Genomic DNA, 194976 nt, shown 5'->3' on the forward strand with positions numbered 1-194976 from the left:
TCGACTCGGTGCGCAGTCTGGACGAAGACCGCATCCTGCGTCGTTTCGCGCATGCCATTCAGGCCACTCTCCGCACCAACTATTTCCAGGCCGACAGCAGCGGAGCATTCAAGGACCGACTGTCGTTCAAGCTCGACTCGCGCAGCATTCCCGAAGTCCCGCAGCCCCGCCCGGCCTTCGAGATCTTCGTTTATTCGCCGCGCGTCGAAGGCGTTCACCTGCGCATGGGTCAGGTGGCCCGCGGCGGTATCCGCTGGTCGGATCGTCGTGAAGACTTCCGCACCGAAGTGCTGGGCCTGATGAAGGCGCAGAACGTGAAGAACACGTTGATCGTGCCGGTCGGCGCCAAGGGCGGCTTCGTGCCCAAGCGCATGCCCGCCGGCGCCAGCCGTGAAGACGTGCAGCGCGAAGGCGTCGAGTGCTATCGCACTTTCATTTCGGCGCTGCTCGACATCACGGACAACATCGTCGAAGGCAAGATCGTGCCGCCGGCGAACGTAGTCCGTCGCGACGGCGACGATCCGTACCTGGTCGTGGCCGCCGACAAGGGCACCGCCACGTTCTCCGACATCGCCAACCAACTCGCCGCCGACTACAACTTCTGGCTGGGCGACGCGTTTGCCTCCGGCGGCTCGGCCGGTTACGACCACAAGAAGATGGGCATCACCGCCCGCGGCGGTTGGGAATGCGTGAAGCGCCACTTCCGCGAAATGGGCATCGACACTCAGTCGCAGGACTTCACCGCCATCGGCATCGGCGACATGGCCGGCGACGTGTTCGGCAATGGCATGCTGCAGTCTCCGCACATCCGGCTGCTGGCCGCGTTCAATCACCAGCACATCTTCCTCGACCCGGATCCGGATGCGGCCGCTTCTTATAAAGAGCGTGAGCGCATGTTCAACCTGCCGCGCTCGACCTGGGAAGACTACAACCGCAAGGCGATCTCCAAGGGCGGCGGCGTGTTCCCGCGGAGCGCCAAGTCGATCAAGGTGTCGCCGCAAGTGCAGGCCATGCTTGGCATCAAGCGCGACACCTTCACGCCGATCGAGCTGATCCGCGCCATTCTGTGCATGCCGGTCGATCTGCTGTGGAACGGCGGCATCGGAACGTATGTAAAGGCCACCGACGAAACTCACATCGACGTGGGCGATCGCGCCAACGACGCCGTGCGCGTCAACGGTCGCGACCTGCGCTGTAAGGTGATCGGCGAAGGCGGCAACCTCGGTTTGTCACAACGGGGCCGGGTCGAGTACGCGCTGGCCGGCGGCCGCCTCAACACCGACTTCGTCGACAACTCCGGTGGCGTCGATTGCTCCGACCACGAAGTCAACATCAAGATCCTGCTGAACAACCTGCCCAAGCGGGCCGGCCTCACGCTGGAGAAGCGCAACGACCTGCTGGTCGACATGACCGACGAGGTCGCGGCGCTGGTCCTGCGCGACAACTATCTGCAGAGCCAGGCGCTGTCCATGCTCGAAGCGCGCGCCAGCAAGGATCTGCTGGAACACGCGCATTCCATTCGCCGGCTGGAAGTGTCGGGCCTGCTGGATCGCGGGCTCGAGTTCCTGCCCGCGAGCGAAGAAATCACCGAAAGACATCAGGCCGGCCGCGGCCTGACCCGGCCGGAGCTCGCCATTCTGCTGGCCTACGCCAAGATGGCGCTGTACTCGAAGCTCATCGATTCGGATGTGCCGGAGGATCCCTATCTGGCCAACGAGCTCGGACGTTACTTCCCGGCATTGATGCAGAAACGTTTCGATAAGTATCTATCCGAACATCGGCTGCGCCGGGAAATCATCGCGACCGCGACCACCAACAGCATCGTGAATCGCATGGGCCCGACGTTCGCGCGTCGTGTTCAGGAAGATACTGGCGCCAACGCCGGCACTGTCGCCCGCGCTTACGCCATCGCCCGCGAGTTCGTCGCCATGCGCGACACCTGGGCCGACATCGAAGCGCTGGATACGAAGATCGCGGCGGCCGTGCAGTACGAGATGATGTTCGAGACCACTCGCCTGCTCCGCTTCTGCACTTACTGGCTGATCCATCGCCAGAGCGGCCAGCTCGACATCGAGCGTCAGGTGTCGCGTTTCCGCGGAGGCATGAAGGAGTTGGATGGGCTGCTGCCCCGAGTGTTGGCGGGCGATGACCTCGCTGCTTTCAACAGTCGCCAGAGCCGCTATGTGGCCGCGTCGGTGCCGGACAAGCTGGCCCGTCGGATGGCCAGCCTGGTGGCGCTCCGCTCCGGCCCGGACCTGGTCGAAATCGGGGAGCAGACGGGGCTGCCGCTCGAACGGGCCGCCGCGCTCTACTTCGGCGTCGGCACCGCTTTGTCACTGGACTGGATTCGCGAGCAGGTGGAAATGCTCGGCGTCGAAGGCCACTGGCAGGCGGTCGCTCGCACCACTCTGCGAGACAACGTCTACAACCTGCAGCGAGTGTTGAGCTTGCAAGTCATCGCGGAGGCCAGCCGTTCGAACAAGGACGCCAGGAAAGCAGCCAGCCTCACCCCGGCTGAATTGCTGGAAGGATGGGTCACCCGCCATCGCGCCGCTGTCGATTACTTGCGGCAGACGGTGAGCGACATGCGCGCGTTGCCCGCGATGGACTTCGCGACTTTGTCGGTGGCTTTGCAGGCCGTGCGCAGAATGACGGAATAATTGACGGACTGCCGGAATCGTTAACAAATTGAGGGCCCCCTCTGTCAAAAAAACCGCCGAAAAGTGACGGTAAAATGCGACATATCGTGCGTCCCGGTCGTGACCGGGACGCACGACTGAATGAACGTGGCGACACCTGCGGGTTAGGGGCAATGTCTGCTATAAAGTCGCCCCTCATCCACCCTGACTTTAGTTATGCCCGGCCAACTCGTACTCCTGCGCCACGGACAAAGCACCTGGAATCTCGAAAACCTGTTCACCGGCTGGGTGGACGTGGACCTGACCGAACAAGGCCGCAACGAAGCGCGCGCCGCCGGTCGCCTGTTGAAGGCGGAAGGTTTCGAGTTCCAGCAGGTGTTCACTTCCGTGCTCAAGCGCGCCATCCGCACGATGTGGATCGTGCTGGATGAAATGGATCGCATGTGGCTGCCGGTGGAGCGCAGCTGGCGCCTGAACGAACGTCACTACGGCGCCCTGCAGGGCCTCAACAAAGCTGAAACAGTCGAAAAGTATGGTGGCGACCAGGTGAAGATCTGGCGTCGCAGTTATGACATTCCGCCGCCGGCACTGTCGCTGGATGACGAACGTCATCCACGTTTCGATCTGCGTTACGCCGCGCTCAAGCCGGAAGAGCTGCCGACCACCGAATCTTTGAAGACCACGCTCGATCGAGTGCTGCCGTACTGGAACAACCGGCTCGCTCCGGAGTTAAACGCCGGGCGAGATGTATTGGTCGTCGCACACGGGAACAGTCTGCGCGCACTTGTAAAGATGCTCGACGGTATGTCGGATGACGAGATCGTCGAATTCAACATTCCAACTGGAGTTCCGATTCACTATCAGTTGGACAAGGCGCTGAAACCCACGTCGAGACGCTTTTTGGGAGATCCCGAGGCGATCAAGGCGGCAGCCGAAGCCGTGGCGCGACAAACAGAGAAGAAGAAGTAGCCCCCAGTAGTCGAGAGGGTTGAAAGTTTGAATCTGCGGTGTCGCCAAGTGCGAACACCGCAGGCGGCGAGAGCGGGTGCGTGCAGCGAAGCAACAGATGATTTTTCGTTCTGTTGCATTGTCAGCAGTCACGCAACGATGGGCGATTTAACACTTGAAAACTCCGTTCCAAATTGATGCATAGCTGCATCGGAACTGTTCGACGGTGAAGCGTGTCATCTGCTCGTCGCGTTTGAATGTTGTACTTGCGCAGCAATCGAGATTGGTCTAATTAACCTTTCAAGGTTTTGTTTGATGCATTTCGGTGCGCGTTGTGACTTTTCGCCGTTCAGCGACGGCAAAAATTACATTGGAATAGAACTTGCTTTGTTCTTGCTCCGTTGGGAGCAATGGGAAAGCCAGTTTGATGGGGCAAGGCGCCTTGAGTCTTGCAATGGTTAATTTGCGAGCCGTGGGGACGGGGGCGCAACGCACACACGACCAGCAAACGTGCCTGTTTGGGTGTGCGTCATTGATGAGGAGTGATGCATGCGTCTGATCAGACTCGCGTTGGCTGTAACGGCCGTGAGTTTTAGTTTTGCCGCGGTGGCGAACCCGGCAGTCAATAGCAATGTGAGCGGCTCGATCGCCGGCAGCGTCGGCGCAACCATGGCCGGCTCCGTTGCAACCAACACCGCGACCCAGATGGTCGCAGGCAACGCTCAGGTGCGCCTCGACGGCGGCCTCGGTCACCTCGGCGGCAACGATGCCCGCTCGAGCTCCAGATCACCTTCGGCCAACGGCATGGAAGATTCGATGTCGCGCGGCTGGCTCATGGCGCTGGTCACGGTGCTGTTGATCGGCCATCAGCTGCGTCGCAAGCATCGCTTTCTGCGTCCGCATCGCTTCAGCGACCTGTAATCGCCACCGGCAAGGCTGCTTCCGCACGAAGCGGGAGGTGAGATGATCAACCAACGTCAACCTTTGAGGTCGTACGACCGTTCGGCCGGCGTGAGCGCGTCCGAGCCGACGTCGCTGTTCGTCCTGAAATCGCTGCTGTATCCGGTCATGCCGGTGCTCACGCTCGGCCTGTGCATGCTGGCCTGGCGCGAGAACCTGGACGGGCCGTATTTCCTGATGGCGGTGCTGGCCTTCTTCGGCGCGGCCGACGTGCTCGACGCGCTGCCGATGTCGCCGCCGCGCGCCCGCTCGATGGCGATCGCGTCGCTGCTGGACATCATCTTCCGCTGGTCCCTGGTGATCGCATTCATCTGGGCCCTGCTGGAGATCGCCGGCATCGCCAATCAGCTGCGCTGGGAAGTGCTGGTCAGCTGGGCGCTGGCCACGCCGCTGGTGATCTGGGTGGGACGTTTGTATGCGCCTCATCTGTTCGTTCGCGCCAGCAACAGCGGCGCGCCCCGCAAGGTCGTGATCGCCGGCGCCAATCGTCTTGGCGCCAAGCTCGCGCGCAACCTGCAGGAGTCGCCCTGGCTGAACATGGAAGTGCTCGGCTTTTTCGACGACCGCGACTCGGGCCGGCTGCCCGAGGAATGCGCCAATCGGGTATTGGGCAAGCTGACCTGGATGCGGGATTACATCGCCCGCAATTCCATCGACGTGGTCTACATAACCCTGCCGATGACGCGTCACCCCCGCATCACCGAGTTGCTGCAGTCGTTAAAAGATTCGACGGCTTCGGTGTACTTCGTGCCCGACCTCACCATGTGCGATCTGGTGCAGCCGCGCTTCGACCTGGTGAACGGCATCCCGGTGGTGGCGGTGTGTGAATCGCCGTTCTACGGCGGCCGTGGCATCGCCAAGCGCCTCAGCGACATCGCGATCTCCGCGACGGCCATTGCCCTGCTCTCGCCGGTGATGCTGGCGATCGCCGCGGCGGTGCGCCTCACTTCGCCGGGCCCGGTGATCTTCCGTCAAAAGCGTTACGGGCTGGATGGCAAGGAAATCGTCGTCTACAAGTTCCGTTCAATGACCGTCACCGAGGACGGCAACAAGAGTTACACCCAGGTCACCCGCAACGACGCACGCGTGACTCCGGTGGGCTCGTTCATCCGCGCCACTTCGCTGGATGAACTGCCGCAGCTGTTCAATGTCCTGGAAGGAACGATGAGCATCGTCGGCCCGCGTCCGCACGCGGTCGCGGTCAACGAGCAATACCGGCGACTGATCCCGGGCTACATGCTTAGACATAAGGTGAAGCCGGGCATCACGGGCTGGGCGCAGGTCAACGGCTTCCGCGGCGGCGACGACATCGGTTCGATGCGCTCGCGCATTGAACATGATCTGGAATATTTGCAGCACTGGTCGCTCACGCTCGACCTGATGATTATCCTTAAGACAGCCATGGTGGTTTGGAACGACAGACATGCTTATTAGTCGGATGGCGCGCCGTTATGTCTCAATGTGGAGTGCGGCGCTGCTGATGATCTGCTCGATGCTGAGCAGCTTGAGCGTAACGACGGCGGCGGCGGACTCGGACTATCGGTTGGGACCCGGCGATCTGTTGCGGGTCAACGTGTTCGGCTCGCCGGAGTTGTCTGGCGAGGTGCGAGTGAGCGAGTCCGGCAATATCACCTATCCGCTGGTCGGGCAGGTGCCGGTGTCGGGCAAGTCGCCTGCGCAGGTCGAGGCGCTGCTGGTGGACGCCTTCGTCCAGGGCGGCTATCTGAAGCAGCCGCAGGTCACCGTGCTGGTGATGGAGTACCTCAGCCAGAAGGTGTCGGTGCTCGGTCATGTCACCAAGCCCGGCCAGTACACGCTGCAGTCGGCCAGCCGCGTGCTGGACCTGCTCGCCGAGGCGGGCGGACCGAAGGCCGAGGAAGCGGCCGACGTGGCCACCTTGATGCGCAAAGATGGCAGCAAGGCGAGCATCGATCTGGCTGCGTTGTTCGGTGGCGACCCCGCCCAGAACCACGTGGTGGCAGGCGGCGACACTGTTTATGTACCGCGCGCCCCGCAGTTCTACGTGTACGGCGAGGTGCAGAAGCCGGGCATGTACAAGCTCGAGCGCGGCATGACGGTGTCACGGGCGATTTCGGCCGGCGGCGGTCTGACGCCGCGGGGCTCGGAACGCCGCGTGGTCATCAAACGGAAAGACAAGAACGGTAAGGAGCAGCACTACTCGGCCAAGGGTTCCGACCTGTTGCAGGCCGACGACGTGTTGATGGTCAAGGAAGGCTTGTTCTGAATACGGCCGGTTCGATCGATTTGATCAGTCTAGTTATCGGGAACGAAGCACTATGATGGGCCTCGCTCAAATGTTGAGAGTTCTGCGTGGACGCGCGCTGTTGTTCATTACCATCGTGATGGTCGTGGTGACCGGCGTCGCGCTCATCAGCCTCATCTCCCCGAAGAAATATGTGGCGGAGCTGGCGCTCGTGGTCGACCTGCAGGGTAACGACCCGATGAAGGATACCGCGCTGGCGCCGGCGCTGGTGCCCTCGCACCTCGCCACCCAGACCGAGATCATCCGCAGCCGCAACGTGGCCATGAAGGTCATCGAGAAGATGGACCTGAGAAACAACCCCGCGGTGGTCGCGGCCTATCAGGACAGCGGCGCGGACACAGACATCGACTCCTGGCTGGTCGCCAACCTGCTGCGTGGGGTGGATGCGAAGACCTCGCGCAACAGCAACATCATTCGTATCTCCTACGGCAGCTCCGATCCAATGGAAGCCGCGAACATGGCCAACGCGTTCGCCGATGCGTACATCCAGACCAGCCTGGAGCTGCGCGTCGATCCGGCCCGCCGCCAGGTGACCTGGTACGAAGAGCAGGTCTCGCAGCTGCGCGATGCGCTGGTGGCCGCGCAGAGCAAGCTGTCGAAGTATCAGGCGGATCATGGCGTGCTCGGCGTCGACGCCGCCCGCATGGACGTCGAAAACGCCCGCTTGCAGGAAATCTCCAATCAGCTGGTCGCCGTGCAGGCGCAGATGTTCGATGCGAACTCGCGCAATCAGCAGATCAATTCCAGCGAGCAGCTCGACTCGCTGCCGGACCTGATGAAGAACCCGACCATTCAGAACCTGAAGTCGGAGCTGGCGCGCGCCGAGTCCAAGCTCGCCGAAGTGAGCGAGCGTTACGGCGTGAATCACCCGCAATACATCGCTTCGAACGCCGAAGTAGCCGCGCTCAAGTCCAAGCTCAACGTCGAAATCGGCGTGACCCGCGGCTCACTGGTGCAGAGCGCCGCCATCGCGCGTCGCCAGGTCGGCGAAGTGCAGAAGGCCTTGGAAGAACAGAAGGACCGCATCATCGCGCTCAAGCGCTCGCAGGACGAGTTGGCCGTGTTGAACCGCGACGTCGAGAGCGCCCGCACCGCGTATGACGCAGCCTTGCAGCAGGCGAATCAGACCAAGCTGGAGAGCCGCGTCGATCGCACCAACGTGGCCATCCTCAACCAGGCCACGCCGCCGCTGCTGCCGGACTCGCCGAAAATCCTGCTCAACCTCGCGGTCGGCCTGTTCGCCGGCATCGCGCTGGCCGTCGGCCTGATCCTCACCATCGAGGTCTGCAACCGTCGCCTGCGCTCCGCCGAGGATCTGGCGGACTTCACCGATTTGCCCGTGCTTGCGGAATTGCCCGCGTTGCCCGCCACCGCGCGCCGTCATGGCCGTCGCGAAGTGCGCCGCGCGCTGAAACTGCAGCCTAACGTTGCCCCGGCCAATTAAGAGATCGAGTCATTGAGGACGCCCGTTATGGACGCCGCCGTCGCCCCCAGAGCTCGCCTTCCCCGGGTCACCCGCCCGCGTATTCGCATCGGCGAGATCCTGCTGAACATGGGCGCGATCTCCGAAGCCGACCTGCAAAAGGTCCTTGCCGCGCACCTGGATCGCGGCGAGCCGTTCGGCAAAGTGGCCGTGCAGATGAAAGTCATCACCGAAGGAGAGCTGCGCACGGCGCTGGCCCAGCAGTTCACTTATCCCATCGCTCGCATCGGCGAGTCGGCGCTGTCGCCGATGCTGGCCGCGGCTTACGAGCCATTCGGTCAGTACGCCGAAGGGCTTCGCACCCTGCGTAGCCAGCTGTTGATGCGCTGGATGGGAGAACACGACTGCACGCTCGCGGTTTGCTCCGCTCGCAGCGGCGAAGGCTGCAGCACGCTGGCCGCGAACCTCGCCATCGTGTTCGCGCAGCTCGGCGAGCGCACGCTGCTGATCGACGCGAATCTGCGCAATCCGGTCCAGCATCATCTGTTCGGTCTCGGCGAGTGCGACGGCCTCACCGATCTGATCAAGGGGGCCACTCGCACCGAGAAGGCGCTGCGTAAGATCGCTCAGTTCGATGCCTTGAACGTGTTGACGGCCGGCACGCCGCCGCCGAATCCGCAGGAGCTTTTGAGCCGTCTGCCGTTCGCCCAATTGCTGGATGAAATGTCCGGCCGTTACGACGTGATCATCATCGACACGCCGCCGCTGCTCGAGTTCGCCGACGGCCAGATCGTCGCCGCGCGCGCTCGCGGCTGCCTGCTCGGCACGCGCAGGGACAGCACGCGCCTGATCGACATCGCCCGCATGAAGGCGCAGCTCGATCCCAACCTGACCCACGTGCTGGGCACTGTGATCAGTGGCTGAAACGACGGCAATCGCTGGCCTGAGCGGCGTTCACGTCGCGCCGCGAACGCAATCCCGCCGCGACTTCGTGCCACTGCTGATGCTGTGCACGCCGATCGCGTGCGCCAGCCTGCTGTCGAAGTTCGGTATTCCGGGTTATGCGAGCCTGGGCATCGGCATCGCCATGCCCCTGCTGATGCTGGTGCTCGCCTTCGGCATGCTCAACGACTGCATGCGCATCGAGCCGAAGCGCCTGGGCTTCTATGGCATCACGCTGTCGGTGCTGATACTGCCGCAGCTGCTGCAGGCGGGGACGTTTTCGTTGAACTCGCTGCTGATGCTGTCGGTGCTGCATCTGCCGTATGTGCTCGTCGTCAGGCGCGGCGACGAGCTCGCCCCCAAGGCGCTGACGTTTTTCCTGTACATCGCCCGGCTGCTCGCGTGCCTGGCCATCGCGCAGTATTTCCTGCAGGGGTTCGTGGACAAAGCGTTCCTGTACCCCATCGATAACCTGATCCCGCAAGAGTTCGTGGTGCAGGGGTTCAACGCGCAAGGCACGATCAGCTATTACTCGACGCAAATCCGCGCGACCGGCATGTTCATGCTGGAACCGTCGTTTCTCACGCAGTTCCTCGCCGTGGCCATCGTCGCCGAGTCGGTCACCAACCGGCGCTTGTGGCCGCTGGGTCTGTATGCCGCAGGCATTCTGGTAGCGCATGCCGGCACCGGCATTCTGATCCTGCTGATCTGCATGCCGTTCGTGGTGATCATCCATCGGCGCTGGGACCTGCTGGCGCTGGGAGTCATCGGCATCGCGGCCATCTTCGCGTTCGCCGAGATCCTGAATCTGGATTTCATCACCAGCCGCGCCAACGAATTCGACGATCCGAACTCCAGCGGCTTCGCGCGCTTCGTCGGCGGCTTCTACATGTTCGAGCAGATGCTGTGGCCGGACTTCAAGCGCGCGATGTTCGGCTACGGCGCGGGTGCGTTCCTGGACTACGCGCATATGTTCACCATCGAAGTGGCCGACATGCCCATGACCAAGATGCTGTTCGAATTCGGGCTGGTCGGTGCGCTGACGTATTTCGCGTTCATCGCGACCTCCCTGTTTGCTTCGCCGCTGCCGCGCATGCTGAGCGTGGCGATCGGACTGACTTTTCTACTCAACGGCATGTATGTGCCGTTCTCCCACGGCCTGGCCCTGGGGCTGCTGGTGCTCACCTCGACCCGGAAGGTGCAGACCATCACAGCCAACGTGCCGCTCAAGACGACTCGGGCCGCGCGAGCCTAAGGAATGACCATGTCACTCGAACTCATCCTGCTGGTGCTGGCGGTGGTTTGCTTGGGCCTGGCCCAGCATCCGTTCGTCACGTATCCCCTGTCGCTGAACCTGCTGAAAAAGCTGTGGCCGCATCGGCCCAAGCCGCTGCCGGCGCGCAAGCCGCACATCGATTTCACGATCTGCATGTGCGCCTACAACGAGGAAGGCGTGATCCGCGAGAAGTTGCAGAACCTGCTGGCGCTGAAACAGCGCGAGCCGGGCCTCGAGATTCTGATTTATGTCGACGCGGCCAGCGATCAGACCGCCAAGCGCCTGCGCGCCTATGCGCCTCACATCAGCTTCCATGTTTCGCCGGCCCGTCACGGTAAGACCTACGGCATGAACCTGCTGGCCAGCCGCGCCACGGGCGACGTGATCCTGTTTACGGATGCGAACGTGATGCTGGACATGGAGGTGCTGGACAAGCTGCGCGCCTCGTTCGAAAACCCCGAGATCGGCTGCGTGTGCGGCAACCTGATCTACACCAATGGCGGCGAGTCGGTGACCGCCTCGACCGGTTCGCTGTACTGGCGCCTGGAAGAAGGCATCAAGCGGCTTGAACAGGAGACGGGCTCGGTGATGGGCGCGGACGGATCGTTGTTCGCCATCCGCCGCTCGCTGCACAAGGCGCCGCCGGATCACATCATCGACGACATGTTCGTGTCGTTCTGGGTGCTGATCCAGGGCTATCGCATCGTGCAGTCGAAGGATGCGCGGGCGTACGAAGAGTCGGCGAGCAACGCCTCGGACGAATTCGGCCGCAAGGCGCGCATCGCCTGCCAGGCGTTCAACGTGCATCGCCTGATCTGGCCGCACCTGCGCAAGTTGGACTTCCTCACCGTCTATAAATATGTGTCGCACAAGCTGCTGCGCTGGCTGTGCATCTATTTCCTCGCGCTCGGCGGAGTCCTGCTGCTCGCCGCGCTCGCCGTCGCCGGCTACGCATGGGCCGCGGGCGCGCTAGTGGTAGCGACCCTCATTGGTTTCGTGCTCGGCGCCCGCTATACCGTCAAGCCGTTCTCGCAGATCGTCGACATCATCTCCAGCATGGCCGGCGCGGGCCTGGGTGTCTGGAAGTCCGTGCGCGGCGAATCGTTCCAGACTTGGACGCCGGTGGCGTCGTTGCGCAAGGTTGCCGAATGAGATGTTTGTGGATCAGCCGCCATGTGCCCTACCCCATGAACGAGGGGTTGAAGGTGTACTCGGCGAAACTTTCCGAAGCGCTGGCTCAGGCAGGCGCGTTCGTGCGCGTGCTTGGCTTCGGGGGCACTGAAGCGACACCGAAGCATCGCGCTCGCATGGAGTGGGTGTCGGTGCCGGGCGATCGTCGCGGTCAGATGATCGCGCTGTTGAATCGCTTTCCCTTGACCGCGGCCGTCGACTCGACCGACGCCTATCGGGCACTGCTCGACGAGCAGCTGCGCGAGGCGTGGGACGCGATCGTTTTCGACAGCTACGGCAGCGGCTGGGCGCTGGATCGCTGCAAGACTTATCAAGCCACCAAGCTCGGCTCGCGCGTCATCCTGGTCCATGTTTCTCACAACCATGAAGAAGTGCTGTGGCGCTCCATGGTCAAACAGGCGGAAGCCGGTCTGCCGAAGCGCCTCGCTCTCTGGCAGAACTATTACAAGGTGCGTGCGCTGGAACGTCGTCTGGTGAGTGAAGTCGATCTGGTGTCGGCCATCACCGTCGAAGACGAACAGGCGCTGAAGGCTCACCGCAAGGACAACAACCTGCTGACCTTGACGCCGGGCTATGACGGCGCGGTCGCTCCAGAACGAGTCATCGACGCCTCCGTGCCGCGTCGCGCCGTGATCGTCGGTTCGTTCCAATGGGTGGTGAAGCGAGAGAATCTCGCCCGCTTCGTCGAACATGCCGACGCCAAGTTCGCTGAGCATGGCATCGAGCTGGTCGTCGCCGGCGACGTGCCGGCCGATCTGAAAGAAACATTGGTCGCCACCAGCCGCGCCACGCGGTTCGAAGGGTTCGTCAGCAACCTTGGGCCGTTCCTGGCGCAAGCCCGCATCGCCATCGTGCCCGAGCTGATCGGCGGCGGTTTCAAGCTGAAGTTCCTGGATTACATCTTCGGTCGCGTGCCGGTCGCGACCGTGGACGCAGCCGCGGCGGGCCTGCCCACCCGGTTGCGCGAGGATTTGATTACCAGCAGCGATTTCGCCGGGCTCACGTCCGCCATCATCGAACACATCGATCGCCTGGAGCACTTGAACCGCCTGCAGACTGCAGCGTTCGAGCAGGCGCGCACTTTGTATCGATGGGAGGACCGCGGGCTCCAGTTGCAGCAGCGCATCGCGGAACTGCAGAAGGCGCGTGCGAGTTCGCATGCACGCTCGTCGGCGACGGCCGCCGCCGCCAGCGCCTGAGAAGGAGCGCCGAATGTTTGGTTATGTTTCATTTGCCCAGTTGTCCAACGCCATTCGCGCGCAGCTGTATGAAATTCCGGCAGACGTCGATCTGATCGTCGGCATTCCTCGCAGCGGCATGGTCCCGGCGTATCAGATCGGTTTGTTCCTGAACCGCTTGGTCTGCGACATCGACACCTTCATCACCGACGGCAGCATCAGCCACGGCCACACTCGCAAGCTCGGCATCACGCTGAATTCGTTACGCCAGGCTCAGCACATCCTGCTGGTGGACGACAGCATCGCCACCGGCGGCTCGATGCAGAAGGCGCTGACGCGAATTCAGGAATCCGGTTACGCCGGCCGTATCTCCACTTGCGCCGCCATCGTCGCTCCGTCGCACAAGAGCAGCGTGGATGTTTCGTTCATCACCATGCCGCAACCGCGGATGTTCGAGTGGAACGCCTTCCACCACGCCTGCGTCGAGAACGCGTGTTTCGATATGGACGGCGTGCTGTGCGTCGATCCGACCGCGCACGACAACGACGACGGCCCGCGCTACGAGAAATTCCTCGCCAACGCACGGCCGCTGTTCCGCCCTACTCTGAAAATCGGCCACATCGTGACGGCGCGACTCGAAAAATATCGCAGCCTCACCGAGGACTGGCTGGCGGCGAACAACATTTCTTACGGTCAGCTACACCTGGTCGATCTGCCGAGCCGCGCCGAACGCATCCGTCAGGGCGCGCATTGCTCGCACAAGATTCGTGTGTATCGCGAGACCGGTGCGTCGATGTTCTATGAGAGCGAGATCGGCCAGGCGCATCAGATCGCGACGGGCGCCGGCAAGCCCGTGCTATGCATCGACGAGATGATCATGGTGATGCCGGGCGCTTCTCACATCGCCGCGACCGCCAAGAGCGCGCTGTGGAGGCTGCGCTCGCCGCTGGGCCGCGCCAAGGGCTGGGTGAAACAGCAGATTCGCTCGTCCCGGACTCCCGTCCGCGGGTCGTGAGTGCTCCCGTGCAACCCCTCGAGCATCCACTACTTCCGTCGCCAGACACGGATGTAATCGATGACGTAGTTCCACTGCGATTCGTCGGCTTTCATAGCGGAAACGTCGACGCCCTTGAGCACCATGCCGAGTTGGTTGGTGACCAGGATGTGCGCGGGCACCGGCTTGCTCCACACGTAGTACGTCTGCTTGATCGGCTCGCCGTCCAGCAGCCAGATGGGTTTGTCCTTGACCCAGTCGAGCGCGAACACGTGAAAGTCCTCGGAGAAATCGAAGCCGGGGACGTATTCGTTCTTTTTGAACTTGGTGAAGAGGTCCTTGGGCGGACCGTAGCGCTCGGGGTTCTTGTGCGTCTGGACGTAACCCGTCATCACGCGCGTCTTGTCACGACCCTGCCAGTTGAAGAACTCGAAGATGTCGATTTCCGGCGGCCACGGCAGCTCGGAAAACTTGCCGTCGGGATATTGCACGCCCGGATTCAGCCAGAACGCCGGCCATGCGCCCACGCCCGTCGGCAGCTTCGCTCGCATCTCGATGTACATGCCGTCCGTCACCGGCACCTTCCCGCGCAGCATGCCCGATTCGATGCCGCGCTGTTTCAGGCCGCCGCCCGGCGGAATGCGACCTTTCAATGTGAGCGTGCAATCGTCGAACACATGCAGCGAGCGCGGGTCGCCGTCGGGGTAGTCCCGGTGATACGACCAGTAGGTCGGGAGCTTGTCGAGCTTGCCGTTTTCGTAAATGTATCGATAGAAGAATTCCTGATCGAGCTCGGCGCGCGTGTCGACGGTCGCGTCTTTGCGGTTGCGGCCGAACGTGTAGTTCTTGACCAGCTCGAACTCGCCGGTTTGTTTGTACGGACGCGCGGCGTCGATGGGCTGGCCCAGCAAGGCAGTACAGGTCGCAGCCGCGGCTGCCGCCAGAACCATGATGCTCATTTTCACCTCTCGACTTCACGTGCGTCGCTTGCATCTTCACGGTCTAGGGCCGCAGTGGCAATAGGAGATCCTGTTTGAGTCGCGAAATCATCATCACGGGCGGCGACGCTCACTTCTTTCCCTGGATGATCGCGGCGATCAGCTCTCTGCGCGCGCATGCGGAAACCAGCGCGCTCGACATGGGCATCATCGACCAAGGACTGACGGAGGAGCAGCGCGCGCAGCTGAATGCGCTCGGTTGCAAGATCATTCGCCCGGAGTGGACGCTGCCCGTGCCGCAAGAAGCGCGTTCGTTGCGCAATATCGGCCTGGTGGCCCGCACGGCGCTGCGCGATTACTTCACGGGCTACGAAGTTTATTTGTGGTTCGATGCCGACGCGTGGATGCAGACGCCGGAATTCGTCTCTGCCTATGTCGACGGTGCGCGACAACGCGGCGCAGCCGTCGTGACCGAAAACGGTCCGGGCTATCGCAAGACGTTTACGGACTGGAAGTGGTGGGCCGGCAATATGGTGGCGTCGTTCGGCGTCGTCGACGGCCTGCGCTGCTCGTTCGCCACGAGCATCAACATCGGCCTCGTGAGCCTGAAGGACACGGCGCCGCACTGGAAGGAATGGCAGCGCTACTACACCAAGGCGCTGGAGCGGACCGGCAAGGTGAACATGGATCAGCATGCATTGTTCGCGGCGATTCATCTCGGCCGATTGCCGACGGCCTTCCTGCCCGCGCGTTTCAACTGGCTGCCGCACCTGAGCACGCCCGTGTGGAATCCGGAAAAGAAATTACTGTGCGAGCCCACGGCCCCGCACCGTCCGTTGTCCGTGATTCATCTCGCCGGCCCCCGCAAGGACCGTCCGTATGAAGTGGCACGACTGAGCGGCGGGACGTTGGCGACATCGCTGACCTATCCAGCCATGCAACAGCATCTGGCGGCTTGAAACGGTTATGAACTACAACACCTTCAAAACGGTCTCGGTCGTGATCCCCGCGTACAACTCGCGTGACACGATTCAACAGGCGATCGCCACCGCGCGTGCGCAAACGCTGCGGCCGACGCAGATCGTCGTGGTCGACGATTGCTCCAAGGACGACACCATTCAACAAGCCGAAGCCGTGGCGGGCCCCGACTTGCTGGTGGTGCGCAGCCCGAAGAATGGCGGCGGCGGCGCGGCTCGCAATCGGGGCATCGACCACTCGACCGGCGACGTAGTCGCCTTCCTCGACGCCGACGATCTCTGGGCGCCTAACAAGCTCGCAAACCAGATGGCGTTGTTACGTACGCAGACGCGTGAGTCGTTTTGTTTCACTGCCGTCGAGCAGGTCAACGAGTACGGCGAGAAACACATTCTGCCGAAGCGCGAGCCGCTGCCCGGGGAAAGTCTGGCGGACTACATGCTCAAGTCCGGCAACATCATGCAGACCAGTTCGCTGGCGGTGCCGCGCTATCTGCTCGACAACTGCCGCTTCAACGAAAGGCTGCGACGCTTTCAGGATCTGGACTTCGTGCTCACGCTCGGCGAGGCGGGCATCGGCGCGGTGTTCTGCCAGCAGCCGCTGGTCGAATGGCGCAACGTCGGCAACCCCAAGCGTGTCAGCTCCAATCCCGATCCGGCGGTGATGCGCACGTTCCTCAATGCTCATCCCCGACTGACGACGTCACAAAAGCTGGGGTTGGAGATCCGCAGCGTCGGCCCGGCGCCTGGAGCCGCCGGCGCATTGCGCTGGTCGTGGCGCCTGGCTCTGTCCGTTTTCTCGGGTGCATTGGCGTTGCCGAACGCCGTGAGCTTGTTACTCAAGCACAGCCTCGGCCTTCGTTATTACGGGGCGCTCCGCTCGCGCCTTGGAGCGCGATCGTGAGGTTTACAGTACGCATCGTAATGGCGGTCGTGGCGACTTTCGCGCTGGCGCCAGCCATCCATGCGTCGGATGTTGCGACTCAATCCGGGCCGACGCCCTACCCTCCCAGCGTCGAAGACTGGCCCGGCAAGGGTGTGGTCCGCGTGTTCGGCTGGATGAAGGAGAACCGTAATTTCTTCTGGACCGAGCGCGACAAGAAACAAGGCGCCATCGTGTTCGCCGGCGACTCGCTCACCGGCAACTGGAAAACATTGGGCAAGGACTTCCCCGGAACGCTGGTGGCCAATCGCGGCATTGGCGGCGACGTGAGCCGCGGGCTGCTGTTCCGTTTCCAGGAAGACGTGCTGGACTTGAATCCCAAGGCCATCGTCATCTTGATCGGCATCAACGATCTCACCGCTCGCCAGCCAGCGAGCACGACGCTGGAAAACATTCGTTCCATGCTCGCGCGGAAAGACGCGAAGCAACCGAATGTGCCGGTGTTCCTGTGCACCGTGCCGCCGAGCGCCAATCCAAAAGCGCCGGTGGACGAGCAGCAACGCCGCCTGCTGAACCAAGGCGTGCGCCAGATCGCGAAGGACACGAAGGGTGTGACGCTGGTAGACCTGTACGAGGCCACCGTCACTGCTGAAGGCATTCCGGAGCCGCGCTACTTCGGTAAGGACCAGTTGCATCTCTCCGCCGAAGGCCAGGCGCGATGGAAAGAGCTGCTGCAGCCGGCGCTACAGCGAGCAGGAGTGTTGTAATCCATGAGCACGCCCACCGGCAAAGCCGCTGACGGTCACGCCATGAGCGAGATGGCGTCCACCTATCTGGACGCTTTGCGCGCCGGCGGCGCCAATCTCGTGATCGTCGCGCATGTGCTCGGTTTGTACTTCGGCATTCATAGCGGCGTGATGACGCGCATGGGCCACCTGGGCGTCGCGATTTTCTTTTTGCTCTCCGGCTTCCTGATCATGCAGTCGCTGCTCAACTGGCTGAACAAGCCGGAGCCGCGCCTGCCCGGCTTCCTCGCCGATCGCGTCGCCCGCATCATGACTCCGTACGTGCCGGCGTTGATCCTGATCGCGCTGGCGAACGTGTGGATCGCGGGCAACCACAGCGAGGGCGGCGTCAACACCGGCGTGCTCACGTTCATCGGCAATCTGCTGCTGCTCCAGGATCACGCCGTGTTCCAGGCATTGGACTCCGTAGGCATGGATGTCGCGTGGCGCATCCGTTCCTACAACTCGGCCGAGCCGTTCTGGACCGTGGCCATCGAAATGTGGATCTATGTGTTCATGGGCCTGTTCATGTTCTGGGTCCTGAAGCGCGAGCGCATCGATCGCTGGATCGGAACCGCGCTGGCGGCGGTCGCCTTGCCAGTGTTGATCTGGAACGCGGCCGCGGGCGGTGGAAAATCATTGACTCTGATCTGGCTGCTCGGCGCGACGGCCGGATATTTGTTTCAAGTGTGGCGGGCCGACGGGTATCGCAATATTCGCTCCGTCGGCGCGATGCTGGTGGTGTTCGGCGGCGCCGGGCTCATCGGACGCGCCGTCAAAATCGGCTTTCACCCCTACGACTTCCAGACGGCCACCCTGATCGCTCTGGTCATGTTCGGCGTGCTGGCGCTGCTGATGTGCGTACAGAGCGCACCCGCCGTGCTGCGCAGGTCGGTAAATTTCCTGGCGGCGTATAGCTACAGTTTGTATTTGATCCACAACACTGCCTTAATCCTGGTGCTGGAGCATGTCCGCACCGAGAGTACGTGGGCGCACATCGCCATCGGGGTGATCGCCGCTCATGGCTGCGCTTACCTGCTGTACCTGGCTTTCGAGCGTCACTATCGCCTCGTCGGCCGGTGGCTGCGTCCAAAATTCGAGCGCGCCCTGGCGCCACGCGGGGTGAGGCAATCTTCTTCAGCCGCGGCCGATCTCGTCCGTCAGGAGCGCTGATGTCGGCCGTCCGTAATGTGCGCTGGGTCGGAATGATCCAGGTCACGCGAATCAGCGTGCAGCTGCTGGGCCTGCTGGTCCTGTCACGACTGCTGACGCCGGCCGACTTCGGCCTGGTCGCCATCGTATTCGCGATCAACAATTTCGCGCTGCTGCTGCGGGACATGGGCACCGCCTCGGCGATCATTCAGCGCGACATGCTCGATGAGCAGACGGTGCTGACGGCGCACTGGAGCAATTGTTTCATCGGGCTGGGGCTGAGCGTGATTCTGCTGGCCTCGTCCTTCGTGCTCGAAGGCGTGTTCAAGGCGCCGGGGCTCGCACCGCTGGTGCAGCTGAGCGCGCTGTCGTTTCCGTTCCTGAGCGGCTCGACGGTGCACCAGGCGCTGCTGGAGCGCGGCTCGAAGTTCAACACGGTGGCGCGCATCGAGATCACTGCGCTTCTGACGGGATTCGCCGTGGCCGTGATCGCGGCCTATCTGGGCGCCGGGGCTTACAGCCTGGTGCTGCAGACACTCACTGTCGCGGTGCTGTCCGGCATCCAGTTCTGGATCGCCTCGGACATGAAGATGAAATGGGGCTGGAGCAGCGAGCACGCCAAAGGCTTGTGGGGCTACAGCGGGAGTTTGTTCGGTTTCAATCTGGTGAATTATTTCTCGCGCAATGCCGACACCATGATCATCGGACGCATGCTCGGCCCGGCCGCGCTGGGTCCATATTCGCTGGCGTATCGCGTGATGCTGTTCCCGCTGCAGAACCTCACGTTCGTCGCCACGCGCGCGTTGTTCCCGATGATGAGCCGTCAGCAGAATTCGCCGCAGGAACTGGGCGCGATGCATTTGCGACTGCTGTCGGTCATTTCGTTTTTCACGGCGCCGATGATGGCCGGGCTGTTCGTGTTGCGTGAGCCGTTCGTAGACGTCGCACTCGGCGATTCGTGGGGCATGGTCGCGGCGCTCATCGTGTGGCTTGCGCCCATCGGCTTCATTCAATCGCTGGTGAGCGCCGGCGGCGTGGTGTTCCAGGCGCTTGGCCGCACCGACCTGCTGTTCAGGCTGGGCGTGCTGAGCAGCGTTCTGCACGTCACAGGTTTCATCGCGGGCGTGCACTGGGGCTTGTTGGGCCTGGCCGCTGCGTATTTCGTGGTGACGTTGGTCAACTCGGCGATTTCGCTCGGTGTGTTGTTGCATCTGATGCAACAGACCGTACCTCGCCTGCTGGGCGCGGTGCTGCCGGCGATCGCCAAGGCGCTGATCATGGCCACACTGCTTTACTTTGCCGACATCGAATTGCGGGCGCTGCATTTCCCGCCGCTGGTGCGGCTGCTGGGATTGAGCGCCGGCGGCGCCGTCATCTTCCTGGCGCTGACCCGCATCCATCTGATGCCCGCCGACCGCGATGTCATGCGGTTATTTATGAAGAGAGCTTGAGGAGGGGAAGAATGACTGCGAAGGTGCGAATACTTCGTCGCAAGACTCTGTGCCTGGCCGCGGCCGGCACGGCCCTGTGTAACGTGACGCTCGCGGCGCAGCCGGACGCGAAGAAAGAGGAACATTTCTACATCGCCGACCAGTACGTCTACGACGACAACCTGTTCCGCGCGCCCGAAGGCGAGGATCCTCAGGCGGTGCCTGCCGATCCGAACGATCCCACCTCGACGCCGCGCGCGGTGTCGCGAGAGGACTATGTGAATCGCATCACCGTGGGCGCCGGTAACGACTTCCACATGGGCCAGCAGACGCTGCGGCTCAAAGGTCGCGTGTTCGACGCGCAGTACGCCGATAACGACTATCTGGATTACACCGGCGGCGACGCGACGGCGCAGTTCGATTTTCGCGCGCTCACCGTCTTCTCGGGCCGCTTGTCCGGCGGCTACAGCCGCACGCTGGCGGAATTCGCCAACACCCGAGGCACGGCGCAGGATCTGCTCGAGACATTCAACTACAACGCCCTGGTGCGTTATGAGATCGGCCCGCGCTGGTCGATCAGCGCCAGCGGCGGCCGCTCCGAAACCGAGCACGACCTGGTCACGCGCGAGCAGGAAAACGTCGAAGCCGACATGGGTCGGCTCAGCCTCGATTACGCGACGCCTTCATATCATTCGTTCGGCGTCGAGTATCGCTACATCGACGCGAAGTTTCCCAACGCGGTCATCGCGCCGGGCGCCAGCGCCTCGGACAGCGATTACGAAGAGAACGCGGCACTCGCCCGGTTCACTTACACGGCCACGATTCGCACCCAATTCCGCGTGAGCGCCGGTTACGTCGAGCGCGAGCGGCCCGCCAATCCGGAAGGCCGCTATTCGGGCGACACTTGGCGCGCCGAAATCGATTGGAAGCCGCGCGAAAAATTCTCGACGCTGTTCTCCGCCTGGAGCGAGCTGAAAGCCTATACGGACGTCGAGTCGGATTACTTCATCTCGGACGGCTTCAGCCTGGCCCCGACCTGGAGCCCGACCGAAAAGCTGATCCTGGCGCTGTCCGTCGCGTACGAGGATCAGGAGTACCTGAACTCGCGCGACCTGGTCGTGGTGGGCGAGCAGCGCAACGACGATGTGCTCAGCGGTTTGTTCACCTTCACGTACAAGCCGCGCGATCAGCTGGCCATCGAGCTGAGCTATCGCGGTACCGATCGCGACAGTAATCGCATCAACCGTCGGTACGACGCGCAAACCGCCGGCGTTTCAGTGCGCTGGAGCGTGTTCTAACGGACTTCACCGGAGGCGCCTTGCAACGGGGCGCCTCCCGCTCTGCGGGTTGCAACTCTTGCAGCCCTGAGGAACAGAGCCGCACTCCGCCGCGTTAGATCAGCGCGCAGCGGGCGCCTCAACACGACTGCGATCGGCCGCAGTCCTCACCAAGAATGACCGAGAACGTTGAAGAAATTGCCAGCCGTGAAGGCTTACTTTCCCCGGACCGACCGGACCTCGGCGCCTATCCGGCGTTGTGCCCCGTCGTTGGGCTAGGCGCCTCCGCGGGCGGCCTGGAGGCTTTTCAGACTTTCTTGGGCGCGGCGCCGCCGGACGCGGGCCTGGCGTATGTGCTGGTCCAACACCTCGATCCGAACCACGAGAGCATGCTGGCCGAGTTGTTGGCTCGACGCACGTCGATGACGGTCCGCCAGATCGTCGACAACATGACGATCGAGCCCAACTGCGTTTATCTGATTCCGCCCAACGCCAGCCTCACCATTGAAAAAGCGCGCCTGAGACTCTCCGGCTTCGCCGAGCCTCGCGGCTTTCGTCGGCCTATCGATGTGTTCTTCCGCAGCCTCGCGGCCGATCAGGGCTCGAACGCCGCGTGCGTCGTGCTTTCCGGCACCGGCGCCGACGGCAGCGAAGGCTTGCGCGCCATCAAGGAAGCAGGCGGCCTCACGTTGGTTCAGGAACCCGAATCGGCCAAGTACGACGGCATGCCCAAGAGCGCCGTAGCGACCGGGCTGGTCGACAAGATCCTGCCGGTGGCCGACATGCCGGACGCCATTCGTGACTACTTCGAGCGTGGCCAGGCGAGCGTCGTCAGCCTGCCGGACGTTACCGATTTTCTGCTGGCCGTCTGCGAACATCTGCGCCACGCGCTCGGACACGACTTCAGCCAATACAAACGCAGCACCATGCTCCGTCGCGTGCAGCGGCGCATGCAGGTCGTCGGCGCTTCCACCGGCGAGGAATATCTGGATCGGCTGAAAACCAAAGCGGACGAAGCGCGACTGCTGTTTCGCGATCTGCTGATCAACGTTACTTGTTTCTTCCGCGACGCCGAAGCATTCGACTTCCTGCGTCGTGAAGTCATTCCGGAATTGTTACGGGACAAAGGCGCGAGCGACACCGTGCGCATATGGACGCCGGGCTGCTCGAGCGGTGAGGAGGCCTACAGCATCGCCATCCTTCTCGCCGAAACCTTGAGTCGAATGAACGGGCGTCCCACCGTGCAGATCTTCGCCACCGACATCGACGAAGCCATGCTGCAGAAAGCGCGCATGGCCAGTTATCCGCAATCGGCCGTCAAAGACGTGCCGCTGGAGCTGCTCGATCGGTACTTCTACGCGCAGGACGACGATTTCGTGCTGACCCAGACCGTGCGCGACATGGTGCGCGTCTCCAATCACAACCTGATCAAAGACCCGCCGTTCTCGCGCGTCGACATGATCGTCTGCCGCAATCTGCTCATTTATTTGAACGCGAACCTGCAGCAGCGCCTGATTCCAGTGTTTCATTACGCGCTGAAGCCGGAGGGCTGGTTGTTCCTGGGCTCGGCGGAGAACATCGCCGCCCGGAACGATATTTTCGACACGGTCGATGCATCGGCAAAGGTGTATCGCCGTCGCGGGATCCATCGCCAGTCCGTCGCGATGCCACTGTTCGTTCAACCTTTGGCGCTCGCCGCGGCCGATGTGACGTCTGCCGAGAGTCAGCGACGTCAGGCCGAACGACCGGATACAGCGTCGCGCCGCATCCTCGAGCGTTATGCGCCGCCTCACGTCGTCGTCAATGCGGACAACGACATCGTCCGCGCTTCGAGCCGCACCGGGAAATATCTGGAACTGGCCGAAGGAACGCCTTCGACCCGAGTCACGGACCTGGCCAAGCGTGGTCTGCGCTCCGCCATCCGCGCGGTGCTCGAAGGTGCGCGCTCGACCCGGAAGCGCACGATCAAGCGCGACGTCAGTGTCGAAGGCGACGATGACAGTGTGATGCTGGTCGATGTGATTGCCGATCCGCTCAACGAGGACGAAGTGCTGCTCGTCTTCCACGACGCCGGCGGCGCCCAGGAAGCCGCACTGGATACGGACGCGCAGGCCGAGGGTTATTCCCAGGAAGACCGCATCAAGCAGCTCGAGGACGAGCTCGACGAGACCCGCTCCCGCCTGCGCACCACCGTCGAGGAACTGGAGACCTCGAACGAGGAGCTGAAGAGCTCCAACGAAGAAATGATGTCCATGAACGAGGAGCTGCAATCGGCCAACGAGGAGCTCGCGACGGTCAACGAAGAGCTCAAGAACAAAGTCGATCAGCTGGCCCGCGCCAACAGCGATCTGCAGAACTTCATCGAAAGCACGCAGGTGCCGACCATCTTCCTGGATCGCAAGATGCGGATCCGCAGCTTCACGCCGGCGACGCGCGCGTTGTTTCGATTCCAGGAACAGGACCGCGGGCGTCCGTTCTCGGACGTCGTCTCGCGCGCCGATCATCGCCAGCTGGAAGCGCTGGGCGCTCGGGTGCTCAAAACCGGCGAGCCGGTCGAACAAGAGCTGCTGATCGAGGACGGCAAGGAATGTTACGTGCTGCGCGTCCTGCCCTATCGCGACCTCAACGCCGCCAACGACGGCGTGATCATGGTGTTCGCCGATGTCACCAAGATGAGAGAAGCGCAGGCGAATCTGGCGCGTAACGAAGATCTGGCGCGCCAGCGCAGCCAGGAGATCGAAACGCTGTATAAGACCGCACCCGTCGGCCTGGCGATGGTGGATCGCAATCTGCGCTTCCTGCGCGTCAACCAGCGATTCGCCGATTTTGCCGCATACGACATGGATTCCCTGGTGGGACGCGCGCTCGAAGACATGATGCCGGCGCTCGCCGCGAGGATGACGACGCCGGTCAAGGAAGTCTTCGACCAGGCCAAAGAGGCGGTCAATCTGGATGCGACCGTGCGCATGAGCGACGACCTGGTGCGCGACTTCCTGATCGACTTCTATCCGTACGAGGAAGAGGGCCGCGTGACCGCGGTCGGCGTCGTGCTGAAAGACGTGACCGAAGTGCGGCGCCTGGAGAAAGAACTACGCCGGCTGATGGATGAGCTTCAGCATCGCGTGAAGAACACGCTCGCGACCGTGGCGTCCATCGTGAATCAGACCGTCACCTCGAAGAGCGAGCGCAGCGAGCTGGTGGACACACTCAAGCGCCGCATCGGGGCCCTCGCAGCCACGCACACGCTGCTCACGCTGCGAGATTGGCGCGACGCTTCCCTGCGCGACATTCTCGAGGCCGAGCTGACTCCGTACGATCACAAGGATCGCATCGACCTCGAAGGTCCGGATGTTCGCTTGCCGCCGAAGCACGCTTTGAGTTTGACATTGACGCTGCACGAACTGGCGACCAACGCCGCGAAGTACGGTGCGCTCGCCCACGGCGCCGGCAAACTCGAGGTCCACTGGGTCGTCAGCGTCGACGCGCGCGGACGGCAACTCACATTGCAATGGATCGAAAGCGGCGTCACAAACGTTTCGTCCACGGAGATCAAACCGGGCTTCGGCACCAGACTCATCAAGAGCGCCGTGGCGCACGACCTGCAGGGCACGTGCGACTACCGGCTCGCCGACGGCGGTTTGAACTGCACTTTGTCGCTGCGATTTTAGGAGTGATGATGCGGACTCTCGATGGCGCTCGCGTACTGCTCCTCGAGGACGAGTTTCTGATCGCCCTCGACGCCGAGCAGATTCTGCACGAGCTCGGTGCACGGGAAATCGAGACAACGTCGACTTTGAGCGAAGCGGAAGAGCGTGCGCTCGTGGGGCGCTACGACGTGGCGCTGCTGGACGTGAACGTCAACGGCCAGATGAGCTTCAGCCTCGCCGAATCCTTGCGCTCGCGCGGCGTGCCCGTCGTATTCGCGACGGGCTACGAATTGAAGGAACGCGCCCTGCCCGATATCGATCCCGCGCTCTGCGTAAGCAAACCCTACACGAGCGAGCGCCTGCGCCAGGCGCTTCGCGCGGCGTTGGAGGGTTCTACTCAGCCCTAATGCAACGGATGCGGTGACGGCAACATCATCGGCACACGTAGCGTGACGATCTGCATGGCGTCGTGCTCGACGATGGCCAGACTCTCGACGCCGGCAATCCCATATTCCGCGTACACCTCGACCGGATGGAATACGAGGTGATCCAGATCGTCGAGAATGAACTCGAGCGCCTCGTCGTCCGCATCGTAAATCACGCCTGTCACCGGCACCCAGTGCGCCTCCATCTGCACGCCCAGCTCATGGGAAGCGACTTCGATGGTCGCCCGCTTGGTCGGCAACTCGACGCTCAACTGACGACAGAAGCCGCTCCATTGCGATTTCTCGATTCGATGCATGCTCATGGTGCGTGTCCTCGAAGCAGATGAACATCATGCGCCGGTTCGCATCTCATTAACACAGGTGAGCGCGCCCGGCGCATGCCAAGGTGCTCGTTAACGCGCGAACAGGCTACGAGGTACCGCTCGGCAGCAATGTGGAGGTTCTTTCCTTTGCCGTCGCCGGGGAAAGTAAGCGTTCCACTGACGGCACAAACTCATGAACCCGGATACGGCGTGCCGTCCTTGTGCACGAACCGGCCGTCGGCGTTGGCGCTCATCATGTCGATATCGGAGCAGGTGGTGAGATCCTGCGGATTGCGCGAGCCCACCTCCAGATAGACGGCGGTCGTCGCTCCCCGGTTGATGAGGTGGTGACCATTGCCGCTTCCTTTCGGAAAGGCCGCGCAGTCGCCACTTCGCAGTACCGTCTCGCCCTCATCTTCGATGAGCGTCAACTCGCCTTCGAGCACATACACGAACTCGTCTTCGTGACTATGCCAGTGGCGTTGACTCGACCAGCCACCGGGCGGCAGCGTCATCAGATTCACACCGAAGTCACGCAGACCGCCCGCGTCCCCCAGGCGCCGCCGGGTGCGCGCCGCGCAGGGCGCATCGAATGGCGGCGGATATCCCGAGCCCTTACGCACCGCCACGGCGGGCAGATCGATCTTCGGCATACGGCACCCCTATTGTTTGTGCCGGCGATGATAGCCCGTGAGCGAGGAACTCGCTCCGACGAGCGCCAATTACATCGGACTGGGCGCCAAGGAGAAACAAATGTCGGCTCAAGCAACCATTGCTCGCATCTGGCGCGGAAGAACCCGGCGCGAAATTGCCGATGAATATGAAGCTTATCTGCTGGCCGAAGGTATCCCGCCGCTCAGAACCACGGCGCTTGGCGTGCAGCTTTTCAGAGAGGACCGGCAGGGCGAGACCTGGTTCACCACGATCTCTTATTGGGCCGACATCGAATCGATGACGGCGTTCACCAAGGGATCGCCGACCAAAGTTCATCACCTCGATCGCGACCCCGAGCTGCTGATCGAATTGCCGGATCGGATCCAGATCCATCGCATCCTGGTGGACGAGCACCGGTCGCGCTGAACGGGCGCTCCCTCCAGGGTCATGCCTGGGCGACCTTGTCCTGTGTCTTGGTTTCAAAGTCGCTGGCGTCGTGACGTTCGCGCAATTGGCTGGCCGGGTCGCCGCTGACGCGGTTCACCATGCGGCCGCGAACGACGGCCGGGCGAGCGAGCAGAGTGTCCGCCCAGCGCAGAACGTTTTTATATTCGTGCACCGATAAGAACTCGCCGGCGTTGTAGAGCCAGCCCTTGACCATTCCGCCGTACCACGGGAACACCGCGATGTCGGCGATGGTGTATTCGTCGCCCGCGAGATAAGCGGTTTGCGCCAACCGACGATCCAGCACGTCGAGCTGACGCTTCGTTTCCATGGCGTAGCGGTCGATCGGATACTCGAACTTCGCGGGAGCGTACGCATAGAAATGCCCGAATCCCCCGCCGAGGAACGGCGCGCTGCCCACCTGCCAGAAAAGCCAGGAGAGCGTCTCCGCACGAAGGTGGGGTTGCGAAGGTAGAAACGCGCCGAATTTCTCCGCGAGATAAACAAGGATCGCGCCGGACTCGAACACGCGAATCGGTTGCGGACCCGAGCGATCGACCAGCGCCGGGATCTTCGAATTGGGATTCACTTCCACGAAGCCGCTGCCGAACTGGTCGCCTTCGTTGATTCGGATCAGCCACGCATCGTACTCGGCGCCGGCATGTCCCAGAGCCAGCAACTCTTCCAGCAGGATCGTGACTTTCTGCCCGTTCGGCGTGCCCTGCGAATACAGCTGCAGCGGATGCCGCCCCACAGGCAGAGCCTTCTCGTGCGTCGCGCCCGCGACGGGACGATTGACGTTTGCGAACTGGCCGCCGTTCGGCTTGATCCAGGTCCACACCTTGGGGGGCGTGTAGTCGGAAGTCTCGGTCGTGTGGTCGTTCATGCAGGCGCCTCTGGAAGCTGAGGCATACAGAATGGAAGAAGCCGCGCCCTGTTCCAACCCGGGCAATTCAGTCGTTCCCATTCGTCAACGATCGTAGTTCCGGCGATCGTACTCTGCGTTAAAGTAGCGGCCCCGCAATCGCCAGGAGTCGCTCTCATTATGACCGCTACCGCCGCGCCGTATCCCATTGGCACACCTGGCGTTCCCTGGGGCGAGGCCGAGCGTGCGATATGGCTGTCGCGCCAGGTTCGACATCGCAGCTACCATGACGATGTAGTGAAAGCGGTTGAGCGCCTGTCCGAGCGATTCGATGTCGAGCAGTATGGCCAGCTCCACTATCCACCCGACCAATACCGCCTGCTCGCCGTCCGCAGTCGCAACTGGCGGGACGATCTTCCGGTCGTGCTCGTAACCGGCGGCGTACACGGTTACGAAACCAGTGGCGTGCACGGCGCGCTGCAGTTCCTCGATCAGCGCGCCTTGGATTATACGAAGCGGATCAACTTGCTCGTAGCGCCGTGCGTGAGCCCCTGGGCCTACGAGCGCATTCATCGATGGAATGCGAACGCCATCGATCCCAACCGCTCGTTTCGCGAGAACAGTCCCGCCGAGGAATCGGCTGCACTCCTGCGCTTGATCAATCCGTTGCGCGGACGTTTCCTCGTGCATGTCGATTTGCACGAGACCACCGACACCGATGAAACCGAATTCCGACCTGCCCTCGCCGCGCGCGACGGCAAGCCTTCCGAGCCTGGCCTCATCCCGGACGGCTTCTATCTCGTCGACGACACCGAGAACCCGCAGCCGGCATTTCAGCGGGCCATCATCGATGCAGTGAGCAAAGTCACGCACATTGCACCGCCCGACGAGAAGAATCAGATCATCGGTTCGGATGTCGTATCGCCCGGCGTCATTCAGTACGCCATGCGAAAGCTCGGCCTCTGCGCCGGCATCACAGGGGCACGCTACACCACGACGACCGAAGTTTATCCCGATAGCCCGCGCGCCACGCCCGAACAATGCAATGCCGCTCAGGTAGCGGCAACGTGTGCGGCGATCGAGTTCGCACTAAACGCTTAGCTATAACTCAGCCTCATAGATCGTCGGCACCTTTTGTTGGAGGTCAGTCAGCGCGGCGCTTGTAAACTGACGCCAACAGGAGGTGCTAGTGATGACTCTCGAAATAGAGAGCTTCAGCTTTCAGGCGCAACCGCAGGCGCTGGACGATCTTCGGCAGCGACTGCATCGCACGCTCTGGCCGGATGAAGTCGCGGCCGAGCCCTGGCGTTACGGCCCGCCAGTGGCATATATGAAGCGCTTCGTCGAGTACTGGCTGGATGAATACGACTGGCCCGCTCAGCAAGCGCGCTTGAATTCGTTTCCGCAGTTCATCGCTCAGGTCGACGACCACCGTATCCACTTCATCCATCAGGTCGGCACTGGGCCTTCGCCGATACCGCTCGTACTGACGCACGGCTGGCCGGGCAGCGTGATCGAGATGCTCAAGATCATTCCGCTGCTGACCGACCCGGCGGCGCACGGCGGAGATCCAGCGGATTCCTTCACTGTCATCGCGCCCTCCATTCCCGGCTACGGTTTCTCGACCCGTCCTTCCCAAAGAGGAACGAACGTATTCGCCGTCGCCGACCTGTGGGCGAAGTTGATGACCGGCCTGAATTACCCGCGCTTCGGCGTACAAGGCGGCGATTGGGGATCCTGGATCAGCGCCGCCACTGCGCTCCGCCACCCGGAAAGAATCGTCGGCCTTCATCTCAACTATCTGTCGACCCGCTTCCGCCCCGCGATCGGCCCGAACGACGCACCACTGACTGCTGCCGAAGAGGAATATCTGGGCCGCGTGGCCAAATGGGCCGACGCCGAAGGTGGTTACATCGCGATCCAGGGAACGAAGCCGTTGACGTTGAGCTACGCGCTCACCGACTCACCCGCGGGCCTGGCCGCCTGGTTCGTCGAGAAGTTTCGCAGCTGGAGCGACTGTCGCACGCAGCCCGACGAAGCGCTGACGAAAGACGAGATGATCACGGACATCATGCTCTACTGGCTCACCGGCACGACTCATTCCGCCATGCGCTTTTACAGCGAATCCAAGGAACATCCCTTTCACCTCGCCGCCGGCCAGAAAATCACTCCTCCCTGCGGCATCGTCCATCTACCGAAAGAACTCCCCATGCCTCCGCGGAGTTGGGCCGAGCGCGCGTTCAACGTCGTGCACTGGTCGAGCCTGCCCCGGGGCGGCCACTTCGCCGCCTGGGAGCAGCCCGAACTGCTCGCGCAGGACATCCGAGATTTCTTCCGGCCGCTACGTGCGACGCTCAATTCGCGGTGAGCTCTTCGAGGACGCCACGAATATTGCTGCCCACCGAGATCTGAGGATTCGAGAAGCCATCATCCTTCTTGCCGTCGATCTCGCGTTGTTTGATCACAGGCACGGCGGCTTTGAAGGCTTCTTCGAACGAGAGTGTCTTGCGCAGTTGTTCGTCGAACACGGCGCGACCGAAGTAGGTCAGCTCGGATTTCGAGCCGCAGCCGTACGAGGTGTGATCCCTGTCCGCTGCCGTCATGATCAGCGTGTCGTCGTTCTGCAGCGGCTCGATCCATCCGCCGGAGTAGCACGCGGAGACCGCGATGACTCGGTGGCGGATGCCGAGATCGTCCAACATCGACCGCAACTCGGCCGCGGTCAGATCCTCGACCTCCAAGGGCCAGTTTTCGGCGGCAAGCTTGAAATCGGCGCCGCCGTGCGATGTGAGATACAACACCAACACATCTCGCTCAGGGTTCATGGCTTCGGCCAGAGCCTGCAGGCTGCGTTCGAGGTTCAGCGTCGTCGCCCACGGCAGCTCGTTGCCAGTCTTCACATTGTTGACGAGACGAACGACGCGGCCGCGAGCGCCGAACCGTTCTTCCAGTACCTGTTTCACCATCGCGCTTTCGCGCAGGAACACCTCTTCGTCGTAAGGCGCGTAGATCAAACCGTATGTTTGTCTCTCGTCGCCAGCGGAGGGAACGATGGCCTGCAATGAATCCTTCAGCAAAACCTGCTGAGCCTCGAACATTTCCTGGCTGAGCTCCAGCGAGGCGTACTCATCTTCTTCGTACGATTCGACCGGTTCCCACACTTGGGTGCTGAGCACCCAGCTGCCGAGGATCTGCACAACCAGCGCGTAGACGATCAAACTCATGACGACGACAGCCGAACGGGTGACTGCTCGTGAGATGCGCCACATGGCGAGAACGAGCCAGACCCAAAGCGCCGCATAGAACGTCCAAGCGACCCAGCCGGCCATCTTCCACCACTCTGGGTTATAGGCACGTACCGCGGTTCCGAACAGGCCCATCGGAACCGCGGCAATTGTGAAAAGGAGATACCACGCGGCCACGGGCGATGCGTGTGTGGCCTTGTCACGGGCCCAGCTGAAGACGAGCCAGTGCCCGAAGATCAGGAATCCGCTGGTGCTCCAACTGAGCAACCACGCCCGCGCATCGAACGTCGCCGGGCCCACTTCGAAACGCTCTACCCCGATAACAATCGCTGCCGCCGCGGCCACGATGAGCAGCATCGGCCACGCGCCGGGCCCTTCGGGCAATCTCTGCACCGTTCGCAGCGTGCACGCCCGCAAGCCCTGGCGGATCCATTCGAGCCAGCTGGAGCCTGGTCTCGGAACGGCCGCGGCATCACTGGTCATAGCCGGTTCATCTGGCGAGCTGGGCGCGGCGTCTTCGCTAGGGATTTGTTGTTCCATCTCGCTATCTTAAGTCTCGTGAACCGGTCCCAACCGGGCCTGCTCCACGTTATGATCACATTCGATGCCACAGGCCCATCGACTATCCCAGCTCTGCAAAGCTCGCGACCTGCTCTGCGATGTCACCGGGCCGGCTGTCTCGATCGCAGCGGCCGCTCGCGAGGCGAGCATGTCGCCCCATCACTTCATCCGCAGGTTCACCGCGGCTTTCGGTGAAACCCCGCACCAATATCGAACCCGCGAACGGATGACCGCCGCGCAGAGATTGCTCGCCCGCGGGCACTCTGTGACGGAAGTCTGCCTGGAGATCGGCTTCGCCAGCCTCGGCTCTTTCAGCACGTTGTTCACACGAGAAGTCGGCATGTCACCCGCGACGTACCAACGCAGCCTGCGCCGATCCGTTTACATCCCCGACTGGACGCCCCATCCGCCGTCCTGCCTGCTGCTGATGGGCGGGCCCGATGCAATAGCAATTTTCGAGAAGACCTTCCGAAAGTTCTGAGCCATCATCGCCGGACTCGTGAACGACTGACGGGAGCCCGCCGATGAAAATCAGACTGGTCAGCATCTTCGTGGATGACCAGGAAAAAGCCGTGCGGTTTTACACCGACGTGCTTGGCTTCACGAAGAAGCGAGACTTCCCCGTCGGCGGCGCCCGCTGGATCGCCCTCGTCTCCCCGGAGGGTCCGGACGAGTTGGAGCTGGTGCTCGAGCCGAACAGCCACCCGGCCGCGAGCGCGTATCAAGCCGCACTATTGAAGGACGGCATTCCCTGTACCGCCTTCGAGAGCACGGATATCCATGCAGAGGTGAAACGTCTCAAGGACCGCGGCGTGACATTCACGATCGAGCCGAGGCCCGCCGGCGAGGTGATCATTGCGGTCTTCTCGGACACGTGCGGTAATCTCATCCAGATTTATCAGACGAAGACCTGAAGCGGAAGCTACGCTTCCGGTCAAGGAAGACGAATGAGCAACCGCCGAGTTCAGCCGGGCGATCTGTATGCGATTCCGCACGGCAAGGTGTTTGGCCTGGCCAAGGTCATCTTCAAGCTGAAGAGCTACCGGGGCGTGATGCTGATTCGCCTTTACCACGAGCGGGGCAGCGATCCTCAAGGTCTGCGAATTCCAGATCCGACGGCGCCTGGCGCCCTGCACTACACGTGGAGTAGCTCTTCTCGAGATGGCGATTGGATATACCTTGGTAAGCAGGCTGTGACAGCCGAAGAGCTCGCCATGACCAAGCGCGTCTGGGGCGACGAGGTCTGGATCGAAGACACGCACGTGGGAGCTGCGACGGAGCAGGATAAGAAGACACTGCAGCACTTCAGCATCTATGGCTGTGAGCTCCTCAGCCAGGAGTTGACACGCAACGCAGGCAACTGACCGACCGTCAGACAGTTGCCCCGGCGCAAGACTTGGAAGCTGGAGTCGGAGTATAAGATGAAGCGGCGGGGTACGAACTGACCGAGGGAAATCCCATGGCACACAGCCGCTGGGTCAGAATCTGCCACTGGATCGCTGCCGCCAGCTTCCTGGCGCTGGCGCTCAGCGGATTTTTCATCCTGATGGTGCATCCGCGTCTTTATCTGGGCCATGTCGGCAACGACCTGACGCCAGCGCTGTTGACGCTCCCTATCAGCAACAACTATCGGCCCGACGAGCTGCAAAATAGGATGGTGTTCACGGAGGTGCCCGGCGCGCCCGTCACCGCCGAGCGCAACTTTCATATATTCAATCAGAACGGCTGGGCACGCAGTCTGCATTTCCTGGCCGCATGGATACTCGTCGGCGCGGGTGCGATTTATTTTTTGCTCGGAGTCTTCAGCGGCCATTTGAAACGTAACTTGCTTCCGCGTGGCCGCGAGCTCGCGCCGCGATCGCTGGTGCAGGACCTGCGCAACCACTTTCCTCCCCGTGTCGGTCCGGCAGCCGTCGGACCGCCTTATGGGTTACTGCAGAAGCTCACGTACACGATTGTCATGTTTGTCGTTCTACCGTTGATGGTCGCGACAGGCCTGACGATGTCGCCGGCGGTGACCGCCGCTTATCCGATTCTGCTGGATGTGTTCGGCGGCTACCAGACAGCCCGCACCATCCATTTCTTTGCGTTCGCATTCCTGGTGCTCTTCTTGATCGTTCACCTCGCGATGGTGATCGCGACCGGATTCTATCGCCAGCTGCGCGCCATGACCTGGGGGAGTAAGTGATGAAGCAGCCAAGTCGGATGCTCCGTCGTACCTTTATCAAAGGCATGGCTTCCTCGACCGGCGTGCTACTGGCCGGCTGTTCCCAAACAGATCCACCCACCTACGGGCACGTGCTACGCATGGGCGATCTGTTGACGTACAAGGCCCATCGGCTGTTGCTCCCTGCTCATTCGCTCGCGCGGGAATACGACTATGCCGATATTTCCTCGGTACCTGCGATCGGCACGACGAATCCTTCGGGCCATAAGGAGCATGGGCCGGTGTATGAGCGCCTGCTCGCCAACCGGTTTGCAGATTGGCGACTTCCGGTTGAAGGCAGCGTGACGCGGCCGCGCGGTTTCTCGCTTGATGAGTTGAAACGCATGCCGTCGCGGACTCAGATCACGAGGCACACATGCGAAGAAGGCTGGTCGGCGATCGCGCAATGGACCGGTGTGCCCTTGCGCAGCGTTCTGGAGTCCGCCGGCATTCGCCCGACCGCTCGGTTCGTGCAGTTCTACGCCTACGACGGTTGGGTTGACGGCATCGACATGCTCGATGCGTTACATCCGCAGACCATACTCGCCTACGGCATGAACGGCCGCGATTTGCCAATCAGTCACGGCGCGCCGTTGCGAGCCAGGGTCGAGACTCAGCTCGGTTACAAGAGCACCAAATTCATCAGGCGCATCGTGGTGACCGATCGCTTCGACGATCATGGCTCCAGGGGATTCATCCAGAATGGCTGGAGCTGGTACGCTGGCATCTGAACCCGCAGGCGGCGCTTCGAAAGGTCCGCTTCGGCTCGGAAACAGCCTTGTGCCGCCCCAGTGATGACCGGAAAATCGCTCCTACACGTCCCCCGACCCGCCGCACGCACCGCTTCGACGCCAGGTCAGGACCGCTTTCGCTATCTCATCGACCGGATCGAGAAGGCGCGGCGAGCGCGAGCCGATTGGGACGAACTGATCGTCGCGTTCAAGAAGTCCGACGCCGATCGCATCCATCCCTTGCGTGCGACGCTCAAGCAAGTCACGCGCGCTACCGTTTTCCAGATCGATCGACTGCTCGATAAAAAGGGCTGGTCCCGAGCGGATCAGAACGCGCTGAAGGAGATCGCGTGCCATACGGCGGAAGCTCTCCTGCACGCCAATCCTGACGATGTCGAGATGCGTGCGATCTTCGACCGCTATAGTTCGACGACCTTCCGAGAAATGCAGGAAGCAGAGCTCGAAGAACTGAAGCAGGATGCGAAGGAACACATGGGCATAGATCTGGACGATGTCGACATCAAATCCGAAGAGGACTTGGTGGAGCGCGTCTACGAGCACATGAAGAACGCCGAAGCTCGTCAACGCGAGCAGTCGGCGGACCATCGGAAGTCGCCAGGGCAGCAACGCGCCGAAACCAACGCTAAAACTGCGAAGCAGTTTCTGAGAGAGATCTACCGCAAGCTGGCAAGCGCGGTGCATCCGGATCGCGAAGTAGATGCTGCGCGACGCGCCGAAAAGACTGAGCTCATGCAACAGATCAATCGCGCATATGCGACAAACGATCTGTTGACGCTGCTTGAAGCGCAGCTGCGTCTCGAGCTCATCGATCCAGATCACGTGAGCAAGATCAGCGGCAAACGGCTGCAGCAATTCAATCGACTACTCTCACAGCAGCTCGAAGCGGCGACGGCCGAGCTGCGATCGCTTCAGGATTCCTTCCGCATGGATTACGACCTGCCGCACGGCCGTGCGATCACTCCTCAGTCTCTTCATTTGGTCACGCAACGTCGCGCGCGGGAATTGCGGGCGCACATCGATCAGCAAAAGCGCTTTCTCGAAGTTCTCACGAACACGAGTGCAACAAAACGCTGGCTCAAAGAACAACGACGCTTCGACAACGGTTGGGACGAGGACTGACGCGCCAGCAATGTTTCCAAATGGCTGTCGACCTTTTTGACAGCCGCGATGGAGATTGGAACGCCGCCCCCGATTCGTTTGTTTGATAACGCCGGGCACCACCGCGCGTGTCCCGCGTAGGGAAGAGACTACAAGGCGCTCATTCTCGGGGAGAAACAAATGCGTGCGATGCTCCTGGCCAGATTCGTCGCTTGCTCTTCGTTGTTCTTCTTCAATCTCACATTCGCCGCCGAGCCGCTGATCCTCGAAGAGGCCAGGCTCGTGCCGAGCGACCCTTCACCGCCAGGCTTCGGCAGCTCTGTCGCAATCGACGGCGATGTCGCGGTCGTGGGTGCGACGGATGGCGGCGGTATGCCCGAACATGGTCGGCCTGGCGCGGCCTATGTGTTCGAGCGGCAAAGCAACGGCGTGTGGCAGCAGGTCGCGAAACTGTTGCCGTTGCACGAGGAACCCCAAGGGACGGGCTCGAGTAACCTCGGCACCTCGGTCGCGATCGAAGGCAACGTGATCGTGGTCGGAACTTACTTCAGTCCACAAACCACAGTGTTCGAGCGCATCAACGGGGTGTGGACACGCGCGGCAGTCCTCGATACCAGTGCGGTGGATGTCGACATCCGGGATGGCACGATCATCACTTCGTACACTTGGGGCGCGCATCTGTATCGCCGCGGGGCAACTGGTTGGACAAGAGTCCAGGATCTGGTTAATGGCCAACCGCAGCCAGATGCGGATTATCTCGGGCGCGGTGTTGCCATCTCATCGATCGCGGCATTTCACGGCAGCTACGGCAACGAGGACGAGATCAACCCGTCGGCCCCCAGCACCTTATACATTTACCCGCTCGGCCCCAATCGCTTGTGGACGGGCGCGCCGCCGACCGCCATCCCCGATCCGTCCGGGACGCAGGCGCCAAGCAGCTTCACGGCGAGCATCGAAGCGTCGGGGTCGAGAGCCCTCGTCTCCGGTTTTCCTGAAACTTATATTTTCGAGCGGAATGCTCGAGGCGAGTGGAATGTCGCGCAGACCCTGGCGGGCGCCATCGACATCGATGGCGATACGATCCTGGGCGCGTCGGCCTCGCAAGGTCTCGGCATTTATCGCCACACGTCCGCCGGGTGGACACGCAAGGCTTCACTGGCCTCGAGCGTTCGCGAACCGCTGGGCTCGCTGGAATTGAGAGGCAATCGCGTCATCGCTGGCGGCAACTGGACCGTTCCGCGCCCCACCGGGGCCGTCGCCTATGTGTTCGATATACCGAATCAGCTCGCGCCGAATCCGCCGATGCTCCACGAAAATTTCGAAGATGGCGCCGCGAACGGCTGGGTCGCACAGCCCAACAGCACCTTCAGTGTAGCGAGCGTCGGCGGCTCGCGGGTCTACCGACAAACCAATGTCACGACCGGAGCAGCGTCGATCTACCCAACCGCCGACTGGGATCGCCAATCGATTCAGGCGGACGTAACGCCTCGTTCGTATGCGGCGCCTCCGGGCGATCGATGGTTCGGATTGATGGTGCGCTACATCGATGCCAACAATTACTACTACATCACGGTGCGTAACTCGAACACGATTCAGCTCAAGCGGATCGTCAACGGCGTCGTCACGACGTTGGGCTCTGCGGCTTTGTCTGTCGCGCTCCATCGCAACTATGCATTGCGACTGGAGGCGCATGGTGAGCAACTGCGTGCGTTCGTGGAAGGTCGGCTGGTGCTCACCGCGAGGGATAGCTCGCTGACTCGTGGACGACCCGGCATCGCCATGTATCGCACGCGCGCCGACTATGACAATGTGATCCTGAATCCGGACCCGAGCGTGATATTGAAAGACGAGCGCTTCAACACGCCGACGATACAGATGGATTGGGATTGGGTGAATTACGCTTATCAATGGGTGAAGCTGCCCGACGCAACCGTGTTCACGCAACCGACCACCGGCGGCGGCGCGTACGTGTTCTCCTATTACTCCCACGGCACCGATCAGATCATCCGAGCGCGGCTCCGCGCGACTCAGTTCAACGGCGCGGATCGATGGATCGGCCTCATCGGTCGTTACGTCGATGCGCAGAACTATTATTACCTGACTCTTCGCAACAGCAATCAGATCTCACTGAGAAAACTGACCAATGGTGTCATCACGACGCTGGATACCTCTGCAACACCTCCGGTGACGGTGAACACCTGGTATGACCTGCGTTTGGACATCGTTGGAACGACGCTGCGTGCTTACATGAATGGTGTATTGATGCTCGAAGCAACCGACCAGACGGCGCCTCATCCTGCGGGTCCTGCAGGCGTCGCCGCTTACAAGACCGCAGCTGAAGCCGACGATTTCCTGGTCGTTCAACCTTGAACTGCCACGGGCGACAGTGCACTTGTTGACAATTATCTAAATAGAGGAGCAGCATCGCTTCGGGCTACAAGGCCGTGCCCACGAACGCAGTTGCCGTAAAGTCGCGGACGGACTCTCAAGGAGAAGGTCATGACCGGGCTCGTTTTCTCCACTGCGCGCACGATGTTTCTTTCGCTGGTCCTGATCGCCTGCACAGTGGGCGCGACGCCGCAGGCGCATGCCGAAGCAGGCGATTACAGCGCCCTGCAGACCATCGTGAATCTGGTCTCCCCGCCGCCTGCCGACAGCCCGGTGACGCCAGCCCAGATGCAAGGGCCTTATCCGCTATTGCCGAATCCTTCTGGATTCAACGACGGCTTCAGCCCTGGCGCCTACTATCAATGGCAGACAATCAAACTCGCGCCCTCAACCGGCGCGGTATGCGGCGACGGTTCGCAATATAAATTTTTCGTGAACCGTGTGCCCAACACGCGGAACACCATCATTTACATGGAAGGCGGCGGTGCGTGCTGGGACTATGCAAGTTGCAGCGGCCAGACCGGCATTCGTGGCGCTCGCAATCCGAATGGCATTCCAGACGATTACATGAGCCTGATGAATCCTGCGAGCAGCCTGGTCAGTCCCTTCGTCGTGCGCGCCCATCCGTGGTCGTCGGTCAAAACCCAGAACTGGAACATGATCTATGTTCCCTACTGCACCGGAGATGTATATAGCGGCGACAAAGTCGCGGTGTATAACGATCCCACCGGGCAGAACACTCCGCTGGTGTTTCATCACAATGGCGCCCGCAATACCCGCGCCGTCCTCGCGTGGCTGAAAAACAAGCTGCCCCGGCCTACGCAGATGCTATCGACGGGCTGCAGCGCGGGCGGCATCGGCAGCCTCAACAGCTACGCGACTGTCCGGCGCGATCTGGCTCCGACCTACGGATATCTGATCAACGACTCCGGGCCGTCGTTCTCCGCGCCCGTCGGCGGCAATCCCGCACAGTACCCGTCGGTGCCGTTACATACTCAGATTCGCTCCGCTTGGGGATTGGATCAGGGGCCGATGCCGTATCTGGCCTCGGTGCTACCCGCATTCAACAGCAACAATTTCGGCAGCATTTACGCGGCGCTGGCCGCGAAGGTACCGAACGATCGCCTCGGCCACACGCATTTCTGGCAGGACCTGAATTATTCCTCGTACTCGTACGAGCGCTTCTTTCCAGAAATCGTCAACGCGCCGAGCCAGGCTGCGAAAGAAGCGCTGATCCACGCCAAGTGGGGCACGGATACCGAGCGCCTGAGACAGACGTTGCAGACGCTGCCCAGCTTCGGTGGCTACTTCCCGCAATTCCGCGCGCTGAACGAAAGCCACTGCACGACCATCGTCGATTTCGAGAACGGCGACATTCAAGAACGCTCGCTGGAACTGCGCAACTTCATCGATAGCGTGCTGGACGGCAGCGGCGCCGTGCTCGACGCGTCCGAAGCCAGCGATCAAGCCGACCGCGCCAAGCCGCCCAACCTGATTTATCAACTGATCGAGTCGCTGTTGTAGGCGCGTCGATGAAAGCTCGATGGACAACGATCATTGCCCTTGCGCTGGCAGGCGTGGCCGTTGGCTGGGTCGTACATCTGAGCAAGCCCACAGCGGAACGAACGAAGCAGACCGACGCGCGTGGAATCCTCGACGAAATGAGGGAGAATCGGAATGCTCCCTCCTCCACGCCTGCCTCTGCCGACGCGGCAACACAGACGAGCGAGGATGCGAGCCCTGTCGATGTCCACGAGCGCGCAAGATTCAATGAGCGGGCCCGAGAATTTTTCGCGCAGGCTCCGGCCTTGTCGCCCGAGGAGGCTCGTCGGCGAGGAGCCGATCTCTCACAGGAGCTCTCGCGCATCGAGCAGGCTGGAGGTCTGTCCGCGGGCGAAACATTCCTGCTTCGTGCCGGATTGATTCGAGCCACGGTTGCCGATGAACGGCAACAATTAGCGCAGATACGCGCACTCAAGGAACGCTACGAGCTAGACACCCGTCAACGCAACGCTCTGGCGGCCGCGCAGTCCGATCCGATGTTTCAACTGTACAAGGTTCGGGAAAGTCAGATCGTCGCCGAGACCCTGTCGCTGCAGACCATCCCGGACGGCCTGAGTCGCGACGAATATCTCCGACGCCGCTTGCAGGCGGAACGCGAGCAACTGCTCGGCGAGGGAATGTAGTTGTTGGCAATGCGCACGCCGCCGTCCAAACGACGCGCGCAGACCCTCAATCGAAATCGGTCGCGATAGCGAGCTCGCGCCATGCGTCGATGTCTTTGCGGAACGCCGCCAGCTTGCGATCGGCCATGGCATGGGCGGCCGGCCCCAAGGGCAGATGTAATGGTGGGTTCTCGCTATCGACCGCTTTCAAGATCACGGCAATCGCCTTGGCCGGATCGCCGGCCTGCTTGCCATCGTTGCTGTCGCGGTACACGCGCCGCTGGCCTGCGGTTTGGCCATAGTCGCCGATCTGGCGCTTGGCCACGGTGATCGAACGACCGAGGAACGCTGTGCGAAACGGGCCGGGTTCGACGATGATGACGCGCAGCCCGAGCGGAGCAACCTCCTGGTCCAGTGCTTCGGACAAGCCTTCGACCGCGAACTTACTGGCGTTGTAGTAGCCCGAACCTGCCATCCCTGCGATTCCCGCGCCGGAGGACAGGTTGACGATGCGACCGCCGCGCCGCTGTCTTAGTACCGGTAATGCGGCGCGGGTGACTTCGATCAGCCCGAACACATTGACGTCGAACAGCGGTCGGTACTCGTCAGGCGTTGTTTCTTCGATCGCACCGAACAGCCCGTGGCCGGCGTTGTTGACCAGTACATCCAAACCGCCGAAAGCTTCCGTAGCGAACGCGACGGCCGCGGTTGCCATCTCCGGCCGCGTCACGTCCAGGGCACATACGCGAACCGTTTGTGGGAACTCCTGCGCCAGATCTCGCAGAGTCTCCGGGTTGCGGGCCGTCGCTACCAATTGGTCGCCGCGCGCAGCGACAGCCCGAGCGAGATGTTGGCCCAAGCCGCTGGAGCAGCCGGTGATCAACCAAGTTTTCTTCATGAGTTTCCCCTCGTATCAGCGCATGCCGCCCGCAGCGAGGATGATCTCGCCCGTTACCCAGCGCGCATCGTCCGATGCGAGATAGGAAACGATCGGAGCGATGTCCTCTACCTGGCCGATCCGGCCGAGTGGCGTCTGGCTTTCGTTCCAGGTCTGGAAGTCCGAGCCCATGACGCCGGCAGTATGGGTGCCTTCGGTTTCGATCAAGCCAGGGTTCACCGCGTTGACGCGGATGCCGCGCGGGGCGAGTTCGCGCGACAGCACGCCGGTGATGGCATCGAGCGCACCTTTTGTGCCGCTGTAGATGGCACTCTCAGCCGGAAGGACCCGCGTGACGACGGAACTAATGTTGATGATGCTGCCGCCCTTGCCCAGGTGTGGCGCGGCGGCGGCGACGACCAGTAGAGGACCAAGAACGTTGATGTCGAACTGCTTGCGATAGAGCTCTTCGGTGGTCTCTTCGATCTTGGCGAACTGGTAAATGCCGGAGTTGTTCACCACGATGTCCAACCGGCCGAAGTTGTCGATGGCCGCCTTGACCAGCCCCTCGACCTCCGTCTTGTTGCGAACATCCGCACCCACCGCCACGGCCTTCCCGCCAGCGGCTTCGATGTCGGCAACCACTTTGTCTGCACCGCCCTTACTCGACGCGTAATTGACGACGACCTTGGCGCCGTCTGCTGCGAGCTGGCGGGCGATGCCCGCGCCGATGCCTTTCGAAGCGCCCGTTACGATGGCAACTTTGTCTTTCAATTTGCTCATGTCGTGAGATTCCGGATGTGTCTGGCCCGGAATGGGCCTCGACTCAGTGAGGCGCGATGGTGATCCCGACAGGATTGTTTGTGGACTGCCATTCCTGCATATTTCTCGTTCATTTTTGAACGGGGGTCGGCGATATTGGAGTGGAGCGACGTTCGCATCTTTCTGGCGGTAGCCCGCGGCGGATCCCTCGGCGAGGCCGCCCGGACTCTGGATGTGAGCCACCCAACGGTGGGTCGCCGGATCAAGGCGCTCGAAGATGAAGCAGGGCAGCCGCTCTTCCGCAGGACGAAGGACGGATTGGTGCTCACGGACGCCGGGGACGCCGTGCTAGCGCTGGCGGAATCCATGGAGAATTCCGCGCTGTCGCTGGAAAGGCGCCTGGCCGGCAACCACGAACGTCTCGAAGGTATCTTGCGGATATCGTCAGCGGATTGGTTTGCTGGCTATGTTCTGGCTCCCGTCCTGGCCGAGTTGGGGCGCCGGCATCCAGCGGTTGTGCCGGAGGTAATCGCGAGCTACCGATTACTCGATCTTTCACGTCGTGAGGCCGACGTGGCCTTTCGCATCGTGCCCTTTAGCGAGCCGGACATTGTTCAGCGGCGTCTGATGAGAATGTCATACGGTCTTTATGGCTCGGCTGAAGCCGCACGAGCCATGCAGAACGATCCGGTATCCGTGGGGCTCATTCTCATGAACACGGCGCAATCTCACTTTCCTGATGTCGCCTGGTTACTTGATAAGTTCCCACTTTCGCGGCGCGTCTTCACAAGCACGAGCCGAAGCGTTCAAGCACAGATGTGTTTGCGAGGCATGGGCGTTGCAGTGCTGCCAAGGCCGCTTGGCGATGCGTTATCTGGATTGCAGCGGATCGACACACCGGATCAACCGCCGTCGAGAGATATATGGGTGGGTTATCACCACGACTTGCGGCATATGGATCGGTTGCGAGCGATGCTGGATATCGCCGATGCGATGCTGGCGGATAGTGCCGCTGCGGGTGCCGACATTCCCGCCTAATCCGGTCCGCGAGCGACGTAATAGCGATTCGGGCCGAGGGATGAATGCGCCATTTAACAGACGACGTTTCTGCAGAAACGTCCCTCGCTGGACTTTGCTTGCGGCCAGGCACGGACACGGGCACGGTATGCTGGCGGTTGCAAAAGATCCGGCCTGCCCAAATGCGTGAGGCACTCATATGAAGATCGTCCTCCAACTGTTCCTGGCCTGCTCACTGTTGATCGTGGCTGGCGGCTTGAGCGCTGCACAGCCGAACCCAGCCGGAGTCACGCAGGCGTCGCCGGTCGTTCTGATTACCGGCTCGAATCGGGGCATCGGGCTGGCACTTACGAAGGCATACGCAACGGCGGGTTGGCGTGTCATTGCCACGTGTCGCGACCCGAGTCGCGCGAGCGAACTGAAGGAACTGGCCGCAGTTCATCCCAACGTAGTCGTCGAAACGTTAGACGTTACGAGTGAACCATCGATCACGGGGCTCGTCGAGAAGTACCGCGGCAAGCCCATCGACGTGCTCGTCAACAACGCAGGAACCTCCGGGCGCTATGAAGGGCAGATCCCAGGACAGTTCGATGAAGCAACATTCACGGAAATCATGCGGGTGAATGCGTTCGCACCGCTGCGAATATCCACGGCCTTCCTCGACAACGTGAGCGCCAGTGAACACAAGAAAATAATCGCGATCTCGAGCGGCAGGGGATCCGTGAGCAAGCCGTTCCTGGAGCGGCGCGCATACTTCTACGACATGAGCAAGAGCGCGCTAAATCTGGGCATGCGCAAGCTTCAGAGCGATGTTGCGGAAAAGCGCGTGCTAGTAGGCGTCTTTGCGCCAGGGATCGTCGATACGGAGCTGAACAATGATCTGCGCAACGGCGTGCCGGCCATCAGAAAGCTGATTTCTCCCGAGGAGAGCGCGGCTGGGCTCGTAGCCCTGATCGCAAACCTTTCCAAAGAAAACCAGCACCGCTTTCAGAACTACAACGGTGAAACATTCGAGTGGTGACTCCAGTAGAGAACGAGGACCCGCCGTCGGGCTCTCCTCTGCCCGGTCGTTCAATCGTCCGCGAAGTGATTGGGCGCACCGCTCATGCAAAAGACATCACAGATCACTCTCTGTGATCTTCTCGCTGCGCAGCTCGCGCATACCGCCGCGGAGACATCCCCATCACACGTTTGAAAGCCGTGTTGAATGCGCGCTCAGATTCATAGCCAAGTGAACTGGCAACCCGCGCCAGCGTGCAGCGACCACTGACTAGCTTTTCTCCGGCTAACATCATTCGCCAGCGTGCGAGATAGGCAATCGGTGTCTCACCCGTGCGTTGGCGGAATCGCTCGGCAAATAGTGACCGCGACATCCCCGCTCGTGCGGCGAGTTCCTGCACCGTCCATGGAAACGCCGGATGGGCGTGTATGGCAGCAAGAGCCAGGCTCAATTGCGGATCTGCCAGCGCTGCAAGCCAGCTCACATTGTCGATCGATTGTTGCGACAGATACAGGCGTAAGGCCTGCACCAGCATCATGTGCGCAAGCTGTTGCGCGACTAACGACGAGCCGGGTTGCGCCTCCCGGAACTCTTCCATCATGTGCTCGATGGATAACCGCAATCGCTCGCGATCGCCCGAAGTCTCGATGCGCATGAGCGGCGGCATCGTCTGCAACAGCACTTCGGCGTGACGGCCGTTCACCTCGAAGCGACTACCGATCAGGTATACGTCTCCACCGCCGTTGTAAGTGACGATCTCGCCACTGCGATTCGGATCGAGCACCTCGCTTGCCCGCTTCGGCGTCATTGCCAAGTCGCTACCAATAGTCACCGTACGCCCGCTGGGCAACACGAAACAGTCGCCCGCGCGAAGCTGCATTGGGTGCTCGAGATGATCCATCGACAACCAGCAACTGCCCTTGATCACGGCGTAGCACTTGATGCGGCCCGCCAGGTCATCGAGGGTGAGCGCCCAGGCTCCGCCGGCGTCGAATCCCGCGGTGATGTAGCTGCGAGGCTTCAGAAGCGAGAGAACCTCGGAAAGGGGATCCATGCATGCCTTCGGACGATCGCGAACAAAAAGCAGATTCCTGAGCATAGATGTTCCACCAGGGCGCCGCTAGAGTGCCGCCCATCGTCAATGGTGGAGACCAACGCTTTGAAAGCCGCAGTTGTTGAGACATTCGGTGTAGCGCCGTCTTTTCAAGATTTCCGTGAGCCAGAAGCGAGTGAGGGTGAGAGCGTGGTGACAGTGCACGCCGCCGCACTAAGCCCGATCGTGAAGGCCCTCGCAGCGGGCAAGCACTATGCAAGCAGTGCGACCGCTGGTTTCGTTCCCGGTGTCGATGGCGTGGGACGCGATAGCACGGGCCGTCGCGTTTACTTTCTCTTCCCGAAAGCGCCATTCGGTTCGATGGCGGAAAAGTCGCTGGTCGCGAACGAGATGATGGTGCCAGTACCAGACAAGATTTCCGATCTGCGTGCAGCGGCAGTTGCCACTGCAGGACTCGCCTCGTGGATTGCACTTTCGCGACGCGCGAAAGTACAGGCAGGTGAGACAGTCATGGTCATCGGCGCGACTGGATCGGCCGGCAGCATGGCGCTTCAAACCGCTCGTTACTTCGGCGCCAGCAAAGTCATCGCCGTCGGGCGTAATGAGCAGAAACTCGCGGCGCTCGATGCCGACGTGAAGATCGTGCTGAATGACAGCGCCGATGAAACGCTGTGCGCGCAGTTCGGCCAACGAGTGGATGTCGTGCTCGACTTCGTGTGGGGCGAGCCTGCCACGCGCGTCCTCAGGGCTGCGACACAGCGACGAGGCTCACCCGCCGGTGAGGCACGCTTACGCTATGTGCAACTCGGTACGCTTGCGGGCGACGTCATTCCGCTCCGCGGCGACATGCTACGCAGTACCGGAGTCGAGTTGCTCGGTAGTGGCATCGGCAGCGTAGCGGTGAAGGATCTGGTCGCCGGAGCAAGTGAGTTGCTCGCGGCTGCCCCGGAGGCCGGCTTTAACGCTCCGTTCGAAAGCGTGCCGCTACGATCGATCGCTGACGCCTGGAATGGCGATCCGGACGTTCGATACATCCTGACACCTCCATCAAGTTGAGAGTCTCCAGCGCAGGATCGATCACTTCGCGCGCGAGCGACTACGCGTGAGAGCGGCAATGCCCTCACGGCTCAGCACGGGTGATAGGCGACGAGTTGCGAGCCCGATACCCCGGGCGCATCCTGTCGGCGCGAAGTGAGGTCGTTGGGGGAAGGGTAATGTCGGGACAAGCGCCCGAATCCAGAGTGGGGCCCGAGCCAAGCAGTCCGCCAGCGAGCGTTCAGCCCCCGCCCAACGGCACCAACGATGATGCGCCGCACATCGCAGCGCCTGCGCACAGCCACCACTCGCGCATCTCGTTCCGATTCCTTGAGCAGCTCAAGCAACGCAACGTCATTCGCGTCGCAATCCTCTACCTCGTGGTGTGCTGGCTGATTCTCGAACCGGCGTACGTCGTCTTTCACATGCTGGAGGTGCCGCCGTGGGCGAATCGGCTGGTGGTCGTACTGATGGCTATCGGCTTCCCCTCGGTGCTCCTGTTCGCATGGGTGTATGAAATTACGCCGGAGGGGCTGAAACCCACGGTCGAGGTGGAGCCGAGTCGGTCCATCCGGAAGCAGACGGGGCAGCGGCTCAACCGCGCGATATTCGCCGTAATGGCCATGGCGCTCGTGTACTTCGTCGTCGATAAGTTTTGGCCATCGCGACCAGTGGCCGTGTCGGAGCACGCGTCCGACGCAACTCGAGAGGCCGAAGCCGCGATGAACGTGGACACCGCGGATAAAACGATTGCGGTACTGCCATTTGTGGATTTGAGCGAGAAGAAGGACCAGGAGTATTTCGCGGATGGCATGGCCGAGGAGATCATCGATCTGCTCGCCAAGGTTCCAAATGTCAAGGTAATAGGCCGGACGTCATCATTTCAGTTCAAGGGAAAGAACACGGACCTGCGGGAAGTCGGCAAGGCTCTGGGCACTGCGAACGTTCTCCAGGGGAGCGTCCGGCGTTCGCAGGATCGCGTCCGCGTCAATGTGCAGCTGATCGATGCGCGCGACGGCTCACACCGCTGGTCCGAGTCTTACGACAGACCTATCGGAGATGTGCTCAAGGTTCAGGACGACATTGCGGCCGGGCTCGTGCGTGCAATTCAAGTGCAGGTCGGCGCAGCAGATCTTCCGGCGCGCACTACCGTTGTCAACCCAAAAGCCTATAGCCTGTTTCTCCGCGCGCGTGCAGCGCGCGACCGCCAAGACATACAAGGACAAGAGGACGCCCTTCGGTACTACGGGCAGGCGCTGAAGGCCGATCCCACGTTCGTGCCTGCTGCTGCGGGTGTGGCGCGCGCATCCATCGCAATTTTCAACTATACGAGGACGGAGCGTGACGCGAGTCAGGCGCGAGCAGCGATCGATGCCGCACTCATGCTGGATCCTAACCTTCCCGAGATGCATGGCTTGCGTGCCTGGCTCTACATGAATGATGGTCTCAACTGGGCCGCGGCAGAAGCTGAGACACGACAGGCCTTGCGCATGGACCCGGAGAATCATTTCATACAGATGGATGCCGGGGTGCTCGCATGTGCATTGGGACGGTGGGATGAGGCCATGCGATATTTTCGGGCTGCACTCTCGCATGACCCATTCAATTCGGGAATGATCAATCACTCTGCCTCTTGTTTGCTCCGCTCGGGACACCTCGTCGAAGCGGAAGAGCAGATACGTCATGCGCTCGCGATCAGCCCGACCAACGACCCAGGATGGGCAATCTTCGGCCGGGTATTACTGGCGCGGGGCGAGCTTTCGGCGGCGCTGGACGCTTTTCGTCACACCACTTGGCGGCACAACCGCCTCGTGGGACTCACTGCTGTCTACTACGCAATGGGCCGCCGGGATGAGTCCGAGCAGGCCATGCGCCAGCTGGAGGCAGAGGCTGCAGCCGAGGCCCCTTATGAGGTTGCTCAGGGCCGCGCTTACCGCGGGGAATTTGAGGAGGCACTGAAGTGGCTCGAGCGTGCAGGAGCTCAAAAAAACGTAGACGTGATGATAACAGCGGTCAAGGGCGATCCCGCGTTCGCGCGGTACACGGGCGATCCACGTTACCGCGCATGGCTGCGAAAGCTAAACTTGCCAGACTGACAGCTGGCAGCCGTGAAGCGAACATTTGCGAGTGACTGAAATGGGTCGGAATCAGCTATGTGCCTGTCGTTTGTCGCCCCCTTGCGGCTATCGATTCGACTCGTGGCGCCGTTGCGGGTGTCCACAATTCCGCCTCATCCGCTGCGCAAGCGACGTAGCAGCGATTCGATCGCCCATGCGTGGTCGTAAGTTTCGCCGTCCCAGCGAGTCGCGGCCGTGCGCCGGTCGATGTGCAATCTCTGTTCTTCATGCGTGGCGACTAGCTGGTGCCAATCGCTGAGTGGCTGTGTGTGGTTTTGTAGCGTGCTATCGAAGGATTCACCGGTCGGCGTCACAAAACGAATCGCGCCGTCGTCGAGCACCAGGACCACGACGTTGCCTTCGTGGACCTGTCGGTGATGAAAACGGCAGAGACTCACGAGGTTGGAGAGTTTCGTTTCTCCGCCGTGCGCCCAGTGCTGAATGTGATGGCCATCGAGAAACCGAGTGTTGGGGCAGCCGGGGAAGCGACAACAGCCACGGTCGCGCGACCGCATCGCGCGGTGTAGCGCGGGCGGGATACTGCGCGTCTTCCGGCCCACATTGAGCGGCTCGCCGTCTTCGTTCTCTATGATGGGAACGACGCTGCAATCACAAGATAAGCGCCGAGCCGTTTCTGCAGAAACGCTCGGCCCATGTTCGAAGTTACAACGGCCCGGTGCGCTGTCTCGCAGCGTCTCTGCGTCCACGTGCACCACTATCTGATGTCGATCCCCACCTTTGAGCGCCGCGGGACCTTGAGCGAGAAATGTTTCCGCCATCATCGTCAGGGCTTCAACTTTGCGGGCCGATGGATGGATGCGCCATTTAACAGATGGCGTTTCCGCAGAAACGTCCTCCGCCGCTGGGATCTCTTCGCATGCCGCCTCGATGGCTTTAATAAACATCTGCCCTGCCTCGGCGGGCAGCCGCGCCTTGATCACGAGCATGCCGTCCTCGTCATGAAACCAGGTGAGCTTCCGGTCGAGCTGCTGTTGCGCCTCACGCCCCAACTCTTCCGCTTCCTTGCAGCGGCGGAAGTCACGCACGATGCGCTCTACATGCACGGCCGTGCCATGCAGCGCGTACATGAGTAGCGTGTCTTCGGTGTTGGGGCACGCCACGCGCGTCAGCGCGCGGACCTTCGCATAGCTCAACTCACCGCGCTCCATCGCCGCGGCAATCTTCGGCAGGTTCATCAGCGCATGCGCCGTGCGCACTTTCTCGCGCGCCGCGCCCATGTCGATGCCGCACTTCCAATTGAGCCAGTGAGCACAAGAGGCGCTCGCGCCATCGCTCCAGCCTTTGCGGCGATCCCACTCGGCAATCAGCATCAGCAAACGATAGTTGGCTGCGTTGAGATGGCCGGCGAGCTCAACGATTTGATGGCCGACGTTCTGGAGCGATTGCCAATCGGCCGCTCGTGCTTCGTCTTGCTGGGTTCGGTGAACACTTTCCATACTCATGGTGCAGTCTCCGCAAGAACGCTGCTTTACCTCGCCCCTGGCACCCTCTGCCGCTCTCTTTGACTCCGGCAGAGGGTGCTCAGGCGTCAAACACTCAGGCCAGATACACGAGCGTCGCCTCTCTCACCTGATACAGCCCACGGCTCGCGGGCTCCGATCCGCCTTCGCCTGGCTCTCCACCGCCGCGCTGCCGAAGCGCCTCGATCAACGGCTTCAGGTTCACGAGATCTAACATCACCGCCGCCTCGTCCACCCAGCTCTCGAGAGCCTTCGCCACCTCCGCGTGCAAGACTCCGTCATCATCATCCGAGTACAACAGTACGTCCGATAAACAATGAAGCGTCGCGCGCACCTGCATCAGCAGGCTTCGCACGTTCTCCACGGCTTCTTCTAAGCTGCGCGGCGGACTTGGCGGTGGTGGTGTTAGCGGATCGCCACTGCCGAGTGCCGCGCTCGACGCCACGGCGGTGGTTGTGGAATGTTTGCGTCGTGAACGGCGCGGCTTGAAAGTATTATCGCTAGTAGCCATGTCATCCTCCTTTTCAGGGTGATTTGGTCAGGCGTTCGGCGGTGTTCGAGCACCGTCGGGCGCCGCCTTTGATGCATTGAACTCACTTGCTGTGGATCGACTTTGGGGCCCGCTCGAAAAGTACGGGATGGGTTTCGGGCGGAGATCGCTGTGCCCCAGATTAGGCACGGGATCGATCGTATCTCGGCGCGTCGTTACTGTATATAACAACAGACCGCATTAAAAAAAATGTTCCTCCGCTCCCGCGCACCTCGCGCGCGCGAGCCACTACGCGTGAGAGCGGCAGTCAGCGCCACGGCTCAGCATGTCTGCTTGCGGCCCGGAGCGGGCAAAGGCATGAATTCCGCTGCCGAAATCGGCATGCCAGCGCGCAACCATTTGACGCCCGGAAGCTCGGATCAACTCAGCAAGGTAGCCAGTTATTCACATCGCGCCGACGACAGTACGGCGCTACAGTCGTTGCATGCCGCCCCACCTGCTTGAGGCGCTTCTGCAGTTGTTTCTTAATCGAACTGATTTCCGACTGCGAACTTCGACCTAAGGGTCGGCGCACACACCGTCACACAGTGGAGGATGAAGAGGACGACACAGAGTACCGCCCCCTGTTGCTCCGTGACGATGGGGCGCGACGGCGCATAAGACCGGTCTACTAGCATGCAACCGCGCTGCAAATGAACCGTACTCACAGTGTACCTCGGGCCTCGAAAGCGTGGGACGGAGTAACGACCATCGCATGCTTTGCTACCCGACCAGATCGGAACCGTCGCCGCTGTCGGTTTGGATGGAACGCATCTCCCCATGCCCGACGCCGCTCGCGTGGTGCCATAAGACCGATGCCTTCAAACTCCAGCAGATCATTCGGAGCGGTACGCTGCGCTCGCCAGCCCCCTGCAACAAGTTTAGCGAACATCTCACTTACTACTGCTTAGGCAAACCGGCATACAAAGACCCTCGCAACACCTCGATAGGGACTATGGCGCGAGCCCCGGTGGTCATTCTCATGTCACCTGACATTTATGACTGGCGCAAGCGAGTATTTCCGTTCGACAGCGGCGCGTTTTTCGCCGGACGATATCGAAAGTACATGCATGAGCGGGATGAGCTCTACAACTACGACGTGACTCGCCTGCCCGACTCCCCTGGCAGATTCATATCCTCCTTCTACAAGAGCATTTACGATTACCTGACGCACCAGCCCCGCCCACCGATCGTGCCATATGCCGACTTCTACCAAGTCGAGGCATTGGTCTCGATGCTCACTGACCCTGACGCTTCCAGCGCCGACGATCGCCGCCTCGTCATGGAGCTGCAGATCGAAAAGCCTATTCCGTTCGAGTGGCCGTTGGTGCGTGGCCTGATCCTGCCGCGAGCGCTCGAATCGAACTCCATTGTCTCGTCGTTCCTGTCTGGTCCAGGTCGCGGGGTCGAGGTTCGCTGGTTCGACGTATCCCCTCTCAAGCTGGCCATCGAGTATCAAGCGCTGCTCGAGCGCGAGGCTCTTGAAATGCAGGTTGGTGGAGGCTGCTATGAAAGACGATAGCGGCGTGCTGATCGGAGTCTGTCGTCCCGTGCCCGACGCTCTCGGCTTCGTCACCCCTGTTTTCCGGGATCGTACTGGCGAGCCCGTCGCTCAGATCGTAGAGGACGGTCGCATCGTACGATTCGTGCAATTAGATCTAGGAGAAGAGTTCGTCCCACTGAAGAGCCTCGCCAGCGTGAGTGTTGGCGATCCTGCGCTCTACGGAATGGAGTTCGACGACTGCATCGCCGTGGGCTCGCCGATAAGCGCAATGACTCGCGGTCCTGGCAACGTGGCGGACTGGTCGGACGTGGATGCCATCAAAGCCGCTCTCGAATCCAATCGATATAAGAAGTCGAGCGAGCTTCTCACTTTTCCACGCCCTCGGACCAACAAGCGGAACCTGTTCAGTCTCGCGGCATGTGCGGCGGGGCTTGTCTTTGCTCTCACAGCCGTCTTCGGCGTGCAGCATTACCTGAAGTCCCCGCAGGTCGTCACGACCGGCGCAAGCGAGTGGGATCACAGGACGCTCCGGGACGGCAGCTCCATCCACGTCGATGCTCGGAGCAACATCAAAATCGAGTACTCCGACGCCGCTCGCTTGGTACATCTGCGCGCAGGCGGCGCAGTTTTCGAAGTGACGAAGGATGCGAACCGGCCATTCATCGTGAGAACGCACTTGGTGGACATCATTGCCGTCGGGACCAGGTTCGGTGTCGCGATCGATGGTGGAGTGACGACGACGGTATCAGATGGAACGGTGAAGGTGGCGGGTCGCGGACACGTCAATGGTTCGGCGGTACTCGTGGAAGCAGGCGAGGAACTGCGCGTACCGGATAGCTCACTTGCATTGCCGTCCGTTGCACCCGTGGACGCAAAGAACAAGTTGCAATGGACAAGCGGCTGGCTGGACCTCACAGGTGCGACCGTCGCCCAAAGCGTCGCGCAGTTCAACCGTCGCAACCGCGTGCAGCTCGTCGTGGACAGTCCGACACTGAGCGCCAAGGTGATCGAATACGCCCGCGTCAAGGTGGACCAGCCGATGGATTTCGCTGCAGTGATTGCGCAGGAACCGGGCGTCAAGATGACGTTCGATACCAAGAACGATGTAATTCGACTGTCGGATTAATACTCGTGCAATGGTGCAAACGCAGATGGTCATGGATGCTCGCAGCCCCGCTGCTGACTATATGCGTGGCCGCGCTCCCCGCCGAACCGCAGCAAGCGAAGCAATTTCATCTCGACATCTCTGGCGGTCCGGTCGTTTCGGTCCTGCGGCAGTTCTCCAGCCAGACCGAATTGCAAGTCGTAGCCAATCTCCATGAAAGTGAAACCAAGGAGCTGGGAGCTTTCGTCGGCCACGCGTCAGCCGACGAAGCGCTGCAGACGCTGCTGAGGGACACCGATCTGTCGTACACATGGCACGCTGACTCCGCGATAAGGATTCATAGTAGGCGGCGGCCAAGTGCAGAAGATGGGGTCCACTCGATTATGGTCATCGGTACTCGGCTCGATCACGAGCATGGTCCAGCACCCAAGATCGCGTACACGCGTAAAGATATTGAACGATTCGGCGTCTCCACGCTGGGCGATCTGTCGCGCTATTTCATTCAACAGCCTTTCTCGTACGGCACAGGGCATTTGCAAAGCGGTGCACAGTCGCTGCAACTGCGCGGCTTGGGCGTCGACACCACGCTCGTGCTGATCAATGGCAAGAGAGTGTCGACGAGCGCGAACAGCATCTCGCAGAACACGATCGACTTGAACAGCTTTCCCGTCACCGCAGTGGAGCGAGTCGAAGTGATGTCCGATTCAGCGTCGGCCATCTATGGCGCGGATGCGATTGGCGGAGTAGTCAACATCATCCTGAAGCGCGTTGTCACGCAGCCGGAGATCCAGCTGCACTATGGTGAAGCCGATGGCGGAGCCACGCAGCGGCGCATTGCAGCCTCCTTCGGCGCCAGCAACGATCGCCTTAAGTCCACTCTCTCGCTGGATTTCCATGAAACGACGTCGCTGATGGGACAGGAGCGGGATTTGACGAGAAACCAAGACTTCCGCCGCTTCGGTGGACAGGATTACCGTGTCAGTACGACGCACGCGGGGAATGTCTATTCTCTGACGGGACGGCCCCTGCCGGGGCTCTCGTCATCGCGCGCCGCCGTTCCTCCAGGAACCGCGGGCATCGGACTCAGCCCTGCCAGTTTCTTCGCAACCGATGGCGAGTTGAATCTGGGCAGCTCGTTGAGCGATTGGTCAATCGCTCCGCCATGGCAGCGTGTGAGCGCGTATGGATCGGCCGAGTATCTGGCGACCGAGACAATCAGTCTGTTCGGAGAGTTTCTTGTGGCCGACGCTGAGCTGACCGCTCTGCGGGGCCCGCCTTCGCTGACTCAGCAAATCGTGCCAGCGTCCAATCCTTTTAATCCGTTCGGAGAGGCGGTCGCCGTCGATTATTCCTTCGCCGGCATGGGGCCGATCTCGCACGTGTACGAAACAAATCTGTTGCGCGGGGTCATAGGCGCCCAAAGCAGGATCGGCGATTGGGATTTGGAGCTGACCGGCCTGCACCATCACGAGAATGGATCGAACACCACGCGAGGCGGACTCGATTTCGAACGAGTCAGCTCCGCGATCCAGTCCACCGATCCGCAAAGCGCGCTCAATCTATTCTCCGATGGCCCGGCCGGCTCTACCGCGCTGCTGGATTCCCTGATAGCCCCGACGCAGAGTCTCGGCTTCGCGTTCTCCAGCTCTCAGCTGTCTGCAATCATGCGAGGGCCAGTGCTCAACCTAGGTGGCCGGTCAGCAGAGCTGACCGTCGGTGGCGAATGGCGTCTCGATGCAGCAGGTTTCTTCGAAGCAGGTAAGCGCATCGACGTGAGTCGTGATGTCGTCTCGGTTTTCTCGGAAATCAAGCTGCCGCTCTTCGACAAGCTGTCATTGAAGATAGCTCTCCGAGCCGATGACTATGGTGACGGCGGCGAGCAACGACTCAATCCCCAATACCGTGCGCTCTGGCAACCGCTCGACGAGTGGACCTTTCGTGTCGCGTATGGAACGAGTTATCGGCCGCCATCGCTGTACGAGCTGAACATGCCTGTGTCGCGGCTGACCGTGCCCATAGCGGACCCGCTAAGAGGCGGCGAGCTATCGAACGTCGGTTTCATCGTGGGGGCAAATCGCGATCTCGAATCGGTCACAGCGCATTCATTCACAGCCGGCTTTTCGTTTCAGCCTAGCTGGATATCGGGCCTGCGCCTCAGCGGTAACTACTGGCGAGTGCAGATGGAGAATCGGATCGTCCTGCCGATTTACTCGGAGCTGTTGAATCCGAATGGCGAATTGACCGGGCGCGTCGTGCGAGACGCGCCGACCGCACAAGACCTGCTGCGTGGCTGGGCGGGACCTTTACGCTCCATCGATCTGACCCGGGCAAACTTTGGCGAGCTGGATACGAGTGGCGTCGACCTGGAGGCCTCATTTTCGGTCGGGAGCGACTTCCGCGGTTTACAATTCAAGTTGTCTACGACCTGGGTCAACGACTATTCGATTCGCGACATGAATCAGGCGCTGCCTGCGGACCGCGTCGGGATTGCGAATATTCAAGGCACGATCCCGCAGTGGCGCGTCGTCGGTACTATGGGCGGGAGGCTAGGGGCCTTTGGTGCATCGACCACGGCGACATTTACGCCTTCCTATCAGGATGCGGATGTGTGGACCGGACCGCTGGACAGGCGCATTCGCTCGCGGGTGCTCGTGGATCTGCAGGCATGGATGGATCTGGACATCTTGGGCACTGCCTTGCTCGACGATGCGACCGTCATGCTCGGCGCGCGCAATGTGTTCGATGTCGCGCCGGAGTTTGCAAACGCTGGAGCGGCGTTTGGCTATGACGTCTCGCAAAACGATTTGATAGGCCGATTCATCTATTTCCGGCTCAGTAAGCGCTTCTGAGAACGATTACAGAATACGAATTCCTGCTCCCCTGCCCAAGCACGGCCGCTGCTCGACTTGTTTCGGATACTGCCGGTGGTACTCGTCCAGCCACATCTGATTGATTTCTTCCAGCGCCGGCATGCCCGCGACGCGCATCCATGTGACGATGGTGTAGCGGTGACCGGATGTCACAGGCCGCACGCCGTGGATGTAATTGTGATCTGAGGGGAAGCAAACCAGCGTGCCAGCCTCGGGCTCGATCACCAGGTCGAGCGCGGGGAAGAACAATTCGCCGCCCGAGAAGTCGTCGTTGATGAAATAGACGACGGAAAGATCGCGGTCGAGCGTTTTCTCCCAGAGTTCCAGGCCGTGGTCGTCCTTGTAGAGCGTTTCGGCGTCGACGTGCGGAATGTAGTGGCCGCCGACGCCGTAATGGAGGATCTGCGACGGCTCGCGGTCGCTCACTTCGACTTTGTAGAAAGGATTGATGAACGACGCGATGCTCTTGTCGTCGATGGCGCGCAGTTTCTTCTCCATGGTCTTGGTGAGCTTCACCGTCTGCGTGTCGCGGATCTGTTTGTTGACGACCCATTCGACCTGGCCGCTGTCCTCGCCTTCGAAGTTGGACACGGGAGATTCGGTTTTGACCGCACGCTGGACATAGCTGGAGAGCGACGCCAGATCTTCGGATCCCAGTGCGCCTCGTTGGATCAACACTCCGTCGAGTAGTTTCTTGATCGAGCTCATAGCTATCGGCTCGGCGGCCGGAATACATCAACGTCGTCGTAAAAGCCGGGGCTCTCGTTGGCAGGCCACCATCCTGGCACACCGAGCACAGGCAAGGGCAGGAAATCTTTCGCGGCGAGCCGATCGGGATCGAGGCTCGCGGCCAGCGACTCATCGGTGATCTCGTCGACGATGCAGACGTGGGCGGTGATCGCCTTGCGAGGCTGCATCAACTTTTCCATCAGCGCGTGTCCGAAGATCACCAACTCAGCCGAAACCCACTGCGCGCGCAGATCCAGAAACAGCGCATTCCAATTCCGCTGGCGTAATGCTTCGATCAACGACGCGGGAGCCCGCAGTATGGCGGCGTTCTCATCGAATACAGTCAGCGCATCCCGCAACGGACCGCGCGTGCTGGCGTTGCCCAGCACAGCGAGTTGCTCCGCCTGCAGGACATTCAATCTGCGTTTGGTTTGCGGATAGCTCAACCACATCAGACCGTTGAACAGATCGTGCAGGTTGTCGCGCGTGGGAACACGAGCCGTACGAAATATGAATGACTCATACGGTTCGTTTTCCGGCAGCGCCGCCTGCTCGACGAATCGAACCCCGCCCACACTGTCGCCACGCGCACCATTCAAAGCTTCGGCAACAGAGTTGGACGTCGCGGCGTCCAGCACCCGCCTCGCCACTGTTATGTATGGCTCAAGCCATGGTGCTGGAGTTCTTACAGCCTCAGCGAGCGAGGCCAGTGCGGGTGTCATGAGTCATCGCAATCGTTTACGGACGGCGCATTCTACGCGACGCCCGTGACTTCCCGACCAGGCCGACGCGTAAACGATGCCGCCTGGAACCCCTGGTCGTGGCCGACGTTTCCCGCTCAGTTGCCCGCCAACGAGAGGACGCCATGATCCGCAAGCTTGCCTCTGGCGAATATCGCCTGTACTCCAGGAAAACCGACCCGCGAACCGGCAAACGGCGCAACCTCGGCACGTTCAAATCGCGCGCAGCCGCGGAGAAGCACGAACGCGAAGTGCAGTACTTCAAGCGCCACTGAGAGCAGGCGTGGCAGAAGGTCACGTCGCGGCTGAGCCGCTGCTTTCTCTCACTGCCATCCATAGATCGCGCACGTAGTCGAACAACCAGCACGCCAGTTCGAGGCGATGCCAGGTCGTCAGCTCCGTGAGTGAGGTGTAGGCGCCGAGCAGCTGCTCCCGTTGCAGCTTGTCGTACTTGTGATAGACGCACACTGACGCCAGGTCGAACAGTCGCTGGCCCACGCCGGCGTATTCCCAGTCGATCAAGCGCAGTTTGCCGTCGTCCGTGACGTTGAGGTGATGCACGTCGTTGTGACACAGCGTTGCAGCGGAGTTCTCGCGCAGCTTCAATGCCACCTGCAGCGCGCGCTCGCGCAGTGCCTTCGTGGTCAGCGCTGGCTGAATGCCGCGCTCCTGGAGCGTGCGGAAATAACCTTCGAGCGTATCGTTCAGCTCGACGCGCCGAACGCCGATCGGCGGTGACACGCGATGCAGGCGACGAAACAACTGCCCGAGCCGCTGTATGTTTTCTTCCTTCACGGCATCGGCTTCACTCCATGTGTCGCCGAGATACCGGGTGACAAGCACGCGCTGGGCCGGATCGCACAGGATCACCTCCGGCCCGATGCCCGCCTCGTCCACGGCGGCCAGCACCAGCGCTTCGCTGTGCCGATCGATTTGTAACGCCTGCTCGGCCGTGTTGCTGATGCGGACCACGACGTCGTCCTGGCGGGTCCGAACCAGCCAGCTCTCGTTGGTAAGGCCGTGCTTGATGGGCTCGCAGGAAAGAACGGCCTCGGCGGAGACCTTGAGCGTTCTCGCGGCGACATCCATGGCAGCCGCGGCGGTGGAGGCCGCGGTCATGTCAGCTCAAATCGATGGCGCGGCGATCGCCGACTTACTCTGCAGCACCTGTTCCCGCCGCCACACAAAATATCCACGCACCACGATCCCGAGATAGATGATGAACAATACCGTGGTGGCCAGCAGCCCCTGGCTGAAGTACAGCCAGGCAGCGGCGGCGTCGACCACGATCCAGTACAACCAGTTCTCGATTATGCGTCGCGCGACCATCCAAGTGGTAACGATGCTGCCCCAGGTGACGAAAGAATCCAGATATGGCGCGGGCGAGTCGGTCCATCGCGACAGTGCCCAGCCGTTCAGCGCGCTCGCGATTATGACAAGCACGGCCACCGTCACGTGCTGGTTCACATTCCACGATTCGATGCGCACGTCGCCCGACTCGGTGCGCCCGCGCTTCCAGTCGATGAAGCCGTACACGGCCATGACCAGGTAGAACACGTTCAGCACGACCTGCATGTACAGCGATGCCTTCACGAACAGCGCGATGTAGATCGACGTGCTGACGAAGGCGCATAGCCAGCACAGCAGGTTGCGACGAACCGCCAGCAGCAGATAGGCCAGGCCGAGCAGCGACGCCGCGGCTTCCCACGGCGACGTTGCCAAGAATTGCTGGATGATGATTTGCGCCGGATGTGCCGGAGCAAGCGCAGCTTCTTCCATGGGCGTTCTCGGTAGCTCAGGCGTCCGGCACGGTGCCACCAAGCACCTTCATTACGAACACTTTGCGCCCCTGCTCGCCGAAGCTGGTCGCGGTTTCTTTGCCCAGGATCTCGAACAGCCGCGCATGCTCACCCGCGATCTGCGTGCTCATGGCGTTGGTGGTGACCTGCAGCTCCGGGTACTTGTTGAGCCGCTCGATGAAATCCTTGATCGGCGGAATGTAGTCCGAGTCGAGCGGATACAGGCTGATCTCGATAGCAGTGCGCATTACTTGAACTCCCAACGGAAAGTGACGCCGAATTGCCGCGGCTCGCCGAGCTGCGTGTAGCGCTTGTTGGCGAAATCGGGCGGCTCGTTGCCGAAGTAAAAACCTCGGGTGAAATAGTCCTCGTCGAATACATTGCGGCCCCAGGCGTACACGGCCCAGCGATCGGCCTCGTATCCAGCTTTGAGATGCGTCAGCGAGTACGCGTTCGACCGATAGTTGTTCTTGTTCGGATCGAGATCGGGCACATCGAAGTAGTAATTATCGCTGGCTACGACATCGACCCTCGCCATCCAACCCTGCGGATGACGCCATGTGGCGTTCACCGACGCCAGATACTCGGGCGCGTACGCCTGATCGCGATCGCTGACATCCTGAACGCCGTCAGGACGGAACCCGGAGTAGCGAGTCCGTAGCAAGCCCAGGGCGCCGCCCAGCTCGAGCTGATCGGTCGCATGCCAGCGCACGCTGCTCTCGATGCCCAGGTTACGACCGCCGGAAGCGTTGTCCGTGTAGAACAGATAACTGCTCGGATCGCCAGGGACCAGCTGCTGGCTGACGGCGATCTGCATGTCGGTGCGCTTCATATAAAAGGCGGTCACGTCCGCATACAGCCGGCCCTGGAGCCACTCGCCTTTCATACCGACATCGAGGCCGACCAGGTACTCGGGCAGGAACTGAGTCTTGATGGCGGCGCCCTCGCCAAGATTGAAACCGCCGGCCTTGTAGCCACGCGACACAGTGGCGAACCAACGCAAATGTTCGCGCTGATCGAAGTACAACGTGGCTTGTCCGCCCCACATGGAGTCCTTCGCGGACTCATCGATGCCAGTCAGCGAATCGCCGGTGCGACGATCGCTGTAATCGGCATCACGCTGCTCGCCTCGCAAGCCGAACGACCAGCCCCAGCGATCGTTGAACGGCGCTTCGACCTGCGCGTACGCAGCGAGGTTCTGCGCGTCGTAGTCGCTCAGCACTCGCTTGTCGATGGAGCCGGACCAGTCAGGGAAGAACGGGTCGACATAGACGCCGACCGAAGTCGAATCGAGTTGCTCATCGACGTCGAGCACGTAAACACCCACGACCCACGTCAGTCCGTGCGGGGACGCGGCCGAGTCGGACGTGAGGCGCGCTTCGAGACTGCGACCGCGACGATCCCGCTGCTGGCGATCGAAATAATCGTAGGTGTACGGCGCCCAGCTCTCCGCGTTGCCCCAATCGGAATCGAAGCTGTAGTCGGTTTCGCTATCGGACAGCGTCGCCGTCACCGTCAGTCGTCCGAGCTGGCCCGCCGAAGTATCGACGCGAAGCGCCGCGCCGTCTGACTTCTGCGCATCCTTGCCGGGTCGATCGGCAAGTGAAGTGCGTGTGTTGTCGATCGACCATGCGTCGTAGCCGTTGTCGAGATCGGCGTGCAGCCAAGTCAGATCGACCGTAGTGCTCTCGCTCGGCTGCCAACGCCACTTGGCGCGTGCGGTGAGCTCATCACGATCCATGGTGTCGTCGCGCCCGAGATAAACATCGTCACGGAAACCGTCACTGCGAAAGTTTTGAACGGCAACGCGCCATGCGGAGTTCAATGACTCCACAGGACCGGTCGCGACCGCACCGAGGGAGCGGCTGTTATATTCGCCATACGACGCTTCGGTGGAAAAACCAAACTCGTCTTCGGGATCGCGGCCGCGCATGACGATGAGACCGCCGAGCGCGTTGGCGCCATAGTGCAAACCTTGCGGACCACGCAGCACTTCAATGCGGTCGACGTCGAACAAAGTCGCAGGCATGCCCATGCCGCTGAAATCGATGCCGTCGATCAGGAAACCCACGGAAGGATTCGGCGCGCCCTGATATTCCTCGCGCTCACCGATACCGCGTATTTGGAGAAAACGTGGCCGCGATGTGCCGCCGGCATAAGTCAGATTCGGCACGGATATGAGCACATCTTCGAAATGCTGGCGGCCGGCATCGCGCAACGTTTGCTGATCGAGCACAGTTACGCTGACCGGCGCTTCGGCCAGAGATTGCTGACGCAGTGTCGCGGTGACGACCACCTCTTCGATAAGGTTGTCGTCAGCGGCCATGGCCGTTGTCGCGCCGAGCGCGGTGAATGCCAGAGTCACGGCCGCGCGGGTGCGGCTCCCCGAGTCATTATATTTATCAGCAGACATTGCCAGATCCTCACGGTGGAAGATCCGGGCACGGGCGAGAAAAGAAGCAGTACGGGAAATGAACGGAAGGCGAGTCACGACCTGCTCCCTACGCCGGTACTAACCGGATCAGGTTCAACGGGTCCGCCGATGAGCACCAGCAGCGCTGGGCGGTCGGCATCTCAGGCCCCAGTCAGGGCCACCCCTAAGGCGGACACGATTGTAACAGAGAGCGCCACTCACTGTTTCATTGGAAAAAGCGGCCTACGGCCCTTTTTCGGACAGCGGCTCCGTTGCCGCCGTCAAAAGGCGCGACTTTTGCCGGCTACCTCGCAGCAGACTTCCAGGCCGGTCGCAAGTTCGACGGGCAGCTAGGCACCAATCGCATCTAGCGCTATAAGAGCGCTTTGTTTTTTCCTGGCTGCAACACCATGCCCAACCGACATTGCCGGCTGTTCCACGTCGACGCGTTCACTCGCACGCGCTTTACCGGTAACCCCGCCATCGTGGTGCTGGACGCGGATGAGCTGTCGGACGAGCAGATGCAGACCATCGCCACCGAAGTGAACGGCGAGACCGCCTTCGTGCTGGAAGCCGAATCCGGCGATCACGACATGCAGGTGAGATTCTTCACGCCGCGCCATGAAGTGCCGTTCGTCGGTCACGCCACCGTCGCCGCGCAATACGTGCGCGCGAAGAAAGATGGCAAGCCGGTGGGCAAGCTGCGGCAGCGCACGGGCGCGGGCATCGTCGAAATCGAAGTCACCGAGGTGGACGGCGACCTGCGCATCGCCATCACGCAGAATCCGCCGTCGCTGGGGCCTGTCATTCCGGAGCATCACCGCCGCCAGGTGTTGAACGCGCTCGGCATCTCCAGCCCGAGCCTGCATGTCGATTGTCCTTTGCAGGTGCTGACCAAGGGCGGCTCGCGCCTGCTGGTCGGCCTGAAATCCAACGATCTGCTTGGCTCCATCAAGCCGGATTTCGAGGAGCTGGCGCGTCTCACCTCGCACGTCGGCGCGGAGGGTTATTTCGTATTCGCGCTCGTCGAGAACGACGGCGTCATCGGCACCGAGTCGCGCATGTTTGTTCCTGCGCTCGGGATTCGCGAGGATGCGGTCAGCGGTAACGCGCACGGCATGCTCGGCGTGTATCTGGTCAATCAGGGCCTGCTGGAGCCGAAGGACGGTCGCGTCGTGTTCCAGGGCCGCCAAGGCATGTGGATGCGTCGGCCCGGCATGGTTCAGGTCGAGGTCGAGTCCTCGGGCAAGGTGGCGCAGTCGGTCCGCATCGTCGGCGACGCCGTGATCGTGTACGAGGCCGACATCCAGGCCTGAAGCCCAGGTCCGAGCCCCGGCCGACCCGCCCTTTTCGCCAGAAAAACTCCTACCGACAGCGACTTGGGCGGGCTCCGCAGCCCGTTCCGGCCCTCAATGAGGCGGTTGCCTACGGCCCGCCCTCAGCCGGACACCCGGAAATTCCCGGCAACCGCCGGAAAAATTTCTTTCCTTACAAAGACTTCGGCCGAAGTTTCGGGTAGAATGCGCGCCCTTCGCCTGGGCGCCCCGGTCGGGAGCGGCCTGGGTAACTGCATTTGCGCGGTTTTCCGATAGAATCCGCGCCCGCCCAAATGACCCACAACCTAGCTGCGCACTGACCTTGTAACGGAAATCAGACATGCCCCGTACTACAGCCCTTGCCGATATTCGAAACATCGGCATCATCGCCCACGTCGACGCCGGTAAGACCACGACCACCGAACGCATCCTGTATTACACGGGCCGCAAGCACACCATCGTCGACGTTCACGACACCAAGGACTTGAAGTCGTCCACCACCACGGACTACCTCGAGCAGGAACAGAAGCGCGGCATCACCATTCAGTCGGCCGCGGTGTCGACCTTCTGGCGCAAGAAGAAGATCAACGTCATCGACACTCCGGGTCACGTCGACTTCACCATCGAAGTGAACCGCTCGCTGCGCGTGCTCGACGGCGCGGTCGTCGTGTTCGACGGCGTCGCCGGCGTGGAGCCGCAGTCTGAAACGAACTGGCGTCTCGCCGACAACTACGGCGTGCCGCGTATTTGCTACGTCAACAAGATGGACCGCAGCGGCGCGAACTTCCTGCGCTGCGTGGACATGATCAAGAAGCGCCTCGGCGCGCGTCCGCTGCCGGTGCAGCTGCCGATCGGCTCGGAAGACAACTTCAAGGGCATGGTCGACCTGGTCGAGATGAAGGCGCTGGTGTGGGATTCGGACGATCGCGACGCCGAGCCGAAGGTGTACGAGATCACCCCGGATCTGGCCGACAAGCTGAACATCAGCGTGCCGAGCGATCGCAAGATCCTCGCCGACATCGCCCAATTCCGTTCCGACCTGGTCGACACCTGCCTGGAGCAGGACGATGCGGCGATGGAAAAGTACCTGGAAGAAGGCGTCGAGCCGTCTGCCGACGTGCTGCGCAAGTGCCTCCGCAAGGGCACGATCACTGCCGTGTTCAATCCGGTGCTGTGCGGCTCTTCGTACAAGAACAAGGGCGTGACCCAGATGCTCGACGCGGTCGTCGACTATCTGCCGGCCCCGACCGACGTCGAAGCCATCAAGACCGTGGACCAGGACGGTAACCCGAACGGCGAGCGCAAGAGCTCGGACGACGAGCCGTTCGCCGGCCTCGCGTTCAAGGTGATCAACGACGCGTACGGCGCGCTCACCTTCGTGCGCGTGTACTCGGGCGTGCTGACCAAGGGCATGTCGGTGATGAACTCGACTCGCGGCAAGCGCGAGAAGATCGGCCGCATGGTGGAAATGTTCGCCAAGGAAGCGAACCCGATCGAAGAAGCCCGCGCGGGTGACATCATCGCGCTGGTCTCGCTGGCCGAAACCGAAACCGGCGACACCCTGTGCGCCTCCGAGAGCCCGGTGATCCTGGAGCGCATGCGCTTCCCGGACCCCGTCATCAGCGTGTCGGTGAAGCCGAAGAACAAGGCCGAGCAGGAGAAGTTCGGCACGGCCCTGGGCAAGATGGTCCGCGCCGATCCTTCGCTGCGTCTCGAAACCGACCGCGAAACGGGCCAGACCATTCTGCGCGGCATGGGCGAGTTGCACCTCGAAGTGACGCTCGACCGTATGCGTACGGAGTTCAACGTCGAAGGCATCATGGGTCAGCCGCAGGTGGCGTACCGCGAAGCCTTCACGAAGACCATTGCCGAGCAGTACGTCCACAAGAAACAGACCGGCGGTTCCGGTCAGTTCGCCGAAGTGTGGATCACGTTCGAGCCGCTCGAGCGCGGCAAGGGCTTCGAGTTCGTCGACGAAACCGTCGGCGGCTCGGTGCCGCGTGAATACGTGCCGTCGGTGGAAAAAGGTCTGCGCATGCAGATGGAAGACGGCGTGCTCGCCGGCTACCCGACCGTGGACTTCAGGGCCCGCCTCACGGACGGCAGCTACCACGACGTGGACTCGAACGCGCTGACGTTCGAAATCGCGGCGAAGGCCTGCTTCCGCGAAGCCATCCGCAAGGCCGGCCCGATCCTGCTCGAGCCGGTGATGAAGGTCGAGACGGTGACCCCGGCCGACTACCTGGGCGACGTGATCGGCGACATCAACCGCCGCCGCGGCATGATCCAGGAGCAGCTGGAGCGTGGCACCAACATCGCCGTCGTGGCCACCGTGCCGCTGTCGGAAATGTTCGGCTACATCGGTCACCTGCGTGGCATGACCTCGGGTCGCGCCTCGTACACGATGGAATTCTCGCACTACGACCCAGTGCCGAAGAACGTCGCCGACGTGGTGATCGAGGAAGCGGCCAAGGCGAAGGCTGCGCCGAAGGGCTAAGTCGCTCGCAAGCTCGGGATGAGCAAAGGGCGGTGTCTTCGGACACCGCCCTTTTTATTTGCGCGATTCAGGGAGCGGCTTTCATCGCCGGCAGCAGACGATCGCGCAGCCAGAACATCGGCTCGAGCATGTCTTGCCGGTTGAACCGCGTGCCTGTGGTGACCATGACCGCGTCGAGCTGCGGCATGACCATCAGAAACGAGCCGCCGTTGCCTTGCGCCCACCACAGCTTGGTCTGCGGGAGATTCGGATCCTTGGTGTGATCCAGCCACCACAGATATCCATAGCGTTGATTCATGCCGGGAATACCGGTGCGCTCCTGCGTCATCGCATCGATCCATGTTTCGGACACGATGCGCGTGCCTTTGTATGTACCTCGCTTCAGCACCAGCTCGCCGATCTTCAACAAATCGTCCGGCTCCAATCGCAAGTGGCCGCCCGTGTCGACGCCGCGCTTGCCATCGTAGTACCGCCACTCGGCGCGCCGCACCTCGATCGGAATGAACAAATATTTCAGCGCGAACGCGTCGGCTGACATGCTCACCGCCGCCGACAGAATCTCACCCAGCGCCACCACGTTACCGGTGCAATAGGAAAATTCCTTCCCCGGGTCGGCGCGCATCTTCTGCTCGCTCCAGAAGGCGACCCAGTCGCCCTGCCGGTACATCTTGTCCTCCTGCCCCGGCGACTTCGGATCCCAATCGTTGCAATCGAGACCGCTGCGCATGGTGAGCAGATCCTCGAGCGTCATCGCCGCCTTACGCGGATCCTTCTCGAAGACCGTACGACGCGTCGGCAGCAGGTCCATGACTTTCGCTTGCACCGACGGAATCGCACCTCGATCTATGGCGATACCGATCAGCAGAGCGGTGACAGATTTCGTCGCCGAACGCAGATCCGGCGGCCACCTTTCCGAACGCGGCTCAACAGCGCGACCGACGACCGTGTTGTCGACCTGCAATACGAATGACTCGATGCCCGCATGCTGTCCGGCTTTAATCTCGGCAGCGAGCTGTTGCGCCGGCAGCAACGACTCCGCGCTCGCACGCACGCCGAAAGTTATCAGCATCGCAACGAATGCTACGTCGAGGGCGAGGCGGCGGATGGATCTCATGGGAGCCAGTGTCTAACGAGCAGCCGAGTTCGTCCACCGCGAACTGCGGCTCGTTACCAGCTGAAGTCGATGTCGACTTGCTCCACTTTGCCGCCGCGGCCGATGCGCAACACATGCTTCACGGCAGGTACGATGTCTTCGGGATCGTGCACGGCCATGACGATCTGTGTGCCTTGCTCCGCCAGCTGCTCGATGAAGCCGAGCACGGTTGCGCGCACGTCACCATCGAGGCCGGTGCAGGGCTCGTCGAGCAGCAGCAACTCGGGCTCGTTCATCATGGCGCGGGCAAACAAAGCGAGGCGCATCTGGCCATATGAAACTTGTCGCGGGCCGCGGGCGCGCAGGCGTTCGATGTTGAAGAACTGTAGCCAGCGGTCGGCAGCCTTCACGTCGGCGCTGCTCGGCGCGTCGTTCAGGCCGACGCTGGCGTAACGACCGGAGATGACGATCTCCTCGATCGATTTCGCCAGGTAGTGATCCGCTTGCAGCTCCGGCGAGACCCAGCCGACGCGATGTTTCCAGGCTTCGATATGCGTCCCTTTCGGAACACCTTCGCGCTCGATGCTGCCGCCGAGTGCGGGATGCAGATCGCCGTAGATGAGATTGAGCAACGAGCTCTTGCCCGAGCCGTTGGCCCCGAGGATGGCCCAGTTTTCGCCTCGCGCCAGCGTCCAATCGAGACCGCGAATGACTGGCCGGTAGTCGCGATAAATGTCCGCGTTGCGAATGACGAACAGCGGCGTCGAATTGCTCGCGACCGACTTCACGTTGCGCGTCTTCGCGTCGGCGGGTTGCCTCGGCCGCAGTGAGAACTTCTTCCCAGCTCGCGTGGACACGGAAGAAACATTGCGGCTGGCGCCGGTCGCGTTACTTGAGCCGGACGCGATGTCACCCGCGGCTTCATGCCGAGCAACGGCACGCTCGTGACCGACGGGCCCGGCGGACACGATTCGGCCATGCTCGATATGAGCGACGTGCGTGACGTTCTTCGGCAGTTCTTTGGGTCGATGGGAGGTCAAAACCCAATCGTGCCCGCCGCGCGGCTGCTCCAAAGCTTTGCGCAGCTTCTCTTTGGCGCGCACGTCGAGACCGTTGAACACTTCATCCAGCAACAGCACCGCCGCGTTCCCAGCAAACAAACGCGCGACCAAGGCCAACCGTCGCTGGCCGTAAGAAAGGGTAAGAATGCGCCGCTGTCTCAACCCCCACAGCCCGAATCTCCGCAGCACGCGCGTGACGCGCTCGCGCTGAGCGTGTGTAGGCTTGCTCAGCGGAATGTCCTCATCGAACAGCCCCGTCGTCACCACTTGCGTGACGGTAAGATTCCAACCGTAGCGAACGTATTTGTCCTGCCGCTCCGGCCCCACGTACGCGATTTGTTCCTTCGCGAGCGACGACTCGCGGCGCTGCCGGCCCGTGGGCGTGGGCCACATATCGCCGCGGAGCAGCTTGAGCAGCATGGTTTTGCCGGAGCCGTTGGCCCCGATCAGCGCCCAGCGCTCGCCTCGCCGCAAGGTGAAGCTGACTTCGTCGAGCGCGGTGTGCTCGTCGAAGATCAGCGAACAATCGGCAAGCTCGATCAGCGGGGCGGATTTGAGAGATTTTGCAGCGACCACAGGGCGTTGGCGTCGGGCGAGTCGCGCACGACCCGGCCGTCTTGTTCCAGTTTGAGCAGGTGGGCCAGCAGCGAGCCTTTCGCCACTGGATGCAAGCGAGGATCGACATCGTCATAGACGCTGACGACCAGAGTATCGATGTTCACAGTGCCGGCGCGTTCGAGCCGCTCGACCACCTTGGCCTCGCGTTGCAGGCGGTGCGCGACGATGCGAACGATCTCGGCCTGCGCATCCTCAATGGTGAGGCCGTGACCCGGCGCGATGCGACTCACGGATTCCTTCTGCAGGCGCGCCAGCGAGCGCAGATAGTCACCCATGCTGCCGTCCGGCGGACTGATGACCACCGTGGAGCCCTGCATCAGATGGTCCCCGGTAAACAGCAACCCGGTGCCTTCGAGCAGGTAACAAAGATGATTCGAAGCATGCCCCGGCGTGTGCAAGGCACGCAGCACGTGCTCGCCGACTGTCACCCGATCGCCATCGTTCAAAACATTGCTCGGCGCGAATTCGGCATCCTGGCGGCCATGCACGGGCGCGGGCTTCCCCATCACCTTGGCGCCTGTTGCCTGGGCAAGCGCGCCCGCGGCCGGCGAATGATCCGGATGGGTGTGAGTCGCGAGCACCGCATCGATGCGGCCGCCGGTTTTTTCGAGGATACGCTCGACATGCACGGCGTCCTCCGGGCCCGGATCGATAACCACGTACGGGCCGTTACCCACCAGGTACGTGTTCGTGCCCGGCCCGGTCATAAAGCCGGGATTACGCGCCACCAGGCGGCGCACGCCGGGCGCGATCTCGTCGTATTGACCGGAGGTGAGAGGCATGAGTGCAAGATTAACACCACCGTCCACTGCGACGCTGCTCACAAACGACAGGGCCCGTGGACCGACCGATATGGCAAAAATGCGGTGCATGACCGTCCAGTCCGAGCCGTTGCTTAGGTATCATCCCGCCGCAACGGAGCTTCCATAATCGGAGCGACGGCGAGCGTGACCCTAACAATTATTCTGATTGCAGCCCTGGTCGGCCTGGCGGTCTTCATGCTGGGAATGCGTAACTCGGCGACGTCGTCGAGCCGCACCTCCATGGCAGATCCTCCTCGGGATGAAACTCGCGCCGTCCCGCGTTCGGGCTCCGCCGAGGGACCGCCCTTCGAAACCGAAGCGACCGCCAGCGCATTCGCCGAGTGCTACAAGCTCGCGTTCGGCGTGCCCGCGTTCGATTACGACATCTCGGGCCAGCACGCGGCCATCCTGGCGAAGGTCAATGACAACGCGGCCGCGGCAGTACATCAACGTGAATATTTTCCGCGTCGGCCGATGCTGCTGCCGAAGCTCATGCAGGTTCTTAACGACGACGACAGCACCCGCCGGGAACTGGTCAAGCTCCTGCTCGAAGATCCGGCGCTGGCCGGCAGCGCCTTGCAACGAGCCAACAGCGCAGCGTATCGATATTCGCCCGAGCCGGTGGACACGCTCGATCGCGCGGTCGTCATTCTCGGCACCGATGGGCTGCGCAGCCTGCTGGCCACCGCCATCCTGCAGCCGGTGTTCCGTCAGCCCAAAGGTTATTTCGACAACTTCGCCACGGTCACTTGGGAACATGCGCAACGCACGGCCGCAGCTTCAGAAGCTTGCGCACGTTCGATCGGCAATGCCGATCCATTCATCGCGCAGCTGATCGGTCTGCTCGGCCCACTGGCGCGCATCGTGCTGTTTCGACTGACGATGGAAACATATCGCGAACACCAGGACCTGCAGCCGCGCGCCGAAGTCTTCATTCGAGCCATGCAACTGCAGGGACCGAACGTCGCCGGTTTCATCGCCTCGACCTGGGAGCTGTCCGATCCCTCCATTCGCGCCCTGCAGGAACAGACGGACAAGGTCGCGCCAGCCACCATGAGCCCGCTCGGTCAGGCGATTTATTTCGGCGAGCTGTGCGGCGCGCTGGCCCTGCTGACCAAGCGTGGCGGCTATTCCGAAGACGGCGCGCTGGCGCTGCTCATGGAACAAGGCCTGAACCGCGAGACCGCTCAGAAAATCTGGCAGGCCGCACGGGCCGCCGCCGAGGAATAAGCCCCCGGAACCGTCTCGCGACGGCAGCCGTTCACTGCATAACCGTAGTGAATGAGAAACGCCGTCATGCCGTCGAATAAACCTGAGCGCCCGCCGCCGGGCCTGCATCGTCTGCTGAATTACGGGCGCGAGCAGGGTAAAGTGGGTTGGATCCTGCTTTGGCTGCTGGGTGTCCCGATCCCGGTGCTGTTGGTCCTGTTTCTGATCCGCGGCTGCACCTGAGATAAATTGCATGCTCGTCACCTTCCGCTCGACCGCGACCGAATCCATCACGATGTTCCACGACGTCGCGGTTCAGCTGCTCAAGCTCATGGGCGCGACCGGGCGGATTCCCGGAGGGCTCGGGCCCGAGGATGTCGGCCTGGCCCTGCGCCAGCTGGAGCACGCCACCGAACAGATCAAGGCCGGCACGCACGTGACCCCGGCCCGCCCGGCCGACAACGAAGACTCCAAGAACGAGGACGAAGACGACGAGGATCGCGAGCCGCCGGTGGACCTGGCGACCCGGGCCGTGCCGTTGCTGAGCATCCTCAAGCGCGCCGCGGCCGCCAACGCCGAAATCACTTGGGAAGCCAAGGGTAAGTAGCGCGGATTCTTCCGGCCCCCGCCCCCATCGCTGACCTCGGCCCTCGACCGGGGTGGTAAACTGTGCGATCAGTTCATGGGAGCCATTCATGGGCCGCATTTTCGAAGTCAGAAAGCATGCGATGTTCGCGCGGTGGAACCGCATGGCGAAGCAGTTCGCCCGCATCGGTAAGGACATCACCATCGCCGTGAAGGCCGGCGGCCCTGACCCGAACTCCAACCCCGCCCTGCGCCGCGTGATCCAGAACTCACGCGCCGTGAACATGCCCAAGGACAAGGTCGAAGCCGCGATCAAGCGCGCCTCGGGCAAGGACGCGACCAACTTCACCGAAATCCTGTACGAAGGCTACGCGCCGCACGGTGTGGCCGTGCTGGTCGAAACGGCCACCGACAATCCGACGCGGACGGTCGCCAACGTGCGCAGCATCTTCACCAAGCACAACGGCAATCTCGGCACCTCGAACAGCGTCAGCTTCCAGTTCAAGAAGATGGGCGTGTTCCGGTTGAACCCGGAAGGCATCGATCAGGACGACCTGGAGCTGTTCCTGATCGATCACGGCCTGGAGGAGATGGGCGAGAGCACGGGCGAGAAGGGCGAGCCGCAGATCGTGGCCCGTTGCAACTTCCCGGAGTTCGGCCAGATGCAGAAGGCGCTGGAAGATCGCGGCATCTCGCCGCTGTCCGCCGAGCACGAATATATCTGCATGACCCCGACCGAGCTGCCCGAAGCGCAGGCCACGGAAGTACTGGAGATGATCGACAAGCTCGAGCAGGACGATGACGTCCAAAAGGTCTATCACACGCTGGCCTGATGAAGCTCGGGATCGGGCTTTCTCGCCGCGACTCTCGTGAGTGACGACGTGTCTTTGAACCGGCTGCAGGCCGCATTTGGCGATGACCTGTTCCGGGCCGCGCAGCAGTTGGCGAGCGGCGGCGCTGTCAGCGAGCTGCGCGTTGTGCAATCGGGCCTGGTCGTCACCGGCCAGGTCACCGAAGGTCCGCAGCGGCATCGCGTTTACATCCGCCACGCGGCGACCAACGACCGACAGATTGCCGAGGCTGAATGCAGCTGTGGCAAGGCAAGCCCGTGCGTGCATGTCGCTGCTGTAGCCATCGCGGCGGCGACCAATGCGCCGAGCCTCGCGACGCCTCAGCGACCTGCGTCCTCGCTGCAACGTGCGACATCCGCTTCGACGGGCCCACAGCTTCAGCAACGCCTCTACTATCTCCTGCAAGCCACTTCAGCGGGCGAGTTGCAGTTATCGACATGGGTGGGCCAGGCGCCGCCGGGATCGACTCGACTCGCACGCGGCAGCTCCAGTGTGTTCGTACCCCGCAGTAACGGCGGTAACGATTTCCCTCGATATGTCGATTCACAAGATCGGCAGATCCTCCAGTCGCTGCTCGCACAAAGAACCGACGGCCCCTGGATATTGCGCGATGACAGCGGAATAGCCGCGCTGAACGATGTCATCGCCACCGGCCGTGCTCGCTGGCAAACATTGGACAGCGCATCGCTCAAGACAGGCAAGCCGCGTCAGGCGCGTTTGTCATGGCAACAGCTCGAGAACGGCGATCAATATCTGCAATGCGAAGTCCTCCTCAACGATAAACGCGACGAAGCCGTCGTCACGTTCTTCGATCTCGATGTCGCGACGTATATCGATCCTGGCAGCAAGGAAGTGGGCGGGCTGACCCTGCCCTGCTCTCTCGAAACCTTCCGTCGCTTCTGGAACGGGCCGCCGGTCACGCCGGAGCACGCGGTCGAAGTGAACGAGGAGATCGAGGGCGCCTGCCCCACGCTGCCCAGGCTGCGCACGCTGACGCCACAACCTCACAAGCGGCGCAGCCTGACGCCGCAGCTGTTTCTGGCCGAAGATCCCATCGCCACGCTGTACTTCGTTTACAACGGACTGCCTGTCTACAGCCGCTCGCTCCGTGACGACATGACTCACGTGAGAATCGCGAAGGAGAACAAGCTCTACGAGATTCCACGCGACCGGAATGGCGAGCGCCGGATCCAGGAGCGCTTCAACGCCGCGATCTCCGGCCACTCGCAAGGACGAGATTTCTGGCTGGCTTTCATGCACGAAGGCGTTCAGCAACTGCGCGACGAAGGCTGGGATGTCGTCATCGACGATGCCTTTCCTTATCGGCTGGCGTCGGCGGGCGAGTGGTATGTCGATGCCGACACCGGCCGCGATCGCGAATGGTTCGATCTGAAGCTGGGCCTGGTCGTCGACGGCGTGCAAATCAACCTGCTGCCAGCGCTGGTCGATTATCTGCAAGGCGCGCTCGGTAACGGCGAAGCTGGCGTGCATCGAATCGGCGACCAGTTGTTCGTGCAGTTGCCCGACGGTCGATACCTGCCCGTGCCCATCGAACGCATCCGGCGTATCGCCGACACGCTGGTCGAGTTGTTCGATCACGATGCGCTCGATAAGCAACAACGACTGTCGCTGCCCGCCTCTCAAGCGACCCGGCTGGCGCAGCTGACCGCGGAGCCCGACGCGCCCGTCTTGCGCTCGGCGAACTCAGCGTTACTCGACTCCGTCGCCGAGCTCCGTAACTTTTCGGCTATCGAGCCGCTGCAAGCACCCGCCCGGTTCAATGCAACGCTGCGTCCGTATCAACAGGAAGGCTTGGGCTGGCTGCAATTCCTGCGGCGCTGTCGTCTGGGCGGCATCCTCGCCGACGACATGGGCTTGGGCAAAACAGTCCAGACGCTCGCCCATCTCGCGATAGAGAAGGAACGAGGCCGGCTGACCAAGCCGTCGCTCATCGTCGCGCCCGTGAGCGTCATCGGTAATTGGCAACGCGAGATCCAGCAGTTCGCGCCGCATTTGAAACAACTGACTCTGCACGGCTCGCGGCGTAAAGAGCTCTTCGGGTCGATTCGCGACGCCGACATCGTCATCACCGCGTATCCGCTGTTGCAGCTCGATGGCGAAGTGCTGACGGCGCACGAGTTCTATCTGGTGGTGATGGACGAAGCGCAGGTCATCAAGAACCCTCGCGCGAAAGTCTCTCAGGCCGCGCGGGCGCTGCGCGCCGATCATCGGCTCTGCCTCACCGGCACACCGATGGAGAATCATCTGGGCGAGCTGTGGTCGCTCATCGATTTCCTGCAACCTGGCATGCTCGGCGACGAACGGGACTTCCAACGCCAGTATCGGAACGCCATCGAAAAGAACGAGGACCGCGATCGCGCGCTGTCGCTCAGCCGGCGCATCGCGCCGTTCGTCCTGCGGCGTACTAAAGACGCCGTCGCGCCGGAGCTGCCCGAGAAAACGCAGATCATCGAGACCATCGCGCTCGATGAGAAGCAGCGCGATTTCTACGATGGCGTGCGTCTCGCCTCGCATCGCCGTGTTCGCGAGACGATCGAGGAACGCGGGCTGGCGCGGAGCCAGATCACCGTTCTCGATGCTTTGCTCAAGCTGCGTCAGGCCTGTTGCGATCCGCGTCTGGTCGCGTCGGCAGAGGAAAGCGAAGAAGCGATTCCGTCCGCCAAGATGGACTGGCTCAGCAACGCGCTGCCGGAAATGATCGAGGAAGGTCGGCGTATTCTGCTGTTCTCGCAGTTCACGTCGATGCTGAGCTTGATCGAGGAGCAGGTCCAGCAGCTCGGCATTTCGTATCTATTGCTCACCGGCGAGACGCGCGACCGCACGGCACTGGTGGAGAAGTTCCAAAGCGGCACGGTGCCGCTGTTCCTCATCAGTTTGAAAGCGGGCGGCACGGGGTTGAATCTCACTGCCGCCGACACCGTCATTCACTACGATCCCTGGTGGAACCCTGCAGCCGAAGCGCAAGCCACCGATCGCGCGCACCGCATCGGCCAGCACAAGCCTGTGTTCGTTTACAAGCTGATCGCGCAAGGCACCGTCGAAGAGCGCATCGTGCGCCTGCAAGAACAGAAGCACGCTCTCGCCACCCAGCTCTATACCGAAAAGAACGCCGCGCCGCTGCAACTGAACGCGGCCGACCTGGATATGTTGTTTGCTCCATGATCAAAATCGATAGCACGCTGCAGAAGCAGGTGGACGACCAACTGCTCGAACAAGGCGCGTTCACCGTATTGGAACTACTGCTGGCCACCGGCCGACTCGCCTACAGCGACTACGAGAGCTGGCGGCGGCAGGAAATCGAATTCCTCGACGGCGTGCTGATGGGCAGCCCGGAGAAGATTCGGGCACAGATCGAACAATCCGTGAATTACGCGCGCAGCATCGGGTTAGTCGAGCAGCCGCAGGAATTCACGCCGTGGCATTCGGATGCGCCGGCGAGCAACAAGCCTTTGCGTATCAGCGCACAGGGCGAGCTGCATCGACTCATCGCCGGGCGGTTCATTCCTGCCCAGCAAGCGCCGCAGATGGATTTGTTCTTCGACAATCCCGTAGCGGCGCTGACCAATGGCATCGCGCGAGCACTCGCCGCCGCGAATGTCGCCGACGCGCAGCGACAGCTCGATCGGCTATATGAGATCGCGCCGACACACTCGGATCTGGCGGGCTACGATCGATTGGTTGCCACGCTGTCACGGCTGGATCATCCGATAGAGGATGCGCGACAGCACCTGGAGTTTCTGCTCGACACCGCGCCCACTGCCAAGCGCCTGCTCGGCTCGCAGTATCGTGAGCTGCTGACGCCGCTTTGGCGACAGCTGGCGGATGCGTTGGCCGATCAGCCGTTCTCTCCCGACGAGCCGCAGCTTCACAGCAGCTTCGCGCTCAGCCAGGCGCAGGACTGGGCCGGCGTCAGCGCGTGCGTGCTGAAAGAACAAGAGTGGTGGCGACAACCCGCGCTCTGTTTGCAGCTTGCCCAGAGCGGCGCGTTTCAACATCGTCGCATCGAATCGCTCACCGGTTGGTTCGCTCTGTGCTGGCACGCGCCCTCGGCGGCGGCCGAAGCGTTGAGCAAACCTCAGCAACCTGACGCGGGCATTGGCAAGGCGTGGCAGGAGTTTCTTGCCTCCGAAGATGAGTTGGCCGACGCAGACTCGGACGACGCCGCCCTCCTGCCCGAAGATTTCCCTGCCTGGATGCTGCTGCACGAGCCGGGCCTCGCCCGTCAAATGAGTATGGATCTCGCCCGCGAGCAGACAAGTGGCGAAGAGCATTATCGTTGCGTGCACCGCTGGCTCGAAGCACGACGCGCCCAGAAAAAAGATGACGAGCTCGCCCAGCGCAAAGCGTTGCAATCGGGCCATCCGCTGTTGTTTCGTTATTTGAAAAGCGTCGTCGGCTAGACATCACACCGCAGCAAATCGGGCGCGGCGATGCCGCGCTGCGTTTTCGCACGAAGGGCGTATGCTCTCTCGCGCTCTATCGCAGTATTCCAGCTGCCAGAGCGTCCTCGATCGTCTGTTCTTCAGTCTTCTAACAATCAAGGGGAGCGCCATGAACAGAATCCTCATGCAGTTATCCACGGCTTTGGTACTTGCTGTCGCTTGTGTCGCTGCCACCGCGCAGGACACGCTGCCGTACAAGGATGGTGTGGTGGTGCTCGTTACCTCGGTGCGCACGCAGCCGGGCAAGTTCAACGACTACTTCCGTTATCTCTCCGGCCCGTTCACTCAAATCATGGAGGAGGCGAAGAAGCAGGGCATCGTCACCGAGTACGCATTCTACGGCGCGCAGCCCCAGTCGCCGGACGATCCGGATCTGTACATCGTGGAGACCTATCCGAACATGGCGACGTTCGACACCATCACGGACAAGATGAGCGCCATCAGCAAGAAGGTGTTCGGATCGCTGAAACAGGCCGATGAAGCCGATGCGAATCGCGAGGAGATCCGCAAAATCCTCGGCACGCAGATGATTCGGAAACTCGAGCCGGTGAGGACGAGCACGGCCACCGAATGATCGGCCTGAAATCGAGCGATGAAGCCGCAGGCGATGTCCCTGCGCTTCATCGCTGCTACTCACATGAGGCGCGACATTCGCGCAACTCGTCCAGGCACAGTCGATCGGACTCGCGCGCGGTCTCGTCGCAATCCTGTCGACGCGAGGCCACTGAACCGCCGAGCACTTCGACGCAGGCCTTGTATCTCGACGTCATCCGTGCCACGCACGCCTCGCGATTCATCGCGTAGTCACAACGCGATTGGCCGTAGTATGCGCAGCTGGTTGCCGCGGGATTGGTTGTGGTGATTCGGGCGGAGTTGCCGCCAAACGCAACTGCTCTCATGCATTCCTGCTTGCCACGGCGGCTTAGGCTGCGGCACTCACCATCGTCTCGCTCGCACTGAGCGATGCATTGTTTGCGACGAGCGTCGGGACCACTGCCGGCGGCGAATGGTGGCGCTGACTCGGATGTCGTCGCTTGCGCCACTCGCTGTGGCGGTGGCGATTCAGGCAACGAAGTCGCACTGATCGCATCGGCGGCCGATTGCTCCGGCGCTGGCGTCGGCGTCGGCTGCTCCGGCTCCGGTTCCGGCAACACGGCAGCCACTGACGGTGTTTGTTCCGGCGGAGGCGGATCCACCGGCGTCGAACCATCCGATCCACCACTCCCCGATGCCTCCGTTCCGCTGGCCGCGGGCGCCGCGGCTGAAGCTGCGGCGACGGCAGCTGGTTTCGGCGCACGTGCCTGGTTGTTCAGCACGACGAATGCACCTGCCGCCGCTGCCGCGAGCCCGGCGCCAATCAGCACCAGGCTGCCATAGCGAAATTTTTTCGGCGGCGGCGCCTCGATCTCCGCCAGCATCTCGTTGAGCGATTGGAAACGATCCTCCGGCAAGACCGCCATCGCACGCATCAGCGCGTCCGCATATCGCTTCGGCAGATCGCGCCGGAGCGTATCGATCGGCTGCACCGCGCCCATCGGCAGCATGCCCGCCAACAGTTCGTACAGCACGACGCCGAGCGCATATTGATCGGTGCGCCAGTCGACTTCTTTCGAGCCGATGCGCTGCTCCGGCGACATGTAATAGGCCGTGCCCAGCACCATGCCCGTCTGCGTGAGCTGCGAATTGCTGAAGGCGCGCGCGATGCCGAAGTCCATCAGCTTGACCGTGCCGTCCTCGGCCAGCCAGATATTCTCCGGCTTGATGTCGCGATGGACGATGTAACGATGCGCGTAACGAAGCGCCTCGATCATCTGACGCGCGATGTCTCTGACTTCGGCGATGCTGAAGACACGATTGTTCTGCCGGTACTGCTCCATCCGCTGGCGCAACGTTTGACCGCGCAACCGCTCCATGGACAGGTAATACCATCCGGCGTTCATGCCCACGTCATGCACGCGCACGATGTTCGGATGAGAGAGACTGCAGGAACCTTTGGCTTCCGCGAGGAAGCGATCCTTGGCCGCGCTGCTGAACTGCAGGTCCTGACGCAGCACTTTGATGGCCACGTCTTCGTCCTTGAGGCGATCGCGCGCGGCATACACGTTGCCCATCCCGCCTTGACCGAGCAACGGACCGATCTCGAAACGACCGCCGATGACTTCGCCGGGTTCCATGCGAACGGACGTATCGCCCGCAGACGGAGGCGCCAACGTCGTGCCCGAACGTACCGCCGTCGCGCCGTTGGGATTCGTATAGCGGCCGCTTCCGGTAACCAGTTCGAATGCCTCGCTCAGCTCGGCGAGCCTGGCGCTTTGCGCGTTGCGTTCCGCATCCGTCTGCGCCGACGCGAGCTTCTCCTGCACGACGACCAGCCGCTCGCCATACACGCGCGCCACGGTGGCGTGGTCCTCGTTCCCCTGCAAACCCAGGCTTGCCAGCGCCGCTTCTTTATTCATGGCCGGATTGTATGCCCGGCCAACCCCAATCGTTGCGCACCTCGGCCTTAAGGACGGGTCGGCGCGCGATGAAACTCACATTACGATGCGCAGGTGGGCCGCCCGATGCGGTACATTGGCGGTGTCCGTTCCTGTCGATGAGCTTTACCGTGCTTTCCAGATCCCTGTTGTTTCCCTTCGCGGTCACCACCCTGCTTGCCGGCCCCGCCTTCGCGGCCGACTTTCGTCTGATCGACTTTGGCGCTCCTTGCGACCAGATCGTGAAACAGGAAGCCGAGAGCGGCGCCGAAGCCTACGAAGGCAAACTCCCCTCCGGTTACCAATTCGCGTTCCGAGTCCGCGAACTGGATCGCGACGCGCTGGCGGTCTATGCCTGCGACGGCGGCAAGCTGTTCCGCAGCGGTTATATCTTCGAAGCCAAGGACGAAGCCGACGCCACCATGCTCTACGCCCGGATCAAAAAGCGCGTCAGCCGCGAGCGCGGCAAACCCTCCTACGACTTCGCCTCGACCGCCCACCGCAAAAAAATGAGCGACGCCGGCGCCACGCTCTCGCCCGTCGACACCATGGTCGCCTTCTGGGACGGCAAAACCTCCGAAGCCCACGCCTCCGTCGCCGAACCCTCCAAGGACCGCGGCTGGCGGGTCAGCTTGAGCTACACGGCGAATAGCCACGTCAAAGAGTGACCTTTTCGCGGGTCCACCGGCTTTTGATGACGGCGCGGGAGGCTGCAGGTAGAATCCCTCTTCCTCCCGCGCGGCCGTAGCTCAGTTGGATAGAGTACCTGGCTTCGAACCAGGTGGTCGGGGGTTCGAATCCCTCCGGCCGCGCCAATCCCATCAAGAACCAAATTCGGGCGCTAGCTGAACGGTGCTACGGAGAAACGCCGGTACATCTCCCGTGCTGACGACCACGGAACTGGTGACCGCGATCTCAATAGGCCGGAAGAGCACGTTGTCTCGGCCGACCTTGTCAACCAGAGCACTCTGCACGAACGCCTCAGCTTCATAGATTTCCCAGGAATGGACGAGATCTGGCGTGTCAAATAACCCAGCATAGGCAACTTGACCCGCCTCTTCGCCCAGACCAAATATCGACATCGCCAAGCGGACATACTGCCACTGATAGCGTTTCGTCATCGCGCCGCTTCCGCCATCGCATCCGATCGATCCAACGTAGCAATGATGCTCCTCACCGATGACGTAGATGAGTTGCGGGGTAGACTCATGCGCGCGCCAGAGATCAAAGAACTCTTGTAGCGCGTCCAAATAACAGGAATGGTCTCTCGGATCATTGGTTCGTCTACGATCACTATGCCGTCCTCACCGACCGACGCGGCGATGTTTCCGCCCGCACCCTCTATGATGTAGACGTTGCCCGAGACTTTCGTGATCTTGATCTGAACCTTGCTGAAATCCTGCTGCTGGGCGGACGCGAGCGCGCTGCACAGACATGTAGCGGCGATCCACAACGAACGCATCGGGTTGTTCATCGGAACTCCCCGTCTGCCGATGCCCGAGAAGCACGTCCACGGCGAATCAGTCCGCTCCTTCACCGAGGAATCGCATCATCTCCTCGTTGAATAACCTCGGGTTCTGCCACGAAGCCAGATGACCGACATCCGGCAAGATCACGAGTTTGGCGCCCGGGACCAAACGCGCGAGTTCTTCCGTATGCGCACGCTTGATGAATTCATCGTGCTCCCCGTCTGCGATGACAGTTGGCGTGGTGATCCTGGCAAGTTGTTCCGGCTGGTAATCGGGCTCCTTGGCCCACATCTCGTTGACCGCTTTGAAGAACGAATCGTAGTCTGTGGGAGTTGGCGATAGTTTCTCGTAATCCTGGCGCAGCTTCCTGAGGGCGGGGCCGATCAACGGATGGTTGTCCACATCGGGCGCGTCGGGTCTCAATCCGGCAACGTTGTAGTTCGCGCCGAACGCCCAGAGCTTGCTCAGGCGCTCGGGATATCGCATCGCCATGTCGAGCCCGATGATGGCGCCATCGCTGAGACCGACCAGTGCGACCTTGTCGATCTCGAGTCGATCCAGCAGCGCCACATAATCGTCGGTCATGATGGCATATCCGATCCGCCGTTCAGAACGCGTGCTTCGTCCATGACCGCGGCTGTCAGCGACGATTACCTTGTGACTCTTGATAAGCGCTGGAAGCTGGTTGCCCCAGTTGTCTGCACTCCCGAGCCCACCGTGAATGAGCAGCACCGGATTCTCGCCACCCTTGTTGAAGACGGCGTACCACATATCGATATCGCTGACCCGGACGCGCCCACTCTCATCCGCACGAGGCAGATCGGCGGGAAATGTTAGTTGGCTGGCGGACTGCGCGACCGCATGGTTCGAATGAGCTCCCGCCATGATCAAAATCGTCAGCGCGGCGACAGTGATTGTGATCGATGTACAAGGCCCGGAGCGCTTGGATGAAATCATTGTTGATCTCCTGCTGCTTGCCGGCGATCTCGTTTTGCCATGGTCGAGCGAGCCCAGGCGCGCTGCGAATGACGAGAAATCATAACAACAGCCGTGGAATATCGCTCGCCGCAGCGCGACCGCGACACGTTGATCACGTCGAACTCGCCATCAGGACGGCCAGCATCTAACGACCCGCGTCACCCAACCCTCACCGCTACGCCAGTCGTCGCTCATCGGCCCATTGGCGATCACGATCTTCGCCTGCGCTGAAACGGATGTTCCGCACTCGGTGGCATGAAATCTGCCGTCCTCTTCCAAACTCCGTCATGGTGCGATGCAACCTTTTTCGCGGCTGCTTCGTGTAACTGGAGACCCATCCCTCAAGAAATGGATCATGGAATTCAATGTACTCGTCGCGGAACCGAGCAATGCAGTTTGGACAGCGATCGCACAAGGCATCCGGGGGTATCAATCAGAAGCGTCGATTCTGCGGGTGAAGGATGGTGAACAAGCGCTACGCTTCCTCTTCCATAGAGGGTTGCTTGCGGAGGAGCCGCAAACACCGAGCCTCGTTGTGCTGGCCGGCGATCTCCCGATCATCCCGGCCGAGACGATCGTCGCTCGGCTGAGGCAACACCCTCGAACTCACGCCATACCGGTGATCGTGGTATGGCAGCAGGAGGTCGCGGACGCTGCCCATGCAGATGAGCAGCAACAATGGCTTCAACGCCAACGATCGCTTCTAATAGCTGGACCGTACGCGCTCGATCAGCAGGTGATCGAGGCTGCACGACAGCTTTGTGGCGAGCCACTGCCGGCCAGAGAAGAACAGCGGAGTGGAACATGATCTTGCGGTGAAAGCGGCCAGGCAAATGCACGTATCTGAGGTGAGCCACTAAGCACGATCTGCTGCCCGTCACAGGCGCGCCGGCCGACTCTCATGTCGGCCCGATACCATCGTCATCGAGAATAGTCGCCTCGGCGCAAGACTTGCCGCCGATGCGCGCTTGCTGAGGCGAGCGCAGACAGACTTTGAACGTCTCGTCCTCTTCCTTGAGCAAATCGTTGCGCAATGGTACGTAAATGGCCACTTGACGTTGACCATCCGCAAATCGAGCGGTGCCGGACGCCTTGTGGAAGTCTATTCCCGAATCAGCGCGACCACTGCGTGCAGACCATTGCACCGAAGCCCGTCCTCTGACGAGTTGCGTGCGCTTGAGGATGAATACTGCCGCCACGGACTGCTCGCTGGTAACGATCGAACGCGACGCGAAGGTGACTGCGGCGAGAGGCGCATCTGTTGCGGGACTCTTGCGGTTGGGATCTGAGCTTGACGGAGGCTGAGCGTCAGGAGGCTTGAGCGCGGGGTGAACCTCAGCGGAGATAGCTCCAGCTTCTTTGGAGTCTAGCTTCGCGTTCATGGTAGGCAGTGCCGCCACGTGTACGGGACTTGGTGATTCCGTGGGTCGTTGCGTGGTAACGAGAATGGCCACGAGCGCGCAGGCTGCGAAGAGGAAGAAACCCATCGCGCGCTGCTTTGGCATGGGAGCAAGCGGCGGAACATTCGACGTAGGCACGTCAGTCGTACCGGTGTCGTTCACGGGACTACTGTCCGAATCTACTGTAGGTTCCGTTATGACCTCCTGCAGGACTGCAGTGTCGAGGGGCTCAACCGCTTTGCTCTCGACAGCCGGCGACAAATCCGTGGTGTTCTCGTTTAGAAGATCAGCAGTCGTCTCATCCGCAGCGAGTTGCCCCGCGAATTCCGGGGCATCACAATGAACGGATTCGGTTGGCCGTTGCGGTATCAATGCTCCCTCCTGAGTGTGATACTCATGACGAAGCAGCGCGGTTCCTTGCAAGCCAGCCCAAGGTCATCTGTCGATCGCCCGCATTGACAGTAAACCGATCTTTGAACCACTCAAGACTTGGCTTGCGCGGCCGGGCCATCATTGATCCATTCGCGATCTCCATTAATCTTGCACATCTCGCTGAGGAGATAGGGATTGAGCAGGCGGCGCCGGTCGGGATCATCATCAACGAACTCGTAACAAACGCGCTGAAGCACGCGTTCTCCGAAGGGCGGGCTGGCGCGATCAAAGTAAAGCTTCAGAAAGAAGGCACACTCACGCTGTCTGTCGCTGATAACGGCATCGGCTGCGCGAACGCCCAACGAGAAGGCATGGGCTCTCGCCTGACCCGGCTACTGGCGCAACAGCTAACTCTGTCTGCGCCTCCGGGCAAAGCCTGCCCCTAACATGCCGATCGCTAACAAAGCGAGGGTGCCCGGCTCCGGAACCGATGTGCGCGAGCCAGCGGCTGACAAATGGATAACTGACGGTCCGCCATTCAGACCAAAAACGTTGTCAAACTTTCTGGCGTCAACGGATCTGTGGAGGTCGACAACCCAGAAGTCGGAACGGTTGTTTTTATCAAGCTTGATTACACCAGCCCCCTTGCGTTCACCTGGCATCTCAAAGCTGACGACATTCCCCTCGGCCGAGCATGAAATTACGTTGTCCTTATGCTTGTGCTCGACCGGCGATTCGCAAAACAGCGGCACCGCGCCGACCAAACCAGGAAAGAAAGCACCGGCGAGAATTGCTCCCGCGATATAAATTCGGCTGGCGTTCAAGATTACCGCTCCCATGGCGCACATGAGATGTAACAGGCAAGTCTTGTGCCCCGTGGCTATGTATATGTTTCTTCACATCGAGTGATCCAAAGTCTACAGCGCCTTGTAAATTTCTTCGGCGACCTAGCACCACTGATACATACTTATCGCCATTGGTTGCTCTCTCAACAAAGATCGCCTGACATTTCTTTAAGATCTTCAGCCGCAGCATCAGAGTGGACGCCACTCTTCCGCTGCACCTGCAAACCGGCAATCGATCTCATAGGAGAAACTACGTAGTTCAAGCGAGCGCGCTGCGCTTCACCATGGCGTCGTCGCAGTAGGGCGGTGGAAGTAGCGAGCTGCGATCCTTCGTTTGAAGCGCATTAGGGGCAGAGGTAACTCCTGCCCCTTTCTACTGCAGTCAGTCGATAGTGCGATGCAACAAGTCTGGATAAAGGAATGGACGGCCCACACCAAACTCAACCGACGATGTCTTGTTCTTGGACGATGAGCCATCCAACTCTGCCCGCACGGTAAGCGGAGGTCCGGAATGCTACCTATGCTCTTCAAGCTGTTCCGAAACCCCCCTCATCCTCGTCGGCGCTTCGAACAGGATGCATCGATCTCGGAAGCACTTCAGCGTCGCGTCGAGTCTATCGAGTTCCAACCGAGCAGAGGTTTTCTCAAGGACCAACGGCAAGACAAACGGTCCGGAATGCGACGCGGTTTGGTCCGCGCAGGCTTGTAGTAACCGGGCTCAACCCACCAACCCGATATCGCTTGGAAACATTGCGGTTGGGCATGTTGTCGGCGTGACCAAGCGAGCAGTTGGAACCCCGGCAATCAACTTTACATTGAGTCCATACGCTAACCGGCGTGCGGTGCACGTGTGCATTGCAGCGCGGGGCGTCCCGCCTCCATTACCGCGATGTCGATTGGCGAACCACAGGAGACTTCCTCATGCGCCATCCAATTCTGGTATTCGTTGCAAGTATCCTCGCGATCACATCTGTCATGGCCGATGACAAGGACAAGTCGATGGCGGATGAGGAGGCAGTGTTCAAGTCATTGGACAGAGACACCGATCAGCGGCTCAGCAAGACAGAAGCGTCGGGCGACGAGATGCTGAGCGATCACTTTTCCATGATCGACGCAGATGGAGATGGCTATCTCACAAAACGTGAGTACACCGCGCACCTGAAGGAAATGAAATCATCCGGGAAGGAACGCTAGCGAAGAGCCGCAGCACCGCGGGCGAGACACGCGAATACTTCTGCCTCGCTCGCGATCAGCATTTTGGCCACTCAAGCATCGTACTCGGTTCCTATTTGGGACGCTTGACTCGATTTCTCATACGGAGGCTGCGGCCGAATCGGCGCGGGGAAGCACGCGCTGGCCTCGAGTCGGGTGGTCTCAACAATGAGACAGGATTCTCAACGATGAGCTGTTCACAGTGTCCGTTGTGCCGTTGAACGCCTGCGCCCGACACCGCGACATCACCTGCGCCTGTGGAACTTGTATAGAGCAACGCCATTACTTCGTGTGTTGGGGAAGAAGGGAGCCGGGAAGTGCAGGATCTGCAGTACTTCACACATGTCGTGGACGGACAACTTTACGGCGCATGGTATCGCATGCTCTCGCACAGCGAAGTCGAGGTGATGGGAGTCGGGCTGCTTGAGGTTGTAAGTTATGCAGGGGCCAGTCCAGAAGCTGCAGCGAAGTCAGTGCTCGAAAACTCTGTACGCCAGCAGCTCCGAATGGGCGCTCCCATGCCAAGCCTGAAGCCCGGCCTGCCTTCGTCAGCGGAGACGATTGATACCGATCACGCTACAACCGCCGAATTGTCCGGGTCCGGTGCACCAGGGGAGATTTCCTCCGTCAACACCGCCCATTGACCGGTGTTCCCTTCGGACGGGTAGTGCGTGGCCAAGCGGTCGCGAACTTCCGTGTGATTCCCGCTCGCTACTTTGTAGGGATTCGCCCGTATAATGATTGGGAGGAATCCCCGAGAGTGGCAGGCGCGTAAACTTTGAGTGGCAGCAATACTGGTCCAGTTGGCTTGGATCGCTCCAAGCCCTGGCGGCGCGTGGACGACAGCACGTATTCGGAGTGCTCGTACCGCTTCACCGGAGACGGTCAAATAGAGGTCCTCGCGCTGGGCGCACGTGTCGTGGTGCCCCTCAACGCCCTCCTACTGTTACCCGAGCCAATTGCGCGAGCCATTCTCAGCGATCTGGCGGAGCAAGCCGCCTGCGAACTCAGGAGAGCAGCAAAAGCTTCTCCCGTTGAAGATGTGCGGTGACTCGTAGTCAGCCACTCCCGTCCGGCGTTCAGCCACAATGGCTTGCATCACTTCCAATGTATGTTGCCGAAGCTGAGCGACTCCCAAATTCGCAACGATCATTTGTCATAACCGCACCTCCTTTTGAGCGCTCGCGATCCCGATCGCATTATTTCGTAGCCCGCATAACGAGCGAGGAACTCTTTCGGTCGGATCTTCGTGTACCTCCCATGCAGCCAGGGATTCTGTGCTGCGACCGAGGGAGGAAACTTCATGAGCGACTCGACAGCGGAAAGGATTGACGACGCAGCCGCGGAGCTAGAGCTAACCGCGGAAGAACTACGTGAGCTTTCGCATCCCCGCCCCGACAAGCGCGAGATTGGCCCCACGGCACAGCCATCTAGCGCCGTGACAAGCGCATCAGGGAGCAAATTGGATTCGCCGAGAGCATCAACCGATCGTTACAGCGCCTCGCAGCTGTCCTTTCAGTGATCGCTACTGTCTGTATCGTTGGATCAGCATACGTACTCACGAGCTCGGAAGGCGCAAACCAGTCGACAGCGAATACTTCTCAGCAAGCAACTCGAACCGAATTGCCGGCACCAGAGCAGCTCGCCAAGGGCGAACCGGTTCGATTTGCGAACCCGTTCGATACTGCTGAAGTGTTCGAATTTCCAGCCGAAACGACCGAGATCGAGGCACGCGACGCGGTCGCCGAGGCCATTGGAACGCGCAATGTCGCGCCGGAAGACCTGATCAGGAGGCGGCTGCGCGACGTCCCTTCCCTCACCCAAGGCTTCCCGCAAGCCGCTCAGCGAGTCGTGCGCGCTTGAACTCTTCGACGACGTGGTCGATGAAGACGCGCGTCTTCGCGGGTAATAGCGTGCGATTGGCATAGTAAAGCGAGATCGCGCCCGCATCCGCGTACCATCGCGGGAGGAGACGTACGAGCTCTCCACTTTCGAGCTCGCGAAGAACATCGGGAACGGCGATGAGTGTAACGCCGAGACCGAGCACGGCCGCCGTACGCATCGCTGCTGGCTCGTTCACGACGAACGTCTCCTTGAGAGGTGCGTTCATTTCCGCCCCAAGGACGTCGCGCATCACCCACTGCCGAACGCGCCCCGTGCGCATCGATCGCATGGCAATCCCGTCGAGCGCCGCAAGGTCCGCCGGGACCTGCGGCACGGCGTGCCGCCTCATGTATTCGGGGGAAGCAACCGCCACGATGTGAGCAGGCGCCAGCGGTCGAGACACCATGCCGGGCGCCAGCTCGAAGCCTCCGCCAATCGCGACGTCGTAGCCTTCGGCCACGAGATCGACCTGTCGATTTTCAAAATGCCATTCGGCTCGGATCCGGGGATAACGCGCCAGGAAACCTGGCAAGAGCGGCATCAGATGCGTGATGCCGAAGGTCGGCGCCATGCTGACCTTGAGGATGCCGCCCGGCTCCCCGTGATCCGCGGCAACACCCGCGATCGCGGCCTGTAGAGCGTAGAGGTTTCCACCAATGCTCTGCAGGAACTGCTCGCCCGCTTCGGTCAGCGTGAGCTTGCGAGTGGAGCGATGAAACAGCCGTATTCCAAGGTTCCTCTCGAGCATCGCCACGTTGCGGCTGACCGCCGACGGCGTGAGCCCGAGCTGCCGAGCGGCGGCGGAGAACCCCCCGCCCTGAGCGCTGCGTACGAACGATTCCAGGTTGGCCAGAGACTCCATGGGCGCATTTTCAACGATTACGCACAAAAGATTCCAGTCATTACCCGCTAATCAAGAACCAATCCGGAGGTGAGACTGCCGCCACGTACCCACCCACTGGAGACTCACATGAGCAGCAACCTTCCCCTCACTGGCAAAACGGCGCTGGTCACCGGCGGCTCGCGTTCCATCGGCGCGGCGATCGCCAAGCGCCTTGCTGCAGACGGCGCGGCTGTGGCCATCACCTACAGCGCCTCCCCCGAAAAAGCAGAAGCCGTGGTGGCATCGATTCGAGCCTCCGGCGGTCGAGCGCTGGCCATTCAGGCCGATGCGGGCAATCCAGATGCGGTCCGCGCGGCGGTCAACCGAACGGCCGCTGAGTTCGGCAACCTGGACGTGCTCGTCAACAACGCCGGTATCGCGATCAACGCGCCCATCGATCAGGTCAAGTTCGAAGACTACCAACGGATGATCGCGGTCAACGTCACCGGCGTCTTCGTCGCCACTCAAGAAGCTCTGCGTCATATGAAGGCCGGCGGACGAATCATCCATATCGGCAGCTCGATGACGAAGTATGCGGCGTTTCCGACGGCCTCCGTCTATACGCTGACCAAAGGCGCAGTTGCGGGTTTCAATCGCAGCCTCGTCCGCGATGTCGGTCCTCGTGGCGTCACCGTCAACACGGTTCATCCCGGTCCGACCGACACTGATATGAATCCCGCGGATGGTCCGGTCGCACAGATCGTCGGTCCGGGCATGGCTATCGGCCGCTACGGGCAGTCGCATGAGATCGCGAGCGTCGTCGCCTATCTCGCGAGCCCTGAGTCGGCGTTCGTCACAGGGGCCGACATCGTTGCGGACGGCGGGTTCACGGCCTGAGTCTCTCATCATCAGATACACGAGGATCGAGCCATGAGCACCATTGGCATTCTGGGCGCGGGCAACATCGGCCAAGCCGTAGCACGCGCACTCGCAAAGAAAGGCATCCGGGCGACAATCGCCAATAGCCGCGGACCTGAGTCATTGAAGGAATTGGTGAAGGATATCGGCCCTTCGATCATGGCCGGCACGAGAGAGGAAGCTGCGGCTAAAGACGTCGTGTTTGTCGCGATTAACTGGTCAAAGTTGCCAAGCGCACTTGCAGGCTTGCCAAACTTCAATGGCCGGATCGTCATCGACGCAAACAATCCAATCGAGGCGCCGCTGTTTAAACCGGCGGAGTTGCACGGACGCGCATCGAGCGAAGTGTTTGCCGACCTCGTCCCTGGCGCACGGATCGTGAAGGCGTTCAATCACCTTCAACCGCACCTACTCGCCGGAGATCCAAGTGCAGAGGGAGGCCGGCGCGTGCTGTTCTATTCCGGCGACGATCCGCAAGCCAAGGCGGAAGTCGGCGGTCTGATCGAACGCCTCGGCTTCTTCGGCATCGATCTCGGCACGTTGGCGGTAGGCGGGCGCCTGGTTCAATTTCCAGGTGGACCGCTGCCTGCGATTAACTTGGTTCGTTTCGAATAAACGGTGTCAGGCCATGAGCGTCCGCTCCGCTCATGGCCTAGATTAGACAACGTCAAAATATGCATTGCGTCGGCCATTGGGCAGCCCACGAAGATGTGCTACGTTTCTCCGGATGCCGTGTTTCGAGTCATCCGCAGGCGCACATCTAATCATCGCCTTGCAGGCGTTGCAGATCGGACGAGCTCAAGTCCAGCCTCTCCATTCGGGCTGAAGCATATTCGGACCGGCAGTCACCCTAACCTTTAGTGTAGGAGAGTTGCAGCCGATGAGTAACAAAAAACCATATCGACACGATCGGCAGACCACGCGACGTGCGAGGCTCGCACCGGAACGTTCAAGTGCGACATTGAGACAGCGCCCCTTAAAGCACTCGCAGGCGACGATCTATCGCTCATGCCGGAGGGCACGGATGCGAAACCACGTCGATTACTCGAAGACATGCGCAAGCTAAGTGAAGAGATAAAGAGCAAGCGCCCAGCTCAGAAAGAGACAGGCGACGCACCCGGATCAAATGCACGCGAGGCCGTGGCGGAAGCGTTGCTGAAGCGGGCGATGTCGCGCAAGAAGTAGTGATGCGTGTGACTTGCCGATCGAATCAAGGTCATCGGCATCTGGCGTTGTGGGGCAACGCTGCACTGCGATGCTTCCTATAGCACTAGCGCAGCTAGCCAAACCATCAGTGCGAGTGAGCCTGCGCCCATGAGCATGCCCGAGAACACTCCCGCCCTAGCGTCAGATGCTCCTGCTTCGAAGCGGTCGCCACGGCGGCGAGCAAACCTCGGCTTCAACCAAGCCTTGTTGCGGCAGCTGTCGCCTTCAGTAAAGTTACTGAGAGGCTCCAACTCTGGCCGAATTGGCTCGCTTTCGTGAAGAGCTGGGTGGTTAGGATGGTGCAACGTCATATCGCGCTCGCGCTTAGTCGGGGACAACTCTCGCCATAGGTCATTGTCGCCAAGTGACGAAGTATAGAAAGGCGACCTGCGACGATTGTTCGATCAGCTGCCGCCCTACTCGTCAACCCTATGCGCCTGCGGCACCTTAACCTCAATCTCCCAGCTTGAAAAAGCTTTCCTCCCGCGTGTAGCTCACGCCTGTGACGAGCAGAAACGATCAACGCGATTCGCTCGACGGCAGCCTCCGCTACTCGATTTGCCAAGCTCCGCTTGAGTTCCGACAGGCCACTCCGGATGAGGACTTCTGAGTTACGCCGCCACCAGCAACCGCTACTTTGTATTCCCGGCACTCGCGACCGTCCCTACGACGCACGCGCCGGTCAGGAGTAATGCCGTACTCAATTCGAGAATCAGGATTCCGCCAGAAGACCGTCTCGCCTGGTGCAGCGAACTCGAACGCCTGATACGCGCATCCATCGTCTGCACGATCCATGCGGCCGCCGATGTTTCCGCCGATCACCGCTCCAATGATCGCTCCGGCGACTGTCGCAACCTTTCGCCCGTCACCACTGCCCACGTTGGAGCCCGCCACTCCGCCCATAACCCCGCCGATCACGGCGCCGATCACATCCCGATTGCAAGCGATTCGTCCGGACGAGCGCGGAGCGACTTCATACTCGTCCTCATGGTCGTGTTCGTGATACACCTCAACGTCCGGGTACACAGCCCGACGTGGTGAAACTCCACGACAGTCACCCTTCTGCTCGATCTTCTCTTCGCCCGTGCGGTAGTTCAGCTTGTACTCGTACTTGCAGCGGCGATCCTTGTACTCGTACTTATAGTCTTTACCGTTGTCATGGACTTCCACCTTCGGCCCATGACCAGATTCACCCTTGTCCGGATCTGCAAGCGCAAGCGCTGTGCCAAACGTAGCTGCTGCAGCTGTAGCAATCAGGAGAAGGCGTGCGCATTTTGATCTAGAAAGTTGGATCATTGAGTGAGGTCTCTGTCCATAGTCAGCAAGCCGATCTGGAAAATTGTAGCTGAACCGCTCAGCGATGACTGCTGCATGCCCTTCTCGCCGGGGCTCGGCCTCCGCTCATGATGCTTGCACACTCGGGGTGGAACCTTTCTTGGTAACCACTCGTGTTCATATCGGATGGCCTGCTGGGAAGATGGCTCCAGGGATACTAATTTTTCGAGCCGGAGTAGGCGATCGACCGTTCGCACTTCATGACCTCATGTGCTACACCATGAGCAATGAACTCGATCCTGTTAGTCGAAAACGATCCATCAATGGCGCTGTCGCTGACTGAGGCGCTGACACGCTCCGGCTTTTTTGTCCATTGCGAACACGAGGGCAGACGGGCCATCGCCGCAGCAAGAAAGATAAAGTTCAAGGCCGCGGTTATCTCCATTGGCCTGCCCGATCTCCGCGGGGACGAGGTTTCGGACGAGTTGCGCTCTCTCGATAGAGGACTGCCGATTTTCATTTGTACGGCGACCGAATCACGCGCGATTGCACAGTGGGCAAAGCTGGTCCACGTCAGAGTGCTCCACAAGCCGGTCGATGAATCGGAGTTGGCGCTCGCACTCCACAGCACACTTCCAGCGCCTCAAGTCGCCTCACACACTTAAATGGAGCTTGCCGGGGGCATCTCAGTTTCAACGCAATCGGAGTTTATATTCGTCGCATCGTCGCGACCCGAGTTCGCGCGCTCGTCACTGTTGAGCGACAAACGGCGAGACTAAGTCAATTGGAACTTCAATTGGCTTCATCGGATTCTGTTGGTGGCCTCGGTTTTTTTGCGAGCCGCACATGTCACTCAGAGCCGATGTTCTCGTCGTCAACGATCATCTCCTGGACGCACAAGCGACGCTCGTTGCGTTCGAGCAGGTCGCGCCACGCGCCCGGGTATTACATCTGTTGGATGGGAACGAGGCCCTGGAATATCTCTTCTCCACTGGTCTATTCGCAGGCCGCGCACCAATCTTGCCGCGGCTAGTAGTGCTGAGCCTGGAGATGAAGGCCGTCAGTGGGCTGTGCGTACTCGATCTGATCCGGGCACACCCGCAAACGAGAGACGTTCCTGTTGTGCTTGTGAGCCTTGAAGGCAACCCGCGCGCTTATCGCCGACATGACGGCTTCGATGCCAATGCCTATCTAACGATGCCTTGTGACTTTCACCGCTATTGCGCGGTCATTGCAGGCTGCGTTTCGCGGTGGCTTCCATGGGCACTTCGCCCGGTCGGAGGAATAACGGGTCGCCGCGCGGCAGAACTGAAGTACAGCTTGAAAGAGCGGACGCAGTTAGCCAGTGCAACTGACGATGTCGGCTTCTTGATTGAGGGGCAGACCGGATAGCGCCCTCGCAGCGTCGGGTTTCGAGCTCAATCCAGATAACCTAAATGAGCCCGCAGTAGCCAGATCAGCTGCGCTTCGGCGACAGGTTTCTCGATGACCAGGTCATTTGCATTTCATCGGAGGGTCATGCGGAGACGCTCGCAAACAGCCGCTCGCGACATTAGCTGCGCTCGACATGGGTGCTCAGTGGTCGCATCCGTTCTGCGCAGATATGTCAAGCGCTCCCTCGTGGCTGCCGTAAGTTTAGCGAGCAGATTTCTGGTGAGGTGGGACATTCGGTCACGAGGACGCGAGCCGGCCGGCGATAGCGTGCGACGCCTTGCAACTCTGCTTTCCCTCGCGCATCCCGATCTACGAGCTCGTCGCGGAACCGGGCAACGAAGATTGGGCATCCTTCGCAAGCGGACTCATGCGACGCCGCCCGGATACCGCATCCTATGCACACTCGACGAGCAGCCGTGGCCACTGTATCGCCAGACCCACCACCGCGTTAGAATCCACTCAGCCTTACTCGTTAGTAGGGTTATCGACTGCGCGCATCGCGAAATTGCATCGATGCTTTCCCTTTGCCCGGAATGAGCTGTCGCGGGTAAGGGCAGTCAGAACAGGGCCGCCTGCGATAACCCTTCGTGACAAAGAAGTGCAGGGGCGGAGGACACTCCGCCCCCCTTTTTGCATTCAGGCGTGCGCCGATCCCTTTCATTCAGATGGCCCAGCTGAAGAGGATTCAGCCGAAGTAACCCACGTGAGCTCGCAGTAGCCAGATCAACCACCCCTCATCCACAGGCTTCTCGAGCACAAGCATCCGGTCCTCGGCGGCTCACTTCGTCACCGCCTCCTCGTCGAATCCAGTGCAGACGAATATCGGCAACTCTCGATCGCGACATGACGACATGATCTACGTCCGTGTCCATGCTCGCATGGAAGCCAGGGATAGATGATCCTTGGCCGGCAGCCCCGGCGCGACGTCGTGCACCGGATTGCCGTTCGAATCTACTGTAAGCGTGGTTTCGACCACCTGCGGGACTGCGACCTCAACTACTGCCGTATTGGTGACGTCGGCCGTCTCGTCCCCAGTCGCCAGCGGCAGATCAATGGTGTTCTGATCTTGAAGGTCAGCCGTCGTTTCCTCCGCCGCTGCAAGGTGCGCTTGCAACTCTTGCTCATCAGCGGAAGCAGACTCAGTTGGTCGTTGCACAATCAAGGCTCGCTCCTGAATCTGACACTCATGACAACACAGTGAGGTTCCCATCCGATGCCTCACCGCACAGGCGCGAACCTTTCAGCCTTTCAGCAGCGCAACCGGTTTCTCACCGCTGGGCATGGGCCAATGCCCACCGGCCGCTCACCGGGCAGAAGTTCTATGGCTGCTGCTCGAACTCCTCTTCCTGCTGCCGTTCATTGTCTGCTTGCTGATGCCATCCGTCATCATCGTCGTCGTGACCGAAATAGCCTTCTTTCGGATCACGTCTGGCACCCTGCTCCTCAGGCTCCATGAGAGTGATAGCTGGTTCAGGGCTTCGATGATGCCGCTCATCGCCGGCGGCGCCTGGCCGATATCTCTATCCCAAGGCTATAAGGCAAACCATCGAGCGCAGAGTCTCGTGCGGTAACGACATCAGAACTCTGCTCATACTCCCGCGCACCAGATTCGGGGTCGCATATCATACGATGTGGCGAAACAATCCAGAGAACGTGAGTTCGGCCGCGCAATGCACCGCATCCAATTGTTTTTCCGCTGCCGCCAACTTCTGAGATGGTTCCCACAGTAGATTTTCATCTGTGCATACGCTGAAGTCTAAAAAAAACCTCTCACGTGTGATCTATATGTTCTCGCTCTTACCCCCGTGGGTATAATCGTATGGCAAACAACCACCAGGTTTACACTAATTATCGGCGCGGATTGATCCAACGTCACATCGCCGCAAATGGCAGATTGTTGCAGGCGGTATGGATGACTGAGGAGAACCCATTGGGCGTGAGCCGTCATGCATGGCTCGCTGTGCGACGCCAATCGAATGAAATCCTGGACGCGACCGGCTCGCGCTATACGTACCGAGCCTTCCCAGTCATTTTTTTTCATACCGAGCATGATCAGCCCAGGAGACTGCAGCTCGCCGGCGGTGGTGACAACCCACTGCTGATGGGAGGACTAGCGTTAGCTACATTCGCCATCGAATCACTTCTCGGTATCAGCAAGCATTCCCTTTCGCACGCTGGAAAGCTGCTTGCATTTTTCGATAGTTCCATAGTTCGCGAGCGCGCCGGCGCCCAAACAGGCTTCTTCACCCGCAAGCGTCACTTAACGCACACATCGTCGCAATTCTCGATGGATGAGATCTGCGGGATGACGGTTGGGCTTCTGTTCGCCACGAAAGCCGGTCGCTCCTCAGCTGACCAAGCCGGAGCGGCACTTGAGACTCTCGCTGTTAAGATCACCAAAAGCCTCGGAGCCTATCTCAAGCGGACCGACTATGTCCTACGCCCCCCACTTGATCGCAGCCTCTCCACCGTTTCCTATGTACCTGGACGTGGCAAGCTCAGCCAAGCGAAGGGAAGATCTGCCTTTGTTTGGCAGTGGCCGTTCGGACGTGCTTTCCAGGAGATCGCGAACAACTCGTATCAATGTGGCGAGACCATACCCGACGCATGGGCTTGGGAGCCCATGCTTGAGCCGCTCGTGACCGTCTTCAATGCGTTTCGTTTGGACTTCAACTACACACCACGCGAACTTTTCGATGACGCACTTGGAGCCTATGGAGGTCTACTCAACTTATCGCAGGAAAGCCTATGGAGCGTCACTATGGCGGTCTATTGCCTTATCCTGGTCATAGACTCCACTGGCACAAATCAACTGCATAGATTCAAGTTTGCAAGACGAGGAAACAATGTTCTGAAAGCAATCATGTACGACACGGGTCCGCTTGATGGCGCAAAAAAGCCATTCCGGCATAACTGCCTGTTCGCCGTTGTGGCCAAGCGCTGCGCGCAACTTTCGGGTGATTCAGATTCCGGTTGGCATCGATTCCTCGACAGAAGCATAGGACGACTTCTGGACGGCAGCAGCACTTGGTTTGCTGATTTGCCGCTATGCACACCTCGGGACAGTGCGGTCCCGCAGTTTCGAAGCCGCGGCCCAAACGGCAATCTCTGGGGAGGTTGGTACGCATGGACAGCGAACGGAACGCATTACAACAGCAAAGGCTACACATTCGCCCGTTATTGGGATCTTCGCAAGGCGACTAGTGAAATAGGTCCTTATTCATCACCGGTCGGCAGCACATTCAACGCCACTGATATTTCTTCCGAATACGCCGCAGACCCTAGTCGGGGATTACGCATCGAGTCATCCGGACTCGACTTCCTGTTCGCTCGAGCGCTTGCGGCGTACTGGCACATCGCACCACCCCCGACTCTTACAGACGGCGATCCAGCGCATCGTTCTCTGCCACTGGATGGCATCGCACACGACGGTTTTCTGGCGAATGCCTCTACAGGTGAACTGCACGATCTATCCGTACTGGCGCCGTCCTGCCAGACTCCCGAAATAAAGCCCGAGAACGCACGTTGGTTCTCCAACTATCAGACCGCCCACGCCGCCCACTTCAACGATTGCAACAAGTGCTTGGCGCGATCTAGGCAATGGCTCCACAACCTACGAAGCTCGGAGGCTTCAAGGGCGGTCTATGTTGGTAACAAACGTACAAACGAGGTACATCTGGTCACCACGGTGGATGCGCGGTGCAACCTGCAAGCAATGAAGGCGCACAACAAGCTGTTATATGTGTCCCTCGCGTCTGCATACAAAGATGGGCTGAACCCCTGTGAGTTCTGCCTGCGTGGACCGGGTCACTAGATCGGCCGCTTGCTTGCGAACTTCCTGCCCATGGGCACGCTGCGCTGTGATGAACACATTCTGTACCGTAGCGGCCCCGCCTCGCGATTACTATTTCCACGCGCCTTCTGTCTCGTGCTCGTGCCTGCCGATCATGACCACAAGGGTTTCATTCGTATGCAGCCATGTTACGCGCTCCCGGGTCGTCACTTTCCTTTCGGTTTCGACCCCGGACTGCCGCGCCGCTCCCACGGCAAGGGGGAGCGAAGAACTCCATACCATCGATCCCAGTAAGCCAAACGAGCGCACAACCAGCGGGGAGGTGCCCCCGTCGGGGATGGCTCATTCGCTCGTCATGGTGAGCGTCGAACCTGAGCACATAAGTTCTTTGTGAATCGGCAACAGCATGCGACAACCTGCGAACCACTGTGCTCACGATCAATTGCGATCTGTCGCAAACGGGCGCACGGGAATGGCCTGACTCGATTTTGTTTGTAGCCGTGTTTGTAGCCGCGTTGCAGCTGATCTCCGCTGCCTAAAAAAAGGCGTGGGAATAGGGGTTTTTTGATCATTCTGCGAGCCAGAGTACTTGACTTCGAACCAAGTGGTCGGGGGTTCGAATCCCTCCGGCCGCGCCATCTCGTTTTTCCCACCACGAAATCCCTCCAAGACCTTGAACGGCAAGCTCACGTCGGGCACATGTTTCGGAAGCTGCGCAAGCCCGTATTGCTGCTGCAGTTTCTCGGGCCGTCACTGCGGAGTGCAGTGACGGCCGCCGGATGTCGGAAAAGAATTTGCAGCAGGGTTCATGAGCTGCTGCGCGAATCGCTGGCGCAGGCGAAGAGGACCTTGGCGCGTAAGCGCCAAGGCCCTCTTCTCACCGGCGACGAACGCGACGCGTTACGGGAACCACCCGCCCGTCAGCAGCATGGTCCACTACGCATGTGAAGAAAGCATCGATCGCTCGCATACGATCAAGATTGGGTAGCCGGCGGGCACTGGGCGTCCGGTCGAAGACCATCGCGCGGGGAGCCTCATCCGAAAAGGCCGGCCACGCGGGCAGACCTGGCCCATTGGGGTCACCGCTCTTGGCAAAATTGATCCAGTAGCGACGCATGAGATCGGAGACGCGCGCGTCGTCCATGCGAGCGACCGCACTGGGCCGGCCGAAGACGTACTGCACCTCCGCGCCGTGATAAGCGCCCACCGTCGAATCCGGTGGGCTGACATCAAAGTAATACACGAAGACTTTGCTGCGGCCCTTGCGCGCATGCAATCGCGCCCAGGTCCAGCTATTCCAGCCATAGTCCGAATCCCGTGACAAGTCCTCGAACGACTTCACGGCGGCAGCATCGGTATCGTGTGCGTAGCGCGCCAGTACCGCCGCGATTTTTGGTGCGCAGGCTTGGGGGGCATCCTTGCCGATTTCCAAAAATGATTTGGCGGTCGTATTGGGCGGAGCAGTGCCTGCGCCCTCCCCGGAGTTGGAACCGACCAAGGTGGGAACGTCGTTAAATCGCCCGGCGCGGTAAAGTTCGGCATTGGGCGCTTTCAATATATCCCCGTCCAGCACCGGCCAGAATTTGAATCCTGACCCGTCCGTCGCCGCGTGGAAGATTCTATCAGTGGCAAGGACGCGCGCAGCCCGGATGTCCGCGACACCCAGGCTCTTGAGAAAGTCTCTACCCGTATTCTCTGCGAATTCGACCGAAAGCAACGGTCCGCCACGCTGACCGGGACGTGTAGGCTGAGCGAAGACCCCTCCGCTCTCGGAAATCGCCCGCTCAAACAGACCGCGCGCCGCAGGCGCGCCGGCGAGCAAGCTGACCGCCATTCCGCCGGCAGACTCGCCGAAAATTGTAACGTTCTCCGCATCACCACCGAAGCGCTGGATATTGCGTTTAACCCATTGCAGCGCTGCGATTTGATCCTCCAGGCCATAATCGCCAGAGCTCTTGCCACTCTCTTGGCGCAACTCCGGATGAGCCAGAAAACCGAAGACACCCAGCCGATAAGCAATGCTGACCAGGACAACACCGTCTTGGGCGAAGCGCGTACCATCGAAATCCGTGGAGGAGGCGTCGCCACCATTGAAACCGCCGCCATGGATCCACACCATGACCGGACGCTTTTCGGCGGGCGAGATAGCTGCAGTCCAGATATTCAGATAAAGGCAGTCCTCGCTCGACCCTCCCGGAGCGCCAGAGCCCTGGGTGCAAGGCAGTGCGACAGCGCGAGTTTGCTTGACGCCGACCCAGGGAATGACCGGCTGTGGCGCTTTCCAGCGCAGTTCGCCAACCGGCGGCGCCGCGAACGGTAAGCCCTTGAAGACGGCCACGCCGTGGTCGACTGTGCCCTGCACGGTGCCGCCCGTGACCTCTGCTTGCTCAATCGCGGCTCGGGCCGACCCAACAAGGGCGACGCAGAGAGCCGTAAAGCAGATCATCGTCGTGGGTAAACCCACTCGTCGCGAAAGGCAACGTTCCTTTGGGTGGCAATCGGCTTGAGTTCGCATGGATGCCCAAGTAGCTGGTCGCCAAATGTTCGTAAGGTGTCCATCGAGCGAATACTCGCTCACAGTGTCTGCGGCAAGTCGATGGATCGCAGATGTTTGTTCCATTCTTGGAGCTGTGCTGCAGTAAAGAGTTCGAACCTTCTCTCCTCTGGCGCGCCATTCCATGGATGTCTAGGGCAATCCTGAATGCTGATCGGGACGTTCGCCACGTCACACCGCTTCAACCCGCGCGTCGCACTTCATCCAACGCCTCTTGGAGAATTCGCTCCGCCACCCCTCGGCGCTTCAACGCTTCGGCCAATCGCTGTGCAGTGTGCTGATCGAACTGCGCTTCGTCCCGGCGCAAGCCTTCGCTGATGTAGCCTGAACGTCTCGAAGCTGACCAATGGCTCGTGATGGCCCTTGCGGAGCGAGACGCCCCAGGCCGGCGCTTCGACATAGCCCGCGTACACCGGCCGCGTAAGCAGTCGGTGACTTCCTGATTCCGCCCGATGCCGTCGCGAATCTTCGGAAACGCCGGCTGCGCTTCCAAAGTCCGTAGCAGCTCGATCTTTTGCGCCTCGGAGAGATTCGTGTCGTCGAGGAAGGCGAGATATTCGCGCAGGTCTTCCTGCGAAGCGCGGTTGGAGGTGGCCACCTGTGCAAGAGACGGTGGCTCCGGTCGGGGCAAGGTCGGCGAACGCATGCCCGGAGCTTCGATGTCCGCTTCGAACTGCTACAAGCGACAATCCGATCACGACGATCACCATGTTTCCAACTTCTGCCGCTAACTTCTCTCTCGACGGTGGCGGGAACATCGTAGGCGATGGAGCGGGCGATCCGAAACAGGTTAGGAATCGGAATCGCCCGCCTTGCTCATGCGGCGTCCTTGTCCTCCGCTATCTTGGTGCGACCACCGAAGCGCTCAACGACTTCAGTGAGCGTCTTCATCGCGGTGTACAGCCGATTGGTAGCGCAGCGGCGGATGACGTGAGGAACGGCATCACCGAGAACAACGTCGCCATGTGAAGCAATATTGATCTCGGCATGTGCGGCAATATCGCAGACGACTATCACGTCATGGACCAAATCGAGTTCCCTGAAGACGCCTTCGAGCTGTCGCCGGATCTTCCGCAACCGAGTGCCCGAGGGTCGCGAAGCTACCTGGCCGCATCTATCTCTATGGCGCGCGTCCGAGTTGACTTCAATATAGCCACTTGGCAATATGACGAAATGGCTATTGAACTAGAAACTGGGCTGAAGGCTCTGGCAAACGATCGTCGCCTCCAGATAATGGAGTGGCTGAAGGATCCGACCACGCATTTCCGGCCTCAAGTAGATGGCGACCTCGTGCAGGACGGCGTGTGTGGCTTACTGATCACCGAGAAACTCGAAGTGTCACAGCCCACGGCGTCAGAGCATCTTCGAGTCCTCACGAGCGCCGGATTTCTCACCGGCAAGAAAATCAAGCAGTGGGTGTTCTATAAGCGCGACGAGAAGGAAATAGCGGCGTTCAAAGCGTTGTTGAAGAAACAAATCTAAGCGGCGCCTCAGGAGGCAATCGAAAATGGGAATGTCATTGCTCAATACGCCTGTGGCGAAGACGAACGAAGTTTTCGAGACCGTAAGAGCCATATCGCGCGAGACGCCACTGCTCACCTCCGCCGCACTCGACGATCTTGCCGGGCTCAAGTTGTTTGTTAAGGCCGAGTCTCTGCAGCATACGGGTTCGTTCAAGCTGCGAGGAGCCTTCTACCGCCTAAAGAACCTCGCCCCGGCAGAACGCCGGAATGGAGTTGTCGCATACTCCTCCGGCAACTTCGCCCAGGGGCTGGCCCGAGCAGGCAAGATTCTCGGCGTCCCTGTTACGATCGTCATGCCTCACGATGTACCTCTCACGAAGGTGGCCGGCACGCGGCAATACGGAGCGCAGGTCGTATTCACAAAGCCGGACGGACGGCCCCGCGAAGTCGTTGCCGCCGAGACAGCGGCGAACCTTGCGGAAAGCGGACAGCTGGCTCTCCTGCACCCATTCGATGATGAAGATCTCGTGCTTGGGCACTCCAGTCTTGGAACAGAGATCCTGCAGCAACTCAAAACCTTCGAGGATGCTCGCCCTTTGGACACTTTGCTGGTCCCGGCAGGAGGCGGTGGACTGGCGGCGGGGATAGCTGTAGCTCTGCGGGCGCATGGCTCGACGACGCGCCTCATTGCGGTGGAGCCCGTTGGATATGACGATCTCGCACGTTCTCTGGCTGCAGGCGAGCGACAACGAAACGCAAATGCCTCCTCGACCCTGTGCGACGGCCTTCAGGCCGTCTCACCGGGCGCAGTGCCCTTCTCAGTGTTGCAGCAGTCGCTCAGCGGCGCCATACACGTGAGCGACCAGGAAGTGACCTTCGCCATGCGAGCGGCGGTCGAGCACATCAAACTTGTATTGGAACCGAGCGGCGCCAGCGCCTTGGCCGCCGCATTGGCCGCCAAGACCCGTGGCCTGGAGCTGGGCAAGCGCGTAGGCGTGGTCTGTTCAGGAGGCAACATTTCCGCTGACTACTTTGCAAAGCTCGTAGCAGAGGCACCGCGGCACTAGCAGTGCTATGCATGGTTGATCATTTTTACGAACCGGATGAAGCCATGACTGAGACACGGAACGAAGCTATTCGCCCATTCCCTTATGCCACTTACCTGAACATTCTTTTTCAGCAGCTTCAAGAAATCGACGTCCCTGCCTTGGTGAGCCAAGTGAAAGATCAGTGGTACAACCAAACGCTATGCAAAGTAAATGAATCAGTGGTGCGATTGGGCGTGATGCAGGGCGAATACCATTGGCACAAGCACGATAACGACGACGAGTTCTTCTTCTGTCTTGAAGGTAACTTCATCGTAGATCTGAAAGAGCGCAGTGTAACGCTGGCGCCGATGCACGGAATCACGGTGCCCAAGGGCGTCCTTCACAGGACACGAGCGCCGGAACGTTGCGTCATCCTGATGATCGAGAACGCGGGGATCGTTCCTACTGGAGACTGAGCTTTCCGCCTATTCAGCATGCGTCGGCCCGAACGAGAGCGGCGCGGCGATCCGCAGTCGACCGCGGAGCTCGCCGTTGGGCAGCATGGTTTCACGCGCAGTGTCGAGATCGGCGAGAACCTTCGCCGCGTACTCGCGCAACGTAGCACCCGCCTCGGTTAGCGAGGCTCCGCGAGTGGTTCGCGCAAGCAATTGGACCCCGAACTCCGTCTCGAGCCGGACCAATTGACGACTGACGATAGCCTTCGCGATGCCAAGCCTGCGTGCGGCGGCTGTCACGCCACCTGCGTCGGCGACTTCAACAAATGTTTGTAGATCCTGAATGTTCATTCGGCGTCTCTCGATCTGTGACACAACGTCGCTGTTAACGCGACCAGCGTACCGTGATGAGTCGCATCCCTGGCGCATCGTATCTCGACGAATTGGCGGGTCTGCGCCATCGATGCCGAGCCCAGGCGACCTTTGGCAGGTTCCCTGGCGTTGCTGATCGGGCTGGCACTTGTTAGTCTCTCGCGTCTCATTTAACGAACGACATGGACGTGTGCAAAGCTCACGCGATGGCTGCCGCGTCGGATGGTGAGCGATGTTTGCAGATAAATTGAAGCGCGGGCTCGATGAACTCCGTGCGAGAGACCCGAACTGCCAGAAATTCGCGGCATCGACCCATCGCTATCAGCTCAATCCTGTCTTGAAGCCGGACGAAGTTGCGGCTTTCGAAGCCGACCACGGCATCCGCCTGCCGGAGGATTACAAGGAGTTCCTGCTGACCGTCGGCAATGGCGGCGTGGGACCTTACTACGGAATCTATCCGCTGCTGGAAGCCGCTCTCGACCAGCGTTGGGCGGAGCGTAAGCGAATCGATCTGTCGTCACCCTTTCCGCACAGCGCGGCGTGGGATGAGCCCTGGCTCGACACTATCAATTGGGACGCAGGGGAGCGGCCCGACGACGATGCGCTGTTTGCCTACTTGGACCCGGCGCACATACCAGGTGCGCTGTGCGTCAGTCAGGTCGGATGCGGCGACTTCGTGTTACTAGTCGTGAATGGAGCCGAGAGAGGCAACATCTGGTTTGACGGGCGCGGCAATTACAGCGGCATCTTTCCTGAACAGGCTGCCGGCGGGACGGCACGCATCAGTTTCTCCGAGTGGTACCTGGCATGGCTGGATGCACGTATCAAAGGTACAGATTTTTAGTTGATCGTCGCTGTCGGATCTGACGTGGCTCGCTCGTCCTAGGGTCAGACCAATGGAGAGCGACCATGCGGAAAATCATCGTCGGCCCAGGGACTCAAATTCGGCGGCTGGGTGATGCCCCGCGAGGGCTAGAAGGCGCAACTCAACTAGCAAATAAACGGAGACAGGCCATGACTCAGAACGTAATTTGTTTGTGGTACGACGGCACAGCCGAAGAAGCTGCCAGGTTCTACGCCAAGACATTCCCGAACAGCGCCGTGACGGCAGTTCACACCGCTCCTGGCGATTTCCCCGACGGCAAACAGGGGCAGGTGCTCACGGTCGAGTTCACGGTGGTGGGCGTGCCCTGCCTCGGGCTCAATGGCGGTCCGCTTTTCAAGCACACCGAAGCCTTTTCGTTTCAGATCGTCACCGAGGACCAGGCCGAGACGGATCGCTACTGGAACGCCATCGTCGGCAATGGAGGCGCGGAGAGCCAGTGTGGGTGGTGCAAGGACAAATGGGGCTTATCCTGGCAGATCACTCCACGCGCACTGATCGAAGCAACGACCGATCCCGATCGTGCAGCCGCGAAGCGCGCTTTCGACGCGATGATGAAAATGAAAAAGATCGACATCGCGACCATCGAAGCAGCAAGACGCGGATAGACTCGCTCTTAGAGCACATGCAGCGCAGCGTCACGTGTTTTGACGCTGTGCTCATTGATCCTTCAGTACCAGCCCGCCATGGCCGCGGCATGGGCGCCCTGCTAGCGTCGTTGACAAAACGCCAAGTGGGTAGGGGGTGCGGCATGAACTGTCGTCTCACACTGGCAGCGACCGTGCTGGTCGTGTGTCCACCCGCTCTCTCTGCACCACCCGGAGATACCAAGGCGATCACCGATTGTGGCGCGGTCATCAGCCAGCCGGGAAAGTATCGGCTCGCTAACGATCTGCTGGCTTGCCCGGAATTTGCGATCACCATTGCCGCTTCGGGTGTGTCGCTCGATCTTGCGGGCAACGAGATACGCTGCGCTCGGGAGGATAATCGCTTCGATATCGGCATCGAAGTACTCGATGTCGAACGGGTCGAGATCCGCAACGGCCGCGTCTCGAACTGCGACTCGGGCGTCGACCTCTTCGGCACGCGTCACTCGAAAGTCAGCAACATGGTCTTGCACGGCAATCTGCTCGACCCCTTCTTTGGCGGCTTCGGGATCTCGGGGTTCGAAGCTTCGAACAACACCATCGTCGGCAACGACGCCTCCGGTAACACCACGGGAATCGAGCTCTTCTTCGGCACCGGCAACCGGATCATGGACAACATCGCCAACGGCAACGTCCGTGCCGAGAATAGCCCTTTCTTTCCGTCGTTCGGCGTCGGGATCGGCATCGCGTTTTCGAACGATAACGAGGTGATCGATAACGAGACCAGCCGCAATTCAGACGCCGGCATCGCCCTTGCAAACGGCTCGACCGGCAATGTGGTGCGCGACAACCGGGCGAACGACAACGATAACTACGGTATCGGCGCGTTCTCTCGTGAGGACGTTGGCGCGCCGCTGGCGGTCGGCAACCTCATACAAAGCAACACTGCACTCGGAAACGGCAGAGCGGATTTGCTGGAAGCGAAGTTCGATCCATTCGCCAGCCCGCGCGAACTGGTTCAGGACACCTGCATGAACACGTGGAAAGACAACGTCTTCGTGTCGCAGATCGCGCCGCCGGATTGCATTCAGTAACGCCCGGCGACTCCGGGAATGCAACTGGTCCCTCGTGCCGCACGTCAGGCAGGAGGACGGCCTAAACCCCAGTTAAGTGATTAAGGCGAGCGGCGCCGAGGGACCATTGCGAAATAGACTGTTTCAGCGACAGCGATTATCCCGTCCGCAGATCCCCCAGGGCCGTTTAGCGGTCCCTGGGGGTGTGTTCCAGTTACATCAGGTCACATCCTTGACGGATGGCCATCTGAACCGGCGACGGCGGCAACGTCGGATCGAACTCACCCTTCGGTAGCAGCGGCGGCTGCGCCATGAAGCGCGGTTGCTTGCTGCGGTGGGGCTGTGCAGCGTGCACCAGAAAGGGATGGCACAGATAAACCGTGCCTGCCGCACCCGTTGCCAGCTCAACGTCGCAATGCTCGGTAGAGGAGTATCCATCGGCAGAGAGCTGCCTCAGCGTCGCGCCCGCTTCGCCATACGGCAGCAACTCACGCGCGATTGTGAGATGCGAACGTTTTCGTATTCTCGTGGGTGCGTCGTCAGGACCGACGTCCGAGAATAGGAAGAGCATGAGCAATGCTCGTCCGGTGCTCTTCACATTGGCTCGCCATTCCATGAAGTCGGAATTGGCTGCTCCGAAACTCACATCCACGTGCCAGCCGTCATCTCCAGGGAGCTGTTTTGACGGGAAGCGAATCGGAAATGTTCCGAGCCCTCTGGGCGCGAGCCAGCGTCCCTCGCCGACGAGCTGATCGTAGGCGCTGTGTAGAAGCGGTGTGTTGGCTGCTTCAACGAATGGCCGCGACGCTTTCGAGGCCACACGAATCACAGGATGAATCCAGGTTTCAGGTTGTCCTGGCGACAGACCGATCTCGGCCCACAGCTCGTCCCTGCATTGTTTTGCAAGCTCGGTGCTGAAAGCGTTTTCGATTTTTATGAAACCGTCGTCGATGAAGCTCTGGACCTGACGCGGGGTCAGGGCGGTTTGGTCAGGGCTCGGCATTACACATTCTCCGTTCGGCCTCGATGTGACGAGACCCTTGAAAACTGATCGGCGCGTGGGCGCCGGGAACGACTGGGGTCGTTCAGTTCAGAGGGAAGAATGTGGAGGTGAAGATCATGGCGGGGAAATATTAGCGAGGTCTGAGCCATATGCCCAGCAGGGCGGACTTGCGCCGAGATTTCTCCGCGGTGTACGCCACGGAGCCGATGCCGAGAATCGAACCGAAATTGAATGGGGCTGACCAAGACCGACGGCCAGTCTGGCCCTGAGACTTCGAGTCTCGACCAAGCTCACCGATTTTGCCGATGCCAGAGTCTCTGTCATGCCTGCAAGCAACTTACTGGCCGTAATTCGCAGTCCTTGCGCGTTGATACAAAACCTCGGTCATTGTAGACTGAACTCCGAGTATTTGTATCACCCCATGCGCAGCACCCGTCCTACAAGCCAGCCCGATAAGGCCCTCGCCCTACTGCGGCGGAATGGGCTCACGAGGCTCGCTGAGTTTCGCCGCGCCGGAATCACGGCAGCCACGGTTTCTCGCCTGGAAGCCGCTGGCGCGATCACGCGCCTAGCGCGGGGGCTTTATCAACTGGCCGATGCCGATGTCGATGCAAATCACACCTTGGCCGAAGCATCGAAGCTCGTCCCCAAGGGCATCATCTGCCTGACTTCCGCGCTGGCCTATCATGGACTCACGGATCAAATCCCCGCCCGCGTCTGGCTCGCTATCGGCCCCAAGGACTGGCGACCACGTCGCAAGTATCCACCGATGCGGTTTGCACACTTCTCGCCCGAGCAGCTAACAAAGGGCGTAGAGCGCCATCGGATCGACGGAGTTTCAGTGCCGATCTTCTCGGCGGCGAAAACGGTAGCCGACATGTTCCGGTATCGATCCACCGTCGGTGTACGTGTCGCCATCGAAGGACTTCGCGAAGCCATCCGGCAACGCAAAGCCACTGCAGGCGAGATCGCCCGACATGCAACGGAAGGCGGTGTATGGAAAGTCATGGAGCCTTACGTAAGCGCGCTGACAAATGACTAAGCCCTCGCGGGACATTGGCGCATCGGTTCGTACGAGATTGATGAATCTCGCTCGCGAACGCGGTCAGGTGTTTGACTTGCTCCTGACCCGCTATGCCCTCGAGCGCCTGCTCTATCGACTCAGTATCTCGCAGCACCGAAATCGGTTCGTTCTCAAAGGAGCAATGCTCGTCACGACTTGGTTCGATGATCCGCATCGCCCGACCCGAGACCTGGATCTCCTCGGATTCGGAGAAGCGTCCTCCGAGTCCATGCTCGTCGTGTGGAAAGACATATGCTCGATTCAAGTTGAAGACGGAGTCACGTTCGACGGTGCCGCTCTCCGTGCGAGTCCGATTCGCGAAGACCTGGAATACGGTGGCGTTCGCCTGCGAACGACAGCAACGCTCGCTCGCGCGAGGATCCATGTAACAGTGGATATTGGGTTCGGCGATTCGGTTGAACCCGGCCCGGAGGAAATCGACCTGCCCGTGCTGCTCGATCTGCCGGCGCCTCAACTGCGAGCCTACGCTCGCGAGACGGTCATCGCAGAAAAATTCCACGCGATGGTTGCGTTGGGACGAGCCAACAGCCGCATGAAAGACTTCTACGACCTATGGATGTTGAGCAGAACGCATGAGTTCGATCACGGGCGGCTCGTTCAAGCCATCGCCGCTACCTTCAAGCGGCGGGGAACGGAACTTCCACAAACCATCCCAGATGCCTTCACTCCGGCGTTCTTTCGGGACCCGAGTAAGTTGCTGCAGTGGGCAGCCTTTATTCGCGACCTCTCGACCGAGCCGCCACCGTTCGAAACGGTAGTATCGGAAATAGCTGCGTTTGTTCGTCCATTCGCGGGGAAAGCGTGGCGACCAGAGTAGACGTGATGCCACCAGGATCGAACCCGAGCGACGAATACGATGATCTCAGCCAAGCGAATCAGCGGACCAATCTCAGTTGCCGTGACCGCGGTCGTTGCAACCGTCGCCGCTTGTAAAGCACCTGATAAACCAGCTGAGCCGGCCGCAGAGACTCAGGCAACAGCGGAGTCGCCGTCGATCGTCACGGTCGAGCTGCAAAACTCGCTACACAGGCCGGTCATCTTGAGTGACGACAACCTGCGCTATGTTCCAGAACGTAGTCGGTCAGCTCGCCACAGCGTCAAAGCTCGCGGCGCTGACGGATGAATCGGGGAATGAGATTCGCATTTGGCAGAGCGCTGCGACGTTCGTTGGACGGGGAGTTGAGACGGTGGGCTATGTGATCACGGCATCCCAAGCATCACGATGCAAGATCGAGTATCCCGAAGATGGGCAGCCGCCATTCAAGGGTGAGTGCACGGTCATGCGAAAGGAATTGCGTGGCTTCACTGCCGCGACGCTTCTTGAACCGCTTCTGCCGTACGCCAACACCGAAATGGGCTGCGGAGTTGTCGATGGCGTCTGGTACGACATGGACATCGTCCACAATGGCAAGCGATTCGTCATCAGCGCGAGCAATCCGGATAGCTGCACTGACGACGGCTCGAATTCGGTGAGCGCGCTGATCGAAGCGGTGTACCGCCTCAAATGATCGCCCCCTCACTGCCCCCGAAACTGCTCCATCGCCCGCTGCAGTTCGAACACGGCGGGGCGCTCGGCCGCCTTGGTCGACGACACTTGCAAGTAACGTTTGAACAGCTCGTGCGCCTGCTCGACGTGTAATACGGCAAGATTGTAAGCAGCCGTCGCGTTGCGCGGATCGGTCACCAGCACTTGGTTGAAATGTTTCTCGGCGCGCGAGTACGCGCCTTGTTGATGTGCGATGACGCCCAGGCGAATGTTCGCCTCGATGGAGTCCGGATCGAGGGCCAACACGTCGCTATAGGCGCGCTCGGCCGCAGGGAAATCGCGCTTGCGGTACAGCGCGTCCGCGGCCTGCAGAGCCGTGACGAGATCTTTTAGCGGCGTTGTTGCCCGAGGCTGCGTGTTCGAACATGCCGCGAGACTCAGCACGATCAATAGCCAGGCTTTGTTCATGCCGCGACTCCGAGCCGAGTGGGAATCATCCTGAGCCGCTCGCCGACGCGCAAATTGCAGGCAGCAAGTCTGCCGTTGGCAAGTTCCAACGTATAGCGAGTTCCGCGAGGCGCGAATCGCAGCTGCCAGGGCGCCACGGCGTCGCTGATTTTCAGCACGTGCAAGTTGTGATCGAGGAAAGCGACGTCGATGGTGATCCGCATCCACAAGGTGTGGATGCTGCCGCCCGGCTCGAACAACATGCCTTCGTCGCTACCCAACTCGCGACGACCCAGCAGCCCGAGCGCTCGGTCGCGAAAGCTGGCAGCGAACTTCACCTGACGCGCAAGCTCGACTCCCGCAGCCGTAACAATCGTGACCAGCCCAGGTAGCGACGAATTGCTCATGACCGCTTCCGTGCGGCCGCGCTCAGCGCAGCACCAGTTCGACGCGACGGTTGCGTGCGCGGCCGCTGTCGTTTGCGTTTGTGCCAGCCGGCGAGACCGGACCGATGCCCACCGCCGTGAGACGCGGCTTGGCAACGGCATATTTGCTCGTCAGCGCTGTAACGACCGACTGCGCACGCCGCTTCGACAGATCGACGTTGTGCTCATATGAGCCGGCCGTATCCGAATGACCGACGACGAAGAAGTTTTGCTGAGGATTCTTCTTCATGTAATCCGAGATCGCTTGCAGCGCCTGCTCGGACTCAGGCTTCACCACGTCCTTGTCGGTGTCGAAGTAGATGCCGGACAGGATCACCTTGCCCTGCTCGCGAAGGTCCGTCGTGAGCTTGTCGAGGCTGACGACGATTTGATCCGTCTTCATCGCCTCGCCTTCCACGATATCCAGCCCGACGTACACTCGATTGCCGGTGCGGATGCGACCGACGAACACGCTGGCGGCGACGGGCGCGCCGTTCGAGGTGCCGGTGGCGCTCACATAGCCAAAGTCGGAAGTGCTGTTGTCGATCGAGTCGTACAGCATCTTGCGATACAGCGGCTCCCGATAATTGTCGCGATAGAGTGCGATCGGGATCCGGTTACCGCAGGTCTCGTTGAAGCAGTTGAGCAGTGTCTTCAAACCGGCGCGGGCCAGCGCCTGTTCGTAATTGCGGAACACCTCGCGCGCCGACTGCTCCCCGACGAGGTGGTAGATGGTCGTCGTGACCTTGCCTTCGAACGCTTGCAGTTTCGGCTCGGCGCGCTTGTTCTTGGCCGGGCTCTCCGCGAAGCCGGACGCCAGCTGGATCTTCTCGAACTGCAGTTGCCGGTACTCGACGATCTTGCTGCCGGGATAGCGCGAAATCATCGGATGATCTTCGCCTGGCTCGCCGGCCGCCTGGGCCACGCCCGCCAGAGCACAGAGGAAGCCGATAGCTACGCTCGCCAGCCAGCCAATGTTCCAATTTCGTGTCACCCGGTTCCGTGTCACTAGTCTTCTCCTCGTGGGCTCTCACGAGGAACATAGCAAGCCAGGGCGCTCAGTTGAAGATCCCTGAATCGTACAGCTTCAGTGCGATCGGGAACGTGATGATGATGAAGGTGATCGGAAACAGCAGCCCGATGAGCGGAAAGAGCATTTTCACCGGCGCCTGATTGGCGAGCTTTTCGGCGCGCAGAAAGCGCTCGGTACGCCGTTGCCGCGCCTGATCGCCCAAGACCTCGCCGAGCGAGCCGCCGGTTTCCTCGGCCTGCGACACCGATGCGACGAAGTTCGTCACCGAAGGCATGAGCACGCGGGCCGCGAGTCGGTCGAGAGCGACACGTCGCGTGATGCCCGTACGAGTCTCGCGCAAGTAACGCGAAAACTCCTGCTTGACGGGCCCCTCGTTCATCTGTCGCACGGCCTGCTCCACCGCTGCTGGAAACGTAAGGCCGGCCTTCATGCCGAGCACGAGCACATCCAGGAAGAACGGAAATCCCTTCTCGAATTTGGCATGCCGGGCCTTCATCGCATCGCGCAGCCAGATATCCGGATAGGTGAACCCGAGCGGAATCAGTCCCAGTAAGCCAGCGACGTACGCCGGGTTGTCCACATCGAGGGCGAAGATCATGAACGTGGCGAACACGAGCCCCACCAACAAAGCGCCACGCTTGATCACGATGAATTCCGCCGGCGTCATCAGGTAGCTCGCGCCGGCATTGTCCAGCTGCGACTGCAAGACATCGCGTCGCTGCGGATCCATGCCCTCCTCTACGCTCGCCGCGTAAGCGCGCATCAACGGCCGGAACATGCGAACGAACAGCGGCAGTTCGTCACGCCAGGCCGCGTCGCGCAGGGTGTCGACCGGAGCCCGCGAACGAAGCAGGAAAGGGATCGCCACGGCGCATCCGATCGCGACCGCCACCAGGAACGAGATGAGATAGACTTCCATGGGCGCCTCACACGTCGATGTTCACGATCTTGCGGATGACCCAGACGGCGATCGCCATCATCCCGGCGACCACCGCCAACGTGATCCAGCCATACCATTGCGTGAACAGGCGCGTCATCTCGTCCGGCTGCTGAAAGTAGAGCGCGACGCCCACCAGCACCGGCAACAAGCCGACCACCCAGCCCTGCGCGCGCCCCATGGCGGTGAGCGCCTCGATCTTGCCTTCGATTGCCGCTTTCTCCTGCAACGTCTTGGCGAGAGATTCGAGCGTATCGGCGAGGTTGCCGCCCACGCGCCGTGCGACGTTGATCGCGGTGTTCATGAGATCGAGCTCGGGCCGGTCGATGCGCTTGCGCAAATCGTCCAGCGATTCCGCGAGCGGGCGACCGACTCGATACTCCGCGAGCACGATCGTAAATTCCTGGCTGAGCGGCGGCGGCTGGCGCGTCGCCAGCAGCTCCAGCCCTTTGGTCAGATTCGATCCGGCGCGTAGCGCGGAGCTCAATGCAAGCAACGCATCCGGCAGCTGATAAATGAAGCTGCGCACGCGCTTCACACTCATCCGATGTGCAATGAAGCGCGGGGCGCCGATGCCAAGCCCGATACCCGCGACCAGACCCACCGGCCCGATCACGAACCAGCCCACTGCCCCGCCCACGATCGGCAGGAAGACGTTCGCGATGAACAGCGTCTGCACGTTCGTGACAATGAACTGCTGCGTCAGGGCCGCTTCGACCGTCGAGACGAACTTGCGTCGATAGCTGGCCAGCCCCTGGCTCATCAGCATGGCGATCAGGACACAGGAGATCGCCACCAGGGCGATGATGATCACCGGCACGTCGATGGTGGTTGTCTTCGGATCCATGATGACGCTCCTCAACCGTCCAGGCGCGGCGGCGTGCCGAAGATGCTGTTATCGAGCGGAATGCCGGCGTTTTTGAGCTCTTCGTAGAAGTGCGGCGCCTGACCGAACCCGACATGCTCGCCGAACACTTCGCCGTTCGCGCCAATGCCGCGCTGCTGAAACGCAAACAACGGCTGCGTGAGAATCACATCGCCTTCCATGCCATCGACCTCAACGATGGAGACGACGCGACGCCGCCCGTCGCTGAAGCGCGTCAGCTGCACGATGATGTTCACCGCTGAAGAGATCTGCTCGCGGATCGCGCGCACGGGCAGATCCATGCCGGCCATCAGCACCATCACTTCCAGACGCGACAGCAGATCGCGCGGCGAATTCGCGTGCCCCGTCGTCATCGATCCGTCGTGGCCCGTGTTCATCGCTTGCAACATATCGAGCGCTTCACCGCCACGGCACTCGCCGACGATGATGCGATCGGGACGCATACGTAAGCAGTTACGCACGAGATCGCGAATCGTGACTTCGCCGCGCCCTTCCACGTTCGCCGGCCGAGCTTCGAGCGACAGCACGTGCGGCTGCACGAGCCGCAACTCGGCGGCGTCTTCGACGGTGACGATGCGCTCGTCGTCGGGAATGTAAGCAGACAATGCGTTCAAGAACGTCGTCTTGCCCGAGCCCGTGCCGCCCGACACCAGGATGTTCTTGCGGTGATGGACGCAGACCCGGAGGAACGTTTCCATTTGCGGCGTCAGCGCGCCGATCTCGATCAAGCGATCCATCGAGAAGCGCCGCTTGGCGAACTTTCGGATCGTGAGAATCGGCCCGATCAGCGACAGCGGCGGAATGATGGCATTGACGCGCGAGCCGTCCGGCAAGCGGGCATCGACCATCGGCACACCTTCGTCGATGCGGCGGCCGAGCGGGCTCACGATGCGCTCGATCACGCGCATCAACGATTCGCTGTTGATGAAACGGGCCGGCGCACGCGTCAGCTTACCTGCGCGCTCGACGTAGATGCAGTTCGGTCCGTTCACCATGATCTCGGAGATCGATTCGTCGGCGAGGAACGGCTCGATGGGACCGAAGCCCATGATCTCCGCAGTCATATCCTTGATGAACTGCGCCCGATCCAGTGCGGGCGGCAGCTGGATCGCGCCCATGGAAATGATGCGTTCGATGGCGACGCGAGCCTCATCGCGCAAGTCGAGCGAGCCGAGCTCGTTCAGCGCCGTGCGACGAAACAGATCGAGCTCGCGCAGGACGAGCTCCTGCACCTTCTCCTGCAGCGGTTTCAGCTCGTCCGAGGGCAACGCAACGTTTTCGGATTGCGCCTCCGTTACCGGCTCGGGCTTGGGCGTTGCGTGCCCCTTTGGAGTGGGCGGTGTCTGAGGCACAAACGTTTGCGCCGGCGGCTCGATCAAGCTGCTGATGACGCGCAGCTCGCAGGCGCCGATCTGGAACACGTCGCCGACTCTGAATCGCTCCTTGCTGCTGGCCGGCACGCCATTCTTCAGCAGCGTTTTCGACTCGACCGTGCGCAGCGAAACGTCGTCGTCGCTGACGCGCAGCGAGGCGTGTTGTTTCGCGACCGAATCGTGCCGCAAGCGAATGTCGGCCATCAGCGCGCTGCCGATCGTGTATTCGCCGAACTCGACGCGGCGCCGTGCGGGCCCGCGCCCCGGAACATTGATCTCGAATTCGATCACGCTGAATCTCCTGAAACTAAACGCCCTGCCGAGGCAAGTCGCCTGCTCCCGGCAGGTTGTTTCGTGACATGACCGCGCTGTTCTGACGCGCCGGCGTCTGCATGCGCACCGTCGCGGTCGCAATCATCGGCAGCCGGTTTGCCGCCACCATCGCCCGCTCCACATTGTCCAGGTCGGGACGCGTCAGTCTCAGTCCCAACCGAAACACCCAGCGCACGACCGGCACCTTCAGCTCGTAGCCATAGCGAACCTGCACTCGCAGAAGATTTGCATCCTGGATCGTCAATCCGCTTCGCGAACCGGTGGTCGTCGGCCGCAGATACAAACGATCGTTCGGTATCTCGCGTACGCCATGCACATTGACGCCGAAGTCCTGGAAAGCTTCGGTGGTGGGATTCAAGATGCGGATGCTCGAGGTCGCGACGTCCGGCAGCACTTTGGTGGTGAGCGTACCGGTGAGTCCACCCAGCGAGGAATCCGGCGAGTACAGCGGCAGCAAGCCGCGCGCCAGGCCGGCGCGAATCGAATTGATATTCGCGTTGTTGACGGCGCCGCTGCGCGCCGCCTGCAAAGTGGCGTGATTCAACGTCGCTTTCGCTTCGTAGATCATCGCCGCTTGAAAGGCGCCCGCGATGACCATCACGAGCACCGGCATCACGATGAGCGTCTCGACAACCGCGCCGCCTCGCTGGACTGCTCGAAGCACCTTCATACATCACCTTTGTGCGTCGCTCGTCAATCCTTCAACTTGAACTTCAGAGCCTCGTCCGACTTGGATTTCAGATCGTCGAACTGCTGCCGCGCCTCGCGCACGGCGGGCGATTCGGCCACGATGATCTGCGGACTCACCAGCACCACGAGCTCCGTCTGGCCGCTGCGGAAATTGCGCGACTTGAACAGCTCTCCGATGATCGGCACGCTGCCGAGTCCCGGCACCTTGGTGACATTCTTCGCATCGTCGCTGCTGAACAATCCGCCGACCACCATGGTCTGGCCCGACTGCACGTTCATTTCGGTCTTGGTCTTGCGGGTTGCAAAACCCGGAATACCGAGCACCGCGATGGAGCGATCGACGCTGCTGACCTCGACGTTGACCTTGGTGCGGATCAGTCCGTCGTCGTTGGCCTGTGGCTCGATGTTCAGGATGATGCCGAACTCCTTGAACTGCACGTCGACGCGACCGTCGTTGTCCACGATCGGAATCGGCAGCTCGCCGCCGGCGAGAAAATCCGCGACGCCGCCGTTGATGCAAGTCAGCGTCGGCTCCGCCAGCAGGCGCGCATCGCCGTTGTTGACCAGCAGACGGATCAGCGAATCGACGACGGTCGTGAGGCCGAAATAGTTGTTGCCGGTGCCGATATTGAACGGCGGCAGAGCTTCGCCCAGGTCCGCGGCCGAGCTGCCGTTGCCCGGAATGACGCGAAAAAACGGGTTCGTTTCCAGCTCCTGCACCGTGCCGAAGATCGGGCCCTGCGCCACATCCGCCCAGTCGACGCCAATGTCACGGAGCACCTCGCGCTTGACTTCGAGGAACTTGGCTTTGATCAGAATCGTCGATTCCGGCTGCAGCGGCGCGACGATCGGCGCCGGCTGCGCCATGGCGACGATACGCACGACGTGCGTTTCGGAGTGCCCGTCGCGCGCCCACAGCCGCAGATCCGTCACGCCTTCCTTCAGGGCGAGTACGAGTACCTCGTCGGTATCCTCGAACACCTTCACATCCAGGAGATCGCCGTTACCGGCGACGACGCGCTTCACGTTCGGAAAACGCAGCAACAGCGTTTGACCTTGCACCACGGATAACGGCGCCCTGCCAGCGGCGATAGGCCGTGCAACAGTCAGCGTCGGCGGCGCGACTCGTTCGCTCTCGACAGTCGGGGTCTCGGGCGTTTGCGAGTTGGCCGCACCCGCTGCGAGCACGCAGCAGAATGCGGCTACCAGGCGTATCGTGCGGTTGAATCTGCTCGCGCTGTTGAAATTGCTCGACTGCCTCGCCGTCATTTGCCACCCAGGATGATCACGACCGGTGAGCGGGCCTTACCCGTGCTGACGTTCTGCGCCAGCAGGCTCCGCTTCGTTATGCGCTCGACTCGGGTGGGGTCATCGTCTTCGTGCTGACGCAGCGTCACGGTGATCTTGCCCACCTCCTGGGCAAGGGTGATTCTCGCGGCGTCCTCGGGCGTGACCGTGACGGTCACCGTGTTGTAGTTGTCCGAACCCCGATCGTCCTCGAATTGCGAGCTGTTGTTGACCGTGCGCACGCCTGTCGCGGCGACGTGGACATCGGTGAGCAAAGGAATCGTGACGCTTTCGTTGCCGTTCGAGGTGGTGAAGAACAGATCGATGCGATCGCCCGGCTGCAACAGCCCGGCGATGGAAGATTCATCGGAGACCGGGAACGTGAGCGCCCGTTTGCCTGCCGGCAGCTGTGCCGAGAAACCGGCGCCGAGCTCTCGCGCGAGATACGTGCGCAGCACCGGTTCGCCGCTCTTCACGGGGAATGTGAGCACACGGCCTTTCAGATCCGACCATTCATCGGCGGATGCGGCCGCGGATGGAACGAACGCTCGCGGAATCTCGCGAATCGAAACTGCCTTGGCCGTGAGAAATGCGCCCGGTCCGAGATCCTGGCTCGCGACGATGACTTTTATCGGCTCGTAGCCTTCGGCAAGCTCCGCCTGTCGCGCGGCGATCGTGCCTTCGATGTAGTCCTTCGCGAGGTAGGCGGCGCCACCGGCCGCAAACAGCGCGCCCGCGCCCACCAGGATCGTCATCAGTTTGCCATTCATTGTTTCACCCTCGCCATCCTCGAGTTGGATCGTCTCGTCGCCGCGCCGCTGCCTGCTCTCAGAACGGCACCATCAGCGCCCAGGAAAACTCCTGGTGATGTTCGCGAATCAGCTCCAGGATCTCATCCGAGCCTTCCAGCATCGCTACGAACACAGCGAGCACGACGAGGTACTCGGTCGTACCCCATCCGCCGCAACGTCGCGCGAGCCGACGCCCCGTTTTCGTTCTCATGATCATGATTTCTTCCAAACAACAGTGACCGCGGTCGTCGCGCCGAGCTCACGTCCAGGTAGAAACGACAGATGCGCGTGCTGAGCGTTCTTCTGTGCCTCGATGACGTGACCTTGTGTCTTCTTCGCGCGCTGATCCATCACCAGTTTCCAGCCGCTGCGCGTCAGCATCTCGGCGAACTCTCGCGCTTCGATGTTCGGCGCGCGCCCGCTCAGCAGTGTGATGTGCTCGCTGCGGATACCGAAGTCCTCGTATTCCTGCAGCGTCACGACAGTGGCGGACTTGGGATGTGGAAACCTGGTGGCCACCCGCTTCACCTTGCCAGGATCGCCGCTCACCGCGATCGTTCCTTCCGAACCTCCGAGCGTGGGACGAGCCTGCACCGTGATGTAGTGCTCGGCGGTCTTGATGCCGAGAATGCTCCACTCACCGCGTTGGCTGCGCGTGTAATCCGCTTTGCCTTTGGCGCGCCACCAGTGTTCGTAGAAATAAATGACATCGTCGACGTCGGCTGACGTTTTGAACGCCTTGATGGTCATCGGCAGTCCGTTCATGCGCATGCTCTGCGCCACCCATTGCGCCTCGCCGTTCGGCGGCGGCGCGGGCTCGGGAAAGCCGGACGTGAGCGACGCAATCTCGCCCGCGTGCGCGAACGTCACGACGACCGAGCTCGCGAGCAAAACGCCAAACCACTTTCGAATGCAGTCGCGCATCAGCGTCGCGGCGTGTAGACGTAATTGTTGGGCAGGGTGGTCGAAGGCACCGTGAGATCCGGTCCCTGTTCGAAGCCTCGGCCCATTCCAAATTGGCCTTCTCCGTAAAGTGGCGTGCCTTTGCCGCCGAGGAAACCGAGCACCATGCCGGGCATTTCGGCTTGCCACATGCGCTCATTCGCCGCCAGGCTATCGATCCGCCCGCGCAGGTTGCCCTCGCTGCTCGGACCCCAGGTATCGCTCAGGATTCCGCCAGCCGCCGTTTGCTCGAGCGGCTGCCGTTCTCTTTCTCGACCTGCCGCGCCCAACGCGAGCGGTTGATCCGCAAGCTCGAGCAGGACCGGACGCACTCGCAATGTGACGCTGGCTGTCGCGAACGAGTTGCGATCGAAGCCGAGCGAATCCACGCCGACGGCAGTCATGATGGCGTTGGTGACCGCATTGCCGTGGTAGGCGATCTGCGGCACGGTCGCGGCGCCGACCTCAACCGGACTCTCTCGCCCCGCTTGGTTGAACGAAAAGGGCTGAGGCTGCCCGTCGCGACGCTCCACCAGCAACCGCTCGCCGCCACGATCTCGCCAGAGTGGATTCTCCGTCACACCGGAGGTCCGCAGTGTCGCGGTGTTCGTAATGCCTGCACGTGGATTGCCGAGAGTTCTATCGCGTGCGTCGATGGCGATCTCGTCAGCGTCCTTCCACGCGCCGTCGCTGCGATAGACGGTGCGCTCCCATACCGAGTATCGGGTCGCGTCGTACGACTTGTGTTTGATGTCGAGCTGCTTGCCCAGCATCGGGATACCGATGAGAAAAGGCAGCAGCGCGACCAGCGCGACGATGGTCTCGGCGGTCGCGTTGCCCCGCTGTCGATGCTTGGGCAGGCGTCGTGTGTTACGAGTGCGATGGTTCATATATTTGTCTCACGCGAGCCCGCGGCCTTCGGCAGGCTCAGATGCCGGGCACGGGAATATCCGTCAGGTGGGCTTCCCAGAACGGATTGAACAGGTTCGCGTATTCGGTGCGATTACGGCCGTGCGTTGGAAAGCCGATGCCTTCCGAGGGCCGCGAGAACTCGACCTTCGCGAGCGCGGCCACCATCATCGGCTCGTTGGGGGTGGTCATGCCCAACAGCTCCTTGGTGCGGACGGTGTTCTGCCGTTTAGCCGCCACGGCCGCGATATCGAGCGAAGGGTTACGGGTAATGGCGCCGCGCGTGTTGTAATAGTTGGGCACGCCGGAGTAATTGCGAGCGAATTCGGTCGCTCGCGCCGTGGTGTTTCGGGTGATGCGGGAGCAGTTCCAACCGAAAGCCCAAACGCAGGCTTCCAATCGATCCGACGCAGTCCAGTTCGCGCGACTTTGGTTCTGGGACTGCTGGGTGGACCCATGCTTGCGGAGCTGGCCGGGGCCAAGGGTGAATCTCCAACCGCGATTGCCCTCGATCCAACGTCGGTTGTCTTCGTTGCTACGAATGTTCGCGGTAATCAACTGCGTGATTCGCCCGCTATCTCGCCCCGCCGTGTAACGCTCGACGAAGCGCGGCAGCTCGACACGCTGGTACTGCACCTTCGCGATCAGCGGCGCGCTGAAAACGCCCGGCAACGCGTTCAGGTCGTCGGTGTTGTTGACTGTAATGGCTTGGTCATATGTATCCGCGGTCGCCTCCATTAGCCGATCGAGCCCGGCGGTACCGCCATAAACCAGCGAGGCGGCCACTTCGGCCTGCGACAGCCGGTAGAGACCGTTGAGCGAGTCGATCGCGGGCACGAGGACTCGGGCGACCTGATCGTTGACCCGCTTCACCGTGGTGACGATTCGTTCCGCGATGGTGATGAAGGTGCCCCAGTACGGAACCCAGCTGGTGTAATCCTGGAGCCCGTCGATCGAATACTCGATGTACCTGAACCAGCTGATGTACGACACGTAATGACCGACTGCGACGTGATTCGCGACCATCGCGCGGTTCGTGTACGCCATGTAATTCAGATGACGCGCCGTCCATACGCCCGCACTATAAGCGGACGCGTCGGCGGCGTTCGCAATCATCGACTTCTCGGTGATCTTCTGCCCGTTGTTGAACATCATGACCAGCGCCGCGCCGGCGATGAGGATGCCGAAGGCCGCCAGGGGCAGTATCTGGCCGCGTTGATGTCGCATTGTGGAACTCACGGCTCGGTTCGGTTGGGCTCCGGTGCGGCGTACGACAATTGTGTTACAACGGGCGTACGCCGCACGATTCCGGTCAAACGGCAATTAGTTGCGCTGGTGATAGTTCGAGAGCGTCTCGTTCTGTTCGGCGCGAGTGCTCGCCTCGCCCGCGGCATCCGACGCTGCCGTGACTTCGTCGTCGCCCGCCTGGCCGGACATTTCCTGGCTCATGGCCGCCATCTGATGGCTCAGCGTGTCGCCGAACGCGGCGAACAGGCCGATGCCGGCGACCGCGATCAGCGCGGTGATGATGATGTACTCGCTCATGCCCTGACCGAGCTGACGACGCTTCATAGAGTTGCGATTACGCATGACACTTCCTTTGATTGAGGAGCTGGATCGGATCTGCGACGGAACCAAAAAGGTGACGCAGTCGGCAGTTGAGTGCAGCGGCCCGTGGCGTGTCCTAACCGCGAGCTAACGAATTTCTAACCTGCGTGAGTCGCAGGCCGCGCCATAACGCGGCAATTCGACATAAAACCGGAATATGTAGAAAGCAAATCGCAACGGAGCGAGACGCACCAAGAGATGGCGGCGAGTTCGGCAGGAAGTAACATTGCGGGGCGCGGCTGTAAAAAAATTCGACTGCCGCGGACGAGTCAACGCGCGAATCGTTTTGTTACTTTTACAGCGACTCAATATTCCGTCGCACATTTGCGCCATCGGCAGTACTTGTATAGCCTCGGTTTGCTGCGCTTGAATATTTGCGCTTGCCTGCATCCGGCGACGCATGACCAACGAACTTGCAATGCTGGTTTGCTAGTTTTAGGTCGCACGCGGAGAGCCTGGAACGGACCCCGGCCATGAAATGGCCAGGCAGCGGCAGATCACGGAGATGTGAGCAGATGAAAGGGTCTACTGTCATCGAAGCGAAACCGTGTCGCTATCGATTTGGCACGGCGGAATTCGATTCGCAAAGACTCGAGCTGAGAGTTGCCGGAGCGCTAGTCGAGGTCCAGCGCAAGCCACTGGAGATCCTCGCGCAGCTCCTGGCCAGCGCCGGCTCGATCGTTACGCGCGAGCAGCTGCTGCAAACGGTGTGGCAAGGCCGGCCTATCGTCGATAACGTCCTGGCAAGCGCTGTCACCAAGTTGCGTAATGCGCTTGGGCCCGAGAACGCAGTCTTCGTCGTCACACACCCGCGCATCGGTTATCGATGGCGGGGCTCCGTGCAGCGTTTCGAAAGCGAGTCCGATCACGTGGCTCCTCTCGAACTTCGCGCCGGCGTCTCGGTGCCGGGTCGCAACGACTTCGTACTCACCCTCAAGCTCGAAAGCGGCAAACACAACGAAGTCTGGACCGCGCAGCACGTTCGTACTGGAGAGCTGCGTGTATATAAGATGTGTCGCACGCCCGAAGGGCTCAGCGCCCTGCGTCGCGAGACCGCGCTCCTGCAATTGTTACAAAGAGACCTCGGCGAGCGCCCGGACATCGCGTACGCACTGGATTGGAATTTCGAGAGCGCGCCCTACTTCGTCGGTTACGAATTCGCGGGCGTGAATCTCGTGAGCTGGGCCGAGAGCGGCGGGAGGCTCGCATCGACGTCGTTGCGCGAACGCCTGGACGTGTTCTTGAGCATCGCGCGCGCGGTCGCCGCCGTGCACGAGGTCGGCGTCATTCACCAGGATCTGAAGCCGTCGAACCTGCTGATTTCGCAACATCCTCAAGCCGGATGGCGCACGCGCCTTACGGATTTCGGCAGCGGCCGCCTGTTGCAGTCGGAGCGGCTGGCCAAATTCCGCATCACTCAGTTCGGCCTGCTCGGCGTCGACGCGCTCACGTCATGCTCGTCCTCCGCGACGCCCTTGTACGTCGCTCCCGAACTGCTGGCCGGGCATCCCGCTAGCGAGCAGTCGGACGTGTACGCTCTCGGCGTGCTGCTGTATCAGCTGCTCGTCGGCAACCTGCGCCAGCCGCTGGCGCCCGGCTGGGAACGTAACATCGCGGACGATCTGCTCCGGGACGACATCTCCCGCGCCACCGATTTCGATCCCACGCAGCGGCTCGCTCACGTCTCCGAGTTATATGAACGGCTCGCCAGTCTGGGCGCCCGACGGACCGAACAAGCGAGAATCCAGGATGCACATCGTGCCGAGACCGAGGCGCGCATGGCGGACCTGTGCCGCGAGGCGCGCCGCGGCTGGAAAGTTGCGACGCTCATTCTTTCGGTCATCACAATCGCAGAAGCAGCGCTCCTCGCCAGCATCTGGCTGCAATGGCAGTAACAGCGAGCGCTCCGCTTACTTGAAGCGCACGTTCGCCGGCGGCTCGAAGTCTCGTGCAGACACGCAGACGTCGGACTGCGCTTTCGCCTTCATGTGCGAAGGCTGGGGGACTTTCAGGTCCTCGGCGAGCGTGACTGACTGGCCCCGCACTTGAGCGATGCACACGCTATTGCCGGGCATGAGGAATTGGCGAATTTCGCATGGAATGCCGGCATAGGTCGCCTTGCCGAGGATAGCTGCATTGTCGGCCGACGAGGCCAGCGCGGCTTGCAAGCCGTCGACGATCGCCCGCTCTTCAGCGGGCGTGGTTTGTTTCGACTTGCTCATTCTGCGGCCAGGCTGATCTGGATCGCCGCTCTCGTCATAGACGAGCCGCTCCTTCGGCGTCTCGACGATCGTGTAGCGACTCGGCAGCTCACGCGCATACATATTAGTAGCGGTCGCCCCCGGGATGGCGAATGGCTTGCCCGGCGGCTTGTCCTTGACGACGCCGATCGTGCCCTCGCTCACTTCCTTGTAATAGCCGTTGGCTACGATCACGGTGCGCTTCGTGTAACCCACGTTCGGCAAGAGCGCGTGGATGTTGAAGACGTCGGCGGCCGGACTCAGATTGTACTTGCCTTCTAGCTCGATACGCGTCGCCGCCATCTGACCGGCGGGACACGATGCCGCCGGGCTCGCCGCCATTGCGAGCGGCGCAACCCCGCTGACTGCGACGAGCGCCAGAGCGCTGGAGATTAGAGAGCGGCCAGGTTGCTGCATGCTTCCTCCGTGCATTCCTTCCAAAGCGAGCCACAGACTATATGCGGATCATCCCTTCGATGCGAGGCCCCAAATAGATCCGTAATCGTCTGAGTCGGTTGGGCGGGAGGGTTCAACCCATCGAGTGCGAGAAGCAGGGAGGCCGCCACAGTAACAACTACCGACGACAAACGAAGGATACGTCTCATGCCTGCACCGACGCAGTCGATGCCGAGGCTGCTCGTCAGCGCAGCTGCAGTCGCACTGGCTCTGGTCTCACCTGTCACCTACGCCATACGCGAGGGGTCGATCGCGCAGTTCGTAAGCGCTCCGCATGCGGGATCTGCAGTCATCCTCAGGGGCGGGATGTTCGCTTACGCCGGCGGAATCATGTTTCGTGGCGACGTCACATTTCATGGCGAAGACGATCGCCCGGTCGATGGCGCTTCAATCTCGCTGAACGCCCAGCCGAAGACCGGCAAGTCCAGCCTCAATCGGGCGGGCGACGTCTACGAGCTACCGATCGAAGCCCGCCTGGCGTGCGCGCTCGGGAAATTCGTTCGCAACGATCGCGTGCTGGCTTATTCGGTCCCCATGGTCGCCGACGATCCTGCATTCTTCGCGCGTGAAGGCCTGGTGGAGCAACAAGGGGACTACGTTGCAGGCGAGCTGGCAGCTTACACCGCTGAGCTGTATGCCGCGGATCTTGACGCTGCAATCGAAGAGATCGCCGATGCCGAGACGCACAAACTGATCCTCGACAGCATGAACGACCTCGTGCGCCGATCGGGACAAACGCTGCGGGCACTGGCGCCACTGGGCGCCGAGGGCAGCGGAACGTATGTCAACGCGGACTTCAACGTCACGTACAAGGTCTATCTGAGCCGGCAGGGCGCTCGCAAGTTCGTGGATTTCGCCGGCCTGCCATTGCAGTATTTCTGGTCGCTCACCAAGGATGGCAGGACACCGACCTTCTACGACGTCGCGGTCTTCAAGTTCCCCGGCGAACAGGACGCCGGGCAGCTGGCGAGCATCTCGATGTTCCACAACGCCGCTCTGTTTCGGTGGATGAAGTCACACCAGCCAGCGCAGTTCGAACGGTACGTAAGCGACATCTGCACTTCTCGGTGAGGCATGTCCTGATTATCCCCATGGGCAACGGTCGCCAATTGACGACGCAATGACCGGCGCCATTCGGCTCCCTTAGAATCGAGCTCAAATCACAGGGCGACTTCCAGTGCATTTCGGCGACAGGACGCTTCCGGACACGGGGGCCGTCCGCAGTCGAAATTTCCGGGGTCTCCATACAATGATCGGCGGTTCTCCCGCTTGCGCAGATCGCGCCTCTTTCGCCGCGCATGCGCCATACATACTGCTGGCCGCGCTACTTGCCGGCGACATCCTGTTCATGACGCTCCACTGGTTGCACTTGCATAGCACCGTGCTGCGCTCCGAGCTGTGGTCGATCGAACGCGACGGCAGCTTCGGGGAGATGTATCAGTATCTGAAGTACCTGGGCGTCGGGCTCGCGCTCGCGCATTTATATCGCAGCACTCGTTTGCCCGTGTTGCTGGGCTGGATCGGCGTATTCGCGTTCCTTCTGCTCGACGATTCCATGCGCATTCACGAGCGCTTCGGCCTCGGCATGGTGGCATGGATCCACCTCCCTGACTTCGGCGGTCTTCGCGGCCGCGATCTCGGCGAGCTCATCTTCGCTGGGCTCGTCGTTGCCATCCTGGCTCCAGTGCTCGCGCTCGGTTACGTTCGCGGCTCGCCTGCGTCGCGCGCCCTTACCGCCGATCTGAGTGTGTTACTTGCCGCCTTGGCCGCGTGCGCCGTCGGCGGTGACACGATACACCGACTGCTCTCGGGCACCGCACTCAACACCTTGGCCGGCATGATAGAAGACGGCGGCGAAATGATCGCATTGAGCCTCACGTCCTTCTACATCGCTCAATGGGTTCCCTATCGAGCAAGCACCCCGGAAGCCGTGCGATTTCGCCCGGGCTCGCGACTCTTGACGCTCGCCTTTGCGCGACCGCTCAGCGAGTAGCCCGCTTGTGAATTAGCCGATTCCGTCCCGGCTAGAAGCCGACCCGCACTCCCAGCCCGACGGCATTCATCCCGCCATCGTCGGCAAGGAAGCCGAATCCGCCCGAGCGGTGATGCAGCCGAAGCACGACTGCCCAAGGCTCGCGGGGCGGGCCGGCGGCCAATTCGACGGCCCAATAGATGAGGAGTCTGTCGCTATCGCCTTCGAGCGCCACTTCGAGCTCGGGCACTTCGCTGGCCATCGATAGACCGAACAGAAAGGCAGCTTCCGTGCGCACCACATCGCTCCAGGGGAAAGCGCGCCAGCGTGGCCCGAACGCCGCGTTGAATTCCCAGTGGTTTTGATCCCCGAAGTTGTAGCCCAGTTGCCCCTCGACTTCCCAACTCAAAGCACCCTGCCGTTGGCGCGAGAACTCGTGCGACAAGGCGGCGACGGCAACGTAGGCGTCCACGAATTCGGCTTGCGCCGGCGAAGTGATCAAGTCATGCCAGGCGTTCACACTCGAGATTCGCACGACATAGAACGTCGCCGCCTCCCCGGAGCAAACAGCAGGCGTCACGCTGAGCATTACAAATGCAACGGCGCTCCGCGTGACGAACGATTGCTTCAATCGCCGGCCGGACATGCCAGGATGTTCGTCAACGAGCTCTTCGTTTCGCCACCGCGCCTGCGAGTTGCTCCAGGATCTGCACCGAGGTCTGCCAATCGACGCATCCATCCGTGATGCTCTGACCGTATTCCAACGGCTTGCCGGCCACGAGATCTTGCCGGCCCGCTTTCAGGTGACTTTCCACCATCACGCCGCTGATACGTTGCTCGCCGGCTTCGATGCGCGAGGCAATGTCAGCAATCACGACGGGTTGATTCTCGGGACGTTTGCTGCTGTTGCCATGACTCACGTCGATCATCAGGCGCTCCGGCAGCTTGGCCGCGCTCAGCTGCCGGCACACAGAATCGACGCTGGCCGCATCGTAGTTCGGCGCGCTGCCGCCGCGCAGGATCACGTGACAATCGGAGTTTCCGGCGGTGGTGGCAATGGCGCTGTGCCCTTGTTTGGTCACCGCCAGAAAATGATGCGGATGTGAGGCGGCCTGGACCGCGTCGATGGCGATCTTCACATTGCCGTCCGTGCCGTTCTTGAATCCGACCGGACACGACAGCCCCGACGTCATCTCGCGATGAACCTGACTCTCCGTGGTACGGGCTCCGATGGCGCCCCAGGCAACGAGATCGCCGATGTACTGCGGCGTGATGATATCGAGAAACTCGCAACCCGCCGGTAAGCCGTGATCGTTGATGTCGCGTAACAGTCGACGCGCAATGCGCAGGCCGCGGTTGATGTTGAAGCTGCCGTCGAGATCGGGATCGTTGATGAGACCTTTCCAACCGACCGTGGTGCGCGGCTTCTCGAAATACACACGCATGACGATTTCCAATTCGCTCTTATGACGTTCGCGCTGTTCCTTCAGACGTCGCGCATAGTCCATCGCCGCCACCGGATCGTGAATCGAGCAAGGCCCGATGACCACGACCAGGCGGTCGTCCCGGCCGTGCAGAATGGCCTGGACCGCTTTGCGGCTCTGCGCGACGGTCGTCGCGGCGGTATCGGTTGCGGCGTACTCGCTCATCACTTCATGAGGCGTGACCAGCTCACGGATTTCACGGATGCGTAAATCGTCGGTGCGGGCGTGCATGGTGGGCTCCAGCGGGCCAGGTCGGGCGGCAAAAAAAAACCGCCAGGGGTCTGGCGGTTTTTCGGGTGCTCTCGGTCAGGTTTCGGTCAAGTCGAGTGCAATCCTTCCGCCATTGGCTTCGGATACCAATAAAAGTAAAACCAATAGCGGGCGGACGCGTGATTCATGGGCTATTTGATAGCACAGGGTCGTGGGATTCGGCAACAACCCTTTTGGACCGGACTGGTCAGGGCGACCGCCGAGGTCTACGCTCGGGCCGTTATGTTGTCACGCAACCAAAGGAGCGAGGCCATGAAGATCGAGCAATCTGCCCTGAGCCGCCGCGGATTCATCGGGCTCGTCGGCGCGCTGATGACCGCCGGCCTGCCCGCCCGTGCAGCAAGCTCGACGAGGATCGGCATCATCGGCTCGGGGAAGGTCGGCGGCGCAATTGGCCGCACGTGGGTGAACCGCGGTCACGAAGTGATGTTCTCGTCTCGCAATCTCGATCGCGACAAGACACTGGCTTCCGAACTCGGCAAAGGTGCGCGCGCGGGCACGCCCAAGGACGCCGCCAGTTTCGGCGATGTTCTTTTGATCGCGGTTCCGTACGGGGCGCTGCCCGATCTCGGCAAAACGCTCAACAACGAGCTCAAAGGCAAGGTCGTCATCGACGCTTGCAATCCATTTCCTTCACGCGACGGCGAGATCGCGAACTGGGCTCGTGAGAAAGGAGCGGGATTGGCCTCGGCGGAATTGCTTCCCGGCGCTCGCATTGTGCGCGCTTTCAACGCGATCGGCGCTGCCCGCATGGGCTCGGCACATGAAGCGCCAGGCGCCATCGGCATGCCGATCGCCGGCGATGACAAAGAAGCCATCGCAATCGCTTCGCGTTTGATACGGGACGCGGGTTATGAACCGGTGCTCGTCGGCGGCCTGGCCATGGGCCAATATCTCATGCCCGGCACACCGCTCGCGGGCGAACACTCGCCGGATGAGATCCGGCAGATCGCTTCGAAGCTCGAGCCCAAATGAGCGGCTCGTGCTCAGCTCGAACTGATAAAGCGAGCAGGCACGAGATCCGCAAGCCAGAACATTTCATTTGCGCGATAGAACGCAATGTTCGGACCGCAGAGGACGCCGACTGACAGCCTGCCCTATCGGCGGCGGTGGCGCAGGCGTTGCTCTGAATGCGAGGTTATATGAATGACACAACCTGTCACATGAGACATCCACCGCGTTTACAAACGAAATATTTGCACGTTTCACAAAGCGTGCTATCTTCCGGCGCCTGATTTGAAACGCGGCCCCGGCCGCCCTACTTGTAGCAAACTGCAATGCTCTCGATTTACGGAACAGCCATGCAAAGACTGAGCGCGACACGCGCCGCGGTCGGCTGCCCGTTGGCTTCTTATATCCAGAAGGGTAGCTGGTCACGCCCCGTCGCGAATAATCATCGCGACTTCGTGACCGAACTCGATCGGTAGCGCCTTCCGGGCTCCTTGCCCCGAAGGCGCAAGCCGGACGGGGCACCCACGGGAGCCTTTAGCCACCTCGGATCTCTCCAAAACGATCCCGAGCGTCGGCAAAAACCTCCAGAACAGTGTCCCCCTCCGCGAGGTAAAGCCCTCGATCCGGACCCGTGCGCGCATGCGTAGGGTCCCCTGCGCCGCACGTTCGGCCAGGACGCTGTTTAACAATTTGGAAACATCAAGGGCTTTCACCCTTGCATCGCGTGCGCGCCTGAGTTTCAGACGCGCCTCTGCGAGTGCGAGCGTGAAAGCCCCGGAGTCGGTGAGACATTTTTGAAGCACGTGCAAGCGTGAGGGCCTCACTCGCTCTGAAATTTGTCACTTACATTGGATCGTTAGCTCAATGGAGAGAGCAGCCGACTTTTAATCGGCAGGTTGAAGGTTCGAGTCCTTCACGATCCACCAATCCTATTCCTTGGCCAGTAGCTCAGTGGGTAGAGCACTCCGCTGTTAACGGAGCTGTCACAGGTTCGAGCCCTGTCTGGCCAGCCATTTACAAACATTGCCAGGTTATCTGGTGGCGTTAGCTCAGTCGGTCAGAGCCCCGGGCTGTGAACTCGGAGGTCGCGGGTTCGAGCCCCGCACGTCACCCCAATTTCATCTTCATACCGCACGATCCACCCACCACAGGAGGAGTAACGATGAGCCCGCACATTCTCGCGCTAGACATCGCCGGCGCTCCGCACCGGTGGATCAACGTGCGCGAAGCCGCCCATTACTACGCGACCGACATGATCGCGTGGGCAACCGGCACCAACGAGTTCCTGCTGCGCGGGGGCATGCAGCGCGCGACCGGTATCCAGTCGCTAATCCGCGCGAACTCGATCATCGCGATCAAGGGTAAGGACTTCATCGTCCGCAACTTCGATCACGTGCCGACGCTCACGAAGGACATGCTGCTCGCTCGCGACCGGCACGTCTGCGCTTACTGCGCGCAGCGGTTCCGGTCCGATCAGCTCGACATGGAGCACATCGTGCCGAGCTCGAAGGGCGGCGAAGATTCCTGGATGAATCTCGTCGCCGCCTGCAAGGCGTGCAATCACCGCAAGGCCGATCGCACGCCGGAGGCTGCCGGCATGAAGCTGCACTACGTACCGTACATTCCCAATCGGTACGAGGCCTTCATCCTGAGCAATCGCAAGATCCTCGCCGACCAGATGGAGTTCCTGCTCCAGGGCGTGCCGAAGAGCTCGCGGTTGCACGCAGTCTCATAGAAGTGGCAGGCGGAAACAGGTCCGCCTGCCGCGTCATTCACTGAATTCTGACGAGCGTCATTTGTTACAGACGCTCGTCGTCACCGAGGTCCAGGCAAGCGTTTCGTGTCAGCGGTTGTGGTTCCGAGCCACACTGGCGCGCTGCAGCCCTGCTGCTGTGTGTACCGCGCGAGCGCGACCCTTTACCAGCAATGCAATGTAGCTCAGCGGGATAGAGCAAGCAGAGCGATCTGCTCGGTCGAGGGTTCGATTCCCTCCATTTGCAGCGGTAAGCCGAAAGGCCGGGGTTCGACTCCCCCTGTTGGATGCCAGCGGCATCCCCCTCCGCGAGACGAAAGTCTCGCACCGAAGCGCCCCAGCGATTGGCTTTCGATCGCAGCGCATGTCACGCCCTGCTCGTCGATGCTCGACGTGCGCCAGGTTCGATGTCCAGGACGGTCGAAGATGTGTTCGCGACAGGGAGGCGCGAGCAATGACGACCGTACGGCATCGGCGAAGGCCATGAAGAGCGCGAGGACCGCACGACAGGCGCGGGGTGGCTTCGGACTCATTCGACAAACAATATGGAGACGACCATGACTATCAAGCGATTCACCGTCGCCCAGCATGAGCGTGCACTGGTCTGGAAGAACAAGACCTTTGCAGGTGTGCTGGAGCCGGGCAAACACTGGCTCATCGCGCCGATGAGCGACATCGTAGTGCAGGTGTACGACCTGACGGCGCCGGAGTTCGAACATGCGCGTGTGGACTTCCTCGTGACAGAGGCGCGCGACACGATGGAGAAGTACTTCGACATCGTCGAGCTGACCGAAAGCGAGGTCGGCCTGGTTTACAAGAACGGCAAGCTCACCGGCGTGCTCACGCCGGGCAAGCGCCAGCTCTACTGGAAAGGCCCGATCGAAGTGAAGGTCGAAAAAATCGACATCTCTTCGGATCTGGAAGTGCCGGAGCGAGTGGCGAAGCTGCTCGCCCGAGCCAAGCAGCCGTTGCTGGCGCAGGCGACCGATGCGGTCAGCACCGTCGAGGTGCCGGATACGTCGGTGGCGTTGCTGATCGTCGACGGCAAGTTCGTGAAGCTGCTCGATCCGGGCCTGCACGTGTTCTGGAAGTTCCAGCGCACGGTGAAGATCGAGCTCGTGGATCGCCGCGTGCAGACCATGGAAGTCTCGGGTCAGGACATTCTGACCAAGGACAAGGTCAGCCTGCGCGTCAACCTCACTGCCCTGTGGCAGATCGAGGACGTCGTGCAGGCGCGCTCGGGGCTGCAGAACTTCGTTGAGTACATCTACAAAGAACTGCAGTTCGCGCTGCGCGAGGCGGTCGGCAGCCGGACGCTGGATGAGTTGCTGAGCGCCAAGGGCGATCTGGATCGTGAGATCCAGGCGTCGGCGCGTGGCAAGATCGAACAGCACGGCATCGAGCTCGCGAGCGTCGGGATCAAGGACGTGATCCTGCCGGGTGAGATGAAGGAGATTCTCAACCGGGTCGTGGAAGCCGAGAAGGTCGCGCAGGCGAACCTGATCAAGCGTCGCGAAGAGACCGCGGCAACGCGTTCGCTTCTGAACACGGCCCGCCTCATGGACGAGAACCCGACGCTGCTGCGCCTGAAGGAACTGGAGACGCTGGAGAAAGTCACCGAAAAGGTCGACAAGCTCACCGTCTTCGGCGGCCTCGACGGCGTGCTCAAGGACGTCGTGCGCATTCAGGTCCCGGCGAACTGAATGAAGCGCGACAACACGGGGAGCCCGGTCGGAAGATCGGGCTCCCTTTTTGTTTCATCGCTTGAATCAGATGAGGCTTGGCCAGCATGCCGGCGCTGTGTCAGGCTAAGCATACCTATAAGGACAAAGGGATTGCCCATGCGCGCACAGGTCGCGATTGCGATTGCCGTTACTGCCGTCGCATCCACTGCTCTCGCCACCGAAGCCCCGACCAAACTTTCACTCACCATCTACAACAAAGACCTGGCGCTCATCGAAGAGATCCGCAGCCTGGACCCGGGCAAGGGTCGTCACCGGATCGAGTTCAAGGATGTTTCGGCAAGTATCCGGCCTGAAACAGTCGTGCTCTCGGCGCCGGACGTTTCGATCGTCGAGCAAAACTTCGACTACGACTTGTTGACCCCGGAAAAACTGATGCAAAAGGCCGTCGGCCAGGAAGTGGAGATCGTCCGCGTCAATCCTGGCAGTGGCGAGCAAGTGCGCGAGAAAGCGGCCGTGCTTGCCGCGAACGAGGGCGTGGTTCTTCGCATTGGAAACAATATCGAGGTGCTGCGCGCCGACGGTGTTCCGACCCGCGTGATCTTCCCGAAAGTGCCCGACAATCTGCGAGCGCGGCCAACGCTCTCCGTGACAGTCCAATCGGAGAAAGCGGGCACGCGCGACATGCGACTCAGTTATCTGTCGAAAGGCTTGTCCTGGAAATCGGATTATGTCGCGCTGTTCGACGAGAAAGCCGGCAAGCTGGACATGCAGGGCTGGATCACCCTGACGAACACATCAGGCTCGGCGTATGCGAACGCGGACACCCAGCTGGTGGCCGGCGACATCAACCTGGCCGGTGAGATCCCGGCTTGGCAGCTACAGCAACAACAGCTTCAGCGGCAGCAGGCAAGACAAATGCGTCAAGCGGGACGAGATCCCGGGCCGCCGCCTCAGCTCGCCGACTACTACGTCTATCCGATCCGCGAGCGCACGACGATTGCAGACAACCAGACCAAACAGGTCGGGTATCTGGACGTGAATGGCGTCGCCGCCAGAAAAGTGTATCGATACCGCGCATCCTGGTTTCAAACTTCCGAGCCCACGCACGTCGACGTGGCAGTGGATTTCACCAACTCCAAGGATGCCGGGCTGGGAGCGCAGTTGCCGGCGGGTGTCGTCCGCGTGTATGTGCGCGACGTCGATGGCAAGCCGAAGTTCGTCGGCGAAGATCAGATTCCTCACACGCCGCGCGGCTCGGAACTGTCAGTCAAGACCGGTGAAGCCTTCGACGTAACAGTGGAAGCGACCCTCGAACGTCACGAGTCCGTCAGCTTGTTCCGCTCGCGCTACGCGATGCTCTACACCATACGCAACGCGCGCAGCCAACCTGTCACCGTGAGCTTGCGGCAGGACGGGCTGTGGCGAGACGGCCGTGTGCTGGAGGAAAATTTGAAGAGCACGAACAACGATGCGCGCTCGCTGCAATGGGATGTTCCCGTGCCGGCAAACGGCGAGACCCGGTTGAGGTTCACTGTCGAGACCGGCTGGTAGGTCTCATGCGCCTCTGGATTTCGTTGCTCGCTTCGCTCGTCGGCTCGGTTAGTGCGGCCGACGTGGTGTCGAATGCGATCGACGCTACCGAGCTCACCGTCTATCGCGACACCAACCGCGGTACCGACGAGTTGTCACTGAACGATGACCGTTCCAACGGCCTCGCGATGGTGACTGAAACCCGCACCATCGAGGTGCCCGCCGGCGCATCGACGATCCAGTTCCGCGGCGTCGTCGACAGCATCGTGCCTCAAACCGCCAAGCTCGAAGGCATCCCGGCGACCATCGTCGAATCCAACTTCGACTACAACCTGCTCGCGCCGGGAACACTGATCGCCAAATCTCTCGATCGGCCCGTCATGCTGATTCGCACCGATCGAGAGACCGGCGAGATCCAAGAGCGGCGCGGCATCCTGCGCTCCGGCCCGGACGGGGTGATCGTCGATTTCGGCGGCGAGATCGAGGCGCTGAATTGTTCGGGCCTGCACGAGCGACTGGTGCTCGCGGATGTGCCTGAGAGCCTCACCGAGACGCCGACGCTGTCGATGAAGGTTCGAACCGCCAAGGCAGGCAAATATCAGGTGCAGTTGAGCTATCTGGCGTTGGGCATGGACTGGTCCGCCGACTACAGCGCTCGAATGGACGCGGATGGGAACCGCATGGATATCTCCGCCTGGATCACGCTAGTCAATCGCAACGGCTCGCGGCTGGCCGACGCGACGACGCACGTCGTCGCGGGAACATTGGCGCGGCAGGAAGACGAAACGCTGGCGCCCGATTTCGACCCACCAGCGCTCAGCGACCGGTGCTGGCCCATCGGCGACTTCCGCCAACGACAGCGAATAAAAAAGCAGTTCGATGTTATCGAGAGCCACCAGATGGCGCCCTCGATGGCGATATCTCTAGATTCGATCGCCGTTACCGCCAGCCGTGTCGCCCGCGCCAGCGAGCTCGGCGATTACAAGCTTTATACACTGCCCTTCTCGACCACCGTCGAGCCACGGCAGATGAAGCAGGCCCAATTGCTCGATCTGAGCAACGTGCGGATCGACCGTCTCTACGAGTACCGCGTCACCCAGGACATCCTCTCCAATGACCCTGCTCCAGAAAGTGCGCGCAGTCTGCTGCGATTCACCAACACGAAGGACAACGGCCTCGGCATACCGCTGCCCGCCGGGACCTGGCGGATCATGAAACTGACCGACGATGGGCGGCAGTACTTGCTGGGCGAGCAGGCGCTCGAGGACACGCCGGTCGATCTGCCTCGCGACATTTATTTAGGGGCGTCGAACGATGTCACCGTCCTCACCCGACCGGTCGAGGAACAAAGCGCCGAGAAGGAATCTCGCGACACGATCGAAGTAGCCATCGCCAACGCAGGCGCGACCACGGCCAACGTCGAGATTCTTCATTCACGGCAGCTCATCGAGAACGGCAGGATCGTTGAAGAATCTCAACGGCACCAGACAAAACGTGGTGACTATGTGTGGGTCCTGCGCGTACCACCGCATGAGCGCACTGTGCTGCGTTATACGGTGGCCGCGCCGAAGGACTGACGAAATTGACATGAGCGCGCACGCAGTCGGCAACGACTCGCAGGCCGCAAGCTGTTGTCTAGTGCACTAACGCACTCAACGGCCAGACATACGCCTGCCCGAGCACCAGCAAACTCACCAGGAGCGCCAGTGCGAGACTGTGGAAGAACACATAACGCAAGATTTCGCTTTCATGGCCGTACCAACGCGTCGCCGTGGATGCGACGACGATGCTCTGCGCGTCGATCATCTTGCCCATGACGCCGCCGGAGCTGTTGGCGGCAGCCATCAGCACGGGGTTGAGCCCAAGCTGCTCGGATGTGATTTTCTGCAATCCGCCGAATAAGACGTTCGAGGCCGTGTCCGATCCAGTCAGCGCGACGCCGAGCCAGCCGAGCATGGTCCCGAACAACGGGTACAGCCAGCCAGTTTGTGCGAAGGCCAGGCCCATCGTCGCATCGGCGCCCGAATAGCGTGTGACGTAACCGAGAGCGAGCATCGCCGCGATGGTCAGCAGCGACCAGCGAACGACCACGAGTGTGCTGAAATATTCGCGCACAAAATCGCGGACTGAAAATTTCATCAAGACGCTGCTGATGAGGGCGGCCAGCAAAATGCCGGTGCCGGTCATGGACAGCAGATTGAAATTGTAAACGGCGGTTTCCGGCGTGGGCGCGGCGACGACCGGCGGTACTTTCTGCACGAGCTCGTGCAAGCCGCTGACGGGCACCTTGATGGCGAACAGCGAATCGAGCCAGGCTTTGACCTGCGGTATGCCCCACAGAAAAACGCAAACGCTGAGCACGATCCACGGCAGCCACGCTTTGAACACTTGCTCTGACGTATATGAGTTCGTGGCAATCTCGGCGGCGACCGGCCCGTCGTGTGCTTCGCCACGTTTGGTCGAACGCCAGACGGTCTCGGGCTGCCACACGCGCAGGAACAACGTCAGTGCGCCCATCGAGCAAATGGACGCGATGATGTCGACCAGCCACGGCCCGTGAAAGTTGGAGACGAGATACTGAGGAATGGCGAACGCCACTCCCGCCACGAGAATGGCCGGCCACACCTGCAGCATGCCTCGCCATCCAGCGAACGCGCAGATGAGCCAGAACGGCACGATCACTGAAAAGAACGGCAGCTGCCGCCCCACCATGCCGCTGAGCTCGAACAAGTCGAGCCCGGTCACACTGGCGAGCGCCAGCACCGGCGTACCCAACGCACCGAAGGCCACGGGCGCGGTATTCGCGATGAGAGACAGACCCGATGCCGCCAGCGGCGTGAACCCCAGGCCGATGAGCATCGCTCCGGTCACAGCGACCGGCGTGCCGAATCCGGCGGCGCCTTCGAAAAAAGCGCCGAAGCCGAACGCAATCAACAGCAATTGCAGTCGCCGGTCGGGCGTGATTGCCGCGATGCTGTCCTGAAGAATCCGGAACTGCCCACGCTGCTCGGTCAGCCGATATAGAAAAATGACATTGAGAATGATCCAGCCGATGGGCATCAGACCATAGGCCGCGCCGAACGCCGCGGCCGTGGTCGCCATGCCGGCCGGCATATGAAAAGCGAAGATGGCGACGATCAGGGAACTGGCGATGCCCAGCAGCGCCGCGACGTGCGCCTTCATTTTTAAAAAAGCGATGCAGCCGAGCAGCACGACCACGGGCACGGCCGCCGTGAGCGTGGACAACAGAGCATTACCAAACGGATCGTAGCCTTGCGCCCACATGGGCCCTCCGCGGTTAGCCGCTGCAAACGTCAGGCTGGAATCGCTCCTGGCCTGCGCCGATAAGCTTCGAGCCCGGCGATCCATGCAGCCACCCAAGCTGCTCCGAAGGCATAGCCGCCGAGCACGTCGCTGAAGTAGTGGACTTGCAGAATCACTCTGCTGAAGCCCACGCACACGATCAGCGCCATGGCCATTATGGCAATCGGCAAATGAAAACGCTGCGGTGAATGAATCACCGCCAGGTAGCCGAGCAAACCATACACGATAAATGCGCCCGACGAGTGGCCGCTGGGGAAGCTCCAACCATCAGCGGAAGCGAAGTCATGCAGCCATTGCGGACGCGCGCGCTCGAAAATGGCCTTGAGCGCGGTGTTCATCAGTGCGCCGGTCGCGGTCGCGACGATCCAGGTGATCGCCAGGAACCAGCGTCGGCGGAACATCAAATATAGACCGATGCATCCCGCCAGCGGGATGAGAAACCCTTTGTCACCTAAATCCGTGAGGACGGCGAAGATGCGCAGTTGCTCGTCGCTGGCATGGCGACTCAGCCCGGCGCTCAAGGCGACGTCGAACTGTCCCAAGTCCTCGTCGACTGCGATCTCGTCGGCGATTTCGACAAAGCCGAGGCATGCCGTGACGGCGATCGCCACGCTCACCAGAACTTGAATGCCGAGCTGCCGGGCCATTTGCCACATCCCGTGCACGGCGCTGGGAAGCGGCAAGCGCTGCGCATGCGGACCGATTCGCGCGACCCACGTTCTCAACAACGTTGCCATCGGACTGCCATAGCGCTGCAGCCCGGACCAAAGCATCCAGGCAAATAGCAGCATCAGCGAGGTGATGGCGAATAGCACAGCCCAAAGATGGAGGGCGAGAAACTCCGCCAGTTCTGCAGTGGTCATTGCGCCGATTTTGTAGCGAAGCAGCGAAATACTGCAACAGCGATCAGGTCGCGTCGGTGAGAGATCCCGTGCGCTTCGGACAGATGCTCTTGCCAGCAGTCGACCGATGAAGCTTGCGTGCAGGCCGCGAGCTCACGCGCATAATCACAGGGGAACCGTCATGGAAAAATTTGTCGTACTCCAAACGCGAGCGTTGCGTGCAACCGGATTTCAACCCAGGACTCGAGCGGCGGCCCGAGCGGCGGAAAGTATCGCCGACGCCGACGTGAAGCTGGAAACAGTCGATGCCAGCGTCAGGGATGTGAGAGACATGGGGCAGGATCCTCAGATCCGCGCCTTCGCCCCGGTCATGCAAGTCACATTGCACAAGCCGCTGCTTGCACCGGGCGCCGAGCTCACGAGCACGGGAACGACTTGGGGCATCCGCGCGGTCGGAGCGCAAGATACTCCGTTCAACGGTACCGGCATCACTGTCGCGGTGCTCGACACTGGCATCGATAAATCGCACCCGGCATTCTCGGGCATCAACGTCGTCGAGAAAGATTTCACCCAGACGAGCAATGGCGACGGCAACGGTCACGGCACGCACTGCGCCGGCACGATCTGCGGCAAGCCGATCAACAATCTGCGCTTCGGCATCGCCCCAGGCGTCAACAAGCTGCTGGCCGGCAAAGTGCTGGATAACCAAGGCGGCGGCTCCACTGAAGGCATCGCGCAAGGCATTCAATGGGCGCTCGATGAAGGCGCGCACGTGGTCTCGTTATCCCTTGGACTGGATTTTCCGGGCTTCGTGCAGCGACTGGTTCAGCTGCAAGATTTGCCCATTGCGTTCGCCACCTCCAAGGCCTTGGAAGGCTATCGCGCCAACATCGATTTGTTCCGCGCCATCGCCGAGCTTGCCGAGGCGCGGGCAGGCGGAGGAATGTTTCAACCCACCATCATCGTCGCGGCCTCGGGCAACGAAAGCGCCCATTCCAAGGGCGTCACTTTCGTGCTGACCGCCAGCCCGCCCGCCTCGGCCGAAGGAATCACCGCCGTCGGCGCGGTGGGACGAGCGCCTGCCGGCAAGCTGGTGGTGGCGGACTTTTCCAACACCAACGTGGACGTGTGCGCGCCCGGCGTGGACATCACATCGGCCAAAGCCGGCGGCGGCTTGGTCGCATTCAGCGGCACGAGCATGGCCACGCCTCATGTGGCTGGCGTCGCGGCGCTGTGGGCGCAGAAGCTGCTCGAGCAGACCGGCACTCTGAACACGACGGTGCTGACAGCGAAGTTGCTCGCCAGCGGCTCGTTGACAGGGCTCCAGCAGCCGATCGATTTCGCGGCAGTGGGCACGGGCGTGGTGCAGGCCCCACGCAATTGATGCTGCACAGCCCGTTGTCGAGCCCGCTTACACCACATTATTTCGCGCTCCGCATTCGCGCCGCCAGGATGACGGCGGCGCGAAGTTGCGGTTATTCTTCCCGGTCACTGCCTTCAAGGGACCGGGACAAAGATCCGTGGGCGACGATGGGATTTCCGACGAGTTCGTGCGGCGGCACTATGCCGAACTGCAGTCGCTCCTGCGCCGGAGAATCAGGGATCCGGCGGTCGCCGCGGACTTGTTGAACGAAGCCGTGGCCACCGCAATGTCACATTCGCGCGATGGCCGCGTCGAGCATCCGGAGCGCATGGCGGGTTACATCTACCGGGTCGCGCTGAATCTTTACCGCAATTACCGGCGGGAATTCGACAACCGGTCCGATCTGCGCGCCGGGCCCGAGGACATCCACAGAATTGCCGACAACGACGGCGAGACTCAACTGGTCGACGCCGGCCTGCTGCGGAAAGTCCGCACTCTGATCGGCGAACTGCCGACGGCGCGCGACCGGGAGATCGTCAAACGTTTTTATCTGGACGAAGAAGAAAAAGAGAGCATCTGCCAGGCGCTGGCCTTGTCGCCGCTGCATTTCGACCGCGTCATCTTCCGCGCCCGTCAGCGGTTTCGCACGCTGCTGGAATCGAAAGGTTACGTGAAATCCGATTTTTTCAGCGTGCTGCTGGGCTGTCTCGCCTGAGCGGATGGGAGATCGGCCCGCCCCGCGACAGAGCCCAGTTGGGGAAGGACCGATCGGAGGGGTGTTACGACGTGTGATACGTGATGGATTGACCCGATGAACCGCGATTACATCGACCAGCATCACATTGTGGCGCGATATCTCGCCGATCAGCTTTCCGATGCCGAGCGGGAAGCGTTCGAGGCTTATTACATAGAGGATCCCGAGATGGTGCGCGAGATGGAAGCGACAGCGCGATTCAAGAACGCGCTCGCTACGCTGGCCGATAGAGGCGAGCTTCCCGGGTTGATCCAAGCACCTCCCGAGCGTCGACTGTGGCAGTGGGCTGCGCTCGCTGCCACAGTCGCCGTGTTAGCCGTCGGCGTGACTTACCTGGCCCGCACACCCGCGCCGCGCCCCAACATGGTCGCGCACGTCGAAGCATTGGATATTCCAGTGAGCCGGACGGTGCGAGTCGAACGCATGCGTGGCGGCGTCGAGCGCTCGCGTGACCAGCCCGACGTGGAGTTCGAGTTGCCTGCGGTCGGGACGGCGGTCGCGTTGCAGATCGCTCCGGATTTCGAAGCCACTCCGCCGATGTATCGAGTTTCACTGCGACGCGAATCCGAGATAGACGGACCCGCGCTCGCGGAGCTCGATCGAATCGCCGCTGACGACGGCCTGGTGACGGTCTATCTGGATCGATCGGTGCTCGACCGCGGCGACTACCGACTCACCGTCGCAGGCGCCAAGGACACGGATGTCGCCGATCAGCGCTCCGATTTCCGCATGCGACTTCGTTGACGCATCTCGAATCGATTCAAGGAAGCTGCAGCGTCGCGCGATAGTCCTGCAAATCGCGTTCGGAATGCACGCGATCCTCTTCGAGTTGTTTGATCTCGGATTTCAGCCGGCCGACCAGCTCGCCGAGCTGTTTTACATCCACCACAGCCTGCGCACGCTCCTCGGTGGTTGCATCGCTGCTGATCGCCACCGCCGAGCGGGTGACGATATCCGATTCGGCGTCGTGCAATGCCTCACGCTTCGCTTCCAGCCGGTTGGTCACAGTCGAAAGTCTTGCCTGCAGCGTGTACAGCTGACGGCCCGACTCGTAAGCATCGGCGAATGCCGGCTCGAGATCCGAAGGACAGATGCCACCGTAACTGCCGCCTTGTGAACCCAGTCTGAAGCCATTCGTCGGCACGCAGTACTCGCGCAAGCCATCTTCGCGACCGGCCTGGTAAGCGGAGAGGTCTGGGGTGACTCCGTGCTTCGCACACGCTTTGCGATGCTGACCGATGCGGTCGCCGGAATATCCATGGACGCCGTCTTCGTAACCGACGGTGCGCCAATCCACTGTGAGACATTCCTCGCGGTCCATGGTCGCGCAGGCGCCGAGCGCAAGCAGCACCATCGCGGCGCTCGCGCGCAGCATGGAACCAAACATCGGTGTCCGCATGTGGTGCTCCCAGAAGAACCCGGAGCCTAAAGTACCGGGGCGCACAGCGGCACTGTGTGCGCCAGATCACAGTTGAGCGGGCTATCAGTAGATTTTCAGACCGCCAAATTTTCGTCGGAGCCGGCGCGCCAGCGCCTGATAACCGGTGGCATAGCCCAGTGCGCCGGTCAGCACCAATGCCAGCAGCCAGAGCCACGGGCCCGTGCCTGCGGTGGCGGGACCTTGCGAGACAGACATTGTCTGCTCGTCGATCACTTCGCCTGCGTTGGCGGCCATGATTTGTGTCTCTTCTTCCTCGGGTGGGACCTGCGCCGCCGCGCTTGCTTTCAGCTCATCGACCTGCGTCCGCAATGACACGTTTTCTTTTTTGAGCGACGCGATCTCGGCAGCCAGCTCTTTCTCCTTGCCCGTGTCGCGAGTCGCAGTCTTCTGCTCCCGTTCCAGCGCGCGAAGTCTCGCGGCTGCGGGCTCATCGCTGGTCAAATAATTCGCGCCGACCCAACCTTCGCGGCCACTCTCCAATCGCACCCGTACCAGATTGCCCGAACGCTCGAGCTCTTCGACGATGTCACCTGTCTGAATCGTCGCAATCCGCGCGCTGCTCTGATCGGCTTCGGCGTAGACGTTGAGCACCAGCTTGTCTGAAACGTAACGTGTTTGTGAAACCTGCGGCGCTGGCCCCGGCGTTTCGTTCAGCACTTGTTCCTGCGCCATGCCGGCGAGTGGCACGATCGCACAGATCAGCGAGACTGTCGCTATTAGGTGACAACGCGTTACACGGAACGTTTTCATATGCCGCATGCTTTCAGAGTTGCCGCGCGTGGGCAACCTCCGCAAGCTGAACGGCGCCGGCCCGCAGGATGGACTTGCTGAACGGAATCGAGCAGCGTGTATCATCGGTCGCCGCATCATTCCTAAGGACGCCGGCCATGACCCAGCTGTCTCTTCTTGGCATTCCCAACGACGATAATTCGTCGTATCTCAGGGGCCCTTCCGAAGCGCCGGATCCGATTCGTCGCGAGTTGCACAACGATGCTTACAGTATGTGGAGTGAAACCGGGGTCGATCTCGGCTCACCCGGCAGGCTCATCGATCATGGCAACGTGCGGTTTGGTAACGGCGGCGATCCGTGGGACCTCATCGAGCAGGCGGTGGACAGAGCGCTCGCGCCCGGTCATCCGCTGATTTGTCTCGGCGGCGATCACGCGATCACTCATCCGATCATGCGCGCGGTCCGTCGGCGGCATCCTAGCCTGACCATTCTGCATATCGACGCGCACGCCGATATCTATCACGCGTACCAGGACAATCCGCGCTCGCACGCTTCGCCGTTTGCTCGAATCATGGAAGAAAGGTTGGCCGATCGGCTGATTCAGGTCGGTTTGCGGACGATTTGCGATGAGCATCGCGAGCAGTTCGAACGTTTCGGTGTCGAGGTCATCGAAGCGGGTCGATGGAGTGAGTGCATGCGGCTGGAGTTCAACACGCCCGTTTACATCTCGCTGGACATCGATGGAATCGATCCGGCGTTCGCACCAGGTGTGTCCCATCGCGAGCCGGGCGGCCCTTCGACGCGACAGGTGATCGATTTGATCCAGAGCATCAAGCAACCGATCGTTGCAGCGGACGTGGTCGAGTACAACCCTCGCTGCGATATCTCCAACCAGACGGTGCTGGTCGCGGCCAAGCTGGTCAAGGAGATCGGCGGGATGATGCTGAAGAACCGCTAACCCACCAGCGACAGCTCCAACGCCTGCGCCAGGTCACGATCAACTGCATGACCTGGCTTTCTCGCGGCGTCAGCCCTGAAGCCGCGTCACTCGGGCAATCGCGGGATCTTTTGCCCGAGTGACGTATTTTATTGGCTCCACTCCGGCGTCCGCCCGCGGCAGGCACTCTGCCTACCTGTCGGCGCGCCCCAACCCCCGAGGAGAGCCACGACATGTACTCAGATCGAGCGGGGATCACCACTACTGCCGGTGCGGCCGCCGCAGCTGCTGCAGCGATCGGCGCGGGCTTGATGTTCTTTTTAGATCCGAAATCCGGTCGGCGGCGGCGCGCGCTGCTGCTCGACCAGTTGAATCGCGGGCAGCACGAGACTCAGGAGTTCGCCAGAAAATTCCGAACCGACGCGGAGAATCGCGCTCGCGGTCTGGCGCATCGATCACGTGCAGCCTTACATCGCGAAACCGCTGACGGCGAAATCCTTGCAGAAAGAATTCGCGCTGCATTAGGTCGCTTGTCGTCGCATCCCAGCGCCATCGAAGTCTTCTGCACCGAGCAAGTCGCGCATTTGCGTGGAGACATTCTGGCGGCCGAAGTCTCGGCTCTTCTAAACGGCGTGCGCAATGTACGCGGCGTCAAAGACGTCGTGAACCAGCTGCGCGTGCACGAGAACGCGGAGTCGATTCCGACGCTGCAAGGCAGATCCCTGCCTGTCGCGATCCCCGCCTACGAATATCTTCAGGACAACTGGGCGCCCGCGCCGCGAGTGCTGGCGGGAATTCTCGGCGTGGGATTGGTCGCCACCGGCGGGCTGGCGGCCAGCCGCATGGGATCGCGAGGCGGCGCTTTGACCACGGCCTCGCTGGGAATCGCCGGCACTGCGCTGCTGTTACGTGCGATCAGCAACCGTCCTCTCACTCGATTGCTGAGTCGCATGGCGAGCGCGGAAGAAGGTTTTCTGATTCAGAAGTCGTTGCATGTCTATGCAGAAGTCGACGAGCTCTATTCGGCGTGGCGTGCGCTCGAGAATTTCCCGAGCTTCATGAGCCACATCCGGGAGGTCACCAAGCTGGATGACCGTCGCTACAAATGGACTGTCGACGGCCCCGGCGGCGTGCCGGTGAGTTGGGAATCGGAGATCACCGCCGATGTTCCGAACGAGTTGATCGCGTGGCGCACCGTTCCGGGCGCCATCATTCAGAGCTCGGGCGTGGTGCAGTTCGAACCGAGCAGCGTGGGCGGCACGCGCATCCATTTACGGATGAGTTACCGCCCACCCGCGGACATGGTCGGTCACGCGGCGGCGGTCATGTTCGGCGCGGACCCTCGGCGTCAAATCGACGACGATCTGCTGCGATTCAAATCGTTCATGGAGAGCGGCAAGACCACGGGCCGTGAAGGCGAGGCCCTGCGGCACTAGCCGATCTTACTCAGCGCGCACGCGAATGGCGCGCTCGTCGCCGATCTCCAAGGGGACGAGGCCGAACTGGCGGCGATACGGCGACGTGACGTCGTTGCCGAACATCGTCGTCCAGTAACGGCCGTCCTTGTCACGAAACGGCGTGCCGTGCCCCGCGTGCGGCGCGCCCAGCTTGCGCTTCGTGTAAGGACCGAACAGCGACTTCGATGTGCCATACATCATGTCGTACGTGCCGTGCGTGCGCAGTGGACCGTTCCACTCCGCGCCGGTGACGAAATAAGTGTCGCCCACCTTGATGATGGCGTTGCCTTCGTAGCCGATGTGCGCGCCGTCCGTGTCCACCAGACGACGCACCGGCCCGTCGAAGGCGTCGCGCTTGGCATTGAGCTTGCCGACGTTGCCGCCGCCCCAGAGCAAGTAGACATCGTCGCCATCCTGAAACACGAAACCGTCGATGCCCTTCACGAAAGCTGCCTTCGCGACGTTCTGGTACGGGCCTTCGGCCTTGCCGGTCTTGGAACGATAGATCCAGGTCTGACCGCCGACGCCGCGCTCCATGATGGAAAACGACATGTAGTACGTCTGATCGCGCTCGATCCAGCTGATCTCCGGCGCCCACAGCTCGGCGACATTTTTCGGCTGATATCCGAGTCCCTTCCAGTCGAAGATCGTCCCGCCCTTCTCCCAGGTCTTCAGATCGGACGAGCGCCACAAGTTGATGCCGCCTTCGGGATAGACCAAGCCGAAGCCGCCCTGTGTGCCGACCAGGTAGTACTGCCCGTCACCGCCGAGCGCGACCGACGGATCGCGCAGGAATTCGCCAGGGATCGAGGCATGCGCCGAAGCGACCGCGCCGCTTTCGGTCAGAATGTTTGCTGACTGCCGCCAGCGACCTTCCGGCGCTCGCTCGAGCGGCGCGAGTCCGACTTGCTCGCAGAACAACGCAAAGTCGTCCTCACATTTCGGGTTGTAGCTCGCGAGCAGCGTCCCTTGCTCGTCACGCACGATGGCGGTCTGCCCTGCATGCGGGACCGCGAGATAGCGGAACGAGAACGGACCGTAGGGAGTCGGGCCTTCGGCCATGAACACATCGTCGGTCGGGCTGCGCATGCGCCCCGTGACTTCGTTCGCCACGAGCACGTATCGACCGTTCTCTTTGAACATCGACGCACCCGCCGAGCCAACGCGGGTACGCACCGGCCAATCCTTCCCGGCCGGAGGATCCTGCGCGAACAGCGCCTGATCGGGCTTCAAGAAACGAGGCGCCTCGGCAAGCTTCTGCAGATCGGGCGTCAGCCGCGCGATCATGCCCGCGCCCCACAGCAGATACGCCTTACCGTCATCGTCCACGAATAAAGAAACATCGGAGGTGTTTTCAGCGAGACACGGCGAAGCCGCGTAGGGCTCAGCGGGGCGCGCCACCGATCCGCGAGCGATACGGGCGCAACCGCTTGAGTCCGCATAGGCGAGATAGAGCGTTTCGCCGTGCACCGATACTTCAGGCGCAGCGATCCGCTCGCCGCGTGCGTGGACGATGCCAAGGGACTGCCAATTTCGGCGGTCCTTGGATGTCCAGAGCTGAATCCCATCGCGCGGCAGTTCGCGCAGCACCGTCCCAGTCAAGAACCAATCGTTGTTCGCAGCCCGCGCGATCGATGCATCCAACATCGACCTGGCGGTGAAAATGGTTTCGACCGGTTTCGCCTGCGGCGACGGCATCACCGTCGCGTTTCGATCCTGAGAAGGATGATCCAGGAAAATATCGTCCGCTGGCGGGCGGCGCTTCGCCTCGGCTAGCGCCGTGGAAGCAGACAGCGCGACCGTAAGCGCGACAACCACCGCGCAGCCTTTACGCAGGTTCATACTTACGGCTCGCTCCGCTGACGCGCTTTGACCTCAGTCGACCATGCGTTCCACATCTTGATCAACTCGGCCGCGCGCTTCTTTTCCTTGGCGATCACGTCGCGAGTCTCGCTGCGATCCTGCTTCAAGTTGTACAGCGACCATGGCGCGTAGACCTTGGACTTCGGCCCCGGCGCACGCGCGACGAGTTTCCAGTCGCCATCGATTACAGCACGCGATCCTTCGTGCTCGAAGAACAGCGGCTTGCCGCGCGAAATTTGTTTGCCTGCCAGCACGGGCGCGAGCGACACGCCATCGATGGGCGGCTGCCCGGAAGTTTGCGGCTTCACATTCGCCAATTCATAGAACGTCGGCGCGATATCCATCAGGTGGCCGAGCGTATCGACGCGAGTTCCCGCCTTGCGCTTCATGCCTTTCGGCCAGCTGATGAGCGCTGGCGTGTGGATGCCACCGTCGTAGGCTTCTGCTTTCCAGTAACGCCAGGGCGTGTTGGCCGCGTTCGCCCAGAACGCGCCGATGCCTGCCATGCTGGTTTCAGAGCCCAAGTTAGGCTGGTGAGCGCCGTAGTTCATTTTCCTGCCGTCACGAGTCTCGCTCTGACGATCGTAACCAGGCTGATAGCCGCTGCCGAGCATCGTTTCTGGCGACGCGCCGTTATCGGCGACGAACACGATCACCGTATTGTCGTACTCGCCCGTTCGCTGCAACGCTTCGATCACGCGGCCGATGCCCTGGTCCATGATGTCGATCATGGCGGCGTGAATCGCCATCTTCTCACCCTGCTGGGCGCGCTCTTCAGCGCTCAGCTGATCCCACGGCTTCTCCGGGTGCTGCTCCCAGTCGCCGGACAACGGAGTCTTCGGCGCTGTCTTCGGATCGATGAGACCGAGCTTCACCTGCTTCGCGTAGCGAGCATCTTGCAACTGCTGCCAGCCGCCGTCGTAGCGGCCGCGATACTTCGCGATGGCGGACTCGGGCGCATGCAGCGGCCAGTGAGGCGCGGTGTACGCCAGGTAAAGAAGGAAGGGCTGGTCATCCTTGCCGAACTTCTCGATCTCACGCACGGCTCGATCGCTGAGCGCGTCGGTGAGATAAAAGTCCTTCGGTACTGTCTTGACCGGCTCGAAGCCTTCGACCAGCGAGAATGGATCGAAGTAGCTGGACACACCCCACACCAGGCCGTAGTGAGTTTCGAAGCCACGCGCCGCGGGATAGGTATTGCGATCGCCGAAGTCACGATCGAAATAGGCTTGATGGTTGATCCACTTCAGATGCTCGGCAGGATCTTGCAGCGGCGTGGCTCGGGTCAGATGCCACTTGCCCACCATCGCTGTCCGGTAATGAGCGTCTCTCAGCTCCTCCGCCAGTGTCCGAATTTCGAGCGACATGCTGCCGCCGTTCTCGCCCATGCCGACGCGATGCGCGTAACGACCGGTCAGCAAGTTGGCGCGCGAAGGCGAGCAGCGGGACGAGTTATAGAAGTTCGTGAACTGCAGCCCACCGGCCGCCAGCCGGTCGATGTTGGGCGTATCTATCTCACCACCGTAGGCGCCGACATCGGAGTATCCGAGGTCGTCCGCCATGATGATCAGAAAATTGGGCCGCTCATCGGCGGCTTGCGCCGCCGATGAAGTCTGCAGCCAGAGGGCGGCGCCGATTGCCAGCGCCGCCCCGAATTGCCTGACCAAGCGCTTCGAGATCATCGATCACAGCCTCATGCGGACGCCGAGCGTATAGATCGTATCGTCGTAGCGGAAGTCGCGGTTGATCCAGTCGTAGTCGAAGTAGCTCTTGTACTCGTTGCCGAGAATGTTGCTGCCGCCGACGTCGACCCGGATGGCCTCCGTGATGTCATAGCCGATGCTGAAATCCAGACGGCCGCCGGGCCGCACGTAATTCAGCGCGGTCGGGACGTATTCCAGATCGTTCACGCGATCCGCCTCGATCGGCCGGACGATGTTGAGTCCGGTCGTGTCCTGGTCGTAGTAACGCGAGCGCTGCGTGTACACCAGCCGCCCCGACAGCCCGTCCTTTTCATACAGCAGGCCGACGGTGAAGTTGTTCTTCGACACGCCCTGCAACTCATACCCCGCCAGCGGATCGTTGCCCTTCACTTCGGTATCGGCATAGGTGTAGTTCGCGAACACGCCGAATCCCGACCAGACGCCGGGCAGGAAATCGAAGAACGTTTGTCCAGCCAGTTCGATGCCTTTCAGCTCGGCGGCGCCGACGTTGCGCGGACGGGTGATGTTGTAGGTGATGCCGTCGATGACTTCTGCGTTGACGGAGTTGATCACGCGATCCGCCAGATCGCGGTAGTACACCGCGGCCGAGAGCATGCTCGGTCCGAAGTAGTACTCGAGCGTCGCATCGTAGCTGTCCGAGATCTGCGGCTTCAGATCGGGATTGCCCGCGCTGCCGGAATTGATCACGGAAGGATTGGTCGCGACCACGTAACTCAAGCCGGGATTCAGCGAGGTGAATTCGGGCCGACGCATCGTCTTGGAGTACGACAGACGCGACTGCAGGCCGTTGCCGAAGTCGATCTTCGCACTGGCGTTCGGCAACACATCCGTGTCGGTGGTCTCGCCAATTCGCGGCACGACCACGGTGCCGACCAGGCCAGCGCCTTCGATGCGGCGCTCTGTGCGAGTCGGGCGCACGCCGATCAGACCGTCGATGGTGATCGTATCGGTGAGAGCAACGTCATACCCCAACTGCACGTAGGCGGCATACGTCTCTTCGCTCGCGTCGAAGCGGCGCTGCGCCTGGTATGCGGGATCTCCTAGCGCGACCCCGAAGATTCCGCGCAGCATGTCGCGGCCTTCGGCGGAGCGCAGATAGTCAGGATTGGGGATCAGGAACGACGCGCCCCCGTTGATGCGATCGATGCCCGGCGCGCGCACGAGGAAATCCGCAGGTAGCAGGCCGTCAATGGATGTCCTCATGTCGCCGCCAGGCACCGCTTGATTGACCTGCGCGTGCTCGAACAGTGCAGTCCGGTCGGCGTAGCGCACGCCCGCTTCGAGCGACTTGAGGAAGCCAAACGCGCCATCGAGGTCATGCCGCACATCGAGTCGCGTCTGCCACAGCTCGCCGGTGGATTCCTGGAAGTTCTGGTTCAAACCGTTGCGCAGGAAGAAGCCACCCGGGGTGCCGAGCGCATTGTTCTCGATGGTGATGAGCCCGCCCTCGTTCCGATCGGTCTCGATGTTGACGTTCACATGCTTGCCGATATCGACGATGACGACTTCCAGGTCCTGCTTGGATTTCTGGAACGCCAGGTCGAACTGCACGTGCGTGGCGCCGTTGTCCCATTTCACGCCGGCGCCGCCGAGATAGTTGTCCACCTCCTGCGTGCGACCCTGGGTGCTGGTGAGACCGCGAACGTCGTTGAAGCTCGCGGATTCCATATTGCACAAGGTATCGGTCGTGAACGATCCGGGCCGGATCTGGCCGAGATTCTGGTCGATAGCGGGGTTGTAACCGTCCGGCCTGACACGCGCGAGGAAACATCGGCTCTCGTCGACTTCCAGGCTTTCGAGCGTGGTCTCGTCGAAGAAGAACGGAGTTGCGATGAACGCCGACTGGAAGTCCGAGCGGTAGCCCGCGTAGAGACCGTCGGCATAGACTTCGAGGTTGTCAGTGGCTTGCCACTGAATCGCGACGTTCGCCTGCGGGCGCTCATACCAGCCGTAATCGTTCAGGCCGCCGAACGTATTCGGCGCGAGCACGCCCGGTACTTGATGCGGACGGGCGATCAGGCTGCGGCGCTCGGCGACGAAGGAGATCGGGCGATCGAAGTCGTTGCGATACCAGGACACGTTGACGAGCGCGCCGAGCTCGCCGTCGCCCACATTCCAGCGATCGGTGGCGAGCAGGCCGAACTGCGGATTGACGTCGTCGACGTTGTCCGGATAGTTGGCGCGCGCGGCCAGCATCACCGTCGGCTCGTTGAAGTTGAAGGGCTTATTGAGCCGCAGATCGGTGATGCCCGCGATACCGCCTTCGATCAGATTGGCCGTGCTGCTCTTGATGATATCGACGCGCGCGAGCGCTTCGGCGGGCAGATCCTGGAGCGCGAAGCCGCGACCGGTGGTCGAGAACAGCTCGCGACCGTCCAGTGTCGTCAGAATGTCGTCCAGGCCGCGGATACGGACTCCTACGATCTCGTTGTTGGAGCCGACGGTGACCTGGATGCCGGGCACGCGTTGCAAGGCCGCGGCGGTGGTCGCGTCGGGGAACTTGCCGATGTCCTCGGCCACGATCGAATCGACGACCTGCGCCGACTCGCGCTTGATGTCCGCCGCGCGCTCCAGGCTCTGGCGGATGCCAGTGACCACGACCTCTTCCAGCGCCTCGCCGCCGGCGCTTGCGCCGCTGTCCTGCGCCCACGCCCCATACGCCGGTCCCATCAGCGCCGCCGCCGACACCGAACACAGAATGCCAGTCTTGAGCCTCATGCCGCTGTTCCCCCATTGCTAATCGTGCGGATTTCGCGCGCCGGGTCGTCGCCCTGCGTGCGTTGAGGTGACAAGTATTATTTGTCTTATAAATCAGTTCAAGCCCCACGTGGGGTGACCGCCTCGGTATTGATCGGGAACCGCAACGGGTCTATAAGATTATTTATCCGATAAATCGCATTACCGGCGTATCATGAGCCCGTTTTGCGCCGATGGGGGATTTGCTGAATGAAGATTTCGCGCCGCCTGCTCGTAGCCGCCAGCTTGTTCGCGGCAGCCACCGCCTTCGCGCAGCAGCCTGACCCGCCGGGCCAGGTGCGGCCGGGCGAGAAGCCGGTCAACGAGGCATACCTTTTCGCGCACATGACTCACGCGGACTACGGCCGGCTTTACTACAGCGTGAGCCTCGACGGCCTCCACTGGTACCGGTTGAACGACGGCAAGCGCATCACCGATGACTACCGCGGCCATCCGGACATCGCTCGCGGCCCCGACGGCACGTACTACATTGCCGGCAACCAGAGCGACGCTTCGCCCGTCATCAACATCTGGTCGTCGCGCGATCTGATCGAATGGAAGCGTTACAGCGACTACACGCCCGATCTCAAGTCGACGCCGGGCTATTCACAGGCGCTGCAAAGAATCGGCGCGCCGAAGATTTATTTCGATGAGCCTTCCAAGCAGTTCGTGATGACCTGGCACACGCCGCACCTGGAAGGCACGCCCGCAGACGCCGAACGTTATTGGGCGAGCCAGCGCACGCTGTATGTGACTTCCAAGGACCTGAAGAAATTTTCTGCGCCGCCCAAGCGGCTGCTCGAGTGGGAGATGGGCACGATCGACGTGTTCCTGAGACGCGCCGAAGGCAAGTATTGGGCGATCGTCAAGGACGAAACCTATCCCACGCTCGACTGGGTCACCGGCAAGACGATTCGAATTGCCAGCTCCGATTCTCTGCTCGGGCCTTACAAGGACCTCAGCGCGCCGATCAGCCCGAACTTCCGCGAAGCGCCGATGCTGATTCCTTCGCCGAACGGCGAGGTCTGGTACTTGTATTACGAGCAGTACCCCGGTGTGTCCTATGGTTTGTCGGTCGCCGATAAGCTCTCCGGCCCGTGGTATCAAATCTCCGGCTACACCTTCCACTCCACTTGGGACAAGTACAGCCTGCCGCCGAAAGTCCGCCACGGCGCAATGATCACGATTTCACGCAAGCAGTACGACGCGCTGGTGGAGAAGTTTGGCATCGACAAGCCGGCGAAGGACTCGGTCTCTACAAGGTAGAGATGCTGATCTTCTAGGGCGCTCGGACGAGTAAACTATTTGCGCCGCGCCCGCCTGGGCGCGGCCTTTGCGGATTGTTTCTTCGACGGTGCGGCCGCTTTCTTCTTCGGCTCGCGCCGCAGGCGAGCGGCGGCGGCAGCCCGATGTGACCTTACGGCCCACCGGCGCAGCTCGTCCTGGTCGTAGAGCACATCCTCCGGCGTCTCGTAATAACTGGAGATCGTGACCGCCTTTCGCTTGCCTTCATAAACGAAAGGCTTGGCCCCCAATGCCTCGAAGGCCGCACGAAATTCATCGTCGACTTTCAGATACAGCGAGCCTCCCATCACGAAGGCAAACTGCACCTCGTCCGCCACCAGCCCGACGCCATTGAAAAAGCGCCGGACCGTCACCGGGCCGAGGCCACTGATACGTTCAGCGATTTCGAGCGCGAACTCGCGCGCTGTGCTCATGCCACTTTCCCTCCGGCACCCGAAACGGCGACATTTTGCTCATCGACGTTGCGCAAGCATGCCCACGGAGTATCACCTCGACAAGATAAGCACAGTGCAAACGTGGGCCCCTCCGGTGAAAACTAATTTCTGACGGCCGTCCTGCTCAAGCTCCGCAGGTGCGTTGACTTCGTCCCGGCCGCTGGGCAGACTCCCCCCATGCGCTTCATGACCTCTTCGCTATCGCTAGAAGAAAGCCTGCCCCCAGCGGGACGGGAGGGTCATGCCTAGCGTTTGAGCAACCATCAAGGCTGCGAGAACACATAAAGCCCCCTTCGGTCCTGCCGGAGGGGGCTTTTTCTTTTCCGTGCATCAGCTAGCCGTTCGTCCACCGGCCATCCAAAGTGGACATTTTAAGGAGATGACATCATGAAGATGAAGTTCGAGCGCGCCAAGCCGCACCTCAACATCGGCACCATCGGTCACGTCGACCATGGCAAGACCACGTTGACGGCCGCGCTCACCAAGGTCATGGCGGAGCTGCACGGCGGAGAATTCAAGGCGTTCGATCAGATCGACCGCACGCCCGAGGAGCGGGATCGTGGCATCACGATCACGGCGGCGCATGTCGAATATCAATCCGATACGAGGCACTACGCGCATGTCGACTGTCCGGGTCACGCCGACTATGTGAAGAACATGATCACCGGCGCGGCCCAGATGGACGGCGCGATCCTGGTCGTGTCCGCCGCGGACGGCGCGATGCCCCAGACGCGCGAGCACATTCTGCTGGCTCGTCAGGTCGGCGTGCCGCACATGGTCGTGTTCTTGAACAAGGCCGATCTGGTCGATGACGTCGAGCTGCTCGAGTTCGTGGAGATGGAAGTGCGTGAGCTGCTGTCGAAGCACGGCTTTCCGGGTGACATCACGCCTGTCGTCAGCGGCAGCGCCATGAAGGCGCTGGCCGGCGACAGCGACGAGCTCGGTGTGCCGTCGATTGTCAGGCTGGTCGCCGAGATGGATCGGTTCATTCCGATTCCGGATCGTGTGGTCAACGCGCCCTTCCTACTGCGAGTCGAGGATGTTTACTCGATCTCCGGCCGCGGCACGGTCGTGACGGGTTGTATCGAGCGCGGCGTCATTCGGGTCAACGACGATGTCGACATCGTCGGCCTGGGACCGACGCGCAGGACCACCTGCACCAGCATCGAGATCTTTCGCAAGATCGTCGATGAAGGTCGGGCGGGCGACAACGCCGGTCTGCTCCTGCGTGGCGTGAAGCGTGAAGAAGTCGAACGTGGCCATGTGCTGGCCAGCCCGGGCAGCATTGCTCCTCACACTCACTTCGAGTGCGAGCTGTACGTGCTGACCAAAGAGGAAGGCGGACGTCATACGCCGTTCCTCAAAGGCTACCAGCCGCAGTTCTTCTTCCGCACGACGGATGTCACGGGCGCAGTGGCTCTGCCGGAGGGCGTCGACATGGTGATGCCGGGCGACACCATGAAGGTGAGCGTCCAGCTGTTCAGCCCCATCGCAGTGGAAGTTGGACAGCGCTTCGCGGTCCGCGAAGGCGGCAAGACCGTCGGCGCCGGCGTGGTGCTGAGGATCTGTAACTAGGGGGCGGGTGAAGGTTGTGAGCCTTCACCCGCTTTTAGGACCCATCGCGCGTTTGACGTCCGCGGGAACCTCATATTCCTTCGCGATGTAATCGGAATCCAGAAGGCCAAGCTGCTCACGTTGCACGACGTAGCCCCAGAAGGCCTCGCCCGCATCCCTGACCAGGCTTTCTCGACGTTTATCGTTCGGCTTCCGCGAATGCGCGGCGACGTCGGCGTCGTACCGGCGCAGCGCCTCCAGTTTTCTTTTCAATTTGCGACCGGCCTGCCCCAACGAGGCAGCGGCCTCGCCGGCAAACGGCAGCTCGATGGGATTATCGAATCGCGGCACGGCTACAACGCTTCGTCTCAACTGAAGCGATCAGCATTGTAGCGCGGCTTCACCCAACAGGAGCGCCCGACGGTGGGTAAGCGGATTCTGTCGGACGCGGATATATTTGCTCCCGGCCACGCGATCCCGCCTGGCGGATAATCCTTGTCACACTTGCCGGCCGTGGTTCGTCTCCGTAGAACGCCGGTCTGTTTCTCATCGCCATTGGAGGTTACATGGCTTGGTTGCTACTCACGATTGCTGGAGTCCTCGAGATCGTCTGGGCCATCGGCCTGAAACAGGCGGGTGGATTTACGCGGTTTTGGCCGAGCGTCATCACGATTACCGCCATGGTCGCCAGCGTCGTGCTGCTCGGTATCGCGATGAAATCGTTGCCTGTGGGCACCTCCTATGCCGTGTGGGTCGGCATCGGCGCCGTGGGAACTGCCGCCATGGGCATTCTTTTTCTCGGTGAGTCCGCCAGCGCCGGCCGGCTCGCGAGCCTGGCCCTCATCATTGCAGGCATCGTGGGTCTCAAGCTGGCGACGCCGACCGGATAGAAGACAGTTTCAGTCAACGATCGCTGCTAGTTTCGCGGCAAGAACCGGAGCGCACCGATGCGCCCGGGTTACGACAATCATCGCCACACTGGCCTGGCGGCGAGACGCTCACGTGATGCGATTCGAACAACGATTGGTGTCTCATTGGTTGCTGACGGCGGGAGTTGGCGTCGGCGGCGCGCTCGCTCTGCCAGGCCATTCCGTCGCGGCGGTGGAAGGTCCGGCTACTTCGGCGGTCGATCGACAATCGCTCGACGACGCTTGGTGGACCGGCCCGATCCTTGCCGCCGGAGCGGGCACCCTTCCCCAGGGCCATGCGCTGGTCGAACCGTATCTATACGATGTGATCCGCTACGGACGCTACGATCGCGATGGTGACGAACGAAGCGCTTCGCGCACGCACTCATACGGATCGCTGACGTACATTCTTTACGGCGTAACGGATCGATTCACCGCCGGATTGATCCCGACGTTTGGCTATAACGACGTGAGCGACGGTCGCGACAGCTCGACGATTCAGGTCGGCGATGTCTCGCTGCAAGGGCAGTATCGGCTGTCGCAATTTCGTGAAGGCAGCGCGATCCCGACCACGTCGCTCGTGATTCAGCACACGCTACCCACCGGCAAGTACGATCGGCTGGGCGAGAACGTGAACGACGGCATCGGCGCCGGTGCGCACACGACGACGCTCTCGCTCTATTCGCAATACTACTTCTGGATGCCGAACGGCCGCATTCTGCGCAGCCGCCTGAACGTTTCATATGCTTTGTCGGACGACGTGGACGTCGAAGACGTCAGTGTCTATGGCACGACCGCAGGATTTCGCGGCACGGCGAGCCCTGGCGATGTGTTGACCATCAACTCTGCCTGGGAGTACAGCATCACTCGCCAGTGGGTGTTCGCAATGGATTTACTATATCAGCGCGACTCGAGCACCCGACTCTCGGGCACCGCCGGTAACGCCGAGCGCATTGACGAGGACTTCGGCTCCGCGTGGCGCTTCGGCGTCGCGCCCGCCATCGAATATAACTTCAGCGGCCGCATCGGCATCATCGCCGGCGCGCGATGGTTCGCCGCCGGCCGCAATACGAGCGCAACGATCACTCCGGTCGTTGCGGTCAATATGATCTACTGATGTCGGGCTACTTGGCGCCGAGCAACACTCCGGGCTGATCGTTGAACACGATCTGGTTGATCACCCAGGTGTCCTTGGGCTTATAGAAATAAACCTCCCAGATCACTGGATACCGCTCGAACTTCTGCAGGTACGTGAACCGCTTCAGCGAACCCGAGAAGTCGACTTCCTGAATCTTCTCGAATCCGATAGCCGTGCCATACACCTCCATGGCGGCCTTGGTCTGGCTCTTCATGCCCTGGAGCGCCTGCGGCTTGAGCTCCGCCATGCCCGATCCGCGGAACAGCTGATCGATCGCCTGATCGGACTGCCCTGCCGCCACCTGCTTCAAGAACGTTTCGACCCGCTGCTGCGGTGTTTGAGGTGGCGTGGCCTGCGCCCAGCAGACACTCGATACCAGGCACAGCAACACGATGCGAAACAGGCGCATGACTTCGATCCTTCGATCCAAAGGTGGCGCATCCTAGCACCCGACTCGGGACGGACTTGAGGTGTCGATCTCAAATTAATCAGGTTTGCGCCATTGAAAAGCGCCCAACGCCGCCCCACGTGGGCAGCAACATAGAAACAAGAGCGCTGCTATGGACGGTCTGGGCTTGTTTGTTCTGGTCACGGCCGTCATAGCCGCGCTGCTTTGGTTGTTTATCTCCGGCGCCACCCGCGGCATTCGCTGGGCCCGCAAGGGCTCGCCCGCCGCCGCGTTCATCGGCTGGGCTTTGCTGCTGTTCGGCGCCGGAATGAATCCACAACCGCCGCCTCAGGAACAGGTCGAGGAAGCGAACCGGGAAAGAAAAGTCAAAAAGGAGGCAGAGTCTGGCAACCCTGAAGATTAGCGTCGATTGAAACCGGACGACGTTCCGCCCGGTCTCAATTTGTTTAGTGAGTGCTGGCGCCCACGTCCTGGATGGCGTCGTGGCACGCGCGCTGACAGCGGCGACATGACTCGGCACAGATTCGACAATGCTCGTGCTCGTCGGCGTGCGCTTCGCATTCCTCCGCGCATCGGCTGCATGCGCTGGTGCAGACCTGCAGGAGTTGCAGCAGGATGTCTGGATTCGAGCCTGTGCGTCGGGAAGCGAGCGCGCCGGTGGCGAGACAAACATCGGCACAATCCAGATCGAGCCGAATACATTGACGCAGATCTTGAACGGCGTCCTCGGCTAAGCAGGCGTCGGCGCAACTCGTGCACACCTGCGCGCAGTCGTAACACTCCTCGATACAGCGGATCAACGGTTGACTCAGATTGCCGCGCACGTCGGGGTGAGTCGAAATCATTTCTTGAACTCTCATCGGCATCTCCCGTGCAGGCTGGTCAGAATCGAACGACCGCTTCGCGCAATTGTTCCTCTGGATGAGGCGCGAACCGGAACTAAGCGAAAGCAGAATCGTTAGTCGGCCACGCACGCTCTTCAGCTACCCACGGAGACCCTGCAATGGCTGCACACAATCCTTCGCGCGAGACTTGGCGCGACGCGCCGCTGTCCGGAGACAACCTCTATGGTGACCGCGATAACCTACGACGTTATCGCGACAACGAGCGCGACGAGCATCGGCGCTTCGCCGCTCTATATGAGCGAGAGCACGGCGGCGGTCTCGCGCGTCGTGACAGGCTGGTCGAGTACGACGACGTGGACGTCGATTACACCGGAGGCGAATTTCGTCCCGGCCGTCGGCACGCTACCGAAGGTGGATATGCGTATGGCAACTACGGCGGGGTCACTCCCGCAGGTCGCCGCTATGAAGGCGCGAGCGATGAAGGCCCGAACACACCTCGCATCGTTACTAACCGCGGTCGCGGGCCGCGCGGCTATCAGCGCGCGGATCAGCGCATTCGAGAAGAGATCTGCGATCGGCTGACTGACGACGATCGGATCGATGCATCCGATATCGATGTGAAGGTCGAGAATGGCGAGGTGACGCTGTCCGGAACCTTACGTTCACGCAATGCCAAGCGGTGGGCGATACAAGTCGCGGAGCAAACATCGGGCGTCAAGGATGTTCACACGAGCATTCGCGTTTCGGATGAGCAGGTGCGACAGCATACTTATTGAGAATGCCGCGTGCGGGCCTCGCCCCGTACGCCGGCCGAGACCGTCCGATTTTACATTCGACGTTTCTGCAGAAACCTTTCTGCAGAAACGCCTGCCTTGGGTATCTCCCCGCGGGTCATTCGCGGACCGCGCAAGCTTCCGGTAATCTTCGACGCTTCCGAGCGGAACGAAGATCTTTCATGGACCAGCTTCAAATAAAACTGCACGATGTGCTGAGCACAGTTCGCGCACTCTATGTCCAAGAGCTGGCCGACGCTGTTCGCAATCAGCCTGGGAGCTTCGTAGAACCGGCGTTGCGAATGGAAGATGGGACACTCGCCACCGAGGGAACACCCCCAACACCCTACCGCGCAGACCTAATAACGCGGGACACCGGCGAGACAACCCAAATCGATTCGACGCGGCGCCTGACCTTCAGGGAAGCCTCATTCAATATCCACGGCTTCGTCCTGCGCACCGCATCCTTCTTCTGGGACTGCGCGAACTTCCGCGTGACCGGCGCGACCAACCTCGACATCAATCTGATTGCGACCTGGTTCAACCGTTGGTTCGATCCAGAGGATCATCGCGATCCCGACCAGGCCGGCCTTCACGGCGTCGTGCACAGCATCAGCAACGTCGAAGTCTCGGAGGACGAATGGATCTTCCAGATCGACTTCGGCTCCGCTCCTGTCGAAGCCTTCACCGATCTCATCGCCTCGCTCGAGAGCGCCGGCGCCAGGGCTGTTGAAATCAGCTAGCGCGTGAATGCTAGCCGGCTCGGGCCGGGGTTTTCAGGATCGGCATTTTATTGCTTCCTAGCCCACGCGCAGAACACCATCTCCCAGATGCAGGTTGCGTTCGCCTCTCTACGCTCCGCGGTAAGACGATCGTCGAGTGTTTCTACGTTGACCTCTGCCTCAGTGACGATGCCGTGCTGTAGTAGGCGCGGAAGAACGGCGCGGATAATTGCGCCGATCGGATAGCTGGCCGTTGGCGTCAGCACGTTCGCCTCGGCGCGCACGCGTTCGACGATGAGGCCGGCGGCGGTGAGGGCTGAATGAAGGTCGAAGCCCATGTGCAGATTTGCGCCCTCGGCCCGGAGCATATCGCGCAGCCAGGAGCGAACGCGGTCGTGTAGCGGCAGCGACGTGCGGCCGTCGTCGGCTGTGACCATGTCATGTTCGTGGAAGGCGATCACTCCGCCAGGGCGGATAACATCAGCGAGTTGCGCGATGGCTTGTACCGCATTGGGCTGATACATGAGAACTCGGCGGCCCACCACGGCATCGAGCGTGCCGCGCTCTGGGAAAGAGACATCGAATCCGCCCTCGAGGAACGTGACGTTTTTAACGCCAGTGTCGCGCGCTTTTTGCCGCGCCAACTCCAGCATGCGCGGGTCTCGGTCCACGCCGTACACATGCCCCTCCTTTCCAACACGCTGCGCAAGCATGAAAGACACCCAGCCCGGCCCGCAGCCGATATCGAGCACGCGCATGCCGGGCCGGATGCCTGCGTCTTCGAGCATTCGCTTGGTCATCTCGTCGACGGGGTTTGACATCGGCGCCTCATTTCGTGTGAATAGCTTGCCGATGGTAACTGCGCTGTCCGTTTTTGCACCGGGCAGGCTTTGCGAGGCGCTCGCATCAAACTAAGCCCTGTCGCACTTTCTCGTCCGGGTGATCTAATGTGAGCTTTGATCGTCAGAGCAAGGCGATGAGCAAGCCCACCGATGTTTTTGCCGATCCTCAGGCCGTAGCTCAATACGCGGAAGGCCCGCCGCGTATCGTGCCGGGGTTTGCAGATTTGCAACGCATGGCCGCAGTGCTGCTAGCAGAGCGCGCTCCACAGCACGCCCGAGTGTTGGTTGTGGGTGCAGGTGGCGGCTTGGAATTGAAGGTGTTTGCAGAACGGCAGCAAGACTGGCAGTTCGACGGCGTGGACCCGTCCGCCGAGATGCTAAAACTGGCCGAAGCTACCCTCGGGCCACTCACCTCCCGTGTTCGTCTTCACCAGGGCTACATTGAGGCCGCGCCCGAAGGCCCTTTCGATGCGGCGACGTGTCTGCTGACTCTGCACTTCGTTCCCCTCGAAGAGCGAGTGCGCATGATTCGTGAGATTCGGCGGCGACTCAAACCCGGCGCGCCGTTGGTAGTCGCACACTTGAGCTTTCCTCAAAGTAAGGATGAACGCGCTTTATGGTTATCGCGCTACGTGAGCTTCGCTGTCACCTCGGGTGTCGATCCTGATCGAGCAGCGAACGCTCGCAGCGCTATCGATGCGCAGTTGCCCATCCTCGCGCCCGAACAGGACGAAGCGATCCTCCGGGATAACGGCTTCGCGGACGTGACCCTGTTCTATGCCGCCCTCGCCTTCCGTGGCTGGGTCGCGTATGCCGATTACCCGAAATAGCTGTCCGGCTACCCGCCAGCGCCATAGCGGCGAGAGGCGGTAAAGAGTTTCCATTGAGCTTCGGACACGATAAGCGCGGAGCTCGAAGACACAATGATCAGCCCGAGCCGACGGAAACGACTGGCGTCAGCCTTTGTGATGACCCTGGCTTTGCCTGCGCTGACGGCACACGCTCAGCAATCGACGCCGGAAACCGCGCCGGGCTACACCATGCCCTCGACGCATGCTTGGGACATGAAGTCCGACGGCGGCGAGATATATCGTATCTTCGTTTCCTATCCCGCGACCGAGGCGCCTGCCGATGGCTTCCCCGTGTTGTATGTGCTCGATGGCAACGCGTCGTTCGCGGCGTTCGCCGAGACGCGACGGATTCAGGAACGTTTTGACATCGGCAAGTCGATCGTCGTCGGCGTGGGTTACCCGACGGACCTGGCATACGACGTGCGGCGACTCAACGATTACACCCCTCCGATGATCGATCCGCCCATGCCAGTCTGGCGGCATCTGGCGAAGTACAAGAGCGGTGGGCGCGACACGTTCCTCGACTTCCTGACCGGCAAGCTGCGCACGGAAATCGGGAAGCGTTACAAGATCGACCTTGATCGCCAGTCGCTGTTCGGCCATTCGCTGGGCGGCCTGCTCGCGCTTCACGCGCTCTACACGCGCCCACAGGCATTTCATTCAATCGTCGTTGCCAGCCCGTCGCTTGAGTGGAACGAGCAAGGGGTACTGCCCGAGGAGCGCGAATTCACCGCGCGGCTCACGAGCGGAAAGGTGGGCAAGACGAGCCGGCTGCTGGTGGTGGTAGGCGGTCGCGACACTGACGACGATCCGTATATGGCGGAGTCGTTCGCCAATCGGATGGATCGCTTATCGAACTACGGCCTGCGCCTCCGCTTTCACCGCTATGACGACGAGAACCATATGAGCGTGCCCGCCCGTGCGGTGACCGACACGCTGCGTTTTGCCTTCGGATCCCGCTGAGACGCCAATCGGACGCTCCGAATCTAAGGTCGAACCGCCGGTGTCTCCATCTTGAGTCCGGACGCGCGAGACATCAAGAAGAGCTCGATGTCGATATATTCAGGCGCGCCGTATTCGAAAGGTTCGGCGCGCACGCCGACGAGGCAGCCGCGAAGGCGGCGCTGCAAGGAACCGACCGTTTGCCATTCCAATCGATACAAAGGATATCCCGTCGGATGAGCTTGCGGGATGATGCTGCCTCCGAGGCGCGCACCCCATCGATCGTCATGACATGACGCGCAGGATAGCTGCAGTTGCCCGAGCCGCCGCTCGAACCACGCCCGGCCATTCTCACGAAACTTCTCCAGCCGTGGATCGGTGGCGGGAGCGACTGGCATGCCATGCGATTGGTACGCGACGTACGCGGTCAGATTCAGCAACTCGTTGCTCTCATGAGCAAGCGGCGGCGCTGCCTGTCGCGTCTGACGGCAACGATTGATACGCCCGGCAAGATCGATCGGCCGCTTGGACTGTTCGTCGAACACCGGATAACGAGCCGCGACTCCACGCATGCCCTTGGTCGCGTCCTCGTGACAGCTCGCGCATGACTTGCCAGCACTCCCCTGCGGCTCGCCCCACAGACGCTCGCCATCCAGCACCCATAACATGCCTGGATTGCTGGTCTCGTCAGACTGCATGGCCTGCGTCTGCGGCGACATGAAATCGAAGCCCGAGCGTTTGTCCTTCGGCAGGATATCCGCGCGAGCGAAACTGAGAAACGTTAGCGCGAGCGTCGCCGCCAACACAGGGCGAAGCATCAGGTCACCGCGATGTCGGCGGACGTGCTCTGCGTCTCGCCTTTGTCATCGGTCCATTCGAAAGTGATCGTGCCGCTTTCAGTGGCGACAGTGCTGAACGACAGAAATGGATTGGCCGCAATCGCAGGAAACAGTTCGGCGGAGAAAATCTCCTCGCCCGCGTATTTACAAACGAAGCGCTTGATGATGTGCCGAGGGATCGTGACGCCGTTCGGCCCTTCGCGATACCCCGTCTCCATAACGTGCTGGATCATCGCGCGGATCTCGATGACCTCGCCGCGCCTGGCGGTCTTGGGTACGTTTACGAGAGCGCGAGTCATGCCTTGGAAACATCCTCGATGCAGGCCGCCAATGTCACGACCACATTGGCCTTGCTGGACCAGAACGAACCGTCGCTGGTCTCCGCCAACGCAACGACTGTCTGTGACGACGCCAACCGGATTCGCGTCGACACCCGCGCCCGCCCCGAGCGCGGACTCAGATGAAACACGGCGACGTCAGCCTGCGGGTTCTTTTCGTTGAACAGCGCGATGCGTCGCACGTGATTCTCGGCGGTCATCGGGCTGTCGACCTCGACAGTCACCGGCACGGCATTGCCGTTCTCCACCAGCGGCGAGATCTCGAACTTCACGCGCCCTTCCAGCAATTGCTTGCCGCCCGTGAACGAACGAATCGCCTGATCGAGAGTTGGACGATTGGTGTTCATTACCGCAACGTCTGCAAATAGGCCACGAGATCCTCGATCTCCTGAGCCGTAAGAACTGGCTTGTCACGCCACTCGGGAGCGACGCGAGCGCTATCGGCGTTCGCGACTCCTCCATGATAAGTCGGCATGATGCTCTCCGGGTTCAAGCGTTTCATATCGACGACGCGTAACCGTAACTGGCCAGCGGACAGCCGCGCGCCCACACCCGTGAGATCCGGCGCCAGCGTGCCCTGCAAATGCGGATCTGGAAACGGCCCGGCATGACAAAGCACGCACAAGCTTTTCTGCCGCTGCTGCATGAGCAAGGCGCCCCGCTCCGCATCCCCGGCGAACCCGCCCAGCGGGCTCGGAATGGCATCGCCTTCAACCTTGAAGGCATAGAAGCGTGGGACCGGCGAGACCGCGGACGCAATCGGCGCCAACGCACACAGCGTCAGCAAACTCCACTTCAGCCGATGTTTCATCCAAAGACGCCGCGAGTAATGGTCTTGAACCACGCCTCGGCATACGTCGCTTCCTGCGCGCGCACGGATTTCGGAGCATCCATCGGACTCACACCGCCCGCACCTTGCACGTCGGTCAGCAATCCATTCGCGGGTTGATACACGCCGGCGATGGAAATGCCGTAGTCAGGCGCGACCAGGCTGTAACAAGTGTTGATGAGCTTGGGCGACGCAGGCGTACGCTCGCGAAGCAGATCGACGACTGCCACCGCGCACACTCGCGCTTGCGAGTTCGCAGCGAAGGCGGACTTCGGCATGCCGCCCGCGATGATGGCGTCGCCCAGCACGTGCACGCCGGGCTGCAATTTGGATTCGAAAGTCACTGGATCGACCGGGCACCACCCTGTTTGATCGGCGACACCCGCAGCCGTTGCCAGAGCTCCGGCCCGCTGTGGAGGAATGACGTTGGCCACATCCGCCCGATGCGTGCCGAACTCAGTGACGAACGTGCGAGTCGCCGCCTCCACGCGAGTCACTTGCCCGCCGAACGACAGCGACACCCACTCGATCATGCCGGGATACAGCTCTTTCCAGGCGGCCTCGAACAGCTTCTGCTTGGAAAAAGCATCCTTGGCGTCGAGCAGGATGAGCTTGGAACGCGGCTTATGCGTTTTGAGATAGTGAGCGATGAGACTCGCTCTTTCATACGGCCCGGGCGGACACCGGAAAGGATTGGCCGGCGCGGACATCACGACCACGCCGCCATCCTTCATGGCTTCGAGCTGACGACGCAGCAACAATGTTTGCTCGCCCGCCTTCCACGCGTGCGGCATGGCTTCCGCTGCAGCTTCGTTGTAACCGGGAATCGCATCGAAGCGCAGATCGACACCGGGCGCCACGACCAACCGATCGTAGGCAAGCCGCTTGCCGTCATCGAGCACGACGCTGCGTTGTTTGGCATCCACCGCAGTCGCCTTGCGATGAACCACGTCGATGCCGTCGGCACGCACCCGGTCATAGCCGAACTTTTGCCGATCCAACTCCCGCAAGCCCGCGACGACCGCATTGCTGAACGGGCAGGCAATATAAGTGGAGTTCGCCTCGACGAGGGTCACCGAGATGTCGCGATCTTCGTTCTTGATCAACCGAGCGCAACTGGCACCCGCGAACCCGCCACCGATGACAACGACACGCGGTGCTGCTTTCGCCGCCGCTCGGGCGCTGCCCATCCCGAAAGCCGCAAGCACACCGCCAGCAGCGAGGCCGCCGACGACGGCTCGGCGACTACTTCGCTTTGGCGCTCGCATACCACTGGGCAATGGCTTTGATCTCTTCATCCGAAAACCCCTTGGCGACGCGATCCATCACCGTGGCCGGCCGAGAGCCGGAACGGAACGCCTGCATCGCCGACACGATCTGCTCGGCCGAAAGCGCCCCGATGGGCGGCACTGGGTTGTCACCCGCGTTGACGGTGTGACAACCCAGGCACGAGGCCGCCCCCGGAGGCGAGGCGGCCATCGTCAGCGCAGGCGCGGCGACGAGAGTCACCGCGATTAGCATGCGCACCGGAGCACTCATGCGAGGCTATGTTTCTTCAACGGCAACATGCGAATGCGCTTGCCCGTGGCAGCGAACAACGCATTCAACACTGCAGGCGCGGCGACCGCGATGGTCGGCTCGCCCACGCCGCCCCAGAAGCCGCCGGTCGGCACGATGTGAGTTTCCACCGCCGGCATCTCTGCCATCTTCATCACTTGATACGTGTGGAAGTTGTCTTCGACCATGCGGCCGCCCTGCACGGTGCACTCGCCGAACAGCGCCGCCGACAATCCATACACGAACGAGCCTTCGACCTGCCGCTCCGCCTGCGCCGGATTCACGATGTGACCGGTGTCAGTCGCGGCAACGATACGATGAACCTTCAGCTGTCCGTCGGTCACCGAGACTTCAGCAGCCGCGGCCACGTAACTGCCGAAGCCCATGATCTGCGCAAGGCCGCGATGTCTCCCCTTGGCGGGCGGCGTCTCCCAGCCGATGCCCTTCGCCACTGTTTCCAGCACGGCGAGATGCTTCGGATGGTTCTTCATCAACTTGCGGCGGAACTCCAGCGGATCGACGCCGGCCGCATGCGCCAGCTCGTCCATGAAACATTCCACGTACACGGCGTTCTGATTGAGATTCACGCCGCGCCAGAAGCCTGGCGGCACCGCCGGATTGCGCATGGCGTGATCGATCAGCAGGTTCGGCACGGTGTAACCCAAGTGCCCTTCCTCGCCGCTGAGGTTCAAGCCCTGGAACACGACGGGATCCTTGCCGCCTTGCATGCCCTGCGGACGCACGGCTGCCAGGATGGACTGGCCGGAGATACGCATGTGTAGCGCCGTCAGATTGCCTTGATCATCCAGCGCGCCGGTCAGCTTGCACTGTGTGGTCGGATGATACATTCCGTGCAACATGTCTTCTTCGCGCGTCCAGATCATCTTGATCGGCGTGCCCGGCATCTGCTTCGCGATCAGCACGGCCTGCCGCACGTAGTCCTGCATGCCGCGCCGGCCGAAGCCGCCGCCGAGATGAAGTTTGTAAACCTCACATTGCTCGACCGGCAAACCAGCGGCTTCCGCGGCCGCCGCCAGACTCGCCTCGCCGTTCTGCGTCGGCACCCACACTTCGCATTTCTGCGGCGTGTAGAGCGCGGTCGCATTCATCGGCTCCATCGTGGCGTGGTTTTGATAGGGATAGGCGTAGACCGCCGAGATGGTTTTCTTCGCCCCAGCCAGAGCCTTGGGCGCATCGCCCACGGTCGTCTGCACGAAGGCGTCCTTCGCATCCAGACCTTCCTTGAGCATCGCGGCGATGGACTCGCTCGACATGTCTTTGTTGGGACCTTCGTCCCACACGATGGGCAAGTTATCCATCGCGGTCTTCGCCTGCCACCAGGTGTCGGCGACAATCGCGAGCGTGGCGTCATCGATCTGTAACACTTTGCGCACGCCCGGCCGCTTTGAGACCGCCGCCGCATCGAAACTCTTGACCTTGCCCCCGAAGTGCGGACAAGCGCGCACAGTGGCATTCAACATGCCCGGGAGTTTCAGATCCGTGCCGTAGATCTGCTTGCCCGTCAGTTTGTCCACCGTGTCCAGGCGCGCCAGCGGCTTGCCGGCGATCTTCCAATTCTTGGGATCTTTCAGCGGCACATCCTTCGGCGGAGTCACACTGGCAGCAGCCGTGGCGACTTTGCCGAAAGTCACTTTGCGATTGGTGGGCCGATGCGTGATGACGCTGTTGGCCGCGAAGCATTCGCTCGCTGGCACTTTCCACTGACCGGCTGCGGCAGCGATCAACATTTCGCGCGCAGTAGCGCCGCCCTGGCGCACATACTCGTGCGACTCGCGAATACCTCGGCTGCCGCCCGTGGAAAAATTACCCCACACGCGATTGCGTGCGAGATTCTGGCCGGGCGTCGGGTATTCGGTGGTCACCTTGGACCAATCGCACTCGAGCTCTTCGGCGACCAGCTGCGCCAGACCCGTGAGCGTGCCCTGGCCCATTTCGGAACGTGCGATGCGAATGATGACCTTGTCATCCGGCTGCACCACCACCCATGCATTCACTTCGGCGGGCGCCTTGGCGGTGGCAGCCGACGCGAACGGCACATGAAAGCCGAGCGACAGCCCGCCGATGGCCGAAGCGGAGCCGATCAGAAAGCCGCGGCGAGAAACAGGAGTTGTCATTGTCATGGTGCTGCCCTCAAGTGCTCTGCTTGGCGGGCAGACCGGCGGCGGCCAGCTTGATGGCCTCGCGCACGCGGTTGTAGGTTCCGCACCGGCAAATGTTGGTGATCGCCGCGTCGATGTCGGCGTCCGAGGGCTTGGGATTCGTTTGCAGCAACCCCACCGCGGCCATGATCATTCCCGACTGGCAGTACCCGCACTGAGGAACATCCAGCTTCAGCCACGCCTGCTGCACCGGATGCGAGCCGTCCTTCGACAGTCCTTCGATGGTGGTGATCTTCTGCTCGGCGGTGAGCGCGCTGACGGGCAGCACGCACGAACGCACTGGATTACCATCGATGTGCACGGTGCAGGCTCCACATTGCGCTACTCCGCAGCCGTACTTCGAGCCAGTCAGGCCGGCCTGCTCTCTCAACACCCAGAGCAGCGGTGTGTCAGGATCGACTTCGATATCGCGTGCAGTTCCGTTGATAGTCAGTCTGGCCATGTCGAATTCTCCTGGCGGATCGTGCTGGGGCCGCTGCGAGCGGCAAGCGGAATATAAGCGGAGCGCGCCGGCGAAGAAAACGTTGCCTCGATCGGCCAGCAACGGTTGCGCCGATCAGGGCGAATAGGACAAGGATGTCGGAGTTTCAGGCAAGCCCGTCGGGCGGGTACGCGCTGTTAGTTCGCGCAATTGTTGTCAGCTCATTGTCAGCCGCGCGACAGGATCGAGCATCCTGTCGCGGGCACTCCGTAAGGACTTGACGGCTCTTACTCCGACGGAATCTCCGGCTCGACCAGCTTGGTCAGGAGCTCGAGCGATTCCTGCCAGCCGAGATAGCACGCTTCAGCCGGAATCGCCTCGGGGATGCCTTCCTGCACGATGTTGATCTCGACGCCGACGGACACCGGCTTGATGGTCACCGTGGTCTGCATTTCGCCCACCAGGTTCGGATCGTCGAACACATCGCTGTAACGCAGGCGCTGATCGGGGACCAGCTCCAGGTACTTGCCGCCGAAGGTGTGAGCCTGGCCGGTGTTGAAGTTGGTGAACGACATCTTGAACGTGCCGCCGACCTTGGCGTCCTGCTGATGCACCTTGGCCGTGAATCCGTGCGGCGGCAGCCATTTCACCAGGGCTTCGGGATCGAGAAAGGCGCGATAAACGCGATTGGCTTTGGAACGCAGGACGCGGTGCAGGCGGACGGTACCGGTGGGCATGGCTCTCTCCTTAAATAGGGTCACAAGAATAAGGTGTTCGAGCCAAGGACGCCGGGGGCCTGACGGCCCCGACAGGTCCGACTGAAAAAAGTGGCCCAAAAAATGGCTAATTGCCAGCCCGCAGGAACGTGACATGCGAGCGGAAGGGATCAGAGGTTGACGCTGTAGCGGCCCGCGACCAGCTCGCCCTGACCGAAGTCGCAGCCCTCGCCGCAACCTTCCTTGACGTACAGTTGCAGATTCGAATTGGTGCGCAGAATCGTTCTGAGCAAGTCGCGATACACGCCCCGCTCGCTCGTCCCGGGGACGACGCGCCAGCGCGCCTCGATGTCGTAGTGAATGCGATCGATCAGGTCGGGATCGCCATTGACGGTCGAGCCCGGATAAGCCATGGAAATCAGGTTACGTAACGAAACATTGGCGAACGTGAGCCGGCCGGCCGCCGCATCGAACTGCGTGTCGCTCCACCAGCCCGGCTCGGAAGGCGCGAGCGTGATGCTCTCGAAAACGATGCGCCGAGAGCTCGTGGCCTCGCGCTCCGCGGCGGCAGCGACGCCGGCCAGGATGGGAACGTAACAAACCGACATCGCGATCAAGAACAGCATTGTGAAGCGCAGATTGTCGATCGGCGCCGCGCGCACGTTGCTCATGATCGATGTCATGCGCCGGGCCAGGTCTCCTCCATTCGACGATGCCATGCCAGCGAACTTCGCCGTCATGCCCAGGCGGCAGACTTGCAGAATGGATTCCGCGTAGGTCACTTGCTCATGGCCGCAGTCGATGACGCTTTCATCACAAGCCGCTTCCCGCTCTCGCAGCAGATGGTCGCCGATCCACCAGACCAAGGGATGGAACCAGAAGATGACTTCGACGAACTTGTGAATCGCGGCGGTCAGATTGTCGCGACGACGCACATGACACATTTCGTGTGCGAGGATGGTCTGCAGGTGCGAATCGCTCAGCTCGCGCAGTACGGCGCGAGGCAGGATCAAGACGGGCCGAAACACGCCGAACACTCCCGGCGTCAGATCCGCTGACGTGACTTTCACGGTCACCGGCAAATTCAACTCCAGGTGCGGCGCGAGTTTCAGCGCCGAATGCATCGCATGCCACTGTAAGAACCACCGGAGCAGCAGCGCGGCCGCGCCGAGCGCCCAAACGATGGCAATTGGCATCCAAACTTTGGGCAGCACGTCGTCTGATATGCCGCTCACGCCCGCGATCGAGGGAACAAAAATGGCGCTGCCGGTCTCGATCAGTTTTGCATCCAGCGCCAGCGGCGCGGGGAAGGAACGGCCGAGAAGGTCGCCCAGTTGCTGTAACAGCGCGAACGGCACCAGGAACTTCAGCGACGCGCAAAACCAAATCCAATAGCGGATTTCGGCAGAATTGCGCTGACACAGTCGCGTCAGCACCCAGGCCGCGACCAGCACTACGGTCGATTGCCACAGATGCAGCGCGAGCATGGCGGCCATCACTCTTCCTTCTCGTCCTTCCTGCTCTCGTCCTTCTTAGACAGGGCGCGCAGGATTTTCTCCGCTTCTTTGATATCGCCCATGGTCAGCTTGCCCGATTCGATCAGGTGCGCCATCACCGGCTGGGCGCGCCCGCCGAACAGGCCCAGCAGGTCGTCGACGAGCCGCCGTTCCGCCGCCTCACGCGTGATCGTGGCCTCGAATATATGAGCGTTGCTGATTTTCTTGGCGCGCCGGAGCATCTCTTTGGTCTCCAGGCGGTACACCATGGTTTGCACGGTGGTGTACGCCGGCCGCCCCCGCTTTGGAAACGCGTCGTGAATCTCACGGATGGAGCACGCGCCGCGGCTCCACAGCGTCTCCATAATGGTCAATTCGAGCTTGCTGAGCTTCTGCGACGCCAAGTCCTGGCCCCTCGGGCAATCACCTGCCTATTGCTGTGGTTGAGCCTACGCCTGTTGTAGTAGGAACTGCAAGCCGCTTGTGCGTGTCTACTACAGTTGTCATAGTAACTATGACTTCTGTGGTTGAGCATCGAATCGTGTTATTTGACAAAACAGGAGCAGGCACATGGCCGGCGATACCGAGCAGGTGGATAATCCCTTTGGATTCTGGGCGTTTCTTCGACAGGCGGACGAGCTCTCGTACGCCATTCTGATCATTCTGGTGGCGATGTCGCTGGCGTGCTGGTTCGTCATCCTCACCAAGCTCTGGGATCAGCGGAGCATCGGCAAGGACTTCCAGCAGGCGCAAAAGAAATTCTGGAGCGCGGGCAGTCTGCACGACGGCCTCGCCACCCTCAGCGGCAGCGACAACGTGTTCCGGATGCTGGCGGAAGACGGCATTCGCGCCTCCCACTATCACCAGGGGCATCTCACCGAGAAGGTGGCGCTCAACGACTGGCTGGCGGTGGCGCTGCATCGGTCCATCGAAAGTGTCAGCGCGCGACTGTCCGGTGGCCTGGCCATTCTCGCGACGACGGGATCCGTGTCGCCGTTCATCGGCCTGCTGGGCACGGTCTGGGGCATCTTGAACGCACTCACCGGGATCTCATTGTCCGGTAATCCCAGCCTGGAACAGATCGCCGGTCCGATCGGCGAAGCGCTGATCATGACCGCCATCGGCCTGTTCGTCGCGGTACCCGCCGTGATGGGCTACAACTGGCTGCTGCGACGGAATAAAGCCCTGCAGGAGAAAATGCGAGTGTTCGCTGCCGACGTCCACTCTTATCTGGTCGGCGGTGCGCGCTTCGACACAGCTGCACCACTGGCACGTCGCGCAGCACCCACGCCCAAACCCACTTGATCGAACAACCACAGCGCAGGGACGCGCTGATGTGAGGCGTGTGTCACAAGTCGTCGCATGTGAAAACTTGCGCGCGTCACACCGGTCGCGCGCAGTGGATCACAGTTCTTTCATGCGCTGGTGGAGCCCTTCACAGTTTTACTTTGCGCAGCCCTTTCATATCCAAAATGGGCAATGTCGCTAGCCCACATGCTCCGTACGTTACCGCGCGTTCCGCGATCGCGGTCAACCATACATACGGATGTTCAAGTGAGTACAAGAAGCAGCAAACGAATCCTGGCCGTTACGCTTGCATTGCTCGCCGCTTCACAGCTGGCGGGCTGCGGTGGCGATGACAACAACTCCCCTGGCAGCACCCCACCCCCGGGCGACACGGGCGGCGGTGGCTCTGGCGGTGGAGGTGGTGGCTCCGGTGGTGGCGGCACTGGCGGCGGCGGAGACGGCGGTGGCACTGGCGGCGGTGGCACTGGCGGCGGTGGTGACGGTGGCGGCACCGGCGGCGGTGGCGATGGCGGTAACAATCCACCGGTGGAACAAACATCGGGCGTGTTCGTGGACGCGCCGGTCGCGGGCCTGAGCTACACGACCAGCTCGAATCTTTCTGGCGTCACGGACGTCGAAGGCCGCTACAACTACAACGTCGGCGACACGGTGACGTTCTCGATCGGCAACCTGGTGATCGGCGCCGTGCCGGGCCAGGGCATCGTCACGCCGATGACGGTGGCCTCCGCGCTGGTGGCCAACACCAGCAACAACGCCGAAACTGTGGCAGAAAATCTGCTGATGCTGTTGCAATCCCTCGACTCCAACGGCAATCCGGATGACGGCATCACGTTCACTCAGGCGATTCGCGACGCGGTCGCTGCGAACTCCATCGATCTGACGGCTGCGGACACGGCGTTCGACTCCTCGCTGAGCACGTTTGTCACCAACGTCAGCAGCGCCTCGGGCGTTTCGCTGGACCCCGTGACTCGCGATGAGGCGAGAGATCACTTCCTCGCGCAAGGTCCGGCCGCGCTGGCCGGCGTTTACGTACGCGCTGACGAGAACTTCGAGCCCATCACGCAGAAGATCGTGACGTTGACGATGTTCCGCAGCGGCCGCTACCTGCTCGGCGGTCAGCACGATGTGGCCGCTTGCAACCGGGGCGATTCGTCCGGCACGCCGGTGAACGATCTGGTGTTCAGCGATAGCAACGGCAACGGCGTCGAATACGGCCAGTACACCTGGAATCCGCTCGATAACACCTTCTCTGTCTCGAACGTGAGCGTCGAGACCGATGGCTTCTGCGGCTTCAACGAGCCGATCGTCGGTGCGATCAACGACACGACCGAGTTGGAAGTGACCGTCAATGGCTTGGTGTTCCGCGATAGCGAAGGCAATGTTGCGTATCGCTTCGTGCGTCATGACAGCGACAACAGCACGATCGCCGGCACGTGGCTCCAGCCAAGCGCCTTGATGCGAGGTCAGCCGCTGGTGTTCACGCTGTTCCCCTCGAGCGAAGACGGCAAGGCCGGCCGTTACTTGATGGTCGACGCCATGCTGCCGACGCCGGAGGACACTTCGCCCGGCATCGAAGAAGGCTGCTACAACATCGATGCGAACGACACTCTCACGGTCGAGCTCAACAGCTCGGTGTGCGCAAACGCCATCGATACCAACGACACCGCGGGCGTTTCCAGCGGGTCGGGCTTGCAGATGTTCGTCGACGAGAACGATCGCTTGATCGTCGCCGAAGGTGAGGATGTGACCGGCTTCGCGCGCTTCCCACAGCCGCTGCTGACTCACGAAGCTCTCGCGGGCGCCTGGATCATCCAGGAAAGCCCCGACGTGACCGATCTCGGCGCGCAGCCGAATCTGGCCATGCTGACGGTGTTCGAGGACGGCCGCTTCCTGTTCGGCACGCAGCAGAACGATGCGACTTGCGTGACCGGCTATCCGACCGCTGGCCAGGAAGCCGATGGCAACGGTCTCGAATACGGCACGCTGTCGCTCACGAGCGGCCTGGTCGTCCCGCAGACGACTATCGACACTAACGGTGAGTGCGGCCTGTTCGACGCCACCAAGGAGTTCCAGCAGCGTTACTTCATCGTTCCCAACGCCGCCGGCAATGCGCTGACGGTGTGGGCGAACGACGAGGAAGATCCTTCGGGCTTCGTGTTCAAGCGCGTCCCATCCGTGCCGAATGAAATCACCGGCGCGTGGCTGTGGACCGACGAGAGCGCGGGCGCCGACGAGTTCGCGGTGGTCGCGTATCTGCCGAGCGGCGTGATGTTCGAAGTGTCGACGTTCCTGGATTTCCAGGGCTTGCTCCGCGAGTCCTTCACGATGGAAGGCGACACCATGACCTCGCAGAGCGCCGGTTACGTGCACTGCGTGGACACGGAGAACGAAGTGAGCGACTGCTTGGGCGATCCGGAGTCCAGGATCATCGAGGAATACGTTGTCGAAGGCGACACCATCGCCGATGACGACGAACCCGGCAGCACGATGACGCGCATCCCTGCCGAGTAATTCACAAGGCATCTGCCTTTGCCGAGGGCCGGGGTCATCCCCCGGCCCTTTTTTATTCGGATCGGCCTCGGCTATGGCGCGTGCTTGCCTGTCGGCTCCATCCAGTTCTCCACGCGAAGTCTATTTACACGCGAGAACTCACGAACGTTGTTGGTGACAATCGTTGCACTGATGCTCAGGGCATGACTCGCAATCAGGGTATCCAACGGCCCAATTGGCGTGCCGCCAGATTCCAGAGCAGCGCGCACATCTCCGTAACAACTCGCGGCAACATCGTCAAACGCTAGAACTTCAAGTGGAAGCAGAAATTGCTCCAATGCGGCGCGGTTTTTCTCGGGCAGACTGCTCTTGGCGACTCCGAAACTCAATTCAGCCAACGTGATGGAAGAAATCGCAACATCACCCGGCTTGTGCCGTCGCAGCCGACCGATTAGTTCAGGAGGGTGCCGTTTGATCAGTGCAATGCAGATGTCTGTATCCAGCATCCACATCACAAAGACTCACGTCGATCGTTGTCTTTGGGTTGAGCCCGATCAGCCAGGAAGTCACCGGTGAACTGATCGAGGCTATCGACCAAAGCGTCCCAGGACTTTTTCTTGGGCAACAGCACGACGGCGTTGCCGGCCTTTTTGATCAGTACTTCATTTCCTTCGAAGCGGAACTCCTTAGGCAAGCGCACGGCCTGACTTTCGCCGTTCTTGAACAACTTTGCGGTTTTCATGGCGGGCACCTCGGAAACTTGTCGTATATACTTATAGTCTATACTACATTCAAGCCCGTGTCAGCGTCCATATCCCCGTCATATTGCCGACATATCCTTGTCACCGACGATCCTCGGAAGGTCTTCAGGTCTATGAAACTCGTGGGAAAAACACCTGCCCTGCTCGGAATTCTGATTGCGTTGACCGCTCACGGCGGCCTCGCGGACCCGTTGCACAAGTTCGGTAACGAGGGAGCGTGGGTGCATGTGGACAGCGGTTGGAGGTTTCCCAAGGAGGTGGGGGATTTTGGCCGCGTGACTCAGCCGTACAATATCGATGGGAACAACGATGCCGGCGCTGAGTATCGCCAGGCGCAGGTATCGGCTGAAGTAGATGTTTATGCGGCGGACTCCGCCGCGGTGGACGCAACGATCGAGGGCGCGAAGGACACGGCGGCGCGAAAGGCTGGTGAAGGCGCGCAGGTTCGATCGGAGAAGCCGTTCCAGGTTGCGGGGCTGAAGGGCGGAGTGAAGATCACATACGCGCCGAAGTCGGACGCCGCGGGCGTGCAAACCAACCTGTATTACTTCACAACGGATCGGTGGCGCGTGAAGGTGCTGGCCACAACGGAGGCTGGCGGTGAACTGGCGCTCGATGAGTTCGTGCGGGCGCTGCCGTGGAATACGCTTGGCACGGATTCGGGCATACACTGATCAGATGATGCGACCGTCCGTAATCGCCATCGCAATGAGCATGCTTGCCGCCTGCGGCGGGCTGGCTTATCTGCATGCGACGCGCGAGCAGACAACGGAAGATCTGGCTCGAACCGCCGCAGCGCCTCAGAGCAAGACAGCAGCTGAGTCAGTTCGGCCGGCGAACGACGCCACGTCAACGACTACCGCCGCGAGCACGACGGAAGCTGAGTCTTCGTCGCCCGCCGAAGAAACAACACTCAGCACGACAAACGTCGCGCCTCCTGAATCCGTCGCGCAGTGGATCAAGGACACCCAAAGCTCCGACGCGAAAACCCGCGCCGCCGCCATTGCCGCTCTAGCGGACGCACCGAAGGCGCAAGCGATGCCCGCACTGGAACGAGTGCTCGAAACCGGCGAGCCCGACGTAGACCGCCACATCGCCCTCCGCTCCATGCACGCCCTCGCCTTACGCGATGGCGACGCGACCGGACAGATCCGCGATGTCATGCGCCATGCGATCTATCACGGCGACGACGACGGCGTCACACAGACGGCGCAATCCCTGCTCGACGACATCGAAGCCGAGTTCGCAACGCGCGAACAGCCAAAGAACTAACGACAGCTGTGACGGTGACCGTCCGCCGGCCCAAGTGGACCGACGGATCGCGAAACCCATTTATATAACTCGCCGGATCAAACCAGGATGCTGACGATACGACCGATGGACCAGTAAGCCGCGATGCCGCCAATGGCGTAGAGCGCGGGCTTGCGCGCAGCAACGAACTGCGGCCTGGCCGCGAAGAGCCGGTACACCCCATAGCAAATGACCACCACAAGCAACTGACCGAGCTCCACACCCACATTGAATGTGAGCAAGGCTACGAACAGATGCTTCTGTGGCAGCCCGATCTCGGCCAATGCGCCGGCGAAACCCAGGCCATGCACCAAGCCAAACAGGAACGCCACCAGCGCCGGCCAGCGCCGCGACAATGTTTGTTCCTTGTTCAGCGCCTCGCCCGCGACCAGCATGATGGACAACGCAATCGTTGCCTCCACGGGCGGCGAGCGCAACGTGAGCAAGCCCAACGCGCTGAGCGCCAGGGTTAGGCTGTGCGCCAGCGTGAACGCGCTGATGGTAAGCACCAGCCGCTTGTTGAAATTCACCAGGAACAGCAGCGACAGCACGAACATCAGATGATCGAAACCGCCCAGGATGTGCTCGATGCCGAGAATCGAGTAAGCCCGCGCGATCTCGCCCATGCCGCGACGATCTTCGGCGGAACCATACAGATGCACTTCGGGCTGACCCGCGGTGAGCGTGAAGATCCGGCTCTGGCCGTCGAGCCAGAAGATTTTCACGATGGCCGCCGAATAATCCTCGCCGACGCCCTGGACTGTGAGCGTGCCGAACAACCCCTGCTCGCCGCAGCGGAGCATGTTTGTTTCAGCAACGCAGCTCTCCGGCCACACAGGAGTAAGGACGGTGGCGGCCGCCTTGTCGCTGCTGGCAGTCCATTGCCAAAGAAATTCGCCGGGCGAAGTTTCGCGGACTTCCATCTCGGCCATGCTCAACTCATGCGCGGAAACAGCGTTCGAGACGAATGCCGCCAACAGCACAATCAGCAGATGAACGGCGCGCATCACTTCTTCTCCACGCCGTCGATCTTGATGGTGTACTTCTTCGCCAGCGCGGCCACGGCAGCGCTGCGCTGTGCAGCCATCTGTGCATCGGTCCAGTCCTGCAGAACCACACCGCGCAGTTGGTCGAAATCAGCAGGCTGCGACGGAACGGTGGATTCGAGACGCATCGCGCGCCAGCCTTTCTTGTCTTGAATGGCGCGCCACTCGCCAGGAGGCGAGGCCTCCAGCGACGAGGCGAACTCGGCGCCGTAGCTTTGAACGATATTGCTGTGGGGCCGGTCGGTGAAGACGCGCAGCCCGGCTTCAGCATCTGGCGGCGTGCCGGAATTCAGCGCGCTCACGAAAGCACGGACCGCGGCTTCGGTGGAATCACCGGACAGCACGGCTTCCTGAAAACTGAAACGCGCCGGCGAGTCATATCGCGCACGGTTCTTCTCGAACCAGTCGCGCAGCACCTTCTCATCGTACGGCGGACGCTTGGTGTTCGCGTCGACCATGCTCAGCGCCTTGAAAATCACACGTTCGCGAATCGCCTTGTCGCCCTTGTCGAGGCCGAGCGCCAAGCCCTCGCGATACAACACCTCGTTGTCGAGCCACACCTGGCGCAGCGCCTGCAACTCCTCCGCATTCGGCTCGCGACCGCGCGACGCACTGAAGACTCGCTGGATTTCGGCATCCGCTTCCGCATTCAGCTCGATGAGATTCGGATCGTCCGCCTGACCCGCGATGATTGAGTCGACCCCGAACAGCACGGCGCCGATCAGGATGAAATGAAACAACGGCTCGCGCAGCCAGGACACGCGCCGAACAGGCGCCGCGGCGGCGGAAGACCCAGTGGGCTCGTCGATAGAAAAGGGAACAGATGACATATATTTCAGCCTTGCCAGAAACGAAGAAAACGCCGCGCGTTGCCGCGCGGCGTTCTTTGGCTCACAACACGCGAAGCGTTACTTCACGCCGGCAACTTTGTAGCCGTTGTCGGTTTCGATGTAGATCGGGTTGCTGTAGAACCACAGGTCGGCCCATGCGGCCACGTCATAGCTGACGTACTGCGGACCGGTGACTTCCGGATAACGAGCCATGTGATCCGGGCAGCCGTCGATGGCAGCGCCGGTGTACACGGTGTTGGCCGGAATCTGCGTGGTCATCTTCGCCGTGCAGGGGATCGTCAGCTTCGACGGATCGCTTGCGTTGGTGTAGATGTCCGCCAGCGGATTGCCGTTCGCATCGGTCTCGTACGGCACGGAAGCCGGCAGGTTGGTGCCGCGCAGACGCACGTACTGCGAGTCCGCCGTGTTCGGCAGGCGATACACGATGGTCTTGAAACCGGCGTAGGCATCGCTGCCATTGCCGTACTTGCTCTTCCAGGTGCCGGGACCGAACGTGCGCAGGATGCGAGCGCTGGTGTTCTTCGCGCCCTCCGGCACGGTGCTCATGTCCTGATTGTCGATCCAGTTGTCCGGCCACTGACCCGAGTACTGCGGCGAGCCCGGCTGCTTGTAGCCCTTCACGTAGCCGCCGATCACGTCGACATGGCTGAGCTCGGGCTTGTTGAGCGGCTGGTTGACGCCGATCTGCGCGAGCGACGGATTGGCGAAGGTGTACGGCGAGAAGCTCGTGCCGGTCGGATCGCGCAGAGCGATCGCCACCACGACTTCCTGACCCATGCGGATCTTCAACTTCTCGCCCATGGTGGCGCAGTTCGCGTTGGTCTGCAGATCGGTGCGATTCATCGCCGCCTGCAGCGCCAGCACTTCCAGCTGCGCCATGCCCGCCGTGCCCTTGAAGCGGTCGTCCGCGCAGGCCACGAAAGTGAGGCGATCGATCAGCTGACCGGAAGCGGTCCAGCTGTTGCCGCTGCGCAGACCGTCGACGATCTCTTGCGGCGTGTTGATGTCCTTGGCTTTGCCTTCGGTGTCGCGGACCATCACGAAGTCGCGCTGATATTCGCCGGGCAAGAAGTCCTGCGTGGTGCGACGATCGTCCGGAGCGAACTGACCGCGGTTGTGCCAGTCGGAGCTCGCGAAGAACCAGAAGTTGCGACCTTCACCCAGCAGCGCGTCCCAGACGCCGCCGATCTGAGCGCCGTACACGCCGGTGCCGCCATAAGTGGTGCCGCCGACGCTGTCGACGCGCACGCCGCCGATGCTGTTGCGGTCCGGGCTGTACTCGCCGCGGTTGTCGGAGGCGCCGTGACCAGGCTGCGTCTCCATGCCGAACGCGACCGTGGGGGCGGCGTTGTTGAAGTTACGCAGGTGCTCGATGTTGAAACCGTTGTTGCCGTTCGGGTTGAACGGTCCAGCGCGCTCGAGGTGCGCCGGCACGTAGTAGCTGGTGGTCGGGTGATAAGCGGCCATCCACTTCATCGCTTCGACGGTCTTCAGGTGACCGCGCTCGCCGCTGCCCGTGCCGCCGGCCGGGAACAGCTTCGCAGCCGCCGGCTTCCAGTCCGGGTTGGAGGGAGAGGAATATTCGCTGCCCGGCACCGAGCAGTCCCAGTTGTTGCTGCCGCCACGGCTGTTGTCCGAGTCGCCGCGATCGAAGCAGTACGACCATTTGCTGAGCGCGGTGGCATCGCCCACCGGCACGTAGCCGCCGGCGCCAATCGTGCCGCCCTTCTTGCCCACGATCTGGCCGCTGATGACCGACATCGAGGTGTGCTCGTGACCAGCCACGACCGACTCGAGTCCCATGAACACCGGAATGTTCTTCAGGCCGCTCAGGTACTCGGTGACCGGATACTGATATTCCTGAATCGACTGCCAGCGCCACATGCTCGGGTTCGCCTGCGAGGCGAGCGTGGTGGTGGAGCTGCCATCGGAGGAGCCGGTGTTACCTTTCACGGCGGCAGCGCCGATGGTATTCGCCCAGGTGGTGGTCGGGCCGCGCCCTTCGACGTACGGATACGCCGGCGTGCTCAGCGACGCGTCTTCGACCAGCGTGCAATTGCGGTTGCCGCTGCCGCCGTGACCGGCCTGCACGAACCAATCCAGTCCCCAGGGAGTCTCCTGCTTGTCCGTCGACTTCTTGACCAGCTTTTCCATGGAGATGGAGCCGTCGGAGCATGTCGTGTGGTTGTGGAAATCGCCCGTGGCGTAGGTGCCCTTGGGCTTCACTGCCGGCGTGCCGGTGTCACTACCATCCTGGGCCGTAGCAGCGGTCATCGTGGCCGCGCTGAGTACAGTCGCGACCGCCGCTGCGATCTGACTGCGGGTGAATACGACTCTCATCTTGTATCGAAGCTCCCTTCAAGCTGTCGGGGGTGTTGTGAAGGAAGGGAGCGTAGATAGCGCATGTGACTGTCATGTGAACTATTAATGATGTCTGCTTCCGATCTGCGACATCGGTCGGCGCGGCTGTCACGAAGCCGTAGCAATCGCAGTCCTAAAATAAAAGGTTGCGCGCACGCGCGAGTCATGCCGAAAGCAGTTCATGTCCGAGGTCATTGGTCTTTTTCCCACGCCGTTGATGCGAATACCCGGCGCGCTCCAGCCGTCGTTAGTGAAGGGCTTGGTCGAGCACTTCAGTACGCAGGCATGGCTCGCCAACAATTCGTCGGGCAACCTGTCGCACACGACGATGCTGAAGCCGTCGGACAGCCCGCTGCTGGTGGCCGCGGCCACGGCGATCACGCCGCTGTTGAGCGAATTTGGTGCGTTGTTGTTCGGCGAGCGACTGCCCTGGTCGCTGAAAGAGATGTGGGTGAACCTGCTCGACACCGGTGGGCGGCAGGCCATGCACAACCATGCGAACAGTTTTATTTCTGGCGTGGCCTATCTCACGCCGACGCATTCCGACTCGCGCACTGTGTTCATGAAGTCGCCTGGCGGCAAGGACTTCTCGTTCAAGAACGATCACGCCGGCAGCGTCACGGGACCGTACAACGCGGAGAAGTGGATCAGCCCGCAGCCGGAGCCCGGCGATATCGTGCTGTTTCCTAGTTATCTGATGCACGCGGTGCCGCCGAACCCGGGCGCACGGCGGATCACGCTGGCGTTCAACGCCATTCCCACGCGGTTGGATTCCTGGGGCTACAAAATTGCTTTCAGCGGCTGACGCGCGGAGCCTGGCCGACGCGGCTCGCGCCGAGCGGTCCCATCACATGGGGCTTGCCTGTGCCCTGATGGTGGCGTCGGGGTTTGCCGGCCTCGCCTATCAGATCGTCTGGACTCAGCAGAGCACGTCGTGGCTCGGCCACGAATCGGCGGCGGTGCTCGCGGTGGTTGCGGCGTTCTTCGGCGGCTTGGCGCTGGGCGCGCTGACTCTCGGCTCACGCATCGAGCGCACCGCTCGACCGGCGCGCTGGTACGCGGCTTGTGAGATTGCGATCGGCGTTTGGAGTCTGGCGCTGATTGCGCTGCTCGATCCGGCGTCGAACGCATTGCTTACATTGCTCGGGCCGCAGCCGACGCCTGTGTGGCATTGGTTCGTCGCCTTCTTCGGTACGCTGGTATTGTTGTTACCGGCGACGATGGCGATGGGTGCGACGTTGCCGGCGATGGAACGCGTGTTCGCGGCCACGTCGCTCAGGAATGTTTCCATCAGTGCTTTATATGCCGCCAACACAGCAGGTGCTGTGCTCGGCGTGCTTGCGGCCGCGTTCTGGTTGGTGCCGCAACTTGGGCTGATGCGTTCTGGCATCTTTTGCGCCGCGCTCAATGTGGCGTGTGCGTTGGCGGCGCTGCGGTTGCAAGCGCATGAGGCTTCTAACGCCGCCGTCACTGAGGGCGCGCAGCCGCGCCCCGACAGGAGCATGCTTTGGTTGCTCGCCGCGACGGGCTTGCTCGGCATCGGCTACGAAGTGCTGGTCGTCCGGGCGCTGAGTCAGATCGCCGAGAACACGGTGTACACGTTTGCGCTGCTCCTGGCCGTGTACTTGATCGGCACCGCGCTCGGCGCCGCTATCCATGCGCGCTGGCTTACCAACTACGGCGCGCAGCCCGAAATCAGCCCCGGGCAATCGCGGCTCGGCGAGGCCACCAACAAAGGCGCCGCCGCCTCGCTGATTGGCGGCGATGACACGAGTGCAAGCAGCGGCGCGCGTTTGCAGAACATGCTTCTGCAAACGCTAGCGGCAGCGTGCCTTCTGGGCACGGTGCTGTTGGCTGGCGCGGACGCGGTCAAAGGATGGATCCTCGGCGCGCTCGGATCGAGCGTCGCGTCGGCGTTGATTGGCGAGGCAGCGATAGCTGCGCTCGCATTTCTATTGCCGACGATCGTGATGGGCGCGCTCTTCAGTCACTTGAGCACCAGAGCGCGTGACGGCGGCATCAGTTTCGGACGGGCGATTGGCATCAATACATTGGGCGCTGCAGTGGCGCCCCTTCTGTTCGGCGTCGTGCTGTTGCCCATCACCGGTCTGAAGCCGACGTTGATCCTGGTGTCCGCCGGATATTTGCTCTTGGTGGCGCGACCCGCATGGAAGCAGCCGAGTCATTGGGCGATGCTCGCGGCAGCAGCGAGCTGCTTGGTCTGGGCCCCGTCGCTGCTCAATACGCACGTGCCCGACGGCGGCAAGCTGGTCAGTCACATCGAAGGCGTGATGGCCAGCGTCAGCGTGATCGAGGACGCGTCGGGCGTCGCGACTCTGCACATCAACAATCGACAGCAGGAAGGCAGCACCGCCACGCTGCTCGCCGACGCGCGCCAGGCGCTCTTGCCCATATTCCTGCACCCGTCGCCGAAGCGAGCCTTGTTTCTCGGCCTCGGCACTGGATTGACCGCGTCTTCGGCGACTCTACACCCGGCACTGCAAGCCGATGCCGTCGAGCTCGTCCCGGAAGTGATCGCCGCCGCAACGGACTTCGCCAGTTCCTACGCGGACGGAGCCGATCTCACGCGCCTGCATACGATGAGCGCCGACGCCCGGCGGTTCGTGCGCACCAGCAGCGAGCAATACGACGTGATCGTCGCCGATAACTTCCACCCGGCCCGGAGCGGCTCCGCGTCTCTTTATACGATCGAACATTTCGAGAGCGTGCGTGAACGATTGGGCGAGGACGGCGTGTTCTGCCAATGGCTGCCGCTGCACCAGCTCGACCTCGACACTCTGCGGAGCATCGTTCGTTCTTATCTCAGTGTCTTCCCCCAAGGCGCGGCGCTGCTTTCGACCTACAGTCTCGACACGCCGACGATCGGCCTGATCTCACATCGCAATGACCAGCACTTCGACCTCGACCAGGTACGCGCCCAACTCGCGACAGCGAATGCCGATCAGCTCGCACGTTTCGGCATCACAGACGACCTCGCCCTCTTCGGCGCTTTCGTCGCGGGCCCACGTGCGTTAGCGAAGTTCGCAGGCGCTGCGTCGCTCAACACCGATGACCGACCGATCGTTGCCTACCGCGCCCCGACGATCACCTACTCGCCGACATCGGCGGCGCGCGATCGGCTGATTGAACTACTCAGTGAGGTCGATATCACACCAGCGGAGTTGCTGACCGGGACGGCGCAGTCAGAGTGGAGCGCCAAGCTCGCCGCTTATTGGACGGCCCGCAATCGTTTCATCGAAGCGGGCCGCGACGTTCGTCCCTCGTCGAATGTTCATGACATGATCGAGCAAGTTCGCGAGCCGTTACTGGCCGTGCTTCGTATCAGCCCGGACTTTCGCCCCGCCTACGATCCCTTATTTCGGATGGCGCTGGCGCTCGGCCGGGAAAATCCCGAAGCGGCGCGCGCACTCCTACTCGAACTACAGCAGATTCAGCCAGACCGCGAAGACGCGCGCCGCGCACTGGCCGAGTTGCTCGCCAACTAGCGCGCCTCAGGCCTGCGCCCGCCATTCATGGCGGCGCTCGCTCTGAATCGACCCGGAGATGTCGCAGAGTAGCCCGGTGATGAGCTCGATGGCGTCTTCGAGAGCGATGATGCCCGCCGGCGTGCCATGCGCATCGACTACTGGTACGCGACGAATCCCGGCCAGCCGCATGACCTGCAGAACGTCACGCAACTCGTCCGAGTCGTTCGCCAGCAGCGGCTGCCGTGACATGACATCTTGAACTTTGGTGGTGCGAGCATCCCGATTCGCGGCGGTCACCTGAAGCACGATGTCGCGGTCGGTGAGCACGCCGACCACTCGACGCAACTCGTCACCGTGGCGGTGGACGACCAGGAATCCGACATGCTGATCTCGCATCAGCCGGGCAGCGGTCACCACATCGGCACTGTCCGCGATCGAGATCACTCCCCGATGGCAGTGTTCGCCCACGTTCATGACTCTCTCCTCGGCGCTCGTGCTGAGTAGCGCCTACCCCGAAAAGTCATTCCGTTGCTTGTTGAAAAAGGGAATTGATTATTGCCAGGTCAACTGCACTGTAGAAGCCACGATGGGCCACATCCATGCGTAGAAATGCCGATCGTTCGCGACAGATTAAGACAAGTCGGCAGTATCAAGCTGTCCCTGCGCCCGTCATGACCGGCGAAGGCCGCGGCACTATAATGAGCGCCTACGACACATCAGGAAGAGTTGTCGCGATCTGTTCGCAATGTCAGCACCGAGCCTGTACGCGAGGCTGCTGGGCCCTGCCTTCGAGCGCCTGGCGCCGGCCCTGCAATCCATCCACGACGCACGCACCACCAAGCTGTACGTTGGCCGCTGTGACATTCGCGGCGGCGACGGTTGGCTGGCGCGGACGATTGCTCGCATCGCCGGTTTGCCCCTGGCCCGAATGGACGTGCCCCTGGAAGTGACCATCGACACCCATGCCGCCACGGAACGTTGGGTACGCAAGTTCGGCGCTCATCGCATGCAATCGCGGCTGGCGGTTCGCAATCAGCGCCTCGAAGAGCGGCTCGGGCCCCTCGTGCTCGCGTTCGAGTTGGCTGCTGAACAGGAACGCATCGTCTGGACTCTGCATAGCGCGCGGCTCGCGTTCCTGCGCTTGCCTTTGACCTGGCTGTTGAAGTGCGCGGCGTCGGAAGCCATCGACGACGGCCGTTACGGTTTCGATGTCAGCGCGCACGTGCGCGGCATCGGCCTGATCGTTCACTATCGAGGTTGGCTGGTTTCGCATGACGGATAGAGTGCTGGTGTTCGACGGTGTCTGCGTCCTGTGCAGTCACTGGGTCAGCTTCGTGCTCCGCCACGATAGACACCGGCTGTACAAATTCGCGGCCATGCAGACGGCCACAGGACGGGAGCTGCTGAGCCGGCACGGCCTGGATCCCGACGACCCCAAATCTTTTCTGCTGCTGGAAAGCGGCCGAGGTTACATGGACACGGACGCCATCATTCGAGTACTGAATTCTTTCGGCGGGCGCTGGCGCGTGCTCGCAATGATGGTTCGCGTGCTGCCCCGTTTCTTACGAGATGCGTCGTATAGATTCATCGCGCGCAATCGATACAAGCTGTTCGGCCGCCATGACCTTTGCGTCGTGCCGAGCGAGCAGACCGCGGACAGGTTCCTGAGCTGACGCATGAAGTCGGTCGTCGTTCTCGGCGGGTATGGCAACTTCGGTCGCCGCATCGTCGCGGCGCTGGCGCACGAGGCCGATGCTCGCGTTTTCGTTTGTGGCCGGGATCTTCGGCAAGCGACGGAGGCCGCGGAAGAATCAGGCGGTTCGGCGGAACCGCGCCGTCTCGATGCCCACGCCGCCGACTTCACCGCCGAGTTGCGCAAGCTGGGGACAACGATCGTCATTCACACGGCGGGCCCGTTCCAAGGACAAAGTTATACCGTCCCGCGCGCGTGCATCGCCGCCGGAGCGCATTACATCGATCTCGCCGACGGACGTGACTATGTCTGCGGCATCAAGACGCTTGATGAAGAAGCCAAACGCAGTGAAACGCTCGTCGTCAGCGGCGCGAGCTCATTGCCTGCACTCTCATCGGCAGTGGTCGATGCGTTGAGGACTCAGTTCTCGTCCATCGAAAGCATCGATCACGGCATCACCTCCGGAGCAAGACCGCCGGGACGAGCGACGATGGATGGCGTACTCGCGTACGCGGGCAAGCCATTCAAGCAGTGGCGCGACAACGAGTGGCATCCGGTGCACGGCTGGCAAGATCTGATGCGCCGGCGCTATCCCGATCCTGTCAGCGGACGCTGGATCGCGAGCTGCGACGTGCCCGACCTCGACTTGTTTCCGGAGCGCTATCGCCCGGTGCGAACCGTGCAGTTCCGCGCCGGCGTCGGGCCGGCGACGAGCATGTTCGGACTGTGGCTCGCGTCGTGGCTGGTTCGAGCGGGCGTGATTTCTTCACTCAAGAGCTGGGTGCCTGCACTTCATCGCACGGCCACTACATTCGCCCGCTTCGGTTCGAAATGCAGCGCCATGCACGTCACTGTGCGTGGGGTCGATCTCAACGGGGAGCCGGCGGTGCGCAACTGGTTCCTGCTGGCCGATCAGGATCACGGACCGTTCATCCCCTGCTTTCCTGCCATCGCGTTGGCGCGCAAGTTGTTGCGAGATGAAGTCTCCGAGCGAGGCGCCATGCCTTGCATGGGCCTGCTCACAGTCGATGACATTATCTCAGTGGGCGACGGGCTCGATTTGCGAGTGGTGCCGGGCTGATCGGCTCTCAGCGCACCACATTCCTATTGGTGTTGTGACTCGATCGGATCTTCCAGGCATCCCCTTCTCTTTTCGTGACCCAGGTGAACACGCCTTCGCGGGGTGGGCGCGCAGTGCCGTCGTTATCGCGATCGCCGCGAAGGCCCCAGTCGACATACACCAAAGCGATATCCGACTTGAGCAGCGACACTTCGACGTTGTTCACCGTGATGACACTGTCTTTGAATTTGTTAGCGTGGACGCGAGCATGGCCGCCTTCCACCATTTCCCGTCCGGTACCGCGTCCCGCATCGACGTTGATCCATACAACGTCCTCGGTGAGCAACTGGCCGAACGCTTTCATGTCATGCGCGTTCCAGGCGGACTCGAACGCAATGGCCAGCGCTCGGTTGGCGTCGACGGCAGAGCTTTCCGCTTCGGAATGCACGAACGGGCTCAAGATCGCGACCAGGATCGCGAGAAAAACAAACCGCCATACCCGCACACTCATGTCGCTCCCCCTTATCGACCCGGTTCGCGCGACCGGTTCCGTCGATGGTCCCTGCCACGCCAGGGTAACAGGAAAACGGACAAGGGCGCGATGCTGGAATGGGGGCGGCGTTTTCGGCAGGATGTTCGCTCGCGCTGAAAGTCACAGCCTGAGGAGGCGCTTCATGTTCAGCCACATCATGATCGGGACTCGCGATCTGCAGCGCGCGGCTGCCTTCTACGACGCAGTCCTGTTACCGATCGGGCTGAAACGCCGCCAAGTCATTCCGGACGGCGGACCGGACTCCGCCTGCTGGGTATCGCCCGGCGAGCCTTTGCCCCGCTTCTACGTCACTCTGCCGTTCAATCGTGAGCCGGCCACCGTCGCTAACGGCGGCATGGTGGCGTTCTTAGCCCCAAGCGCCGAGTCGGTCGACAGCGCCTATCACGCCGGGCTCGCCGCCGGCGGCAGCGACGAAGGTCCGCCCGGCGAACGCGTGCGCTACGGTGCAGGCTATTACGGCGCATATCTTCGCGACCCGGATGGGAACAAAGTTCACATCGTTTATCGCGGCGACCTGCTCTCGTGAGAATTCAACATGCGAACTGGCTAACAGGGAATAAACAACTCGTCAGCGCCGCGGGCGGCGCTGAGAGCTCCAGTAGCGGATGATGACGAAGCCGGTGGCCATGCCGCCGAGGTGGGCGAAGTGCGCGATGCCGGAGGCGGTCTGGGTAACGCCCATCACCAGCTCGAAGATGCCGTAGAGAGTGACGAACAGCCACGCCGGCATCGGAATCGGTGGGAAGATCAACATCAGCATGCGCTTCGGGAACGCCATGCCGAACGCGAGCAGCAGGCCGAATATGCCGCCGGAAGCGCCGACCACCGGCGCGGGCGGTCCGCCGCCGGCCGATACGACGATGAGATGCATGGCCGCCGCGCCGACGACGCACGCCAGATAGTAGAACAGGTAGCGCCGCGAGCCGAACAGCCGCTCGATATCCGACCCGAACATGAACACGGCGAACATGTTGAAGAACAAATGTTCCCAGCCGCCGTGCAAAAAGCCATAGGTGAGCAGTTGCCAGAGGTGGAACTCGGGGTAGCCGAGCGCCCCGGCCTGCGGAGGCCACAAAGCGAAGTACGCGTTGATCAGCCCGCCCGAGAGTCCCTGCAGGAGGAACACGATGAGGTTGAGGACGATGATCGCCTGGTTGAGCGGCGTAATGCGCGGCATGGTCCAGACAACAAAGCGCACCGTGCCGCGTCAGTTCCCTGCAGCGACCCCTACATGGAAATGCCAAGCCGGTTCAGGGCCAAACGCCGGGGTGACACGGTAGGATGCCTGCCGATTCGTCCCTTACCGGTGCGCGAATGAGTCAACAATCAAACCAATCGCAATTCAAGCTGCTGGCCCAGCGACGCTTCCTGCCGTTCTTCGGCGCCCAGGCCCTCGGCGCGTTCAACGACAATGTCTACAAGAACGTGCTCGTTATCATCGCGACCTACCAGTCGGCAAGCTACACCGCCCTGGAGCCGGCGTTGCTCACCAACGTCGCGGCCGGGCTTTTCATCCTGCCGTTCGTGCTGTTCTCGGGTCTCGCCGGCCAGCTGGCCGACCGGTACGACAAGTCGGTGGTATTGAAGGCGGTCAAGACCGCCGAGATCGCCATCATGGGCATCGCCGGCGTCGGCTTCGCGACCCACAGCATCGAAGTGCTGCTCGGCGCCCTGTTCCTGATGGGCGTGCATTCGACCTTCTTCGCGCCGGCCAAGTACGGCCTGTTGCCGGAAGTGCTGCGCGACGCGGAGCTGGTCGGCGGCAACGCGATGGTGGAAATGGGTACGTTCGTCGCCATCGTACTGGGCACGCTGGTGGCCGGACTGCTCGCCGCCGACGGCAGCATTCCGACGATCGTCATCACTCTCGTGGCCATCGCATCCGTCGGCTTTCTCAGCAGCCTCGCAATTCCCAAGCTGCAGCCCGCCGCACCGACGCTGAAAATCGATTGGCGACCCTGGACGTCGACGTGGGAAAACTTGCGCGCCGCCGCCGAGTCGCGCGTGGTGTTCCTCTCGATCCTCGGCATCTCGTGGTTCTGGTTCTACGGCGCGCTGGTGCTCGCGCAGCTGCCCCTTTATACAAAAGATGTCCTCGGTGGCAGCGAAGAAGTCGTCACCGTGCTGTTGGTGATGTTCTCGGCGGGCGTGGGCATCGGCTCGTTACTCTGCGAGCGCTTGTCCGGGCGCAAAGTGGAAATCGGTTTGGTGCCGTTCGGCTCCATCGGCCTCACGGTATTCGCCGTGGATCTTTTCTTTGCGACACCCACAATGGCGGGCGCCAATCTTTCCGCTCGCGAATTCATCGCGGCGCCCGGTTCATTGCGCGTGTTGATCGATATGGCGCTCATCGGCGTGTTCGGCGGCTTGTTCATCGTGCCGCTGTATGCGCTCGTTCAGCAGCGCACGCGTCGCGAGATCATGTCGCGAGTCATCGGCGCGAACAGCATCCTCAATGCCGTGTTCATGGTGGTGGCCGCCGGCTTGGCCGCGCTGGCGCTGCACGCCGGCTTGACGATTCCGCAGCTGCTGTTGCTGACGGGCGTCTTGAATGCGTTCGTCGCGATTTATATCTACAGCCTGGTGCCCGAGTTCCTGTTGCGCTTCATCGCCTGGCTGCTGATCCATTTCGTGTACCGACTGGACCGCCGCGGCATCGACAACATTCCCGAGGAAGGCCCGGCGCTGCTCATCTGCAACCATGTCGGTTTCGCGGACGCGATCGTGATCTCGGCGGCCTGCCCGCGCCCGATTCGTTTCATCATGGAGCGGAGTATTTTCAAGATCCCGGTATTGAGCACCCTGTTTCGGGGCATGAAAGCCATTCCGGTGGCGCCCTCCAAGGAAGATCCGGAGGTCTACGAGCGTGCGTTTCAGCTCGTCGCCGCCGAGCTGCGCGACGGCAACCTCGTTTGTATCTTTCCGGAAGGCAAGCTGACGCCTGATGGTGAGATCGGCGAATTCCGCGCTGGCATGATGCGCATCTTGAAAGAAACACCGGTGCCCGTGGTGCCAATGTCGCTGTCCGGCCTGTGGGACTCGATGTTCTCCCGCAAATACAAACAAGTGTGGAAACGTTGGCCGCGTCGCTTCTGGGCCAGGATCACCCTCAAGGTCGGCGAGTTGATTACGCCGGAACGGGCCGACCTTCAATTGCTGCGCGAGCGCGTCGTGGAGCTTCGCGGCAAGGCGCGGTAGGAACCGCCGCCCCAAAAAGAAAGCCCGCCGGATACGGCGGGCTCAAAGGGGGATAGGTTGGGCCTGTCAAAAAAGCGACGGTGCTATGAAACCACCGCCGCGTCTCGAAGACACTTGTTCAAAAGTCTGTCATCAGGCAGCGACACGATATGGGCGATACGCCAGGTGCAGGTCGCGAGCCACTGCCTCGCAAGTAATCGCTCCGGCATGAACGTTCAAGCCCGCGGCCAGATGAGGATCCGCCGCCAGCGCTTTCTCCACGCCGAGATCGGCCAGCTGTTTCACATACGGCAACGTCGCATTCGTCAGCGCGAAGGTTGACGTGCGCGGCACAGCGCCCGGCATGTTCGTCACACAGTAGTGCACGACGCCATCGACCACGAACGTCGGCTCGGCGTGAGTCGTCGGTCTGCTGGTCTCGAAGCAGCCGCCTTGATCGATGGAAATATCCACCATCACTGCGCCCTTCTTCATCTTGCTGACCATGTCGCGCGTCACGAGCTTCGGCGCAGCCGCGCCGACCACGAGTACAGCGCCGATGACGAGATCTGCCTGAGTGACGAGCGACTCAATCGCTTCGGCGGTCGACGCGATCGTCTTCAGACGACCGGCGAACAGAGCATCCAACTCGCGCAAGCGCTTCAACGAGCGATCGACGACTGTGACATCGGCTCGCATGCCGACCGCAATCTCCGCTGCCGCCGTACCAGACACACCACCCCCCAGCACCACGACTTTCGCCGGCGCCGTGCCAGGCACGCCCCCGAGCAACACACCGATTCCTCCGTTGGCCTTTTGCAAAGACGCCGCGCCCACTTGCACCGACATGCGACCGGCGACTTCACTCATCGGCGTTAGCAGCGGCAACGAGCCGTTTGGAGCAGTGACTGTTTCATAAGCGATGGCCGTCGCGCCGGACGCCATCAGAGCATTGGCCTGTTCGGGATCGGCGGCCAGATGTAGATAAGTGAAGAGCACCTGACCCGGACGCAGCATCTTGCATTCGGTGAGCTGCGGCTCCTTGACCTTCACCACCAGGTCCGCGGCATCGAATATTTCCTTGGCGGTGCCAACGATCTTGGCCCCGGCCGCGACGTAGGCCGCGTCCTCGACGCCGATGCCGGCCCCGGCCGTGCTCTGAATGAGCACCTGATGGCCCGACGCCACCAGCTCACGAACCCCCGCGGGCACCAGACCGACGCGATATTCGTGATTCTTGATCTCTTTGGGTACGCCGATGCGCATAAAACCTCGTGATGACTTTCGATTGATCGTCGGAGCGAAAGCGCGAAACGACTTCACTCTAGGTTGGCGCCGACGCACGAAGCTGCCCCAATCGGGCGCATTCGGCCGGATCTATGGCAGAATCTGCGGCATTACCCAGCCGTCACGACGGATTCTTGCGCATGAAGTTCGACCGCTTCGACCGCGCCATCCTCCAGGCGCTGCAACACGAGGGCCGCATTCCGAACAGCGCGCTGGCCGAGCGCGTGAATCTGTCGGAATCGGCCTGCTTACGTCGCATCCGCCAACTCGAGGAGTCCGGGCTCATCGAGGGCTATACCGCTCTGATCAACCAGCAGAAGGCTGGATGCCCCGTGAACGTGTTCGTCAACATCACGCTCGATCGTCAGGACGAGACCGATCTGCGCAAGTTCGAAGAAGCCGTGCGCAAGATTCCCGAGGTCATGGAATGCTATTTGATGACGGGCGACTATGACTATGTGGTGCGCGTGGTCGTCGCCGATACCGCGGACTTCGAGCGACTACACAGCAAACATCTCACTCGACTGCCCGGCGTCGCCCGCGTTCACTCCAGCTTCGCGCTGCGCACGGTGCAAAAGTCGCGCGAGCTGCCCATTCGTTGATGACAGAAATGTGACGAAGCTGATGAGTGGCTGACGAAGATCGACAGTCACCCGTCAGCCTGGCGTCGGTAAAATGCGCCTCGGACGTTGAGCGTTAGCAACGTCAGCTCCTGAAATCCTCACACCAACACCGGCGCACGATGCGGCCGGCGGAGTTCGATTGAATGCAACGTTTGATGCCTTTGCTGCTGACTGCCGTCGCGGTCAGCGCGTGCACTACCGCCACGAGCGACCGCTTCGCCAGTTCGGGTTCGGCAAAGCCGGTGTTCGCTTCGGTGGAGACGGAGCCTGTGGCGAGCGCGAACGATGCGGCGGACGATCCGGCCATCTGGGTGCATCCAACCGATCCGTCGCGCAGTCTCATCATCGGCACGGACAAGAAGAACGGGCTGGATGTATATGACCTCGCCGGCAAGCGCGTGCAGTCGTTGCCCGACGGACGCATGAACAACATCGATATTCGTTATGGCTTTGCGCTCGGCGGTCAGCAGGTCGCCATCGTCGCGGCGACCAATCGTACCGACCGGACGTTGTCGTTGTATGCAGTCGATGCCCACGGTCGCTTGAGCGATGTGGCCGATGGGAAGATCGCGACGGGCATGGCCGATCCGTATGGCTTATGCATGTATCGCAGCTCGGCCGGTGAGTATTTCGTGTTCGCCAATGACGGCGACAGCGGCGCGTTCAAACAATGGCAACTCGAAGCCCGCGGCTCCAAAGTCGGCGCCCGCCTCGTCCGCGAATTCCTCGTCGGCTCCCAAGCGGAAGGCTGCGCAGCGGATGACGGCACTGGCCACTTATATATCGCCGAAGAAGACGTCGGCCTCTGGCGCTACTCCGCCAGCCCCAACGGCGGCGACGCCCGCACTCAGATCGACTCCGTCGCATCGGGGCATCTTACTGATGATGCCGAAGGTGTGACGATCTTCTACGGCGCCGGAGACGCGGGCTATCTATTGGTCTCGAGCCAGGGCTCGAACGACTACAACGTGTATCGCCGCGATGGGCAGAACGATTTCATTGGCAAATTCGCCATCGTCGCGAGCCGCGAAGGCATCGACGGCACCACCGACACCGACGGCATCGATGTCAGCAGTGCGTCGTTGGGTCCAGCCTTCGCCCACGGCGTCTTCGTCGCCCAGGACGGCAAGAACACCGCTCCCTCCGCTGCTCAGAATTTCAAGCTCGTGCCCTGGGAGCGGATCGCCAAGGCGCTCAACCTGCCGCTGTAGTCTTCCACGGGGTAGTTCTCAATCCGCGGCGATCGGCGCACGTGGATCGGACATAGCGCTCCGGCCGATATCCGTTATATCCTCACGGATATCGCGCTGCGCGGCGAGGGCCGCACCTGTTCCGCCAGGCTCAAGTGGGATTTCTGAGTGAACGCACCTCTATCAACGAGACGCTGCGCGTCGAGCCGCTGCCGTGGTCGGCGAGCGTTGGGTGCGCGTGATGGAGCGGCGGCCGCCGTCGCGGTCGGGGCTTACGGTTTTGAGCATGTGGCCGAAGTATTTTTCGGCCCGGGCGTTGGTTTCTTTTTCGAACTGTCGATACGCCGCCACGATCGCTTCACCGAATTCGGTGAGCGTGGTGCCGCCACCGCCGCTGCCGCCCGTGCTCGTCAGCACAAGAGGCTCGCGAAAGGTCTGATTCAAGCTGGCGAGCAGTTGCCAGGCGCGGCGATAGCTCATGTCGAGCTCGCGAGCCGCCTGCGACAGCGAGCCGGAGTCGCGCATCTTTTCGAGCAGCGCGATCTTGCCGGGCCCGATGGCATGCACGGAATCGAAATCGACACGCAAGGTAATCTTGAGCCGGCTCATCGCTTGTCTCCACGGGCGATGTACCAAAGTAACGCAGCCCCGGCCGCGATCCAAGCGCTGGCTGGCAACGAGGCACCGATATGATCCGCTCCCTGGCCAGTATCTGTACACGCGTCATCGCAATCGCCCTGCTGCTGAGCCTGCCGGCGCAGGCGGCCGAGGCGCAGCGCGAACCGCTGATCGTGTTCGCGGCGGCCTCGCTGACCGATGTGTTACAGCAAGTCGGGCCGCTGTACACCCGGCAATCCAATGTCCCCGTGAAGTTTTCCTTTGCCGCCAGCTCGGCGCTGGCCCGGCAGATCGAATCGGGCGCGCGGGCGGACGCCTTCTTATCCGCCGACCAGGATTGGATGAACTACCTGCAGGAACGCAAGTTGATCAAGGCCGACACGCGCACCGACCTGCTGGGCAATCGCTTGGTTCTGATCGCGCCGAAGGACAGCAAAGTTACTTTGAAACTCGATCGTGGCGCGCCACTGCTAAAGGCGCTGGGCGCAAATGGCCGCCTCTCTACCGGCGATCCGGACTCCGTGCCCGTCGGCAAATACGCGAAGACGGCGCTCGGCAACCTCGATCTATGGTCTGCAATCGAGCCACGGCTGGTTCGGGCAGATAACGTACGTGTCGCGTTGATGTACGTCGCGAGAGGTGAAGCCCCGCTCGGGATCGTGTACGCCACTGACGCGGCGGTCGAGCCGCAGGTACGCGTCGTAGATGTATTCCCTGAATCGTCGCACGAACCCATTACCTATCCAGTCGCCGCGACTACGACCGCTTCGCCGGCCACCGACTCTTTTCTGAAATTTCTCAGCAGCGACCCAGCCCGCGCGATCTTCACGAAAGCGGGGTTCGAGAAGCCGACGGCGGAGCCTCGAAGAACGCGTGCCCACGAATAGACACGGACTTCACCAGTACCCAAATCGGCAAGCCAACGCGTAGATCGAGAGCGATCGAGGCGGCGCGGGTGACGCGAGAGAGGACATGCGCGCCGCCGATGTCGACGTAGACCAAATCAGTGTCAGCATCGTCCGCCACCACGCGCGAGACGGTACCAGTCATGAGGTTACGAACGCTGAGATTCTCAGGGCGGCTGGTCGCGAGAATGATGTCCCGCGCCAGCAGTTGAACGCGCACAGCGGCGCCGACCTTCGCGTCGCGAAGATTGATACGCAGCGAGTTGTCGCCGATGCGAACCGTCGCAAGCCCGGTACCGCCGTCGACCGCCGTGACCGTGCCGTGAAGTACCGCGCCGACAGCGTCGGAACCGACGATGGCGCGCAGCTCGGGATGCAAGCTCAAGTCATCCAACGTGCCCTGCGATAGCACTTTGCCGCGATCCATCAACACGACGTGCGTTGCGAGTCGCAGCACTTCTTCGAACTGGTGACTCACGTAGATCATCGGAATCGCCAGCTCGTCGCGCAGCTTTTCCAGGTACGGCAACACTTCTTCGCGACGCGCGGCATCGAGCGACGCCAACGGCTCATCGAGCAACAGCAAACGCGGGCCAGACAACAAAGCCCGCCCCAAGGCGACGCGCTGACGCTCGCCACCGGACAGCTGATTGACCCGCCTCGACAGCAAAGGCTCCAACCCGAGCAGCGGCGCGACCATGTCCAGCGTGATCCTCGACGCGGCCGGGGGCGGATTCATCCGCAAATCATGCAAATGCGGAACGAAACGCTTGGCGCGCTTCTCTCCGTAACGCAGATTCCCCATCACATCCAGGTGAGGAAACAACCGCGCATCCTGAAAAACGTAGCCGATGCGCCGATGCTCGGCCCGAAGGGACTTGCCATTCGCATCGAGCGGCACGCCATCGATCTCGATGTGCACTTCATCCGCAGGCAGCAGCCCCGCGATGATGTTCGCCAACGTCGTCTTGCCGCAGCCAGAGCGACCGAACAACGCGACCACCCCCGGCGCCCCCACCTGGATGGCCACATCCAGCACGAACCCATCGCGATGTTTCCTGGCGCGAATACTGAACATGCAGCCGCTACCTTCCGAGCATCCGCCGCACGCGACGCGCGATGAATTCAGCCGTGATCAACCCGAGCAGGCCCAGCGAAAATGAAATCGTCGCGAGCCGCGCCGCCATCGCATCGCCGCCCGGCGTCTGCAGGGCGGTGTACAGCGCCAACGGCAGCGTCCGCGTTTCGCCCGGAATATTGGAAACGAATGTGATGACCGCGCCGAACTCGCCCAGCCCGGCCGAAAACGCCATGACTGCGCCAGCGAGAATGCCGGGCAACATCAGCGGCAAAGTCACACTGAAGAAACGATCCCAAGCCCCAGCGCCGAGCGTGCGCGCTGCATCTTCGAGGCCCACGTCCACGCCCTCCAGCGAAATACGAATGGCGCGCACCATCAGAGGAAAGCTCATCACCGCCGTCGCCACCGCCGCGCCAGCGCTGGTGAAGACCAATTGAATTCCGAAGTTCTCATATAGCCAGCCGCCGATGGGTCCGCGCATTCCAAACAACAGCAGCAACAGATAGCCAACCACCACTGGCGGCAGCACCAGCGGCAGATGGACGATCGCATCGAGCAGCAGACGGCCGCGCAGCGCCCGGCGCGTCAGCAGCCAGGCCACCACGATGGCCAGCGGCAGGCTGAATAACACGCTGCGCAAGGCAATCGACAGGCTCAGGCGGACAGCGTCCACCTCGGCGGCGGTGAGCATCATCGCGTCAGTATAGTGGAGCGTGCAGACGAGCCCCTCGTGGCGGGGCCACCGTGGAAGTTTTGAGCATAGCCAAGCGGCGCGGCCACACCGTAAGATCCATACACCCGGGCATCGAGCTCGGGTCAGCCAGAGGATTCGTCATGAACAAAACCATTATTACCGGAACGCTGCTGGCCAGCCTTGTCGCCGCCGCTGCCGCGAGCGCGGAGTGCTCGTATCCCAGGACCCCGTCCGGCCTGCCCGATGGCGCCACCGCGACCCAGGACGAGATGGTCGCCGGTATGAAGGCCATCAAGGAATACAACGCCTCGGTGAGCTCCTATCTGGAGTGCTTGGAAACCGAAATGAACACCCGCATCGAGGCCGCCGGCGCCGATGCGCCGGCCGATCAGGTCGAGCAGATCAAGGCCATCCACACCAAGCGCCACAACGCCGCCGTCGAGGAGCTGGAAGCGACCGCCGCCCGCTTCAACGAGCAGGTGAAGGTGTACAAGGCCCGCGAAAAGAAGAGCTGATCCGAGCCGAAGACCCACCCCCTCACCCCCTCCCGTGAACGGGAGGGGGAATTGAATTTTTAGTTTC

The 194976-nt window shown here is 61.3% G+C and carries 189 protein-coding genes, 5 tRNA genes, 1 pseudogene and 1 riboswitch (1 of these 196 cut by a window edge); of the genes and pseudogenes, 110 read left to right on the forward strand and 85 right to left on the reverse strand.

The features are described from left to right. From VGD45_RS27920 to VGD45_RS27970, 11 genes are all read left to right on the forward strand, one after another. On the forward strand, nucleotides 1–2660 hold the 3' portion of the coding sequence (locus VGD45_RS27920; RefSeq protein ID WP_331158675.1) for an NAD-glutamate dehydrogenase. It extends 2185 nt beyond the left edge of the window; only the last 2660 of its 4845 coding nucleotides appear in the window; its start codon lies off the left edge, out of view; its stop codon occupies nucleotides 2658–2660. 195 nt (nucleotides 2661–2855) lie between these two features. Continuing rightward, on the forward strand, nucleotides 2856–3608 hold the full coding sequence (gene gpmA / locus VGD45_RS27925; protein ID WP_331158676.1) for a 2,3-diphosphoglycerate-dependent phosphoglycerate mutase: 753 nt from the start codon (nucleotides 2856–2858) through the stop codon (nucleotides 3606–3608). Between the two features lie 528 nt (nucleotides 3609–4136). Next, complete coding sequence (locus tag VGD45_RS27930) at nucleotides 4137–4508, forward strand: hypothetical protein (protein WP_331158677.1); 372 nt, start codon at nucleotides 4137–4139, stop codon at nucleotides 4506–4508. A 42-nt stretch (nucleotides 4509–4550) separates the two neighbouring features. Continuing rightward, the gene (locus tag VGD45_RS27935; RefSeq protein WP_331158678.1) at nucleotides 4551–5981 is read left to right on the forward strand and encodes an undecaprenyl-phosphate glucose phosphotransferase; all 1431 of its coding nucleotides are present in this window, start codon (nucleotides 4551–4553) and stop codon (nucleotides 5979–5981) included. Then, nucleotides 5971–6792 carry a polysaccharide export protein EpsE gene (epsE, locus tag VGD45_RS27940; protein ID WP_331158679.1) on the forward strand — a complete coding sequence of 274 codons (822 nt, stop codon included), beginning with the start codon at nucleotides 5971–5973 and terminating at the stop codon, nucleotides 6790–6792. The genes VGD45_RS27935 and epsE overlap by 11 nt, the downstream gene beginning before the upstream one ends. Before the next feature lie 55 nt (nucleotides 6793–6847). Further along, a complete protein-coding gene (gene epsF, locus VGD45_RS27945; protein WP_331158865.1) occupies nucleotides 6848–8275 on the forward strand; it encodes a chain length determinant protein EpsF in 1428 nt (475 codons plus the stop codon). A gap of 27 nt (nucleotides 8276–8302) precedes the next feature. Next, complete coding sequence (locus VGD45_RS27950) at nucleotides 8303–9178, forward strand: polysaccharide biosynthesis tyrosine autokinase (RefSeq protein ID WP_331158680.1); 876 nt, start codon at nucleotides 8303–8305, stop codon at nucleotides 9176–9178. Beyond that, a complete protein-coding gene (locus VGD45_RS27955) occupies nucleotides 9171–10451 on the forward strand; it encodes a hypothetical protein (RefSeq protein ID WP_331158681.1) in 1281 nt (426 codons plus the stop codon). Before VGD45_RS27950 ends, VGD45_RS27955 begins: the two co-directional genes overlap by 8 nt. Before the next feature lie 9 nt (nucleotides 10452–10460). Further along, a complete protein-coding gene (locus VGD45_RS27960; protein ID WP_331158682.1) occupies nucleotides 10461–11624 on the forward strand; it encodes a glycosyltransferase in 1164 nt (387 codons plus the stop codon). Nucleotides 11625–11659: 35 nt separating this feature from the next. Next, entirely contained in the window at nucleotides 11660–12862 is a 1203-nt protein-coding gene (locus VGD45_RS27965; RefSeq protein WP_331158683.1) for a glycosyltransferase, read from the forward strand. 13 nt (nucleotides 12863–12875) lie between these two features. Further along, a complete protein-coding gene (locus tag VGD45_RS27970; protein ID WP_331158684.1) occupies nucleotides 12876–13856 on the forward strand; it encodes a phosphoribosyltransferase family protein in 981 nt (326 codons plus the stop codon). A gap of 29 nt (nucleotides 13857–13885) precedes the next feature. On the opposite strand, the gene VGD45_RS27975 is transcribed toward VGD45_RS27970, so the two are convergent. Further along, nucleotides 13886–14794 carry a glycoside hydrolase family 16 protein gene (locus VGD45_RS27975; RefSeq protein WP_331158685.1) on the reverse strand — a complete coding sequence of 303 codons (909 nt, stop codon included), beginning with the start codon at nucleotides 14792–14794 and terminating at the stop codon, nucleotides 13886–13888. Between the two features lie 74 nt (nucleotides 14795–14868). On the opposite strand from VGD45_RS27975, the gene VGD45_RS27980 reads away from it, so the two are divergent. The 8 genes from VGD45_RS27980 (at nucleotide 14869) to VGD45_RS28015 (ending at nucleotide 25328) form a co-directional block, all read left to right on the forward strand. Further along, nucleotides 14869–15732 (forward strand): hypothetical protein, encoded by an 864-nt coding sequence (locus VGD45_RS27980; protein WP_331158686.1) that lies wholly within the window; start codon nucleotides 14869–14871, stop codon nucleotides 15730–15732. A gap of 7 nt (nucleotides 15733–15739) precedes the next feature. Continuing rightward, entirely contained in the window at nucleotides 15740–16651 is a 912-nt protein-coding gene (locus tag VGD45_RS27985) for a glycosyltransferase family 2 protein (RefSeq protein WP_331158687.1), read from the forward strand. Further along, a complete protein-coding gene (locus VGD45_RS27990; RefSeq protein WP_331158688.1) occupies nucleotides 16648–17397 on the forward strand; it encodes a GDSL-type esterase/lipase family protein in 750 nt (249 codons plus the stop codon). The genes VGD45_RS27985 and VGD45_RS27990 overlap by 4 nt, the downstream gene beginning before the upstream one ends. Before the next feature lie 3 nt (nucleotides 17398–17400). Next, entirely contained in the window at nucleotides 17401–18588 is a 1188-nt protein-coding gene (locus VGD45_RS27995) for an acyltransferase (protein WP_331158689.1), read from the forward strand. Further along, entirely contained in the window at nucleotides 18588–20018 is a 1431-nt protein-coding gene (locus VGD45_RS28000) for a lipopolysaccharide biosynthesis protein (protein WP_331158690.1), read from the forward strand. The genes VGD45_RS27995 and VGD45_RS28000 overlap by 1 nt, the downstream gene beginning before the upstream one ends. Before the next feature lie 11 nt (nucleotides 20019–20029). Then, nucleotides 20030–21295, forward strand: coding sequence for an outer membrane beta-barrel protein (locus VGD45_RS28005; protein ID WP_331158691.1), 1266 nt, complete (start codon nucleotides 20030–20032; stop codon nucleotides 21293–21295). 155 nt (nucleotides 21296–21450) lie between these two features. Beyond that, nucleotides 21451–24942 (forward strand): chemotaxis protein CheB, encoded by a 3492-nt coding sequence (locus VGD45_RS28010; protein WP_331158692.1) that lies wholly within the window; start codon nucleotides 21451–21453, stop codon nucleotides 24940–24942. A gap of 8 nt (nucleotides 24943–24950) precedes the next feature. Further along, nucleotides 24951–25328: a response regulator gene (locus VGD45_RS28015; RefSeq protein WP_331158693.1), complete on the forward strand. Its 378-nt coding sequence runs from the start codon at nucleotides 24951–24953 to the stop codon at nucleotides 25326–25328. Here the strand turns inward: VGD45_RS28015 and VGD45_RS28020 are convergent. Together VGD45_RS28020 and VGD45_RS28025 are read right to left on the reverse strand one after the other, a co-directional pair. Continuing rightward, nucleotides 25325–25669 carry a DUF5335 family protein gene (locus VGD45_RS28020; protein WP_331158694.1) on the reverse strand — a complete coding sequence of 115 codons (345 nt, stop codon included), beginning with the start codon at nucleotides 25667–25669 and terminating at the stop codon, nucleotides 25325–25327. The genes VGD45_RS28015 and VGD45_RS28020 overlap by 4 nt on opposite strands. 191 nt (nucleotides 25670–25860) lie before the next feature. Continuing rightward, nucleotides 25861–26322 (reverse strand): cupin domain-containing protein, encoded by a 462-nt coding sequence (locus VGD45_RS28025; RefSeq protein ID WP_331158695.1) that lies wholly within the window; start codon nucleotides 26320–26322, stop codon nucleotides 25861–25863. A 100-nt stretch (nucleotides 26323–26422) separates the two neighbouring features. On the opposite strand from VGD45_RS28025, the gene VGD45_RS28030 reads away from it, so the two are divergent. Further along, nucleotides 26423–26749: a hypothetical protein gene (locus tag VGD45_RS28030; protein WP_349263385.1), complete on the forward strand. Its 327-nt coding sequence runs from the start codon at nucleotides 26423–26425 to the stop codon at nucleotides 26747–26749. A gap of 19 nt (nucleotides 26750–26768) precedes the next feature. Here VGD45_RS28030 and yghU read toward each other — a convergent pair whose 3' ends face one another. Further along, nucleotides 26769–27653 carry a glutathione-dependent disulfide-bond oxidoreductase gene (gene yghU, locus VGD45_RS28035; RefSeq protein ID WP_331158697.1) on the reverse strand — a complete coding sequence of 295 codons (885 nt, stop codon included), beginning with the start codon at nucleotides 27651–27653 and terminating at the stop codon, nucleotides 26769–26771. 159 nt (nucleotides 27654–27812) lie between these two features. Between yghU and VGD45_RS28040 the strand changes: the two genes are divergently transcribed. Together VGD45_RS28040 and VGD45_RS28045 are read left to right on the forward strand one after the other, a co-directional pair. Beyond that, on the forward strand, nucleotides 27813–28733 hold the full coding sequence (locus VGD45_RS28040) for a M14 family metallocarboxypeptidase (protein WP_331158698.1): 921 nt from the start codon (nucleotides 27813–27815) through the stop codon (nucleotides 28731–28733). 91 nt (nucleotides 28734–28824) lie between these two features. Then, nucleotides 28825–30000 (forward strand): epoxide hydrolase family protein, encoded by a 1176-nt coding sequence (locus VGD45_RS28045; protein ID WP_331158699.1) that lies wholly within the window; start codon nucleotides 28825–28827, stop codon nucleotides 29998–30000. Here the strand turns inward: VGD45_RS28045 and VGD45_RS28050 are convergent. After that, nucleotides 29987–31360, reverse strand: a complete 1374-nt coding sequence (locus VGD45_RS28050; protein ID WP_331158700.1) for a C13 family peptidase — start codon at nucleotides 31358–31360, stop codon at nucleotides 29987–29989. The two genes, VGD45_RS28045 and VGD45_RS28050, sit on opposite strands and share 14 nt — an antisense overlap. Nucleotides 31361–31481: 121 nt before the next feature. On the opposite strand from VGD45_RS28050, the gene VGD45_RS28055 reads away from it, so the two are divergent. The 9 genes from VGD45_RS28055 to VGD45_RS28095 all read left to right on the forward strand — a co-directional run bounded on the left by VGD45_RS28055 (nucleotide 31482) and on the right by VGD45_RS28095 (nucleotide 40068). Further along, nucleotides 31482–31919 carry a helix-turn-helix transcriptional regulator gene (locus VGD45_RS28055; protein ID WP_331158701.1) on the forward strand — a complete coding sequence of 146 codons (438 nt, stop codon included), beginning with the start codon at nucleotides 31482–31484 and terminating at the stop codon, nucleotides 31917–31919. 43 nt (nucleotides 31920–31962) lie between these two features. After that, complete coding sequence (locus VGD45_RS28060; RefSeq protein ID WP_331158702.1) at nucleotides 31963–32352, forward strand: VOC family protein; 390 nt, start codon at nucleotides 31963–31965, stop codon at nucleotides 32350–32352. Nucleotides 32353–32385: 33 nt separating this feature from the next. Next, entirely contained in the window at nucleotides 32386–32802 is a 417-nt protein-coding gene (locus tag VGD45_RS28065; RefSeq protein ID WP_331158703.1) for a hypothetical protein, read from the forward strand. Nucleotides 32803–32897: 95 nt separating this feature from the next. After that, complete coding sequence (locus VGD45_RS28070) at nucleotides 32898–33626, forward strand: cytochrome b/b6 domain-containing protein (protein ID WP_331158704.1); 729 nt, start codon at nucleotides 32898–32900, stop codon at nucleotides 33624–33626. Next, the gene (locus tag VGD45_RS28075) at nucleotides 33626–34375 is read left to right on the forward strand and encodes a molybdopterin-dependent oxidoreductase (protein WP_331158705.1); all 750 of its coding nucleotides are present in this window, start codon (nucleotides 33626–33628) and stop codon (nucleotides 34373–34375) included. The genes VGD45_RS28070 and VGD45_RS28075 overlap by 1 nt, the downstream gene beginning before the upstream one ends. 63 nt (nucleotides 34376–34438) lie before the next feature. Beyond that, complete coding sequence (locus VGD45_RS28080) at nucleotides 34439–35515, forward strand: J domain-containing protein (protein ID WP_331158706.1); 1077 nt, start codon at nucleotides 34439–34441, stop codon at nucleotides 35513–35515. A 159-nt stretch (nucleotides 35516–35674) separates the two neighbouring features. Then, nucleotides 35675–37864, forward strand: coding sequence for a hypothetical protein (locus tag VGD45_RS28085; RefSeq protein WP_331158707.1), 2190 nt, complete (start codon nucleotides 35675–35677; stop codon nucleotides 37862–37864). Between the two features lie 129 nt (nucleotides 37865–37993). Further along, the gene (locus VGD45_RS28090; RefSeq protein WP_331158708.1) at nucleotides 37994–39406 is read left to right on the forward strand and encodes a pectin acetylesterase-family hydrolase; all 1413 of its coding nucleotides are present in this window, start codon (nucleotides 37994–37996) and stop codon (nucleotides 39404–39406) included. An 8-nt stretch (nucleotides 39407–39414) separates the two neighbouring features. Then, nucleotides 39415–40068, forward strand: coding sequence for a hypothetical protein (locus VGD45_RS28095; protein ID WP_331158709.1), 654 nt, complete (start codon nucleotides 39415–39417; stop codon nucleotides 40066–40068). A 46-nt stretch (nucleotides 40069–40114) separates the two neighbouring features. On the opposite strand, the gene VGD45_RS28100 is transcribed toward VGD45_RS28095, so the two are convergent. After that, nucleotides 40115–40945 carry an oxidoreductase gene (locus tag VGD45_RS28100; protein ID WP_331158710.1) on the reverse strand — a complete coding sequence of 277 codons (831 nt, stop codon included), beginning with the start codon at nucleotides 40943–40945 and terminating at the stop codon, nucleotides 40115–40117. Nucleotides 40946–40960: 15 nt separating this feature from the next. Next, entirely contained in the window at nucleotides 40961–41707 is a 747-nt protein-coding gene (locus VGD45_RS28105) for a glucose 1-dehydrogenase (protein WP_331158711.1), read from the reverse strand. Between the two features lie 135 nt (nucleotides 41708–41842). On the opposite strand from VGD45_RS28105, the gene VGD45_RS28110 reads away from it, so the two are divergent. Continuing rightward, on the forward strand, nucleotides 41843–42724 hold the full coding sequence (locus VGD45_RS28110; protein ID WP_349263387.1) for a LysR family transcriptional regulator: 882 nt from the start codon (nucleotides 41843–41845) through the stop codon (nucleotides 42722–42724). A 178-nt stretch (nucleotides 42725–42902) separates the two neighbouring features. Next, entirely contained in the window at nucleotides 42903–43724 is an 822-nt protein-coding gene (locus tag VGD45_RS28115; protein WP_331158713.1) for an SDR family oxidoreductase, read from the forward strand. Between the two features lie 103 nt (nucleotides 43725–43827). On the opposite strand, the gene VGD45_RS28120 is transcribed toward VGD45_RS28115, so the two are convergent. Beyond that, nucleotides 43828–44757 (reverse strand): AraC family transcriptional regulator, encoded by a 930-nt coding sequence (locus tag VGD45_RS28120; protein WP_331158714.1) that lies wholly within the window; start codon nucleotides 44755–44757, stop codon nucleotides 43828–43830. Nucleotides 44758–44862: 105 nt separating this feature from the next. On the opposite strand from VGD45_RS28120, the gene VGD45_RS28125 reads away from it, so the two are divergent. Together VGD45_RS28125 and VGD45_RS28130 are read left to right on the forward strand one after the other, a co-directional pair. Next, complete coding sequence (locus tag VGD45_RS28125) at nucleotides 44863–45813, forward strand: zinc-binding alcohol dehydrogenase family protein (RefSeq protein ID WP_349263383.1); 951 nt, start codon at nucleotides 44863–44865, stop codon at nucleotides 45811–45813. A gap of 158 nt (nucleotides 45814–45971) precedes the next feature. Beyond that, the gene (locus VGD45_RS28130; RefSeq protein WP_331158716.1) at nucleotides 45972–47888 is read left to right on the forward strand and encodes a tetratricopeptide repeat protein; all 1917 of its coding nucleotides are present in this window, start codon (nucleotides 45972–45974) and stop codon (nucleotides 47886–47888) included. A 134-nt stretch (nucleotides 47889–48022) separates the two neighbouring features. On the opposite strand, the gene VGD45_RS28135 is transcribed toward VGD45_RS28130, so the two are convergent. Next, entirely contained in the window at nucleotides 48023–49372 is a 1350-nt protein-coding gene (locus tag VGD45_RS28135; protein ID WP_331158717.1) for an HNH endonuclease, read from the reverse strand. Between the two features lie 94 nt (nucleotides 49373–49466). After that, on the reverse strand, nucleotides 49467–49901 hold the full coding sequence (locus VGD45_RS28140; protein WP_331158718.1) for a hypothetical protein: 435 nt from the start codon (nucleotides 49899–49901) through the stop codon (nucleotides 49467–49469). Nucleotides 49902–50682: 781 nt separating this feature from the next. Here VGD45_RS28140 and VGD45_RS28145 point away from each other — a divergent pair. The 3 genes from VGD45_RS28145 to VGD45_RS28155 all read left to right on the forward strand — a co-directional run bounded on the left by VGD45_RS28145 (nucleotide 50683) and on the right by VGD45_RS28155 (nucleotide 55377). Beyond that, nucleotides 50683–51441, forward strand: coding sequence for a hypothetical protein (locus tag VGD45_RS28145; protein WP_331158719.1), 759 nt, complete (start codon nucleotides 50683–50685; stop codon nucleotides 51439–51441). Next, nucleotides 51428–52549, forward strand: a complete 1122-nt coding sequence (locus VGD45_RS28150; RefSeq protein WP_331158720.1) for a FecR family protein — start codon at nucleotides 51428–51430, stop codon at nucleotides 52547–52549. Before VGD45_RS28145 ends, VGD45_RS28150 begins: the two co-directional genes overlap by 14 nt. A gap of 362 nt (nucleotides 52550–52911) precedes the next feature. Continuing rightward, nucleotides 52912–55377 (forward strand): TonB-dependent receptor plug domain-containing protein, encoded by a 2466-nt coding sequence (locus VGD45_RS28155; RefSeq protein ID WP_331158721.1) that lies wholly within the window; start codon nucleotides 52912–52914, stop codon nucleotides 55375–55377. 6 nt (nucleotides 55378–55383) lie between these two features. Here VGD45_RS28155 and VGD45_RS28160 read toward each other — a convergent pair whose 3' ends face one another. Further along, entirely contained in the window at nucleotides 55384–56106 is a 723-nt protein-coding gene (locus VGD45_RS28160) for a 2OG-Fe(II) oxygenase (protein WP_331158722.1), read from the reverse strand. A 2-nt stretch (nucleotides 56107–56108) separates the two neighbouring features. Beyond that, nucleotides 56109–56765: a DUF3025 domain-containing protein gene (locus tag VGD45_RS28165; protein ID WP_331158723.1), complete on the reverse strand. Its 657-nt coding sequence runs from the start codon at nucleotides 56763–56765 to the stop codon at nucleotides 56109–56111. Nucleotides 56766–56992: 227 nt separating this feature from the next. Here VGD45_RS28165 and VGD45_RS28170 point away from each other — a divergent pair, with 227 nt between their 5' ends. After that, a complete protein-coding gene (locus VGD45_RS28170) occupies nucleotides 56993–57142 on the forward strand; it encodes a hypothetical protein (RefSeq protein ID WP_331158724.1) in 150 nt (49 codons plus the stop codon). Nucleotides 57143–57161: 19 nt separating this feature from the next. Here VGD45_RS28170 and VGD45_RS28175 read toward each other — a convergent pair whose 3' ends face one another. The 4 genes from VGD45_RS28175 to VGD45_RS28190 are packed head-to-tail and all read right to left on the reverse strand — an operon-like array spanning nucleotide 57162 to nucleotide 61079. Next, the gene (locus VGD45_RS28175; RefSeq protein ID WP_331158725.1) at nucleotides 57162–57986 is read right to left on the reverse strand and encodes a phosphotransferase; all 825 of its coding nucleotides are present in this window, start codon (nucleotides 57984–57986) and stop codon (nucleotides 57162–57164) included. A gap of 6 nt (nucleotides 57987–57992) precedes the next feature. Beyond that, nucleotides 57993–58646: a nicotinamide riboside transporter PnuC gene (gene pnuC / locus VGD45_RS28180; RefSeq protein WP_331158726.1), complete on the reverse strand. Its 654-nt coding sequence runs from the start codon at nucleotides 58644–58646 to the stop codon at nucleotides 57993–57995. A gap of 16 nt (nucleotides 58647–58662) precedes the next feature. Continuing rightward, complete coding sequence (locus VGD45_RS28185; RefSeq protein ID WP_331158727.1) at nucleotides 58663–58914, reverse strand: YkoF family thiamine/hydroxymethylpyrimidine-binding protein; 252 nt, start codon at nucleotides 58912–58914, stop codon at nucleotides 58663–58665. Next, nucleotides 58914–61079, reverse strand: a complete 2166-nt coding sequence (locus tag VGD45_RS28190; RefSeq protein ID WP_331158728.1) for a TonB-dependent receptor — start codon at nucleotides 61077–61079, stop codon at nucleotides 58914–58916. Before VGD45_RS28190 ends, VGD45_RS28185 begins: the two co-directional genes overlap by 1 nt. 67 nt (nucleotides 61080–61146) lie before the next feature. Further along, a riboswitch (TPP riboswitch) is annotated at nucleotides 61147–61275 on the reverse strand. A 214-nt stretch (nucleotides 61276–61489) separates the two neighbouring features. Between VGD45_RS28190 and VGD45_RS28195 the strand changes: the two genes are divergently transcribed. Then, nucleotides 61490–62395 carry a PhzF family phenazine biosynthesis isomerase gene (locus tag VGD45_RS28195; RefSeq protein WP_331158729.1) on the forward strand — a complete coding sequence of 302 codons (906 nt, stop codon included), beginning with the start codon at nucleotides 61490–61492 and terminating at the stop codon, nucleotides 62393–62395. Between the two features lie 340 nt (nucleotides 62396–62735). Continuing rightward, nucleotides 62736–64892 (forward strand): elongation factor G, encoded by a 2157-nt coding sequence (fusA, locus tag VGD45_RS28200; protein WP_331158730.1) that lies wholly within the window; start codon nucleotides 62736–62738, stop codon nucleotides 64890–64892. A 67-nt stretch (nucleotides 64893–64959) separates the two neighbouring features. Here the strand turns inward: fusA and VGD45_RS28205 are convergent, their stop codons facing one another. The 3 genes from VGD45_RS28205 to VGD45_RS28215 all read right to left on the reverse strand — a co-directional run bounded on the left by VGD45_RS28205 (nucleotide 64960) and on the right by VGD45_RS28215 (nucleotide 68446). Further along, nucleotides 64960–65961: a serine hydrolase gene (locus VGD45_RS28205; RefSeq protein WP_331158731.1), complete on the reverse strand. Its 1002-nt coding sequence runs from the start codon at nucleotides 65959–65961 to the stop codon at nucleotides 64960–64962. Between the two features lie 98 nt (nucleotides 65962–66059). Further along, complete coding sequence (locus VGD45_RS28210) at nucleotides 66060–67622, reverse strand: ATP-binding cassette domain-containing protein (protein ID WP_331158732.1); 1563 nt, start codon at nucleotides 67620–67622, stop codon at nucleotides 66060–66062. Beyond that, complete coding sequence (locus tag VGD45_RS28215) at nucleotides 67586–68446, reverse strand: MBL fold metallo-hydrolase (RefSeq protein WP_331158733.1); 861 nt, start codon at nucleotides 68444–68446, stop codon at nucleotides 67586–67588. The genes VGD45_RS28210 and VGD45_RS28215 overlap by 37 nt, the downstream gene beginning before the upstream one ends. Nucleotides 68447–68611: 165 nt before the next feature. Between VGD45_RS28215 and VGD45_RS28220 the strand changes: the two genes are divergently transcribed. From VGD45_RS28220 to VGD45_RS28250, 7 genes are all read left to right on the forward strand, one after another. Further along, nucleotides 68612–69697, forward strand: a complete 1086-nt coding sequence (locus VGD45_RS28220; RefSeq protein ID WP_331158734.1) for an HDOD domain-containing protein — start codon at nucleotides 68612–68614, stop codon at nucleotides 69695–69697. A 66-nt stretch (nucleotides 69698–69763) separates the two neighbouring features. After that, nucleotides 69764–69919, forward strand: coding sequence for a hypothetical protein (locus VGD45_RS28225; RefSeq protein WP_331158735.1), 156 nt, complete (start codon nucleotides 69764–69766; stop codon nucleotides 69917–69919). 10 nt (nucleotides 69920–69929) lie between these two features. Then, entirely contained in the window at nucleotides 69930–70283 is a 354-nt protein-coding gene (locus VGD45_RS28230) for a DUF1840 domain-containing protein (protein WP_331158736.1), read from the forward strand. An 88-nt stretch (nucleotides 70284–70371) separates the two neighbouring features. Then, complete coding sequence (locus tag VGD45_RS28235; protein ID WP_331158737.1) at nucleotides 70372–71094, forward strand: YebC/PmpR family DNA-binding transcriptional regulator; 723 nt, start codon at nucleotides 70372–70374, stop codon at nucleotides 71092–71094. Nucleotides 71095–71130: 36 nt separating this feature from the next. After that, complete coding sequence (locus VGD45_RS28240; protein ID WP_331158738.1) at nucleotides 71131–74295, forward strand: DEAD/DEAH box helicase; 3165 nt, start codon at nucleotides 71131–71133, stop codon at nucleotides 74293–74295. Continuing rightward, nucleotides 74292–75533 carry a hypothetical protein gene (locus tag VGD45_RS28245; RefSeq protein ID WP_331158739.1) on the forward strand — a complete coding sequence of 414 codons (1242 nt, stop codon included), beginning with the start codon at nucleotides 74292–74294 and terminating at the stop codon, nucleotides 75531–75533. The genes VGD45_RS28240 and VGD45_RS28245 overlap by 4 nt, the downstream gene beginning before the upstream one ends. A gap of 151 nt (nucleotides 75534–75684) precedes the next feature. Further along, the gene (locus tag VGD45_RS28250; protein ID WP_331158740.1) at nucleotides 75685–76149 is read left to right on the forward strand and encodes a hypothetical protein; all 465 of its coding nucleotides are present in this window, start codon (nucleotides 75685–75687) and stop codon (nucleotides 76147–76149) included. 55 nt (nucleotides 76150–76204) lie between these two features. On the opposite strand, the gene VGD45_RS28255 is transcribed toward VGD45_RS28250, so the two are convergent. Then, the gene (locus VGD45_RS28255) at nucleotides 76205–78031 is read right to left on the reverse strand and encodes a serine/threonine-protein kinase (protein WP_331158741.1); all 1827 of its coding nucleotides are present in this window, start codon (nucleotides 78029–78031) and stop codon (nucleotides 76205–76207) included. A gap of 137 nt (nucleotides 78032–78168) precedes the next feature. Here VGD45_RS28255 and VGD45_RS28260 point away from each other — a divergent pair, with 137 nt between their 5' ends. Beyond that, nucleotides 78169–78717, forward strand: coding sequence for a hypothetical protein (locus VGD45_RS28260; RefSeq protein WP_331158742.1), 549 nt, complete (start codon nucleotides 78169–78171; stop codon nucleotides 78715–78717). Between the two features lie 70 nt (nucleotides 78718–78787). Then, a tRNA-Arg gene (locus VGD45_RS28265) sits at nucleotides 78788–78864 on the forward strand. Nucleotides 78865–78870: 6 nt separating this feature from the next. On the opposite strand, the gene VGD45_RS28270 is transcribed toward VGD45_RS28265, so the two are convergent. Genes VGD45_RS28270 through VGD45_RS28280 form a run of 3 tightly spaced genes read right to left on the reverse strand, consistent with a single transcriptional unit; the run spans nucleotide 78871 to nucleotide 80403 of the window. After that, on the reverse strand, nucleotides 78871–79170 hold the full coding sequence (locus tag VGD45_RS28270; RefSeq protein ID WP_331158743.1) for a hypothetical protein: 300 nt from the start codon (nucleotides 79168–79170) through the stop codon (nucleotides 78871–78873). Then, a complete protein-coding gene (locus tag VGD45_RS28275) occupies nucleotides 79167–79523 on the reverse strand; it encodes a hypothetical protein (RefSeq protein ID WP_331158744.1) in 357 nt (118 codons plus the stop codon). Before VGD45_RS28275 ends, VGD45_RS28270 begins: the two co-directional genes overlap by 4 nt. Before the next feature lie 46 nt (nucleotides 79524–79569). Continuing rightward, nucleotides 79570–80403 (reverse strand): alpha/beta hydrolase, encoded by an 834-nt coding sequence (locus VGD45_RS28280; RefSeq protein WP_331158745.1) that lies wholly within the window; start codon nucleotides 80401–80403, stop codon nucleotides 79570–79572. Here VGD45_RS28280 and VGD45_RS28285 point away from each other — a divergent pair. Together VGD45_RS28285 and VGD45_RS28290 are read left to right on the forward strand one after the other, a co-directional pair. After that, nucleotides 80402–80560: a hypothetical protein gene (locus VGD45_RS28285; protein ID WP_331158746.1), complete on the forward strand. Its 159-nt coding sequence runs from the start codon at nucleotides 80402–80404 to the stop codon at nucleotides 80558–80560. The two genes, VGD45_RS28280 and VGD45_RS28285, sit on opposite strands and share 2 nt — an antisense overlap. Before the next feature lie 291 nt (nucleotides 80561–80851). Beyond that, on the forward strand, nucleotides 80852–81304 hold the full coding sequence (locus tag VGD45_RS28290; protein ID WP_331158747.1) for a hypothetical protein: 453 nt from the start codon (nucleotides 80852–80854) through the stop codon (nucleotides 81302–81304). Between the two features lie 91 nt (nucleotides 81305–81395). On the opposite strand, the gene VGD45_RS28295 is transcribed toward VGD45_RS28290, so the two are convergent. Beyond that, complete coding sequence (locus VGD45_RS28295) at nucleotides 81396–81878, reverse strand: Calx-beta domain-containing protein (RefSeq protein ID WP_331158748.1); 483 nt, start codon at nucleotides 81876–81878, stop codon at nucleotides 81396–81398. Between the two features lie 512 nt (nucleotides 81879–82390). On the opposite strand from VGD45_RS28295, the gene VGD45_RS28300 reads away from it, so the two are divergent. Next, a complete protein-coding gene (locus VGD45_RS28300) occupies nucleotides 82391–82714 on the forward strand; it encodes a sensor histidine kinase (protein WP_331158749.1) in 324 nt (107 codons plus the stop codon). On the opposite strand, the gene VGD45_RS28305 is transcribed toward VGD45_RS28300, so the two are convergent. Further along, the gene (locus VGD45_RS28305) at nucleotides 82676–83092 is read right to left on the reverse strand and encodes a PEP-CTERM sorting domain-containing protein (RefSeq protein WP_331158750.1); all 417 of its coding nucleotides are present in this window, start codon (nucleotides 83090–83092) and stop codon (nucleotides 82676–82678) included. The genes VGD45_RS28300 and VGD45_RS28305 overlap by 39 nt on opposite strands. Nucleotides 83093–84034: 942 nt before the next feature. Here VGD45_RS28305 and VGD45_RS28310 point away from each other — a divergent pair. Beyond that, nucleotides 84035–84307: a hypothetical protein gene (locus tag VGD45_RS28310; RefSeq protein WP_331158751.1), complete on the forward strand. Its 273-nt coding sequence runs from the start codon at nucleotides 84035–84037 to the stop codon at nucleotides 84305–84307. Between the two features lie 335 nt (nucleotides 84308–84642). Beyond that, nucleotides 84643–84969 carry a hypothetical protein gene (locus VGD45_RS28315; protein ID WP_331158752.1) on the forward strand — a complete coding sequence of 109 codons (327 nt, stop codon included), beginning with the start codon at nucleotides 84643–84645 and terminating at the stop codon, nucleotides 84967–84969. Between the two features lie 1172 nt (nucleotides 84970–86141). Here the strand turns inward: VGD45_RS28315 and VGD45_RS28320 are convergent. Then, entirely contained in the window at nucleotides 86142–87071 is a 930-nt protein-coding gene (locus VGD45_RS28320) for a LysR family transcriptional regulator (RefSeq protein ID WP_331158753.1), read from the reverse strand. A 108-nt stretch (nucleotides 87072–87179) separates the two neighbouring features. Between VGD45_RS28320 and VGD45_RS28325 the strand changes: the two genes are divergently transcribed. Together VGD45_RS28325 and VGD45_RS28330 are read left to right on the forward strand one after the other, a co-directional pair. Beyond that, the gene (locus tag VGD45_RS28325; protein WP_331158754.1) at nucleotides 87180–87929 is read left to right on the forward strand and encodes a 3-oxoacyl-ACP reductase family protein; all 750 of its coding nucleotides are present in this window, start codon (nucleotides 87180–87182) and stop codon (nucleotides 87927–87929) included. Nucleotides 87930–87944: 15 nt separating this feature from the next. Beyond that, nucleotides 87945–88565, forward strand: coding sequence for an NADPH-dependent F420 reductase (locus VGD45_RS28330; RefSeq protein ID WP_331158866.1), 621 nt, complete (start codon nucleotides 87945–87947; stop codon nucleotides 88563–88565). A 1140-nt stretch (nucleotides 88566–89705) separates the two neighbouring features. Here VGD45_RS28330 and VGD45_RS28335 read toward each other — a convergent pair. Beyond that, a complete protein-coding gene (locus tag VGD45_RS28335) occupies nucleotides 89706–90452 on the reverse strand; it encodes a glycine zipper 2TM domain-containing protein (protein WP_331158755.1) in 747 nt (248 codons plus the stop codon). Between the two features lie 266 nt (nucleotides 90453–90718). Here VGD45_RS28335 and VGD45_RS28340 point away from each other — a divergent pair, with 266 nt between their 5' ends. Together VGD45_RS28340 and VGD45_RS28345 are read left to right on the forward strand one after the other, a co-directional pair. Further along, the gene (locus VGD45_RS28340; protein WP_331158756.1) at nucleotides 90719–91096 is read left to right on the forward strand and encodes a response regulator; all 378 of its coding nucleotides are present in this window, start codon (nucleotides 90719–90721) and stop codon (nucleotides 91094–91096) included. Between the two features lie 181 nt (nucleotides 91097–91277). Further along, entirely contained in the window at nucleotides 91278–91823 is a 546-nt protein-coding gene (locus tag VGD45_RS28345; protein ID WP_331158757.1) for a hypothetical protein, read from the forward strand. A gap of 898 nt (nucleotides 91824–92721) precedes the next feature. Here VGD45_RS28345 and VGD45_RS28350 read toward each other — a convergent pair. Beyond that, nucleotides 92722–93027, reverse strand: a complete 306-nt coding sequence (locus VGD45_RS28350; protein WP_331158758.1) for a hypothetical protein — start codon at nucleotides 93025–93027, stop codon at nucleotides 92722–92724. A 657-nt stretch (nucleotides 93028–93684) separates the two neighbouring features. Between VGD45_RS28350 and VGD45_RS28355 the strand changes: the two genes are divergently transcribed. Beyond that, the gene (locus VGD45_RS28355; protein ID WP_331158759.1) at nucleotides 93685–95679 is read left to right on the forward strand and encodes a hypothetical protein; all 1995 of its coding nucleotides are present in this window, start codon (nucleotides 93685–93687) and stop codon (nucleotides 95677–95679) included. 856 nt (nucleotides 95680–96535) lie between these two features. Here the strand turns inward: VGD45_RS28355 and VGD45_RS28360 are convergent. From VGD45_RS28360 to VGD45_RS28370, 3 genes are all read right to left on the reverse strand, one after another. Continuing rightward, nucleotides 96536–98104: a carboxylesterase/lipase family protein gene (locus VGD45_RS28360; protein WP_414717614.1), complete on the reverse strand. Its 1569-nt coding sequence runs from the start codon at nucleotides 98102–98104 to the stop codon at nucleotides 96536–96538. Between the two features lie 289 nt (nucleotides 98105–98393). Continuing rightward, nucleotides 98394–98858 (reverse strand): hypothetical protein, encoded by a 465-nt coding sequence (locus tag VGD45_RS28365; RefSeq protein WP_331158761.1) that lies wholly within the window; start codon nucleotides 98856–98858, stop codon nucleotides 98394–98396. A 170-nt stretch (nucleotides 98859–99028) separates the two neighbouring features. Continuing rightward, a complete protein-coding gene (locus VGD45_RS28370; RefSeq protein WP_331158762.1) occupies nucleotides 99029–99241 on the reverse strand; it encodes a hypothetical protein in 213 nt (70 codons plus the stop codon). Between the two features lie 144 nt (nucleotides 99242–99385). Between VGD45_RS28370 and VGD45_RS28375 the strand changes: the two genes are divergently transcribed. The 3 genes from VGD45_RS28375 to VGD45_RS28385 are packed head-to-tail and all read left to right on the forward strand — an operon-like array spanning nucleotide 99386 to nucleotide 101179. After that, complete coding sequence (locus VGD45_RS28375; RefSeq protein WP_349263388.1) at nucleotides 99386–99694, forward strand: ArsR/SmtB family transcription factor; 309 nt, start codon at nucleotides 99386–99388, stop codon at nucleotides 99692–99694. Nucleotides 99695–99725: 31 nt separating this feature from the next. After that, a complete protein-coding gene (locus VGD45_RS28380) occupies nucleotides 99726–100742 on the forward strand; it encodes a threonine ammonia-lyase (RefSeq protein ID WP_331158764.1) in 1017 nt (338 codons plus the stop codon). An 11-nt stretch (nucleotides 100743–100753) separates the two neighbouring features. Continuing rightward, the gene (locus VGD45_RS28385) at nucleotides 100754–101179 is read left to right on the forward strand and encodes a cupin domain-containing protein (RefSeq protein ID WP_331158765.1); all 426 of its coding nucleotides are present in this window, start codon (nucleotides 100754–100756) and stop codon (nucleotides 101177–101179) included. 18 nt (nucleotides 101180–101197) lie between these two features. On the opposite strand, the pseudogene VGD45_RS28390 reads toward VGD45_RS28385, so the two are convergent. After that, nucleotides 101198–101509, reverse strand: a pseudogene (locus VGD45_RS28390) (LysR family transcriptional regulator); the annotation flags it as partial. Between the two features lie 253 nt (nucleotides 101510–101762). Between VGD45_RS28390 and VGD45_RS28395 the strand changes: the two are divergent. The 3 genes from VGD45_RS28395 (at nucleotide 101763) to VGD45_RS28405 (ending at nucleotide 104094) form a co-directional block, all read left to right on the forward strand. Next, a complete protein-coding gene (locus VGD45_RS28395; RefSeq protein ID WP_331158767.1) occupies nucleotides 101763–102374 on the forward strand; it encodes an SMI1/KNR4 family protein in 612 nt (203 codons plus the stop codon). A gap of 170 nt (nucleotides 102375–102544) precedes the next feature. Next, nucleotides 102545–103021 (forward strand): VOC family protein, encoded by a 477-nt coding sequence (locus VGD45_RS28400; protein ID WP_331158768.1) that lies wholly within the window; start codon nucleotides 102545–102547, stop codon nucleotides 103019–103021. A gap of 17 nt (nucleotides 103022–103038) precedes the next feature. Continuing rightward, complete coding sequence (locus VGD45_RS28405) at nucleotides 103039–104094, forward strand: right-handed parallel beta-helix repeat-containing protein (protein ID WP_331158769.1); 1056 nt, start codon at nucleotides 103039–103041, stop codon at nucleotides 104092–104094. A 193-nt stretch (nucleotides 104095–104287) separates the two neighbouring features. Here VGD45_RS28405 and VGD45_RS28410 read toward each other — a convergent pair whose 3' ends face one another. After that, complete coding sequence (locus VGD45_RS28410) at nucleotides 104288–105076, reverse strand: phytanoyl-CoA dioxygenase family protein (protein WP_331158770.1); 789 nt, start codon at nucleotides 105074–105076, stop codon at nucleotides 104288–104290. Between the two features lie 421 nt (nucleotides 105077–105497). Between VGD45_RS28410 and VGD45_RS28415 the strand changes: the two genes are divergently transcribed. The 3 genes from VGD45_RS28415 to VGD45_RS28425 all read left to right on the forward strand — a co-directional run bounded on the left by VGD45_RS28415 (nucleotide 105498) and on the right by VGD45_RS28425 (nucleotide 107668). Beyond that, nucleotides 105498–106118, forward strand: coding sequence for a type IV toxin-antitoxin system AbiEi family antitoxin domain-containing protein (locus VGD45_RS28415; protein ID WP_331158771.1), 621 nt, complete (start codon nucleotides 105498–105500; stop codon nucleotides 106116–106118). Between the two features lie 40 nt (nucleotides 106119–106158). Then, nucleotides 106159–106977, forward strand: a complete 819-nt coding sequence (locus VGD45_RS28420; protein ID WP_331158772.1) for a nucleotidyl transferase AbiEii/AbiGii toxin family protein — start codon at nucleotides 106159–106161, stop codon at nucleotides 106975–106977. Nucleotides 106978–107221: 244 nt separating this feature from the next. Beyond that, nucleotides 107222–107668, forward strand: coding sequence for a hypothetical protein (locus VGD45_RS28425; RefSeq protein ID WP_331158773.1), 447 nt, complete (start codon nucleotides 107222–107224; stop codon nucleotides 107666–107668). Nucleotides 107669–107676: 8 nt separating this feature from the next. Here the strand turns inward: VGD45_RS28425 and VGD45_RS28430 are convergent, their stop codons facing one another. From VGD45_RS28430 to VGD45_RS28495, 14 genes are all read right to left on the reverse strand, one after another. After that, entirely contained in the window at nucleotides 107677–108114 is a 438-nt protein-coding gene (locus VGD45_RS28430) for a tetratricopeptide repeat protein (protein WP_331158774.1), read from the reverse strand. Continuing rightward, a complete protein-coding gene (locus VGD45_RS28435; RefSeq protein ID WP_331158775.1) occupies nucleotides 108111–108500 on the reverse strand; it encodes a DUF192 domain-containing protein in 390 nt (129 codons plus the stop codon). The genes VGD45_RS28430 and VGD45_RS28435 overlap by 4 nt, the downstream gene beginning before the upstream one ends. Before the next feature lie 22 nt (nucleotides 108501–108522). Then, the gene (locus tag VGD45_RS28440; protein ID WP_331158776.1) at nucleotides 108523–109527 is read right to left on the reverse strand and encodes an OmpA family protein; all 1005 of its coding nucleotides are present in this window, start codon (nucleotides 109525–109527) and stop codon (nucleotides 108523–108525) included. A 49-nt stretch (nucleotides 109528–109576) separates the two neighbouring features. Further along, complete coding sequence (locus VGD45_RS28445; protein ID WP_331158777.1) at nucleotides 109577–110470, reverse strand: type II secretion system F family protein; 894 nt, start codon at nucleotides 110468–110470, stop codon at nucleotides 109577–109579. A gap of 7 nt (nucleotides 110471–110477) precedes the next feature. After that, nucleotides 110478–111335 (reverse strand): type II secretion system F family protein, encoded by an 858-nt coding sequence (locus tag VGD45_RS28450; RefSeq protein WP_331158778.1) that lies wholly within the window; start codon nucleotides 111333–111335, stop codon nucleotides 110478–110480. Between the two features lie 11 nt (nucleotides 111336–111346). Further along, the gene (locus tag VGD45_RS28455; RefSeq protein ID WP_331158779.1) at nucleotides 111347–113038 is read right to left on the reverse strand and encodes an ATPase, T2SS/T4P/T4SS family; all 1692 of its coding nucleotides are present in this window, start codon (nucleotides 113036–113038) and stop codon (nucleotides 111347–111349) included. Nucleotides 113039–113054: 16 nt separating this feature from the next. Then, the gene (locus tag VGD45_RS28460) at nucleotides 113055–113750 is read right to left on the reverse strand and encodes a TadE family protein (RefSeq protein ID WP_331158780.1); all 696 of its coding nucleotides are present in this window, start codon (nucleotides 113748–113750) and stop codon (nucleotides 113055–113057) included. 23 nt (nucleotides 113751–113773) lie between these two features. Next, nucleotides 113774–115039 carry a type II and III secretion system protein family protein gene (locus VGD45_RS28465; protein WP_331158781.1) on the reverse strand — a complete coding sequence of 422 codons (1266 nt, stop codon included), beginning with the start codon at nucleotides 115037–115039 and terminating at the stop codon, nucleotides 113774–113776. Continuing rightward, nucleotides 115036–115827: a Flp pilus assembly protein CpaB gene (gene cpaB / locus VGD45_RS28470; protein ID WP_331158782.1), complete on the reverse strand. Its 792-nt coding sequence runs from the start codon at nucleotides 115825–115827 to the stop codon at nucleotides 115036–115038. Before cpaB ends, VGD45_RS28465 begins: the two co-directional genes overlap by 4 nt. 58 nt (nucleotides 115828–115885) lie before the next feature. Then, nucleotides 115886–116059: a hypothetical protein gene (locus tag VGD45_RS28475; protein WP_331158783.1), complete on the reverse strand. Its 174-nt coding sequence runs from the start codon at nucleotides 116057–116059 to the stop codon at nucleotides 115886–115888. Nucleotides 116060–116061: 2 nt separating this feature from the next. Continuing rightward, nucleotides 116062–116772 carry a hypothetical protein gene (locus tag VGD45_RS28480; protein WP_331158784.1) on the reverse strand — a complete coding sequence of 237 codons (711 nt, stop codon included), beginning with the start codon at nucleotides 116770–116772 and terminating at the stop codon, nucleotides 116062–116064. Continuing rightward, complete coding sequence (locus VGD45_RS28485) at nucleotides 116772–117680, reverse strand: hypothetical protein (protein ID WP_331158785.1); 909 nt, start codon at nucleotides 117678–117680, stop codon at nucleotides 116772–116774. The genes VGD45_RS28480 and VGD45_RS28485 overlap by 1 nt, the downstream gene beginning before the upstream one ends. 37 nt (nucleotides 117681–117717) lie before the next feature. Further along, on the reverse strand, nucleotides 117718–118926 hold the full coding sequence (locus VGD45_RS28490; RefSeq protein ID WP_331158786.1) for a hypothetical protein: 1209 nt from the start codon (nucleotides 118924–118926) through the stop codon (nucleotides 117718–117720). A gap of 96 nt (nucleotides 118927–119022) precedes the next feature. Continuing rightward, nucleotides 119023–119289, reverse strand: coding sequence for a hypothetical protein (locus VGD45_RS28495; RefSeq protein WP_331158787.1), 267 nt, complete (start codon nucleotides 119287–119289; stop codon nucleotides 119023–119025). A 533-nt stretch (nucleotides 119290–119822) separates the two neighbouring features. Here VGD45_RS28495 and VGD45_RS28500 point away from each other — a divergent pair. Then, nucleotides 119823–121202 (forward strand): protein kinase domain-containing protein, encoded by a 1380-nt coding sequence (locus VGD45_RS28500; protein WP_331158788.1) that lies wholly within the window; start codon nucleotides 119823–119825, stop codon nucleotides 121200–121202. Nucleotides 121203–121217: 15 nt separating this feature from the next. Here the strand turns inward: VGD45_RS28500 and VGD45_RS28505 are convergent, their stop codons facing one another. After that, nucleotides 121218–121964 carry a hypothetical protein gene (locus tag VGD45_RS28505; RefSeq protein ID WP_331158789.1) on the reverse strand — a complete coding sequence of 249 codons (747 nt, stop codon included), beginning with the start codon at nucleotides 121962–121964 and terminating at the stop codon, nucleotides 121218–121220. A 186-nt stretch (nucleotides 121965–122150) separates the two neighbouring features. Between VGD45_RS28505 and VGD45_RS28510 the strand changes: the two genes are divergently transcribed. Then, nucleotides 122151–123074 carry a hypothetical protein gene (locus VGD45_RS28510; RefSeq protein ID WP_331158790.1) on the forward strand — a complete coding sequence of 308 codons (924 nt, stop codon included), beginning with the start codon at nucleotides 122151–122153 and terminating at the stop codon, nucleotides 123072–123074. Between the two features lie 178 nt (nucleotides 123075–123252). Next, nucleotides 123253–123996, forward strand: coding sequence for a hypothetical protein (locus tag VGD45_RS28515; RefSeq protein ID WP_331158791.1), 744 nt, complete (start codon nucleotides 123253–123255; stop codon nucleotides 123994–123996). Nucleotides 123997–124027: 31 nt separating this feature from the next. Here VGD45_RS28515 and VGD45_RS28520 read toward each other — a convergent pair whose 3' ends face one another. After that, complete coding sequence (locus VGD45_RS28520; protein WP_331158792.1) at nucleotides 124028–124621, reverse strand: hypothetical protein; 594 nt, start codon at nucleotides 124619–124621, stop codon at nucleotides 124028–124030. 13 nt (nucleotides 124622–124634) lie between these two features. Beyond that, entirely contained in the window at nucleotides 124635–125690 is a 1056-nt protein-coding gene (locus VGD45_RS28525) for a 3-deoxy-7-phosphoheptulonate synthase (RefSeq protein ID WP_331158793.1), read from the reverse strand. 291 nt (nucleotides 125691–125981) lie between these two features. Here VGD45_RS28525 and VGD45_RS28530 point away from each other — a divergent pair, with 291 nt between their 5' ends. From VGD45_RS28530 to VGD45_RS28570, 9 genes are all read left to right on the forward strand, one after another. After that, a complete protein-coding gene (locus tag VGD45_RS28530) occupies nucleotides 125982–126704 on the forward strand; it encodes an NADPH-dependent F420 reductase (RefSeq protein WP_331158794.1) in 723 nt (240 codons plus the stop codon). A gap of 826 nt (nucleotides 126705–127530) precedes the next feature. Then, a tRNA-Lys gene (locus tag VGD45_RS28535) sits at nucleotides 127531–127606 on the forward strand. 11 nt (nucleotides 127607–127617) lie between these two features. Beyond that, a tRNA-Asn gene (locus VGD45_RS28540) sits at nucleotides 127618–127693 on the forward strand. 25 nt (nucleotides 127694–127718) lie between these two features. Beyond that, nucleotides 127719–127795, forward strand: a tRNA-His gene (locus VGD45_RS28545). A 47-nt stretch (nucleotides 127796–127842) separates the two neighbouring features. Continuing rightward, complete coding sequence (locus VGD45_RS28550; protein WP_331158795.1) at nucleotides 127843–128415, forward strand: HNH endonuclease; 573 nt, start codon at nucleotides 127843–127845, stop codon at nucleotides 128413–128415. Between the two features lie 188 nt (nucleotides 128416–128603). Further along, a tRNA-OTHER gene (locus tag VGD45_RS28555) sits at nucleotides 128604–128680 on the forward strand. A gap of 310 nt (nucleotides 128681–128990) precedes the next feature. After that, nucleotides 128991–130136: a slipin family protein gene (locus VGD45_RS28560; RefSeq protein ID WP_331158796.1), complete on the forward strand. Its 1146-nt coding sequence runs from the start codon at nucleotides 128991–128993 to the stop codon at nucleotides 130134–130136. A 138-nt stretch (nucleotides 130137–130274) separates the two neighbouring features. Continuing rightward, nucleotides 130275–131669, forward strand: coding sequence for a DUF4139 domain-containing protein (locus VGD45_RS28565; protein ID WP_331158797.1), 1395 nt, complete (start codon nucleotides 130275–130277; stop codon nucleotides 131667–131669). Nucleotides 131670–131674: 5 nt separating this feature from the next. Next, a complete protein-coding gene (locus VGD45_RS28570; RefSeq protein ID WP_331158798.1) occupies nucleotides 131675–133225 on the forward strand; it encodes a hypothetical protein in 1551 nt (516 codons plus the stop codon). A 58-nt stretch (nucleotides 133226–133283) separates the two neighbouring features. Here the strand turns inward: VGD45_RS28570 and VGD45_RS28575 are convergent, their stop codons facing one another. Continuing rightward, complete coding sequence (locus VGD45_RS28575; RefSeq protein ID WP_331158799.1) at nucleotides 133284–134933, reverse strand: L-lactate permease; 1650 nt, start codon at nucleotides 134931–134933, stop codon at nucleotides 133284–133286. A gap of 29 nt (nucleotides 134934–134962) precedes the next feature. Then, nucleotides 134963–135835 (reverse strand): phosphatase PAP2 family protein, encoded by an 873-nt coding sequence (locus VGD45_RS28580; RefSeq protein ID WP_331158800.1) that lies wholly within the window; start codon nucleotides 135833–135835, stop codon nucleotides 134963–134965. 160 nt (nucleotides 135836–135995) lie between these two features. Here VGD45_RS28580 and VGD45_RS28585 point away from each other — a divergent pair, with 160 nt between their 5' ends. The 3 genes from VGD45_RS28585 to VGD45_RS28595 all read left to right on the forward strand — a co-directional run bounded on the left by VGD45_RS28585 (nucleotide 135996) and on the right by VGD45_RS28595 (nucleotide 138675). After that, entirely contained in the window at nucleotides 135996–137198 is a 1203-nt protein-coding gene (locus tag VGD45_RS28585; protein WP_331158801.1) for a S8 family peptidase, read from the forward strand. Nucleotides 137199–137334: 136 nt separating this feature from the next. Beyond that, on the forward strand, nucleotides 137335–137892 hold the full coding sequence (locus VGD45_RS28590; protein ID WP_331158802.1) for a sigma-70 family RNA polymerase sigma factor: 558 nt from the start codon (nucleotides 137335–137337) through the stop codon (nucleotides 137890–137892). A gap of 96 nt (nucleotides 137893–137988) precedes the next feature. Continuing rightward, nucleotides 137989–138675: a hypothetical protein gene (locus tag VGD45_RS28595; protein ID WP_331158803.1), complete on the forward strand. Its 687-nt coding sequence runs from the start codon at nucleotides 137989–137991 to the stop codon at nucleotides 138673–138675. A 16-nt stretch (nucleotides 138676–138691) separates the two neighbouring features. Here VGD45_RS28595 and VGD45_RS28600 read toward each other — a convergent pair whose 3' ends face one another. Both VGD45_RS28600 and VGD45_RS28605 read right to left on the reverse strand, forming a co-directional pair. Next, the gene (locus tag VGD45_RS28600; protein ID WP_331158804.1) at nucleotides 138692–139330 is read right to left on the reverse strand and encodes a DUF2799 domain-containing protein; all 639 of its coding nucleotides are present in this window, start codon (nucleotides 139328–139330) and stop codon (nucleotides 138692–138694) included. Nucleotides 139331–139414: 84 nt separating this feature from the next. Continuing rightward, on the reverse strand, nucleotides 139415–140122 hold the full coding sequence (locus VGD45_RS28605; RefSeq protein ID WP_331158805.1) for an SH3 domain-containing protein: 708 nt from the start codon (nucleotides 140120–140122) through the stop codon (nucleotides 139415–139417). Between the two features lie 137 nt (nucleotides 140123–140259). Between VGD45_RS28605 and VGD45_RS28610 the strand changes: the two genes are divergently transcribed. Both VGD45_RS28610 and VGD45_RS28615 read left to right on the forward strand, forming a co-directional pair. Continuing rightward, complete coding sequence (locus VGD45_RS28610; protein ID WP_331158806.1) at nucleotides 140260–141060, forward strand: agmatinase family protein; 801 nt, start codon at nucleotides 140260–140262, stop codon at nucleotides 141058–141060. A gap of 212 nt (nucleotides 141061–141272) precedes the next feature. Beyond that, nucleotides 141273–142475, forward strand: coding sequence for an SRPBCC family protein (locus tag VGD45_RS28615; RefSeq protein ID WP_331158807.1), 1203 nt, complete (start codon nucleotides 141273–141275; stop codon nucleotides 142473–142475). A gap of 6 nt (nucleotides 142476–142481) precedes the next feature. On the opposite strand, the gene VGD45_RS28620 is transcribed toward VGD45_RS28615, so the two are convergent. The 3 genes from VGD45_RS28620 to VGD45_RS28630 are packed head-to-tail and all read right to left on the reverse strand — an operon-like array spanning nucleotide 142482 to nucleotide 148801. Next, entirely contained in the window at nucleotides 142482–144338 is a 1857-nt protein-coding gene (locus VGD45_RS28620; RefSeq protein WP_331158808.1) for a family 43 glycosylhydrolase, read from the reverse strand. A 2-nt stretch (nucleotides 144339–144340) separates the two neighbouring features. Then, on the reverse strand, nucleotides 144341–146041 hold the full coding sequence (locus VGD45_RS28625; RefSeq protein ID WP_331158809.1) for an arylsulfatase: 1701 nt from the start codon (nucleotides 146039–146041) through the stop codon (nucleotides 144341–144343). Between the two features lie 3 nt (nucleotides 146042–146044). Then, on the reverse strand, nucleotides 146045–148801 hold the full coding sequence (locus tag VGD45_RS28630) for a TonB-dependent receptor (RefSeq protein WP_331158810.1): 2757 nt from the start codon (nucleotides 148799–148801) through the stop codon (nucleotides 146045–146047). Between the two features lie 228 nt (nucleotides 148802–149029). On the opposite strand from VGD45_RS28630, the gene VGD45_RS28635 reads away from it, so the two are divergent. Then, complete coding sequence (locus tag VGD45_RS28635; protein WP_331158811.1) at nucleotides 149030–150085, forward strand: hypothetical protein; 1056 nt, start codon at nucleotides 149030–149032, stop codon at nucleotides 150083–150085. Nucleotides 150086–150120: 35 nt separating this feature from the next. Here the strand turns inward: VGD45_RS28635 and VGD45_RS28640 are convergent, their stop codons facing one another. Beyond that, nucleotides 150121–150537, reverse strand: a complete 417-nt coding sequence (locus VGD45_RS28640) for a TfoX/Sxy family protein (protein WP_331158812.1) — start codon at nucleotides 150535–150537, stop codon at nucleotides 150121–150123. Between the two features lie 405 nt (nucleotides 150538–150942). Here VGD45_RS28640 and tuf point away from each other — a divergent pair, with 405 nt between their 5' ends. Further along, nucleotides 150943–152133, forward strand: a complete 1191-nt coding sequence (gene tuf / locus VGD45_RS28645; RefSeq protein WP_331158867.1) for an elongation factor Tu — start codon at nucleotides 150943–150945, stop codon at nucleotides 152131–152133. 24 nt (nucleotides 152134–152157) lie between these two features. Here tuf and VGD45_RS28650 read toward each other — a convergent pair whose 3' ends face one another. Beyond that, complete coding sequence (locus VGD45_RS28650; RefSeq protein WP_331158813.1) at nucleotides 152158–152463, reverse strand: DUF6665 family protein; 306 nt, start codon at nucleotides 152461–152463, stop codon at nucleotides 152158–152160. Nucleotides 152464–152678: 215 nt separating this feature from the next. Here VGD45_RS28650 and sugE point away from each other — a divergent pair, with 215 nt between their 5' ends. Continuing rightward, nucleotides 152679–153002, forward strand: coding sequence for a quaternary ammonium compound efflux SMR transporter SugE (gene sugE / locus VGD45_RS28655; RefSeq protein WP_331158814.1), 324 nt, complete (start codon nucleotides 152679–152681; stop codon nucleotides 153000–153002). 115 nt (nucleotides 153003–153117) lie between these two features. Next, nucleotides 153118–154137, forward strand: coding sequence for a transporter (locus VGD45_RS28660; protein WP_349263389.1), 1020 nt, complete (start codon nucleotides 153118–153120; stop codon nucleotides 154135–154137). Between the two features lie 7 nt (nucleotides 154138–154144). On the opposite strand, the gene VGD45_RS28665 is transcribed toward VGD45_RS28660, so the two are convergent. Next, nucleotides 154145–154567: a hypothetical protein gene (locus tag VGD45_RS28665; RefSeq protein WP_331158816.1), complete on the reverse strand. Its 423-nt coding sequence runs from the start codon at nucleotides 154565–154567 to the stop codon at nucleotides 154145–154147. Between the two features lie 151 nt (nucleotides 154568–154718). Between VGD45_RS28665 and VGD45_RS28670 the strand changes: the two genes are divergently transcribed. Continuing rightward, nucleotides 154719–154970 (forward strand): hypothetical protein, encoded by a 252-nt coding sequence (locus VGD45_RS28670; protein WP_331158817.1) that lies wholly within the window; start codon nucleotides 154719–154721, stop codon nucleotides 154968–154970. Between the two features lie 43 nt (nucleotides 154971–155013). Here the strand turns inward: VGD45_RS28670 and VGD45_RS28675 are convergent, their stop codons facing one another. Beyond that, a complete protein-coding gene (locus tag VGD45_RS28675; protein ID WP_331158818.1) occupies nucleotides 155014–155427 on the reverse strand; it encodes a four-helix bundle copper-binding protein in 414 nt (137 codons plus the stop codon). A 143-nt stretch (nucleotides 155428–155570) separates the two neighbouring features. Between VGD45_RS28675 and VGD45_RS28680 the strand changes: the two genes are divergently transcribed. Together VGD45_RS28680 and VGD45_RS28685 are read left to right on the forward strand one after the other, a co-directional pair. Further along, complete coding sequence (locus VGD45_RS28680) at nucleotides 155571–156188, forward strand: BON domain-containing protein (RefSeq protein ID WP_331158819.1); 618 nt, start codon at nucleotides 155571–155573, stop codon at nucleotides 156186–156188. Nucleotides 156189–156367: 179 nt separating this feature from the next. Beyond that, nucleotides 156368–156928 carry a hypothetical protein gene (locus VGD45_RS28685; RefSeq protein WP_331158820.1) on the forward strand — a complete coding sequence of 187 codons (561 nt, stop codon included), beginning with the start codon at nucleotides 156368–156370 and terminating at the stop codon, nucleotides 156926–156928. Between the two features lie 47 nt (nucleotides 156929–156975). Here VGD45_RS28685 and VGD45_RS28690 read toward each other — a convergent pair whose 3' ends face one another. After that, nucleotides 156976–157728: a methyltransferase domain-containing protein gene (locus VGD45_RS28690; protein WP_331158821.1), complete on the reverse strand. Its 753-nt coding sequence runs from the start codon at nucleotides 157726–157728 to the stop codon at nucleotides 156976–156978. A 155-nt stretch (nucleotides 157729–157883) separates the two neighbouring features. Here VGD45_RS28690 and VGD45_RS28695 point away from each other — a divergent pair, with 155 nt between their 5' ends. Both VGD45_RS28695 and VGD45_RS28700 read left to right on the forward strand, forming a co-directional pair. Then, entirely contained in the window at nucleotides 157884–158579 is a 696-nt protein-coding gene (locus VGD45_RS28695) for a class I SAM-dependent methyltransferase (protein ID WP_331158822.1), read from the forward strand. Between the two features lie 93 nt (nucleotides 158580–158672). Further along, nucleotides 158673–159563 carry an alpha/beta hydrolase gene (locus VGD45_RS28700; protein WP_331158823.1) on the forward strand — a complete coding sequence of 297 codons (891 nt, stop codon included), beginning with the start codon at nucleotides 158673–158675 and terminating at the stop codon, nucleotides 159561–159563. A 23-nt stretch (nucleotides 159564–159586) separates the two neighbouring features. Here VGD45_RS28700 and soxA read toward each other — a convergent pair whose 3' ends face one another. The 11 genes from soxA to VGD45_RS28755 all read right to left on the reverse strand — a co-directional run bounded on the left by soxA (nucleotide 159587) and on the right by VGD45_RS28755 (nucleotide 168322). Then, entirely contained in the window at nucleotides 159587–160360 is a 774-nt protein-coding gene (gene soxA / locus VGD45_RS28705) for a sulfur oxidation c-type cytochrome SoxA (protein ID WP_331158824.1), read from the reverse strand. Further along, nucleotides 160360–160680 carry a thiosulfate oxidation carrier complex protein SoxZ gene (soxZ, locus tag VGD45_RS28710; protein WP_331158825.1) on the reverse strand — a complete coding sequence of 107 codons (321 nt, stop codon included), beginning with the start codon at nucleotides 160678–160680 and terminating at the stop codon, nucleotides 160360–160362. Before soxZ ends, soxA begins: the two co-directional genes overlap by 1 nt. After that, nucleotides 160677–161066, reverse strand: coding sequence for a SoxY-related AACIE arm protein (locus VGD45_RS28715; protein WP_331158826.1), 390 nt, complete (start codon nucleotides 161064–161066; stop codon nucleotides 160677–160679). The genes soxZ and VGD45_RS28715 overlap by 4 nt, the downstream gene beginning before the upstream one ends. Next, a complete protein-coding gene (soxX, locus tag VGD45_RS28720; RefSeq protein ID WP_331158827.1) occupies nucleotides 161066–161530 on the reverse strand; it encodes a sulfur oxidation c-type cytochrome SoxX in 465 nt (154 codons plus the stop codon). Before soxX ends, VGD45_RS28715 begins: the two co-directional genes overlap by 1 nt. Beyond that, entirely contained in the window at nucleotides 161527–162816 is a 1290-nt protein-coding gene (locus VGD45_RS28725) for an FCSD flavin-binding domain-containing protein (RefSeq protein WP_414717615.1), read from the reverse strand. The genes soxX and VGD45_RS28725 overlap by 4 nt, the downstream gene beginning before the upstream one ends. After that, nucleotides 162794–163069 carry a cytochrome C gene (locus VGD45_RS28730; RefSeq protein WP_349263390.1) on the reverse strand — a complete coding sequence of 92 codons (276 nt, stop codon included), beginning with the start codon at nucleotides 163067–163069 and terminating at the stop codon, nucleotides 162794–162796. The genes VGD45_RS28725 and VGD45_RS28730 overlap by 23 nt, the downstream gene beginning before the upstream one ends. Nucleotides 163070–163083: 14 nt before the next feature. Continuing rightward, nucleotides 163084–165246: a xanthine dehydrogenase family protein molybdopterin-binding subunit gene (locus tag VGD45_RS28735; RefSeq protein WP_331158830.1), complete on the reverse strand. Its 2163-nt coding sequence runs from the start codon at nucleotides 165244–165246 to the stop codon at nucleotides 163084–163086. Between the two features lie 10 nt (nucleotides 165247–165256). Next, a complete protein-coding gene (locus tag VGD45_RS28740) occupies nucleotides 165257–165727 on the reverse strand; it encodes a (2Fe-2S)-binding protein (protein WP_331158831.1) in 471 nt (156 codons plus the stop codon). Between the two features lie 266 nt (nucleotides 165728–165993). Continuing rightward, nucleotides 165994–166443, reverse strand: coding sequence for an SRPBCC family protein (locus VGD45_RS28745; protein WP_331158832.1), 450 nt, complete (start codon nucleotides 166441–166443; stop codon nucleotides 165994–165996). A gap of 149 nt (nucleotides 166444–166592) precedes the next feature. Continuing rightward, a complete protein-coding gene (locus VGD45_RS28750) occupies nucleotides 166593–167918 on the reverse strand; it encodes a M56 family metallopeptidase (RefSeq protein ID WP_331158833.1) in 1326 nt (441 codons plus the stop codon). Then, on the reverse strand, nucleotides 167918–168322 hold the full coding sequence (locus VGD45_RS28755; protein ID WP_331158834.1) for a BlaI/MecI/CopY family transcriptional regulator: 405 nt from the start codon (nucleotides 168320–168322) through the stop codon (nucleotides 167918–167920). The genes VGD45_RS28750 and VGD45_RS28755 overlap by 1 nt, the downstream gene beginning before the upstream one ends. A 166-nt stretch (nucleotides 168323–168488) precedes the next feature. On the opposite strand from VGD45_RS28755, the gene VGD45_RS28760 reads away from it, so the two are divergent. Beyond that, a complete protein-coding gene (locus VGD45_RS28760; protein ID WP_331158835.1) occupies nucleotides 168489–169223 on the forward strand; it encodes a MotA/TolQ/ExbB proton channel family protein in 735 nt (244 codons plus the stop codon). Between the two features lie 249 nt (nucleotides 169224–169472). After that, nucleotides 169473–171737, forward strand: a complete 2265-nt coding sequence (locus VGD45_RS28765; protein WP_331158836.1) for a hypothetical protein — start codon at nucleotides 169473–169475, stop codon at nucleotides 171735–171737. A gap of 71 nt (nucleotides 171738–171808) precedes the next feature. On the opposite strand, the gene vapC is transcribed toward VGD45_RS28765, so the two are convergent. Beyond that, on the reverse strand, nucleotides 171809–172228 hold the full coding sequence (gene vapC / locus VGD45_RS28770) for a type II toxin-antitoxin system tRNA(fMet)-specific endonuclease VapC (RefSeq protein ID WP_331158837.1): 420 nt from the start codon (nucleotides 172226–172228) through the stop codon (nucleotides 171809–171811). Further along, a complete protein-coding gene (gene vapB / locus VGD45_RS28775; protein ID WP_331158838.1) occupies nucleotides 172228–172458 on the reverse strand; it encodes a type II toxin-antitoxin system antitoxin VapB in 231 nt (76 codons plus the stop codon). The genes vapC and vapB overlap by 1 nt, the downstream gene beginning before the upstream one ends. A 132-nt stretch (nucleotides 172459–172590) precedes the next feature. Here vapB and VGD45_RS28780 point away from each other — a divergent pair, with 132 nt between their 5' ends. Together VGD45_RS28780 and VGD45_RS28785 are read left to right on the forward strand one after the other, a co-directional pair. After that, nucleotides 172591–173151: a hypothetical protein gene (locus VGD45_RS28780; protein WP_331158839.1), complete on the forward strand. Its 561-nt coding sequence runs from the start codon at nucleotides 172591–172593 to the stop codon at nucleotides 173149–173151. Nucleotides 173152–173185: 34 nt separating this feature from the next. Then, a complete protein-coding gene (locus tag VGD45_RS28785) occupies nucleotides 173186–173749 on the forward strand; it encodes a hypothetical protein (RefSeq protein WP_331158840.1) in 564 nt (187 codons plus the stop codon). Nucleotides 173750–173826: 77 nt separating this feature from the next. On the opposite strand, the gene VGD45_RS28790 is transcribed toward VGD45_RS28785, so the two are convergent. The 3 genes from VGD45_RS28790 to VGD45_RS28800 form a co-directional block, all read right to left on the reverse strand. Then, complete coding sequence (locus VGD45_RS28790; RefSeq protein WP_331158841.1) at nucleotides 173827–174774, reverse strand: HupE/UreJ family protein; 948 nt, start codon at nucleotides 174772–174774, stop codon at nucleotides 173827–173829. Beyond that, a complete protein-coding gene (locus VGD45_RS28795) occupies nucleotides 174774–175643 on the reverse strand; it encodes a peptidylprolyl isomerase (protein ID WP_331158842.1) in 870 nt (289 codons plus the stop codon). The genes VGD45_RS28790 and VGD45_RS28795 overlap by 1 nt, the downstream gene beginning before the upstream one ends. A gap of 78 nt (nucleotides 175644–175721) precedes the next feature. Continuing rightward, nucleotides 175722–178004 carry a hypothetical protein gene (locus VGD45_RS28800; protein ID WP_331158843.1) on the reverse strand — a complete coding sequence of 761 codons (2283 nt, stop codon included), beginning with the start codon at nucleotides 178002–178004 and terminating at the stop codon, nucleotides 175722–175724. A gap of 202 nt (nucleotides 178005–178206) precedes the next feature. Between VGD45_RS28800 and VGD45_RS28805 the strand changes: the two genes are divergently transcribed. Together VGD45_RS28805 and VGD45_RS28810 are read left to right on the forward strand one after the other, a co-directional pair. Beyond that, on the forward strand, nucleotides 178207–178830 hold the full coding sequence (locus VGD45_RS28805; protein ID WP_331158844.1) for a putative 2OG-Fe(II) oxygenase: 624 nt from the start codon (nucleotides 178207–178209) through the stop codon (nucleotides 178828–178830). Nucleotides 178831–178876: 46 nt separating this feature from the next. After that, complete coding sequence (locus VGD45_RS28810) at nucleotides 178877–181531, forward strand: fused MFS/spermidine synthase (RefSeq protein WP_331158845.1); 2655 nt, start codon at nucleotides 178877–178879, stop codon at nucleotides 181529–181531. A gap of 6 nt (nucleotides 181532–181537) precedes the next feature. On the opposite strand, the gene VGD45_RS28815 is transcribed toward VGD45_RS28810, so the two are convergent. Beyond that, complete coding sequence (locus VGD45_RS28815; RefSeq protein WP_331158846.1) at nucleotides 181538–181987, reverse strand: CBS domain-containing protein; 450 nt, start codon at nucleotides 181985–181987, stop codon at nucleotides 181538–181540. A gap of 271 nt (nucleotides 181988–182258) precedes the next feature. Between VGD45_RS28815 and VGD45_RS28820 the strand changes: the two genes are divergently transcribed. The 3 genes from VGD45_RS28820 to VGD45_RS28830 are packed head-to-tail and all read left to right on the forward strand — an operon-like array spanning nucleotide 182259 to nucleotide 184287. After that, nucleotides 182259–182795 (forward strand): DUF4166 domain-containing protein, encoded by a 537-nt coding sequence (locus tag VGD45_RS28820; protein WP_331158847.1) that lies wholly within the window; start codon nucleotides 182259–182261, stop codon nucleotides 182793–182795. Continuing rightward, nucleotides 182785–183186 carry a thiol-disulfide oxidoreductase DCC family protein gene (locus tag VGD45_RS28825; RefSeq protein WP_331158848.1) on the forward strand — a complete coding sequence of 134 codons (402 nt, stop codon included), beginning with the start codon at nucleotides 182785–182787 and terminating at the stop codon, nucleotides 183184–183186. Before VGD45_RS28820 ends, VGD45_RS28825 begins: the two co-directional genes overlap by 11 nt. A 3-nt stretch (nucleotides 183187–183189) precedes the next feature. Continuing rightward, nucleotides 183190–184287, forward strand: a complete 1098-nt coding sequence (locus tag VGD45_RS28830) for a saccharopine dehydrogenase family protein (RefSeq protein WP_331158849.1) — start codon at nucleotides 183190–183192, stop codon at nucleotides 184285–184287. A gap of 7 nt (nucleotides 184288–184294) precedes the next feature. On the opposite strand, the gene VGD45_RS28835 is transcribed toward VGD45_RS28830, so the two are convergent. After that, entirely contained in the window at nucleotides 184295–184777 is a 483-nt protein-coding gene (locus VGD45_RS28835) for an SgcJ/EcaC family oxidoreductase (RefSeq protein ID WP_331158850.1), read from the reverse strand. Nucleotides 184778–184940: 163 nt separating this feature from the next. Between VGD45_RS28835 and VGD45_RS28840 the strand changes: the two genes are divergently transcribed. Continuing rightward, entirely contained in the window at nucleotides 184941–185345 is a 405-nt protein-coding gene (locus VGD45_RS28840; protein ID WP_331158851.1) for a VOC family protein, read from the forward strand. A gap of 42 nt (nucleotides 185346–185387) precedes the next feature. On the opposite strand, the gene VGD45_RS28845 is transcribed toward VGD45_RS28840, so the two are convergent. Further along, nucleotides 185388–186017, reverse strand: a complete 630-nt coding sequence (locus tag VGD45_RS28845) for a rhomboid family intramembrane serine protease (protein ID WP_331158852.1) — start codon at nucleotides 186015–186017, stop codon at nucleotides 185388–185390. Nucleotides 186018–186133: 116 nt separating this feature from the next. Here VGD45_RS28845 and VGD45_RS28850 point away from each other — a divergent pair, with 116 nt between their 5' ends. Beyond that, nucleotides 186134–188017 (forward strand): MFS transporter, encoded by a 1884-nt coding sequence (locus VGD45_RS28850; protein WP_331158853.1) that lies wholly within the window; start codon nucleotides 186134–186136, stop codon nucleotides 188015–188017. A gap of 132 nt (nucleotides 188018–188149) precedes the next feature. Here the strand turns inward: VGD45_RS28850 and ald are convergent, their stop codons facing one another. Further along, nucleotides 188150–189262, reverse strand: coding sequence for an alanine dehydrogenase (gene ald, locus VGD45_RS28855; RefSeq protein ID WP_331158854.1), 1113 nt, complete (start codon nucleotides 189260–189262; stop codon nucleotides 188150–188152). A 161-nt stretch (nucleotides 189263–189423) separates the two neighbouring features. Between ald and VGD45_RS28860 the strand changes: the two genes are divergently transcribed. After that, entirely contained in the window at nucleotides 189424–189885 is a 462-nt protein-coding gene (locus VGD45_RS28860) for an Lrp/AsnC family transcriptional regulator (protein WP_331158855.1), read from the forward strand. A 164-nt stretch (nucleotides 189886–190049) separates the two neighbouring features. After that, entirely contained in the window at nucleotides 190050–191117 is a 1068-nt protein-coding gene (locus VGD45_RS28865) for a phytase (protein WP_331158856.1), read from the forward strand. Between the two features lie 162 nt (nucleotides 191118–191279). On the opposite strand, the gene VGD45_RS28870 is transcribed toward VGD45_RS28865, so the two are convergent. Next, nucleotides 191280–191705 carry a winged helix-turn-helix domain-containing protein gene (locus VGD45_RS28870; RefSeq protein WP_331158857.1) on the reverse strand — a complete coding sequence of 142 codons (426 nt, stop codon included), beginning with the start codon at nucleotides 191703–191705 and terminating at the stop codon, nucleotides 191280–191282. Nucleotides 191706–191785: 80 nt separating this feature from the next. Here VGD45_RS28870 and modA point away from each other — a divergent pair, with 80 nt between their 5' ends. Beyond that, a complete protein-coding gene (gene modA / locus VGD45_RS28875; RefSeq protein ID WP_331158858.1) occupies nucleotides 191786–192601 on the forward strand; it encodes a molybdate ABC transporter substrate-binding protein in 816 nt (271 codons plus the stop codon). On the opposite strand, the gene modC is transcribed toward modA, so the two are convergent. Beyond that, nucleotides 192540–193697, reverse strand: coding sequence for a molybdenum ABC transporter ATP-binding protein (gene modC, locus VGD45_RS28880; RefSeq protein ID WP_331158859.1), 1158 nt, complete (start codon nucleotides 193695–193697; stop codon nucleotides 192540–192542). The genes modA and modC overlap by 62 nt on opposite strands. A gap of 7 nt (nucleotides 193698–193704) precedes the next feature. Next, nucleotides 193705–194394 carry a molybdate ABC transporter permease subunit gene (gene modB, locus VGD45_RS28885; protein ID WP_331158860.1) on the reverse strand — a complete coding sequence of 230 codons (690 nt, stop codon included), beginning with the start codon at nucleotides 194392–194394 and terminating at the stop codon, nucleotides 193705–193707. Between the two features lie 140 nt (nucleotides 194395–194534). Here modB and VGD45_RS28890 point away from each other — a divergent pair, with 140 nt between their 5' ends. Continuing rightward, nucleotides 194535–194909, forward strand: a complete 375-nt coding sequence (locus VGD45_RS28890) for a hypothetical protein (protein ID WP_331158861.1) — start codon at nucleotides 194535–194537, stop codon at nucleotides 194907–194909. The last annotated feature ends 67 nt before the right edge of the window (nucleotides 194910–194976 follow it).

The sequence above is a fragment of the Steroidobacter sp. genome (genome assembly GCF_036402275.1).
Lineage (GTDB): Bacteria > Pseudomonadota > Gammaproteobacteria > Steroidobacterales > Steroidobacteraceae > Steroidobacter.

What these genes read in the sequence shown, in the direction of transcription:
- gpmA (WP_331158676.1), top strand. Translation starts at nt 2,856, where the DNA reads ATGCCCGGCCAACTCGTACTCCTGCGCCACGGACAAAGCACCTGGAAT.
- VGD45_RS27930 (WP_331158677.1), top strand. Translation starts at nt 4,137, where the DNA reads ATGCGTCTGATCAGACTCGCGTTGGCTGTAACGGCCGTGAGTTTTAGT.
- VGD45_RS27935 (WP_331158678.1), top strand. Translation starts at nt 4,551, where the DNA reads ATGATCAACCAACGTCAACCTTTGAGGTCGTACGACCGTTCGGCCGGC.
- epsE (WP_331158679.1), top strand. Translation starts at nt 5,971, where the DNA reads ATGCTTATTAGTCGGATGGCGCGCCGTTATGTCTCAATGTGGAGTGCG.
- epsF (WP_331158865.1), top strand. Translation starts at nt 6,848, where the DNA reads ATGGGCCTCGCTCAAATGTTGAGAGTTCTGCGTGGACGCGCGCTGTTG.
- VGD45_RS27950 (WP_331158680.1), top strand. Translation starts at nt 8,303, where the DNA reads ATGGACGCCGCCGTCGCCCCCAGAGCTCGCCTTCCCCGGGTCACCCGC.
- VGD45_RS27960 (WP_331158682.1), top strand. Translation starts at nt 10,461, where the DNA reads ATGTCACTCGAACTCATCCTGCTGGTGCTGGCGGTGGTTTGCTTGGGC.
- VGD45_RS27965 (WP_331158683.1), top strand. Translation starts at nt 11,660, where the DNA reads ATGAACGAGGGGTTGAAGGTGTACTCGGCGAAACTTTCCGAAGCGCTG.
- VGD45_RS27970 (WP_331158684.1), top strand. Translation starts at nt 12,876, where the DNA reads ATGTTTGGTTATGTTTCATTTGCCCAGTTGTCCAACGCCATTCGCGCG.
- VGD45_RS27975 (WP_331158685.1), bottom strand. Translation starts at nt 14,794, where the DNA reads ATGAGCATCATGGTTCTGGCGGCAGCCGCGGCTGCGACCTGTACTGCC.
- VGD45_RS27985 (WP_331158687.1), top strand. Translation starts at nt 15,740, where the DNA reads ATGAACTACAACACCTTCAAAACGGTCTCGGTCGTGATCCCCGCGTAC.
- VGD45_RS27995 (WP_331158689.1), top strand. Translation starts at nt 17,401, where the DNA reads ATGAGCACGCCCACCGGCAAAGCCGCTGACGGTCACGCCATGAGCGAG.
- VGD45_RS28000 (WP_331158690.1), top strand. Translation starts at nt 18,588, where the DNA reads ATGTCGGCCGTCCGTAATGTGCGCTGGGTCGGAATGATCCAGGTCACG.
- VGD45_RS28005 (WP_331158691.1), top strand. Translation starts at nt 20,030, where the DNA reads ATGACTGCGAAGGTGCGAATACTTCGTCGCAAGACTCTGTGCCTGGCC.
- VGD45_RS28010 (WP_331158692.1), top strand. Translation starts at nt 21,451, where the DNA reads ATGACCGAGAACGTTGAAGAAATTGCCAGCCGTGAAGGCTTACTTTCC.
- VGD45_RS28015 (WP_331158693.1), top strand. Translation starts at nt 24,951, where the DNA reads ATGCGGACTCTCGATGGCGCTCGCGTACTGCTCCTCGAGGACGAGTTT.
- VGD45_RS28020 (WP_331158694.1), bottom strand. Translation starts at nt 25,669, where the DNA reads ATGAGCATGCATCGAATCGAGAAATCGCAATGGAGCGGCTTCTGTCGT.
- VGD45_RS28025 (WP_331158695.1), bottom strand. Translation starts at nt 26,322, where the DNA reads ATGCCGAAGATCGATCTGCCCGCCGTGGCGGTGCGTAAGGGCTCGGGA.
- VGD45_RS28030 (WP_349263385.1), top strand. Translation starts at nt 26,423, where the DNA reads ATGTCGGCTCAAGCAACCATTGCTCGCATCTGGCGCGGAAGAACCCGG.
- yghU (WP_331158697.1), bottom strand. Translation starts at nt 27,653, where the DNA reads ATGAACGACCACACGACCGAGACTTCCGACTACACGCCCCCCAAGGTG.
- VGD45_RS28040 (WP_331158698.1), top strand. Translation starts at nt 27,813, where the DNA reads ATGACCGCTACCGCCGCGCCGTATCCCATTGGCACACCTGGCGTTCCC.
- VGD45_RS28045 (WP_331158699.1), top strand. Translation starts at nt 28,825, where the DNA reads ATGACTCTCGAAATAGAGAGCTTCAGCTTTCAGGCGCAACCGCAGGCG.
- VGD45_RS28050 (WP_331158700.1), bottom strand. Translation starts at nt 31,360, where the DNA reads ATGACCAGTGATGCCGCGGCCGTTCCGAGACCAGGCTCCAGCTGGCTC.
- VGD45_RS28055 (WP_331158701.1), top strand. Translation starts at nt 31,482, where the DNA reads ATGCCACAGGCCCATCGACTATCCCAGCTCTGCAAAGCTCGCGACCTG.
- VGD45_RS28060 (WP_331158702.1), top strand. Translation starts at nt 31,963, where the DNA reads ATGAAAATCAGACTGGTCAGCATCTTCGTGGATGACCAGGAAAAAGCC.
- VGD45_RS28065 (WP_331158703.1), top strand. Translation starts at nt 32,386, where the DNA reads ATGAGCAACCGCCGAGTTCAGCCGGGCGATCTGTATGCGATTCCGCAC.
- VGD45_RS28070 (WP_331158704.1), top strand. Translation starts at nt 32,898, where the DNA reads ATGGCACACAGCCGCTGGGTCAGAATCTGCCACTGGATCGCTGCCGCC.
- VGD45_RS28075 (WP_331158705.1), top strand. Translation starts at nt 33,626, where the DNA reads ATGAAGCAGCCAAGTCGGATGCTCCGTCGTACCTTTATCAAAGGCATG.
- VGD45_RS28080 (WP_331158706.1), top strand. Translation starts at nt 34,439, where the DNA reads ATGACCGGAAAATCGCTCCTACACGTCCCCCGACCCGCCGCACGCACC.
- VGD45_RS28085 (WP_331158707.1), top strand. Translation starts at nt 35,675, where the DNA reads ATGCGTGCGATGCTCCTGGCCAGATTCGTCGCTTGCTCTTCGTTGTTC.
- VGD45_RS28090 (WP_331158708.1), top strand. Translation starts at nt 37,994, where the DNA reads ATGACCGGGCTCGTTTTCTCCACTGCGCGCACGATGTTTCTTTCGCTG.
- VGD45_RS28095 (WP_331158709.1), top strand. Translation starts at nt 39,415, where the DNA reads ATGAAAGCTCGATGGACAACGATCATTGCCCTTGCGCTGGCAGGCGTG.
- VGD45_RS28100 (WP_331158710.1), bottom strand. Translation starts at nt 40,945, where the DNA reads ATGAAGAAAACTTGGTTGATCACCGGCTGCTCCAGCGGCTTGGGCCAA.
- VGD45_RS28105 (WP_331158711.1), bottom strand. Translation starts at nt 41,707, where the DNA reads ATGAGCAAATTGAAAGACAAAGTTGCCATCGTAACGGGCGCTTCGAAA.
- VGD45_RS28115 (WP_331158713.1), top strand. Translation starts at nt 42,903, where the DNA reads ATGAAGATCGTCCTCCAACTGTTCCTGGCCTGCTCACTGTTGATCGTG.
- VGD45_RS28120 (WP_331158714.1), bottom strand. Translation starts at nt 44,757, where the DNA reads ATGGATCCCCTTTCCGAGGTTCTCTCGCTTCTGAAGCCTCGCAGCTAC.
- VGD45_RS28130 (WP_331158716.1), top strand. Translation starts at nt 45,972, where the DNA reads ATGTCGGGACAAGCGCCCGAATCCAGAGTGGGGCCCGAGCCAAGCAGT.
- VGD45_RS28135 (WP_331158717.1), bottom strand. Translation starts at nt 49,372, where the DNA reads ATGAGTATGGAAAGTGTTCACCGAACCCAGCAAGACGAAGCACGAGCG.
- VGD45_RS28140 (WP_331158718.1), bottom strand. Translation starts at nt 49,901, where the DNA reads ATGGCTACTAGCGATAATACTTTCAAGCCGCGCCGTTCACGACGCAAA.
- VGD45_RS28145 (WP_331158719.1), top strand. Translation starts at nt 50,683, where the DNA reads ATGGAACGCATCTCCCCATGCCCGACGCCGCTCGCGTGGTGCCATAAG.
- VGD45_RS28150 (WP_331158720.1), top strand. Translation starts at nt 51,428, where the DNA reads ATGAAAGACGATAGCGGCGTGCTGATCGGAGTCTGTCGTCCCGTGCCC.
- VGD45_RS28155 (WP_331158721.1), top strand. Translation starts at nt 52,912, where the DNA reads ATGGTCATCGGTACTCGGCTCGATCACGAGCATGGTCCAGCACCCAAG.
- VGD45_RS28160 (WP_331158722.1), bottom strand. Translation starts at nt 56,106, where the DNA reads ATGAGCTCGATCAAGAAACTACTCGACGGAGTGTTGATCCAACGAGGC.
- VGD45_RS28170 (WP_331158724.1), top strand. Translation starts at nt 56,993, where the DNA reads ATGATCCGCAAGCTTGCCTCTGGCGAATATCGCCTGTACTCCAGGAAA.
- VGD45_RS28175 (WP_331158725.1), bottom strand. Translation starts at nt 57,986, where the DNA reads ATGACCGCGGCCTCCACCGCCGCGGCTGCCATGGATGTCGCCGCGAGA.
- pnuC (WP_331158726.1), bottom strand. Translation starts at nt 58,646, where the DNA reads ATGGAAGAAGCTGCGCTTGCTCCGGCACATCCGGCGCAAATCATCATC.
- VGD45_RS28185 (WP_331158727.1), bottom strand. Translation starts at nt 58,914, where the DNA reads ATGCGCACTGCTATCGAGATCAGCCTGTATCCGCTCGACTCGGACTAC.
- VGD45_RS28190 (WP_331158728.1), bottom strand. Translation starts at nt 61,079, where the DNA reads ATGTCTGCTGATAAATATAATGACTCGGGGAGCCGCACCCGCGCGGCC.
- VGD45_RS28195 (WP_331158729.1), top strand. Translation starts at nt 61,490, where the DNA reads ATGCCCAACCGACATTGCCGGCTGTTCCACGTCGACGCGTTCACTCGC.
- fusA (WP_331158730.1), top strand. Translation starts at nt 62,736, where the DNA reads ATGCCCCGTACTACAGCCCTTGCCGATATTCGAAACATCGGCATCATC.
- VGD45_RS28205 (WP_331158731.1), bottom strand. Translation starts at nt 65,961, where the DNA reads ATGCTGATAACTTTCGGCGTGCGTGCGAGCGCGGAGTCGTTGCTGCCG.
- VGD45_RS28215 (WP_331158733.1), bottom strand. Translation starts at nt 68,446, where the DNA reads ATGCCTCTCACCTCCGGTCAATACGACGAGATCGCGCCCGGCGTGCGC.
- VGD45_RS28225 (WP_331158735.1), top strand. Translation starts at nt 69,764, where the DNA reads ATGCCGTCGAATAAACCTGAGCGCCCGCCGCCGGGCCTGCATCGTCTG.
- VGD45_RS28230 (WP_331158736.1), top strand. Translation starts at nt 69,930, where the DNA reads ATGCTCGTCACCTTCCGCTCGACCGCGACCGAATCCATCACGATGTTC.
- VGD45_RS28235 (WP_331158737.1), top strand. Translation starts at nt 70,372, where the DNA reads ATGGGCCGCATTTTCGAAGTCAGAAAGCATGCGATGTTCGCGCGGTGG.
- VGD45_RS28245 (WP_331158739.1), top strand. Translation starts at nt 74,292, where the DNA reads ATGATCAAAATCGATAGCACGCTGCAGAAGCAGGTGGACGACCAACTG.
- VGD45_RS28250 (WP_331158740.1), top strand. Translation starts at nt 75,685, where the DNA reads ATGAACAGAATCCTCATGCAGTTATCCACGGCTTTGGTACTTGCTGTC.
- VGD45_RS28255 (WP_331158741.1), bottom strand. Translation starts at nt 78,031, where the DNA reads ATGAATAAAGAAGCGGCGCTGGCAAGCCTGGGTTTGCAGGGGAACGAG.
- VGD45_RS28260 (WP_331158742.1), top strand. Translation starts at nt 78,169, where the DNA reads ATGAGCTTTACCGTGCTTTCCAGATCCCTGTTGTTTCCCTTCGCGGTC.
- VGD45_RS28270 (WP_331158743.1), bottom strand. Translation starts at nt 79,170, where the DNA reads ATGACGAAACGCTATCAGTGGCAGTATGTCCGCTTGGCGATGTCGATA.
- VGD45_RS28275 (WP_331158744.1), bottom strand. Translation starts at nt 79,523, where the DNA reads ATGAACAACCCGATGCGTTCGTTGTGGATCGCCGCTACATGTCTGTGC.
- VGD45_RS28285 (WP_331158746.1), top strand. Translation starts at nt 80,402, where the DNA reads ATGATCAAAATCGTCAGCGCGGCGACAGTGATTGTGATCGATGTACAA.
- VGD45_RS28280 (WP_331158745.1), bottom strand. Translation starts at nt 80,403, where the DNA reads ATGGCGGGAGCTCATTCGAACCATGCGGTCGCGCAGTCCGCCAGCCAA.
- VGD45_RS28290 (WP_331158747.1), top strand. Translation starts at nt 80,852, where the DNA reads ATGGAATTCAATGTACTCGTCGCGGAACCGAGCAATGCAGTTTGGACA.
- VGD45_RS28295 (WP_331158748.1), bottom strand. Translation starts at nt 81,878, where the DNA reads ATGAACGCGAAGCTAGACTCCAAAGAAGCTGGAGCTATCTCCGCTGAG.
- VGD45_RS28310 (WP_331158751.1), top strand. Translation starts at nt 84,035, where the DNA reads ATGCGCCATCCAATTCTGGTATTCGTTGCAAGTATCCTCGCGATCACA.
- VGD45_RS28320 (WP_331158753.1), bottom strand. Translation starts at nt 87,071, where the DNA reads ATGGAGTCTCTGGCCAACCTGGAATCGTTCGTACGCAGCGCTCAGGGC.
- VGD45_RS28325 (WP_331158754.1), top strand. Translation starts at nt 87,180, where the DNA reads ATGAGCAGCAACCTTCCCCTCACTGGCAAAACGGCGCTGGTCACCGGC.
- VGD45_RS28335 (WP_331158755.1), bottom strand. Translation starts at nt 90,452, where the DNA reads ATGATCCAACTTTCTAGATCAAAATGCGCACGCCTTCTCCTGATTGCT.
- VGD45_RS28340 (WP_331158756.1), top strand. Translation starts at nt 90,719, where the DNA reads ATGAACTCGATCCTGTTAGTCGAAAACGATCCATCAATGGCGCTGTCG.
- VGD45_RS28345 (WP_331158757.1), top strand. Translation starts at nt 91,278, where the DNA reads ATGTCACTCAGAGCCGATGTTCTCGTCGTCAACGATCATCTCCTGGAC.
- VGD45_RS28355 (WP_331158759.1), top strand. Translation starts at nt 93,685, where the DNA reads ATGGCAAACAACCACCAGGTTTACACTAATTATCGGCGCGGATTGATC.
- VGD45_RS28360 (WP_414717614.1), bottom strand. Translation starts at nt 98,104, where the DNA reads ATGATCTGCTTTACGGCTCTCTGCGTCGCCCTTGTTGGGTCGGCCCGA.
- VGD45_RS28365 (WP_331158761.1), bottom strand. Translation starts at nt 98,858, where the DNA reads ATGCGTTCGCCGACCTTGCCCCGACCGGAGCCACCGTCTCTTGCACAG.
- VGD45_RS28375 (WP_349263388.1), top strand. Translation starts at nt 99,386, where the DNA reads ATGGCTATTGAACTAGAAACTGGGCTGAAGGCTCTGGCAAACGATCGT.
- VGD45_RS28380 (WP_331158764.1), top strand. Translation starts at nt 99,726, where the DNA reads ATGTCATTGCTCAATACGCCTGTGGCGAAGACGAACGAAGTTTTCGAG.
- VGD45_RS28385 (WP_331158765.1), top strand. Translation starts at nt 100,754, where the DNA reads ATGGTTGATCATTTTTACGAACCGGATGAAGCCATGACTGAGACACGG.
- VGD45_RS28395 (WP_331158767.1), top strand. Translation starts at nt 101,763, where the DNA reads ATGTTTGCAGATAAATTGAAGCGCGGGCTCGATGAACTCCGTGCGAGA.
- VGD45_RS28400 (WP_331158768.1), top strand. Translation starts at nt 102,545, where the DNA reads ATGACTCAGAACGTAATTTGTTTGTGGTACGACGGCACAGCCGAAGAA.
- VGD45_RS28405 (WP_331158769.1), top strand. Translation starts at nt 103,039, where the DNA reads ATGCAGCGCAGCGTCACGTGTTTTGACGCTGTGCTCATTGATCCTTCA.
- VGD45_RS28410 (WP_331158770.1), bottom strand. Translation starts at nt 105,076, where the DNA reads ATGCCGAGCCCTGACCAAACCGCCCTGACCCCGCGTCAGGTCCAGAGC.
- VGD45_RS28415 (WP_331158771.1), top strand. Translation starts at nt 105,498, where the DNA reads ATGCGCAGCACCCGTCCTACAAGCCAGCCCGATAAGGCCCTCGCCCTA.
- VGD45_RS28420 (WP_331158772.1), top strand. Translation starts at nt 106,159, where the DNA reads ATGAATCTCGCTCGCGAACGCGGTCAGGTGTTTGACTTGCTCCTGACC.
- VGD45_RS28425 (WP_331158773.1), top strand. Translation starts at nt 107,222, where the DNA reads ATGTTCCAGAACGTAGTCGGTCAGCTCGCCACAGCGTCAAAGCTCGCG.
- VGD45_RS28430 (WP_331158774.1), bottom strand. Translation starts at nt 108,114, where the DNA reads ATGAACAAAGCCTGGCTATTGATCGTGCTGAGTCTCGCGGCATGTTCG.
- VGD45_RS28435 (WP_331158775.1), bottom strand. Translation starts at nt 108,500, where the DNA reads ATGAGCAATTCGTCGCTACCTGGGCTGGTCACGATTGTTACGGCTGCG.
- VGD45_RS28445 (WP_331158777.1), bottom strand. Translation starts at nt 110,470, where the DNA reads ATGGAAGTCTATCTCATCTCGTTCCTGGTGGCGGTCGCGATCGGATGC.
- VGD45_RS28450 (WP_331158778.1), bottom strand. Translation starts at nt 111,335, where the DNA reads ATGGATCCGAAGACAACCACCATCGACGTGCCGGTGATCATCATCGCC.
- VGD45_RS28460 (WP_331158780.1), bottom strand. Translation starts at nt 113,750, where the DNA reads ATGAAGGTGCTTCGAGCAGTCCAGCGAGGCGGCGCGGTTGTCGAGACG.
- VGD45_RS28465 (WP_331158781.1), bottom strand. Translation starts at nt 115,039, where the DNA reads ATGACGGCGAGGCAGTCGAGCAATTTCAACAGCGCGAGCAGATTCAAC.
- cpaB (WP_331158782.1), bottom strand. Translation starts at nt 115,827, where the DNA reads ATGAATGGCAAACTGATGACGATCCTGGTGGGCGCGGGCGCGCTGTTT.
- VGD45_RS28475 (WP_331158783.1), bottom strand. Translation starts at nt 116,059, where the DNA reads ATGAGAACGAAAACGGGGCGTCGGCTCGCGCGACGTTGCGGCGGATGG.
- VGD45_RS28480 (WP_331158784.1), bottom strand. Translation starts at nt 116,772, where the DNA reads ATGCGCGACTGCATTCGAAAGTGGTTTGGCGTTTTGCTCGCGAGCTCG.
- VGD45_RS28485 (WP_331158785.1), bottom strand. Translation starts at nt 117,680, where the DNA reads ATGAACCATCGCACTCGTAACACACGACGCCTGCCCAAGCATCGACAG.
- VGD45_RS28490 (WP_331158786.1), bottom strand. Translation starts at nt 118,926, where the DNA reads ATGCGACATCAACGCGGCCAGATACTGCCCCTGGCGGCCTTCGGCATC.
- VGD45_RS28495 (WP_331158787.1), bottom strand. Translation starts at nt 119,289, where the DNA reads ATGCGTAATCGCAACTCTATGAAGCGTCGTCAGCTCGGTCAGGGCATG.
- VGD45_RS28500 (WP_331158788.1), top strand. Translation starts at nt 119,823, where the DNA reads ATGAAAGGGTCTACTGTCATCGAAGCGAAACCGTGTCGCTATCGATTT.
- VGD45_RS28505 (WP_331158789.1), bottom strand. Translation starts at nt 121,964, where the DNA reads ATGCAGCAACCTGGCCGCTCTCTAATCTCCAGCGCTCTGGCGCTCGTC.
- VGD45_RS28510 (WP_331158790.1), top strand. Translation starts at nt 122,151, where the DNA reads ATGCCTGCACCGACGCAGTCGATGCCGAGGCTGCTCGTCAGCGCAGCT.
- VGD45_RS28515 (WP_331158791.1), top strand. Translation starts at nt 123,253, where the DNA reads ATGATCGGCGGTTCTCCCGCTTGCGCAGATCGCGCCTCTTTCGCCGCG.
- VGD45_RS28520 (WP_331158792.1), bottom strand. Translation starts at nt 124,621, where the DNA reads ATGTCCGGCCGGCGATTGAAGCAATCGTTCGTCACGCGGAGCGCCGTT.
- VGD45_RS28525 (WP_331158793.1), bottom strand. Translation starts at nt 125,690, where the DNA reads ATGCACGCCCGCACCGACGATTTACGCATCCGTGAAATCCGTGAGCTG.
- VGD45_RS28530 (WP_331158794.1), top strand. Translation starts at nt 125,982, where the DNA reads ATGAAGATCGAGCAATCTGCCCTGAGCCGCCGCGGATTCATCGGGCTC.
- VGD45_RS28550 (WP_331158795.1), top strand. Translation starts at nt 127,843, where the DNA reads ATGAGCCCGCACATTCTCGCGCTAGACATCGCCGGCGCTCCGCACCGG.
- VGD45_RS28560 (WP_331158796.1), top strand. Translation starts at nt 128,991, where the DNA reads ATGACTATCAAGCGATTCACCGTCGCCCAGCATGAGCGTGCACTGGTC.
- VGD45_RS28565 (WP_331158797.1), top strand. Translation starts at nt 130,275, where the DNA reads ATGCGCGCACAGGTCGCGATTGCGATTGCCGTTACTGCCGTCGCATCC.
- VGD45_RS28570 (WP_331158798.1), top strand. Translation starts at nt 131,675, where the DNA reads ATGCGCCTCTGGATTTCGTTGCTCGCTTCGCTCGTCGGCTCGGTTAGT.
- VGD45_RS28575 (WP_331158799.1), bottom strand. Translation starts at nt 134,933, where the DNA reads ATGTGGGCGCAAGGCTACGATCCGTTTGGTAATGCTCTGTTGTCCACG.
- VGD45_RS28580 (WP_331158800.1), bottom strand. Translation starts at nt 135,835, where the DNA reads ATGACCACTGCAGAACTGGCGGAGTTTCTCGCCCTCCATCTTTGGGCT.
- VGD45_RS28585 (WP_331158801.1), top strand. Translation starts at nt 135,996, where the DNA reads ATGGAAAAATTTGTCGTACTCCAAACGCGAGCGTTGCGTGCAACCGGA.
- VGD45_RS28595 (WP_331158803.1), top strand. Translation starts at nt 137,989, where the DNA reads ATGAACCGCGATTACATCGACCAGCATCACATTGTGGCGCGATATCTC.
- VGD45_RS28600 (WP_331158804.1), bottom strand. Translation starts at nt 139,330, where the DNA reads ATGCGGACACCGATGTTTGGTTCCATGCTGCGCGCGAGCGCCGCGATG.
- VGD45_RS28605 (WP_331158805.1), bottom strand. Translation starts at nt 140,122, where the DNA reads ATGAAAACGTTCCGTGTAACGCGTTGTCACCTAATAGCGACAGTCTCG.
- VGD45_RS28610 (WP_331158806.1), top strand. Translation starts at nt 140,260, where the DNA reads ATGACCCAGCTGTCTCTTCTTGGCATTCCCAACGACGATAATTCGTCG.
- VGD45_RS28615 (WP_331158807.1), top strand. Translation starts at nt 141,273, where the DNA reads ATGTACTCAGATCGAGCGGGGATCACCACTACTGCCGGTGCGGCCGCC.
- VGD45_RS28620 (WP_331158808.1), bottom strand. Translation starts at nt 144,338, where the DNA reads ATGAACCTGCGTAAAGGCTGCGCGGTGGTTGTCGCGCTTACGGTCGCG.
- VGD45_RS28625 (WP_331158809.1), bottom strand. Translation starts at nt 146,041, where the DNA reads ATGATCTCGAAGCGCTTGGTCAGGCAATTCGGGGCGGCGCTGGCAATC.
- VGD45_RS28630 (WP_331158810.1), bottom strand. Translation starts at nt 148,801, where the DNA reads ATGAGGCTCAAGACTGGCATTCTGTGTTCGGTGTCGGCGGCGGCGCTG.
- VGD45_RS28635 (WP_331158811.1), top strand. Translation starts at nt 149,030, where the DNA reads ATGAAGATTTCGCGCCGCCTGCTCGTAGCCGCCAGCTTGTTCGCGGCA.
- VGD45_RS28640 (WP_331158812.1), bottom strand. Translation starts at nt 150,537, where the DNA reads ATGAGCACAGCGCGCGAGTTCGCGCTCGAAATCGCTGAACGTATCAGT.
- sugE (WP_331158814.1), top strand. Translation starts at nt 152,679, where the DNA reads ATGGCTTGGTTGCTACTCACGATTGCTGGAGTCCTCGAGATCGTCTGG.
- VGD45_RS28660 (WP_349263389.1), top strand. Translation starts at nt 153,118, where the DNA reads ATGCGATTCGAACAACGATTGGTGTCTCATTGGTTGCTGACGGCGGGA.
- VGD45_RS28665 (WP_331158816.1), bottom strand. Translation starts at nt 154,567, where the DNA reads ATGCGCCTGTTTCGCATCGTGTTGCTGTGCCTGGTATCGAGTGTCTGC.
- VGD45_RS28670 (WP_331158817.1), top strand. Translation starts at nt 154,719, where the DNA reads ATGGACGGTCTGGGCTTGTTTGTTCTGGTCACGGCCGTCATAGCCGCG.
- VGD45_RS28675 (WP_331158818.1), bottom strand. Translation starts at nt 155,427, where the DNA reads ATGAGAGTTCAAGAAATGATTTCGACTCACCCCGACGTGCGCGGCAAT.
- VGD45_RS28680 (WP_331158819.1), top strand. Translation starts at nt 155,571, where the DNA reads ATGGCTGCACACAATCCTTCGCGCGAGACTTGGCGCGACGCGCCGCTG.
- VGD45_RS28685 (WP_331158820.1), top strand. Translation starts at nt 156,368, where the DNA reads ATGGACCAGCTTCAAATAAAACTGCACGATGTGCTGAGCACAGTTCGC.
- VGD45_RS28690 (WP_331158821.1), bottom strand. Translation starts at nt 157,728, where the DNA reads ATGTCAAACCCCGTCGACGAGATGACCAAGCGAATGCTCGAAGACGCA.
- VGD45_RS28695 (WP_331158822.1), top strand. Translation starts at nt 157,884, where the DNA reads ATGAGCAAGCCCACCGATGTTTTTGCCGATCCTCAGGCCGTAGCTCAA.
- VGD45_RS28700 (WP_331158823.1), top strand. Translation starts at nt 158,673, where the DNA reads ATGATCAGCCCGAGCCGACGGAAACGACTGGCGTCAGCCTTTGTGATG.
- soxA (WP_331158824.1), bottom strand. Translation starts at nt 160,360, where the DNA reads ATGCTTCGCCCTGTGTTGGCGGCGACGCTCGCGCTAACGTTTCTCAGT.
- soxZ (WP_331158825.1), bottom strand. Translation starts at nt 160,680, where the DNA reads ATGACTCGCGCTCTCGTAAACGTACCCAAGACCGCCAGGCGCGGCGAG.
- VGD45_RS28715 (WP_331158826.1), bottom strand. Translation starts at nt 161,066, where the DNA reads ATGAACACCAATCGTCCAACTCTCGATCAGGCGATTCGTTCGTTCACG.
- soxX (WP_331158827.1), bottom strand. Translation starts at nt 161,530, where the DNA reads ATGAAACATCGGCTGAAGTGGAGTTTGCTGACGCTGTGTGCGTTGGCG.
- VGD45_RS28725 (WP_414717615.1), bottom strand. Translation starts at nt 162,816, where the DNA reads ATGCGAGCGCCAAAGCGAAGTAGTCGCCGAGCCGTCGTCGGCGGCCTC.
- VGD45_RS28730 (WP_349263390.1), bottom strand. Translation starts at nt 163,069, where the DNA reads ATGCTAATCGCGGTGACTCTCGTCGCCGCGCCTGCGCTGACGATGGCC.
- VGD45_RS28735 (WP_331158830.1), bottom strand. Translation starts at nt 165,246, where the DNA reads ATGACAATGACAACTCCTGTTTCTCGCCGCGGCTTTCTGATCGGCTCC.
- VGD45_RS28740 (WP_331158831.1), bottom strand. Translation starts at nt 165,727, where the DNA reads ATGGCCAGACTGACTATCAACGGAACTGCACGCGATATCGAAGTCGAT.
- VGD45_RS28745 (WP_331158832.1), bottom strand. Translation starts at nt 166,443, where the DNA reads ATGCCCACCGGTACCGTCCGCCTGCACCGCGTCCTGCGTTCCAAAGCC.
- VGD45_RS28750 (WP_331158833.1), bottom strand. Translation starts at nt 167,918, where the DNA reads ATGGCCGCCATGCTCGCGCTGCATCTGTGGCAATCGACCGTAGTGCTG.
- VGD45_RS28760 (WP_331158835.1), top strand. Translation starts at nt 168,489, where the DNA reads ATGGCCGGCGATACCGAGCAGGTGGATAATCCCTTTGGATTCTGGGCG.
- vapC (WP_331158837.1), bottom strand. Translation starts at nt 172,228, where the DNA reads ATGTGGATGCTGGATACAGACATCTGCATTGCACTGATCAAACGGCAC.
- vapB (WP_331158838.1), bottom strand. Translation starts at nt 172,458, where the DNA reads ATGAAAACCGCAAAGTTGTTCAAGAACGGCGAAAGTCAGGCCGTGCGC.
- VGD45_RS28780 (WP_331158839.1), top strand. Translation starts at nt 172,591, where the DNA reads ATGAAACTCGTGGGAAAAACACCTGCCCTGCTCGGAATTCTGATTGCG.
- VGD45_RS28785 (WP_331158840.1), top strand. Translation starts at nt 173,186, where the DNA reads ATGAGCATGCTTGCCGCCTGCGGCGGGCTGGCTTATCTGCATGCGACG.
- VGD45_RS28790 (WP_331158841.1), bottom strand. Translation starts at nt 174,774, where the DNA reads ATGCGCGCCGTTCATCTGCTGATTGTGCTGTTGGCGGCATTCGTCTCG.
- VGD45_RS28795 (WP_331158842.1), bottom strand. Translation starts at nt 175,643, where the DNA reads ATGTCATCTGTTCCCTTTTCTATCGACGAGCCCACTGGGTCTTCCGCC.
- VGD45_RS28800 (WP_331158843.1), bottom strand. Translation starts at nt 178,004, where the DNA reads ATGAGAGTCGTATTCACCCGCAGTCAGATCGCAGCGGCGGTCGCGACT.
- VGD45_RS28805 (WP_331158844.1), top strand. Translation starts at nt 178,207, where the DNA reads ATGTCCGAGGTCATTGGTCTTTTTCCCACGCCGTTGATGCGAATACCC.
- VGD45_RS28810 (WP_331158845.1), top strand. Translation starts at nt 178,877, where the DNA reads ATGGGGCTTGCCTGTGCCCTGATGGTGGCGTCGGGGTTTGCCGGCCTC.
- VGD45_RS28815 (WP_331158846.1), bottom strand. Translation starts at nt 181,987, where the DNA reads ATGAACGTGGGCGAACACTGCCATCGGGGAGTGATCTCGATCGCGGAC.
- VGD45_RS28820 (WP_331158847.1), top strand. Translation starts at nt 182,259, where the DNA reads ATGTCAGCACCGAGCCTGTACGCGAGGCTGCTGGGCCCTGCCTTCGAG.
- VGD45_RS28825 (WP_331158848.1), top strand. Translation starts at nt 182,785, where the DNA reads ATGACGGATAGAGTGCTGGTGTTCGACGGTGTCTGCGTCCTGTGCAGT.
- VGD45_RS28830 (WP_331158849.1), top strand. Translation starts at nt 183,190, where the DNA reads ATGAAGTCGGTCGTCGTTCTCGGCGGGTATGGCAACTTCGGTCGCCGC.
- VGD45_RS28835 (WP_331158850.1), bottom strand. Translation starts at nt 184,777, where the DNA reads ATGAGTGTGCGGGTATGGCGGTTTGTTTTTCTCGCGATCCTGGTCGCG.
- VGD45_RS28840 (WP_331158851.1), top strand. Translation starts at nt 184,941, where the DNA reads ATGTTCAGCCACATCATGATCGGGACTCGCGATCTGCAGCGCGCGGCT.
- VGD45_RS28850 (WP_331158853.1), top strand. Translation starts at nt 186,134, where the DNA reads ATGAGTCAACAATCAAACCAATCGCAATTCAAGCTGCTGGCCCAGCGA.
- ald (WP_331158854.1), bottom strand. Translation starts at nt 189,262, where the DNA reads ATGCGCATCGGCGTACCCAAAGAGATCAAGAATCACGAATATCGCGTC.
- VGD45_RS28860 (WP_331158855.1), top strand. Translation starts at nt 189,424, where the DNA reads ATGAAGTTCGACCGCTTCGACCGCGCCATCCTCCAGGCGCTGCAACAC.
- VGD45_RS28865 (WP_331158856.1), top strand. Translation starts at nt 190,050, where the DNA reads ATGCAACGTTTGATGCCTTTGCTGCTGACTGCCGTCGCGGTCAGCGCG.
- VGD45_RS28870 (WP_331158857.1), bottom strand. Translation starts at nt 191,705, where the DNA reads ATGAGCCGGCTCAAGATTACCTTGCGTGTCGATTTCGATTCCGTGCAT.
- modA (WP_331158858.1), top strand. Translation starts at nt 191,786, where the DNA reads ATGATCCGCTCCCTGGCCAGTATCTGTACACGCGTCATCGCAATCGCC.
- modC (WP_331158859.1), bottom strand. Translation starts at nt 193,697, where the DNA reads ATGTTCAGTATTCGCGCCAGGAAACATCGCGATGGGTTCGTGCTGGAT.
- modB (WP_331158860.1), bottom strand. Translation starts at nt 194,394, where the DNA reads ATGATGCTCACCGCCGCCGAGGTGGACGCTGTCCGCCTGAGCCTGTCG.
- VGD45_RS28890 (WP_331158861.1), top strand. Translation starts at nt 194,535, where the DNA reads ATGAACAAAACCATTATTACCGGAACGCTGCTGGCCAGCCTTGTCGCC.